Annotated in this window: 228 protein-coding genes, 3 tRNA genes and 1 pseudogene (1 of these 232 running past the window's edge); 83 read left to right on the top strand and 149 right to left on the bottom strand. The window is 71.1% G+C overall.

The genetic code is table 11. The features are described 5' to 3' along the window. The 7 genes from pulA to truA form a co-directional block, all read right to left on the bottom strand. On the bottom strand, nt 1-1,865 hold the beginning of the coding sequence (gene pulA / locus AB4091_RS02715) for a pullulanase-type alpha-1,6-glucosidase (protein WP_442290173.1). It extends 3,955 nt beyond the left edge of the window; only the first 1,865 of its 5,820 coding nucleotides appear in the window; the start codon lies at nt 1,863-1,865; its stop codon lies off the left edge, out of view. A 183-nt stretch (nt 1,866-2,048) separates the two neighbouring features. Continuing rightward, a complete protein-coding gene (locus tag AB4091_RS02710; protein WP_442290172.1) occupies nt 2,049-2,585 on the bottom strand; it encodes a YbaK/EbsC family protein in 537 nt (178 codons plus the stop codon). A 48-nt stretch (nt 2,586-2,633) separates the two neighbouring features. Next, nucleotides 2,634-3,686 (bottom strand): NAD(P)H-dependent flavin oxidoreductase, encoded by a 1,053-nt coding sequence (locus AB4091_RS02705; RefSeq protein ID WP_442290171.1) that lies wholly within the window; start codon nt 3,684-3,686, stop codon nt 2,634-2,636. A 19-nt stretch (nt 3,687-3,705) separates the two neighbouring features. Continuing rightward, nucleotides 3,706-5,388, bottom strand: a complete 1,683-nt coding sequence (locus AB4091_RS02700) for an ABC-F family ATP-binding cassette domain-containing protein (RefSeq protein WP_442290170.1) — start codon at nt 5,386-5,388, stop codon at nt 3,706-3,708. A gap of 76 nt (nt 5,389-5,464) precedes the next feature. Further along, the gene (locus AB4091_RS02695; protein WP_442290169.1) at nt 5,465-6,103 is read right to left on the bottom strand and encodes a hypothetical protein; all 639 of its coding nucleotides are present in this window, start codon (nt 6,101-6,103) and stop codon (nt 5,465-5,467) included. Nucleotides 6,104-6,107: 4 nt separating this feature from the next. Next, on the bottom strand, nt 6,108-6,776 hold the full coding sequence (locus AB4091_RS02690) for a hypothetical protein (protein WP_442290168.1): 669 nt from the start codon (nt 6,774-6,776) through the stop codon (nt 6,108-6,110). A gap of 62 nt (nt 6,777-6,838) precedes the next feature. Further along, complete coding sequence (gene truA, locus AB4091_RS02685) at nt 6,839-7,714, bottom strand: tRNA pseudouridine(38-40) synthase TruA (RefSeq protein ID WP_442290167.1); 876 nt, start codon at nt 7,712-7,714, stop codon at nt 6,839-6,841. 127 nt (nt 7,715-7,841) lie between these two features. On the opposite strand from truA, the gene AB4091_RS02680 reads away from it, so the two are divergent. After that, on the top strand, nt 7,842-8,378 hold the full coding sequence (locus AB4091_RS02680; protein WP_442290166.1) for an AMIN-like domain-containing (lipo)protein: 537 nt from the start codon (nt 7,842-7,844) through the stop codon (nt 8,376-8,378). Nucleotides 8,379-8,615: 237 nt separating this feature from the next. Here the strand turns inward: AB4091_RS02680 and rplQ are convergent, their stop codons facing one another. The 7 genes from rplQ to infA form a co-directional block, all read right to left on the bottom strand. Next, nucleotides 8,616-9,338 (bottom strand): 50S ribosomal protein L17, sunset domain variant, encoded by a 723-nt coding sequence (gene rplQ / locus AB4091_RS02675; RefSeq protein WP_442290165.1) that lies wholly within the window; start codon nt 9,336-9,338, stop codon nt 8,616-8,618. A gap of 72 nt (nt 9,339-9,410) precedes the next feature. Further along, the gene (locus tag AB4091_RS02670) at nt 9,411-10,442 is read right to left on the bottom strand and encodes a DNA-directed RNA polymerase subunit alpha (protein ID WP_442290164.1); all 1,032 of its coding nucleotides are present in this window, start codon (nt 10,440-10,442) and stop codon (nt 9,411-9,413) included. Nucleotides 10,443-10,600: 158 nt separating this feature from the next. Next, nucleotides 10,601-11,209 carry a 30S ribosomal protein S4 gene (gene rpsD, locus AB4091_RS02665; protein ID WP_045191881.1) on the bottom strand — a complete coding sequence of 203 codons (609 nt, stop codon included), beginning with the start codon at nt 11,207-11,209 and terminating at the stop codon, nt 10,601-10,603. A 32-nt stretch (nt 11,210-11,241) separates the two neighbouring features. Continuing rightward, on the bottom strand, nt 11,242-11,637 hold the full coding sequence (gene rpsK, locus AB4091_RS02660; protein WP_020143208.1) for a 30S ribosomal protein S11: 396 nt from the start codon (nt 11,635-11,637) through the stop codon (nt 11,242-11,244). A 71-nt stretch (nt 11,638-11,708) separates the two neighbouring features. Further along, complete coding sequence (gene rpsM, locus AB4091_RS02655; protein WP_020143209.1) at nt 11,709-12,083, bottom strand: 30S ribosomal protein S13; 375 nt, start codon at nt 12,081-12,083, stop codon at nt 11,709-11,711. Nucleotides 12,084-12,307: 224 nt separating this feature from the next. Then, a complete protein-coding gene (gene rpmJ / locus AB4091_RS02650; protein WP_006592630.1) occupies nt 12,308-12,421 on the bottom strand; it encodes a 50S ribosomal protein L36 in 114 nt (37 codons plus the stop codon). 153 nt (nt 12,422-12,574) lie between these two features. Then, nucleotides 12,575-12,796, bottom strand: coding sequence for a translation initiation factor IF-1 (infA, locus tag AB4091_RS02645; protein ID WP_013493543.1), 222 nt, complete (start codon nt 12,794-12,796; stop codon nt 12,575-12,577). Nucleotides 12,797-13,091: 295 nt separating this feature from the next. Between infA and AB4091_RS02640 the strand changes: the two genes are divergently transcribed. The 5 genes from AB4091_RS02640 (at nt 13,092) to AB4091_RS02620 (ending at nt 18,191) form a co-directional block, all read left to right on the top strand. Beyond that, nucleotides 13,092-14,426, top strand: coding sequence for a histidine kinase (locus AB4091_RS02640; protein WP_442290163.1), 1,335 nt, complete (start codon nt 13,092-13,094; stop codon nt 14,424-14,426). After that, the gene (locus tag AB4091_RS02635) at nt 14,423-15,076 is read left to right on the top strand and encodes a response regulator (protein ID WP_442290162.1); all 654 of its coding nucleotides are present in this window, start codon (nt 14,423-14,425) and stop codon (nt 15,074-15,076) included. The genes AB4091_RS02640 and AB4091_RS02635 overlap by 4 nt, the downstream gene beginning before the upstream one ends. A gap of 105 nt (nt 15,077-15,181) precedes the next feature. Continuing rightward, complete coding sequence (gene alr / locus AB4091_RS02630; protein WP_442290161.1) at nt 15,182-16,429, top strand: alanine racemase; 1,248 nt, start codon at nt 15,182-15,184, stop codon at nt 16,427-16,429. Further along, nucleotides 16,426-17,457, top strand: a complete 1,032-nt coding sequence (locus AB4091_RS02625) for a D-alanine--D-alanine ligase family protein (protein WP_442290160.1) — start codon at nt 16,426-16,428, stop codon at nt 17,455-17,457. Before alr ends, AB4091_RS02625 begins: the two co-directional genes overlap by 4 nt. Then, nucleotides 17,454-18,191: a M15 family metallopeptidase gene (locus AB4091_RS02620; RefSeq protein ID WP_442290159.1), complete on the top strand. Its 738-nt coding sequence runs from the start codon at nt 17,454-17,456 to the stop codon at nt 18,189-18,191. The genes AB4091_RS02625 and AB4091_RS02620 overlap by 4 nt, the downstream gene beginning before the upstream one ends. Before the next feature lie 9 nt (nt 18,192-18,200). Here AB4091_RS02620 and AB4091_RS02615 read toward each other — a convergent pair whose 3' ends face one another. Then, a complete protein-coding gene (locus AB4091_RS02615) occupies nt 18,201-18,545 on the bottom strand; it encodes an iron chaperone (protein WP_442290158.1) in 345 nt (114 codons plus the stop codon). A gap of 313 nt (nt 18,546-18,858) precedes the next feature. Between AB4091_RS02615 and AB4091_RS02610 the strand changes: the two genes are divergently transcribed. After that, nucleotides 18,859-19,575: a hypothetical protein gene (locus AB4091_RS02610; RefSeq protein ID WP_442290157.1), complete on the top strand. Its 717-nt coding sequence runs from the start codon at nt 18,859-18,861 to the stop codon at nt 19,573-19,575. A 55-nt stretch (nt 19,576-19,630) separates the two neighbouring features. On the opposite strand, the gene AB4091_RS02605 is transcribed toward AB4091_RS02610, so the two are convergent. From AB4091_RS02605 to rpoB, 36 genes are all read right to left on the bottom strand, one after another. Continuing rightward, entirely contained in the window at nt 19,631-21,160 is a 1,530-nt protein-coding gene (locus tag AB4091_RS02605; protein ID WP_442290156.1) for a DHA2 family efflux MFS transporter permease subunit, read from the bottom strand. Between the two features lie 71 nt (nt 21,161-21,231). Further along, nucleotides 21,232-22,668, bottom strand: coding sequence for a serine hydrolase domain-containing protein (locus AB4091_RS02600; protein ID WP_442290155.1), 1,437 nt, complete (start codon nt 22,666-22,668; stop codon nt 21,232-21,234). 76 nt (nt 22,669-22,744) lie between these two features. After that, nucleotides 22,745-23,599, bottom strand: coding sequence for a type I methionyl aminopeptidase (gene map / locus AB4091_RS02595; protein ID WP_442290154.1), 855 nt, complete (start codon nt 23,597-23,599; stop codon nt 22,745-22,747). Beyond that, the gene (locus AB4091_RS02590; RefSeq protein WP_442290153.1) at nt 23,599-24,168 is read right to left on the bottom strand and encodes an adenylate kinase; all 570 of its coding nucleotides are present in this window, start codon (nt 24,166-24,168) and stop codon (nt 23,599-23,601) included. Before AB4091_RS02590 ends, map (AB4091_RS02595) begins: the two co-directional genes overlap by 1 nt. After that, nucleotides 24,169-25,491 (bottom strand): preprotein translocase subunit SecY, encoded by a 1,323-nt coding sequence (secY, locus tag AB4091_RS02585; protein ID WP_442290299.1) that lies wholly within the window; start codon nt 25,489-25,491, stop codon nt 24,169-24,171. It lies immediately after the preceding gene. Nucleotides 25,492-25,669: 178 nt separating this feature from the next. Beyond that, the gene (gene rplO, locus AB4091_RS02580; protein WP_442290152.1) at nt 25,670-26,146 is read right to left on the bottom strand and encodes a 50S ribosomal protein L15; all 477 of its coding nucleotides are present in this window, start codon (nt 26,144-26,146) and stop codon (nt 25,670-25,672) included. 2 nt (nt 26,147-26,148) lie between these two features. Next, on the bottom strand, nt 26,149-26,331 hold the full coding sequence (gene rpmD / locus AB4091_RS02575) for a 50S ribosomal protein L30 (RefSeq protein WP_020143226.1): 183 nt from the start codon (nt 26,329-26,331) through the stop codon (nt 26,149-26,151). Beyond that, the gene (gene rpsE, locus AB4091_RS02570; RefSeq protein WP_386050614.1) at nt 26,331-26,987 is read right to left on the bottom strand and encodes a 30S ribosomal protein S5; all 657 of its coding nucleotides are present in this window, start codon (nt 26,985-26,987) and stop codon (nt 26,331-26,333) included. The genes rpmD and rpsE overlap by 1 nt, the downstream gene beginning before the upstream one ends. A 43-nt stretch (nt 26,988-27,030) precedes the next feature. After that, on the bottom strand, nt 27,031-27,405 hold the full coding sequence (rplR, locus tag AB4091_RS02565; protein ID WP_442290151.1) for a 50S ribosomal protein L18: 375 nt from the start codon (nt 27,403-27,405) through the stop codon (nt 27,031-27,033). A gap of 3 nt (nt 27,406-27,408) precedes the next feature. Continuing rightward, nucleotides 27,409-27,945, bottom strand: a complete 537-nt coding sequence (rplF, locus tag AB4091_RS02560; RefSeq protein WP_442290150.1) for a 50S ribosomal protein L6 — start codon at nt 27,943-27,945, stop codon at nt 27,409-27,411. 12 nt (nt 27,946-27,957) lie between these two features. Then, complete coding sequence (rpsH, locus tag AB4091_RS02555) at nt 27,958-28,356, bottom strand: 30S ribosomal protein S8 (protein ID WP_045191896.1); 399 nt, start codon at nt 28,354-28,356, stop codon at nt 27,958-27,960. 126 nt (nt 28,357-28,482) lie between these two features. Beyond that, on the bottom strand, nt 28,483-28,668 hold the full coding sequence (locus AB4091_RS02550) for a type Z 30S ribosomal protein S14 (RefSeq protein ID WP_020143231.1): 186 nt from the start codon (nt 28,666-28,668) through the stop codon (nt 28,483-28,485). 1 nt (nt 28,669) lies between these two features. Further along, nucleotides 28,670-29,257, bottom strand: coding sequence for a 50S ribosomal protein L5 (rplE, locus tag AB4091_RS02545; protein WP_442290149.1), 588 nt, complete (start codon nt 29,255-29,257; stop codon nt 28,670-28,672). Between the two features lie 2 nt (nt 29,258-29,259). Beyond that, nucleotides 29,260-29,637, bottom strand: a complete 378-nt coding sequence (gene rplX / locus AB4091_RS02540; protein WP_442290148.1) for a 50S ribosomal protein L24 — start codon at nt 29,635-29,637, stop codon at nt 29,260-29,262. A gap of 2 nt (nt 29,638-29,639) precedes the next feature. Beyond that, a complete protein-coding gene (gene rplN / locus AB4091_RS02535) occupies nt 29,640-30,008 on the bottom strand; it encodes a 50S ribosomal protein L14 (protein WP_045191900.1) in 369 nt (122 codons plus the stop codon). Nucleotides 30,009-30,109: 101 nt separating this feature from the next. Beyond that, on the bottom strand, nt 30,110-30,400 hold the full coding sequence (gene rpsQ / locus AB4091_RS02530; RefSeq protein WP_442290147.1) for a 30S ribosomal protein S17: 291 nt from the start codon (nt 30,398-30,400) through the stop codon (nt 30,110-30,112). Next, entirely contained in the window at nt 30,397-30,753 is a 357-nt protein-coding gene (gene rpmC, locus AB4091_RS02525) for a 50S ribosomal protein L29 (protein WP_442290146.1), read from the bottom strand. Before rpmC ends, rpsQ begins: the two co-directional genes overlap by 4 nt. After that, the gene (gene rplP / locus AB4091_RS02520) at nt 30,753-31,172 is read right to left on the bottom strand and encodes a 50S ribosomal protein L16 (RefSeq protein ID WP_188032309.1); all 420 of its coding nucleotides are present in this window, start codon (nt 31,170-31,172) and stop codon (nt 30,753-30,755) included. Before rplP ends, rpmC begins: the two co-directional genes overlap by 1 nt. A 2-nt stretch (nt 31,173-31,174) precedes the next feature. Then, nucleotides 31,175-31,999, bottom strand: coding sequence for a 30S ribosomal protein S3 (gene rpsC, locus AB4091_RS02515; RefSeq protein WP_030194229.1), 825 nt, complete (start codon nt 31,997-31,999; stop codon nt 31,175-31,177). After that, complete coding sequence (gene rplV, locus AB4091_RS02510; protein ID WP_386050627.1) at nt 31,999-32,367, bottom strand: 50S ribosomal protein L22; 369 nt, start codon at nt 32,365-32,367, stop codon at nt 31,999-32,001. Before rplV ends, rpsC begins: the two co-directional genes overlap by 1 nt. A 26-nt stretch (nt 32,368-32,393) precedes the next feature. Then, on the bottom strand, nt 32,394-32,675 hold the full coding sequence (gene rpsS, locus AB4091_RS02505; RefSeq protein WP_026864141.1) for a 30S ribosomal protein S19: 282 nt from the start codon (nt 32,673-32,675) through the stop codon (nt 32,394-32,396). A gap of 15 nt (nt 32,676-32,690) precedes the next feature. After that, the gene (rplB, locus tag AB4091_RS02500; protein WP_147066110.1) at nt 32,691-33,527 is read right to left on the bottom strand and encodes a 50S ribosomal protein L2; all 837 of its coding nucleotides are present in this window, start codon (nt 33,525-33,527) and stop codon (nt 32,691-32,693) included. 26 nt (nt 33,528-33,553) lie between these two features. Beyond that, nucleotides 33,554-33,853, bottom strand: a complete 300-nt coding sequence (gene rplW, locus AB4091_RS02495) for a 50S ribosomal protein L23 (RefSeq protein WP_442290145.1) — start codon at nt 33,851-33,853, stop codon at nt 33,554-33,556. Continuing rightward, the gene (rplD, locus tag AB4091_RS02490) at nt 33,850-34,485 is read right to left on the bottom strand and encodes a 50S ribosomal protein L4 (protein WP_442290144.1); all 636 of its coding nucleotides are present in this window, start codon (nt 34,483-34,485) and stop codon (nt 33,850-33,852) included. The genes rplW and rplD overlap by 4 nt, the downstream gene beginning before the upstream one ends. Further along, entirely contained in the window at nt 34,482-35,135 is a 654-nt protein-coding gene (gene rplC, locus AB4091_RS02485; RefSeq protein ID WP_442290143.1) for a 50S ribosomal protein L3, read from the bottom strand. The genes rplD and rplC overlap by 4 nt, the downstream gene beginning before the upstream one ends. 13 nt (nt 35,136-35,148) lie before the next feature. After that, nucleotides 35,149-35,457: a 30S ribosomal protein S10 gene (gene rpsJ / locus AB4091_RS02480; protein WP_009775966.1), complete on the bottom strand. Its 309-nt coding sequence runs from the start codon at nt 35,455-35,457 to the stop codon at nt 35,149-35,151. Nucleotides 35,458-35,859: 402 nt separating this feature from the next. Further along, nucleotides 35,860-36,273, bottom strand: coding sequence for a thiol-disulfide oxidoreductase DCC family protein (locus AB4091_RS02475; RefSeq protein ID WP_442290142.1), 414 nt, complete (start codon nt 36,271-36,273; stop codon nt 35,860-35,862). 97 nt (nt 36,274-36,370) lie between these two features. Then, nucleotides 36,371-37,675: a M18 family aminopeptidase gene (locus AB4091_RS02470; protein WP_442290141.1), complete on the bottom strand. Its 1,305-nt coding sequence runs from the start codon at nt 37,673-37,675 to the stop codon at nt 36,371-36,373. 587 nt (nt 37,676-38,262) lie between these two features. Continuing rightward, entirely contained in the window at nt 38,263-39,459 is a 1,197-nt protein-coding gene (gene tuf, locus AB4091_RS02465) for an elongation factor Tu (protein ID WP_442290140.1), read from the bottom strand. Nucleotides 39,460-39,562: 103 nt separating this feature from the next. After that, entirely contained in the window at nt 39,563-41,680 is a 2,118-nt protein-coding gene (gene fusA, locus AB4091_RS02460) for an elongation factor G (protein ID WP_442290139.1), read from the bottom strand. A 132-nt stretch (nt 41,681-41,812) separates the two neighbouring features. After that, complete coding sequence (gene rpsG, locus AB4091_RS02455) at nt 41,813-42,283, bottom strand: 30S ribosomal protein S7 (protein WP_442290138.1); 471 nt, start codon at nt 42,281-42,283, stop codon at nt 41,813-41,815. After that, complete coding sequence (gene rpsL, locus AB4091_RS02450; RefSeq protein ID WP_141823424.1) at nt 42,283-42,657, bottom strand: 30S ribosomal protein S12; 375 nt, start codon at nt 42,655-42,657, stop codon at nt 42,283-42,285. The genes rpsG and rpsL overlap by 1 nt, the downstream gene beginning before the upstream one ends. Before the next feature lie 377 nt (nt 42,658-43,034). Next, nucleotides 43,035-43,598: a hypothetical protein gene (locus AB4091_RS02445; RefSeq protein ID WP_442290137.1), complete on the bottom strand. Its 564-nt coding sequence runs from the start codon at nt 43,596-43,598 to the stop codon at nt 43,035-43,037. A 35-nt stretch (nt 43,599-43,633) separates the two neighbouring features. Beyond that, a complete protein-coding gene (gene dacB / locus AB4091_RS02440) occupies nt 43,634-45,169 on the bottom strand; it encodes a D-alanyl-D-alanine carboxypeptidase/D-alanyl-D-alanine endopeptidase (protein ID WP_442290136.1) in 1,536 nt (511 codons plus the stop codon). 244 nt (nt 45,170-45,413) lie between these two features. Further along, nucleotides 45,414-49,313: a DNA-directed RNA polymerase subunit beta' gene (locus AB4091_RS02435; protein ID WP_442290135.1), complete on the bottom strand. Its 3,900-nt coding sequence runs from the start codon at nt 49,311-49,313 to the stop codon at nt 45,414-45,416. 125 nt (nt 49,314-49,438) lie between these two features. After that, nucleotides 49,439-52,921, bottom strand: a complete 3,483-nt coding sequence (gene rpoB / locus AB4091_RS02430; RefSeq protein WP_442290134.1) for a DNA-directed RNA polymerase subunit beta — start codon at nt 52,919-52,921, stop codon at nt 49,439-49,441. A 709-nt stretch (nt 52,922-53,630) separates the two neighbouring features. Here rpoB and AB4091_RS02425 point away from each other — a divergent pair. Next, nucleotides 53,631-53,936, top strand: a complete 306-nt coding sequence (locus tag AB4091_RS02425; protein ID WP_442290133.1) for a DUF4282 domain-containing protein — start codon at nt 53,631-53,633, stop codon at nt 53,934-53,936. Between the two features lie 15 nt (nt 53,937-53,951). Here AB4091_RS02425 and AB4091_RS02420 read toward each other — a convergent pair whose 3' ends face one another. From AB4091_RS02420 to AB4091_RS02360, 13 genes are all read right to left on the bottom strand, one after another. Continuing rightward, the gene (locus AB4091_RS02420; protein WP_442290298.1) at nt 53,952-54,962 is read right to left on the bottom strand and encodes an agmatine deiminase family protein; all 1,011 of its coding nucleotides are present in this window, start codon (nt 54,960-54,962) and stop codon (nt 53,952-53,954) included. Nucleotides 54,963-55,018: 56 nt separating this feature from the next. Next, nucleotides 55,019-55,981, bottom strand: coding sequence for a nitrilase-related carbon-nitrogen hydrolase (locus AB4091_RS02415; protein ID WP_442290132.1), 963 nt, complete (start codon nt 55,979-55,981; stop codon nt 55,019-55,021). Between the two features lie 121 nt (nt 55,982-56,102). Beyond that, the gene (locus tag AB4091_RS02410) at nt 56,103-56,918 is read right to left on the bottom strand and encodes a hypothetical protein (protein WP_442290131.1); all 816 of its coding nucleotides are present in this window, start codon (nt 56,916-56,918) and stop codon (nt 56,103-56,105) included. Next, the gene (locus AB4091_RS02405) at nt 56,902-57,531 is read right to left on the bottom strand and encodes a hypothetical protein (protein ID WP_442290130.1); all 630 of its coding nucleotides are present in this window, start codon (nt 57,529-57,531) and stop codon (nt 56,902-56,904) included. The genes AB4091_RS02410 and AB4091_RS02405 overlap by 17 nt, the downstream gene beginning before the upstream one ends. Nucleotides 57,532-57,555: 24 nt before the next feature. Beyond that, on the bottom strand, nt 57,556-58,860 hold the full coding sequence (locus AB4091_RS02400; protein ID WP_442290129.1) for an MCE family protein: 1,305 nt from the start codon (nt 58,858-58,860) through the stop codon (nt 57,556-57,558). Then, entirely contained in the window at nt 58,857-60,089 is a 1,233-nt protein-coding gene (locus AB4091_RS02395) for an MCE family protein (RefSeq protein WP_442290128.1), read from the bottom strand. The genes AB4091_RS02400 and AB4091_RS02395 overlap by 4 nt, the downstream gene beginning before the upstream one ends. Next, nucleotides 60,086-61,300: an MCE family protein gene (locus AB4091_RS02390; RefSeq protein ID WP_442290127.1), complete on the bottom strand. Its 1,215-nt coding sequence runs from the start codon at nt 61,298-61,300 to the stop codon at nt 60,086-60,088. The genes AB4091_RS02395 and AB4091_RS02390 overlap by 4 nt, the downstream gene beginning before the upstream one ends. Continuing rightward, a complete protein-coding gene (locus AB4091_RS02385; RefSeq protein WP_442290126.1) occupies nt 61,300-62,331 on the bottom strand; it encodes an MCE family protein in 1,032 nt (343 codons plus the stop codon). Before AB4091_RS02385 ends, AB4091_RS02390 begins: the two co-directional genes overlap by 1 nt. Then, nucleotides 62,328-63,359: an MCE family protein gene (locus AB4091_RS02380; protein ID WP_442290125.1), complete on the bottom strand. Its 1,032-nt coding sequence runs from the start codon at nt 63,357-63,359 to the stop codon at nt 62,328-62,330. The genes AB4091_RS02385 and AB4091_RS02380 overlap by 4 nt, the downstream gene beginning before the upstream one ends. After that, nucleotides 63,356-64,720 (bottom strand): MCE family protein, encoded by a 1,365-nt coding sequence (locus tag AB4091_RS02375; RefSeq protein ID WP_442290124.1) that lies wholly within the window; start codon nt 64,718-64,720, stop codon nt 63,356-63,358. The genes AB4091_RS02380 and AB4091_RS02375 overlap by 4 nt, the downstream gene beginning before the upstream one ends. Then, nucleotides 64,717-65,577, bottom strand: a complete 861-nt coding sequence (locus AB4091_RS02370) for an MlaE family ABC transporter permease (protein ID WP_442290123.1) — start codon at nt 65,575-65,577, stop codon at nt 64,717-64,719. Before AB4091_RS02370 ends, AB4091_RS02375 begins: the two co-directional genes overlap by 4 nt. 10 nt (nt 65,578-65,587) lie before the next feature. Continuing rightward, nucleotides 65,588-66,358, bottom strand: a complete 771-nt coding sequence (locus AB4091_RS02365; protein ID WP_442290122.1) for an MlaE family ABC transporter permease — start codon at nt 66,356-66,358, stop codon at nt 65,588-65,590. A gap of 1 nt (nt 66,359) precedes the next feature. Next, complete coding sequence (locus tag AB4091_RS02360; protein WP_442290121.1) at nt 66,360-67,391, bottom strand: ABC transporter ATP-binding protein; 1,032 nt, start codon at nt 67,389-67,391, stop codon at nt 66,360-66,362. Between the two features lie 148 nt (nt 67,392-67,539). Here AB4091_RS02360 and AB4091_RS02355 point away from each other — a divergent pair, with 148 nt between their 5' ends. After that, the gene (locus AB4091_RS02355) at nt 67,540-68,007 is read left to right on the top strand and encodes a DUF4178 domain-containing protein (protein ID WP_442290120.1); all 468 of its coding nucleotides are present in this window, start codon (nt 67,540-67,542) and stop codon (nt 68,005-68,007) included. A 3-nt stretch (nt 68,008-68,010) separates the two neighbouring features. Here the strand turns inward: AB4091_RS02355 and AB4091_RS02350 are convergent, their stop codons facing one another. After that, complete coding sequence (locus AB4091_RS02350) at nt 68,011-69,099, bottom strand: hypothetical protein (RefSeq protein ID WP_442290119.1); 1,089 nt, start codon at nt 69,097-69,099, stop codon at nt 68,011-68,013. A 126-nt stretch (nt 69,100-69,225) separates the two neighbouring features. On the opposite strand from AB4091_RS02350, the gene AB4091_RS02345 reads away from it, so the two are divergent. From AB4091_RS02345 to AB4091_RS02330, 4 genes are read left to right on the top strand one after another with little or no spacing between them, the layout of a single operon-like run. Further along, entirely contained in the window at nt 69,226-69,741 is a 516-nt protein-coding gene (locus tag AB4091_RS02345; RefSeq protein WP_442290118.1) for a SigE family RNA polymerase sigma factor, read from the top strand. Next, on the top strand, nt 69,738-70,571 hold the full coding sequence (locus tag AB4091_RS02340; protein WP_442290117.1) for a hypothetical protein: 834 nt from the start codon (nt 69,738-69,740) through the stop codon (nt 70,569-70,571). The genes AB4091_RS02345 and AB4091_RS02340 overlap by 4 nt, the downstream gene beginning before the upstream one ends. Nucleotides 70,572-70,627: 56 nt before the next feature. Next, on the top strand, nt 70,628-72,010 hold the full coding sequence (locus tag AB4091_RS02335; RefSeq protein WP_442290297.1) for an FAD-binding oxidoreductase: 1,383 nt from the start codon (nt 70,628-70,630) through the stop codon (nt 72,008-72,010). Next, entirely contained in the window at nt 72,010-73,137 is a 1,128-nt protein-coding gene (locus AB4091_RS02330; protein ID WP_442290116.1) for a pyridoxal-phosphate-dependent aminotransferase family protein, read from the top strand. Before AB4091_RS02335 ends, AB4091_RS02330 begins: the two co-directional genes overlap by 1 nt. 23 nt (nt 73,138-73,160) lie before the next feature. Here AB4091_RS02330 and AB4091_RS02325 read toward each other — a convergent pair whose 3' ends face one another. From AB4091_RS02325 to rplJ, 3 genes are all read right to left on the bottom strand, one after another. Continuing rightward, complete coding sequence (locus tag AB4091_RS02325) at nt 73,161-73,952, bottom strand: hypothetical protein (protein ID WP_442290115.1); 792 nt, start codon at nt 73,950-73,952, stop codon at nt 73,161-73,163. Between the two features lie 238 nt (nt 73,953-74,190). Next, on the bottom strand, nt 74,191-74,577 hold the full coding sequence (rplL, locus tag AB4091_RS02320; protein ID WP_442290114.1) for a 50S ribosomal protein L7/L12: 387 nt from the start codon (nt 74,575-74,577) through the stop codon (nt 74,191-74,193). Nucleotides 74,578-74,646: 69 nt separating this feature from the next. After that, on the bottom strand, nt 74,647-75,261 hold the full coding sequence (gene rplJ / locus AB4091_RS02315) for a 50S ribosomal protein L10 (protein WP_442290113.1): 615 nt from the start codon (nt 75,259-75,261) through the stop codon (nt 74,647-74,649). Between the two features lie 324 nt (nt 75,262-75,585). On the opposite strand from rplJ, the gene AB4091_RS02310 reads away from it, so the two are divergent. Beyond that, nucleotides 75,586-76,500 (top strand): DUF3152 domain-containing protein, encoded by a 915-nt coding sequence (locus AB4091_RS02310; protein ID WP_442290112.1) that lies wholly within the window; start codon nt 75,586-75,588, stop codon nt 76,498-76,500. An 83-nt stretch (nt 76,501-76,583) separates the two neighbouring features. Here the strand turns inward: AB4091_RS02310 and AB4091_RS02305 are convergent, their stop codons facing one another. From AB4091_RS02305 to AB4091_RS02275, 7 genes are all read right to left on the bottom strand, one after another. Beyond that, complete coding sequence (locus AB4091_RS02305) at nt 76,584-77,840, bottom strand: choice-of-anchor P family protein (protein ID WP_442290111.1); 1,257 nt, start codon at nt 77,838-77,840, stop codon at nt 76,584-76,586. Between the two features lie 194 nt (nt 77,841-78,034). Then, the gene (gene ggt / locus AB4091_RS02300; protein WP_442290110.1) at nt 78,035-79,906 is read right to left on the bottom strand and encodes a gamma-glutamyltransferase; all 1,872 of its coding nucleotides are present in this window, start codon (nt 79,904-79,906) and stop codon (nt 78,035-78,037) included. Nucleotides 79,907-80,051: 145 nt separating this feature from the next. Then, nucleotides 80,052-80,768, bottom strand: a complete 717-nt coding sequence (gene rplA / locus AB4091_RS02295; protein WP_442290109.1) for a 50S ribosomal protein L1 — start codon at nt 80,766-80,768, stop codon at nt 80,052-80,054. Nucleotides 80,769-80,881: 113 nt separating this feature from the next. After that, on the bottom strand, nt 80,882-81,313 hold the full coding sequence (rplK, locus tag AB4091_RS02290; protein ID WP_147066061.1) for a 50S ribosomal protein L11: 432 nt from the start codon (nt 81,311-81,313) through the stop codon (nt 80,882-80,884). A gap of 95 nt (nt 81,314-81,408) precedes the next feature. Further along, nucleotides 81,409-82,398, bottom strand: a complete 990-nt coding sequence (nusG, locus tag AB4091_RS02285) for a transcription termination/antitermination protein NusG (RefSeq protein ID WP_442290108.1) — start codon at nt 82,396-82,398, stop codon at nt 81,409-81,411. A gap of 81 nt (nt 82,399-82,479) precedes the next feature. Beyond that, nucleotides 82,480-82,749, bottom strand: a complete 270-nt coding sequence (gene secE, locus AB4091_RS02280; RefSeq protein WP_442290107.1) for a preprotein translocase subunit SecE — start codon at nt 82,747-82,749, stop codon at nt 82,480-82,482. A 115-nt stretch (nt 82,750-82,864) separates the two neighbouring features. Further along, nucleotides 82,865-82,937, bottom strand: a tRNA-Trp gene (locus AB4091_RS02275). Nucleotides 82,938-83,147: 210 nt separating this feature from the next. Here AB4091_RS02275 and AB4091_RS02270 point away from each other — a divergent pair. The 4 genes from AB4091_RS02270 to AB4091_RS02255 all read left to right on the top strand — a co-directional run bounded on the left by AB4091_RS02270 (nt 83,148) and on the right by AB4091_RS02255 (nt 87,018). Next, nucleotides 83,148-84,509, top strand: coding sequence for an aminotransferase class I/II-fold pyridoxal phosphate-dependent enzyme (locus tag AB4091_RS02270; RefSeq protein WP_442290106.1), 1,362 nt, complete (start codon nt 83,148-83,150; stop codon nt 84,507-84,509). Next, on the top strand, nt 84,506-85,021 hold the full coding sequence (locus AB4091_RS02265) for a DUF5709 domain-containing protein (protein WP_442290105.1): 516 nt from the start codon (nt 84,506-84,508) through the stop codon (nt 85,019-85,021). Before AB4091_RS02270 ends, AB4091_RS02265 begins: the two co-directional genes overlap by 4 nt. Nucleotides 85,022-85,103: 82 nt before the next feature. After that, nucleotides 85,104-86,186 carry an adenosine deaminase gene (locus AB4091_RS02260; RefSeq protein WP_442290104.1) on the top strand — a complete coding sequence of 361 codons (1,083 nt, stop codon included), beginning with the start codon at nt 85,104-85,106 and terminating at the stop codon, nt 86,184-86,186. A 142-nt stretch (nt 86,187-86,328) separates the two neighbouring features. Further along, complete coding sequence (locus AB4091_RS02255) at nt 86,329-87,018, top strand: hypothetical protein (protein ID WP_442290103.1); 690 nt, start codon at nt 86,329-86,331, stop codon at nt 87,016-87,018. Between the two features lie 72 nt (nt 87,019-87,090). On the opposite strand, the gene AB4091_RS02250 is transcribed toward AB4091_RS02255, so the two are convergent. The 7 genes from AB4091_RS02250 to AB4091_RS02220 all read right to left on the bottom strand — a co-directional run bounded on the left by AB4091_RS02250 (nt 87,091) and on the right by AB4091_RS02220 (nt 90,854). Beyond that, nucleotides 87,091-88,164, bottom strand: a complete 1,074-nt coding sequence (locus AB4091_RS02250; protein ID WP_442290102.1) for a UDP-N-acetylmuramate dehydrogenase — start codon at nt 88,162-88,164, stop codon at nt 87,091-87,093. 17 nt (nt 88,165-88,181) lie between these two features. Then, entirely contained in the window at nt 88,182-88,655 is a 474-nt protein-coding gene (locus AB4091_RS02245) for a MaoC/PaaZ C-terminal domain-containing protein (protein WP_442290101.1), read from the bottom strand. Then, the gene (locus AB4091_RS02240) at nt 88,655-89,101 is read right to left on the bottom strand and encodes an FAS1-like dehydratase domain-containing protein (RefSeq protein WP_442290100.1); all 447 of its coding nucleotides are present in this window, start codon (nt 89,099-89,101) and stop codon (nt 88,655-88,657) included. The genes AB4091_RS02245 and AB4091_RS02240 overlap by 1 nt, the downstream gene beginning before the upstream one ends. 134 nt (nt 89,102-89,235) lie before the next feature. Further along, nucleotides 89,236-89,406, bottom strand: a complete 171-nt coding sequence (rpmG, locus tag AB4091_RS02235; RefSeq protein WP_034801502.1) for a 50S ribosomal protein L33 — start codon at nt 89,404-89,406, stop codon at nt 89,236-89,238. A gap of 163 nt (nt 89,407-89,569) precedes the next feature. Continuing rightward, nucleotides 89,570-89,646: transfer RNA gene (locus AB4091_RS02230), tRNA-Met, on the bottom strand. Between the two features lie 60 nt (nt 89,647-89,706). Beyond that, nucleotides 89,707-89,779, bottom strand: a tRNA-Thr gene (locus AB4091_RS02225). A gap of 163 nt (nt 89,780-89,942) precedes the next feature. Further along, nucleotides 89,943-90,854, bottom strand: coding sequence for a hypothetical protein (locus AB4091_RS02220; RefSeq protein WP_442290099.1), 912 nt, complete (start codon nt 90,852-90,854; stop codon nt 89,943-89,945). A gap of 59 nt (nt 90,855-90,913) precedes the next feature. Here AB4091_RS02220 and AB4091_RS02215 point away from each other — a divergent pair, with 59 nt between their 5' ends. The 3 genes from AB4091_RS02215 (at nt 90,914) to AB4091_RS02205 (ending at nt 93,431) form a co-directional block, all read left to right on the top strand. Next, complete coding sequence (locus tag AB4091_RS02215) at nt 90,914-91,735, top strand: hydrolase (RefSeq protein ID WP_442290098.1); 822 nt, start codon at nt 90,914-90,916, stop codon at nt 91,733-91,735. A gap of 107 nt (nt 91,736-91,842) precedes the next feature. Then, nucleotides 91,843-92,181, top strand: a complete 339-nt coding sequence (locus AB4091_RS02210) for a BatC protein (protein ID WP_442290097.1) — start codon at nt 91,843-91,845, stop codon at nt 92,179-92,181. After that, entirely contained in the window at nt 92,181-93,431 is a 1,251-nt protein-coding gene (locus tag AB4091_RS02205; protein ID WP_442290096.1) for a cupin domain-containing protein, read from the top strand. Before AB4091_RS02210 ends, AB4091_RS02205 begins: the two co-directional genes overlap by 1 nt. A 157-nt stretch (nt 93,432-93,588) precedes the next feature. Here AB4091_RS02205 and AB4091_RS02200 read toward each other — a convergent pair whose 3' ends face one another. Together AB4091_RS02200 and icmF are read right to left on the bottom strand one after the other, a co-directional pair. Further along, nucleotides 93,589-94,314 (bottom strand): helical backbone metal receptor, encoded by a 726-nt coding sequence (locus tag AB4091_RS02200; protein ID WP_442290095.1) that lies wholly within the window; start codon nt 94,312-94,314, stop codon nt 93,589-93,591. A gap of 137 nt (nt 94,315-94,451) precedes the next feature. Beyond that, nucleotides 94,452-97,721: a fused isobutyryl-CoA mutase/GTPase IcmF gene (gene icmF, locus AB4091_RS02195; protein WP_442290094.1), complete on the bottom strand. Its 3,270-nt coding sequence runs from the start codon at nt 97,719-97,721 to the stop codon at nt 94,452-94,454. 61 nt (nt 97,722-97,782) lie between these two features. Between icmF and AB4091_RS02190 the strand changes: the two genes are divergently transcribed. After that, entirely contained in the window at nt 97,783-98,346 is a 564-nt protein-coding gene (locus tag AB4091_RS02190; RefSeq protein WP_442290093.1) for a MarR family winged helix-turn-helix transcriptional regulator, read from the top strand. A 113-nt stretch (nt 98,347-98,459) separates the two neighbouring features. Further along, entirely contained in the window at nt 98,460-99,707 is a 1,248-nt protein-coding gene (locus AB4091_RS02185; protein WP_442290092.1) for an AGE family epimerase/isomerase, read from the top strand. A gap of 7 nt (nt 99,708-99,714) precedes the next feature. Here AB4091_RS02185 and AB4091_RS02180 read toward each other — a convergent pair whose 3' ends face one another. From AB4091_RS02180 to AB4091_RS02170, 3 genes are all read right to left on the bottom strand, one after another. Next, on the bottom strand, nt 99,715-100,971 hold the full coding sequence (locus AB4091_RS02180; RefSeq protein WP_442290091.1) for a D-arabinono-1,4-lactone oxidase: 1,257 nt from the start codon (nt 100,969-100,971) through the stop codon (nt 99,715-99,717). An 81-nt stretch (nt 100,972-101,052) separates the two neighbouring features. Beyond that, nucleotides 101,053-101,379 carry a hypothetical protein gene (locus AB4091_RS02175; protein WP_442290090.1) on the bottom strand — a complete coding sequence of 109 codons (327 nt, stop codon included), beginning with the start codon at nt 101,377-101,379 and terminating at the stop codon, nt 101,053-101,055. A 74-nt stretch (nt 101,380-101,453) separates the two neighbouring features. Next, nucleotides 101,454-101,651 carry a hypothetical protein gene (locus tag AB4091_RS02170; protein WP_442290089.1) on the bottom strand — a complete coding sequence of 66 codons (198 nt, stop codon included), beginning with the start codon at nt 101,649-101,651 and terminating at the stop codon, nt 101,454-101,456. 74 nt (nt 101,652-101,725) lie between these two features. Here AB4091_RS02170 and AB4091_RS02165 point away from each other — a divergent pair, with 74 nt between their 5' ends. Further along, the gene (locus AB4091_RS02165; protein WP_442290088.1) at nt 101,726-102,217 is read left to right on the top strand and encodes a MarR family winged helix-turn-helix transcriptional regulator; all 492 of its coding nucleotides are present in this window, start codon (nt 101,726-101,728) and stop codon (nt 102,215-102,217) included. Nucleotides 102,218-102,361: 144 nt separating this feature from the next. Here the strand turns inward: AB4091_RS02165 and AB4091_RS02160 are convergent, their stop codons facing one another. Continuing rightward, nucleotides 102,362-102,928 (bottom strand): NADPH-dependent FMN reductase, encoded by a 567-nt coding sequence (locus AB4091_RS02160; RefSeq protein ID WP_442290087.1) that lies wholly within the window; start codon nt 102,926-102,928, stop codon nt 102,362-102,364. 73 nt (nt 102,929-103,001) lie between these two features. Between AB4091_RS02160 and AB4091_RS02155 the strand changes: the two genes are divergently transcribed. Continuing rightward, on the top strand, nt 103,002-103,607 hold the full coding sequence (locus AB4091_RS02155; protein ID WP_442290086.1) for a TetR/AcrR family transcriptional regulator: 606 nt from the start codon (nt 103,002-103,004) through the stop codon (nt 103,605-103,607). Nucleotides 103,608-103,625: 18 nt separating this feature from the next. Here the strand turns inward: AB4091_RS02155 and AB4091_RS02150 are convergent, their stop codons facing one another. From AB4091_RS02150 to AB4091_RS02140, 3 genes are read right to left on the bottom strand one after another with little or no spacing between them, the layout of a single operon-like run. Next, nucleotides 103,626-104,540, bottom strand: coding sequence for a class II glutamine amidotransferase (locus tag AB4091_RS02150; protein ID WP_442290085.1), 915 nt, complete (start codon nt 104,538-104,540; stop codon nt 103,626-103,628). Between the two features lie 13 nt (nt 104,541-104,553). Then, nucleotides 104,554-106,275 (bottom strand): thiamine pyrophosphate-dependent enzyme, encoded by a 1,722-nt coding sequence (locus AB4091_RS02145; protein ID WP_442290084.1) that lies wholly within the window; start codon nt 106,273-106,275, stop codon nt 104,554-104,556. A gap of 12 nt (nt 106,276-106,287) precedes the next feature. Continuing rightward, nucleotides 106,288-107,841 (bottom strand): FMN-binding glutamate synthase family protein, encoded by a 1,554-nt coding sequence (locus tag AB4091_RS02140; RefSeq protein ID WP_442290083.1) that lies wholly within the window; start codon nt 107,839-107,841, stop codon nt 106,288-106,290. A 168-nt stretch (nt 107,842-108,009) separates the two neighbouring features. On the opposite strand from AB4091_RS02140, the gene lysX reads away from it, so the two are divergent. From lysX to AB4091_RS02085, 11 genes are all read left to right on the top strand, one after another. Beyond that, a complete protein-coding gene (lysX, locus tag AB4091_RS02135; protein WP_442290082.1) occupies nt 108,010-111,351 on the top strand; it encodes a bifunctional lysylphosphatidylglycerol synthetase/lysine--tRNA ligase LysX in 3,342 nt (1,113 codons plus the stop codon). Beyond that, entirely contained in the window at nt 111,342-112,457 is a 1,116-nt protein-coding gene (locus AB4091_RS02130) for an alpha/beta hydrolase (RefSeq protein WP_442290081.1), read from the top strand. The genes lysX and AB4091_RS02130 overlap by 10 nt, the downstream gene beginning before the upstream one ends. Further along, complete coding sequence (locus AB4091_RS02125) at nt 112,450-113,457, top strand: SGNH/GDSL hydrolase family protein (protein ID WP_442290080.1); 1,008 nt, start codon at nt 112,450-112,452, stop codon at nt 113,455-113,457. Before AB4091_RS02130 ends, AB4091_RS02125 begins: the two co-directional genes overlap by 8 nt. A gap of 100 nt (nt 113,458-113,557) precedes the next feature. Then, nucleotides 113,558-114,571 carry a TIGR03885 family FMN-dependent LLM class oxidoreductase gene (locus AB4091_RS02120; RefSeq protein ID WP_442290296.1) on the top strand — a complete coding sequence of 338 codons (1,014 nt, stop codon included), beginning with the start codon at nt 113,558-113,560 and terminating at the stop codon, nt 114,569-114,571. After that, nucleotides 114,568-116,256 carry an alpha-amylase family protein gene (locus AB4091_RS02115; RefSeq protein WP_442290079.1) on the top strand — a complete coding sequence of 563 codons (1,689 nt, stop codon included), beginning with the start codon at nt 114,568-114,570 and terminating at the stop codon, nt 116,254-116,256. The genes AB4091_RS02120 and AB4091_RS02115 overlap by 4 nt, the downstream gene beginning before the upstream one ends. A 111-nt stretch (nt 116,257-116,367) precedes the next feature. After that, nucleotides 116,368-117,747 carry a cation:proton antiporter domain-containing protein gene (locus AB4091_RS02110; RefSeq protein WP_442290078.1) on the top strand — a complete coding sequence of 460 codons (1,380 nt, stop codon included), beginning with the start codon at nt 116,368-116,370 and terminating at the stop codon, nt 117,745-117,747. Nucleotides 117,748-118,258: 511 nt separating this feature from the next. Next, nucleotides 118,259-118,969, top strand: a complete 711-nt coding sequence (locus AB4091_RS02105) for a hypothetical protein (protein WP_442290077.1) — start codon at nt 118,259-118,261, stop codon at nt 118,967-118,969. A gap of 2 nt (nt 118,970-118,971) precedes the next feature. After that, on the top strand, nt 118,972-119,454 hold the full coding sequence (locus AB4091_RS02100; protein ID WP_442290295.1) for a pyridoxamine 5'-phosphate oxidase family protein: 483 nt from the start codon (nt 118,972-118,974) through the stop codon (nt 119,452-119,454). A 177-nt stretch (nt 119,455-119,631) separates the two neighbouring features. After that, complete coding sequence (locus AB4091_RS02095) at nt 119,632-121,455, top strand: GAF domain-containing sensor histidine kinase (protein WP_442290076.1); 1,824 nt, start codon at nt 119,632-119,634, stop codon at nt 121,453-121,455. Further along, complete coding sequence (locus AB4091_RS02090; RefSeq protein ID WP_442290075.1) at nt 121,431-122,183, top strand: response regulator; 753 nt, start codon at nt 121,431-121,433, stop codon at nt 122,181-122,183. The genes AB4091_RS02095 and AB4091_RS02090 overlap by 25 nt, the downstream gene beginning before the upstream one ends. 297 nt (nt 122,184-122,480) lie before the next feature. After that, complete coding sequence (locus AB4091_RS02085) at nt 122,481-122,900, top strand: ANTAR domain-containing protein (RefSeq protein WP_442290074.1); 420 nt, start codon at nt 122,481-122,483, stop codon at nt 122,898-122,900. Nucleotides 122,901-122,962: 62 nt separating this feature from the next. Here the strand turns inward: AB4091_RS02085 and AB4091_RS02080 are convergent, their stop codons facing one another. The 5 genes and pseudogenes from AB4091_RS02080 to AB4091_RS02060 all read right to left on the bottom strand — a co-directional run bounded on the left by AB4091_RS02080 (nt 122,963) and on the right by AB4091_RS02060 (nt 125,909). After that, nucleotides 122,963-123,160, bottom strand: a complete 198-nt coding sequence (locus AB4091_RS02080; RefSeq protein ID WP_442290073.1) for a class I SAM-dependent methyltransferase — start codon at nt 123,158-123,160, stop codon at nt 122,963-122,965. After that, nucleotides 123,127-123,285 carry a hypothetical protein gene (locus AB4091_RS02075; protein WP_442290072.1) on the bottom strand — a complete coding sequence of 53 codons (159 nt, stop codon included), beginning with the start codon at nt 123,283-123,285 and terminating at the stop codon, nt 123,127-123,129. Before AB4091_RS02075 ends, AB4091_RS02080 begins: the two co-directional genes overlap by 34 nt. 119 nt (nt 123,286-123,404) lie before the next feature. Then, a complete protein-coding gene (locus tag AB4091_RS02070) occupies nt 123,405-123,791 on the bottom strand; it encodes an HNH endonuclease (protein WP_442290294.1) in 387 nt (128 codons plus the stop codon). Then, nucleotides 123,691-124,644, bottom strand: a pseudogene (locus AB4091_RS02065) (DUF222 domain-containing protein); the annotation flags it as partial. The gene AB4091_RS02070 and the pseudogene AB4091_RS02065, both read right to left, overlap by 101 nt. A gap of 425 nt (nt 124,645-125,069) precedes the next feature. After that, nucleotides 125,070-125,909, bottom strand: a complete 840-nt coding sequence (locus AB4091_RS02060; RefSeq protein WP_442290071.1) for an aldo/keto reductase — start codon at nt 125,907-125,909, stop codon at nt 125,070-125,072. A gap of 262 nt (nt 125,910-126,171) precedes the next feature. Between AB4091_RS02060 and AB4091_RS02055 the strand changes: the two genes are divergently transcribed. From AB4091_RS02055 to AB4091_RS02040, 4 genes are read left to right on the top strand one after another with little or no spacing between them, the layout of a single operon-like run. Further along, entirely contained in the window at nt 126,172-127,203 is a 1,032-nt protein-coding gene (locus AB4091_RS02055) for an iron ABC transporter substrate-binding protein (RefSeq protein WP_442290070.1), read from the top strand. Between the two features lies 1 nt (nt 127,204). Further along, the gene (locus AB4091_RS02050; protein ID WP_442290069.1) at nt 127,205-128,785 is read left to right on the top strand and encodes an ABC transporter permease; all 1,581 of its coding nucleotides are present in this window, start codon (nt 127,205-127,207) and stop codon (nt 128,783-128,785) included. Beyond that, nucleotides 128,782-129,858 carry an ABC transporter ATP-binding protein gene (locus tag AB4091_RS02045; protein ID WP_442290068.1) on the top strand — a complete coding sequence of 359 codons (1,077 nt, stop codon included), beginning with the start codon at nt 128,782-128,784 and terminating at the stop codon, nt 129,856-129,858. Before AB4091_RS02050 ends, AB4091_RS02045 begins: the two co-directional genes overlap by 4 nt. Nucleotides 129,859-129,899: 41 nt before the next feature. After that, a complete protein-coding gene (locus tag AB4091_RS02040) occupies nt 129,900-130,466 on the top strand; it encodes a DinB family protein (RefSeq protein WP_442290067.1) in 567 nt (188 codons plus the stop codon). A gap of 55 nt (nt 130,467-130,521) precedes the next feature. Here AB4091_RS02040 and AB4091_RS02035 read toward each other — a convergent pair whose 3' ends face one another. After that, nucleotides 130,522-130,968: a hypothetical protein gene (locus AB4091_RS02035; protein ID WP_442290066.1), complete on the bottom strand. Its 447-nt coding sequence runs from the start codon at nt 130,966-130,968 to the stop codon at nt 130,522-130,524. Nucleotides 130,969-131,167: 199 nt separating this feature from the next. Here AB4091_RS02035 and AB4091_RS02030 point away from each other — a divergent pair, with 199 nt between their 5' ends. Genes AB4091_RS02030 through AB4091_RS02020 form a run of 3 tightly spaced genes read left to right on the top strand, consistent with a single transcriptional unit; the run spans nt 131,168 to nt 132,368 of the window. Continuing rightward, on the top strand, nt 131,168-131,407 hold the full coding sequence (locus AB4091_RS02030) for a hypothetical protein (protein ID WP_442290065.1): 240 nt from the start codon (nt 131,168-131,170) through the stop codon (nt 131,405-131,407). After that, a complete protein-coding gene (locus tag AB4091_RS02025; protein WP_442290064.1) occupies nt 131,404-132,117 on the top strand; it encodes an RNA polymerase sigma factor in 714 nt (237 codons plus the stop codon). The genes AB4091_RS02030 and AB4091_RS02025 overlap by 4 nt, the downstream gene beginning before the upstream one ends. Then, complete coding sequence (locus tag AB4091_RS02020) at nt 132,114-132,368, top strand: hypothetical protein (protein ID WP_442290063.1); 255 nt, start codon at nt 132,114-132,116, stop codon at nt 132,366-132,368. The genes AB4091_RS02025 and AB4091_RS02020 overlap by 4 nt, the downstream gene beginning before the upstream one ends. A 75-nt stretch (nt 132,369-132,443) precedes the next feature. Here AB4091_RS02020 and AB4091_RS02015 read toward each other — a convergent pair whose 3' ends face one another. The 6 genes from AB4091_RS02015 to AB4091_RS01990 form a co-directional block, all read right to left on the bottom strand. Continuing rightward, nucleotides 132,444-133,445, bottom strand: coding sequence for a LuxR C-terminal-related transcriptional regulator (locus tag AB4091_RS02015; protein ID WP_442290062.1), 1,002 nt, complete (start codon nt 133,443-133,445; stop codon nt 132,444-132,446). A gap of 451 nt (nt 133,446-133,896) precedes the next feature. Next, nucleotides 133,897-134,385 (bottom strand): bacterioferritin, encoded by a 489-nt coding sequence (gene bfr / locus AB4091_RS02010; protein WP_442290061.1) that lies wholly within the window; start codon nt 134,383-134,385, stop codon nt 133,897-133,899. Next, nucleotides 134,372-134,578, bottom strand: a complete 207-nt coding sequence (locus tag AB4091_RS02005) for a (2Fe-2S)-binding protein (RefSeq protein WP_442290060.1) — start codon at nt 134,576-134,578, stop codon at nt 134,372-134,374. The genes bfr and AB4091_RS02005 overlap by 14 nt, the downstream gene beginning before the upstream one ends. Before the next feature lie 58 nt (nt 134,579-134,636). Continuing rightward, nucleotides 134,637-136,520 carry a TIM barrel protein gene (locus AB4091_RS02000; RefSeq protein WP_442290059.1) on the bottom strand — a complete coding sequence of 628 codons (1,884 nt, stop codon included), beginning with the start codon at nt 136,518-136,520 and terminating at the stop codon, nt 134,637-134,639. A gap of 9 nt (nt 136,521-136,529) precedes the next feature. Further along, on the bottom strand, nt 136,530-137,447 hold the full coding sequence (locus tag AB4091_RS01995; protein ID WP_442290058.1) for a shikimate dehydrogenase: 918 nt from the start codon (nt 137,445-137,447) through the stop codon (nt 136,530-136,532). Between the two features lie 30 nt (nt 137,448-137,477). Further along, nucleotides 137,478-138,881: an MFS transporter gene (locus tag AB4091_RS01990; RefSeq protein WP_442290057.1), complete on the bottom strand. Its 1,404-nt coding sequence runs from the start codon at nt 138,879-138,881 to the stop codon at nt 137,478-137,480. Nucleotides 138,882-139,027: 146 nt separating this feature from the next. Between AB4091_RS01990 and AB4091_RS01985 the strand changes: the two genes are divergently transcribed. Both AB4091_RS01985 and aroQ read left to right on the top strand, forming a co-directional pair. Then, complete coding sequence (locus AB4091_RS01985) at nt 139,028-140,080, top strand: LacI family DNA-binding transcriptional regulator (RefSeq protein ID WP_442290056.1); 1,053 nt, start codon at nt 139,028-139,030, stop codon at nt 140,078-140,080. After that, on the top strand, nt 140,077-140,520 hold the full coding sequence (aroQ, locus tag AB4091_RS01980) for a type II 3-dehydroquinate dehydratase (RefSeq protein ID WP_442290055.1): 444 nt from the start codon (nt 140,077-140,079) through the stop codon (nt 140,518-140,520). The genes AB4091_RS01985 and aroQ overlap by 4 nt, the downstream gene beginning before the upstream one ends. A gap of 118 nt (nt 140,521-140,638) precedes the next feature. Here aroQ and AB4091_RS01975 read toward each other — a convergent pair whose 3' ends face one another. The 12 genes from AB4091_RS01975 to AB4091_RS01920 all read right to left on the bottom strand — a co-directional run bounded on the left by AB4091_RS01975 (nt 140,639) and on the right by AB4091_RS01920 (nt 149,960). Then, a complete protein-coding gene (locus AB4091_RS01975) occupies nt 140,639-141,457 on the bottom strand; it encodes an IclR family transcriptional regulator domain-containing protein (RefSeq protein WP_442290054.1) in 819 nt (272 codons plus the stop codon). Between the two features lie 48 nt (nt 141,458-141,505). After that, nucleotides 141,506-142,183 (bottom strand): 3-oxoacid CoA-transferase subunit B, encoded by a 678-nt coding sequence (locus AB4091_RS01970; protein WP_442290293.1) that lies wholly within the window; start codon nt 142,181-142,183, stop codon nt 141,506-141,508. Nucleotides 142,184-142,188: 5 nt separating this feature from the next. Further along, nucleotides 142,189-142,881: a 3-oxoacid CoA-transferase subunit A gene (locus AB4091_RS01965; protein ID WP_442290053.1), complete on the bottom strand. Its 693-nt coding sequence runs from the start codon at nt 142,879-142,881 to the stop codon at nt 142,189-142,191. 43 nt (nt 142,882-142,924) lie between these two features. Then, entirely contained in the window at nt 142,925-144,139 is a 1,215-nt protein-coding gene (locus AB4091_RS01960; protein WP_442290052.1) for a thiolase family protein, read from the bottom strand. Further along, nucleotides 144,139-144,615, bottom strand: coding sequence for a 4-carboxymuconolactone decarboxylase (pcaC, locus tag AB4091_RS01955; protein ID WP_442290051.1), 477 nt, complete (start codon nt 144,613-144,615; stop codon nt 144,139-144,141). The genes AB4091_RS01960 and pcaC overlap by 1 nt, the downstream gene beginning before the upstream one ends. Further along, entirely contained in the window at nt 144,612-145,427 is an 816-nt protein-coding gene (locus AB4091_RS01950) for an alpha/beta fold hydrolase (protein ID WP_442290050.1), read from the bottom strand. Before AB4091_RS01950 ends, pcaC begins: the two co-directional genes overlap by 4 nt. Further along, nucleotides 145,424-146,875: a lyase family protein gene (locus AB4091_RS01945; protein ID WP_442290049.1), complete on the bottom strand. Its 1,452-nt coding sequence runs from the start codon at nt 146,873-146,875 to the stop codon at nt 145,424-145,426. The genes AB4091_RS01950 and AB4091_RS01945 overlap by 4 nt, the downstream gene beginning before the upstream one ends. Then, nucleotides 146,872-147,474 carry a protocatechuate 3,4-dioxygenase subunit alpha gene (pcaG, locus tag AB4091_RS01940; protein ID WP_442290048.1) on the bottom strand — a complete coding sequence of 201 codons (603 nt, stop codon included), beginning with the start codon at nt 147,472-147,474 and terminating at the stop codon, nt 146,872-146,874. Before pcaG ends, AB4091_RS01945 begins: the two co-directional genes overlap by 4 nt. After that, nucleotides 147,467-148,261, bottom strand: coding sequence for a protocatechuate 3,4-dioxygenase subunit beta (pcaH, locus tag AB4091_RS01935; RefSeq protein ID WP_442290047.1), 795 nt, complete (start codon nt 148,259-148,261; stop codon nt 147,467-147,469). The genes pcaG and pcaH overlap by 8 nt, the downstream gene beginning before the upstream one ends. Before the next feature lie 74 nt (nt 148,262-148,335). Beyond that, complete coding sequence (locus tag AB4091_RS01930; protein WP_442290046.1) at nt 148,336-148,971, bottom strand: hypothetical protein; 636 nt, start codon at nt 148,969-148,971, stop codon at nt 148,336-148,338. 74 nt (nt 148,972-149,045) lie between these two features. Then, entirely contained in the window at nt 149,046-149,288 is a 243-nt protein-coding gene (locus tag AB4091_RS01925) for a hypothetical protein (RefSeq protein ID WP_442290045.1), read from the bottom strand. A 102-nt stretch (nt 149,289-149,390) separates the two neighbouring features. Further along, nucleotides 149,391-149,960: an NADPH-dependent FMN reductase gene (locus AB4091_RS01920; protein WP_442290044.1), complete on the bottom strand. Its 570-nt coding sequence runs from the start codon at nt 149,958-149,960 to the stop codon at nt 149,391-149,393. Nucleotides 149,961-150,223: 263 nt separating this feature from the next. Here AB4091_RS01920 and AB4091_RS01915 point away from each other — a divergent pair, with 263 nt between their 5' ends. The 3 genes from AB4091_RS01915 (at nt 150,224) to AB4091_RS01905 (ending at nt 152,302) form a co-directional block, all read left to right on the top strand. After that, nucleotides 150,224-150,460, top strand: coding sequence for a hypothetical protein (locus AB4091_RS01915; protein WP_442290043.1), 237 nt, complete (start codon nt 150,224-150,226; stop codon nt 150,458-150,460). A gap of 2 nt (nt 150,461-150,462) precedes the next feature. After that, nucleotides 150,463-151,845 carry a DUF4331 domain-containing protein gene (locus AB4091_RS01910; RefSeq protein ID WP_442290042.1) on the top strand — a complete coding sequence of 461 codons (1,383 nt, stop codon included), beginning with the start codon at nt 150,463-150,465 and terminating at the stop codon, nt 151,843-151,845. 67 nt (nt 151,846-151,912) lie between these two features. Then, nucleotides 151,913-152,302, top strand: a complete 390-nt coding sequence (locus AB4091_RS01905) for a hypothetical protein (RefSeq protein WP_442290041.1) — start codon at nt 151,913-151,915, stop codon at nt 152,300-152,302. A 35-nt stretch (nt 152,303-152,337) separates the two neighbouring features. Here AB4091_RS01905 and AB4091_RS01900 read toward each other — a convergent pair whose 3' ends face one another. Both AB4091_RS01900 and AB4091_RS01895 read right to left on the bottom strand, forming a co-directional pair. Then, nucleotides 152,338-152,466 carry a hypothetical protein gene (locus AB4091_RS01900; RefSeq protein WP_442290040.1) on the bottom strand — a complete coding sequence of 43 codons (129 nt, stop codon included), beginning with the start codon at nt 152,464-152,466 and terminating at the stop codon, nt 152,338-152,340. 140 nt (nt 152,467-152,606) lie between these two features. After that, entirely contained in the window at nt 152,607-153,062 is a 456-nt protein-coding gene (locus tag AB4091_RS01895) for a hypothetical protein (protein ID WP_442290039.1), read from the bottom strand. A 149-nt stretch (nt 153,063-153,211) separates the two neighbouring features. Between AB4091_RS01895 and AB4091_RS01890 the strand changes: the two genes are divergently transcribed. The 5 genes from AB4091_RS01890 (at nt 153,212) to map (AB4091_RS01870) (ending at nt 159,824) form a co-directional block, all read left to right on the top strand. Beyond that, complete coding sequence (locus AB4091_RS01890) at nt 153,212-153,787, top strand: NADPH-dependent F420 reductase (RefSeq protein WP_442290038.1); 576 nt, start codon at nt 153,212-153,214, stop codon at nt 153,785-153,787. Nucleotides 153,788-154,181: 394 nt separating this feature from the next. Further along, a complete protein-coding gene (locus AB4091_RS01885) occupies nt 154,182-156,098 on the top strand; it encodes a fibronectin type III domain-containing protein (protein WP_442290037.1) in 1,917 nt (638 codons plus the stop codon). 242 nt (nt 156,099-156,340) lie between these two features. Beyond that, a complete protein-coding gene (locus AB4091_RS01880) occupies nt 156,341-157,390 on the top strand; it encodes an AfsR/SARP family transcriptional regulator (RefSeq protein ID WP_442290036.1) in 1,050 nt (349 codons plus the stop codon). Between the two features lie 138 nt (nt 157,391-157,528). Next, nucleotides 157,529-158,983: a carboxylesterase/lipase family protein gene (locus tag AB4091_RS01875; RefSeq protein ID WP_442290035.1), complete on the top strand. Its 1,455-nt coding sequence runs from the start codon at nt 157,529-157,531 to the stop codon at nt 158,981-158,983. 49 nt (nt 158,984-159,032) lie between these two features. Further along, complete coding sequence (map, locus tag AB4091_RS01870; protein WP_442290034.1) at nt 159,033-159,824, top strand: type I methionyl aminopeptidase; 792 nt, start codon at nt 159,033-159,035, stop codon at nt 159,822-159,824. Nucleotides 159,825-159,852: 28 nt separating this feature from the next. Here the strand turns inward: map (AB4091_RS01870) and AB4091_RS01865 are convergent, their stop codons facing one another. Continuing rightward, nucleotides 159,853-160,953, bottom strand: coding sequence for a DNA glycosylase AlkZ-like family protein (locus AB4091_RS01865; protein ID WP_442290033.1), 1,101 nt, complete (start codon nt 160,951-160,953; stop codon nt 159,853-159,855). 41 nt (nt 160,954-160,994) lie between these two features. Next, a complete protein-coding gene (locus tag AB4091_RS01860) occupies nt 160,995-161,468 on the bottom strand; it encodes an ArsI/CadI family heavy metal resistance metalloenzyme (RefSeq protein WP_442290032.1) in 474 nt (157 codons plus the stop codon). A 101-nt stretch (nt 161,469-161,569) separates the two neighbouring features. Here AB4091_RS01860 and AB4091_RS01855 point away from each other — a divergent pair, with 101 nt between their 5' ends. The 3 genes from AB4091_RS01855 to AB4091_RS01845 are packed head-to-tail and all read left to right on the top strand — an operon-like array spanning nt 161,570 to nt 163,031. Further along, a complete protein-coding gene (locus AB4091_RS01855) occupies nt 161,570-161,917 on the top strand; it encodes a metalloregulator ArsR/SmtB family transcription factor (protein WP_442290031.1) in 348 nt (115 codons plus the stop codon). Next, nucleotides 161,914-162,615: an aquaporin gene (locus tag AB4091_RS01850; protein WP_442290030.1), complete on the top strand. Its 702-nt coding sequence runs from the start codon at nt 161,914-161,916 to the stop codon at nt 162,613-162,615. Before AB4091_RS01855 ends, AB4091_RS01850 begins: the two co-directional genes overlap by 4 nt. Beyond that, nucleotides 162,612-163,031, top strand: coding sequence for an arsenate reductase ArsC (locus AB4091_RS01845; protein WP_442290029.1), 420 nt, complete (start codon nt 162,612-162,614; stop codon nt 163,029-163,031). The genes AB4091_RS01850 and AB4091_RS01845 overlap by 4 nt, the downstream gene beginning before the upstream one ends. Here the strand turns inward: AB4091_RS01845 and AB4091_RS01840 are convergent. The 11 genes from AB4091_RS01840 to AB4091_RS01790 form a co-directional block, all read right to left on the bottom strand. Further along, entirely contained in the window at nt 163,009-163,443 is a 435-nt protein-coding gene (locus AB4091_RS01840; RefSeq protein ID WP_442290028.1) for an acyl-CoA thioesterase, read from the bottom strand. The genes AB4091_RS01845 and AB4091_RS01840 overlap by 23 nt on opposite strands. Then, on the bottom strand, nt 163,440-164,342 hold the full coding sequence (locus tag AB4091_RS01835) for a 3-keto-5-aminohexanoate cleavage protein (RefSeq protein ID WP_442290027.1): 903 nt from the start codon (nt 164,340-164,342) through the stop codon (nt 163,440-163,442). Before AB4091_RS01835 ends, AB4091_RS01840 begins: the two co-directional genes overlap by 4 nt. Further along, nucleotides 164,339-166,513, bottom strand: a complete 2,175-nt coding sequence (locus tag AB4091_RS01830; protein ID WP_442290026.1) for a hydantoinase B/oxoprolinase family protein — start codon at nt 166,511-166,513, stop codon at nt 164,339-164,341. Before AB4091_RS01830 ends, AB4091_RS01835 begins: the two co-directional genes overlap by 4 nt. Continuing rightward, entirely contained in the window at nt 166,513-168,621 is a 2,109-nt protein-coding gene (locus AB4091_RS01825) for a hydantoinase/oxoprolinase family protein (protein ID WP_442290025.1), read from the bottom strand. Before AB4091_RS01825 ends, AB4091_RS01830 begins: the two co-directional genes overlap by 1 nt. A gap of 83 nt (nt 168,622-168,704) precedes the next feature. Then, nucleotides 168,705-169,853 carry an alpha/beta hydrolase family protein gene (locus AB4091_RS01820; protein WP_442290024.1) on the bottom strand — a complete coding sequence of 383 codons (1,149 nt, stop codon included), beginning with the start codon at nt 169,851-169,853 and terminating at the stop codon, nt 168,705-168,707. Between the two features lie 2 nt (nt 169,854-169,855). Further along, nucleotides 169,856-170,683: an SDR family oxidoreductase gene (locus AB4091_RS01815; RefSeq protein ID WP_442290023.1), complete on the bottom strand. Its 828-nt coding sequence runs from the start codon at nt 170,681-170,683 to the stop codon at nt 169,856-169,858. A 54-nt stretch (nt 170,684-170,737) separates the two neighbouring features. Beyond that, nucleotides 170,738-171,940 (bottom strand): NAD(P)/FAD-dependent oxidoreductase, encoded by a 1,203-nt coding sequence (locus AB4091_RS01810; protein ID WP_442290022.1) that lies wholly within the window; start codon nt 171,938-171,940, stop codon nt 170,738-170,740. Further along, entirely contained in the window at nt 171,940-172,140 is a 201-nt protein-coding gene (locus AB4091_RS01805; RefSeq protein WP_442290021.1) for a ferredoxin, read from the bottom strand. Before AB4091_RS01805 ends, AB4091_RS01810 begins: the two co-directional genes overlap by 1 nt. Further along, nucleotides 172,137-172,700 carry an aromatic-ring-hydroxylating dioxygenase subunit beta gene (locus AB4091_RS01800; RefSeq protein WP_442290020.1) on the bottom strand — a complete coding sequence of 188 codons (564 nt, stop codon included), beginning with the start codon at nt 172,698-172,700 and terminating at the stop codon, nt 172,137-172,139. The genes AB4091_RS01805 and AB4091_RS01800 overlap by 4 nt, the downstream gene beginning before the upstream one ends. Beyond that, complete coding sequence (locus tag AB4091_RS01795) at nt 172,697-174,085, bottom strand: aromatic ring-hydroxylating oxygenase subunit alpha (protein WP_442290019.1); 1,389 nt, start codon at nt 174,083-174,085, stop codon at nt 172,697-172,699. The genes AB4091_RS01800 and AB4091_RS01795 overlap by 4 nt, the downstream gene beginning before the upstream one ends. A gap of 45 nt (nt 174,086-174,130) precedes the next feature. Beyond that, on the bottom strand, nt 174,131-175,069 hold the full coding sequence (locus AB4091_RS01790) for a VOC family protein (RefSeq protein WP_442290018.1): 939 nt from the start codon (nt 175,067-175,069) through the stop codon (nt 174,131-174,133). A 149-nt stretch (nt 175,070-175,218) separates the two neighbouring features. Between AB4091_RS01790 and AB4091_RS01785 the strand changes: the two genes are divergently transcribed. After that, nucleotides 175,219-176,148, top strand: coding sequence for a LysR substrate-binding domain-containing protein (locus AB4091_RS01785; RefSeq protein ID WP_442290017.1), 930 nt, complete (start codon nt 175,219-175,221; stop codon nt 176,146-176,148). A gap of 86 nt (nt 176,149-176,234) precedes the next feature. On the opposite strand, the gene AB4091_RS01780 is transcribed toward AB4091_RS01785, so the two are convergent. The 7 genes from AB4091_RS01780 to AB4091_RS01750 form a co-directional block, all read right to left on the bottom strand. Next, nucleotides 176,235-177,404 carry a sugar ABC transporter substrate-binding protein gene (locus tag AB4091_RS01780; RefSeq protein ID WP_442290016.1) on the bottom strand — a complete coding sequence of 390 codons (1,170 nt, stop codon included), beginning with the start codon at nt 177,402-177,404 and terminating at the stop codon, nt 176,235-176,237. 62 nt (nt 177,405-177,466) lie between these two features. Next, nucleotides 177,467-178,480: an ABC transporter permease gene (locus AB4091_RS01775; protein WP_442290015.1), complete on the bottom strand. Its 1,014-nt coding sequence runs from the start codon at nt 178,478-178,480 to the stop codon at nt 177,467-177,469. Beyond that, nucleotides 178,477-180,072 (bottom strand): ATP-binding cassette domain-containing protein, encoded by a 1,596-nt coding sequence (locus AB4091_RS01770; protein ID WP_442290014.1) that lies wholly within the window; start codon nt 180,070-180,072, stop codon nt 178,477-178,479. Before AB4091_RS01770 ends, AB4091_RS01775 begins: the two co-directional genes overlap by 4 nt. A 52-nt stretch (nt 180,073-180,124) precedes the next feature. Further along, a complete protein-coding gene (locus AB4091_RS01765) occupies nt 180,125-181,309 on the bottom strand; it encodes an NAD(P)/FAD-dependent oxidoreductase (protein ID WP_442290013.1) in 1,185 nt (394 codons plus the stop codon). Further along, on the bottom strand, nt 181,306-181,500 hold the full coding sequence (locus AB4091_RS01760) for a ferredoxin (protein ID WP_442290012.1): 195 nt from the start codon (nt 181,498-181,500) through the stop codon (nt 181,306-181,308). Before AB4091_RS01760 ends, AB4091_RS01765 begins: the two co-directional genes overlap by 4 nt. Then, nucleotides 181,497-182,678 (bottom strand): cytochrome P450, encoded by a 1,182-nt coding sequence (locus AB4091_RS01755; RefSeq protein ID WP_442290011.1) that lies wholly within the window; start codon nt 182,676-182,678, stop codon nt 181,497-181,499. The genes AB4091_RS01760 and AB4091_RS01755 overlap by 4 nt, the downstream gene beginning before the upstream one ends. Nucleotides 182,679-182,867: 189 nt before the next feature. Then, complete coding sequence (locus tag AB4091_RS01750) at nt 182,868-183,449, bottom strand: TetR/AcrR family transcriptional regulator (protein WP_442290010.1); 582 nt, start codon at nt 183,447-183,449, stop codon at nt 182,868-182,870. A gap of 120 nt (nt 183,450-183,569) precedes the next feature. On the opposite strand from AB4091_RS01750, the gene AB4091_RS01745 reads away from it, so the two are divergent. The 6 genes from AB4091_RS01745 to AB4091_RS01720 are packed head-to-tail and all read left to right on the top strand — an operon-like array spanning nt 183,570 to nt 190,272. Next, nucleotides 183,570-184,565: a phosphotriesterase gene (locus AB4091_RS01745; RefSeq protein WP_442290009.1), complete on the top strand. Its 996-nt coding sequence runs from the start codon at nt 183,570-183,572 to the stop codon at nt 184,563-184,565. Between the two features lies 1 nt (nt 184,566). Next, on the top strand, nt 184,567-185,541 hold the full coding sequence (locus AB4091_RS01740) for a phosphotriesterase (RefSeq protein ID WP_442290008.1): 975 nt from the start codon (nt 184,567-184,569) through the stop codon (nt 185,539-185,541). 14 nt (nt 185,542-185,555) lie between these two features. Further along, nucleotides 185,556-186,680 (top strand): FAD-dependent oxidoreductase, encoded by a 1,125-nt coding sequence (locus AB4091_RS01735; protein ID WP_442290007.1) that lies wholly within the window; start codon nt 185,556-185,558, stop codon nt 186,678-186,680. A gap of 3 nt (nt 186,681-186,683) precedes the next feature. Further along, on the top strand, nt 186,684-187,592 hold the full coding sequence (locus AB4091_RS01730; RefSeq protein WP_442290006.1) for an alpha/beta hydrolase: 909 nt from the start codon (nt 186,684-186,686) through the stop codon (nt 187,590-187,592). Then, nucleotides 187,589-188,533, top strand: coding sequence for an MBL fold metallo-hydrolase (locus AB4091_RS01725; protein WP_442290005.1), 945 nt, complete (start codon nt 187,589-187,591; stop codon nt 188,531-188,533). Before AB4091_RS01730 ends, AB4091_RS01725 begins: the two co-directional genes overlap by 4 nt. 20 nt (nt 188,534-188,553) lie before the next feature. Beyond that, entirely contained in the window at nt 188,554-190,272 is a 1,719-nt protein-coding gene (locus AB4091_RS01720; RefSeq protein WP_442290004.1) for a CocE/NonD family hydrolase, read from the top strand. 356 nt (nt 190,273-190,628) lie between these two features. Here the strand turns inward: AB4091_RS01720 and catC are convergent, their stop codons facing one another. The 4 genes from catC to AB4091_RS01700 all read right to left on the bottom strand — a co-directional run bounded on the left by catC (nt 190,629) and on the right by AB4091_RS01700 (nt 193,875). Then, nucleotides 190,629-190,904 (bottom strand): muconolactone Delta-isomerase, encoded by a 276-nt coding sequence (gene catC, locus AB4091_RS01715; protein ID WP_442290003.1) that lies wholly within the window; start codon nt 190,902-190,904, stop codon nt 190,629-190,631. Further along, nucleotides 190,904-191,776 (bottom strand): catechol 1,2-dioxygenase, encoded by an 873-nt coding sequence (gene catA, locus AB4091_RS01710; RefSeq protein WP_442290002.1) that lies wholly within the window; start codon nt 191,774-191,776, stop codon nt 190,904-190,906. The genes catC and catA overlap by 1 nt, the downstream gene beginning before the upstream one ends. Nucleotides 191,777-191,845: 69 nt before the next feature. Next, on the bottom strand, nt 191,846-192,952 hold the full coding sequence (locus AB4091_RS01705; protein WP_442290001.1) for a mandelate racemase/muconate lactonizing enzyme family protein: 1,107 nt from the start codon (nt 192,950-192,952) through the stop codon (nt 191,846-191,848). Next, entirely contained in the window at nt 192,949-193,875 is a 927-nt protein-coding gene (locus AB4091_RS01700) for a LysR substrate-binding domain-containing protein (RefSeq protein WP_442290000.1), read from the bottom strand. Before AB4091_RS01700 ends, AB4091_RS01705 begins: the two co-directional genes overlap by 4 nt. Before the next feature lie 195 nt (nt 193,876-194,070). Between AB4091_RS01700 and benA the strand changes: the two genes are divergently transcribed. The 15 genes from benA to AB4091_RS01625 all read left to right on the top strand — a co-directional run bounded on the left by benA (nt 194,071) and on the right by AB4091_RS01625 (nt 213,240). Beyond that, nucleotides 194,071-195,471, top strand: a complete 1,401-nt coding sequence (gene benA, locus AB4091_RS01695) for a benzoate 1,2-dioxygenase large subunit (RefSeq protein WP_442289999.1) — start codon at nt 194,071-194,073, stop codon at nt 195,469-195,471. Continuing rightward, nucleotides 195,468-196,010 (top strand): benzoate 1,2-dioxygenase small subunit, encoded by a 543-nt coding sequence (gene benB / locus AB4091_RS01690; protein WP_442289998.1) that lies wholly within the window; start codon nt 195,468-195,470, stop codon nt 196,008-196,010. The genes benA and benB overlap by 4 nt, the downstream gene beginning before the upstream one ends. 10 nt (nt 196,011-196,020) lie before the next feature. Beyond that, entirely contained in the window at nt 196,021-198,660 is a 2,640-nt protein-coding gene (benC, locus tag AB4091_RS01685) for a benzoate 1,2-dioxygenase electron transfer component BenC (protein WP_442289997.1), read from the top strand. 124 nt (nt 198,661-198,784) lie between these two features. Then, nucleotides 198,785-201,559, top strand: coding sequence for a LuxR C-terminal-related transcriptional regulator (locus AB4091_RS01680; RefSeq protein ID WP_442289996.1), 2,775 nt, complete (start codon nt 198,785-198,787; stop codon nt 201,557-201,559). An 84-nt stretch (nt 201,560-201,643) separates the two neighbouring features. Beyond that, the gene (locus AB4091_RS01675) at nt 201,644-202,330 is read left to right on the top strand and encodes an HD domain-containing protein (RefSeq protein ID WP_442289995.1); all 687 of its coding nucleotides are present in this window, start codon (nt 201,644-201,646) and stop codon (nt 202,328-202,330) included. Next, nucleotides 202,327-203,103, top strand: coding sequence for an IclR family transcriptional regulator (locus AB4091_RS01670; RefSeq protein WP_442289994.1), 777 nt, complete (start codon nt 202,327-202,329; stop codon nt 203,101-203,103). Before AB4091_RS01675 ends, AB4091_RS01670 begins: the two co-directional genes overlap by 4 nt. 65 nt (nt 203,104-203,168) lie before the next feature. Then, entirely contained in the window at nt 203,169-204,428 is a 1,260-nt protein-coding gene (locus AB4091_RS01665) for a cytochrome P450 (RefSeq protein ID WP_442289993.1), read from the top strand. A 1-nt stretch (nt 204,429) separates the two neighbouring features. Further along, nucleotides 204,430-205,554, top strand: a complete 1,125-nt coding sequence (locus AB4091_RS01660; RefSeq protein ID WP_442289992.1) for a PEP/pyruvate-binding domain-containing protein — start codon at nt 204,430-204,432, stop codon at nt 205,552-205,554. A 77-nt stretch (nt 205,555-205,631) separates the two neighbouring features. Continuing rightward, nucleotides 205,632-207,485 carry a PEP-utilizing enzyme gene (locus AB4091_RS01655; RefSeq protein ID WP_442289991.1) on the top strand — a complete coding sequence of 618 codons (1,854 nt, stop codon included), beginning with the start codon at nt 205,632-205,634 and terminating at the stop codon, nt 207,483-207,485. Nucleotides 207,486-207,491: 6 nt separating this feature from the next. Further along, nucleotides 207,492-208,262, top strand: a complete 771-nt coding sequence (locus tag AB4091_RS01650) for an SDR family NAD(P)-dependent oxidoreductase (protein WP_442289990.1) — start codon at nt 207,492-207,494, stop codon at nt 208,260-208,262. A gap of 36 nt (nt 208,263-208,298) precedes the next feature. Continuing rightward, entirely contained in the window at nt 208,299-208,619 is a 321-nt protein-coding gene (locus AB4091_RS01645) for a 2Fe-2S iron-sulfur cluster-binding protein (protein ID WP_442289989.1), read from the top strand. Nucleotide 208,620: 1 nt separating this feature from the next. Further along, the gene (locus tag AB4091_RS01640) at nt 208,621-209,877 is read left to right on the top strand and encodes an NAD(P)/FAD-dependent oxidoreductase (protein ID WP_442289988.1); all 1,257 of its coding nucleotides are present in this window, start codon (nt 208,621-208,623) and stop codon (nt 209,875-209,877) included. Beyond that, nucleotides 209,874-210,542 carry an HD domain-containing protein gene (locus AB4091_RS01635; RefSeq protein WP_442289987.1) on the top strand — a complete coding sequence of 223 codons (669 nt, stop codon included), beginning with the start codon at nt 209,874-209,876 and terminating at the stop codon, nt 210,540-210,542. Before AB4091_RS01640 ends, AB4091_RS01635 begins: the two co-directional genes overlap by 4 nt. Then, nucleotides 210,539-212,026 (top strand): aldehyde dehydrogenase family protein, encoded by a 1,488-nt coding sequence (locus AB4091_RS01630; protein ID WP_442289986.1) that lies wholly within the window; start codon nt 210,539-210,541, stop codon nt 212,024-212,026. The genes AB4091_RS01635 and AB4091_RS01630 overlap by 4 nt, the downstream gene beginning before the upstream one ends. After that, nucleotides 212,023-213,240 (top strand): 4-hydroxybenzoate 3-monooxygenase, encoded by a 1,218-nt coding sequence (locus AB4091_RS01625; protein ID WP_442289985.1) that lies wholly within the window; start codon nt 212,023-212,025, stop codon nt 213,238-213,240. The genes AB4091_RS01630 and AB4091_RS01625 overlap by 4 nt, the downstream gene beginning before the upstream one ends. A 7-nt stretch (nt 213,241-213,247) precedes the next feature. Here AB4091_RS01625 and AB4091_RS01620 read toward each other — a convergent pair whose 3' ends face one another. Then, the gene (locus AB4091_RS01620) at nt 213,248-214,471 is read right to left on the bottom strand and encodes an amidohydrolase (protein WP_442289984.1); all 1,224 of its coding nucleotides are present in this window, start codon (nt 214,469-214,471) and stop codon (nt 213,248-213,250) included. Between the two features lie 210 nt (nt 214,472-214,681). On the opposite strand from AB4091_RS01620, the gene AB4091_RS01615 reads away from it, so the two are divergent. Further along, entirely contained in the window at nt 214,682-214,876 is a 195-nt protein-coding gene (locus AB4091_RS01615; RefSeq protein WP_442289983.1) for a hypothetical protein, read from the top strand. Between the two features lie 20 nt (nt 214,877-214,896). Here AB4091_RS01615 and AB4091_RS01610 read toward each other — a convergent pair whose 3' ends face one another. The 3 genes from AB4091_RS01610 to AB4091_RS01600 form a co-directional block, all read right to left on the bottom strand. After that, nucleotides 214,897-215,712, bottom strand: coding sequence for a sulfite exporter TauE/SafE family protein (locus tag AB4091_RS01610; RefSeq protein ID WP_442289982.1), 816 nt, complete (start codon nt 215,710-215,712; stop codon nt 214,897-214,899). A 40-nt stretch (nt 215,713-215,752) separates the two neighbouring features. Further along, on the bottom strand, nt 215,753-215,923 hold the full coding sequence (locus AB4091_RS01605) for a hypothetical protein (protein WP_442289981.1): 171 nt from the start codon (nt 215,921-215,923) through the stop codon (nt 215,753-215,755). 113 nt (nt 215,924-216,036) lie between these two features. Continuing rightward, nucleotides 216,037-217,446 (bottom strand): rhodanese-like domain-containing protein, encoded by a 1,410-nt coding sequence (locus tag AB4091_RS01600; protein WP_442289980.1) that lies wholly within the window; start codon nt 217,444-217,446, stop codon nt 216,037-216,039. Between the two features lie 205 nt (nt 217,447-217,651). Between AB4091_RS01600 and AB4091_RS01595 the strand changes: the two genes are divergently transcribed. Next, the gene (locus AB4091_RS01595; protein WP_442290292.1) at nt 217,652-217,894 is read left to right on the top strand and encodes a metal-sensitive transcriptional regulator; all 243 of its coding nucleotides are present in this window, start codon (nt 217,652-217,654) and stop codon (nt 217,892-217,894) included. Between the two features lie 12 nt (nt 217,895-217,906). On the opposite strand, the gene AB4091_RS01590 is transcribed toward AB4091_RS01595, so the two are convergent. Continuing rightward, on the bottom strand, nt 217,907-218,491 hold the full coding sequence (locus AB4091_RS01590) for a TetR/AcrR family transcriptional regulator (protein WP_442289979.1): 585 nt from the start codon (nt 218,489-218,491) through the stop codon (nt 217,907-217,909). A gap of 161 nt (nt 218,492-218,652) precedes the next feature. On the opposite strand from AB4091_RS01590, the gene AB4091_RS01585 reads away from it, so the two are divergent. The 3 genes from AB4091_RS01585 (at nt 218,653) to AB4091_RS01575 (ending at nt 220,930) form a co-directional block, all read left to right on the top strand. Further along, a complete protein-coding gene (locus AB4091_RS01585; RefSeq protein ID WP_442289978.1) occupies nt 218,653-219,342 on the top strand; it encodes a DUF981 family protein in 690 nt (229 codons plus the stop codon). Between the two features lie 149 nt (nt 219,343-219,491). After that, on the top strand, nt 219,492-219,851 hold the full coding sequence (locus tag AB4091_RS01580) for a YciI family protein (protein WP_442289977.1): 360 nt from the start codon (nt 219,492-219,494) through the stop codon (nt 219,849-219,851). Nucleotides 219,852-219,862: 11 nt separating this feature from the next. After that, a complete protein-coding gene (locus AB4091_RS01575; RefSeq protein ID WP_442289976.1) occupies nt 219,863-220,930 on the top strand; it encodes a maleylacetate reductase in 1,068 nt (355 codons plus the stop codon). Between the two features lie 107 nt (nt 220,931-221,037). On the opposite strand, the gene AB4091_RS01570 is transcribed toward AB4091_RS01575, so the two are convergent. From AB4091_RS01570 to AB4091_RS01560, 3 genes are all read right to left on the bottom strand, one after another. After that, the gene (locus AB4091_RS01570; RefSeq protein ID WP_442289975.1) at nt 221,038-222,408 is read right to left on the bottom strand and encodes an FAD-dependent oxidoreductase; all 1,371 of its coding nucleotides are present in this window, start codon (nt 222,406-222,408) and stop codon (nt 221,038-221,040) included. Between the two features lie 161 nt (nt 222,409-222,569). Beyond that, a complete protein-coding gene (locus AB4091_RS01565) occupies nt 222,570-223,346 on the bottom strand; it encodes a DUF4386 domain-containing protein (RefSeq protein WP_442289974.1) in 777 nt (258 codons plus the stop codon). A gap of 1 nt (nt 223,347) precedes the next feature. Further along, entirely contained in the window at nt 223,348-223,638 is a 291-nt protein-coding gene (locus AB4091_RS01560) for a hypothetical protein (RefSeq protein WP_442289973.1), read from the bottom strand. Nucleotides 223,639-223,834: the final 196 nt, after the last annotated feature.

The following is a 223,834-nucleotide window of genomic DNA, read 5'->3' as shown; positions in this document are numbered from 1 at the left end:
TGGTAGAGCGGGACGTTCGTCGAGTAGTGCGCGCCCGTGCCCTGCAAGTCCGGGCTGCCGACGATGACGTCGTCCTTGTAGATGTCGGTGCCCGTGCCGAACATGTCCTGACGGGCGCGCTTGTCGTCGAAGCCGCTCGTCGGGCCGGTGAAGCCCTGCTCGTCGCCGTAGTAGACGACCGGGTTGCCCCGCGAGAGGAACATCAGCGAGTTGGCGAGCTCGGTGCGGGCCAGCAGCGCGTCACCGGTGTAGCCGGCCGAGAGCAGCATCGCGCCGGACCTGCCCATGTCGTGGTTGCCGAGGAAGGTCGGCAGCTCGTAGGCGTTGGAGTCCGTGTCGGTGTAGTAGTCGTCGCCCGCGAAGAGGTCGCGGACGCCGGTGGTCGCCTTGCCCTGCGCGAAGCCGAGGGCCGCGCCCTGGAAACCGAAGTCGAGCGTCGCCGGGAGCTTGCCCCTGGTCGTGAACTGGCTGGTGTAGGCGGGGTTGCCGTCGAAGACCTCGCCGAACATGTTGAAGTCGGGGTTGCCGATCTCCCTGGCGTGCTTGAGGATCGCCGGCGAGAAGGCCTGCCAGAACTCCATGTTCACGTGCTTGACGGTGTCGATGCGGAAGCCGTCGATGCCGAAGTCGACCCACGACTTGTAGATGTCGGCCATGCCCGAGACGACATCGGCACGCTCGGTGAAGAGGTCGTCGAGACCGACGAAGTCGCCGTAGGTCGAGGACTCTCCGGCGAACGTCGAGTCACCGCGGTTGTGGTACATCGTCGGGTCGTTGAGCCAGGCCGGCACCTTGACGGTCTTGTCGGCCTCGGTGCGGAAGACGGGCTTGTAGGGGAACGACGACGCGGCCGACACGGCCGGGAAGCAGTCGGGGTAGGACTTGGCGGTGCCCGCGCACATCGGCTTGCCCGCCACCGCCGTGTCGTCGAACGCCGCGCCACTCGCGTCCTTGTAGGAGGAGGCCTCCTTGGAGACGTAGCCGTGCTGCCCGCCGTCGTAGTCGAGGACGTCGGCGGTGTGGTTGGTGATGATGTCGAAGTAGACCTTCATCCCCTTGGCGTGGGCAGCCGCGATGAGCGCCTTCATGTCGGCGTTCGTGCCGAGGTGCGGGTCGACCTTGGTGAAGTCGGTGACCCAGTAGCCGTGGTAGCCGGCGCTCGCGTCGGAGCCCGAGCCCTGGACCGGACGGTTCTTGAACGACGGGGTCAGCCAGATCGCCGTGGTGCCGAGTCCCTTGATGTAGTCGAGCCGCTGGGAGATGCCCTTGAGGTCGCCGCCGTGGAAGAAGCCGGCGTCGCTCGGGTCGAAGCCGGTCTCGAGACGCGACCCGGTCAGGCCGCCGCGGTCGTTCGAGGAGTCGCCGTTGGCGAAGCGGTCGGCCATGACGAAGTAGAAGCGCTCTCGTGTCGCGAGCTCACGCAGGGAGGATGCGGCCAGCTTCGCGTCGGCCGAGGTCGCGCTGCCCGGCAGGTCGGTGGGGGCGATGCCCACCGCGTGCGTCGTGTCGTCGTAGGTGAAGTGCAGCTTCGCCGCGTGCTGCAGCACGAGCGGCAGGTTGGCGCTGCCCTGACCGTAGCTCTCGGCCCAGTCGTGGTTGATCGCCACCTTGAGCTCGTAGGAGCCTGCGGGGACGGTGAAGTCGGCGGCATACGTCGTGGTGCCGGGCTGCAGCACCAGGTCGGTCGCCGTGCAGTCGGCCGCCCAGTCGGCGTCGCACCCGAGCTCGCTCTGCAGCGAGCCGACGAGTGTCGCGGTGCGCGGCGTCTCGGCCCGGGCGACGGGAGCCCCCGTCAGCGGGACGGCTAGTCCGGCGACGACGAGGGCCGAGATGCTGGCGACGGACAGGGCCGGGCGACGGCGCATGCGCACTCCTTTGTGGGCGGGGTCGCGCACGCCCGCGTCTGGACGCTCGACCACCGTCGGAGAACCTAGCGCCCATTTCGGACATCACGCCAGCCCAGAACTGCAATTTTTTGCATTTGTGCTCAGGATGTTGCGCGATCTTGCTCCCACACGTCACCGGGCACTGGCCGGGGCGGCTGACCCTCAGTCCTCGCGGATGGCCAGCTCGACGACCTCGGCGGTCGGCAGGGCCGCGAGGGCCGCCCCCTCGAGGAGCAGCTTCGCACCTCGCACGCCGGCCCCGACCACCACCGGGCCCGCCTCGGCGACCGCCCGGTCCACGAGCACCGGCCAGTCGGCCGGAAGCCCGACCGGCGTGATCCCGCCCTGCTGCATGCCGGTGAGCTGCTGCGCCTTGGCCTGGTCGGCGAACGAGATCTTGCGCGCGCCCAGGTGCCGCCGCACGACCTTGTTGATGTCGGCGCGGTCGGTGGCGAGCACCATGACTGCCGCGAGGGTGGTCGACTCACCACGCCTGGCCTCGACCACGACGCAGTTGGCGGACGCCTCGGGTGCGATGTCGTAGGCCTCGCAGAACGCCGCGGTGTCGGCGAGGTTCGCGTCGATCGCAGCCACCCGCACCTCGGGCACCAGCCCGAGGGCCGCGGCCACCGGGGGCGCGAGCAGGTCGGGGCGCCCGGTCGCAGGCTCCCAGGTCAGGTTTCCCTCGGCACTCGGCATGACGTCACCGTATGCCGTCACCCGGCGTGACGGCATACGGGAGAGGTGTCAGGTACGGGCCAGCCCGGCGACGACAGTGGCCGCAGGCACCGCACGTGCCGAGCGCCATCCGGTGCCGGCCCAGAGCGCGAGCAGGTCGGGGCGCTCGGCCTTCGCCGAGGCACGCCGCAGCGGGACGGTCAGGTGGTGCACCTCGGGGTAGGCCGCCGGCGCGTCGCCGTCGTGCCTGCGCACGAAGTCGGTCTCGAGGCCGCGGGCCCAGCGTCCGGAGTAGGCGCGGGTCACCGCGGTGCCGGTGTAGGCCGCATCGCCCAGGGCGCGACGGTAGGCCAGGCCGGTGCCCGCCTCGGGAGTCAGGAGCAGGGCCGTGCCGACCTGCACCGCGTCGGCCCCGGCCTTGCGCACCCGCGCCGCCTGCTCGGGGGTGGAGATGCCCCCGGCGGCGACGAGGGGGGCGTCGGTCTCGGCGCGCACGGCGGCCACCAGCTCGACGAGGTCGAGGGCCGACGGCTGCTTGGACGGGTCGAGCGTGCCGCGGTGACCGCCACCGTCGGGACCCTGCAGGCAGAGTGCGTCGACGCCGGCCCCGAGCGCGGCCCGGGCCTCCTCGAGGTCGGTCACGGTGGCCACGGTCTCGGTGCCGGACCGGCGCAGCGCCCCGAGCACGGCCGAGTCGGGCAGCCCGAACGTGAACGAGACGACGGGCACCCGCTCGCGCACGACGAGGTCGACCTTGCGCTCCCAGTCGTCGTCGTCGCCCGGACGCGCCTCGCCCGGCTCGACACCGACCGCCTGTGCGTCGGCGACGAGTCGCTCACGGTAGGCGGCGACGGCAGCCGCGCGGTCGGCGCCGCTGAGACCTCCGGGCGCGACGGCATACGCGTTGGCCTGCTCTGGCACGAACAGGTTGACGCCGAACGGACGCGACGTCGCGTCCCAGACCTCGGCGATCGCCGCCGCGAGCGCCACCGCGGTGAGGTAGCCGCCCGCGAGGAAGCCGAGGCCACCGGCGTCTCCCACGGCGGCGACGAGCTCGGGGGTGGTCGGCCCGCCCGCCATCGGGGCGCCGACGACACCGGTGTCGAGCTCACGCAGCAGCATGGCCTCGACGCTACTCCCGTCAGCGTGGCCGGACGACCCGGCCTTCGTCCCACACCGGCTCGGTCGACTCGTAGACACGGCCGTCGGAGCCGAACACGAGGAACCGGTCGAAGCCGCGCGCGAACCACCGGTCGTGGGTCACCGCGACGACCGTCCCCTCGAACCGGTCGAGGCCCTCCTCGAGCGCCTCCGCGGACTGCAGGTCGAGGTTGTCGGTCGGCTCGTCGAGCAGCAGCATCGTCGCGCCGGACAGCTCCAGCAGCAGGATCTGGAAGCGCGCCTGCTGGCCGCCGGAGAGCGAGTCGAAGCGCTGCTCGCCCGACCGGGCGAGCTCGTAGCGGTCGAGCGCGCGCGCCGCCTCCTCGCGGGGCTTGCCCGCCCGGTGCTCGTCGCCGCGGTGCAGGATCTCGAGCAGGGTGCGACCGAGCAGCGTCGGGTGCTGGTGGGTCTGGGCGAACCACCCCGGACGCACCCGCGACCCGAGCCGCACGACGCCGGTGTGCGCGACGGGGTCGGGCTGCACGTCGCCGACCGGCTGGTGCTCTCGCTCGGGGTCGGTGCCGCCGCTGGCGAGCAGGCGCAGGAAGTGCGACTTGCCCGAGCCGTTGCTGCCGAGGATCGCGACCCGCTCGCCGTACCAGACCTCGAGGTCGAACGGCTTCATCAGGCCGGTCAGCTCGAGGTCCGTCGCGACGATGGCGCGCTTGGCCGTGCGGCCACCCGTCAGCCGCATCTTCACCGACTGCGTCATCGGCGTCTCCTCGGGCGGCCCGGCGAGCTCGAACTTCGCGAGCCTGGTCTGCGCCGCCTGGTAGCGCGAGGCCATCCCGTCGTTGTACTTCGCCTTGACCTTCAGGGTCTGCACCAGGGTCTTGAGCTTGACGTGCTCCTCGTCCCAGCGGCGGCGCAGCTCCTCGAGCCGGGCGTTGCGGTCGGCCCGCGCGGCGGCATACGTCGAGAAGCGCCCCGGGTGCACCCACAAGCTCGCGCCCGCGGCGCCCGGCTCGAGGGTGGCGATGCGGGTGGCCACGCGGTCGAGCAGCTCACGGTCGTGGCTGATGAACAGGACGGTCTTGGGGCTCGCGACGAGCGCCTCCTCGAGCCACCGTTTCGTGGGCACGTCGAGGTAGTTGTCGGGCTCGTCGAGCAGGAGCACCTCCTCCGGGCCGCGGAGCAGCGCCTCGAGAACGAGCCGCTTCTGCTCACCGCCCGAGAGCGTGTTGACCTTGCGCCACTGCGCCTTCTCGTAGGGCACGCCGAGGGCGGCGACGGTGCACTGGTCCCAGAGGGTCTCCTGCTCGTAGCCGCGCGCCTCGCCCCACTCGACGAGGGCGTGGGCGTACGCCATCTGGTCGGCCTCGGAGTCGCGCTCCATCATCGCCAGCTCGGTGCGGTCGATCTCCTCGGCCGCCTCGCGGATGCGGTCCGGCGCGACCGAGACCAGCAGGTCGCGCACGGTCGTGTCGTCGCGGACCTTGCCGATGAACTGGCGCATGACGCCGAGACCGCCGGAACGCGTGACGGCCCCCTCGTGCGCGGCGAGGTCGCCGGCGACGATGCGCGTCAGCGTGGTCTTGCCCGTGCCGTTGGGGCCGATCAGGGCGATCTTGGCGCCCTCACCCACCCGCACCGAGACGTCGTTGAGCAGCGGCCTGCCGTCAGGCAGGCTGAAAGAGACGGAGTTGACGTCGACGTGGCCCACGGGGGTCAAGCCTGACGTATGCCGGCAGGTCGCGTCACGCGGATAACGCCGGGCAGGACGCGCACCCGCCCGTCCCTCACCCCCATGACCACGAGTCGAGCACGGCGCGGAAGACGTCGAGGGACTCCGGGTGGCTCGGGTCGTAGGTGAGCCGGATGGCGAAGGCCTGCTCGGCGTAGGCCGCGACGTAGTAGACGTGGCGCATCTCGTCGGACTGGTCGACGACGATGCCCATCGCGCCGTAGCCGCCGATCTGCCGCTCCGGTGCGGCCATCGGCTTGAACCCCTTGCCCTCGAACCCGCTGCGGAGCCGGTCGACGACCTCCGCGAGCGAGCTCGACCCGATGCGGATCGGTCGCTCGACGGCGATGAAGGCCGGCACGTCGGCGTCGTCGGGTCGGATGAGCGTGTCGGGCGGTGGATCGAGGGTCCGCTCACCCGCGGACCAGCCGACGGGTTGGAGGTAGCTGTAGTCGATGCCCCGCACCCGCTGCTCGGTCAGCGCCGGACGGCTCGACGGGGCCGGTATCTGCTGGATGCGGTGGCCGGCGCTGTCGGTCGTCGGCGCGACCGATGTCGGCAGGTGGACGACCCCGATGTCGGTGGGGGTGGCCGGCGCCAGGGGCGCGGCGTCGTGGGAGCAACCGGCCAGGGCCGAGGCCATGACCAGGCCGAGCGCCGGGAGCAGGGTCGCCGACGTGCTCAGTCGCGCCATCGGGCTACGTCCACGCCCAGGTCGAGAGCAGCTCGTCGAACTCGGCGAGGGCGTGATCGGCCTCTCCCTGCGACGAGCTGAGCGTGAGCAGGTAGATCTTGCCGTCGCGCTGCACGCCGTAGGACCGGGCCAGCACCTTGATGCCGTCGCGCTGGAACGTCGTCGTGAAACCGACGGCGGGGGCCCCGGCCACCGCCCTGGTGGGCGCCGTGGTGATGGTGCGACCGGCCGCGCTCATCTGCTCGCGGCCCTTGGACATCTCCTCGTCGAGCACCGACTGGTCACCCGCCGAGGACAGCACGACGAGGTTGTTGGCGAAGGAGCCGACCTTCTTCGACGACAGGAGCACGAGGTCGATGTTGGCGACCCCGCTGGCCTTCGCGGTGGCCTCGGTCCAACCCTCGGGCGGCACGACGGTGAAGGTGCGCGACTTGCCCTTGACCTCATCGCCCGTCGCCGCCGCCGTGCCCGACGCAGAGCCCGACGCAGACCCCGTCGAGCTCGTGGCAGGCGACGGTGAGGTGGAGGTGGACGTGGACGTGGACGCCTGGCCGGCACCAGAGGGGCTCGTCTGGTCGGTGCTCGAGGTGGCCGGGCCCTTCGAGCAGCCGGTGAGCACCAGCGCGCACGTCAGCAGGCCGACCGAAAGGGTGCGGGTCGGGCGGGCAGTCATGACGAGGATCCAACCACAGGGCCTGCCCGTACGCGGGATCGAGTCTCGTGACCGAGACGGCGTCAGGCCGGTCCACGCCTCGCGCGCGTCATCGAGGAGCGGGCGGCGAGTGCGTCGTCCGCGGGGTAGACGACCTCCTCGAGGCTGAGCCCGTGGGCAGGCATGACGTGGATGCCGAGGGCCCGGTCGCGCCGCTCCTGCAGGGCCTTCGGCCAGTCGCGCTCGCGACGCCCCTCCCCCACCGGCACGACCGCGCCGACGAGCGAGCGCACCATCGAGTGGCAGAACGCGTCGGCACGCACGGTGGCGGCCAGTACCCCGTCGTCGAGACGCACCCACGAGAAGTCGAGCAGGGTGCGCACGGTCGTCGCACCCTCGCGCTGCTTGCAGAACGCCGCGAAGTCGCGCAGCCCGACGAGCGACCGGGCGGCCTCGTCCATCGCGCCCACGTCGAGCGGCTTGCGCCACCAGACCGTGTCGTGCCGCCGCAGCGGGTCGCGCACGGCGTCCGGGTCGGCGATCCGGTAGACGTAGCGCCGCTCGAGAGCCGCGAAGCGCGCGTCGAAGCCCTTGGGCGCCGGCACCGCCCGTCGCACGACGATGTCGTGGGGCAGGATGCCGCCGAGACGGCTCACGAGCGACGGGCCCGGCTCCCGGTCGGACCGGCCGGGCAGCTCCGCCCAGGCACGCGGGTCGAGGTCTGCGTGGACGACCTGTCCGCGGGCGTGCACGCCGGCGTCGGTGCGGCCGGCCACGGTCACGCGTACGGGCTCGGGGCTGCGCAACACGGTGGCGAGCGCCGCCGTCAGCTCCCCCTGGACGGTGCGCAGGCCGGGCTGGGCGGCCCAGCCGGCGAAGTGCGTGCCGTCGTAGGCCAGGTCGATGCGCACCCTCAGCAGTGCACCGACCGCCTCGCCCGACGCGTTCTCCTCGCTCATCGCGACAGAGCCTAACCGGGCGGCCCTGCGGCGTACCACGAGGCGGTCAACCGCCTCTGACCTTCACACGTCTTGTGTGTGGAGCACCGGGCAGCAGGGCCCGGGCTCGCGGAAGGGGGAACCTGAAATGAACACCATCTCTCGCCGGGTCGCGGGCGCCGCTCTCGCAGCCGCCCTGGCCGTCCCGGCGGCTGTCGCCGCCACCACGTCGGCGTCCGCCGCACCGTTCTGCGGCATCACCTGGGGCTCGGGCACCAAGGCGACGAGCCCGAGCCTGCTCTGGAGGGGCCGGGTCACCTCGGCCAGGGCGGGGCAGCACGCCTGCTTCGACCGGGTCGTCTTCGACCTGAACCCGGGCGGCGGCACGCTGGGCTACCGGGTGCGCTACGTCAGCGCGGTGACCGGCCCCGGCAGCGGGCTCCCGGTGCCCGTCAGCGGTGGCGCGAAGATCCAGATCACCGTCAACGCACCCTCGACGCTCGGCACGAGCGCGACCACGTTCTCCGGCTGGCGCACCTTCCGGCAGCTGAAGAACATCGGCAGCTTCGAGGGCTACACCGACTACGGCCTCGGCGTCCGGGCCCGGCTGCCGATGCGGGCCTTCGTCATCGTCGACGCCGACGGCGGCCGCCGCCTCGTCGTCGACGTCGCCCATGCCTGGTGACCGGACCACGCACCCACACCCGATCGAGAGAACGCTCCGTCGGGCCCCAGACCCCGTGACGGAGTGTTCCCTCGATCGAAAGCGCACGGCGTGGGGGGCGCACATCCCGTGACGGAGTGTTCTCTCGATCGAAAGCTCACGCCGTCTGCCGATCGAGAGAACACTCCGGGCACCCCTACATGGAGAAAGCAGTCCGTCCGATCGGACGAACTGCTTTCTCGATGGGTGGTACGTGGCTCAGGAGCCGGCGCCGGCCTTCACGAAGCCAGCCTTCTCGGCGTCCTCGGCCGACTTGAACCAGAACTCCGCGATCGTCTGGTCGTACCACTGGCCGTCGGGCTCGTGGTACTTGCCGGAGTCGGCGTTGCCCTTGACGGTGTAGCCCTCGGGGGCCGAGCCGTCCTCGTTCGCGGCGACGGCGCCCACGGGCAGCTCGACGCCGGCCTGGGTCGACTCGGTCGACTCGGTCGCCTCGGTCGCCTCGGCCTTCTCGGCGTCCTCGGCGGCCTTGGTGTCGGCAGCAGCCTGCTTCGACTCGCTCTGCTTGGCAGCGCGCTTCGCGGCGGCCTCGGCCTCCTTGACCGTCGCCTTCTTGGCCGACAGCGGCTCGCGGACGAGCTCGATGACGACCATGGGGGCGTTGTCACCCTTGCGGGCACCGATCTTCGTGATGCGGGTGTAGCCACCGTCGCGAGCCGCCATGTCGGGGGCGATCTCGGCGAAGAGACGGTGGACGACACCCTTGTCGCGCACGACCGTGAGGACGCGGCGGCGGGCGTGCAGGTCGCCGCGCTTGGCGAACGTGATGAGACGCTCGGCGAGCGGACGCAGGCGCTTGGCCTTGGCCTCGGTCGTCGTGATCTTGTCGTGCTCGAAGAGCGACGTCGCGAGGTTGGCCAGGATCAGCCGCTCGTGGGCGGGGCCGCCACCGACGCGGGGACCCTTGGTGGGGGTGGGCATTTCGTTTCTCCTAGAAGTCCGACCAGGCCGTTCTCGAGCAGGGCGTCGAGGGCTCGGTCAAGAAGCGGTTGGTCAGAGACGCTCGTCCTCGACGAACGACTGGTCGTCGTCGTCGCTGTAGTCATCGTCGCCGTAGCCGTCGACCAGGGCCGACGGGTCGAACCCGGGCGGGCTGTCCTTGAGGGCCAGACCCATGCCGACGAGCTTGGCCTTGACCTCGTCGATCGACTTCGCACCGAAGTTGCGGATGTCGAGCAGGTCGGCCTCGCTGCGGCCCACGAGCTCACCCACGGTGTGGATGCCCTCGCGCTTGAGGCAGTTGTAGGAACGAACGGTGAGGTCCAGGTCCTCGATCGGCAGCGCGAGGTCTGCGGCGAGCGCGGCGTCGGTCGGCGACGGGCCCATGTCGATGCCCTCGGCCTCGACGTTGAGCTCACGGGCCAGGCCGAAGAGCTCGACCAGCGTCTTGCCGGCCGAGGCCATGGCATCGCGCGGGGTCATCGAGTTCTTCGTCTCGACGTCGACGATGAGCTTGTCGAAGTCGGTGCGCTGCTCGACACGGGTCGCCTCGACCTTGTAGGTCACGGTGAGCACCGGGCTGTAGATCGAGTCGACCGGGATGCGGCCGATCTCCTGGTCACCGGACTTGTTCTGCTGCGCCGAGACGTAGCCACGGCCACGCTCCACGGTCAGCTCCATCTCGAGCTTGCCCTTGTCGTTCAGCGTCGCGATGTGCAGGTCGGGGTTGTGCACCTCGACACCCGCCGGCGGCGTGATGTCGGCGGCGGTGACCGCACCCGGGCCCTGCTTGCGCAGGTACATGACGACCGGCTCGTCGTGCTCCGAGGAGACGACGAGGCCCTTGATGTTGAGGATCATCTCGGTGACGTCCTCCTTCACCCCCGGCACGGTCGTGAACTCGTGGAGCACGCCGTCGATGCGGATGGAGGTGACCGCCGCGCCCGGGATGCTCGAGAGCAGGGTGCGACGGAGGGAGTTGCCGAGCGTGTAGCCGAAGCCGGGCTCGAGCGGCTCGATGGTGAAGCGGCTGCGGTCCTCGACCACGACCTCTTCGGAGAGCACGGGACGCTGTGCGATGAGCACTGTTCATTTCCTTCCCACGGGCGACCGCCATATGACGCCTCGTGAAACTGCCCGGTCGTGATCCGGGCGGGCCGGCTCGGCTCTGTCTGCGAGTCGGCCCCAGGCACAAGGGATCCCGTATGCCGTGAAGCGGGCTTCACGGCATACGGGGGCCTTGGTCAGTTCTTCGAGTAGAGCTCGACGATCAGCTGCTCGGTGAGCTGCGAGTCGATCTGCGCACGCACCGGGAGCTGGTGGATGAGGATCTGCAGCGAGCCGTCGACGACCTGCATCCAGGCCGGGACGGGACGCTCGCCGAACGTCTGGCGAGCCAGCTCGAACGGGAAGCTCTCGACGGACTGCTTGCGGACCGTGATGATGTCGTACTGCTCGACGCGGTAGCTCGGGACGTCGACGCGCACGCCGTTGACCTCGAAGTGACCGTGCGTGACGAGCTGACGGGCGTGGCGGCGCGTGCGGGCCAGGCCCGCGCGGTAGACCACGTTGTCGAGACGCGACTCGAGGATCTGGAGGAGGTTCTCACCGGTCTTGCCGGGGCGCTTCGCCGCTTCCTTGTAGTAGCGGACGAACTGCTTCTCCATGACGCCGTACTGGAAGCGGGCGCGCTGCTTCTCCTGCAGCTGCGTCAGGTACTCCTTCTCCTGGATCCGGCGACGGCCGTGCTGGCCGGGCGGGAACGGGCGGAGCTCGAAGTTCTTGTCGCCGCCGACAAGGTCCATCTTCAGGCGGCGGGACTTCTTGGTGATCGGGCCGGTGTAACGAGCCATGACTTATCTACTCTTCCTGGTCTCTGGCCGGATCAGACGCGACGGCGCTTGGGCGGGCGGACACCGTTGTGCGGCGTGGGCGTGACGTCGCTGATCGCGCCGACCTCGAGGCCGGTGGCGGTGAGCGAACGGATCGCCGTCTCGCGGCCCGAGCCCGGGCCCTTCACGAAGACGTCGACCTTGCGCATGCCGTGCTCCATGGCGCGGCGGGCAGCAGCCTCGGCCGCCATCTGGGCAGCGAACGGGGTGGACTTGCGCGAGCCCTTGAAGCCGACCTGACCGGCAGAGGCCCAGGCGATCACGGCGCCGGTGGGGTCGGTGATCGAGATGATCGTGTTGTTGAACGTGCTCTTGATGTGAGCGTGCCCGTGGGCGACGTTCTTCTTCTCCTTGCGACGAACCTTCGTCACGCGAGCCTTGGGAGGCATGTTTCTCCTACGTCAGAACTGAATGTCGGTGAGGACCACAGATGAGGGCGCCGAAGCGATCTCGATCAGGGTCACTTGGCCTTCTTCTTGCCGGCCACGGTGCGCTTCGGGCCCTTGCGGGTGCGAGCGTTGGTCTTGGTGCGCTGACCGCGCACAGGAAGACCACGACGGTGACGGAGACCTTCGTAGGAGCCGATCTCGACCTTGCGGCGGATGTCGGCCTGCACCTCACGGCGAAGGTCACCCTCGAGGCGGTAGTTGCCCTCGAGGAAGTCACGAAGCGCAACGAGCTCGGTCTCACCGAGGTCCTTGACGCGGGTGTTGGGGTCGACGCCGGTGGCAACCAGCGCCTCCTTGGAACGGGTGCGACCGACACCGAAGATGTAGGTCAGTGCGACCTCGACGCGCTTCTCGCGCGGAAGGTCGACTCCAACAAGACGAGCCATGTTGGGTTGTCTCCTGATTTCTGTTACGCGGAGGTCTGGAGCAAGGCACCGATCCGGGGTCTCGGCCCGCCACACAGAAGGACGGGCCACCGGTCCCCGGCCTCCGTGCCGGGGGTGACGTCCTGCGCCGACACGACGGTCGGTCATCAGGGGCCGGGTGCTGCTTTCATTCACTTGTCTTGCGTGCTGTCGAAGTTCTGTCGACGGCGAGGTGGTGCTTCTGCTCAGCCCTGGCGCTGCTTGTGGCGCAGGTTCTCGCAGATCACCATGACCCGACCGTTGCGGCGGATCACCTTGCACTTGTCGCAGATCTTCTTGACGCTCGGCTGAACCTTCATCTGCCTGCTGTCTTCAGATCGCGCGCCCGTCTCCGCGGGCCCCGGGGGGCTCGTGTCGGCGGGTGCTTGGTTGTGTAATCGGAGTTGGTGCCTCGCACTCGTACCGGCCCCGGCGTGCTCGCTCGCGCGCGCTGCTTGGGCCGACCCTGGTGCTCAGCGGTAGCGGAAGACGATCCGACCGCGGGTCAGGTCATAGGGCGAGAGCTCGACCACCACGCGGTCCTCCGGGAGGATCCTGATGTAGTGCTGTCGCATCTTGCCCGAGATGTGTGCGAGCACCTTGTGACCGTTGGAGAGCTCCACCCGGAACATCGCGTTCGGGAGAGCCTCGACGATCGTGCCCTCGATCTCGATGACACCGTCCTTCTTGGCCATATCCTCCGTCTATCTGTTGGTGGCCGACCCGGACTGGACCGGCCTTGAGACGTGCCTGTGTGCCGTGCTCCGCGTCCTTCATCGGGGCACAGGCGAGACTCAGGCGTCGAGGCACACGACACCCAACGCACAAGACTACGCCACGGCGGCGATTACCCGAAATCGAGCAGGGCTGGCCGGTGAGCGCGGCAACGCCCCGACAGACGTGCCGCGGAACGTCCTCCCGGGAGGTCTGCCGGGAAGGTCCTCCCACGGGAGGATCTCGTATGCCGCCCGGCTTGGGTAGCGTGCTCGCGTGACCGCCCGGCCTGACGTCCCCACCGCGGCCGGGCCCGGCGCCAGACCCTGGGGCGATCGGCCCCTCGTCGACCGGGTAGGAGCGATCATCGCGCTGGCCCACTTCGTCGCGTCGATCACCGTCGTCGCCGTCGTCGGCCGGCAGGCGTGGTGGGTCAACCTCGGGGCGGCGCCCACGGTTCTGGGCTACGTCGGGATCGGGCTGGGATCGGCCGCGCTGCTGCTCCTTCCGCGGTTCCCCCGCGCCACGTTCGTCGCCTGCGGGCTCCTCGCCTTCCTGCTCTACGCGGTCGGCGTGGTGCTGGGCCTGCCCACCGTGCTCATGGCACTCGTCGCACTCTTCGGCGTCACCCTGTGGACCGACAAGGGCAGCGGGCTCTGGGCTCTCGCCGCGGCACTCGGGTCCCTCGGCCTCGCCACCGCTCTGCTCTTCGTCCGCTACGGCTACTTCCTGCCGCCGCTCGAGACGTTCTTCGGCGACCGCGCGGCCGTCTTCCTCTTCAACAGCAGCGCCGTGGTCCTGCTGACCTGGGCCGTCGCCGACCAGGTGCGCACCGCCCGCGAGCGACGGTCCCTCCAGCACGAGGCGCAGGCCCACGCGGCCGAGTCCGCCGCGCACCAGCTCGCCGAACGCGCCGCCGTGAGCAGGGCCGACGCGCTCGCCGACCGGCAGCGGATCGCCCGAGAGATGCACGACGTCGTCGCCCACGGGCTGTCCGTGATGATCGTCCAGGCCGACGGCGCCCGGTTCGCCGCGGCGGCCGACCCGGAGGTCGCGACCAACGCCCTGGCGACGATCGCGGCCACCGGGCGCTCGTCCCTGGCTGAGATGCGCCGGCTGCTGGGCGTGCTGCGGGACGAGGAGTCAACGGCGCCGGGGGCCCCGCAGCCGGGCCTCGCGGACGTCGAGGGCCTCGTCGCACGACTCGTCGACGGCGGGCGGCGGGTCCACCTGCGCTTCGCCGGCGACCCGCCGCCCGCCCAGGAGGACGAGCCGGGCTCCGCCACCGGCCTTACGGCATACCGGATCGTGCAGGAGGCGCTGACCAACGTCATGAAGCACGCGGGAGACGATGCCACGGCGTGGGTCACGCTCACGGTCCACACGGCCGGCGTCGTCGTCGAGGTGGTCGACGACGGCTCCGGCGGCAACGGCGACTCGCCGACGACCCGGGTCGAGCCGGGGCACGGCCTGAGGGGCATGGCCGAGCGCGTCGAGATGCTCGGAGGGTCGCTCGTCACCGGGCCCGACCCACGGGGCGGGTTCCGCGTGGTCGCCACGTTGCCCCGGACCACGCCCGAGGTGACCCGACCGATCGAGGTGACCCCGTGATCCGCGTGATGATCGTCGACGACCAGGCGCTCGTGCGGGCCGGCTTCGCCATGCTTGTGCGCTCGCAGCCCGACCTCACCGTCGTGGCCGAGTGCTCCGACGGGCAGCACTGCGTCGACACCCTGGCCACGGTCCCGTCGGACGTCGTGCTCATGGACGTGCGCATGCCCCGGATGGACGGCATCGAGGCCACCAAGATCATCGCCGGACGCGACTGCGCGACAAAGGTGCTCGTCCTCACGACGTTCGACCTGGACGAGTACGCGTTCACCGCGCTCCGGGCCGGCGCGTCGGGGTTCCTGCTCAAGGACGCCCCGCCCGAGGACCTCCTCGCGGCGATCCGCACGGTCCACGCCGGCGACGCGGTCATCGCCCCGTCGACGACCCGCCGTCTCGTCGAGACCTACGTACGGGGTGCCCCGGTCGCCGGTGCCCTGCTCGACCGCACGTCCACGCTGACCGACCGGGAGCGCGAGGTCTGGGTCGCGATCGCGGGCGGACTGACCAACTCCGAGATCGCCGAAGCCCTCTTCGTCTCCGAGACGACGGTCAAGACGCACGTCGGGCACATCCTCGCCAAGACCGGGGTCCGCGACCGGGTCGCCCTCGTCGTGCTCGCCTACCAGACGGGCGCCGTCGCCCTGCCCTGACCGCGCGTCTCCACCCGGCCCGCCGTCTCCTCCTCCCACGGGACGACGCCCATCTCGGACCGTGGCTCGATGCGCCTCCAAGGGCCGCGCTCCTAGCGTCGAGGCATGTTCGAGACGCGCGAGCTCGCCACCGTCCCAAGGGACTTCGCCAGCACATCAGCAGCCCTGCCCGCCGGCAGTCCCGCCGGCAGTCCCGCCGGCGGGCCCGTCGGTGGGCCCGTCGACGTGTCGGAGGGGCTCGCCGAGGCCGTCGTCGACCACCGCGCCCTGGCCGCGAACGTGCGCACCCTGCACGCTGCTGCGGGCGCCGCCCTGATGGCCGTCGTCAAGGCGGACGCGTTCGGACACGGAGCCGTGCCGGTGGCACGCACGTGCCTGGCGGCCGGTGCCACCTGGCTCGGGGTGTCGCGGGTGTCGGAGGCCCTCGAGCTTCGGCGGGCCGGCCTCGACGCCCCGATCCTCGCGTGGCTCTTCGACCCGGCTCGTGCCGCAGCTGCGGCGGCCGCCCACGTCGACCTGTCGGTGAGCAGCCCCGGCGACCTCGCCGCCCTCGCCCGCGCCGGCCGCGCGCCCCGCATCCACCTCAAGCTCGACACGGGCCTGCATCGCAGCGGCTGCCCCGGCGAGGACTGGGCGCGCCTCGCGGCCGCAGCCGCCTCCCTCGAGTCGGCCGGCCGGCTTCGTGTCGTCGGCGTGTGGTCACACCTGTCACACGGGGGCGAGCCGGACGCCGTGGCCACCCGCCGCCAGCTGCTCATGTTCAGAGTCGGCCTCGACCTCGCGCGGGTGGCAGGCCTGCGGCCCGAGGTCGTCCATCTCGCGAACACCGCTGCAGTGCAGGCCAACCCACGACGCACGGCATACGACCTGGTCCGCGTCGGAGCCGGCCTCTACGGCATCGGCGAGGGGCTCCGACCCGCCCTCACCCTCCGCACGCGCGTGCTCCAGGTGCGACACGTAGCAGCCGACCGCGGCGTCGGCTACGACCACGTCGGCCGAACCTCGCGTGACACCCACCTCGCCCTGGTCCCCCTCGGTTATGCCGACGGGCTCCCCCGCGCCGCGACCGGGCACGCGAGCGTCTGGGTCGCCGGCCGGCGCGCGCCCCTCATCGGGCGAATCTCCATGGACCAGGTCGTCGTCGACCTCGGGCCCGAGCCGGTCGCCGTCGGCACGGAGGTCGTCGTGCTCGGGCCCGGAGACCGCGGCGAGCCCACGGCGCGCGAGTGGGCCGCCTGGTCCGGCACGAACGAGCACGAGATCTACACCGGGATCGGCGCGCGAGTGGCACGCCGGCACGTCGACGCCCCCGCGGCGAGCGACCAGCCCGGCCCACGAAGGGAGCAGGCATGAGAGTGGCCGTCATCCACGGAGGAACGAGCAGCGAGCACGACGTCTCCGTCGCCAGCGGCGAAGGAGTCATGGACGGGCTGAGCCGCGCGGGTCACGAGGTCGTCCCCGTGCTCGTCGACCGCGCCGGCGAGTGGCGCACGCCGGCAGGCGCAGGCCGGCTCGTCGCCGTCGACACGCTGCTCGGCTGCGACGTCGCGGTCCCCGCGCTGCACGGGGTGTTCGGTGAGGACGGGACGGTGCAGGGCTTCCTCGAGGTGCTCGGCGTGCCCCACGTCGGATCGCCCGTCGCGGCGAGCGCCGCGTGTCTCGACAAGCAGCTGACGAAGCTCGTGGCAGGAAGCGCCGGCATACCGGTCGCACCGGGGCAGCTCGTTGTGGCCCACCGCGCACTCGCGGCGACCCGCTCGGCGGTGGAGCTCGACCAGCTTGCCGCTGACCTCGTCGCCTCGGGCCTGGCAGGGCCCGTCTTCGTCAAACCGGTGCACGGCGGATCCAGCATCGGCGTCACCCGACTCCCTGTTCTCGCACCGAGAGAGCTCGGCGCCGCCCTGGTGACCGCACTCGCCGCCGGCGGGGACTCCGTGCTGGTGGAGGCCGAGGTCAGCGGCCCCGAGGTCGACGTGCCCGTGCTCGAGCTGCCGGACGGGGAGGTGCGCTGCGGCCCCTCGCTGCTCATCCGCAGCGACCCCGACGAGCCGTTCTTCACAGAGACCGCCAAGTACGAGAGCGCGGCGACCCGGTTCGCCGTCCCCGCCCCACTCGCTCCGGAGCTCACCGCACATCTGGAGCGGCTGGCCGTCGCGGCGTACGGCGCCCTCGGCTGTCGGGGCCTCGCCCGCGTCGACTTCCTCGTCGGCGTCGACGGACCGGTCCTCAACGAGGTCAACACCTTTCCCGGGTTCACGCCGGCGTCCCAGTTCCCACGGATGTGGGCCGCCGCCGGGGTGGCCTACCCGGATCTCGTCGACCTCCTGGTGCGGACCGCGGCCGAGTCCTCGGTGGCGACGCCGGCAGGGGTGCACCGGTGAGCGCGCCGACGACGACCGGGCCGACCCTGCTTTCCGACCCACGTGTCCGGGGCATCCCTGTGGTCGACGACGGGTCGCGGCTCGTGGACGTCGCGGACGCCGGAGTGCGCGTCGCCACGGCACCGCCGGAGCCTCCGCCGAACCTCGGCCTCGTCTGGGCCACACCGACGCCCACACCCACATCCACGCCCGCGCCAGCCCACCGGCTCGTGCGGCGCACCCTCGTCGAGCGGCTCGGCGAGGCGCAGTCGACCCTTCCCGACGGACTGCACCTGCACGTCGTGGAAGGGCTGCGACCGTTGCCCGCACAGCAGGCCATCCACACGGCATATCGCCGTCGGCTGGCGGACAGCCAGCCCTGGCTCGGCCCCGACGAGCTCGACCGCCTGACGAGCCGTTTCGTGGCGCCACCGGCGAACGCGCCCCACGTCAGCGGCGCCGCCGCCGACCTCACCCTCGTCGACGACGACGGTCGCAGCCTCGACCTCGGAACGCCCATCGACGCCACCCCCGAGGAGAGCCGCGGAGCCTGCTACTTCGACGCGCCGGACATCGGACGGCAAGCCCGGGAGCTGCGCTCGGTCCTCGCGTGGGCGCTCGGCCGCGCCGGCCTCGTCAACTACCCGACCGAGTGGTGGCACTGGTCCTTCGGTGACCGCTACCGGGCCCACCTGACCGGAGCGCCGTTCGCGATCCACGGGCCGGTGGACCCGTCGCCGGCTTTCGGCGCGTGAGGGCCTGCCTCAACGCCTGAGCTCGGCCAGGCGGAGCGCGACCATGCGCTCGAGCACCGCCTCCGGCACGGGACGATCGACCGTGAAGCGGATGGTGCCCTTGCTGAGGGAGAAGCCGTCGAGGTCGGGCGCCACCGCCTCGACGACTGCGGGGCTGAACGGGAAGACCGACAGGTGCTTCGCGGCTGCCGTGATCCCCACGAGCGGCCGCCCGTCGAGCCGCAGGGCCGGCATGCCGTAGCTCGTGCCCTCCTCCGCCTCCGGCGCGAGACGCGAGGCGACGTCGACGACGCGCTGCAGCGCTGCGCGCTGTTCGGGCTCGAGACCCGCCAGGTAGTCACCGATCGTCCCCACCCTGCCGATCGTGCCATCGGACCGGTGGTTGCGGGGGCGTATGGGTCGGGTAGGTAGGGCGAGCAGACCCGACGGGCTCGTCAGGCCCCGCTGCGTCCCTCGAACTGCGGGGCGCCCACCACCGGATGCCTCCTGTCGACGACCGCGGTCACGATCGTCGCCGGCCCGCTCAACTACGTCGGGCTCAACCCGAAGATCGGCTGCTCCACGCCCCAGCCGTCGAAGTAGTCGCCGCTCCCGGCATCGTGTGCGGTGGGCCGGGCGCAGTCTGCACCCGCGGACGCGCGACCCGGCCACCCGGCATACTGGCGGGGTGACCGAGCCCGGCGCCGACGCCGTCCACCCGCCCGCACCCGCCGACCACACCGACGCGGTCAGCGCTCCCCCGACCGAGGCGGAGTCGGTCGACGACTACTACGCCCGCATCGCCGCTGCGGCGGGCGAGGACGGGCGACTGCCGGTGGCGGTCGAGGAGATGCCGGGCTGGGACATCTACCCGTACGAGCTGGAGGGCCTGCGGCTCAAGCCGGTGCGGCCCCCGGCTGACGAGGAGCCCCCGCGCCGCGGCGAGCAGGCCGCCGACTGTCACTGCGCCCAGGGTTTCGACGACGCCGACGAGCGGGTCGTCTGGACGAACGCCCGCTGGCGGCTGACGTTGTCACGCGACACCGGCCTACCGGTGATGCTCATGCTGATGCCCGTCGAGCACCACGACCTGCCTTCGCTCCCGGGCGACCTGGCGGCGGAGATGGGCCAGCTCGTCGTCGCGATCTCCGACGCGGTCGAGCACGTGCCGTCCGTCGGCCGGGTGCAGCTCGCCAAGTACGGCGACGGCGGCGCCCACCTGCACCTCTTCTTCATGGGCCGGCCCGCGAGGATGCTGCAGTTCCGCGGATCGCCCCTCGTCGACTGGGAGGAGAACCTCCCACGGGTGCCGTTCGAAGTTCTGCAGGCCAACGCGCGAGTCGTCGCCGAGCGGATGGTCGTGCACGTCGGCGGCCGCGCGGGCGCCCTCGGACGCAACGACTGAGTGCTGACCGGACACCGGTCCTGTCGGCCCGTGCGGGATCGGCGGGTGGCGAGGCTCAGCCGTGGTGCGCGGGTCTCTCGAAGAAGAGCACCGCGACCACACCGATGAGCAGCACGGCCGCGGGCAGCAGCATCGCCTGGGACATGGCCGAGGAGAAGCCGTCGGCCACCTGCGGTGGCATCGCTCGGCCGCCGCCCTGCTGGATCGACCCTGCCGACAGCTCGAGCCCTGGCAGGTTGGCGGCCATCCGCGCCTCGATGACCGCGGCGATGGCGGCACTGCCGAGAACGGCACCGACCTGTCGCGTCGTGTTGTAGACCCCCGCCCCCGCGCCGGCCGACGACAGCGGCAGGTTGCGGGTGGCGGTTGCCGCGAGCGGGCCCCACATGAAGGCGCTGCCGACGCCCATCAGCGCCATCGGCAGGAGCAGCTGCCAGATCGGCGTGGCGGGTCGCATGACCGCGGCCACCCAGAAGAGCGAGGCCGAGGTGAGCCCGAGGCCGACGGGGGCCAGCATCTTCGGGTGCACCTTGTCGGTGAGGCGACCGCCGACCGGGGCGAGCGCCCCCGAGATGACCGCCATCGGTGCGAGCAGCAGCGCCGACGACGTCGGGCTGAGGCCTCGAACCGCCTGCGCGTAGAGCATGAACGGGAAGGCCATCGCGGTGATCGCGAAGCCGACCGTCGTGATGCCGATGTTGGACACGGAGAAGTTGCGGTCGCGGAAGAGCCCGAGCGGCACGAGAGGCTCGTTCGTGTTGCGGGACTGCCACACGAGGAACAGGGCGAAGACGACGAGTCCGACCCCGATCAGGAGCGGCACCGACACGAGTCCCGTGATCGTGCCCCAGTCGTAGGTCTCACCCTCCTGGACCCCGAAGACGATGAGGAACATGCCGACGGCCGACAGGGCGACGCCGAGCCAGTCGAAGGCGTGGCTGCGGGTGCCGAGACGCGGCACGAGACGGGCCGCGAGGACGAAGGCGATGATGCCGACCGGCACGTTGATGAAGAAGATCCACTCCCAGCCGGGGCCGTCGACGAGCAGGCCGCCGACGACGGGTCCGACGAGGATCGCGACACCGGCCGTCGCGCCCCACAGGGCCATGGCCTGCCCGCGTGAGGCGGCCGGGAAGGTGCGCGTGATCACGGCCATGGTCTGCGGCGTGAGCATGGAGGCACCGATGCCCTGCACGACCCGGGCGACGATGAGGCCGGCGATGGTGCCGGTGAGGCCGCACCAGAGCGAGGCCAGGGTGAAGATGGCGAGTCCGGCCAGGTAGATGTTCTTCGGGCCGTAGCGGTCGCCGAGCCGCCCGGTGATGAGCAGCGGCGTCGCGTAGGCGAGCAGGTAGGCGCTCGTGACCCAGATGACGCTGTTGACGTCGGTGTCGAGGCCTCGCAGGATCGCGGGGGTCGCCACCGACACGATCGTCGAGTCGACGAGGATCATGAAGAAGCCGATGACCATGGCCCACAGGGCCGGCCACGGGTTGTGGTCGGCCGGAACGCCGCCCGGCGGCGCCTGCGCCGGCGCGCCCGGCCTGCTCGTCGTCGTGTCTGTCCTGCTCTCGTCACCGGCCACGGTGACCCCCTTCCGCTGCCTCGCGCAGCACTCCCCGATTCTGCACCCGGACACCGACAGGCGTCATCGGCTCAGGTATCGGCCCAGCGGGTCGAGAGCCACATCGGGTCGTAGCCGGTCAGCGGGACCATGCGCCACGTCAGGTCGGCGTCGGCGCTGCGCAGCCGGGCCTCGACACGGAAGCGGTGGGGTGTCTCGATCGCGATGACCTCGGCACGGAAGGTGTCCTCGTCGACCCAGCCACCGCTCGCGACCACGGGCAGCGTGCCTCCCGCCGCGACCAGGTCGCTCTCGCGCCAGGCCCCGACGCCCACCGGCACCCGCAGCCACTGCCCGCGTCGTGCCAGGCCCAGCACCAGGTCGGCGCCCTCGCGGGTGACCGAGACCGCCGTGTAGTCCGCCGCCAGGTCGGAGGAGCTCGATCGGTTGAACTCGGCGTACTCCGGGCCCAGGGCCCCCCCCGACATGGCGGGGATCTCGAGGCCCGCCAGACGCCCGGCCAGGGCGGCGTCGGCGGCATCGGAGCCTGCCCCACCGAGGGCGGGCACGAGGTGGCGCCACAGGGCGTCGAGGGTCGACTGCATGCGCTGCTGCTCAGCCGTGACGGCCACGACCGTGTCGTGCTCGGGCAGCACGATCAGGAACTGCCCGTAGGCGCCGTCTCCGCGGAAGCCGAAGCGCTGCATCCAGAAGGAGTAGCCGTAGCCGCGGCGCCAGTCCTCGTCGGCGCCGGGGTCCTCGTTGAGGGGACCGAAGGCACGCGTGGCCTCGTCGACCCAGGCCTCGGACAGCAGCTGCCGGCCCTGCCAGCGTCCCCGGTCGAGGTAGAGCTGGGCGACCGACGCGATCGTCTCGGTCGTCAGGTGTGACCCCGTGAAGCCGAGCTCGCGACCGACCGGGTCTCGGTGCCACGGGATGGCCTGCTGCACGCCGAGCGGCACGAGCAGCCGCGGATGCAGCACGTCGGCGACGCCGCCCCCCGTGAGCTGCCGCACGATCACGGCGAGAAGGTAGGTCGCGACCTGGTTGTAGGCGAAGACCGTGCCGGGCTCTCGGGTCGGCATCGTCGCGAAGACGCGTGGCACCCAGTCCCCGGTGTCGGCGACGTCGCTGCCGCCCATCCGGTCGAAGACGTGCGCCCACGCGTCCTCCTCGTGCCCGACGGTCATCGACAGGCAGTGCCGCACGCGCACGTCCTGCCAGCCGGGTGCGACGTGGTCGCGGTCGACGTCGGGAAAGTGGTCGAGCACCCGGTCGTCGAGCGACAGGCGGCCCTCCTGCGCGAGGAACCCGACGGCCGTGGCCGTCAGCGTCTTCGAGAGGGAGTACGCGAGGTGGACGCGGTCGGCGGCATACGGCCTCCACCAGCCCTCGGCGACGACGTGGCCGTGGCGCACGACCATGATGCTGTGGAGGCCGAGGTGCTCACGCTCGACGGCGTCGACCAGGTCGAGGACGCCTGCGGCGTCGACACCCTGGGCCGACGGGCTGCTGCGGGGAAGGGTCACAGCGTGAGGCTACGCGTCGGTGTCGCCGCACGGGGGCAGCAGCGGGCGCGCCTGTGCGGCGCGTCTGCAGACCGTCTCAGACCGAGACGTCGAGGGGGGCGTATGCCGCCCCGACCGCCTCGAGGGCAGCCTTGCCTCCGTCGATGGCGGTGAGGATCCACAGGCCGTCCTCGCGGACGGCGACGGAGTGCTCGGCGTGCGCGGCCCGCGACCCGTCGGCCGTCACGACGGTCCAGTCGTCGGCCAGCACCCTGGTGTCGGTCGACCCCAGCGTGATCATCGGCTCGATGGCCCCGGTGAACCCGTCGACGAGCTTCGGGCCGGTCTCGCGAACGGCGTAGTTCGGGATCTGAGGGTCCATGTGCATCTCGGTGCCGATGCCGTGGCCGACGTACTCGTCGATGACGCCGTACGCGTGTCCGTCACGGTCGGCGGCGCGCTCGATGCTCGACTCGACGGCGTCACCGACGGCGTACAGCCTGCCACCGACCTGCATCGCGGCGATGCCGGCATACAGGCTGGCCTCGGTGGCGGAGATGAGCGCGAGGTCCTCGGGCCGACCGGCCTCGGGACCGCCGACGACCGCGGTGAAGGCCGCGTCGCCGTTCCAGCCCTTGACCTCGGCGCCGCAGTCGATGGAGACGATGTCGCCCGCCGCGAGCACACGAGGGCCGGGGATTCCGTGGACGACCTCGTCGTTAACGCTCGTGCAGAGCGTGTGGCTGTAGCCCGGCACGAGCTGGAAGTTCGGGATGCCGCCGTGGCTGCGGATGAAGTCCTCGGCGAGGCGGTCGAGCTCGAGCGTGGTGACGCCGGGCCGCACCTCGCCGGCGAGCATCTCGAGGGTGCGCCCGACGAGCAGCCCGGCCTCACGCATGAGGAGGAGCTGCTCGTCGGTGCGGCCCTGGAGCCGACCTCGGCGTCCGAACATCAGGCGTGCTGGGGCAGAGCGGCGATGACGCGGTCGGTGACCTCGTCGACCTCGCCCATGCCGTCGACCTTCACGAGGAGGCCGACCTGCTCGTAGTGGTGCGACAGCGGCGCGGTCTCCTTGCGGTAGATCGCCTGACGCTCGCGGATGACGTGCTCGGTGTCGTCGGCGCGCCCCTCCGTCTCGGCCCGCTTGAGCAGGCGCTCGACGATGGCGTCCTCGTCGACCTCGAGCTCGAGGACGGCGTCGAGGGCGTGGCCGTGGCGCGCGAGCATCGCATCGAGTGCGTCGACCTGGCCCGAGGTGCGCGGGTAGCCGTCGAGGAGGAAGCCGTGGGTGGCGTCGTCCCAGGAGAGGCGGTCCTCGACGATCTCGTTGGTGATGTCGTCGGAGACGTAGCCACCCGACTTGATGATCTCGTCGACCTTGACCCCGAGGGGGGTCTGGTCCTTGATGTTGGCGCGGAAGATGTCGCCGGTCGAGATGGCCGGGATGCCGAGGCGTTCGGCGATCCGCGCCGCCTGGGTGCCCTTACCGGCACCGGGCGGGCCGAGGATGATCAGTCGCATTTAACGCAGGAACCCTTCGTAGTGACGCTGCTGCAGCTGCGCCTCGATCTGCTTGACCGTCTCGAGGCCCACACCGACGACGATGAGGATCGAGGTGCCACCGAACGGGAAGTTCTGGTTGGCGCCGACGAGCACGAGGGCGACGAGCGGGATCAGCGAGACGATGGCGAGGTAGATGGCACCCGGCACGGTGATTCGGGTCAGGACGTAGTTGAGGTACTCGGCCGTGGGTCGCCCGGCCCGGATACCCGGGATGAAGCCGCCGTACTTCTTCATGTTCTCGGCGACCTCGGTCGGGTTGAACGTGATCGAGACGTAGAAGAACGTGAAGAAGAGGATGAGGGCGACGTAGATCGCCATGTAGATGGGGTGGTCACCGCGGACCAGGTTCGACTGCACCCACGTCACCCAGTCGGGGTTGGTGCCGTCGGCGCGCGTGTTGAACTGCGCGATGAGACCCGGCAGCGCCAGCAGCGAGCTGGCGAAGATGACGGGGATGACGCCCGCCATGTTGACCTTGAGCGGGATGTACGTGGACGTGCCGCCGTACATGCGCCGCCCGACCATGCGCTTGGCGTACTGGACCGGGATGCGGCGCTGCGACTGCTCGACGAAGACGACTGCGGCGATGACGAAGATGCCGAGCGTGACGATGCCGAGGAAGGTGCCCCACCCCTTGTTCTCGCGGATGCCCCACAGGGAGGCCGGGAAGCCCGCGGCGATCGAGGTGAAGATCATCAGGGACATGCCGTTGCCGACGCCCTTGTCGGTGATGAGCTCGCCGAACCACATGATCAGGCCGGTGCCGGCCGTCATGGTGAGGACCATGATCAGGATGGTGACCATCGACTGGTCGTTCATGATCGAGGTGCACGAGCCGCCGAACAGGCTGGACGGGTTGCGCGCGAAGGTGACGAGCGTCGCCGACTGGAGGATCGCGAGGCCGATCGTCAGGTAGCGGGTGTACTGGGTCAGCTTGCTCTGACCCGACTGGCCCTCCTCCTTGAGCGCCTCGAAGCGCGGGATGACCACGGTGAGCAGCTGGATGATGATGCTCGCGGTGATGTAGGGCATGATCCCGAGCGCGAACACCGACAGCTGCAGCAGCGCACCGCCGCTGAAGAGGTTGGCCAGGTTGAGGAACCCGCTCTGGTCGCCCGACTGGCCCTTGTTGGCCTGCAGACAGTTCTGCACGAGGCTGTAGCTGATACCGGGCGTGGGCACGTGTGATCCGAGGCGGAACAGCACGATGATGCCGAGCGTGAAAAGCAGCTTCTTGCGCAGGTCCGGGGTACGGAACGCGCGTACGAAGGCGGCGAGCACTGGGTCCTCCTGGGGGCCGCGGGGTGGCGCGGCGTCATTCATGCAATCCGTGGAAGGTTAACGCAAAGGCGCAGCGCCCCGAGCCTCCCTCCGCGGTAACCGACGTCACGTCGGCCCGCGGCTGGCGCTCGGGGCGCTGCTCACACGAGGTGTGTGGGGGTCACGCTGGACCGGTCACTCAGCCTGCGAGGGCCGTGACCGTGCCGCCGGCGGCCTCGATCTTCTCCTTGGCGGACGTCGAGAACTTGTGCGCCTCGACCTCGACCTTGACGGAGATCTCGCCGGTCCCGAGCACCTTCACCGGGAAGCCGTCGCGGACGGCACCCTTGGCGACGAGGTCCTCGACCGAGACCTGCCCGCCCTCGGGGAAGAGGACCTGCAGGCGGTCCAGGTTCACGACCTGGTACTCGGTGCGGAACGGGTTCTTGAAGCCACGGAGCTTCGGAAGGCGCATGTGCATCGGCATCGAGCCGCCCTCGAAACGCTCCGGGACCTGGTAGCGGGCCTTGGTGCCCTTGGTGCCACGACCAGCGGTCTTGCCCTTGGAGCCCTCACCACGACCGACGCGGGTCTTGGCGGTCTTGGCTCCGGGGGCCGGACGCAGGTGGTGGACCTTGAGGGCGGACTCGCCCGACTTCTTGGCGTTGTCGGCCATGGTCAGTCAACCTCCTCGACGGACACGAGGTGCGTGACCGTCTTGACCATCCCGCGGATCTCGGGACGGTCCTCCTTGACGACGACGTCGCCAATGCGCTTCAGACCGAGGCTGCGCAGCGTGTCACGCTGGTTCTGCTTGCCGCCGATCTCGGAACGGGTCTGGGTCACCTTGAGACGAGCCATCACGCACCAGCCTTCGCGGCCTGGGCCTCGGCGATGCCGGCGGCACGGGCCTTGAGCATGGCCGCCGGAGCGACCTCCTCGAGGGTCTTGCCACGACGGGCAGCGACCGACTCGGGGCGCTCGAGGTCACGCAGGGCCTGGGCCGTGGCGTGCACGATGTTGATGGCGTTGTCGGAGCCCAGCGACTTGCTGAGGACGTCGTGGATGCCGGCGCACTCGAGCACCGCACGCACCGGGCCACCGGCGATGACACCGGTACCGGGGGCGGCGGGGCGGAGCATGACGACACCAGCGGCCGCCTCACCCTGGACGGGGTGCGGGATGGTGCCCTGGATGCGCGGGACCTTGAAGAAGTTCTTCTTGGCCTCCTCGACACCCTTGGCGATGGCCGCGGGAACTTCCTTGGCCTTGCCGTAGCCGACACCCACGGTGCCGTCACCGTCACCGACGACGACGAGGGCGGTGAAGCTGAAGCGACGACCACCCTTGACGACCTTGGCGACACGGTTGATGGTCACGACGCGCTCGACGTACTGGTTCTTGTCGTCACGGCTGTCGCGGTTGTCGCGGCCACCGCGGTTGTCGCGGCGGTCTCCGCGCTCGGTGCGCTCGCCGCCACCGGCGGGGCCGGTGCCTCGACGCTGCTGTCCGGGCATCAGATGTTCCTCATCTCAACAATTGCGGTCACGAAGTGGTTGGTCACAGGGACAGCCCACCTTCACGGGCGCCCTCGGCGATCGCCGCGACCCGACCGTGGTACTTGTTGCCACCACGGTCGAACACGACGGACTCGATGCCGGCGTCCTTGGCGCGCGAGGCGACGAGCTCGCCGACCTTCTTGGCCTTGGCGGTCTTGTCACCCTCGAACGCACGCAGGTCGGCCTCCATCGTCGAGGCCGAGGCCACGGTCTTGCCGACCGTGTCGTCGACGACCTGGACGAAGAGGTGACGGCTCGAGCGCGACACCACGAGGCGGGGACGGGCGGTGGTGCCGCTGATCTTCTTGCGACCGCGGACCTGGCGACGGATGCGGGCGGCAGCCTTGGACTTGCCGCGCTTGATGATCATTGCCATGGCTTACTTACCGGCCTTTCCGACCTTGCGACGGATCTGCTCGCCCGCGTAGCGAACGCCCTTGCCCTTGTACGGGTCGGGCTTGCGCAGCTTGCGGATGTTGGCCGCGACCTCACCGACGAGCTGCTTGTCGATGCCCTGCACCGAGAAGCGGGTCGGGTTCTCGACGGCGAAGCTGATGCCGGCGGGAGCCTGGATGAGGATCGGGTGCGAGTATCCGAGCGAGAACTCGAGGTCCGAGCCCTTCGCCGCGACACGGTAACCCGTGCCGTGGATCTCCATCTTCTTCTCGTAGCCCTCGGTGACGCCGAGGACCATGTTGTTGATGAGCGAGCGGGTCAGGCCGTGGCGCGAGCGCGAGTCACGCTCGTCGTCGGGGCGCTTGACCTCGAGGTTGCCCTCGGCCAGCTCGACCGTGATCGGCTGGACGACGGTCAGGGAGAGCTCACCCTTGGGGCCCTTGACCGTGACGTCCTGGCCGGCGACGTTGATGTCCACACCCGAGGGGATGGAGACGGGGAGGCGTCCGATACGCGACATGTCTGCGTCTCCTTACCAGACGTAGGCGAGGACTTCCCCACCCACGCCCTTCTCGTGTGCCTGCTTGTCGGTCAGGAGACCTGTCGAGGTCGACAGGATCGCGACACCGAGCCCGCCGAGAACCTTGGGCAGGTTCGTCGACTTGGCGTAGACGCGCAGACCGGGCTTGCTCACGCGACGCACGCCGGCGATGGAGCGCTCGCGGTTGGGGCCGTACTTGAGGTCGATGGTCAGCGTCTGGCCGACCTCCGCCTCCTCGATCTTCCAGGACGCGATGTAGCCCTCGGCCTGGAGGATCTCGGCGATGTTCTTCTTCAGCTTCGAGTACGGCATGGAGACGACGTCGTGGTGCGCCGAGTTGGCGTTCCGGACGCGGGTCAGCATGTCCGCAATCGGGTCAGTCATGGTCATGTGGGCTCTCCGCCCTTCCTCACCGGGGTTTCGACCGCGGCATCTGCCGCCGGCTTGCGCCGTGTGGTCGACCTACGGTGTCAGAGGTGTGTTGGTCTGGGTTGTGCTCTGGGCTCGGGAAGCCGATTACCAGGAGCTCTTGGTCACGCCCGGCAGCTCGCCCGCGTGCGCCATCTCGCGAAGGCAGATGCGGCAGAGGCCGAACTTGCGGTACACCGAGTGCGGACGACCGCACTTCTGGCAGCGGGTGTACGCGCGGACCTTGAACTTCGGCTTCCGGTTCGCCTTGTTAACGAGCGCGGTCTTGGCCATGTCAGTTCTCCTTGAAGGGGAAGCCGAGCTGCTTGAGCAGCGCGCGACCCTCGTCATCGTTGGTCGCCGTGGTGACCACGGTGATGTCCATGCCCCGCACGCGGTCGATCCGGTCCTGGTCGATCTCGTGGAACATCGACTGCTCGGTCAGACCGAACGTGTAGTTGCCGTTGCCGTCGAACTGCTTCGGCGAGAGGCCACGGAAGTCACGGATGCGCGGGAGGGCGATCGTGACGAGACGGTCGAGGAACTCCCACATGCGGTCGCCGCGCAGCGTCGTGTGGGCGCCGATCGGCATGCCCTCACGCAGCTTGAACTGGGCGATGGACTTGCGAGCCTTGGTCACGACCGGCTTCTGGCCGGTGATGGCCGTGAGGTCGCGGACGGCGCCCTCGATCAGCTTGCTGTCCTTGGCCGCGTCGCCGACACCCATGTTGACGACGACCTTGACGACGCCGGGGACCTGCATGACGTTGGCGTGGCCGAACTGCTCCTGCAGGGAGCCCTTGATCTCGTCCTGGTAGCGCTGCTTGAGGCGGGGCTTGACCGACGCCGACGGAGCGGTGGTCTCGATGGTGGTTTCGGTCATTCTCAGAGGTCCTTGTCCGACTTGACCGCGACACGGACGCGGGCCGCCTTCTGGCGACCGTTGCGCTCGACGGTCTCGACACGCGTCTTGACGCGGGTCGGCTTCTTCGACTCGGGGTCGACGATCGCGACGTTGCTCACGTGGATCGCGGCCTCGGTGTGCGTCAGGCCACCGGTGCGCGTGCCACGGGCGGTCGCGCCGGCCTTGACGTGCTTGGTGACGCGGTTGATGCCCTCGACCAGCACGCGCCGGTTCTCCGGGTAGACCGCGATGACCTTGCCCTGCTTGCCCCGGTCGCCGCCGTTCTTCTGGCTGCGGCCGGAGATGACCTGGACGAGGTCACCCTTCTTGATCTTCATCTTGGTCGGCTTGTTCGCCATGTTCACAGCACCTCCGGCGCGAGCGAGATGATCTTCATGAACTTCTTCTCGCGAAGCTCGCGGCCCACCGGGCCGAAGATGCGGGTACCACGGGGGTCACCGTCGGTCTTGAGGATCACCGCAGCGTTCTCGTCGAACTTGATGTAGGAACCGTCGGCACGGCGACGCTCCTTGACGGTGCGGACGATGACGGCCTTGACGACGTCACCCTTCTTCACGTTGCCGCCAGGGATCGCGTCCTTGACGGTGGCGACGATCGTGTCGCCGATGCCGGCGTACCGACGGCCCGAGCCACCGAGAACACGGATGCAAAGGAGCTCCTTGGCACCGGTGTTGTCGGCGACGCGCAGCCGCGACTCCTGCTGAATCACTTCTAACTCCTGTCGTCGTGCTGGTTCTCACCGGTTGCCCGGATGAGCCTTGCCGAACGGAATGGGGGGCACACAGGGGGCGGAGCCCCCGGTGGGTTGGCTTACTTGGCCTTCTCGAGGATCTCGACGATGCGCCAGCGCTTCGTCGCGGAGAGCGGACGCGTCTCCATGATCAGCACGCGGTCGCCGATGCCGGCCTCGTTCTGCTCGTCGTGCACCTTGACCTTGCTGGTGCGACGGATGACCTTGCTGTAGAGCGCGTGCTTGACGCGGTCCTCGACCTCGACGACGACGGTCTTGTCCATCTTGTCGCTCACCACGTAGCCCTGACGGGTCTTGCGGTGGTTGCGCTCACTCGTCTGGTCGCTCACGACCTTCTCCTGCTCGCTCATGCGTCAGCCTCCTGCGCCTTGTCAGCCTTCTTGGCCTTCTTCTCGGCCTTGTCAGCCTTCTCGGTCTTGTCGGCCTTGGCGGACTTCTTGTCCGCCTTCTCGGCCTTCTCCTCCGCCTTGGGGGCGGCGGGGGCCGAGCCGATGCCGAGCTCGCGCTCACGCATCTCGGTGTAGATCCGTGCGATGTCCTTCTTGACCGCGCGCAGACGACCGTGGTTGTCCAGCTGGCCGGTGGCCGACTGGAAACGCAGGTTGAACAGCTCTTCCTTGGCCTTCTTCAGCTCGTCCGCCAGCTTGGTGTCGTCGAGACCACGCAGCTGCTCGGGAGCCAGGTCCTTGGTTCCGACTGCCATCAGATGTCACCACCCTCACGCTGAACGAAGCGGCACTTCATGGGGAGCTTGTGCATCGCGAGACGCATGGCCTCGCGCGCCACCGGCTCGGTCACGCCCGAGATCTCGAACATGACGCGGCCCGGCTTGACGTTGGCGATCCACCACTCCGGCGAACCCTTACCGGAACCCATGCGGGTCTCGGCGGGCTTCTTGGTGAGCGGACGGTCGGGGTAGATGTTGATCCACACCTTTCCGCCACGCTTCATGTAACGGGTCATCGCGATACGAGCGGACTCGATCTGCCGGTTGGTGACGTAGGCGGGCTCGAGGGCCTGGATGCCGTAGTCGCCGAAGGCGATCGTCGTGCCACCCTTGGCCGCACCGTGGCGGTTCGGGTGGTGCTGCTTGCGGTGCTTGACTCGACGGGGAATCAACATGGTCAGGCCTGCTCATTCTCGGTGCTCGCCGCGGCGGGGGCCTCGGCAGCAGCGGTCTCGTTCACTGCCGGAGCAGCGGCGGTCTCGTTGCGGTCACCACGACGGGCGCGGTTCGGGCGGTCGCCGCCGTCACGACGCGGGCCACGCGACGGGCGCGGGGCGGCGGCCTGCTGGGCCGCGAGCTCCTTCGCCGTCATGTCGCCCTTGTAGATCCAGACCTTGACGCCGATGCGGCCGAAGGTCGTGCGGGCCTCGTAGAAGCCGTAGTCGATCTGCGCACGCAGCGTGTGCAGCGGCACGCGACCTTCGCGGTAGAACTCGGTGCGGCTCATCTCGGCGCCGTTGAGGCGGCCCGAGACCTGCACGCGGATGCCCTTGGCGCCGGCGCGCTGGGCGGACTGCATGCCCTTGCGCATGGCGCGGCGGAACGCCACGCGGGCCGAGAGCTGCTCGGCGATGCCCTGGGCGACCAGCTGGGACACGATCTCGGGGTTCTTGACCTCGAGGATGTTCAGCTGGACCTGCTTGCCGGTGAGCTTCTCGAGCTCGCCGCGGATGCGGTCGGCCTCGGCGCCGCGGCGGCCGATGACGATGCCCGGGCGGGCGGTGTGGATGTCGACGCGGACGCGGTCACGGGTGCGCTCGATCTCGACCGAGGCGATACCGGCGCGCTCCATGCCCTTCTCCATCAGGCGACGGATGGCGACATCTTCCTTGACGTAGTCGCGGTAGCGCTGACCCGACTTCGTCGAGTCGGCGAACCAGCGGCTCTTGTGGTCCGTCGTGATGCCGAGACGGAAGCCGTGGGGGTTGACCTTCTGACCCATCAGCGGGCTCCCTTCTTGTTCTCCGGCTGCGTGACGACCACGGTGATGTGGCTCGTGCGCTTGTTGATGCGACCGGCGCGGCCCTGGGCACGCGGACGGAATCGCTTCATGGTCGGGCCCTCGTCGACGAACGCGGCCGTGATGACGAGGTTGCGCTCGTCGAAGGCGACCGACTCGCGGTCAGCCTTGACACGGGCGTTGGCGATGGCGCTCTCGAGCACCTTCTTCACCGGGTCGGAGGCCGACTGCGGAGCGAACGTCAGCGTCGTGACGGCGTCGGTGGCCGCCTTGCCGCGGATCAGGTCCACGACACGGCGAGCCTTCTGCGGGCTGACACGGACGTGCCGCGCCGAAGCCTTGGCTTCCATGACTTCTTCCTTGGATTCGGTGGCCATCAGCGACGACGACCCTTCTTGTCGTCCTTCACGTGACCCTTGAACGTGCGGGTCGGCGCGAACTCGCCGAGCTTGTGGCCGACCATCGACTCGGTGACGAACACCGGGACGTGCTTGCGGCCGTCGTGGACGGCGAAGGTGTGGCCGAGCATGTCCGGGCTGATGACCGAACGGCGCGACCAGGTCTTGATGACGTTCTTGGTGCCCGCTTCGTTCTGGGCGTCCACCTTCTTCTGAAGGTGGTCGTCGATGAAGGGGCCCTTCTTCAGGCTACGAGGCATTCCAAAGGCTCCTTATCAGCGCTTCTTGCCAGTACGGCGGCGACGCACGATGAGCTTGTCGCTTTCCTTGTGTCCCTTGCGGGTGCGGCCCTCGGCCTGGCCCCAGGGGGAGACGGGGTGACGTCCACCGGACGTCTTGCCCTCACCACCACCGTGCGGGTGGTCGACCGGGTTCATGGCGACACCACGGACGGTCGGGCGCTTGCCCTTCCAGCGCATGCGGCCTGCCTTGCCCCAGTTGATGTTGCTCTGCTCGGCGTTGCCGACCTCGCCGACCGTCGCGCGGCAGCGCGCGTCGACGTTGCGGATCTCGCCGGACGGCATACGCAGCTGGGCGTAGGGACCGTCCTTGGCGACGAGCTGCACGCGAGCACCCGCTGAGCGGGCGATCTTGGCGCCACCACCGGGCTTGAGCTCGATCGCGTGGACGACCGTGCCGACGGGGATGTTGCGCAGCGGAAGCGAGTTGCCCGGCTTGATGTCGGCCGCGGGGCCGTTCTCGATCGGGTCGCCCTGCTTCAGCTTGTTCGGGGCCAGGATGTAGCGCTTCTCGCCGTCGACGTACTGGACGAGCGCGATGCGCGCGGTGCGGTTGGGGTCGTACTCGATGTGAGCGACCTTGGCCGGCACGCCGTCCTTGTCGTGGCGACGGAAGTCGATGACGCGGTAGGCGCGCTTGTGACCGCCACCGATGTGACGCGTCGTGATGCGGCCGGCGTTGTTACGGCCACCCGTCTTCGACAGGGGGCGGACCAGCGACTTCTCCGGCGTGGTGCGCGTGATCTCGACGAAGTCGGCGACCGACGAGCCACGACGGCCCGGCGTGGTCGGCTTGTACTTGCGGATACCCATGTTCGTTAAGTCTCTCTTCGTCTATCTCAGGCGCCCGCACCGAAGATGTCGATCGAGCCCTCGCGGAGGGAGACGATCGCACGCTTGGTGTCCTTGCGCTTGCCGAGGCCGAATCGGGTGCGACGGGTCTTGCCCTGGCGGTTCAGGGTGTGGACCTTGTCGACCTTGACGTTGAAGATCGCCTCGATGGCGATCTTGATCTCCGTCTTGTTCGCACGCGGGTCGACGATGAAGGTGTACTTGCCCTCGTCGAGCAACCCGTATGACTTCTCGGAGACGACCGGCGCGATCAGGATGTCGCGGGGGTCCTTGGCGTGGATGCTCACTTGGAGGCCTCCTTGTCGGCCTTGTCAGCCTTCACGGGACCGGCGACGAACGCGTCGAGGGCGGCCTGGGTGAAGACGATGTCGTCGGCGCACAGGACGTCGTACGTGTTGAGCTGGTCGGCGACCAGCACGTGGACGTTCTGCAGGTTGCGGACCGACTTGAACGCCACCTCGTCACCGCGCTCGAGCACGACGAGCAGGTTGGGACGCGCGGTCAGGCCGGCGAGCAGCACGGCAGCGTCCTTCGCCGAGGGCAGCTCGCCCGAGACGATGGAGTCGACGACGTGGATGCGGTCGAAGCGGGCCCGGTCGGAGAGGGCGCCACGCAGGGCGGCGGCCTTCATCTTCTTGGGCGTGCGCTGCGAGTAGTCACGCGGCTGCGGGCCGTGGACGACGCCACCGCCGGCGAACTGAGGCGCGCGGGTCGAGCCCTGACGCGCACGGCCGGTGCCCTTCTGGCGGTACGGCTTGCGCCCACCGCCGCGGACCTCGCCGCGGGTCTTGGTCGAGTGCGTGCCCTGACGAGCCGCCGCGAGCTGGGCCACCACGACCTGGTGAATCAGCGGGACGTTCGTCTGCACGTCGAAGATCTCGGCGGGCAGGTTCGGGGTCTTGGTTGCCATGTCGATCATGCACCCTTCGCAGCCGTGCGGATCAGGACGATGCCACCGCGGGGGCCGGGAACGGCACCCTTGATGAGCAGCAGGCCCTTCTCGGCGTCAACGGCGTGGATCTGGAGGTTCTGGGTCGTCTGGCGGACGCCACCCATGCGACCGGCCATGCGCATGCCCTTGAAGACACGGCCCGGGGTCGAGCAGCCGCCGATGGAGCCCGGCTTGCGGTGGTTGCGGTGGGCACCGTGGGAGGACGAGACGCCGGCGAAGCCGTGGCGCTTCATGACACCCGCGAAGCCCTTGCCCTTGGTCGTGCCCGTCGCGTCGACGCGCTGGCCGGCCTCGAAGGACTCGGCCGTGATCTCCTGGCCGAGCTCGTAGGCGCCGGCGTCAGCCGTGCGGAGCTCGACGAGGTGACGGCGCGGGGTGACGCCGGCCTTCTCGAAGTGGCCGCTCATGGGCTTGTTCACCTTGCGCGGGTCGATCGCACCGAAGGCGATCTGGACCGCGGCGTAGCCGTCGGTCTCGTCGGCGCGCACCTGCGTGACGACGCAGGGGCCGGCCTTGACGACGGTCACGGGGACGAGCTTGTTGTCGGCGTCCCACACCTGGGTCATGCCGAGCTTCTCGCCGAGCACGCCCTTGACGTTCTTCTGAGCAACAGTCATGTCAGCAACCGCCTCAGAGCTTGATCTCGATGTTGACGTCCGCCGGCAGGTCGAGACGCATCAGCGAGTCGACGGCCTTGGGCGTCGGGTCGATGATGTCGATGAGGCGCTTGTGCGTGCGCATCTCGAAGTGCTCGCGGCTGTCCTTGTACTTGTGCGGCGACCGGATCACGACGAAGACGTTCTTCTCCGTCGGCAGCGGGACGGGGCCCACCACGGTCGCGCCGGCGCGCGTCACTGTGTCAACGATCTTCCGGGCCGAGTTGTCGATGACCTCGTGGTCGTACGACTTCAGCCGGATGCGGATCTTCTGTCCCGCCATCTGATGAACGTCTCTCTCTCGCTTCTGACTTCCGGTTCCCTTGGCCATCCGACCCCCGAGGTCGGGCGTGTCGCGCCCGCTTCGCGGCGAAAGTGACGCACTTTCGTGCTACTTCCGGTGTGGATTGCCCGGCCGAACCGGGTGGCTTGCGCTTCCCTAGGGCCTCCGAGAGGAGTCCGGGCGAGTCCCCGTCAGGAGGCTCTCAAGGGGCGGCGGCACCGACATGGGTCAGCAACGCGCGTCAAGCAACCTGAACAGTGTGCCAGAGGCGGCGACGCACTATCAAATCGAGCCGGGACGTCGCCGAAGGCCAGCGGCGGTGGCGCGTCGTGACGCCGGCTGCGGTCGTCCACAGAGTCACCGGAGTTCCCGCAGCCACCGGAGCCACCGGACTCGTCGGAGTCACTCCCCCGCCGTCGCCGACGGGCGCGCGCACGCCGGGGTGCCGCCCGGCAGCTGGTAGCGGTGCTCGGCGACCCAGCCGTACGCGCGAGACGCCACCCGGGAGACGCCGGGGGCCATCAGCAGGTAGCCGACGGGCCGCCAGGCCGGTGCCCCGTGGGTGGCCGCGCTCGCGATCGCCCGGTGACCGGAGCGGATCGAGCCGTCGGCGGTCACGAACTGGGCGGCCTCGTCGCAGTCGGCGGCCGAGAGCCCGACGGCCGCGAGGTCGAGCTCCTGCCAAGGGCGCACCGCGAACCGGTCACGGCGATCGACCCACCGCTTGGCGAAGAGGGCACTGCGCGTGCAGAACCCACAGTCAGCGTCGTAGACGAGCGTCGGCCGGTCGGGCACGTCGAGCGCTGGGGCCTCCACGGGCCCATCCTCCCACGCCCGCGGACGTATGCCGCCCGGCTGGGAGGCTGGCTCGCCTGCAGTCCGCGTGGAGCCCGGCCGGCGCCCAGGCCTGCGCTCAGGCCGGGGCGAGGAAGGCGCTCAGCGCGCCGGCATACATGGCCGGGTCGTCGGCACCCATCAGCTCGCGGGTGCTGTGCATCGACAGCGCGGCAGCGCCGAAGTCGACGGTGGTCGCCCCGGTCAGGGAGGACGTGACGGGTCCGACGGTCGAGCCGCACGGGAGGTCGCTGCGGGTGACGAAGGTCTGCATCGGCACGCCGGCCTGCTCGCAGGCGAGCCGGAACGCGGCGGCCCCGACCGAGTCGGTGGCGTAGCGCAGGTTGGTGTTGACCTTGAGCACCGGACCGCCGTTGACCCTGATGGCGTGCATCGGCTCGTGCCGGTCGGCGTAGTTGGGGTGGGTGGCGTGCCCCATGTCACCGGAGGCGATGACGGTGGAGGCGAGCGCACGCCAGTAGTCGTCGCGACCGCCCCCTCCGGCGGTGACGATCCGCTCGAGGACGGACGGCAGGAGGGTCGAGGTGGCACCTCGCTCGGACGTGCTGCCGATCTCCTCGTGGTCGAAGAGGACGAGCACCGGCACGTGCGTCGGCTCGGTTGCCACGGCGTCGAGCAGGGCACGCACGCCCGCGTACGAGGTCGCGAGGTTGTCGAGGCGCGGGGCCGCGATGAGCTCGCGGGCGCGCCCGAGACGTGTCGACGGCTGGACCGGGTGCGTCATGACGTCCCACGACAGGACGTCCTCGCGGTCGACGCCGACCTGCTCGGCGAGGTAGCCGACGAAGTCGCCGGGCTCGTCGCCGACGCCCCAGAGCGGCTCCATGTGCGCCTGCTTGTTGAGGCTGAGGGCCTCGTTCTGGGTGCGGTCGAGGTGGATCGCGAGCTGCGCGACCCGGAGCAGCGCCTCGCGGCCGTGGAAGGTGCGGGCCTCGACGCCCTCGCGTCCCCGCACGGCGACGCGGCCCGCGAGGCCGAGGTCACGGTCGAGCCACGAGCTGAGGAGGAGGCCTCCGTAGGGCTCGACCCCGAGCATCTGCCAGCCGGCACGGCTGTGGTCGGGGTTCGGCTTGATGCGCAGGTTGGGGCTGTCGGTGTGCGCCCCGACGACGCGGAACCCGGCGGACGGACCTGCACCGGCGCCGTGCGCGCCGGTCGTGTCCCAGGCGATGAGGGAGCCCCCGCGCACGAGGTAGTGGCGACCCGGCTCGGTCGGCCACGGTGCCCGCTCGTCGACCTCGGTGAAGCCCTCCGCCCCGAGCCGCCGGGCGGCCTGCTCGCACGCGTGGAACGGGGTGGGGCTGGCGTCGACGTAGTCGATGAGCCCCTGGGCTTCGGTGTCGGTGTCGAACGAGTGCGCCATGGTGCCCGACCCTATCCACCGACGGGCGCCGACCACCGCCGGCCCCCGGGACCAGGACGGGCACCGGCGAGGTCCGCACCGACCTCGAGCCGCTGTCCAAGCGCCTACCTCGCGGCCGACTCCGCCACCGACGTCCTCGTCGCCCTCGGCCAGTAGGCAGCGCCCCGAACCACCCCGCCAACCGAGCCCGGGCGTGGCTCGAAGTCCGCCACGGCGAAGTTTCGAGCGGCGGATCAGGCCCGATGTCTCACGAAACCGCGCCATGGCCCCCAAACCGTCGACCGGGCGTACGCGCTCACGACCAGACGCGTGCCACGGCCCCCAAACCGTCGACCGGGCGTACGCGCTCACGACCAGACGCGTGCCATGGCCCCCAAACCGTCGAGCGGGCGTACGCGCTCACGACCAGACGCGTGCCATGGCCCCCAAGCCGTCGAGCGGGCGTACGCGTTCACGACCTGACGCGTGCCACGGCCCCCAAACCGTCGACCCGGCCGAGCCGGGCAAGCGGAAGGGCCCGCCCCGCCGAAGCGGAACGGGCCCTACGCGTACTGCTGTGAAGCTGGTGCTGCAGGTGCAGCGTCAGTTCACTTGTTGATCTTGGTGACCTTGCCGGCGCCAACCGTGCGGCCACCCTCGCGGATGGCGAAGTTGAGGCCCTCCTCCATGGCGATCGGCTGGATGAGCTCGACCGTCATGTCGGTGTTGTCGCCGGGCATGACCATCTCGGTGCCCTCGGGCAGGTGCACGACACCCGTGACGTCCGTGGTGCGGAAGTAGAACTGCGGACGGTAGTTGTCGTAGAACGGCGTGTGACGGCCACCCTCGTCCTTGCCCAGGATGTAGACCTGAGCCTCGAACTCGGTGTGCGGCGTGATCGAGCCGGGCTTGACGACGACCTGACCGCGCTCGACGTCCTCGCGCTTCGTGCCACGAAGCAGGAGGCCGACGTTCTCACCGGCGCGACCCTCGTCGAGCAGCTTGCGGAACATCTCGACACCGGTGACGGTGGTCTTGGCCGGCGGGCCGGTGTGGATGCCGACGATCTCGACCTCCTCGTTGACCTTGAGGATGCCGCGCTCGATACGACCGGTGACGACGGTGCCACGACCGGTGATCGTGAAGACGTCCTCGACGGGCATCAGGAACGGCTTGTCGATGTCGCGCTCGGGCTCCGGGATATAGGTGTCCACGGCGTCCATCAGGTCGAGGACCGTCTGGCCCCACTCCGCGTCGCCCTCGAGCGCCTTGAGCGCCGAGACCTTGATGACAGGAAGGTCGTCGCCGGGGAACTCGTAGCCCGAGAGCAGCTCACGGACCTCCATCTCGACGAGCTCGAGGATCTCCTCGTCGTCGACCATGTCGGCCTTGTTGAGCGCCACGACGATGTAGGGGACGCCGACCTGCTTGGCGAGCAGGACGTGCTCCTTCGTCTGCGGCATCGGGCCGTCGGTGGCGGCGACCACGAGGATCGCGCCGTCCATCTGGGCCGCACCCGTGATCATGTTCTTCACGTAGTCGGCGTGGCCGGGGCAGTCGACGTGGGCGTAGTGACGACCCTCCGTCTGGTACTCGATGTGCGCGATCGAGATCGTGATACCGCGCTGGCGCTCCTCGGGAGCCTTGTCGATGTCCTCGAACGCGAACTGGGGGTTCAGGTCGGGGTACTTGTCGTGCAGAACCTTGGAAATCGCAGCCGTCAGCGTCGTCTTGCCGTGGTCGATGTGACCGATGGTGCCGATGTTGACGTGCGGCTTGGTCCGCTCGAACTTTGCCTTCGCCACTGTGGTCCTCCTCAGGACTTTCTCGTGTTACGCCGTACGACCAGGGCAGGACGTGGCGCTGTGGGGTGGTTTCCGATGAAAGAGACTACGGGATGGCCCTCAGTCACTCTCCGCGGGTCTTCTTGATGATCTCCTCGGCAACAGCCTTGGGGACCTCTGCGTAGGAGTCGAACTCCATGGAGAAGCTCGCACGGCCCTGCGTCTTGGAGCGCAGGTCGCCGACGTAGCCGAACATCTCGGACAGCGGGACGAGGCCCTTGACGACCTTGGCGCCGCTGATGTCCTCCATGCCCTGGATCTGGCCACGTCGAGAGTTGATGTCGCCGATGACCTCGCCCATGTAGTCCTCGGGCGTGCGCACCTCGACAGCCATCATCGGCTCGAGCAGGACCGGGTCCGCCTTCTTGATGGCCTCCTTGAGGACCATCGAGCCGGCGATCTTGAACGCCATCTCCGAGGAGTCGACGTCGTGGTACGCACCGTCGTTCAGGGTCGCGCGGATGCCCACGAGGGGGTATCCGGCGAGAACGCCGTACTGCATGGCGTCCTGGATGCCGGCGTCGACCGACGGGATGTACTCACGCGGGACGCGACCACCGGAGACACCGTTGACGAACTCGTACATCGAGCCGTCCTCGGTCTCGCCCAGCGGCTCGAAGCTGACCTGGACCTTGGCGAACTGGCCGGAGCCACCGGTCTGCTTCTTGTGCGTGTAGTCGTACTTGAGCACGGGGCGACGGATCGTCTCGCGGTAGGCCACCTGCGGCTTGCCGACGTTGGCCTCGACCTTGAACTCGCGCTTCATGCGGTCGACGAGGATGTCGAGGTGCAGCTCGCCCATGCCGGCGATGATCGTCTGGCCGGTGTCCTCGTCGTGGTGGACCTGGAAGGTGGGGTCCTCCGCCGAGAGCTTCTGGATGGCCGTGCCGAGCTTCTCCTGGTCACCCTTGGTCTTGGGCTCGATGGCGACCTGGATGACGGGGTCGGGGAAGGTCATCGACTCGAGCACGATCTGCTCGTTGACGTCCGAGAGCGTGTCGCCGGTCGTCGTGTCCTTGAGGCCGATGGCCGCGTAGATGTGGCCGGCCATGGCCTCCTCGACGGGGTTCTCCTTGTTGGCGTGCATCTGGAAGAGCTTCCCGATGCGCTCCTTGCGGCCCTTGGTCGAGTTCACGACGCTCGTGCCCGAGCTGATGTGGCCCGAGTAGACGCGGATGAAGGTCAGCGTGCCGAAGAACGGGTGCGTGGCGACCTTGAAGGCGAGAGCCGAGAACGGCTCGTCCTTGCTCGGTGCACGCGTCAGCTCGACGCTCTCGTCGCCCGGCTTGTGGCCGATCATCGGGGGGACGTCGAGCGGCGACGGGAGGTAGTCGACGACGGCGTCGAGCATGGGCTGCACGCCGCGGTTCTTGAACGCGGAGCCACAGAACACCGGGTAGAGCTCGGAGTTGACCGTGAGCTTGCGGATGCCGCCCTTGATCTCCTCCGGGGTCAGCTCCTCGCCACCGAGGTACTTCTCCATCAGCTCGTCGTCGGACTCGGCGACGCGCTCGACGAGGGCCATGCGGTACTCCTCGGCCTTGGCCTGGAGGTCCGCCGGGATCTCGGCGATCTCGTACTTGGCACCCATGGTCACGTCGCCCTTGGCGTCGCCGGGCCACACGAGGGCACGCATGTAGACGAGGTCGATGACACCGAGGAAGTCGTTCTCGGCACCGATCGGGAGCTGCATGACCAGCGGCTCCGCGCCGAGGCGGTCCTTGATGGTCTGCACGGTGAAGTAGAAGTCCGCGCCGAGCTTGTCCATCTTGTTGACGAAGCAGATGCGCGGCACGTCGTACTTATCGGCCTGGCGCCACACCGTCTCGGACTGGGGCTCGACGCCCTCCTTGCCGTCGAACACCGCGACGGCACCGTCGAGGACGCGCAGCGATCGCTCCACCTCGACCGTGAAGTCGACGTGCCCGGGGGTGTCGATGATGTTGACCTGGGTGCCTTCCCAGAAGGAGGTCACGGCGGCAGACGTGATCGTGATGCCGCGCTCCTTCTCCTGCTCCATCCAGTCGGTCGTCGACGCACCGTCGTGGGTCTCACCGATCTTGTGGTTGACACCGGTGTAGAAGAGGATGCGCTCCGTCACCGTGGTCTTGCCAGCGTCGATGTGCGCCATGATGCCGATGTTGCGGACCTTGTTGAGGTCCGTCAGGACGTCGAGTGCCACGTCAGGTTTCTCGTCTCATTCGTCGTGGGGTGAAATCGTGGGGCGCCGTGGGCCGCGTCGCAGGACGGGCGGGCGCGTGCCCGGCGGTATGCCGTGGAGCGGGCTCCCCGGCATACCGACCGGACCGCTGGGTCACCAGCGGTAGTGCGCGAAGGCCTTGTTGGACTCGGCCATCTTGTGGGTGTCCTCGCGGCGCTTGACAGCGGCACCGAGGCCGTTGCTCGCGTCGAGGATCTCGTTCATCAGGCGCTCGGTCATGGTCTTCTCACGACGCTGGCGCGAGTAGCCGACGAGCCAGCGCAGGGCGAGCGTGGTCGAGCGACCGGGCTTGACCTCGATCGGCACCTGGTAGGTCGCGCCGCCGACGCGACGGCTCTTGACCTCCATGGCCGGCTTGACGTTGTCGAGCGCACGCTTGAGCGTGGCGACGGGGTCGGTGCCGGTCTTGGCGCGGACGCCCTCGAGTGCGCCGTAGACGATCATCTCGGCGATCGACTTCTTGCCGTCGAGCAGGATCTTGTTGACGAGCTGCGTGACGAGCGGGCTCTGGTAGACCGGGTCGACGACGAGCGGGCGCTTCGGAGCGGGTCCCTTGCGAGGCATCAGCTCTTCTCCTTCTTCGCGCCGTAACGGCTACGAGCCTGCTTGCGGTTCTTGACACCCTGGGTGTCGAGCGTGCCGCGGACGATCTTGTAGCGCACACCCGGGAGGTCCTTCACACGACCACCGCGCACGAGCACGATCGAGTGCTCCTGCAGGTTGTGGCCGACGCCGGGGATGTACGCCGTGACCTCGATGCCGCTGGAGAGGCGCACACGGGCGACCTTGCGCAGGGCAGAGTTCGGCTTCTTGGGGGTGGTGGTGTACACGCGGGTGCACACGCCGCGGCGCTGGGGCGAGCCCTTGAGCGCCGGGGTCTTGGCCTTTGTGGCCTTGTCCTGGCGGCCCTTGCGGACCAGCTGGTTGATAGTAGGCAACCTGGTTACTCCATAACGTTGCTCGTTGTCAGTCGTCCGGGAGGACGACTCCTTGGCTGTTCGGTTCGTCGACCCCCGAGGTCGGGTGTGTCGGAACCGGTTCTCCCCCCTGCACTTCCCGCTCCTGCCACGGCCTCACGGCGTGGGGAAGGGTTGGGTTGCCCGGCGGAAGGTCTGCTCTGGACCGAAGTGGTGTGCCATCCGCAGCGTGCGGTTGGACAGGGCACCGAGGCCGTCATCGCGCATGCCTGAGGTCACGCCTCAGACACAGTGTTCAAGCGTACCGGGGTGCGGCACGCCGACCAAATCGGTTGGACCGGGCCCCGACCTCGCGATGGGGTATGCCGCCCGGTGGCGTCCGGCGGGCCGGCCTGGGCTCAGCCGAGCCGCCAGTCGCCGGCGTACATGTGCAGCACGGGGACACCCAGCGACTCGCGGGCCCGCGAGGCCCAGTCGCGGTGGAAGGTGTCCTCGACGGCGTGCGGCTCGGTGACCACGACGACCTCGCGCGCCCCGAGCCTGGCGACCTCCTCGACGAGGGCGGGCATCGGGTCGTCGGAGGTGATCTCGCCGGTGGCGTCGACGTCGTGGCGCTCGAACTCGGCGAGGGTGGTGGCCAGCGCCGTGTCGGCGTCGGCGTGCGCACCGGTGCGGTTGACGGGACGCAGCGCCTCGAGCGCCTCGCGCATCTCGAAGAGGCTCAGGTGGTTGAGGAACGAGCTGAGCAGGTTGCGCTGCGTGTCGGCCGGCACGAGCACCCGGTAGGTGGGCCGGTCGTCCTCGTGCAGACCGACGATCTTGGCCACGTCGACGGCCTTGAGCGCCTCTTCCGTGAGCACGATGATCGTGGGCGCGGGGCCCTCGCCGCCGGACGCCCCGGCCGACGTGCTCTGGTCGTCGGGCTCGGGTGAGTGCGGCGCGTCGGCTGTCGGCTCGGTCATGCGACCACCCTATCGAGGCGGGCTCCCCCGGCGGGTCACCGGTTGGTCATGCGCCAGCGGGCGAGCAGCACCCCGAGGCGATCCTCGACAGGACGCGGCGAGGTGCCGGAGAAGTTGCTCATCATGACGAAGACGTAGCGGCGGCCGTCGGCGCCGGAGACGTAGCCGGCGAGGGAGCTGACGCCCGTGAGGCTGCCGTTCTTGGCGCGCAGGTTGCCGGCCGCCGGCGTGCCACGCAGGCGCGAGGCGAGGGTGCCGCCCTGCCACCGCACGGGGTCGACCCCGGCCACCGGCAGCGCGGCCCGGAAGGTGGGCCACCACGACGCGCGCTGTGCCTTGTCGAGCAGCAGGGCGAGCTGGTTCGGCGTGAGCCGGTTGGCGCGGGCCAGGCCCGAGCCGTCGACGAAGCGCAGCTCGGTCACCGGGATGCCGGCGGAGACGGCATACGCCCGGAGCGCGGCGGTGCCGTCGGCCCAGCTTCCCGGCCGGCCGGTCCTCGCGCCCAAGGTCTTGGTGATGGCCTCGGCGTGCGAGTTGTTGCTCAGCTTGAGGAAGGGCACGAGCAGCTGTCCCAGCGTCATGGAAGAGTGCCGCGCCAGCAGGGTGCGGGCCCTGGGCGTCACGCCCCGCACCGCGCCGCCGTCGACCCGGATGCCGGCGGCGACGAGTCGGGCCCGCAGCGCGCGCCCGACCATGAGCGCGGGGTCGTTCACCGTCACCCACTTGCGGGTGGCCGCGTGCCGCACCGGCACCTGGCCACTCACCGTGACCGTGTTGGTGCCCGCCGCGCGGCTGACCGCGATCGTCGCCGCCGTGCCGGCCGCCGCGGTGCGCATCCGGTTGACGAGGCGCACGTGCGATGCCGCGGAGGCCGGCGTCACCGTCAGGCGCGGCAAGAACGCCGTCGAGGTCGCCGGGGTGGCGGTGACGATGATGGTGCCGGCGTCGTAGTCGGTGTCGGGTGACAGCGTCAGGGCCGACACCTGGGCCGCGTAGTAGGCGGAGGCGTACGACGTGGACCAGTACGGGTTGTAGCGCACGTCGTCGAAGGCGGAGGCGTCGGCGACGACGTCTCCGGTGATGCGCGTGACGCCCTTGGCCCTGAGGGCGGACACGAGCGCGGTGAGGTCCCTCTCGAGCAGCGTCGGGTCGCCGGCCCCTCGGAGGTAGAGGCGCCCTGCGACGACTCCCCCACGACCCACCGGGGCACCGGCGTAGACGTCGGTGGACCACCGGTAGCCGGCCCCGAGGCGGCTCAGCGCCGCGGCGGCCGTGAAGGTCTTCTGGGTCGAGGCCGGGGCGAGCGGCGTGTCGGCGCCGCGCAGGTAGATGTCGGAGCGGGTCGACGCGTCCCTGACGACGGCTCCGACCCGCGCCGACGACGCGGTGACCCGCGAGTCCGCGAACACCGTGGTGACCTCGCGGCGCAGCGCGGCGTCACGGGCGTCGTAGACGGTGGCACCGCTGCCCTGCGGCGCCGACGAGAGGACTGCGGCGACGGCGAGCATGACGACCGCCAGCAGGAGGGGCCAGCGAGCGCGGATTGTGCGTGGACCCCGGGGGCCGCGCACGATCCGCGCTGCTCGTGGTGCTCTCGGGCTTCGTGGCGTTCGGACCATGACGACCTCCCGACGGGTGCCGCCGACTGACCCGGACGCCGCCGACGACCACCTGCCGTCCGAGGCTAGTCCGAATTGTCCGTTATGGGGAGGGCCGCCTTCGGCTCTCCCGCAACGCCGAGGGCCGGCCCCCCCGTGACGGGGAGCCGGCCCATCGGCATACGTGGTGCTCGGGGCGTCAGCCCCGGGCCACCGGTCAGAACTGGTCGAGACCGAGAGCCTCGTCGTCGAGACGGATGGCCTCGCCCGAACCCGTACCGAAGCCTGCGTAGTCGTAGGCGTCGTAGTTCGGCAGGGAGTACATCGCGGCCTTGGCCTCCTCGGTGGGCTCGACCTTGACGTTCCGGTAGCGGGGCAGGCCCGTGCCGGCAGGGATGAGCTTTCCGAGGATGACGTTCTCCTTGAGGCCGAGCAGCGGGTCGGACTTGGCCTCCATGGCGGCCTGCGTGAGCACGCGGGTCGTCTCCTGGAAGGACGCGGCCGACAGCCACGACTCGGTGGCCAGCGAGGCCTTGGTGATGCCCATGAGCTCGGGACGACCAGCGGCCGGACGGCCACCTTCGGCCATGACGCGACGGTTCTCGTCCTCGAAGCGGCCGCGCTCGGCGAGCTCGCCCGGGAGGAGGTCCGCGTCCCCGGCCTCGATGATCGTCACGCGCCGCAGCATCTGCCGCACGATGACCTCGATGTGCTTGTCGTGGATCGACACACCCTGCTGGCGGTAGACCCGCTGCACCTCGTCGACGAGGTGCTTCTGGGCGGCACGCGGGCCGAGGATGCGAAGGACCTGCTTGGGGTCGATCGCGCCCTGGACCAGCTTGTCACCCACGGTCACGTGGTCACCGTCGGCGACGAGCAGGCGCGAACGCTTGCTCACCGGGTAGGCGTGCTGCTCGGAGCCGTCGTCGGGCGTGAGCAGGACGCGACGCGCCTTGTCGGTGTCCTCGATCTCGACGCGACCGGTGGCCTCGGCGATCGGGGCGACACCCTTGGGCGTGCGCGCCTCGAACAGCTCGACGACACGCGGCAGACCCTGGGTGATGTCGTCGGCCGCAGCCGCACCACCGGTGTGGAAGGTACGCATCGTCAGCTGCGTGCCGGGCTCACCGATCGACTGGGCCGCGATGATGCCGACGGCCTCGCCGATGTCGACGAGCTTGCCGGTCGCGAGCGAGCGGCCGTAGCAGGCCGCACACGTGCCGACCTTGCTGTCGCAGGTGAGGACCGAGCGCACCCGGACCTCGTCGACACCAGCGGCGTAGAGCGCGTCGATGACGACGTCACCGAGGTCGATGCCGGCCACGGCGAGGACGGTGCCGTCCTTGTCGGTGACGTCCTCGGCGAGCGTACGGGCGTAGACCGAGGCCTCGACGACCTCGCTCGGCGCACGCGTGCCCGTGGTCTCGTTGACCTGGGCGATCGGCAGCTTGAGGCCACGCTCGGTGCCGCAGTCGTCCTCACGGATGATGACGTCCTGCGACACGTCGACGAGACGACGCGTGAGGTAGCCCGAGTCGGCGGTACGAAGCGCCGTGTCGGCCAGACCCTTACGGGCACCGTGCGTCGAGATGAAGAACTCGAGCACCGTGAGGCCCTCACGGAAGTTCGCCTTGATCGGGCGCGGGATGATCTCGCCCTTCGGGTTGGCCATCAGGCCACGCATGCCGGCGATCTGGCGGATCTGGAACCAGTTGCCACCAGCACCCGAGCTCACCATCCGGTAGATGGGGTTCGTGCGCGGGAAGTTGGTCTCCATCTCCTTGGCGACCTGGTTGGACGCCTGGGTCCAGATCTCGACGAGCTCCTGGCGGCGCTCGTCGTCGGTGATCAGACCGCGCTCGTACTGCGTCTGGACCTTGGCGGCCTTCGTCTCGTAGCCCTCGAGGATCGCCGCCTTGTTGTCCGGCGTCGTGACGTCGGAGATGGCGACGGTGCAGCCCGAGCGGGTCGACCAGTGGAAACCGGCCTCCTTCAGGGCGTCGAGGGACGCGGCGACCTGGACCTTGGAGTAGCGCTCAGCGAGGTCGTTGACGATCGCCGAGAGACGCTTGCGGTCCACCGGGCGGTTCTCGAACGGGTAGTCGATCGGCAGCGTGTCGTTGAAGATCGCGCGGCCGAGCGTCGTCTCGAGCGTGATGCTCTTGACGATGCCGGTCTCGTCGGCCTCGACACCCTCGGGCAGCTCGAAGCCGGCCGGGGGCACCGCGTCGGTGAGGCGCAGCTTGATCGCCGAACCGATCTGGATCTCGCCACGGTCGAAGGCCATCCGCGCCTCCGACGGGGACGTGAACGCGCGACCCGCACCCGTGCCGCCGCCGTCGATGGCGTCGGTCAGGTGGTAGATGCCGGTGATCATGTCCTGCGTCGGCATCGTGACGGGGCGACCGTCGGCCGGCTTGAGGATGTTGTTGCTCGACAGCATGAGGATGCGGGCCTCGGCCTGCGCCTCTGCCGACAGCGGCACGTGGACGGCCATCTGGTCACCGTCGAAGTCGGCGTTGAAGGCCGAGCAGACGAGCGGGTGGATCTGGATGGCCTTGCCCTCGACGAGCTGCGGCTCGAACGCCTGGATGCCGAGACGGTGCAGCGTGGGCGCGCGGTTGAGCAGCACGGGGTGCTCGGTGATGACCTCTTCGAGGACGTCCCACACGACCGGACGGGCACGCTCGACCATGCGCTTGGCCGACTTGATGTTCTGCGCGTGGTCGAGGTCGACCAGGCGCTTCATCACGAACGGCTTGAACAGCTCGAGCGCCATCTGCTTGGGCAGACCGCACTGGTGCAGCTTGAGCTGCGGGCCGACGACGATGACCGAACGGCCGGAGTAGTCGACGCGCTTGCCGAGCAGGTTCTGGCGGAAACGACCCTGCTTGCCCTTGAGCATGTCGGACAGCGACTTGAGCGGACGGTTGCCGGGACCCGTGACCGGGCGACCACGACGGCCGTTGTCGAAGAGGCTGTCGACGGCCTCCTGGAGCATGCGCTTCTCGTTGTTGACGATGATTTCGGGGGCACCGAGGTCGAGCAGGCGCTTCAGGCGGTTGTTGCGGTTGATGACGCGACGGTAGAGGTCGTTGAGGTCCGAGGTCGCGAAGCGGCCACCGTCGAGCTGCACCATCGGGCGCAGGTCCGGCGGGATGACCGGGATCGCGTCGAGGACCATGCCCGACGGGTGGTTCGTCGTCGTCTGGAACGCGGTGACGACCTTGAGGCGCTTGATGGCGCGCGTCTTCTTCTGGCCCTTGCCGGTGGCGATGATCTCCTGGAGGAGGTCGGCCTCGGCCTCGAGGTCGAAGGACTCGAGGCGCTTCTGGATCGCCGCGGCGCCCATGCCGCCCTCGAAGTACAGGCCGAAGCGGTCACGCATCTCGCGGTAGAGGATCTCGTCGCCCTCGAGGTCCTGGACCTTGAGGTTCTTGAAGCGGTCCCAGACCTGCTCGAGGCGCTCGACCTGCTGGTCGGCGCGCTTGCGGATGTTGTTCATCTCGCGCTCGGCCTGGTCGCGGACCTTGCGCTTCGCGTCGGCCTTGGCACCCTCGGCCTCGAGCTCGGCGACGTTGCGCTCGAGCAGCTGCGCGCGCGACTCGACGTCGGCGTCGCGGCGGTTCTCGATCTCCTTCTTCTCGACCTGGATCTGCGCCTCGAGCGACGGCAGGTCAGCATGACGCTGGTCGTCGTCGACGGACGTGATCATGTAGGCCGCGAAGTAGATGACCTTCTCGAGGTCCTTCGGGGCGAGGTCGAGCAGGTAGCCGAGGCGGCTCGGGACACCCTTGAAGTACCAGATGTGGGTGACGGGGGCGGCGAGCTCGATGTGGCCCATCCGCTCACGGCGCACCTTGGCGCGCGTGACCTCGACGCCACAGCGCTCACAGATGATGCCCTTGAAGCGGACACGCTTGTACTTGCCGCAGTTGCACTCCCAGTCCCGGGTGGGGCCGAAGATGCGCTCGCAGAACAGGCCCTCCTTCTCGGGCTTCAGCGTGCGGTAGTTGATGGTCTCGGGCTTCTTGACCTCGCCGTGGCTCCACTGGCGGATGGACTCCGCAGTGGCAAGGCCGATGCGCAGCTCGTCGAAGAAGTTGACGTCGAGCACGTGGTTCCTTCTCTCGTAACTCTCGTTAAGTCTTTGGTCTGAGTGGGATTCGTTGACAACCGGTGGCGTATGCCGCTGAGCGGGCCCAGCGGCATACGCACCGCTCGTCGTGGGGTGGCCTTTTCTCAGACCTCTTCGACGCTGGACGGCTCACGCCGGCTCAGGTCGATGCCGAGCTCCTCCGCCGCGCGGAAGACCTCCTCGTCGGACTCCTTCATCTCGATCGTCGTGCCGTCGGAGCTCAGGACCTCGACGTTGAGACACAGGGACTGCATCTCCTTGAGGAGGACCTTGAACGACTCCGGGATGCCCGAGTCGGGGATGTTCTCGCCCTTGACGATGGCCTCGTAGACCTTCACGCGGCCGGGAACGTCGTCCGACTTGATCGTCAGCAGCTCCTGGAGCGTGTAGGCGGCGCCGTACGCCTCGAGGGCCCAGACCTCCATCTCACCGAAGCGCTGGCCACCGAACTGGGCCTTACCGCCGAGCGGCTGCTGGGTGATCATCGAGTACGGACCCGTCGAGCGAGCGTGGATCTTGTCGTCGACGAGGTGGTGGAGCTTGAGGATGTACATGTAGCCGACCGCGACGGGCTCGGGGAACGGCTCGCCGGAGCGGCCGTCGAAGAGGCGCGTCTTGCCCGAGGCGTCGATGAGGCGGACCCCGTCGCGCGTCTTGAGCGTCGAGTCGAGCAGACCCGTCACGACGTCCTCCGACGCACCGTCGAAGACCGGCGTCGCCACACGCGAGCCCGCGGGGGCCTCGTGCGCGTCGACCGCGATCTCCTTGGCCCACTCCGGGTTGCCCTCGATCTTCCAGCCGCGCGAGGCGGCCCAGCCGAGGTGCAGCTCGAGGATCTGGCCGAGGTTCATGCGACGCGGCACACCGTGCGGGTTGAGCACGACGTCGACCGGCGTGCCGTCCTCGAGGAAGGGCATGTCCTCGACCGGGAGGATCTTGGAGATGACGCCCTTGTTGCCGTGGCGGCCGGCGAGCTTGTCACCGTCGGTGATCTTGCGCTTGTTGGCCACGTAGACGCGGACGAGCTGGTTGACGCCGGGCGGCAGGTCGTCGCCCAGGTCGGCGCGGAACTCCTTGACGCCGATGACCGTGCCGGTCTCGCCGTGGGGCACCTTGAGCGAGGTGTCGCGCACCTCGCGCGCCTTCTCACCGAAGATGGCGCGCAGCAGGCGCTCCTCCGGGGTCAGCTCGGTCTCGCCCTTGGGCGTGACCTTGCCGACGAGCAGGTCGCCGTCGCGGACCTCGGCGCCGACGCGGATGATGCCGCGCTCGTCGAGGTCGGCCAGGACCTCCTCGGAGACGTTCGGGATGTCCCGGGTGATCTCCTCGGGGCCGAGCTTCGTGTCGCGGGCGTCGACCTCGTGCTCCTCGATGTGGATCGAGGAGAGGACGTCGTCCTGGACCAGGCGCTGGCTGAGGATGATCGCGTCCTCGTAGTTGTGGCCCTCCCACGACATGAACGCCACGAGCAGGTTGCGCCCGAGCGCCATCTCGCCACCCTCGGTCGCGGGACCGTCGGCGATGACGCCGCCGGCCTCGAGACGGTCGCCCTCGTTGACGATGACGACCTGGTTGTAGCTCGTGCCCTGGTTGGAGCGCGCGAACTTGGCGATGCGGTAGGTCTGGTAGGTGCCGTCGTCGTTGGCGACGGTGACGAGGTCAGCCGACACCTCCTGCACGACACCGGCCTTCTCGGCACGGACGACGTCGCCCGAGTCGAGGGCGGCGCGGAACTCCATGCCGGTGCCGACGATCGGCGCCTCGCTCTTGACGAGCGGGACGGCCTGACGCTGCATGTTGGCGCCCATGAGCGCACGGTTGGCGTCGTCGTGCTCGAGGAACGGGATCATCGCGGTCGCGGCCGAGACCATCTGGCGCGGCGAGACGTCCATGTAGTCGACCTCGTCGCCGGGGACGAGCTCGACCTCTCCACCCTTGGTGCGCACGAGCACGCGGTCCTCGGTGAAGTTGTTCTGCTTGTCGAGCGGCGCGTTGGCCTGGGCGACGACGAAGCGGTCCTCCTCGTCGGCCGACAGGTAGTCGACGTCGTCGGTCACGTGACCGCCGGTCACCTTGCGGTACGGCGTCTCGATGAAGCCGAACGCGTTGATGCGGCCGTAGGACGCGAGCGAGCCGATGAGGCCGATGTTCGGGCCTTCCGGCGTCTCGATCGGGCACATGCGGCCGTAGTGCGACGGGTGGACGTCACGGACCTCCATCTGGGCACGGTCACGGGAGATCCCACCCGGGCCGAGCGCGGACAGACGACGCTTGTGCGTCAGACCCGCGAGCGGGTTGTTCTGGTCCATGAACTGCGAGAGCTGCGAGGTGCCGAAGAACTCCTTGATCGACGCCACCACCGGGCGGATGTTGATCAGGGTCTGCGGGGTGATCGCCTCGACGTCCTGGGTGGTCATGCGCTCGCGGACGACGCGCTCCATGCGCGACAGACCGGTGCGGACCTGGTTCTGGATGAGCTCGCCGACGGAGCGCAGGCGACGGTTGCCGAAGTGGTCGATGTCGTCGACCTCGACGCGGACGTCGACCTCCTCGCCGTTCTTGACGCCCTTCATCGAGTCCTGGCCGTCGTGCAGCGTGACGATGAACTTGATGGTCTTGACGATGTCGTCGATCGACAGGGTCGACTCGTTGATCGACCCGTCGAGGCCGAGCTTCTTGTTGACCTTGTAGCGGCCGACCTTGGCGAGGTCGTAGCGCTTGCCGTTGAAGTAGAGGTTGTCGAGCAGCGTCTGCGCGGCCTCCTTCGTCGGCGGCTCGCCCGGGCGCAGCTTGCGGTAGATGTCGAGCAGCGCGTCGTCCTGGCCCTGGGTGTGGTCCTTCTCCAGGGTGAGGCGCATCGACTCGAACTCGCCGAACTCCTCGAGGATCTGGGCCTCGGTCCAGCCGAGGGCCTTGAGGAGCACCGTGACCGACTGCTTGCGCTTGCGGTCGACGCGGACGCCGACCATGTCGCGCTTGTCGATCTCGAACTCGAGCCAGGCGCCGCGGCTCGGGATGATCTTCGCCGTGTAGATGTCCTTGTCGGACGTCTTGTCGGGCGTGCGCTCGAAGTAGACGCCCGGGCTGCGGACGAGCTGCGAGACGACGACACGCTCGGTGCCGTTGATGATGAAGGTGCCGCGCTCGGTCATGAGCGGGAAGTCACCCATGAACACCGTCTGGCTCTTGATCTCGCCCGTCTGGGCGTTCATGAACTCGGCGGTGACGAAGAGTGGCGCGTCATACGTCTGGTCGCGCTCCTTGCACGACTCGATCGTCTTGCGCGTCTCCTCGAAACGGTGGTCACGGAACGACAGCGACATCGAGCCGCTGAAGTCCTCGATCGGGGAGATCTCCTCGAAGATCTCCTCGAGCCCGGACCGGTCCGGGACGTCAGTGCGTCCCTCGGCCTTGGCCGCGGCGACGCGAGCCTGCCAGCGCTCGTTGCCGAGCAGCCAGTCGAAGCTCTCCGTCTGAAGCGCCAGGAGGTCGGGGACCTCGAGTGGTTCGCGAATCTTCGCGAAGGACAGACGCCCCGAAGGGGTCTGTGCGGTGGACATGTTCGTCGCAGTACGCGAGGCAGCCAAGGAGGGTCCTTCCACGGGCCTTTTTCGAATCTTCAGATCCGCGTTGCCGCATGGCTCCGCTCGCGGGTCCCATGGTCGAGCCGGATGCCGTGAGGCATGGTGAATGGCCTGACCGAGGTCGCGAAGGGTGGGCATGGGCAGCGCAAAGGCTTAGCCTACCGTCGAAGGGCAGGAGTGTCCAGCCGGGTCAAGAGGCGGAGGTCGTCAGCCGAGGTACGGCCCGGTCACGAACGACCGAGCGCCCTCGGCGTGACCTGCCACGCCTCCCGGACCGGGAGCTCGCGATGCGAACGCGACGAATATGGCCCGCCGCGGCCCAGACGTCAAGACCCGCCCACTCCGTAGGCGCGTCGCGGACCCGGTGGGCGAGCCGCCGGCGCCTAGCATGGGCGGGGCCTCCAGTTCCGCAGACGTCACTTCCGAGAGGGAAGCCATGACCGACCAGAACCCGCCCGAGCAACCGTCCTTCAACCGGCCCGCCGGCGACCCGACCACGCCCCTGCCGACCAGCTCTTCCGGATCCTCCGGTTCGTCCGGTTCGTTCGGTTCGTTCGGTTCATCCGTGCCGACCGGGTCGACGGGATCGTCCGAGTCCCCGTCGCAGAGTGCCCCGCCGGAGTCTCCCGTCGGTGCCAGCAGCGCGCCGCCGCCCCCTCCCCCGCCGCAGGGCCCCACGGGCCACCTGACCAGCCCGTCCGGGATGGCGAGCGTGCCCAACCCGGCACGTGAGGGTGCCGGCTTCTTCCAGGCGCTCTTCGACTTCAGCTTCACCAACTTCGTGACGCCGATCCTCGTGCGCTTCGTCTACCTGCTCGCGACGGTGGCGCTCGTGGCCACCTGGCTGGTGCTGCTCTTCGCCGGCTTCGTCCGCGGCTTCGGCAGCGGTCTGACGGTGCTCATCCTCGGGCCGGTCTTCCTGGTCATCTACCTCGCGGTGATCCGCATGACGCTGGAGTTCTACCTGTCGGTCGTGCGGATGAGCGAGGACGTCCACAAGCGCCTCCCCCAGGCCTGACCCTGGGCCGTCCTCTCAGAGGGAGGGTTGCTGCTGGGTGATGCAGTGGATGCCGCCGCCCCGGTCGAAGAGGGGGCGGGCGTCCACGCCGACGACCCGTCGGCCGGGGTAGGCCTCGGCCAGGACCGCGAGGGACGCCTCGTCCTGCGGGTCACCGAACGTGCAGGCGATGACGCCGTCGTTGACGACGAGGTGGTTGAGGTAGCTCCAGTCCACCGGCCCGTCGGCGTCGGCGAGCGTGCGCGGCGCGGGCACCCCCACGACCTCGAAGCGCTCGCCCCGGGCGTCGCGGGAGTCCTCGAGCAGGGCCCGCAGCTCGCGTGAGACCGCGTGGTCGGGATGACTCGGGTCCTGCTGCTCGTGCAGCAGGACGACGCCGGGGCTCGGCATGGTGGCGACGATGTCGACGTGGCCGCGCGTGCCGAACTCGTCGTAGTCGCGGGTCAGGCCACGGGGCAGCCAGATGCACGTCGTGGCGCCGATGGTGCGGGCGAGCTCGGCCTCGACGTCGGCGCGGGTCAGGCCGGGGTTGCGGCCGGGGTCGAGCTGCACCGTCTCGGTGACCAGCACCGTGCCGAGCCCGTCGACGTGGATGCCGCCGCCCTCGTTGACCAGGGACGAGCCGATGACCTCTGCCCCGCTGAGACCTCCGACGAAGGCCCCGATGCGGGCGTCGTGCTCCCAGCTGGCCCAGGACTGGGCGCCCCAGCCGTTGAAGACCCAGTCGACCGCGCCGAGCCGGGCGCCGTCGCCAGACTGGACGAAGGTCGGGCCGATGTCGCGCATCCAGGCGTCGTCGAGGGCCGCGGGCACCAGCTCGACGTCGGGGTGCAGGTGCTCACGTGCGACGCCGAGGTCGTCCGGCTCGACGACCATGCGCACCGGCTCGAACTCGGTCACGGCGTTGGCGACGGCGGCCCAGGTGCGACGGGCGGCCGTGACCTCCTCGGCGCTGTCTCCCAGCGTGTAGCCCTGGCTCGGCCACGCCATCCACGTGCAGTCGTGGGGGTCGGTCTCGGACGGCATCCGCCAGGCCGGCCTCGCGTCGGCCTCTCCCCCGGCCGGAGCCTCGGGGGCGTCGGTCACTGCGCCACCTCGCGGCGGTGCTCGTCGCGCACGGGGGCGGTCAGGGCGGCATACGAGTCGGGGCGACGGGTCTCGAGGAACGGGAACAGCTCGAGCCAGTCGCGGCGCTGGGCCAGGTCGAGGTCGGCCACCAGGACCGCAGCCTCGTCACGCGGGGCCTGCACGAGGATGCGGCCGTAGGGGTCGGAGATGAACGAGCTGCCGTAGAAGGTGATGAGGCCCTCGGTGCCGAACCTGTTGGGCACCACCATGAAGAGGCCGTTGGCGATGCCGTTGCCGACGATGACCTGCTGCCACAGCGGCTGCGTGTCGAAGCCGGGGTGGTCGGGCTCGGAGCCGATGGCGGTGGGGTAGCAGAGCACCTCGGCCCCACCGAGGGAGTAGAGGCGCGCGACCTCGGGGAACCACTCGTCCCAGCAGGTCGGCAGGCCCAGACGCACCGACGGGTTGGCAAGGGACACAATGGGATACGCGTCCTCGGGAGGGCCGGGACGGAAGTACTTGTCCTCGTAGTATCCAGCCGTCACAGGGATGTGCGTCTTGCGCGTGCGGGCCACCACCTCGCCGCTCGGGGACACCACGACGGCCGTGTTGAAGCCCAGCCCGTCCCCGGCGTCGGCGCGCTCGTAGAGCGAGGCGTGGACGTGCGCGCCGAAGTCGCGCGCGGCGTCACGTGCGAACGTGATCGTGGGGCCGGTCTCGAGGTCCTCCGCGATCGCCGAAGGGGTGCCCTCGGGGAGCGTGTCGGCCGGGTAGCGCGACAGGGTCAGCTCGGGCAGGAAGACGATCGTGGCACCGGCCCCTGCCGCCGTTCGGATGCCGTCGCGCAGCGTCTCGACCAGCGCGGGCGGGTCGTCCACCCACTCGTGCTGGACGACGCCCACGCGCACGGGCGCGGCCTCCGGTTGGTCGACGCGGGCAAGGGACTCAGGGACGCCATCGGCCTGGATCAGCTTCACAGCAGGCAGTATGCCGCAGCACCTCGAGTCCGTCGGACCGCTTGCGAGGGCGCTCGGTCCCGGGCGTCGGGATCGACGTCCGGGACCTCGCCCCCCAGGTCGCCCCCCGGTCCGGGGCGTGTCAGAAGGCGGAGAGCTCGCTGACCAGCCAGCGCTCGCCCACCTTGCGCATCGTGGCGATGACCCGGTTCTGGTCGATCGCCGGCGCCTGCTGCGCCTTGGTCGTCGTGGCCTGGTTGACGAACGCCATGACGCGGACCGTGGTGCCTTCGCCGCCGTCGCCCGACGCGTCCATGACGCCGGCCTCGTAGACCTTGGCCTGCACCGTCGCCTCGTTCTTGACCGCCATCGGCTTGATGTCGCTGGCGGCGACCTTGGTGAACTGGTCCTTGAACGGGGAGGTCAGCTGCGGAGCGACCTCGCCGACGTGCTTGTCGAACGTCGAGCCGCTGTAGCTCAGCAGGCTCTCGAGCGTCGTGCGGGCCGAGCCGACCGCGGCAGCGCGGTCGGTGTCGGAGACGGAGGGTCGCAGTCCGTAGACGAGGGCCGTAGCGAGCAGTGCGAGGGCGACCACGGCCCCGGCGGCCGCGGTCCACAGTCGCGCAGGGCCACGCCCCGAGCGTCGCTCGGCCCGGTCAGGCGCCCGGTCACCGAGGGGTCCGACCGCTGGCGCCGAGTCAACGGTGGCCGGGGTCTCTGTCAGCTCGTCGGGCTCGGCGCCTGCTGCCACGAGCTCCCGCTCGTGCTCCGCCGGGGCGGCGAGCGCGGTGTCGATGTCGGTGTCGGTGTCGATGTCGGTGTCGGACTCGACCTCGGTGCTGCGCTCGAGCACCAGTGTCGAAGCGGTGGTCTCACGACGCCGACGGGTGCCGGCGACGCGACGGCGCGGGGCTCCCGCGGAGCCGGCCGGGCGGCGGGGGTCAGCTGACGAAGTCAAGGGTGCTCACCTTCCAGGAGTCGCCGACCTTCACGAGGTCGAGCCGGAGCCGGTAGGTCTTCTTCTCGGCCTTGGGGGTCGAGGCGTTCGTGGTGGGGGCGACGACGCCCACGATGACGCGGGCGGAGTCGTCGTCACCGGTCACGAGGGAGGCCTCGGCGCGCTCGACGGTGGAGACGGTCTTGTTGGCCGTCACGACCGGCTTCAGCTGGGCGAGGGTCGCGGCGTACTCCTTCTGGAACGAGCCGGTCGACTCGGCGAGGACCCGCTTGGTGTCGGCGTCGAACGTCGCGGCGTTCATCGTCACGAAGTTGACGGCGATCTGTCGGCCGGCGGCGAGCGCGGTGTCGCGGGCGTCGGCCACGCGCTGGGCCTGCCACGCCGAGCGGCCGAGCGTCGCGGTCACGGCGACCGCGGCGAGGAGCAGGACGGCGGTGAGGGTCCAGAGCGCGCGAGGCGTGGGTCGCCACGTGCGGACACCCCTGCGGCCCGCACGTGGCGCGTCGTCACGACCGGAGTCGTCTCGGGCGTCACCGACGTCGTCGGGGTGGGGCGACCGGTCGGGCGGCTCGGTCTCCGCCTGGGAGGTCGAGCGGGTGGGGGCCATCGTCATCGAGGGGATTCCTTCCTTCACCGGCTAGCGGAGCGCCTCCTGCATCATCCAGAGCCAGCTCGTTCCGTTGCCGGTCCGTGCGTCGCCTCCGGCCGGGACGACCGGCGACTGCACTGACAACGAGGCAGGGCTCCCGGAGGTCACGGCCGGGTTGCCGAGAGTGACGGGGGTCGGGCCGAACGCCATCGGGTAGCTCTGACCGCCGCCGCTCTGCCCGGAACGGGAGGGTTTGGGCGCGTTCTGCGCGCCTCGCACGTTGACGCCGGAGCCGCGTGAGGCCGCGCAGTGCGCATCGAGGTTGACCGGCGGCAGCCCCGTGGTGCGGTGCGGGTCGACCTTCGTGGTGCCTTCGTAGCCGGCCTCGCAGGCCTTCGGGTCGTCGACGTTGAGCACGAGGCCGAAGTGCGCGGTGCCGTCGCCGGGCACGACCGTGAAGCCGCCGTTGACGACGTCGGGATAGGTGACGAGCAGCTGCTCGATGCCGTCGAGGCGAGCCGTGGTCACGTTGCCGATGGTGATGAAGTTGGCGATGAGCGCCGCCAGGCTCTGCTTGTTCTCGGAGATGAGCGCGTCGAGCTCCTTGGTGGCGACCGCGCCCCGGTCGAGCACGACGCGGAGGTCGGGGTCGGCCTGCCGCAGGGCGTCCGCCACGTCTGCGAAGCCGGACACGCTGGTGCGGATGTCCTTGCCGGACTGCACCTGGGTGTCGAGGACGATCCGGCCGTCGTCGATGAGCTTCGTCGTCTCGGGGAGGGCCTCGGACGCTGCCGTGGTCAGGGCGTTGCCCGAGTCGATGAGCCGCTGCAGGTCGGCGCCGCCGCCCTTGAAGGCCTGGGCGAGCTCGTCCACGGTCGTGACGAGCGCAGCGCGCGGCACGGAGGCGACGGTGTTGTCGACGTGCTGGAGCAGCTGGTCGATGCGGATCGGGAACGCCGTCCGGTCGCGCGGGATCACGTCGCCCGCGGCGAGGAAGGGAGCGCGTGAGGTGCGGGGCTGCAGGTCCAGGTACTGCTCCCCCACCGCCGAGCGGTTCTCGACGACGGCCTTCGCGTCCTTGGGAACCTCGGTGCCGCGGTCGAGGCGCGCGTCGACGACGACGCCGTCGCCCGAGAGCCGCATCCCCTCGACCTTGCCGACCGTGACGCCCCGGTAGGTGACCTCGGCGCCGACGAAGATGCCGCCCGACTGGGCCAGGTCGGCGGAGACGACATAGCTGCCGCCCGCGATCTTGTCGGTCAGCCCGACGTAGTTCGCCGAGAGGACGGCGACGAGCGCCACCGACAGCAGCGCGAACGCGGCGAGCTGGAGCCGCACGGTGCGCGTGATCATCGGGAGCCTCCCGTGGGGAAGAGTGCGGACCAGGACGCCGGGTCGGCCGAGGAGCTGCCCGCCCGGGGAGCCCCGAGCAGGCCGCCGGGCAGGGTCGTCGGTATGCCGGAGGGCACCCCCGGGACCGACGGCAACGGGATGGTCGGGCGAGGGACCGACGGCAGCGACACGGACGGCAGTGGGACACCCGGCACGTTCGGCAGTCCCGGCAGGCTCGGGAGCTTGCCGACGCCGAGGTTGCCCGCGAGCGTGCCGAGGTTGGTGTCGAGCGTGGCCCAGAGGTTGGTGAAGTCGCCCTTGATGGTGTTCTGGGCGTTGTTCGGGAAGGGGTAGGTCAGCAGCAGCTGGAAGCTCTTCGGCAGGTCGTCGCCGGCCTTGTTGAGCTGTCGCAGGATCGGGCTCACGGCGCGGAGGTTGGCCTCGAGGTCGGCCCGCGACCCGCGGATGACGCGGGTGCCGACCTCGCCGAGGTCGCGCAGGGCGGTCAGCATCGCGGTCAGCTGGCGCCGCTGGTCGGCGAGGATCTTCAGGCCCTTGGGCAGCTCGTCGAGGGCCTTGGCGATCTTGTCCGAGTTCTTCGCGAGGGTGCCGGAGAGCCGGTCGATGCTGTCGATGGCGCGCACGATCTCGCCCTTCTGCGCGTCGAGTCCGCCGACGAAGGTGTTCAGCTGGCCGACGAGGTCCTTGACGTCGCCGGTGCGGCCCCGCAGCGCGTTGTTGAGCTCGACCTCGATCGTCTTGAGCTGGGCCACGCCGCCACCGTTGAGCAGCAGCGACATGGCGCCGAGCACCTCCTCGACCTCGGGGTTGCGGCTCGTGCGCGTGAGCGGGATGCGGTCGCCCTGGCCGAGACGGCCCTGCGGCTTCGCGTCGGTGGGTGCGGCGAGCGCGACGTACTTCTCGCCCAGGAGGGAGGTCTGCTTGAGCTCGGCCGTGGCGTTGTCGGGCAGCACCACGTTGCCGGGCAGGCGAAGTCGGACCGTCGCGGTCCAACCCGTGACCTGGATGTCCTCGACGGAGCCCACGGTCACCTGGTTGACCTTCACCGACGACTGCGGCACGAGGTCGAGCACGTCGGCGAACTCCGCGGTGACCGTGTAGGAGTCGTCGCCCGTGCCGGCCCCGCCGGGCAGCGGGAGGTCGTAGGCACTGCACCCGCCGAGGGCGAGCGAGCCGAGCACGACCGCGGCGAGCGCGGCCCGAGAACGGGAGGGGACGGCATACGTCATCGGGAGCCTCCGAGCAGTCCACCGAGGGTCGGGTCGGCGCCTCGAAGGTTGACGAGGCCCCCCGGCTGCGGGCTGCCTTGCAGCGCAGAGCCGTTCGGCAGCGAGGGCAGCTGCGGAAGCTTGGGCAGCACCGCCTTCTTGAGCGAGTCGCACAGCCGCGTGTTGCCGGAGTTGGTCGGCCCGGTGAGGATCGAGCAGACGAGGAGCAGCGGGTCGTCGAGGCCCTTCGCGTTGTTGCGCGTGTCGAGCGTGCCTGTCTCGGGGTGGTAGGCGTTCTGGAGGTTCGAGAGCGCGACGGGGGCGTTCTCGAGCACCTGGGCGAGCGCCTGGCGGTTCTTCGCGAACGCGCCGGTGACGGTGACGGCACGGTCGAGGTTGCTCTTGAGCAGCGTCCGGTTGTCGGCGACGAAGCCGGACACCTCGTCGACGGCGACCCCCAGGCTGCTCAGCGTCGACTTGAGGTTCTCACGCTCCTCACCCAGCTGGACCGCCACGGTCGCCAGGTCCGAGTTGAGACGGCGCACCTGCGCGTTGTTCGACGCCAGCATCGAGGTGAAGGACTGGAGGTTCTTCACCGTGCCGAAGAGGTCGTCGCGGCTGCCCGAGAGCGTCGACAGCGCCGTGGACAGGTCGTGCACCGTCGAGTTCAGCTTGTCGCCGTTGCCGTCGAGGTTGGCGGCCGAGGTCTGGAGCAGCTGGTTGAGCGCCCCGTTCTTGTTGGCGCCGTCGGGCCCGAGCGCGACCATGAGGTCGTCGAGGCTCTGCGACACCCGGTCGAGCTCGACGGGAACTGCGGTGCGCGAGAGCGGGATCCGCGTTCCGGGCGCGAGCGCCGGGCCTGCCTCGTAGACGGGGAGCAGCTGCACGTAGCGGTCGGAGACCAGCGACGGCGCCACGATCGCGGCCTTGGCCGAGGCCGGCACGCGGTACTTCTCGTCGTAGCTGAACGTGACGTGCACGTGGTCACCCTCAGGTGTCACCGCCTCGACCTGACCGACCTTGACCCCGAGGATGCGCACGTCGGAGCCGGGGTAGAGCCCCACGGCGCGGGTGAAGTCGGCGCTGACGGTGGTCTGCTGCTGCCGCGGCCAGAAGAGGAACGCGGCGGCGACGAGGGCCACGACGACGAGGCCGGTGACGACCTTGCCGAGCGCGGTCGCGGGCCCGTGGAGCCGACCGAACGGCATACGGCTGCTGGTCTGTGCGGCCATCAGCGAGCTCCGCCCGAGGCGCCCGGCAGGAGCAGGTCGGGCAGCTGCGTGCCGGGCAGCGCCAGACCCGGCGTGCCGACGGGCACGACGAGGTTGGACACCCAGGTGTCGAACCAGCGGCCGGTGCCGAGGGTGTTGGCGTAGACGCGGGTGAACGGGGCCATGGCGCGGATCGTCTTCTCGAGGTCGGTGTCGTGCTTCTGCAGCAGGGCGAGGGTCTTGTCGAGCTCGGCCAGCGCCGGCTTCAGCTGGGCCCGGTTGTCGCGCGCCAGTCCGGTGAGCTGGGTGGCGAGCGCCGACGTGTTGCGGAACAGGGTGCGGATGTCGTCGCGGCGCTTGACGAGCTCGACCATGAGCAGGTCGGCGTCCTTGATGAGCGTGCCGACCTGCTGGTTGCGGCTGCGCACCAGCCCGGACACGCTGTTGGCGCGCTGGAGCAGCGAGCCGAGCTCGGCGTCGCGGCTGGCGACGGTGCGCGACAGGCGCGAGAGCCCGTCGAGCGTGGAGCGGACGTACTGGGGGCTGTCCTTGAACTCGGTGGCGATGACCGAGAGCGACTTCGCCAGCTGGCCGGTGTCGATGCGCTCGGTCGTGGTGGTGAGGTCCTGGAAGGCGTTGATGACGTCGTAGGAGCTGACCGTGCGCGAGACCGGGATCTGGCTGTCGGCGTCGAGCTGGCCCGAACCCTCGGGGTCGAGCGCGACGTACTTCTCGCCGAGGATCGTCTTCATCCGGATGGAGGCGCCCGTGCGGGTGCCGAAGGAGGCGTTCTCGGTGATCGTGAAGTCGACGCGCACGTGGCCGTCCTCCAGGTCGACCCCGGTCACCTTGCCGACCTTGACGCCGGCGATGCGCACGTCGTCGTCGGGTCGGATGCCGCCGGCCTCGGTGAACGCGGCGCTGTAGGAGGTGCCACCCCCGATGAAGGGCAGGCTCGACGCGTTGAACGCGAGGAAGAGCAGCAGCCCGAGGATCGCCAGACCGGCGGCGCCGATCGGCACGGGGTTGCGCTCGCGGAAGGGCGTGCTCATGAGTTGCACCTCGCGGACGCGACGTCGTAGGTGGGCGAGACGCCGGGGAGCAGCGGGCTCTTGGTGTCGAAGCGGCAGAGGTAGAAGTTGAACCACGAGCCGTAGGTGGCGGTGCGCGTCAGGGTCGTGATGCGTGTGCTGGCGCTCGAGATGAAGTCCTCGAACTCCTTGACGTTGGCCGGCTTGTTGAGCGTCGTGGCGAGGGTGCGCAGCTGCGCGACGTCGTCCTTGATGAGCGGCCGCGTCGACACGAGCAGGTCGGCCGTCTCGGCGGACAGCGTGTTGATGCCCGACAGGGAGCGCCCGATCGTCTCGCGGTCGGCCGCCAGCCCGCTCGTGAAGCGCTGCAGCTGGTCGATGAGCGAGAGCAGCTGCTGGTCGTGGGCGTCGACGGTGCCGAGCACCGTGTTGAGGTTGTCGATCGTGCGGCCGATGACTGCGTCACGGTCGGCGAGGGTGGAGGTGAGGCTCGCGGTCTTGGCCAGGAGGCTGTTCACGTCTCCGCCCTCGCCCTGGAGGGTCTGGATGAGCAGGCCGGAGAGCTCGTTGACGTCGCTGGGCGAGAGCGCGGCGAAGAGCGGCTTGAAACCGTTGAAGAGGACGGTGAGGTCGAGCGCCGGGTGGGTGCGCGCGAGCGGGATCGTCGCGCCGTCAGGGAGGGCGGCTGCGGTGCCGGCCCCCTGCGTGAGCGCGAGGTAGCGCTGCCCGACGAGGTTGCGGTACTTGACCGTCACCTCCGTGCCCTGCGTGAGCACCGAGCTCTTGAGCACCGAGAACTCGATCGCGGCGGTTGCATGGTCGGAGCCCGCGCCCGGTGCGACCCGGACGTCGGACACCTCGCCGACGCGCACGCCGGCAATGCGGACGTCCTGACCGGCGATGACGCCGGTGGCGTCGCTGACCAGAGCCGTGTAGGTCGCCTTGGACCCGAGCTGGATGTTGGCGATGGTCAGCGCGAGGATGCTCGTCGCGAACAGCGTGACCGCCGCGAAGACGATGAGCTTGACGAGAGAGCCCTTGACCTTCATCGGGTGCTCACCACCGTTCCGCGCATCATCGGCCCGGCGAGCAGGGTGCGTATGCCGTCAGCGCCGTCGCTGCCCTGCTGGCCGTCGCGAGCGAAGAGGGCCCCGACGACGCGCTGCTCGTCGGCCGTGCCGGCCGACCCCGAGTCGGCGGCGGCATCGCCCAGCAGCGCCTGCGGCACGCCGGAGAACGGCTGGACGTTGCTCGCAGGCTTCGTGCCGTCGTCGAAGTGGTTGCCGGCGAAGGGGTTCGACTGCGACCCGTCGGGCGACGGCAGGCCGTAGCAGTGCGGCCCTCGCTTGTCGTCCCAGCGCGGCTCCTCGCCGGGCTTGTAAGCCTGGCGGGGCGGCACGACCTCGAGCGTGATGTGGAACGTCCCGCCCGAGAACGCCTGGTTGGCCCGGGGCAGCCAGTTGACCATGCCGCTGGCGACGCACGGGTAGATCGGGGAGTACTCGGCGAGCACGGCGAGCGTCGGACGGTTCACCTGCCCGACCTGGATGATGCGGTCCCCGTTGTCGCGCAGGAAGCCCGCGGCCTCGTTGGCGAAGCCCGCCGTGCCGACGAGGAACGCCGCGAGCTGCTGGTCCTTCTCGACGATGGTGCGGTTGGTGACCCGGAGCGACTCGGTGAGGCGGAAGAAGTCGGGCGCGACGCCGTTGTAGAGGTCTGCGGTGTCGGCGAGCAGGGAGATGTCCTTCTGGATCGTCGGCATGCTGGGGTTGAGCGCCTTGAGGTAGCGGTCGACGAGCACGACGTTGCGCCCGATCTGGTCACCACGTCCGTCGAGCGTCGTCGACAGCGCGTTGAGGGTCGTCGCCAGCTTGGCCGGCTGCACCGTGCGCAGCAGCGGGTAGAGGTTGTCGAGGACCGTCTCGAGCTCGATCGCGACGGTGCTGCGGTCCTGCGGGATGACGTCGCCGGCCCGGATCGACCGCTGGCTGGGGCCCGCCGTGACGAGGTCGACGTAGCGCTCGCCGAAGAGCGTCTTGGGGAGCAGGCGGGCCGTGACGTTGGAGGGGATCTTCGCGACGTCGTCGGGCTGCAGCGCGAGCTCCAGGCGGGCGCCGGTGGGGGTCGCCTCGACGGTGCGCACCTCGCCCACGAGCAGGCCGCGCAGCTTGACGTCGGAGCTCTCCTGCAGCTGGCTTCCGAGCCGGTTCGTCTCGAGCGTGACCATGACGACGGGCGTGAACCGCTTCTGGAACGAAGCGATCGAGAGCCCCAGGAGGAGGGCGAGCACCACGAGGAAGACGATGCCGTATGCCTTCTGGCCCAAGCGCTTTCGCGTGTGCTGGGTGATGGGGCCCGGGGTCGCGTCGGTGCTGACGTCGTCGGCCAGGGCGCTCTTGGCAGGGCTCATCCGGCGATCCGAACACTCGTGGTCGCGCCCCAGATCGCGAGCGACAGGAAGAAGTCGACGATGTTGATGGCGACGATCGAGGTGCGCACGGCCGTGCCGACCGCCTCGCCCACGCCCGCCGGGCCGCCGGAGGCCGTGTAGCCGTAGTAGCAGTGGATGAGGATGATCACGACCGCGAACACCATGACCTTGGCGAACGACCAGAAGACGTCGCCCGGTGGCAGGAACAGGTGGAAGTAGTGGTCGTAGGTGCCCTCGGACTGCCCGAAGTACGCCGTCGAGATGAACCGGGTCGCGGCGTACGAGCTGAGCAGTCCCAGCACGTAGAGCGGGATGACGGCGATGAAGCCCGCGATCATCCGCGTCGTGACGAGGAACGGCAGCGACGGGATGCCCATGACCTCGAGGGCGTCGACCTCCTCGGAGATGCGCATCGCACCCAGCTGGGCGGTGAAGCCACAGCCGACCGTGGCCGCGAGCGCGAGCCCGGCGACGAGCGGTGCGATCTCGCGGGTGTTGAGGTAGGCGGAGAAGAAGCCGGTGAACGCGCCGGTGCCGAGCTGGTCGAGCGAGGAGTAGCCCTGCAGGCCCACCTCGGTGCCGGTGAAGAAGGCGAGGAAGGCGATGACGCCGACGGTGCCGCCGATCACCGACAGCGCGCCGGTGCCGAGCGACACCTCGGCGAGGAGGCGTACGACCTCCTTCTTGTAGCGGCGCAGCGTGCGCCCGCTCCACGCGAGGGAGCGCACGTAGAAGCGCATCTGCTCGCCGAGCGAGTCGAGGGCGCGAGCGGGCCGGCCGGCCAGGTGGAGCAGGCGCTCCGCACTCTGGGGTCGGTTCTGGGTCTTGGTCGCCATGGTCGAGTTCTCAGATCTTCTGCGGGACGACCTGGAAGTACACGGCCGTGATGACGAAGTTGACGACGAAGAGCAGCATGAAGGTGATGACGACGCTCTGGTTGACTGCGTCGCCGACGCCCTTCGGGCCACCTCCGGCGTTGAGCCCCTTGTAGGCCGCGACCACTGCCGCGATCGCCCCGAAGATGAGGGCCTTGATCTCGGCGGTCCAGAGGTCGGGCAGCTGGGCGAGGGCGGTGAAGCTCGCGATGTACGCACCGGGCGTGCCGCCCTGGACGATGACGTTGAAGACGTAGCCACCGACGACGCCGACGACCGACACGAGGCCGTTGAGCAGCACCGCGACGAGCATCGAGGCGAGGACACGAGGCACGACGAGGCGCTGGATCGGGCTGATGCCGAGCACCTCCATCGCGTCGATCTCCTCGCGGATCTTGCGGGAACCGATGTCGGCGCAGATGGCCGAGCCGCCGGCACCCGCGATGAGCAGCGCCGTGACGATGGGGCTCGCCTCACGCAGGACGGCGAGCACGCTCGCCGCTCCGGTGTAGGACTGCGCCCCGAGCTGGCGGGTCAGCGTGCCGAGCTGGAGGGCGATGACGGCGCCGAACGGGATGGACACGAGGGCCGTCGGCAGGATCGTGACGCTCGCGATGAACCAGGCCTGCTGGATGAACTCCTTGACCTGGAACGGCCGCTTCGGCATCGCCCGGAAGACATCGAGCGTGAGCGCGAACAGTGAGCCGGACTGGCGCAGTGCGCCGGTGAGGGGGGCGGCCACGTCAGCTCACCTCGCCGACGAGCTCGGGCGAGTCCGCCGTGACGGCGGGCTGGACGGCCGTCGGCGCCGGCGACTCGTGGCGGACCCCTGGCACCCCCGCCTTGTCGGACAGGAAGGACCCGGGGGCGGGGGTCACGCCGTTGGCGCGGCACCACTCCCCTGCCGGGCGCTCCGCGCGCCGCGGCGAGCCGTCGCTCGTGCGCAGCTGGAGGGCGATGGGCGGCAGCGGGGGGAGCTCCTGGCCCTCCTCGGCCGCCAGCTCGTCGGCGTCCTTCTCCTCCGACATGCCGATCGGGCCCACGGTCTGGGCGTTGAGGAACTGGCGCACGACCGGCTCCTCCGAGCTCAGCAGCATCTCGCGCGGGCCGAACATGGCCAGGTGCTTGTGGTAGAGCAGCCCGATGTTGTCGGGCACGGTGCGAGCGGTGTTGATGTCGTGCGTGACGATGAGGAAGGTCGCGTCGATCTGGGCGTTGAGGTCGATGAAGAGCTGGTTGATGTAGGAGGTGCGCACCGGGTCGAGGCCGGAGTCCGGCTCGTCGATGAGCAGGATCTCGGGGTCGAGCACCAGCGCGCGGGCCAGGCCGGCGCGCTTGCGCATGCCGCCGGAGATCTCACCCGGGAGCTTGCTCTCGGCGCCCGAGAGACCGACGAGCTCCATCTTCTCGCCGACGATCCGCTTGATCTCGGCCTCGGTCTTCTTCGTGTGCTCGCGCAGCGGGAAGGCGACGTTGTCGTAGAGGGTCATCGACCCGAAGAGCGCGCCGTCCTGGAAGAGGACACCGAACAGCTTGCGCACCTCGTAGAGGTCGGACTCGCGCAGGCGGGTCAGGTCGCGCCCGTTGATGACGATCGAGCCGGCGTCGGGCTTGAGCAGCCCGACGAGCGTCTTGAGGAAGACGGACTTGCCCGTGCCCGACGGGCCGAGCATGACCGAGATCTCACCAGCGGGAAGCGTGAGGGTCACGTCCCGCCAGATCGTCTGCGACCCGAACGTCTTGGTCAGCCCTGTGACCGCGATCTCCACACCCATGTGGCATCCACCTGCATCTCTCTCACCGTCTCGACTCGGCTACCGGGGAAACGAGGGGCCCGGACGGAAGTTACGCGCGAGTTCGGTTTGCCCGGTGCGGCAGGGCGACCGTGGTTACCCTGTGGAGACCGTGAGGGAGGAGGGGTGCATGCGCGCGGAGCTGCGTGAGTCGCAGGTCGGGCCGGGTGCCGTGCTCGAGGTCGAGGGCACGCGCCACCGTGTCGTGGGCAGCTTGCGCTTCGACCTCGACGGCACGGGATGGGGCGAGCACTGCATCACCGCCTCGGGGCCCCGCGAATGGGTCTCGCTGCGGCCGCGCGGAGCCTCGTCGATCATCCACTGGCGCTCGCGTCACGACCTCTTCGGCGAGCCCGACCAGGCCGGGACGACGCTCGATGGTCGCGACTGGGCGCTCCTCGAGGCGGGCTCGCTGACCTACACCGCCGAGGGCGACACGGGCACCGGCAGCAGCGGCACGTGCGAGTTCGTGGAGTTCACCCATGCCGACGAGCTGCTCGTCTTCGAGAGCTTCGACGGTGCCGTGTGGGAGATCAGCGTCGGCCGGCTCGTCGACCCGGCGCAGGTGCGCGGCTACCACGAGGTCGCCCGCGCCTGAAGGTCAGTGGGTCGCGGTGACCTCGTGACTGACCGTGTCACCGTCGACGCGCACCGTGAACGCCGCGACGCCGGCGGCACTCTCGCCGCCGGGCCCGCCGGGCCCGCCGAGGCGTGAAAGCACGTCGGCCAGCCGGGCGAACGTCTCGGGCGTCGGGACCGGCGCCTGGCCGTCGGCGTTTCCCGACAGGCCGGTGAGCCGGTGGTCCGCGTCGACGGTCAGCGCTGCCGTCATCCGCCGGACGGGCACGCCACGCTGGGCCTCGATGCCCTGGCGCAGCACGGCGGCGACCTCGTCGAGCACGCCTGCCACGGCGCCGGCATCGGCCCCTCCCTCGGCCACGGGGGCGGTCGCCTCCGCCACGGTCGCATCGGCAGCCGTATGCGACTGGGCCGGGTCGGCCTCGGGTGTGCGGGCCGGGACGTCGGCCGGGCTGTCGGAGCCGGGTCGGGGCGAGTGCCCCTCGCTGAGGAAGCCGATGGCGGCGAACTCGATCTTGCCGAAGTCGACCTCCGCGTCGCGCGCGAGCGAGTTGTCGATGACGTAGGCCAGGTTGACCGCGAGGTCCTTCATGCCCGGGTGCAGCTGCTGGCCCACGAAGCGGGCACACAGCAGCAACGCGTGCACCCGGACCATGGGGCGGCCCTTGCGGTCCTCGACCCGCTGGTCCGCCTCGACCCGGCCGAGGTCGAAGCCGTCGGCAGGGTAGAAATGCACCGGCCGCTCGAGCACGAAGAGCGAGTAGTCGGGCCGGTCCGAACCGGGCATCAGGCGGTAGAGCTCGCCGTTGAGGGGGAGCTGCCACTCGAGCTCGGGCGGTGCGGTGTCGAAGTGCGTGACCGTCACGAGCGGCCCGTAGCGCCCGGACTTCGTGGACGACGAGCTGGACGGCGCGTCAGCGTCGGAGGGCGTGGCAGGGTCCGAAGGTAACTCCGACGGCGCGGCGCTGGGCGCGTCGGACACGGGCGGGGGCGCGACCGGAACGGGCGGTCCCGAGGTGGCCTCCGCGGCATCCTGCTGCGCCGTCGGCATGCCCGGCGCGGACGCCGGGGTGTCATCGCCGGAGCTGAACGTGCGCGACAGCCATCCCATGCGGGCAAACCTACCCGGACGTCCACCGGAATCCGTCGGGCGTCGGTGCAGCACATCCGGGGTGTCGATGCGTCAAGGTGTCGAGGTGCCGGTGCAGGGGCCGGTGCCCCCAGCGAGAGGCAGGCCGTGGAGGCATCGTTCGAGGAGTTCGTCCGCAGCCGCGGACCGGCGCTGTTGCGTTATGCGCACCTGCTCTGCGGCGACGCCGGCCGGGCCGAGGACCTCGTGCAGGACGCACTGGTCAAGGTCCACCGGCGATGGTCGGCGTCCGCCGACCTGACGACGCCGTTCGCCTACACGAGGCGGGCGGTGACGAACGAGTACCTCAGCTGGCGCCGGCGACTCGCCAACCACGAGCTGCCGTCGATGGTGCCGGACCGCGCGGTCGCGCCCGCCGGCGACCGAGTGGCCGACCGTGACCTGGTCTGGTCGGTGATCCGCGACCTGCCGAGGCGCCAGCGCGTCGTCGTCGTGCTGCGCTACTACGAGGACCTCGGCGACCGCGAGATCGCCGGCGTGCTCGGCGTCGCCGAAGGCACCGTGCGCAGCCTCGCCTCCCGGGCCTTCGCGGCCCTGCGCGAGCACCCCGAACTCACGGAGGTCCAGCCCCGTCCGCGCCGCGTCACCCAGGAGCAGCCATGACAGACCTCGAGTCCCTCGTCCGCGCGACCCTGACCGACGAAGCGCAGCACGCTCCGCCCGGTCACGACCTCGTGGCACGCGTGGACGAGCGCGTGCGCGCCGATCGCCCCGCGGCCCGGGCCGCCTGGCTGGCGGCCGCCGCGTGCCTCGCCCTGGCGACCGTCGTCGGCGGGGCCACCGTCCTCGTCGGCCGCCAGCCGACCGCCTTGCGACCCGGCGGCAGCGCCACCTCGCCCGCCGGGACGGACGCCGGCGACGGCGCTGGGGCGACGGCTGCCGTGCCCGACCTGCCGCTCGTGACCGATGGGCTGTGTGCGGGCCTCCGCGTGCGCCTCGCCCTGCCGGGACCGAACCCCGGACAGGTCGGCACCGTCCGACCCCTCGTTCCCGGCACCGGGAACCGCTGGAGCCTGGACGGCATGACCCTGCTCTACCTCCAGGCGACCGGCCCGTGCGTCGACCGGCTCACCTACGACATCACCCACGACGACCGGGTGCACCGGTTCCAGGGTTCGGACGGCGACGTCGGCCAGCGCTTCAGCGGCGGGCTGGGTCCCCTGGTGCCGGACGTGCAGCAGCCCGGTACGGCCCGCGTCGACGTCGTGCTCGGCTGCCCGCCAGGCGCCTACTGCGCTGATGCCCGGACCGTCCTCGCGACGCTCACCGTGTCCGTCACCAAGGCCGGGCCACAGACCACGCGGCAACCGACGAGTGGGCCTGACGTCCGCTCGACCGTCACGTACACGCAGAACGGCACGGTGACCTCCTCGGTCACCTCCCCTCCCCCTGGCGGCGGGGCCGAGACCGTCACCGAGACCGTCTCGCCCTGAACAGGTCCCGCAGGTCCCGGACTGCCCGGCGTGGTTACGGTGGTGCCGTGACGACAGTGCGCAAGGACGCTCCGCACCTGGCTGCCGTGGGTGACCTCGCCGGGGCCCTGGCCGCGGGCGCACTGCTGACCGAGCCCGACAGCCTGGCGGCCTACCGCTTCGACTACACGGCTGACGCCGGTGCGGGTGTGCCGGTCGCCGTGGTCCGCGCCGAGTCGGCGGCGGACGTGCAGGCGACGGTGCGCTGGGCCGGTGCGCACGGCATACCCGTCGTGCCGCGAGGCGCCGGCAGCGGCCTGTCCGGTGGCGCCAACGCGATCGACGGGTGCATCGTGCTCAGTCTCGAGCGGATGCGGGGAGTCGAGATCGACCCCGCGACGCGCACCGCCGTCGTCGAGCCCGGCGCCCTCAACGCCGAGGTCAAGCGAGCCGCGGCCCGGCACGGCCTCTGGTACCCACCCGACCCGTCGTCCTACGAGATCTGCTCGATCGGCGGCAACGTCGCCACCAACGCCGGTGGCCTGTGCTGCGTCAAGTACGGCGTGACCACCGACTACGTGCTCGGGCTCGACGTCGTGCTCGCCGACGGCACGCTGGTGCGCCTGGGCGGGCAGCGCGTCAAGGACACGGCCGGCCTCTCGCTCGTCAAGCTCTTCGTCGGCAGCGAGGGCACGCTGGGCATCGTCACCCGCGCGACGCTGCGCCTCGTGCCGGCCCAGGCTCCTCCGGCGACGCTGGTCGCCACCTTCGACGACGTCGAGGCCGCGGCACGCGTGGTCGTCGCCATCGGGGGCAGCATGCGCGCGTCGATGATGGAGCTCATGGACCAGGCCTCCATCAACGCCGTCGAGGACCACCGCAGCATGGGGCTCGACCGCACTGCCGGCGCGATGCTGCTCGCGCAGTCCGACGCTCCGGGCGCGGCCCGTGGCGAGGAGATCGCCGAGATGGAGCGGATCTGCTCGGCTGGGGGTGCCCGCGAGTGCTTCTCGACGACGGACCCCGACGAGGGTGAGATGTTCGTCGCCGCCCGGCGCTCGGCCATCGTCGCCATCGAGCGGCGCGGCGCCATCATGCTCGAGGACGTCGGCGTGCCGGTGCCCCGACTGCCCGAGCTGCTCACGGGCATCGCGGCGATCGCGCGCCGACGTGAGGTCGAGATCCCCGTCGTCGCCCACGCCGGCGACGGCAACACCCACCCCATCGTCGTGCATCCCCCGGGCGACGCCGACGCGAAAGAGCGTGCGGCACAGGCGTTCTCCGAGGTGATGAGCCTCGCGATCAGCCTGGGCGGCACGATCACCGGCGAGCACGGCGTCGGCCGCCTCAAGCGCGCCGCGCTTCCCGAGCAGCTGGGCCCCGACGTCATGGCACTCACCCACCGCATCAAGAACGCCCTCGACCCGCAGGGCATCCTCAACCCCGGAGCCGCATTCTGATGACGACCACGCCACCGACCACCACGTCCCGCCCCGTCGCCGAGCGTCACCTCTTCGGGCCGGGCCCCTGCAACCCCTACCCGGAGGCGACGCTCGCTCTCGCCGCGCCCCTGCTCGGGCACCTCGACCCCGACTTCCTGGCGACCATGGACGAGACGTGCGACCTGCTCCGCTACGTGTGGGGCACGGGCAACCGGCGCACGCTCCCGCTCTCCGCGACGGGCTCGGCCGGCATGGAGGCCGCCTTCGTCAACACGGTCTCCCCCGGCGACGTCGTCGTGGTCGCCGTCAACGGGCTCTTCGGCGAGCGCATGGTCGACGTGGCCGGTCGCCACGGCGCCGAGGTGGTCCGGGTCGACCACGAGTGGGGCACGCCGGTCGACGCCGAGCGCGTCGCCGCCGCACACCCGTCGCCGAAGATCATCGCTGCCGTCCACGCCGAGACCTCGACCGGCGTCCGGTCCGACATCGCCGCGCTGGGCGCGGTCAAGGGTGACGCCCTGCTGCTCGTCGACGCCGTGACGAGCATCGGCGGCATCGACCTGCGCGCCGACGACTGGGGAATCGACATCGGCTACGCCGGCACCCAGAAGTGCCTCGGCGTCGCGCCGGGCCTCGCACCGTTCACCATCAACGACCGCGCCTTCGAGCGGCGCGTGGAGAAGCCGTCGTCGTGGTACCTCGACCTCGGCCTGCTCGGCGGCTACGTGGGCGAGGCCTCCGGCGCCGGCAGGCGCACCTACCACCACACCGCCCCGACCGCCATGGTGGCGAGCCTGCACGCCGGGCTGCGCCGCATCGCCGACGAAGGACTCGAGAAGGTCTGGGACCGCCACGCGGAGTCCGGCCGTCTCCTGCAGGACGGGCTGGTGGAGATGGGGCTCGAGCTCTTCGCCCAGGAGGGGTCACGCCTGCCGGAGCTGACGACGGTGCGCGTGCCCGACGGGGTCGACTCGGCGGCCGTGCGCGGCTACCTGCTCGAGCGGCACGACATCGAGATCGGCGCCGGCGTCGGCGAGTTCGCCTCGACCGTATGGCGCATCGGCCTCATGGGCCACAACGCCCGACCCGACCGCGTCGCCCTCGTGCTCGCGGCCCTGGAGGACGCCCTGGCCCACGCCCACTGACCTGCGGCGGCACGGCCGTGGGCTCAGCCCGGGAAGCCCCAGACGGGCAGCAGGTGGTTCTCGAGGTCACAGACACACCCCGCGCCGACGTCCAGGACCGTCCGTCGCGAACCGGTCGGGTGGCTCGCCCAGAGGTAGCGGCCGCCGGGTGTCACCACGACCAGCTGGCCCCTCGTCGTCAGGCCGGCGTGTGACCCCGGGACGTGCGTGTCGGACTGCCACGCAACCCTCGAGCCGCGCCTGTAGACGAGGTTCCCGTCGGTCTGCATGCTCAGCGAGTCCCGCTTGCCGTCGAGCTCGACGTTGCGGTCGCTCGTCAGTTTCGCGTTGCTCGGGAGCACCGAGTTGGCCGGCATCGTCGAGCGGCCCGTGCCGGACTGCCACACCATGCGGCCGGCCGCGTCGAGCAGGGTGAGGTTGCCCCCGGCCGTGAGCACCAGCCGCGTGACCCCGCGGTTCGCCGTGTTCGAGTGCCACAGCAGCGTGCCGTTCGAGCGGCGGAACGCGAGGTCGCCGTTGCAGTGCAGGGCGAGGTAGCTGCGGTCGGTCGCGTACGTGGGCGGGTTGGGGTTGGTGCGAGTCCACGTGTAGGTCACGTATGCCGTCTCGAGCTCGCCCGGGAAGGTGACGTCCTCCTCGAGCTGGAGATAGTCCGGGAACGCCGTCAGCACGAACCGGCTGTTGAACAGCTTGTCGTTCGGGGTCAGGGCACGCACGTTGTAGCAGGCCGCAAGGACAGAGCTGGATGTCGCTGCCGGAACGGCGCCTGACGCGGGCGCGGTTGCGGCGACCCCCGTCGTGAGAGCGAGCGACACCACGGCCACGGTGACAGCGCGGCGGAGACGAGACGGCATACGGGACGAACCCCCTGTAGTTCGATGACGGTGGCGTGAACCTACACGCCACCGCCGACCCTTCGACCGAGAACGACACAGACGGCCCCCACCGGGACCCGACGCCGCGAGAGTTCGCGGTCACGGCAAAGGCGGGCCCGACCATGTGGTCGGACCCGCCTTCGCGGTGATGCTGGAGCCCCGGGCTAGCCGGGACGGCTCACTTGAGCTCGACGGTGGCGCCGGCGCCCTCGAGCTGCTCCTTGGCCTTCTCGGCCGCAGCCTTGTCGACACCCTCGAGAACGGGCTTGGGGGCGCCGTCCACGAGGTCCTTGGCCTCCTTGAGGCCGAGGCTCGTGAGCGCGCGGACCTCCTTGATGACCTGGATCTTCTTCTCGCCGGCGGCGGTGAGAACGACGTCGAACGAGTCCTTCTCCTCCTCCTCGACGGCGGCAGCGCCGCCACCGGCAGCCGCGGGAGCGGCGGCAACGGGGGCAGCAGCGGTGACCTCGAAGGTCTCCTCGAACTGCTTCACGAACTCAGAGAGCTCGATGAGGGTCATCTCCTTGAAAGCGTCAAGGAGCTCGACGGTGCTGAGCTTCGCCATGGTGGCTTCCTTCCTAGATATTGCCGTGAGTGGCGTGTTGTTGAATCGAGCTGGAGCGCAGGAGCGCGATCAGCTCTCGTCGCCACCCTCGGCGACGTCGGTGGTTGCCTCGGCGGCCGGAGCCTCCGTGGCGGGAGCCTCGTCGGCGGCAGCCGGCGTGGCGGGACCCTGCGCCTCGACCTTCTGGCGCAGGGCGTCGACCACGCGGGCCGTCTGCGACAGAGGAGCGACGAAGAGGTAGGCGGCCTTGTTGAGGGAGCCCTTCATGGCCCCCGCAAGCTTGGCCAGGAGAACCTCGCGGGACTCGAGGTCCGCGAGCTTCGTGATCTCCTCGGGGGACAAGGCCTTGCCGTCGAGGACGCCGGCCTTGATCACGAGGAGGGGGTGTGCCTTGGCGAAGTCACGCAGACCCTTGGCCGCCTCGACCGGGTCACCGGTGACGAAGGCGATGGCCGAGGGGCCCTGGAGGTGACCGTCGAAGGCCGAGATCCCGGCCTCCTGAGCGGCGCGCTCCGTGAGCGTGTTCTTGACCACGGCGTAGGTGGCGTGCTCTCGGATCGAGTTGCGCAGCTCGGAGAGCTGCTTCACGGTCAGGCCGCGGTACTCGGTGAGAACGGCCGCACCGGACTCACGGAACTTGTCCGCGATCTCGGCAATGGCTGCGCTCTTCTCGGCGTTCGCCATCTGGGCCTCCTTCCCTTGCGTGGTGCCGCCGGCGAAGGGGCCCGCAGGGCCTGCACGAGAAGAGCCCCGGCGCAGGGCGCTCGGGGCTCGCAGCGGCATACTCGACGTATGCCGTGAGGCTGAGTGTCCTGCGCTGGCTGCCCGCATCGTGCGGGACCTTCGAGAGATCGTGGTTGCCCACGCCTCCAACCGGCGGTCATTGGTCGTTGACCAGAGTACGGGCTGTCCCGTCCACGACCAAATCGGCGCGGCCCCGGCCCGCTCTCCCGCGCGTCCCGGGTGCGCTCCCCGCTCGAGCCGGGTAGGTGACCTAGCGTGAGCCCCATGGCGCGAGGCAGCGTGGAACGGCGGCCGACCCCCGCTCAACGGCGACAGGCCATCCGCCGTCGACGCACGTGGGCCGGTCTGGTCGTCGTGCTCTGCGCGGCCGCCGACGTGTGGTCGGTGACCGGGGCGGGAGCACGCGAGCCCGTGCCGGAGGCCGGGCTCCTCCGCGTCGACCGGGTGTCGTTCGCGGCGGGCACAGCGCCCTCCGTCGACGTCGACCAGGTGGAACGCGTGCCCGACTCACAGGTCGGCTCCCCCGCCGGGGGCACCACCTCGGCCGGCGGCACGTCAGGCGCTGCTGCAAAGGGTGTCGCCGGCGCCAACGACGGCAAGGATGCGAAGGGCAACGTCATCGAGTCCGGCACCGGACGCTTCACGGTGGTCGCGGTGCCCGCCACGGCTCTTCGACCCACCCCGGCCACGGGCCGCACGGTGCGCTACACCGTGGAGCTCGAGGGCGGACTCGACGTGTCCGGTGAGCAGCTGGCCACCGTGGTCGGCACCGTGCTGACCGACCCCCGCGGCTGGCAGACCAAGGACGACGTCCGTTTCGTCAACGTGGCACCGGCCGCCGCGGCGAAGGGGGCCGGCATCGACCTGCGGATCACCCTCGCGAGCCCGGACACCACCGACAAGCTGTGCGCGCCGCTCGAGACCCGCGGCCAGGTCAGCTGCCACAACACCGGGCGGGTCGTGCTCAACCTGCGTCGCTGGGTGCTGGGCGCCGAGGCGTACGGCAGTGACATCGCCGGCTACCGCACCTACCTCGTCAACCACGAGGTGGGCCACGGCATCGGCCACGCCCACGCGTACTGCGGCGGCCCGGGCAAGGTGGCGCCCGTGATGATGCAGCAGACCTACGGCCTCAAGGGTTGCACCGCATGGCCCTGGCCGACTGCCAAGCCGGCCTGACCGCACGACCATCCGCTCCGGCGCGGGCGGTGGTCGCGGACCCGGGTCCGCGGCCACCGCTCGGCCTCACCGTGCGGCACCGGTCAGACGACGCTCGTCGAAGAGGCACCGATCCGGATGACCGAGCCCGTCGGCAGCGAACCGAACGCGCGGCTGGTGACGATCTCGACCATGACCACGTCGAGCGACCTGACCGTGCGCACGACCTTGTGCAGGGTCACTCGTCCCAGGCCCGGCACGGTAATGACGGTGTTGGGCCGAACCGACGACGAGATGGCAGGCAGCCCGGCGACCCGGAGTCCGACGAAGCGCGAGCCGTCCGTGGCGACGGGAGCCGCGCCCGGGCCCGCCTGCGCCAACGAGGTCTCGGCGATGACGGCATCTGCGCTGACGAGACCGCCGAGGACTCGCGGTCCGGAGGTGGTGTTCTTGACGTACGACCTGCGTGACGTCGCCGTCACGGTGGACGTCACCTCGGTGGTCGTCGTGCCCGTCGAGACGACTCCGGGGACTCCCGCCGTGGCAAGGCTGGCGCTGGCCCCGCCACCCGCGCAGGGTGCGTAGGCCAGCGCGGTGCGGCTCGTCGACACGGCGCCGTCGGCCAGGGTCGCGGACGTCGAGTAGCCCATGCCGCCGACCAGGCCGAGGACGGGGCGCGACAGCGAGGTGCTGGAGACGCCGACGTCGATGCGCGAGCCGATCGGCAGGCCCAGCGAATTCCGTCCGGTGACGACGACGCGAAGGGCCACCGTGCTGACCCGCACGTCGCCACCGACCAGGGACCTGTACTGCTGGTTGAGGTAGACCGTCGCGAGCGACGACCCCGTCGAGGTCCTGAGCGCGATCGAGGAGTTCGGGGCCGGCACGGCGTTGAGCGCACGCCCGCCGACCTTCAGACCCACGAGCCGGGACTGGTTCGTGCCCGCGAGGGCTCCGGCTGCGCTGCGTGTCGCAGTGCTGGTCGAGGTGATCGTGTCGGCGTGGACGAGGCCACCGAGCACGGTGACGCCTGCCGTGGTCGCGGAGGCGCGGCTGGAGTGGCCGCTCGCGCTCTGTGCGGTCGACACACTGGTGCGGGTCGCCCCCACCGACGCCGCCGCCGGGACGTCGACCGCAGCCGCGGACCCGGAAACGGTGCGCCCGAAGGTGGTCGTGCACCCGATGCTCGCCACCGCGGTGGGCCCCGAACGCACCGAGCCGCCGACGACGACGTAGGCGCCGTAGGCGGAGGCCGAGACGCCGACCAGAGGGGTGGCCGCTGCGGCCGGTGAGGCGGTGAGCGGCGCGGCCATCCCCGAGATGGCCGCACCGACGAGGATCGCCGTGAGTGTCCTGTTCATCTGTCGAGCTCCTGTCATCGATGCCCTGCCATCGATCCCCTGACCGATGTACGTGGTCAACGACACGCCCGACGAAGGCGTTATGCGAGCAATGACCTGATACGTGCCCCGAGCCATCCCGCGCCTCGTCGGGACGGACACGACCGAGGCCGTTCCCGGTGGGAACGGCCTCGGTCGTTCGGGGGTCCGCCGGTTCAGCGCGGGTGCACGACCATCGCGGAGCCACCGCCGCGCCGCACCGTCTCGGCTGCCGCCTCGAAGCGGTTGCCGTCGAGGCTGCGGATCGCCGTCACGGCGCCGATCTCTCCGGCGTCCTTGAGGACGTGCCCGAGGGCGCGCAGCCCGGCCGCGGCAGGGCTCGCGAGGAACGCCGGCTCGGCGTCCTCCGCCGCGCCGTTGCGCGAGGAGAGCCGTGGGGCCGCGATGGCGTCGACCAGTGCCAGGTCACGGTCGAGGTAGCCGAGGATCGTCTGCGAGACCGACGTGATGATCGTGGCGCCTCCGGGCGAGCCGACGGCCAGGTAGGGACGGCCGTCCCGTAGCAGGATCGTCGGGCTCATCGACGAGCGCGGCCGCTTGCCCGGGCCCGGGAGGTTCGGGTCGGGGGCATTGCCCTGGGTCGGGGCGAAGTTGAAGTCGGTCAGCTCGTTGTTGAGCAGGAAGCCGTAGCCCGGCACCGTGATCCCCGAGCCGCCCGTCTGCTCGATGGTGAGGGTGTAGGACGCCACGTTCCCCCACCGGTCGGCCACCGTCAGGTGCGTGGTCGACTGCCCCTCGCTGGGCTGTGCCGATGCGGGTGCGGTGGCGCACGAGGTGTGGGAGCCGTCGGGGATGCCCGGCGGGATGGGCCGCGGCGAGTAGGCCTTGGCCGGGTCGAAGAGGCAGGCGCGCTGGGCGGCGAAGCCACGGCTCGTCAACTCATCGACGGGGACACCGGGCACGTCGCCGACGTAGCGGTTGCGGTCGGCGAACGCCGTGGCCGACGCCTCGGAGAACCGGTGCAGGTAGTCCACGTCGGAGAGCGCGGACGTCTTGGTGCCAGTGCGGTGCTCGTAGGCCTTCATCAGGTTGAGGATCTCGGCGACGGCGATGCCACCCGAGCTGGGCACCGGCATGCCGTAGACGTCGAGGCCCTCGTACTGCGAGTGGATCGGCGCCTTCGTCAGCGCGCGGTAGCCGGCCAGGTCGCGCAGCGTCAGCTTCCCGCCCATGACCTCCTGGCCCGGCACGGTGTGCGGGGCGTTGGACTCGCGGACGATGGCCTCACCGAGGCGGCCACGGTAGAGCACGTCCGTCCCCCCGGTGCGCAGCGTGCGGTAGGCCTTGGCCATGTCGGGGTTGGTGAAGGTCGAGCCGACGGCCGGCGCCTGGCCGTTGGGCAGGAACACCTTCGCCGTCGCCGGGAACCTCGAGAACCGAGTGGCGTTCTGTGCCGTCTGGTCGTGGAAGGTCTGGTCGACGACGAACCCCTTGGCGGCGAGCCGCTCGGCGGGCTTGAGCGCTTCGTTGAAGGAGAGGGTGCCGTGGTCGCGCAGCGCCTTGGCCCACAGTGCGGGCGTGCCCGGGACCCCGACCGACAGGCCGGAGTTCACGGCGGTGGCGAACGCATAGGGCTGGCCGGTGGCCGGGTCGATGAACGCCTTGTCGGTGAAGGACATCGGCGCCGTCTCCCGGCCGTCGATGGTGCTGACCTTCCTGGTGCGTGCGTCGTAGTAGACGAGGAAGCCGCCACCGCCGATGCCGGCGCTGTAGGGCTCCGTGACGCCGAGGGCAGCGGCTGTCGCGACGGCGGCGTCGGCGGCGTTGCCGCCCCGGGCGAGCACGTCGATGCCGACCTGCGAGGCGTCGCGGTCGACGGAGGTGACCGCGCCCCCGGAGCCGACCATGAGCGGGGCCTTGGGCAGCGGCGTCGGGTTGCCGTGCCGGCCGTGGTCGCGCTGTGGCGCGGGCGCCACCGTCGGCTGGGCACCGGCCGTGGCCGGCAGGAGTGCGAGCGGAAGGCCGACGACGAGAGCGCCGACGACCCATCGGGAACGTGTCGTGGTTCGTGTGCTGGGACGACTCATCTTTCGACCGTACCCGCGCAAACACCGCCTATCGCGCCCAGCACCCGCCCGATCCCCGACGTGACGCAGTGTTCTCGACCAGGAACGACACGAGAGCCCGCCACCCCAGAAGGGTGGCGGGCTCTCGGCGCGTCGGGTCAGGCGATCAGGCCTGGTCCTCCTCGACGAGGAGGTTGCGCGTCTTGGAGAAGTCGAGCGGGATGCCCGGGCCCATCGTCGTGGAGACGGTGGCCTTCTCGATGTAGCGGCCCTTGGAGCTGGCCGGCTTCAGACGCAGGATCTCCTCGAGGGCGGCGGCGTAGTTCTCGACGAGCTTGGTCTCGTCGAAGGACGCCTTGCCGATGATGAAGTGGAGGTTCGCGTGCTTGTCGACGCGGAACTCGATCTTGCCGCCCTTGATGTCGGCGACGGCCTTGGCGACGTCCATCGTCACGGTGCCGGTCTTCGGGTTCGGCATGAGGCCACGCGGGCCGAGCACCTTGCCGAGACGACCGACCTTGCCCATGAGGTCAGGGGTGGCGACGACGGCGTCGAAGTCGAGCCAGCCGCCCTGGACCTTCTCGAGCAGGTCGTCGGAGCCGACGTGGTCGGCGCCGGCCTCGCGGGCGGCCTCGGCCTTGTCACCGTTGGCGAAGACGAGGACGCGGGCGGTCTTGCCCGTGCCGTGCGGCAGGTTGACCGTGCCGCGGACGGCCTGGTCGGCCTTGCGGGGGTCGACGCCGAGTCGCATGGCGACCTCGACCGTCTCGTCGTACTTGGCCTTGGCGGTCTGCTTGGCGACGCGGACGGCCTCGAGCGGGGCGTAGACCTTGCCCGGCGTGACGAGCTCGGCTGCGGCGCGGTAGTTCTTGCTGCGCTTCATGGAACTGCTCCTTGGGTGGATTTCGTGGAGTCGTGGTGCGGACCAGCGCTGGTCCTCCCACGTGGCCGACGGCATACGGTCCGTATGCCGTGCGGCCGGGGTGACGCTCGAGCTCAGAGCTCGGTGTCGATGCCCATCGAGCGAGCGGTGCCGGCGATGATGCGCGCCGCCATCTCCTCGTCGTGGGCGTTGAGGTCTTCCATCTTCTGACGGGCGATCTCGAGGACCTGGTCGCGCGAGAGCTTGGCGACCTTGGTCTTGTGCGGCTCGCCGGAACCCTTGGCGACGCCGGCGGCCTTCTTGATCAGCTCGGCGGCCGGCGGGGTCTTCGTCACGAAGGTGAACGAGCGGTCCTCGTAGACCGTGATCTCGACCGGGATGACGTTGCCACGCTGGGACTCCGTCGCGGCGTTGTATGCCTTGACGAACTCCATGATGTTGACGCCGTGCTGGCCCAGGGCCGGGCCGACGGGCGGGGCGGGGGTGGCCTGTCCGGCCTGGATCTGCAGCTTGATGAAGCCGGAGACCTTCTTCTTGGGGGGCATGGTTGCCTACCTTCTTCGTTGTGGGCCGACGCCGTGGGCGATGACCCGGTTGCAGGCCGGTGCGGAGTGCCGCACCGAACGTGGTGGGACCTTGCTCAGATCTTGGCGACCTGGGCGAAGGAGAGCTCGACCGGGGTCTCCCGGCCGAAGATCGAGACGAGCACCTTGAGCTTCTGCGTGTCGGTGTTGATCTCGGAGATCGTGGCGGGAAGGGTCTCGAAGGGCCCCTCCATGACGGTGACGGACTCGCCGACCTCGAAGTCGACGACCCGCACGTCCTTGGGGGCGCTGGACTTCGACGCCGCCGTGCCATCGGCACCGGCTGCTGCCTCGAAGGTCGGGGCGAGCATCGTGAAGACCTCGTCGATCGACAGCGGCACGGGCTGGTGCGCGTTGCCGACGAAGCCGGTCACACCGGGCGTGTGGCGCACGGCGCCCCAGCTCTCGTCGGTGAGGTCCATGCGGACGAGGACGTATCCGGGCATCCGGACGCGGCGGACCTGCTTCTTCTGGCCGTTCTTGATCTCGGTGACCTCTTCCATGGGGACCTCGATCTCGAAGATGAAGTCCTCCATGTTGAGGGTCTGGATGCGCGTCTCGAGGTTCGCCTTCACGCGGTTCTCGTAACCGGCGTAGGAGTGGATGACGAACCAGTCGCCGAACCGGCTGCGCAGGTCGGCCTTGAAGTCCGCGACGGGGTCGCCGCTGCCGGTGGCAGTGGGTGCGGCCTCAGAGTCGTCGTCAGAGTCGTCGTCAGAGTCGTCGTCAGAGTCGTCGTCAGATTCGTCGTCAGATTCGTCGGAGTCGGCCTCGTCCGTGGCCTCGTCGGAGTGGTCCGCAGCCTCGTCTGCAAGGTCGGCGTCGGCAAGGTCGGCGTCGGCAAGGGCGGCGTCGGCAAGGGCGGCGTCGGCAAGGTCGGCGTCGGCGTCGGCGTCGGCGTCGGTCGCGTCGGTGGCCGCTGCGTCCTCAGCACCCGAAGCGCCGTCGGAGGCCGAGAGCTCGTCGGACAGGGCCGCGGGGTCGACGACGTCGGTCCCGGTGCTGTCGCCGTTCGGGGCGCCCTCGTGGGCGAACTGCTCGGACACGCTCTGACCTACTTCCTTGCTCGTGGACCAGCCGGTGGCGGCTGGCGGTGACATCCCGGGGCGCGGGCTGTGGCCCGTGCGTCAGATCGTCGCGCCGGTGAAGGCCCACGAGATCAGCTTGCTCAGACCGAAGTCGAGCCCCGACACGAGAGCCATCATGATCACGACGAACACGACCACCACGGTGGTGTAGCGCACGAGCTCGGGGCCCGTGGGCCGCACGACCTTGCGCAGCTCGTCGAGGATCTGGCGAACGAAGAGGCTGATCGCGCCGAGGAACCGCGACACCGGGTTGCCGCCACGGGCCTTGTCAGCCCGGCCGGACCCGCGCTTGGCGCTCGTCTCCGTCACGATTCCTTCTTTCTGCCTGGGTACCGGCCCGCGACAGCGCCCGGGACCGTGGGATGTCCACGCCTGGGCGAGAGCCGCGTGCCGCCTTGCACGACGACCACATCACTGGGATGCGCAGGGCAAGAGGGACTCGAACCCCCAACCGCTGGTTTTGGAGACCAGTGCTCTACCAATTGAGCTATTGCCCTTCGCCGAGACCGTGGGGTGGTCGCGGCGGGACGGCATGCGTCAGCATGGCCAGCGAAGCCGTCCGAGGGTCGATCATACGCGACGATCGGACCGCAACGCGAACCGAGCGTCGACGGCCCCGGGGAGGTGTCCCGGGGGTCCCCTCACGGCACCACCCGGCATACGGACCGGGCTCCTCGGGAGCACCCCCGAGTGGCAGGATCGGGAGGGTGACGAACCCGCGCACCCCCCTCGCGTCCCTGTCCGACGACGACCTGGCCGGCTTCCTTGCCGAGCAGCGTGAAGCCTATGCGGACCTCCGGGCCCGTGGCCTCAAGCTGGACCTGACGCGGGGCAAGCCGTCGGCTGCGCAGCTCGACCTCTCGAACGCGCTGCTCACGCTGCCGTCGACCACCAAGGACCGCGCCGGGGTCGACGTGCGCAACTACGGCGGGCTCGAGGGCCTGGCCGAGCTGCGCGAGCTGTTCGCCGAGCTGCTGTGGGTCGACCCCTCGCAGGTCGTCGCCGGCGGCAACTCGAGCCTGACGATGATGTACAGCACGATCGTGGACTTCCTGCTCTTCGGCGGCGTCGACTCGCCGCGGCCCTGGTCGCGCGAGGAGAAGGTCCGTTTCGTCTGTCCGGTGCCCGGCTACGACCGGCATTTCTCGATGCTGGCCTCGTTCGGCATCGAGATGGTCACCGTCGACATGCACGACGACGGTCCCGACGTCGCTGCGGTCGAGGCCCTTGTCAAGGACGACCCCAGCATCAAGGGCATCTGGATCGTGCCGACCTACGCCAACCCCTCCGGAGCCGTCGTCTCGCAGGAGATCGCGGCCCGCCTCGCGGCGATGCCCGCAGCGGCCCCCGACTTCACGATCTTCTGGGACAACGCGTACGCCTTCCACCACCTCACCGAGGACGAGGCCAAGAGCGCCGACATCCTCACGCTCGCGGCCGCGTCGGGCCACCCGAACCGACCGATCATGTTCGCCTCGACCTCCAAGATCACGTTCGCCGGCGCCGGCGTCGCCGTGCTGGCGGCCAGCGAGGCCAACGTGACGTGGTACCTGAAGCACTTGGCGATGAGCTCGATCGGGCCCGACAAGGTCAACCACCTGCGGCACGTCGAGTTCTTCAAGGACGCCGACGGCGTGCGCGCCCACATGCGCGCGCACCGCGAGATCATCGCCCCGAAGTTCGCGACGGTCGACCAGGCACTCACCGAGGGGCTCGACGGCCTCGATGTCGCAGAGTGGACGCGGCCCACGGGGGGCTACTTCGTCAACCTCGACGTGCTCGACGGCACGGCGTCGCGGGTCGTCGCCCTGGCCAAGGAGGCCGGCATCGCGCTGACCCCGGCCGGCGCGTCCTTCCCCCTCGGGCACGACCCCCGCGACCGCAACATCCGGCTCGCCCCGACCTTCCCCGTGCTCGACGAGGTGCGCACGGCGATGGCCGGCGTGGCGACGTGCGTCGCCCTCGCCGCCGCCGAGAAGGTGACCGCCGACCGGTCCCCCGGGGTAGGGGACGGGAGCGACGCCGCCGCGGCGCCGAACGAGCCGGCCACCGAAGGAGCAGCCCGATGAGCGAAGCCAACGAGAACATCGACGACGACCTCACCAGCTACAGCGTCGACGACGAGGACCAGCTCCAGCCCGAGGACACCCTCGAGGACGGCGAGCTCGAGGACGTCCTCGACCGCGGCTACTCCCCCAACGACCGCCCACAGGGTGTCAACGCCCACGGCACGACGGCCTACGAGGAGTCGATCGACGAGACGATCGACGAGCGCATCCGTCAGGAGGAGCCCGACCCCAGCTCGGCCTACGGCAGGCCCGACAACGAGAGCGGCCTCGACGACGACCGTATCGGCGGCGACGACCCCGACTCGATCGACGCCGAGGACGACTGGCTCGGTGACAACGAGGTCGGTGACGCGCGGGCGGGCCGTCTCGTCGCCGATGACGAGGGCGCCCACGACGACGACGAGAAGCAGGCCTGGGCCAGCGACGTCGGCGTCGACGGCGCGGGCGCCTCGGCCGAGGAGGCCGCGATGCACGTCGTCGACGAGATCGCCGACGAGCCCGACGAGGGCTGACCTTTCGACACCCCTCGCGTATGCCGCGTGGCGGGATCGGGCTGCCCGTCCGACCGGAGCAGCGGGTGACACACTGGCCCGCATGACGCGCTCGGTGGAGGACCTGCCCAAGGCCCACCTGCACCTGCACTTCACCGGCTCGATGCGCATCGACACGGTGCGCGACCTCGCCGCCGGCCACGGCATCCGCCTTCCCGAGGCGCTCGCCTCCGGGTGGCCGCCGAGGCTCGCCCGTGCCACCGACGAGCGCGGCTGGTTCCGGTTCCAGCGGCTCTACGACGCCGCTCGCTCCTGCGTGCGCAGCGAGAGCGACATGCGTCGCATCGTGCGCGAGGCCGCCGAGGACGACGCCGCCGAGGGCTCCCGATGGCTCGAGATCCAGGTGGACCCGACGTCCTACGCGCCCTTCGTCGGCGGCATCACCCCGGCGCTGGAGATCGTGCTCGACGAGGCTCGTGCCGTGTCGTCAGAGGGGCGCACCGGGGTCGGCGTCGTCGTCGCCGCGAGCCGGATGCGCCACCCGCTGGAGGCACGCACGCTCGCGCGGCTGGCGGCGCACCACGCCGGCGAGGGGGCCGGCCAGGTCGTCGGCTTCGGGCTCTCGAACGACGAACGGCGCGGCCTGGTCGCCGACTTCGCGCCGGCCTTCGCCATCGCCCGGCGGGCCGGGCTGGCCCTGGTGCCGCACGGCGGCGAGCTGCTGGGGGCGCAGTCGGTGATGGAGACCCTCGAGCACCTCGACCCCGACCGCATCGGCCACGGCGTGCGCAGCGTCGAGGACCCGGCGGTGCTCGACGCGGTCGCCGAGGCCGGCGTCACCCTCGAGGTGTGCCCCGGCAGCAACGTCGCCCTGGGCGTCTATGCCGACCCCTCCGACGTGCCGCTGCGTCGCATCGTCGACTCGGGCATCCCGGTGGCGCTCGGCGCCGACGACCCCCTGCTGTTCGGTTCCCGACTGGCCGCGCAGTATGCCGCGGCCCGTGACCTCGGCTTCGACGACGAGGGGCTGGCCGACCTGGCGCGCGCCTCCCTCGGCGGCAGCCGGATGCCGTCCCGGCTGCGCACGGCCGCACTCGCCGACGTGCACGAGTGGCTCGTGCGCCCCGACCACGACGACGCCCCGACCGCTGCGGGCGACCGCGGGCTGGCCACCGAACCGGCCTGACCGCCAGACCCGCGTGACTCGGGCCACACGGTGGAGCGGGGCACACCGGGGCATAACCACCCACGGGCCCCTGCCTGCCACCGTCCACGCCCGCGCACCGAGTTTGCTCAGGGTCGGTGCGCCCGGTCATGCTGGTCGGGAGATGAAGACTTCTGCCGCCGCCCTCGCCCGCCCATCGACCGCCTCCGGCACCCGCCTCCGACGCCTTTCCGTCGTGGGCCTGCTCGCCCCTGTCGTCGCCCTGGCGGCCTGCAGCGGCGAGTCCCCGGTGACCGCCGACCCGACGGCACCCGTGGGCTCGACCTCGTCGACGACAGCCCCTGCCGACACGGCGACGACCCCCGCGACCCCGACCCCCAGCACCACCTCGGGGTCTGCCGCGCCGGTCGACAAGATGGTGACGAAGACGATCACGGCGACCCTGAAGGACCCCGAGCTCGGGCACACCATCACCGCCCGACGGCTGGTGCGCAACCTCTCGTGGCCGTCCGGGCAGCCGGTCGGGGCCAAGCAGTTCGAGATCGTCGGCGTGTGGGTCAACCTCAAGGCGGGCAGCCGCTACTCCGCCTCGATCGACTCCTCGATGCTCGCGCTCGTGGCCGCCAGCCCCGCCCAGTCGGTCGTGCCGACCTCCGAGTTCACCAAGCGCTGGGGTGCCACCGTGCTGAAGCCCGCCAAGCGGTCCCAGACGACCGCCGGCTGGGTGTTCTTCAAGGTCGACCGCGGCACGACGAGCTCGTTGAAGCTCGGCTTCAACCGTCCGGCCTACCAGGTCAGCACGACCGGCAAGAAGCTCCCGGCGAAGTCGTTCACGGTCGTCCTCACCAAGTAGGGCCGACAGGACGCCACGACGACGCCGAGAGGCCGGCACGAGGCGTCCCGGCCGGCGCGGGTGCGTCGGCCGTCAGAGGTCGAGGCCGAGCAGCACCGGCTCGTTGACGAGGGTGACGCCGAACGTGTCACGGACGCCGTCGCGGACCTGGCGCGCGAGCGCGACGACGTCGCCCGCCGTGGCGCCGCCGCGGTTGGTCACCGCCAGGGTGTGCTTGGTCGACAGGGCCGCCGGGGCGGGGAGCCCGAAGCCCTTGCCGAACCCGGCGTGCTCGATGAGCCACGCCGCGCTCGTCTTGACGCGGCCGTCGGGCTCGCCGAACCGGGGTGGCGTGGGCCCCTCCCACCCGAGCCGCTCGCCGACCCGCTCGACGAGGTCGTCGAACTGCTGCCGGCTGAGTATCGGGTTGGTGAAGAAGGAGCCGCACGACCACGTGTCGGGGTCGGCGTCGTCGAGCACCATGCCACGGGAGCGTCGCTGCTGCAGCACGGCCTCGCGGGCGTCCTGGAGGGGCACACGCGTGCCCAGCGGGACGTCGAGGCCCTTGGCCAGGGCGGCATACGCGATCGGGCGGCTGAGGTCGGCCAGCTCGAACTGGAAGAGCACGTCGAGCACGACGTAACGGGCGTTGCCCTTGAAGCGGGAGTGGCGGTAGGTGAAGGCGCAGTCCGCGCTCATGAAGGTGCGGACGGCCTGCTCCTGGCGGTCCCACGTGCGCACCTGGGCCACGGTCTGCGAGATGTCCTGGCCGTAGGCGCCGACGTTCTGGATGGGGGTGGCGCCGGTGCGGCCCGGGATGCCGCTGAGCGCCTCGACCCCCGCCCAGCCCTCGGTCACGGCCCGCTCGACGACGTCGTCCCAGACCTCGCCGGCCGCGACGCGCACCATCGCTCCCCCGCACGCGTCGGCCGTCTCCGGCGCGACACCGCTCGTGGCGACGTGCACGACCGTGCCTTGGAACCCCTGGTCGGACACGACGAGGTTCGAGCCGCCGGACAGCACGAGCAACGGCTCGTCGGCGTCGTCGACCTCGCGCACGGCGTCGACGAGCTCGTCGATGGTCTCGACGGTGACGAGCCGGGCCGCAGGCCCCCCGACGCGCATCGTCGTCAGGGTCGAGAGGGGGACGTCGTGATCCTCGCGCACGCGGTGGACCTGGCCGCTCAGTCGAGCCGGGCGACGGCCAGGGCGCGGCCCAGGACCTTCTCGCCGGCCGCGGTGGCGGTCAGCTCGACCGTGACCCGCTTGGTCTCGGGGTCGACGGACTTCACGACGCCGGAGACCTCGATGTCGGCGCCGGTGTCGTAGGGCACGACCACCGGGCGGGTGAAGCGCACGCCGTACTCGACGACGCGGCCCGCGTCGCCCACCCAGTCGGTCACGACGGTGACGGCCGAGCCCATCGTGAACATGCCGTGGGCGATGACGTCGGGCAGACCCACCTTCTTGGCGAACGGCTCGTCCCAGTGGATCCGGTTGCGGTCCAGGGACGCCCCGGCGTACTGCACGAGGCGGGCGCGGTCGACGTGCACGGTCACCGGCGGGAGCGCGTCACCGACGGCGACGGAGTCGAAGGTCCGCACCGCAACCGGCGACGGGGTCGTGGCAGTCGTGGACGTTGCGGGCTGGGTGCTCATCACTCGCCTCCTCGGATGACGATCGTCGACGTGGCCGTGCAGACGGCCTCGCCCTGCTCGGTGGCGAGCTCGGTGCGCGTCGTCACCATCGCGTGGCCACCGGCCTCGCGCACGGCGTCGACGTGGAGCGTGCCGATGACCGCGTCGCCGGCGGTGAGCGGGCGGTGGTGGGTGAACCGCTGCTCGCCGTGGACGACCCGCGAGAAGTCGATGCCGGCCTCGGGGTCGGCGATCAGCTGCGCGTCGCACTGCTGGGCGATGAGCACGGCGAACGTGGGCGGCGCGATGACGTCGGCGTAGCCACGCGCCCGGGCCACCTCGGCGTCGACGTGGACGGGGTCGGCCGAACCGACCGCCTCGGCGAACTCGCGGATCTTGGCCGCACTGACCCGGTAGGTCTCGGTGGGCGGGTAGACCCGTCCTTGGAAGTCTGCGTTCACCGGCATACGGGCACCCTACCGACCGACGGGGTCAGCGGTTCAGCGGTCTCGCCCCGACCGGACCGACAGGTAAGTCGGTCGGGAACGACGAAGCTCCCCCGGCCGAGGGCCGAGGGAGCGTGGACGTCGAGCCGCTGGGGTCAGCGGGTCTCGCGGTGCTCCGTGTGCTTGCCGCACTTCGGGCAGAACTTGTTCATCGCGAGACGGTCGGGGTTGTTCCGACGGTTCTTCTTCGTGATGTAGTTGCGGTCCTTGCAGTCCACGCACGCCATCGTGATCTTGGGACGGACGTCGGTGCTCTTGCTGGCCACGGCAACCTGCTCTTTCGGGAACGTACTGGGGGATCTGTCGTCTTGCGACGGGTGTCGCGCGGCGCGTCACGCGTTCCGGGCTCCCGGGTGACACGCAGGCGCGACGTCCTAGGTTACGCGACACCCCGGCGATTGGAGAAATCGGCGTCGGTGCGCGTGGAGGTGGTAGCGGGAGCGGGGCTCGATCCCGCGACCTCACGATTATGAGTCGTGCGCTCTAACCAGCTGAGCTACCCCGCCATGGGCTGCCGTGCCCGGACCTCGTCGCGATGCTGCGCGAGGCCGGGACCGGCCGACCAGAGCCCCAATAGGGAATCGAACCCTAGACCTTTTCCTTACCATGGAAACGCTCTGCCGACTGAGCTATTGGGGCACGGTCGACTCGTGGACCGCCGTGAAGACGGGCCGAGGTCGACCTGCTGTGCGACGGCGAGACTACACGGTCGCGGCCGTGGATACGAAATCGGGCAGGGCGCGCGCACACGGTCCGCCGGCGGGACGCGGCCCAAGCCTCGGCTGCACCGCTGCAGGGCAGGTCAGCCCTCAGCATCGTGGTCGGCGAGGGCCTGCTGCGCGGCCCCCTCCTCCGCCTCACGGCGATCGCGTGTGCCGGTCGCGTCGTCGAGCTCTCCGGTGACCTTCTCGAGCCGTCCGCGGGCCGTGGCGAGCCGCCGCTCCAGGTCGGCGATGCCCTCGGTCACCTCCTCGTGGCGGGCGGTGAGGACGGCGACCTGGCGGTCGGCGGTGCGCAGCTCGGAGCGGGCCGTCTCGAGCGCTGCCTGGAGGCGCGCTCGCACCGCCGCTCGCTTGGCCCGGCGCCGCTCCTCGAGGTCGACGGCGTCCTCACCGTTCTCGCCGTCGTCGTCGGCGCCGCGTTCCGACCCGGCGCCGCCCCGGACGACCGACAGCGACGGACGTGCCCCGCCGTCACCGTCGTCGCCGCCGAGGGCGACGACGTCCTCGACGTCGACCGAGCCGAAGCCCGAGTAGCTGAGGGAGCGCACGAGCGAACCGGTGAGCACCGAGGACTCTGCGTCTTCGTCGGCGATCACGGCGGTGAGGGTGTCGCGCACCTCCTGGGCCACCCCGGCGCCGAGCTTTTGCCCGGCCTCCGCCGACTCGGCCGCGATGCGCTCGGACAGGGCGTCGACGCGCCTGGACCGTTCACGGCCGAGCAGCCGCAGCTGGTCGGCGTCGAGGCTGCGCTGGGCCTCGCGGAGCAGCTCGGCGAACTCGCGGAAGTCCTCGAGCTCGTCGGCGTGCTCGCGCACGAAGTGGTTGACCGCCCACGCGGCCACCGTCGGCTTGCGAAGGGCGCCGATCGCCGTGGCGAGGTCCTTGTCGCCGGCCTTCTTCGCCTCGGCCACCAGCTCGGAACGAAGCGGCGTGAAGCGGGCCGGCGGGGCGGCATACAGCTGCTCGACAGCGGCGCGCAGGTGCAGGATCACGGGTGCATCCTCCCGCAAACCTGCTGGTGCGGCGCGACGCAGCCGGGCAGGCTGGTCGCGTGATCTGGATCTGTGCGACCTGTGCCGTCGAGACCGACGACCTGGCGGAGCCGCCGACCGAGTGCGAGGTGTGCGAGGACGACCGGCAGTGGGTGCCCGCCTCGGGCCAGCGGTGGACGACCGTCGCGGAGCTGCGCGAGTCGGGCACGCGCATCACCATCGACCCCGTCGAGGACGACCTGTGGGGGCTGCACGCCGACCCGGCTGTCGGCATCGGGCAGCAGACGATGGTGGTGCGCACCCCGGAAGGCGTCCTGCTCTTCGACTGCGTCGGCTACCTCGACGACGAGGCCGTGGAGTTCGTGCGGTCCCTGGGGCCAACGCTCGCGGTCGCCGCCAGCCACCCGCACATGTACGGCGTGCAGACCGAGTGGGCGCGGGCGCTCGGTGAGGTACCTGTGCTCGTGGCCGAGCGCGACGCGGAGTGGGTGCGACGCAAGGATCCGCTCGTCGAGCTCTACGACGAGTCCCGGGAGGTGGCACCCGGCCTCACCCTGCACCGGGTCGGCGGTCACTTCCGCGGTCAAGCCGTCGTCGAGTGGCAGGCCGGCGCCGAGGGCCGTGGCGTGCTGCTCGCCGGCGACGCCGTCTTCCCGAACCCCGACCGCCGATCGGTCAGCTTCCTGCGCAGCTATCCCAACCGGATCCCCTTGTCGGGCAACGTGGTCCAGCGCATCGCCGGCCAGCTCGAAGGACTCCACTACGACCGGCTGTACAACAACTTCGGCGCGGTCGTGCCGCGCGAGGCGAAGGCCGTGGTCCGCTTCTCGGCCGACCGGCACGCCGCCTGGACCCGCGGCGACTTCGACCACCTCACCTGACGTCGAGCAGAACTCCCGTCCGGTTGGTGCCGGGGCGCCCGGCAGCGGGTAGGTGCAGGAGCGACGGCGTCGTCCGGCGCCGCCTGGAATCAGCTAGAGGAGCAGCCATGAGCGACAACCCGCTGGACCCGGTGAGCGACGACCAGACGAACGAGGGGCCGGCTGACGGCGGCGCCGACACGCAGAGCCAGGACGGCGGAGCCGACGGCGGCGCCGACACGGCACTGGGATCCGACACCGAGTCCGACCTGGGCTCCGGGATGGGCTCTGGAATGGGCTCCGACACCGGTTCCGGTGGCGAGGGGCCGGCCGACGGTGGCGCCGACACGCAGAGCCACGACGGCGGAGCCGACGGCGGCGCCGGAGCGGACTCCGACGGTGAGGGCCCGGCCGACGGTGGCGCCGACACGGACAGCCACGACGGCGGTGCCGACGGCGGAGCCTGATGACTGCTGGCACGACCGGCCGGGTGCCCGCCCCTGGTGGCGGGCACTCGGCCTTGCGGCGTCTCGTGCCGCTCGACCCCGAGACGTTCGCTCGCGAGCACTGGTCCAGCCGGCCGCTCGTGACGACGTCCGCGGACCTGCCTGCCGGCCTGACTGACCTCTTCGACGAGCACGCCGTCGACGAGCTGGTGTCCCGGCGAGGACTGCGCGCGCCCTTCCTTCGTGTCGCACGTGACGGCCGCACCCTGAGCGACCGCGAGTTCACGCAGGGAGGCGGCGTCGGCGCAACGGTTACCGACCAGGTCAGCGACGACAAGCTGCTCCGCCTCTTCGGCGAGGGCTCGACGATCGTCCTGCAGGGCCTGCACCGCACGTGGGGCCCGCTGATCGACTTCACCCAGCAGCTCGCTGAGGAGCTCGGCCACCCGGTCCAGGCCAACGCGTACGTGACGCCCAGCCAGAGCACCGGCTTCAGCGACCACTACGACGTGCACGACGTCTTCGTGCTGCAGATGGCGGGCGAGAAGCGCTGGCGGCTCCGGGCACCCGTCCACCCGTCACCCCTGCGAGACCAGCCGTGGACCGACCACCGCGACGCCGTCGAGGAGGCCGGCCGGGCCGAGCCCGACCTCGAGTTCACCCTTCGTCCGGGCGACGTTCTCTACCTGCCGCGCGGCTGGATCCACTCGGCCACGGCGCTCGGCGGCGTGAGCACCCATCTGACTCTCGGCATCCACGTGTGGACCCGGCGCCACCTCGCCGACGAGCTCGTGCGGCTCGCGCTGGCCTCGGTGAGCCGCGACGAACGGGCGCGCGCCTCCCTCCCGCTGACCTCGTCGGGACTCGACGGCGCCTCGCTGACGACCGACATCGAGCTGGTGCGAGAGAGCCTGGTGCGCGAGCTCGGCTCCGTCAACGCCGGCGACGTGGTCGACGCCCTCGAGGCCCGGGTGCGTTCGGCGCAGCGACCGGCACCGATCGGGCCGTTGGCCCAGGTCGCCGCTGCCGACACGCTCACGCCCGAGACCGGCCTGCGGCTGCGGCACCACGTCGATGCGCGCCTCGTGCCCGACCCGAACGGCTCGGTGACCCTGTGCTGCCGGCTCGGCGACCGACCCGTGGGGTCGCACGACGTCGGCACGCTCGTCGCCCTCGTCGGTGGCGGCGCGCTCCGCGCCGACATGGTGGGGCTCGAGCTGGCCCGCCAGCTCATGCGCGAGGGCCTCCTCGTCGTCGCCGACGAGACCTGACGACAGTCCCTGACCTCTCGAAGCCCCACCCCTTCAACCGTCGAGAGGCCAAAGTTCGCGGGTCCCGAACCGTCGAGAGGCCAAGGTTCGCGGGTCCCGAACTGTCGAGAGGCCAGCTCCTGCCACCTCGCGGAGGTCGAGCGGCCACTTCAGCCGGTCAGCCGAGGACAGCCGCCCTCAGGGCGGCTCGGGCCCCGACGAGGGACGGGCCGTACCAGGTGAGCAGGCGTCCGCTCACGAGGGCTGTTCGCGAGCGGGCGAACGCCTCGGGCCCGTCGTCTGCCGTGAAGACGTAGGGCTCGTCGGGAAGCAGCACCGTGAGGCCGTCGCGGTCCAGGGCCGACAGGTCGACGTGCGGGTAGCGCTCGGGTGATCCGGCGAGCACGTTGCGCCAGCCCAGTCGGGCGGCGACGTCGCCCGTGAAGGTGTCGCGTCCGACCGTCATCCAGGGGTCGCGCCAGATCGCCACCGCCACCTCGAGCGTCGGCTCGGGCACCGGACCCGACCACTCGTCGCGCGCGGTCGCCAGCCAGGTGGGCGTTCCGACGTGGAGCACCTCGCCAAAGAGCCGCCCAAGCGACTCGAGCGCCGATGGCACCGTCTCGATGTCGGTGACCCAGACGGGTATGCCGTCAGCCCGCAGCCGCTGCACGTCGAGCTCTCGGTTCTCCTCCTTGTTGGCCACGACCAGGTCGGGCGCCAACGCGGCGATTGCCGCGCGGTCGGGGTTCTTGGTGCCGCGGACTCGTTGCACCGCAAGGTTGCCCGGGTGCGCGCACCAGTCGGTGGCCCCGACGAGGCGCTCCGGGCATGTCTCCGCCAGGGCCTCCGTGATGGACGGCACCAGTGACACGACCCGGCGTGGCGGCGCCGGAAACGGCATCGCATGTCCAAGGTCGTCAACGAGCGTCACGTGGGGCACGCCTTGGCCTCTCGACGGTGCGGGACCCACGAACTTTGGCCTCTCGACGGTGCGGGACCCACAAACTTTGGCCTTTCGACGGTGGAGGGGTGGGGGTGTCAGACGTTGCGGCGGTACTGGCCGCCGACCTCGAAGAAGGCCTCGGTGACCTGCTGGAGCGAGCAGACGCGAGCCGCGCGCATCAGCACCTCGAAGACGTTGCCGCCCTCGATCGCGACAGCCTTGAGCTCCTCGAGAGCAGCCTTCGCCTCGATCTCGTGCTCCGACCGGAACGCCCGGACGCGTGAGAGCTGGCTCTGCTTCTCGTCCTCGGTGCCGCGGGCCAGCACGACCTTGCGTGGCTCCTCGCCCTCGTGCGGGTTGCGGAACGTGTTGACGCCGATGATCGGCAGGGTGCCGTCGTGCTTGCGGTGCTCGTAGAGCATCGACTCGTCCTGGATGCGGCCGCGCTGGTAGCCGGTCTCCATCGCGCCGAGCACTCCGCCGCGCTCGGTGATGCGGTCGAACTCCTTGAGCACCGCGGCCTCGACGAGGTCGGTGAGCTCGTCGATGACGAACGACCCCTGGAGCGGGTTCTCGTTCATCGCGAGACCCCACTCGCGGTTGATGATCAGCTGGATAGCCAGCGCACGCCGCACCGACTCCTCGGACGGGGTCGTGACGGCCTCGTCGAAAGCGTTGGTGTGCAAGGAGTTCGCGTTGTCGTAGATCGCGATGAGCGCCTGGAGCGTCGTGCGGATGTCGTTGAAGTCCATCTCCTGCGCGTGCAGCGAGCGGCCCGACGTCTGCACGTGGTACTTGAGCTTCTGCGACCGCTCACCCGCCCCGTACTTCTCCTTCATCGCCACGGCCCAGATGCGGCGCGCCACGCGACCGAGCACGGAGTACTCGGGGTCCATGCCGTTGCTGAAGAAGAAGCTGAGGTTGGGAGCGAAGTCGTCGATCCTCATGCCGCGCGCGAGGTAGCTCTCGACGTAGGTGAAGCCGTTGGCGAGGGTGAAGGCGAGCTGGCTGATGGGGTTCGCCCCGGCCTCGGCGATGTGGTAGCCGGAGATCGACACGGAGTAGAAGTTGCGGACCTTCCGCTCGATGAACCACTCCTGGATGTCGGCCATCATCTTGAGGCTGAACTCGGTGCTGAAGATGCAGGTGTTCTGGCCCTGGTCCTCCTTGAGGATGTCGGCCTGCACCGTGCCGCGCACGTTGGCGAGGGCGTATGCCGTCAGCTCCTCGCGCTCGACGTCGCCCGGCTCCCTGCCCTCCCGCGCCCGGAAGGCGTCGACCTGCTGGTCGATGGCGGTGTTGAGGAAGAAGGCGAGGATCGTCGGCGCCGGACCGTTGATCGTCATGGAGACGCTCGTCGTCGGCGAGACGAGGTCGAAGCCGTCGTAGAGGGCCTTCATGTCGTCGAGCGTGGCGACGGAGACGCCCGAGGTGCCGACCTTGCCGTAGACGTCGGGGCGCGGGTCGGGGTCGCGGCCGTAGAGGGTGACGGAGTCGAACGCCGTCGACAGGCGCGTCGCCGGCTGGCCCTCGGAGAGCAGCTTGAACCGGCGGTTGGTGCGGAACGGGTCGCCCTCGCCCGCGAACATGCGGGCGGGGTCCTCCCCCTCGCGCTTGAACGGGAAGACACCGGCGGTGAAGGGGTAGTAGCCGGGGAGGTTCTCGCGGCGCAGGAAGCTGACGAGCTCACCGTGGTCGCGGTAGCGCGGCAAGGAGACGCGGGGGATCTTGTTGCCCGACAACGACTCCCGGGTCAGGGTGTTGCGGATCTCCTTGCCCCGGATCGTCACGACCTGCTCGTCGCCGGAGTAGGACTCGACCACCGAGGGCCAGGCCGCCAGCGCGCTCGCGACGTCGGCCGGCACGTCGGTGCGGGCCCGATCGAGGAGCGCCTCGACGGCGTCGAGCGCGCTCTCGGCGCTGTCGATGTCGTCAGCCGCGGCTGCGGCCTCGAGCTGTCCCCGCACGGACTCGAGCTGCTGCACCCTTGTGGCCGCGGCGGCATACCGCTCGGTGGCCTCGTGGTAGCCGCGGACGGTGTCGCTGATCTCGGCGAGGTAGCGCACCCGGGACGCGGGCACGATGGTCGCGATGCGGGTGGACTGCCTCGTGGCAACGCGCGGCAGCACGCCCTCGTCGACGGGCATCCCCTTCGCCGCCAGCAGCTCGCGCAGCTCCTGGTAGAGCGCGGTGACGCCGTCGTCGTTGAAGGTGGCCGCCGACGTGCCGTAGACGGGCATGTCGGCCGGGCTCTTGCCGAAGGCCTCGCGGTTGCGCACCATCTGGCGGCCGACGTCGCGCAGGGCGTCCTCGGCTCCGCGGCGCTCGAACTTGTTGATGGCCACGACGTCGGCGCGGTCGAGCATGTCGATCTTCTCGAGCTGGCTGCTGGCGCCGAACTCGGGCGTCATGACGTAGAGGGAGACGTCGGCGTAGTCGATGACGGCGGCATCGCCCTGACCGATGCCCGGGGTCTCGAGGATGACGAGGTCGAAGCCGGCGGCCCGCACCACGTCGAGGACGTCGTCGAGGTGGGTCGGCACCTGCGAGCCGCCGCGCGTCGCGAGGCTCCGGAAGAAGACGCGGTCGCCGTCGAGGGAGCTCATCCGGATGCGGTCGCCGAGGAGCGCACCACCGCCACGGCTGCGGGTCGGGTCGACGGCCAGGACGGCGACGCGCAGCTTGTCCTGCTGGTCGAGGCGCAGGCGGCGGATCAGCTCGTCGGTGAGGCTCGACTTGCCGGAGCCGCCGGTGCCGGTGATGCCGAGGACCGGCACGCGCCGGCGGCCGGCCGCCTCGCGGATGCCGCCGAGCGCGGTCTCGTCGAGCTCGCCCTCCTGCGCGCCGGTGATGGCGCGCGCGACCGCGGACCGGTCGCCGGCGAGGAGTGCCTCGAGCGAGGGCGTGGCGATCTCCCACGGGTCGAAGTCGCAGTCGGCGACGACCTCGTTGATCATGCCGGCGAGGCCCAGCCGCTGGCCGTCCTCGGGGCTGAAGATCGTGACGCCCGACTCGCGCAGGCGGGCGATCTCGTCGGGCACGATGACACCGCCACCACCACCCACGACGCGGACGTGGCCGGCACCGTTCTCCTTGAGCAGCTGCACGAGGTACTCGAAGTACTCGACGTGCCCGCCCTGGTAGGAGCTGACGGCGACGCCCTGCACGTCCTCCTCGATCGCCGCGTCGACGACCTCCTGGACCGAGCGGTTGTGACCGAGGTGGATCACCTCGGCCCCCTGCGTCTGCATGATGCGCCGCATGATGTTGATCGACGCGTCGTGCCCGTCGAACAGGCTGCTCGCCGTGACGAGGCGGACGTGGTGTGACGGCTGGTGGAGATCGCGCTTCGCTGCGTCGGACATGCAAAAATAGTAGGACTTCCTACTAATGGACGTCAACGCGTCGCCGTCCTACGATGGCGCCATGAGCGCGGACACGACCGGATCCATCGAGGCGCAGCCGGTCCCGGCAGCGCCCGGTCTCGCCGCAGGTTCCGGGCTCGGATTCGACCCCATCGCCCGCGCCCGCGAGCAGTGGGTAGAGCAGGGCTGGGACGCCGCCGCCGATGGCATGGCCGCGATCACCTCCCTCATGAGGGCGCACCAGATCGTCCTCGCCCGGGTCGAGTCGACCCTCAAGCCGCTCGGCGTGACCTTCGCCCGCTACGAGGTGCTCATGCTGCTGTGGTTCAGCAGGCGCGGGTCGCTGCCGATGAAGGTCATCGGCAGCCGCCTGCAGGTGCACCCGACCAGCGTGACGAACGCCGTCGACCGCCTCGAGGACGCCGGGCTCGTGACGCGGTCGACGCACCCCGACGACCGCCGCGCGATGCTCGTCGCACTGACCCCGTCGGGTCGCGAGCTCGCCGAGCGAGCGACGAAGGCCCTCAACTCCGAGGTGTTCGAGCGGCCCGACCTCGGGTCGGGCGACGTCCACGCCCTCGTCGACGTGCTGACTCGCCTGCGTCGGGGCGCCGGCGACTTCTGAACCGGCTCACGGGCCGACGTCCGAGTCGCCGTCCCGGCCTGCCGGCAGACGCCACGCCCGTCTCTCTGGCCGGACCGGCAGCGGCTGCGCGCCGATCTCGGCAGACTGGGGCCATGGCCGATGCCCCTCCCACTCCCGCCGTCCACCTCGACCACCTGGACTGGCTCGACGAGCAGCGACGACTCATGCGCGCCCTGGTGCGGCGCGCGCAGAACCCGGCTGGTGGTTTCGGCTGGCTCACCGACGACGGGGGCCTCGACCCCGACAAGGGTGTCGAGCTGTGGATCACGGCGCGGATGACCCACGTGGCCGCGCTCGCCGTGCTGGAGGGCGACACGGCCTGCGCCGGCCTCGTCGACCACGGCGTCGCGACCTTCGCGCCCGGTGGGCTGCTCCACGACGCCGAGCACGGCGGCTGGTTCGCTTCCGTCCATCCCGACGGCTCACCCGACATCTCCGACAAGCGCGCCTACGAGCACGCCTTCGTCGTGCTCGCGGCGACGAGCGCCTCGGCGGCGCGGTGCCCCGGCGCCGACGACCTGCTCGACACGGCCCTGCAGACCTTCGAGCAGCGATTCTGGCGCGAGTCCGACGGCCTTGCCGTCGACGTCTGGGACCGCACCTGGACCGAGCTCGAGGACTACCGCGGCGTCAACGCGAACATGCACTCCCTCGAGGCACTGCTGGCCGCCTGGGACGTGACACGTGACCCACGCTGGCTCGGGCACGCGCTGCGCATCACCGAGAACGTCGTGCACGGCTTCGCCCGGTCGTGGAACTACCGGCTGCCCGAGCACTTCGACGCCGACTGGAAGCCGCGCCCCGACTACAACCGCGAGCGCGCCACCGACAAGTTCCGGCCCTTCGGCGTCACCCCCGGGCACCTGCTCGAGTGGGCCCGGCTCGCGCTGCACCTGCGTCGCGCGCTCGGCGCGGAGGCCCCGCCGTGGCTGCTCGACGACGCCCGCTCGCTCTTCGACGTCGCGGTGCACGAGGGCTGGCACGTCGACGGCAACGAGGGCTTCGTCTACACCACCGACTTCGAGGGGCAGCCGGTCGTGCGCGACCGGCTGCACTGGGTCGTCGCCGAGGCGATCGGGGCCGCCCGCACGCTCGACCTCGCCACGGGCGACCCGACGTATGCCGCGTGGTACGACCGATGGTGGCAGCACGCCCAGCGCTGGTTCGTCGACGCCGAGCAGGGGTCGTGGCGGCACGAGCTCTCACCTCAGCTGGCGCCGTCGAGCGTTGTGTGGCAAGGGCGCCCGGACGTCTACCACGCCTACCAGGCCTGCCTCGTCGGGGCGCTCGGCGAGATCACGTCGTTCGCCGGCGCCCTGCGCGAGGGGGTCCTGCGCTGAGTGACGGTCAGCCGATGACCCGCTCGAGCCAGGCGTTGCCGAAGACCCGGTCGGGGTCGACGCGGTCGCGCAACGCGCGGAAGTCGCTCAGGCGCGGATAGAGCGGTTCGATCGCGGCGGCGTCGGCCACGAAGCACTTGCCCCAGTGCGGACGGCCGCCGAGCGGCAGGAGCGCGTCCTCGATCGCGGGCAGGACGGCATACACCCGCTGCTCGTCACGCAGCCACGTGAAGTGCACGCCCAGGACGTCGTGCCCGTAGGAGCTGCTCAGCCAGTGCTCGTCGGCTGCGACCGTGCGCAGCTCGCAGGCCTGGAGCACGGGCGCCATCCGCGGGCCGAGCGCGCGCAGCCGGTCGATCGCGGTGAGGGCATCGGCGCAGGGCAGGAGGTACTCGCTCTGAAGCTCCTCGCCGCGGCTGGGCGTGAACTCCATCCGGAAGTGGGGCAGCCGGTCGAGCCACGGCCCGAACACGCCACCCTGCTCGGTGATCGACTCGGTGGGGGCGCCCTCGAGCATGTGCAGCGTGCGACCGGCCGGGAGCGCACCGTGCAGGTCGACCGGTGCCTCGTCGAGCCGGCTCTTGCGCCAGACCTGCTCGATGCCGGCGTCGGTCCATCGCGTGAAGAGGCTGACGCTGTAGGCGCTCCGGGTGATCTCCTCGATGTTCGCGTCGAAGGACGCCCAGCTGAGTCCGGTGTAGACGTCCTGGCGCACGTCGTAGGTCGGCTCGATGTCCAGGGTCAATGCAGTGACCACACCGAGGGCGCCCAGCGAGACGACGCTGCCCTCGAAGTCGGCGTCGCCCCGGCCGACGGTGCGCAGCTCACCGTCAGGCCCGATGATGTCGAGCGACGCGACCGCCGTTGCGAGAGAACCGTTCTCGACGCCAGACCCGTGAGTGCCGGTGGCCACTGCGCCGGCCACCGAGATGTGCGGCAGCGAGGCGAGGTTGCCGAGCGCCCAGCCGGCCGCCTGCAGCTGGGTGGCGACGTCACCGTATGCCGCCCGGCCCGTCACGCGCGCCGTGCGGCTCGCGGGGTCGACGTCGACGGTGGTCGGCAGGTCGGCGAGTGACACGAGCACGCCGTCCTCGACATCGGTGATGTCGGAGATGTCGGTGAAGGAGTGCCGCGAGCCGAGGGCGCGTACGCGCGGCGATGCCGCCACGACCTCCTGCAGGTGCTCGACCGAGCGAGCCCGCTCGATGCGAGCACGGTAGGTGTGGTTGCCGCCCCAGTTCTTCTCCGTCGTCACGTCCGTCACGCGCCCAGTCTGGCAAGACAGCTCACCGGGCACCACGGACCCCCGCCGCGGCCGCCCCGACCAGAGGTTCGCCGCGCGCGGCTAGTGACGGCGTCGGTGCGTGCGGTCCTGGTGCAGCTCGGGATGCACGTCCTCGGGCAGCTCCTCGGGCATGGCTCCCTCGCCCGGGGTGGCGACACCCCAGCCCTCGGTGCTGATCGTGTCGACCGGCGGGTTGCCGACGAGGTGTGACCGCTCGGCACCCTCGGGGTGGTCTCGGCGGTCCTGCTCCGTGCGCTCGCGGTGCGAGTTCATGGAGTCCATCGTGTCGCCTCCCCGCCGGGAGCTTCTCGGCTCGACCATGACGAAGCCGATGACGAGGATGACGATGACACCGAACAGGACGAAGATTCCTACGCGATCACCCATGGCACCTCCCGGGACGAGCCGTCACTCCAGACGGTACTCCGGTCGGGGCGCCTCGGACGTGAAAGCCGCCTCGGTCAGGACTGGTCGGGCGTGCGGGCGGCCCGGGCGGCCCGGGCGTGAGCCACACGGGCCTCGCGTTCACGCACGAGGCGTGCCTTGGGGTCGTTGCCCTCACCCAGCTGGGCCGGCCCGAAGATCGTCAGACCGATCATGCGCAGCCGGTAGCCGATGCGGTATCCGACGGACAGTCCCTTGGACCTCGAGCTCGCCACGTGCTGCCTCCATAGTTAGTGTGCTAACTGTTAGTGTACAGGCGAAAGACGACCGACCCTGACGACGAGGCGTGATGACCACACGTACCCCCAACAGCTCCGAACCGACGCACCCTCTCGACGCCGCCGCCCCGGATGACCTGCTCCGCCTCGACCAGCAGGTCTGCTTCGCCCTCGCTGTCGCGGCCCGCAACGTCATCGGCCTCTACCGCCCCGTGCTCGAGCCGCTCGGCCTCACCCATCCCCAGTACCTCGTGATGCTGGCGCTCTGGGAGCGATCGCCCCTGACGCTCCGCGAGATCGGCCACCTGCTCAGCCTCGAGCCGGCCACCCTCTCCCCGCTTCTCAAGCGCCTCGAGACCGCGGGGCTGGTGACCCGCGACCGGCACCCCGACGACGACCGGGCCCTGGCCATCACCCTGACCCCGGCCGGGCGCCGGCTGCGCACCAAGGCGCTCGAGGTGCCGCCCCGGATCGTCGAGACGCTGGGCATGGAGCTCGGCGAGCTCGAGTCGCTGCACGCCGCGCTGACCCGCGTCATCGCCGCCACCAGCCCAGCCGGCTGAGGAGTGCCGCACGCCGACGGGCGTGCGCGGACGAAAGCGTGGCCCCGCCGGGATCGGCGAGGCCACGCGAGAAGTCGATCGGGATCGAGCGGGGTCGAGCTGGGTCGACCGGGGATCGACCGGGGACGACCGAGGGTGGGCCGCTCAGGCAGCCTGGACCTGGTGGTCGACGAGGGTGCCGAGCGCGTCGCGGAGGCGGCCGAACACCTGGGGGTCACCCAGCACGTCCGTGTCGATCGTCGACTGCGACACGACCACCTGGTCGAGGACGACCGCGCCGGCGATGCCCGCCGAGCGGCGCGCGTCCTCGTGGGCCCACTTGCCGCCGTAGGGGGTCGGCGTCGCACCGATGACGGCGAAGGGCTTGCCCGAGAGGGCGCCCTGGCCGAACGGGCGAGACAGCCAGTCGATGGCATTGTTCAGCACGGCCGGCATGGTGCCGTTGTACTCCGGCGTCACGACCAGCACTCGGTCGGCGCCTGCCACGGCGGCACGGAGGTCGGCCGCCGGAGCCGGAGCGTGGTCTCCGTCGATGTCCTCGTTGTAGAAGGGCAGGGCGGCCAGACCGTCGACGATCTGGACCTCGACGCCGGCGGGGGCCTGGTCGCGGAGGGTCTCGGCGATGCGGCGGTTGACCGAGTCGGCGCGGAGGCTGCCGACGAGCACGGCGACACGGGTGGGGACGGTGGGGCTGGGGGCAGCAGAAGTCATGACGAACCAAACGGACCGCAGTCCGTTTCTATTCCGGAGCCGTCGTCACGACCTCGCACCTAGGATCACGACCGTGTCCACGGAGCCGACGGTCGAGCGCGCGCTCTTCGACCTGCACGCACGCCCGGAACGTCGCGACGCGGCACGCAACCGCGAGCTGCTCCTCGACGCCGCCCACCGGCTCGTCGACCGTGACGGGGCGGAGGGCGTGACGATGGACGCCGTCGCCGCCGAGGCAGGCGTCGGCAAGGGCACCGTGTTCCGTCGGTTCGGCAGCAGGGCCGGCCTGATGACCGCCCTGCTCGACCACACCGAGGCGCGCTGGCAGGGTCTCGTGATCTCGGGGCCGCCCCCGCTCGGCCCGGGAGCCCCTCCCCTCGAGCGGCTCCTCGCCTTCGGCGCGTCCCGCCTCGACCGCACCATCGCCAGCGCCGACCTCATGGTCGCCGCGGCCGGGCGGCACGGGAGGTCGGGACCCGCGGTCGCGTTCTGGACCGTGCACGTACGCCATCTGCTCACCGAGCTCCGGGTGACCGGCGACCTCCCCCTCCTGGCCATGGCCCTGCTGGCACCGCTCGACGTGTCCATCGTGAGTCAGCAGCTCGACGGCGGAGTGAGCCGCGAACGCATCCTCGCGGCGTGGACCGACCTCGTCGAGCGGGTCGTCGCCGGCTGCTGACTCGTCGACCCCGGGGTCTCACGCACCACCGACCGGCCTCGCACCATTCCTCGCACCATTCCTCGCACCATGCCTCGCACCACCCGTCGGACGCTGCGAGGCGGCTGCCGCGCCCAGGTCGTCGAGGTGCAGCGGGTGCCGCGGCTCCGAGTCGACGACGAGTCGCTCGGTCACGGCGAGCCGCTCGTCGACGGCAAGGAGCACCCCGGGGGCGAGCAGGCGCCAACGGTCGTCGTCGTCGAGCCGCTCACTGGCCACGACGACGCTGGGGGCGTCGGACAGGTCGTGCGAGACGACCCGGGTGCCCGCTGTGGACCGGTGGTCCAGCCGGCCCTGCGGCTCGTGGCGCTCGAGCACCCACAACGCGTGCGTGGCGGGGTAGCGCACCGCCCACAGTCGGCCGGGAGTGGTGAGGACGACGTTGACGGCATACACCGGCAGCTCGGCGGCCACCCAGCGCAGGGCGGAGGCGAGGCCCGCACCGACGTCTCCGTCGGCGGCTTCGGTCTCGCGGGTGACGAGGGCGAAGAGCCGCTCGGAGTCGGTCTCGCCACGGACGCGGCGCAGGTCGTCACCGAGGTGCCGCTCCAGCACCTCCATGCCCTCGACGACCCCGTTGTGCGCGAAGAGCCGGCCCTCCATCTCGAACGGGTGGGTGTTCTCGAGCCGCACAGCGGCGCCCGACGAGTGGCGCACGTGCGCCACGAAGGTCGCACTCGTGCGGTCCCGCGCCTCGCCGGCGAAGTCGGCGTCGTGGTATGCAGCGAGCGCCTGCTTCTCGACAACGGGCCGGCCCAGCTCGTCGAAGGTCCCGAGCCCCGTGCCGTCGGGGTTGGCGTGCGACTGCGCGGTCAGGCTGTCCGGGGCATCGAGCAGCCAGAACGTCGCGCGGACCCGGCGGTGCCCGGCGGTGAGGCCGAAGAGGCGGCACATGGCGGGCTCCCCGTCACCGGCTCTCGAGGGCCTCGCGCGACTTGGCGATGGCGAAGCCCCAGCCCTGCGCGAGCGTCGGCTTCGGCGGCACCGCCACCTCGTCGGGGTTGGTCACGACGTCGAGCAGCACCGGGCCGGTGGAGGCGAGCGCCCACGCGACCGCCTCGTCGAGCTCTGCGGCGTCGGTGACCCTTCGGGCGGTGAGACCCATCGCCGTGGCGACGGCCGCGAGGTCGGGGTTGTCGAGCTCGGTGCCGAACTCGGGCAGACCACCCTGCTCCTGCTCGAGCTTGACCATGCCCAGGCGCCCGTTGTCGAACACGACGACCTTGACGGGCAGGTCGTGGGTCACGGCGGTGCGCAGGTCTCCGAGCAGCATCATGAGGCCGCCGTCACCGGAGAAGGACACGACGGGGCGGGTCCGGTCGAGCGCCTGGGCCCCGAGCGCCATGGGCAGCGCGTTGGCCATCGAGCCGAGGTTGTAGGAGCCGACGAGCCGCCGGCTGCCGCGCATCGTGACGAACCGAGAGAGCCACGCCGTGGACATGCCCGTGTCGCTCGTGAAGATGGTCGAGTCCGGGGCGAGCCGGTCGACGGCCGCGGCCAGGGCCTCCGGGCGGATCCGCTCGTCCGGGTTGTCGAACACGGCTCGGGCCCGCCCGAGCAGGGACTCGTCGTGGTGCGGGTCGAGCAGGGCGCGCTGCCGCTCGTGCCAGCTGCGGTATGCGTGCACGGCTTTGTCGAGGTGGGTGCGGTCGGCGCGCCTGGCCAGCAGCGGGAGCAGCGCTTCGAGCGTGGCCCCGGCGTCGCCGACGAGCGCCTGGGCGACCGGCGTACGACGACCGATGTGCTCGCCGCGGGAGTCGAGCTGGACCACCGTCTTTCCCGTCGGGTACCAGTCGCGGTAGGGGAAGTCGGTGCCGACGAGCACGAGCACGTCGCAGGTGTCCATGGCCTTGGCTGCGGCGGGGTTGCCGATGAGCCCCGACTGACCCACCTCGAAGGGGTTGTCGTGCTCCAGGCCCTCCTTCGCCTTGAGGGTCAGCACCATCGGGGCCCCGAGGAGGTCGGCCAGCTCGAGCACCTGCTCGCGGGCGGCCCTGGCGCCGCACCCGACGAGGAGCGTGACGGCCTGGTCACCGCCGAGCAGGTCCGCCACGCGGCGGACCGCGTCGGCGGGGGCCGCTGCGGCCACGGTCGTCGGCGCGAAGACGGGAGTGGTCGTGTGCTTCGGCACGTCCAGGCCACCCACGTCGCCGGGAACGGTGAGCACGGACACCCCGCGCTGCGCGTACGCGGCGTTGACCGCCTGCTCGAGCAGGTGGGGCAGCTGGGCCGGCGCGCTCAGCGTGTGCGCCCAGACCGCCACGTCGGCGAAGAGCGTGTCGTTGTCGACCTCCTGGAAGAAGTCGGTGCCGATCTCGGCGCTGGGCACCTGCCCGCAGATGGCGAGCACCGGTGCGTGCGACTTCTTCGCGTCGTAGAGGCCGTTGAGCAGGTGGATCGAGCCCGGGCCGACCGTGCCCATGCACACGCCGATGGTGCCGGTCAGCTGGGCCTGTGCGCTGACCGCGAAGGCGGCGACCTCCTCGTGGCGTACCCCGACCCACTCGATCCGGTCGTCCCGGCGGATGGCGTCGGTGAGGGGGTTCAGCGCGTCGCCGACGACGCCCCATACCTGCCGCACCCCGGAGTCCGCGAGGGCGGTGACGATGTGCTCGGCGACCGTGGTCATGTCGGTCCTTCCTCAGAGGTGGCGCGGGGAGGCGTGGGGGGCGAACTGATCGGCCGTGGCGACGCTCCAGTCGCCGGCCCACGCCGAGGGCGGTTCGGCGAGCAGCTGACCCGGCTCGAGCCAGTCGTAGAGCTCGGCGTACGACAGCGTCGTGGTCGCGGAGACGTTGCGGCGCAGGTGGTGCGGGTTCAGCTGCGCCGGGTCGGTGACCCCCATGGCGGCCATGATCTTCATGGCCGACTCCACCGTGGCCTCCTGGAAGCGCTGCACGCGGACACTCTTGTCGCCGACGTCGAGCGCCCTCGCGCGGCGGGCGTTCTGGGTCGCGACCCCGCTGGGGCACTTGTCGGTGTGGCAGCGCTGGGCCTGGATGCAGCCGGCGGCCATCATCATCGCGCGGGCCGCGTTCGTGTAGTCGGCGCCCTGGACGATGCGCTTGACGACGTCGTTGCCGGCAGCGACCTTGCCGCTCGCGCCGATGCGGATCCGGTCGCGCAGCCCGACGCCCACGAGCGCGTTGTGCAGGGTCATGAGGCCGTGGGTCAGCGGCATGCCGACGTGGTCCTCGAACTCGAGGGGCGCGGCCCCCGTGCCGCCCTCGGAGCCGTCGACGACGATGAAGTCGGGCGTCGTGCCCACCTCGAGCATCGCCTTGCAGATCGAGAGCACGTCGACCCGCGAGCCGACGCAGAGCTTGAAGCCGGTGGGCTTGCCACCGGCGAGCTCACGCATCCGGCCGATGAACTCGATGAGCTCGACGGGCGTGTGGAAGACGCGGTGCGACGACGGGCTGACGCACTTCTCGCCCTGCGGCACCTGGCGGATGTCGGCGATCTCCTTGGTGACCTTCGCGCCCGGCAGGACGCCGCCGATTCCGGGCTTCGCGCCCTGGCTGAGCTTGAGCGAGACGCACTTGACAGCGTCATGGGCTGCCTTGTCGCGGAAGGAGTCCGGGTCGAAATCGCCGTCCTTGGTGCGGGCCCCGAAGTACCCGGTGCCGATCTCCCAGACGATGTCGCCGCCGTTCTCGAGGTGGTAGGGCGACAGGCCACCCTCGCCGGTGTCGTGCGCGAAGCCACCCATCGCGGCCCCCTTGTTCAGGGCCCGGATCGCGTTGGCCGACAACGCTCCGAAGCTCATCGCCGAGACGTTGAGCAGCGCCATCGAGTACGGCTTCGAGCAGTCCGGCCCTCCGACCATGACGCGCGCCGGCTGCTTCGGGGGATCGGTCGGGGCCATCGAGTGGACGAGGTACTCGTAGCCGACCTCGTCGACGTCGAGCTCGGTGCCGTAGGGCCGCTCGCCGTGGATGCCCTTGGCGCGCTCGTAGATGACCGAACGGGTGTCGCGGTCGAAGGGCCTGCCGTCCCAGTCGCGCTCGATGAAGTACTGCTGCAGCTCGGGGCGGATGCCCTCGAGCAGGTAGCGCATGTGACCGATGACGGGGTAGCGGCGCAGGATCGTGTGCTTCTTCTGCAGCAGGTCCCACGTGCCGAGCGCCGCGAGGCCGGCCCCGACACCGCCTGCGACCGCACCGAGACCGTTGACACGCTTACCACCGAGCATGGGCTCTCCTCGACCATCGACGCCGTGACGTGGTCCGGACGTGTGTCCGGACTCGCACTGTGGCGATACCCGCCACCGCACCCGAGCAACCTGAGCATTTGCTGCACGCCATCGCGCGCACAGCAGACGTCCAGCCGGCGCCCAGCCCGGGGCGGCATCCTCTGGCTCATGGGCACCCGTCAGTCCGGGCCGCCGGCTCCCCACCGGTCCGCGCGCCTGCTCACCGGTCTGTACGCGCTGGCCACGCTGGTCGCTCTCCTGCTGACCCTCCTCGCGCGGCGTCGCCCCGGTCCGGTTCCCGGCGAAGCGGTCTTCGGCCTGCTCAACGTGCCCGTGGCGCGCACCTTCGTCTCGGTGGTCGTGCTCGCCCTGGTGACACGCGCCCTGATCGGGCGCAAGCGGATCGGGCTGTGGCTCGTGGCCCTGTTCCAGGTGCTCGGCCTCTACGTCGGAGTCGTCGCCCTCGTGCCTGCGGCCCGTCTGCCCCTCGTCCGCATGTGGGAGAGTCGCGGCGACCTCGGCCGCGGCCTCGACATCGCTTCGATGGTCGTCGCCGTCGCCGTCCTCTGGTGGCTCCGTCGCATCCGGAGCGCCTTCACCGGCAGGCTTCAGCGTGGGTCGTGGTGGGTCGCGCTGGCGGCCCTCGTCGTCGGCAGCCTGGTCACGCTGGGTGTCGCCTGGGGCCTGCTCGGCGCGGTGGGCGCACCACGCACCGAGGTGGACGGCATCGTCGGCACGGTGCTCGCCGCGTTCGGCGGAGTGACCCGGCGCGCCCTCGTCGGCGTTCCGGAGTGGGTCGTCGAGGTGGTCGCGGTCTGCGCCGGCATCACCATCCTCACGACCGTCGCCCTGTTCCTGGCCTCGGCGCGGCCCGGAAGCCGGTGGTCGCCTGACCGCGAGGTGGCGCTCCGCAGCCTCCTCGCCAGGCACGGCGCCGACGACTCGCTCGGCTACTTCGCCACGCGACGCGACAAGGCCTCGGTCTTCTCCCCCGACGGTCGCGCGGCCGTGACCTACCGGGTGCTCGCCGGCGTCTCGCTGGCGTCATCCGACCCGGTCGGCGACCCCGACAGCTGGCGCGCAGCCATCGAGGCCTGGCGCGCCGAGGCTCGAGAGTTCGGTTGGGTGCCAGCCGTCCTCGGCACCAGCGAGCGAGGGGCGCGAGCGTATGCAGCGACGGGTGGCATGCGCGTGCTGCGGCTCGGCGACGAGGCGGTGCTCGACCCGACCCGGTTCGACCTGCGCCGAGCCTCACTGTCACCCGTCCGCCACGCCGTCAAGCGGGCCGCCCGGGCCGGGGTCACGGTCCAGGTGCGCCGGCAGCGGGACGTCCCGTCGACCGAGCTCGCCCAGCTCGTCGATCGCGTCGACGCCTGGCGGCACGGTGAGACCGAGCGAGGCTTCTCGATGGCACTGGGCCGTCACGGAGACCCGTCCGACGGTGACGTGCTGCTCGTGACCGCGCACGCCCACGGGGAGCACGGCCCGGAGCCCGTCGGCCTGCTCAGCCTCGTGCCCTGGGGCCGCCACGGGGTGTCGCTCGACGTGATGCGCCGCTCGCCCGACGCCCCCAACGGTGTCACCGAGCTCATGGTGAGCGAGCTGCTCGCTCTCGCGCACCCCCTCGGACTGCGACGGGTGTCGCTCAACTTCTGCCTCTTCCGGGCCGTCTTCGAGGACGCCGAGCGCCTCGGCTCCGGGTCGTTCACCCGCGTGGGCGCCTCGGTGCTCGGTCGGCTGGACCGGTTCTGGCAGCTGGAGCGCCTCTACCGCTCCAACGAGAAGTTCGAGCCGACGTGGGAGCCCCGGTTCCTCTGCTACGACGACGCGGTGTCCCTCCCCCAGGTCGCGGTCGCGGCCGGGGCCGTCGAGGGCTTCATGCCGTGGCCGGGTCCGCGAGGCGCCGGGGGCGTGCTGGACGCCGAGCACCTGGCCGCGCTGGACGGGCTCGCCGCCACGGCCCGGACCCACGACACCGACGTACTGGGCCCCCGCCGCACCGACCAGTTCCGCCACCGCGCCGCCACCCTGGACCGGATGCGCGCGGCGGGGCTCGACGCCTACCCCGTCGCCGCGGCAACGACCCCCACGACGTCCATCGGCGCCCTGCGGACCGACGTGTGGGAGCGTCCGACACGCCTCTCGGTCGTGGGTCGCGTCCGCGGCCTGCGCAACCACGGCGGCGTCGCCTTCGCTCGCCTCGTCGAGGGCCGCCACGAGCTCCAGGTCCTGCTCGACGCCACAGCCATCGGCAGGCCGTGCCTCGAGCAGTTCACGAGCGTCGTCGACGTCGGCGACCTCGTCCGCGTCGACGGGGTGACCGGGCATTCCCGCTCGGGCACGCCCAGCCTGCTCGCACGTGCGTGGCGCATGGAGGCCAAGTCCCTTCACCCGGTGCCGTTCGGCTCGTTCGACGACCCGACCGCCCGGGCCCGGCAGCGCTCGACCGACCTGCTCGCCAACCCCGAGGGGCTCGACCTGCTCCGCCAGCGGTCGGCCGTCGCCGGCTCGCTCCGCCGCACCCTCACCGACGACGGCTACCTCGAGGTGGAGACACCGATGCTCCACACCGTGCACGGCGGCGCCACCGCGCGCCCCTTCCGGACGTTCATCAACGCGTACGGGGTCGACCTCTCGCTTCGCATCGCCCCGGAGCTGCACCTCAAGCGCCTGCTGGTCGCCGGCCTGGGGCCGGTCTTCGAGCTCGGGCGCAACTTCCGCAACGAGGGGGCCGACGCGACCCACAACCCCGAGTTCACCTCCCTCGAGGTGTACCGGCCGCACGCCGACTACGTGGAGATGCGCCGCCTCACCGAGCGGCTCGTCAAGGACGCCGCTCGCACGCTCCACGGCCGCGAGGCGCTGCCGCTGCCCGGACCCGACGAGCTGCGCGCCGGGCTCGCGCACGTCGAGCTCGTCGACGTCAGCGACCCCTGGCCGGTCGTGCCGGTGCTGGACGCCGTGTCGCAGGCCGTCGGGCAGCCGGTGGCGCTCGACACCGACATGGACGTGCTCCTCGGTCTCGCCGAGACCCACGACGTCGCGGTGCGCCCCGACATGGGCGCCGGCGCCGTCATCGAGGAGCTGTACGCCGCCCTCGTCGAGCCGCGCACGTTGCGGCCGACGTTCTACACCGACTTCCCGGTCGAGACCTCACCACTCGCCCACCCGCACCGTTCGGAGCCGGGCCTGGCCGAGCGCTGGGACCTCGTCGTCGCGGGCATGGAGGTCGGCACGGCCTACAGCGAGCTGACCGACCCCGTCGACCAGCGGGCCCGGCTGACCGAGCAGTCGCTCAAGGCGGCGGCCGGCGACCCCGAGGCGATGGAGGTGGACGAGGACTTCCTGCTCGCGCTCGAGCTGGGCATGCCGCCGAGCGGCGGGCTGGGCATCGGCGTCGACCGCCTCGTCATGCTGCTGACCAACACCCCGATCCGCTCCGTCCTCACCTTCCCGTTCGTCCGCCCCCTCACCGACCGACCGGCACGACGGAGCCCGACGTGGAGCTGACCGACACGAGCCTCGTCGTCCTCCTCGGCATCCTGGCGGTGGGTGTGTTCGGGCTCGTCGTCGCCGGGGTGCCCCGCGGTGGCCGGCGCCCCGTCCGGCTCGCGCTGCGCGCGGCACAGGTGCTCCTGCTCAACGTGCTCGTCGTCGCCCTGTGCGGCGCGGCGCTCAACGACCAGTACTTCTTCTACTCCAGCTGGGGCGACCTCTTCGGGTCGCGCTCGCCGTCGGTGCAGTCGCACCGCGGCGGCACGGCCCGCGAGGCGGTCGTGGCGTCCGTGCGGGGGCCGGGACTGAAGGGTCTGTCGACGCCGACCACCCTGCCGCCGCTGCCGCAGCCGGGGGCGCGCCTGCAGACCTACACCGTGGTGGCCGGGCGCTCCCACGCCGAGGGCCAGGTGTACGTCTACCTCCCGGTCGGCTACGACCCCCGCTCGAGCCGCGCCTACCCCGTCCTCCTGGGCCTCCACGGCTTCCCCAGCGGCCCGAAGAGCTTCCTCAAGCTCAGCTTCCTCAGCGACATCGACACCTTGACGGCCGCGCACCAGATGGCGCCGTCCATCGTCGTCGTCCCGCGCATCGACACCCCCGCCGGACTCGACACCGAGTGCGTCAACGGCGCGCCCGGCGAGCCGCAGACCGACACCTGGCTCTCCCGCGACATCCCCGCCTGGACGGTCCACCACTTCCGGGTCGAGCGCACGCGCGCGAGCTGGGCGACGATCGGCTACTCCTACGGGGCGTGGTGCGCCGCCTCGGTCTCGATGCGCCACCCCGACGTCTTCGGGGCCGCCATCGTGCTGCTCGGCTACTTCCGGCCCGACTTCTCCCGCGCCTACGACCCGCTCACGAGCCGCACCCTTCGCGACTACGACCTCGTCGCGAAGGCTCGCACCGCTCCCCCGCCGCTCGCCATGTGGGTGCTCACGTCACGCGAGGACCAGCTCTCCTACCCCAGCACCTCGAGCTTCCTCAGCGCGGCGCACGCACCCCTCGACGTCGCCGGCACCGTGCTCGCCCACGGCGGCCACCGCAACGGCGTCTTCACCCCCTACATCCCGACCGCTCTCTCGTGGCTGGCCCAGACGCTGCCGGGTTTCCATGCGTGACAAGGGCGCCCGTATGCCGTCGCGTGCGTCCGACGAGCCGTCGGCTCACCCGCAGGCCCGGTCCGGCGGCCGTCCCCGCCCACACCACGTGGTCGCTGCCGTACTGGCCCTCGCCGTGCTCATCGCGCTGGTCGTGACGGGGGTCGTGCCAGTCACAGGCCTCGGCGACACGACGCGGCCCGACGCGGGCGGGGCCACGGCGAGCGCCCCGGGCCGGACGGCATACGCGAGCCCGACGCCGCCGGGCACCCCATCGGGCACGCCATCGGCCGCAACTCCGAGCACGCCGCCGGGACCGCTGACGGTCGTGGGCCTCGGTGACTCGGTGCCGTCGGCAGACACCTGCGGGTGCACCGGCTACGTCGAGCAGGTCGGCAGCGGGCTCGGGCAGCTGACGCAGCGACCGTGGGTCGTGCACAACGACGCGACCGGGGGCTGGACCACGGCCGACGTCGCCGACGACCTGCTGACGTCGCCGACACGCGAGCACCTCGCCGACGCCGACCTCGTCGTCGTGGAGGTCGGCGCCAACGACTTCGACCTGGGGAACGTGGCCGACAGGGCATGCCTGCCGGCCGCGACGTCGGGCTGCTGGTCCGCCACCCTCGCGGGCCTGCGCGACGGCCTGACCCGGATCATCACCAACATCAGACAGATCGACACGCGCCCCGACCTTCGCATCGCCGTGCTCGGCTACTGGAACGTCACTCTCGACGGTGCCGTCGGCCGGGCCCTCGGGTCGGACTTCGTCCTCGGCAGCGACGCACTGACCCGCCTCGTCAACTCGACCGTCGCGCAGGTGGCGGCCACGACCGGGGCCGTCTACGTCGACGCCTACACCCCCCTCAAGGGCGAGTCGGGCGAGCGCGACCCCACCGGCGACCTGCTCGAGGACGGCGACCACCCGAACGCCACCGGCCACACGCTGCTGCGGACCGCCGTCCTCGACCAGCTGGCGGACGCCGGAGCGATCGCCGCCTGGCGGCCGCCGCCGGCCTGACCCGTCCTCGTACCCGGTCTGACGAGATCCTGACTCGCACCAGCCCCTCCGTGCAGGGCCCGTTGACGCCCGGCCCCGGCGTGCGGTTGCGTGGGTGGGCATGACCGTCATCGGCTTCCACTGCTCCCACGAGCAGATCGACCCGGCCCGCCTCCTGCGTGACGTCCAGGCGGCCGAGGCTGCCGGCTTCACCGCAGGCATGTCGTCAGACCACCTCTCGCCGTGGAGCAGCCGCCAGGGCGAGTCGGGACACGCGTGGAGCTGGCTGGGCGCGGCCCTGGCCACGACGTCGCTCCCGTTCGGCGTGGTGACGGCCCCCGGCCAGCGCTACCACCCCGCGGTCGTGGCGCAGTCGATCGCCACCCTGGGCCAGATGTTCCCCGGCCGGTTCTGGGCGGCACTCGGCTCGGGCGAGGCGTCGAACGAGCGGGTCACGGGCGCCGAATGGCCCCGCAAGGAGGTGCGCGACGCACGGCTCCTCGAGTGCGTGGACGTCATCCGGCGCCTGCTGGACGGCGAGGAGGTCAGCCACGACGGGCTCGTCACGGTCAACCGGGGGCGCGTGTGGACCCGCGCCGACCCGGTGCCCGACCTGGTGGGGCCGGCCGTCACCCCCGAGACCGCCGCCCGCCACGCCGCCTGGGCGGACGGGCTGGTCACGGTCAACCAGCCTGCGGACACGCTGCAACGCGTGCTCGAGGCCTACCGGGGCGCCGGAGGCCGAGGTCCGGCCCGGCTCCAGATCCACCTCAGCTGGGCGCCGACGGAGGACGAGGCGCTGTCGACCGCCCACGACCAGTGGCGGAGCAACGTGCTCGGGCCACCCATCGCGTGGGACACCGAGACCGTCGAGGCGTTCGACCTCATCGGCGAGACCGTAGCGCCGGAGAGGGTGCGCGAAGCAGTGCTCGTCTCCGCCGATCTCGGCCGGCACGCGCAGTGGCTGCAGGACTACGTCGAGATGGGCTGGGACGAGCTCTACCTCCACTTCGTCGGAAAGGAGCAGGCGCCGTTCATCGACGCCTTCGGGGAGCACGTCCTGCCACAGCTGTCACCGAGCACGCCTGCGCCCCAGCAGGATCCGACACGTGCGACAGGAGGCGCGGACCGATGAGGATCAGCGACACGGGCGACGTGTGGTGGAAGAACGCCGTCCTCTACTGCGCAGACGTCCAGACGTTCCACGACTCCGACGGCGACGGCGTGGGCGACCTGCGCGGCATGACCGACCACATCGAGTACCTCGCCGACCTCGGCATCACGTGCCTGTGGCTCATGCCGCTTTACCCGACCGCGCGCAAGGACGACGGCTACGACATCACCGACTTCTTCGGGATCGATCCGGAGCTGGGGACGCTCGGCGACTTCGTCGAGCTCGTGCGCACGGCGCGGGCACACGGCATACGCGTCATCGTCGACTTCGTCATGAACCACACGTCCGACAAGCACCCGTGGTTCAGGTCGGCCCGGCGCAGCCGGGAGGACCCGTACCGCGACTACTACGTGTGGAGCCGCACCAAGCCGAGGTCGAGCAAGAAGGACGTCGTCTTCCCTGACCAGGAGGACAGCATCTGGCAGCGCGACGAGAAGACGGGCGACTACTTCCTGCACCACTTCTACAAGCACCAGCCCGACCTCAATGTCGCCAATCCAGCCGTGCAGGAAGAGATCTCGCGAACGCTCGGCTTCTGGCTCGAGCTCGGCGTCTCGGGGTTCAGGGTGGACGCCGTCCCGTTCCTCTTCGCCCGGGACGGGGTGCCCGGCGTCGACGCCGCCGAGGAGGACGCCTTCAACCCCGACCGCTACCTCGGCGACGTCCGCTCGTTCGTCACCCGACGCGTGGGCGACGCGGTGCTCCTCGGCGAGGTGAACCTGCCCTACCCCGACCAGAAGCGATTCTTCGGCGGCGACGACGGCGATGGGCTCAACATGCAGTTCGACTTCATCGGGATGCAGCGGCTCTACCTGTCGCTCGCCCGCGGCGAGGCCGCTCCCCTCGCCGACGCGCTGCGCGAACGGCCCGCCCTCGACGTGACGAGCCAGTGGGCCAACTTCGTGCGCAACCACGACGAGCTGACCCTCGACAAGCTCACCATGCCCGAACGCCGCGAGGTCTTCGACGCCTTCGGGCCCGACCCCGACATGCAGCTCTACGACCGCGGGCTGCGTCGCCGCCTGCCCCCGATGGTCGGCGGCGACCAGCGCCGTCTCAGGCTCGTCTACTCGCTCATGTTCTCCCTGCCGGGCACGCCGGTGCTCTTCTACGGGGAGGAGATCGGGATGGGCGAGAACCTCGACATCCCGGGCCGGCTCGCGGTCCGCAGCCCGATGCAGTGGACCAGGGGCGTCAGCGGTGGGTTCTCCTCCGCATCCCGCCGGCGGCTCACCCGGCCCATGCCCGACGGCCTCTTCGGGCCGGAGCACGTCAACGTCGCCGACCAGCGGCGCGACCCCGATTCGCTGTGGTGGTTCATGCGCGGGCTCGTGCGTCGCTACCGGCAGCTGCCGCAGAGCGGCTGGGCCACGGTGCAGGTGCTCGACCACCCCGTCGCGTCCACCCTCGCCCACCTGAGCCGCACCGACGACTGGGCCATGCTGGGGCTCCACAACTTCGGGCCCGACGGCGCGATCGTCCCCCTGACGCTGTCCGACCTCCCGCCCGGGTCCTCGCTGCTCGACGTGCTCGGCGAGCGACGTGAGACGCCGGTCGGGGCCGGCGGCACGGTCGAGCTCGACGTCGAGCCCTACGGCTACCGCTGGCTCCTCGTCGTGCCGGAGGGTGAGGACCCCGGGCTCTGACGCCGGCGCCGGACGTGCACCGGCGACCCCGCCGATCGACGGCCAGCCGGGGCGGGTAGGTGCAACGGGTCCCCACTTCGAGGAGCCCAGCGTGTCGCCCGTGTCGTTGTCATGTCGATCAACCTGATCTACCTCATCGCCGGGGCGGCGATGTTCCTCGCAGCGGTTCTCCCGACGGTGCTGGACCGGTATGCCGTCTCGGCCGCCATGGTGTTGCTCGTCCTCGGCATGGGCATCGGCCTGCTGCCCCTGCCGGAGGGCATGCGCCTGGACCCCCTGCTCATCCGGCCGCAGGTCGAGCGCGTCACGGAGTTCACCATTCTCGTCGCGCTCATGGGCGTCGGCCTGGCGATCGACCGGTCGTTCGAGTGGCGCCGGCGCAGCGCCTGGGCGTCGTGGTCACCGACGTGGCGCCTGCTCGCCGTCGCGATGCCCCTCACGATCGCGTCCGTCGCGCTGCTCGGCTGGGGCCTCGGCGTCGCCCCGGCGGCGGCCCTGCTGCTCGGCGCCGCCCTCTCGCCGACCGATCCCGTGCTGGCGAGCGACGTCCAGGTGGAGGGGCCCCGGGTCGAGACCCCTGACGGGGGCTGGGAGGAGGCCGATGACGATGGCGACGAGGCGCTGGGCGAGCCCGTCGACGAGAAGGACGACGTCCGCTTCGCCCTCACCTCCGAGGCCGGGCTCAACGACGGACTGGCCTTCCCGTTCGTCACCGCGGCCGTCCTGCTCGCCTCGGCCGGCAGTGCCGGCAGTGCCGGCAGTGCCGGCAGTGCCGGCGGTGCCGGCTCGTGGTGGGCCGGTTGGCTCGCGTGGGACCTCGTCGGGAAGGTCGTGGTCGGCGTCGTGGTGGGTGTCGCCGTCGGATGGGGACTCGCCCGGGTCGCGTTCCGTTCGCCTCGGCGGTCCCTGAGGCTCGCCGAGCAGGGTGAGCCGCTGCTGGCGCTGGCCGCCCTCGTGCTGACCTACGGAGTGAGCCAGCTCGTCGGCGGCTACGGCTTCGTCTCGGTCTTCACCTGCGGACTGACGCTCCGCGCGGCCGAGCGCAACCACCACTACCACCGCTCCATGCACGAGGTCGTCCAGCGGCTCGAGCGGTTGCTGACGCTGATCATCCTGCTCATGCTCGGCATGGCGATGACCAAGGGAGTGTTGGACGAGCTCGACTGGCGGGGCGTCCTCATCGCGCTCTCGCTCGTCTTCGTGCTCCGACCGCTGGCCGGCTGGGTCAGCCTGCGGGTGCGGGCGCGAGGGGCCGACCTCCCGGGCGGGCTGGGCCGGTACGAAGCCCTAGCGACAGCGTTCTTCGGCGTGCGCGGGGTCGGCTCGCTCTACTACCTCGCGTTCGCAGCGGGCGAGCACGCGTTCGTCGAGGAGCGGTGGCTGTGGTCGACGGCGGCGTTCACGATCCTCGTGTCGGTCATGGTCCACGGTGCTCTCGCGACGCCCGTCATGCGCTACCTCGACCGCCACCGGGACGCCGCCCGAACCTGACCCGGGCGCGAACCGGCCCCGAGGAGGGGCTGCCTCCTCGGGGCCGATGGTGAACCGACCTCAGGCGACCTACCCTCCCCAGGGATCCTCGCCTACGGACGGAGGTGGTGCAGCGTGACCCATCCTGACGGGCAGCTCCGGGCACGTGCCTCGGCCAAGGCCCAGTGCCACGCGGACCTTCTGATCCCCCGGTTCCCCGAGCGGTCCGCGCCCACGACGATCCGGCTCGCCCTCAACGGACGGGCCCACGTGCGGTTCCCCACCACTGCCGCCGCACGTGCCAGATCGTGTGCCGGTGATCTCTGCCTGCCAGGTGCTCCCGGCCACGTCGCTCACCTCCTGCTCCATCGTGCGACCCCGCGGGTGACCCTGCACAGGTGCTTCCGGCCTGTCCGAGTCGGGACCTTCGGCCCGATCCGGTGCGACCTTCGTCCGTGTCGTCGGCACCCGCCCCCGGCGCACGATCGTGGTGGCGTCCACGCCCGGCGCCTCACACCGACCGGGAGAGCCCATGTGCACCGTCCTCATCACCTACTCGACCCCGCCCGCGCCTCCCGCTCCAGGAGCGGAGCCCCGCGCGGAGGTGGGCGCAGGCGCCGACGGCCGAGACACCGCCGACTCCACTGGTGCCGCCTCCGTGCAGCTCATGGTCGCGGGCATCGACGAGGCCATCGCCGAGACGATCGCGACTGAGCTGGCCCGGGCCGGCCACCGCGTGACCTGCCGGCCGTGCGTGGCGACGCCGACGACCGAACGGGGCTTCGACCTCGTCGTGGTGGTGGACCACCTGCACGTCACCCACCACAGCGACACCGTGCTGCCGCAGGAGTCCAGCGCACCTGACGGCACCGTGCCGTATGCCGCCGGGCTCACCGGTGACGACGCCACCCCACGCGTACGGGAGCTCGAGCCCGACCTGCGCGCCCCGACCCCTGCGACAGGTGAGGCGACCATCCCGATGACGTGGTGCGCCGACTTCCGAGCCGTGGAGGCCTGGGGTCAGAGCATCGCCGACCACCTGGTCCGCTTCCTCGAGCTGCGGTCGGAGGTGGTGCGCATCCGCTCGGAGCTGGTGCGCTGCAGGGCCCTGCTCAAGGCCGTCACCCCGGAGCCGCGGACGGCCTCGGCCGTCGAGCTCGGCCGCCCGGTCGGCACCGGCCGACCGCTGCACACCGGCGAGCGCCGTGTCGCCGCCGGCCAGACCCGGAAGGAGCTGAGGTGAGCATGACCCAGCACCAGGTCGCCCAGGGCCGGGGCGAGTTCCCGGCCAGGCGCTCCAGCCGCCGACAGGCCAGCAGCGACCTTTCGCCCGCCGACTGCCAGGCCCTCCTGGAGTCACGAAGCATCGGCCGCATCGGGTGGTCGGCCGGTGACGGCCCGCAGATCTTCCCGATCAGCTACGCGTGCGTCGCCGACCTCATCGTCTTCCGCACCTCACCCTTCGGGGTGCTCTCGGAGCTCGTCCGTCCCGCCCAGGTCGTGTTCGAGGTCGACGAGCTCGACGAGCGGGCCCACTCCGGCTGGAGCGTCATCGCCCGCGGACGCGCCCAGGCCGTGGCGTCGCCGGCGCTGCTCACCCACCTGTGGACGCTCGACGGGGCCGAGCCGTGGGCAGCGGGCACCCGCAACCTCTTCATCGGCATCGAGGTGGCGCGGCTCAGCGGGCGCTCGTTCGGGGCGCACCGCGCGCCCTCGACGGGTCGATGACGCTGCCGTCTGCCGCGGGTGGGGGCGGTCCGTGTGGGCCGGGCGGTGCGGGCCGCGGCAAAGGCGCCCGCCCGGGAGGGGCCGGTCCTAGCCTTGGGGCATGACGTCGGCGCCGCCGGGGACCCCTCGCACGAGCGGGATCACCCGCGCGCTGCGCTCGCGGACGATCGGACGCTGATGGTCGAGACCGTCGTGTCGGGGTCCGCCGGCCAGGGCTCCTCCGAGGACCGCCTGCGCGGCCTCCTCGCCGCCAACCGCTCGGTCGTCTCCGAGCTGGCGCTGCCGGCCGTCCTGCGACGCATCGTCGACGCGGCACGGGTCGTCTCCGGCGCGGACTACGCGGCGCTGGGCGTCATCGGCGCCGACGGCCGGCTCGAGCAGTTCGTGCACTCCGGGATGGACCCTGCCACGGTGGAACGGATCGGGCACCTGCCCACCGGCACCGGCGTGCTCGGGGCCGTTATCGACGACGCCGCGCCGATCCGGCTCCACTCCATCGCCGCCGACCCCCGTGCGAGCGGGTTCCCGGACGGTCACCCGCCGATGGGCACCTTCCTCGGCGTCCCGGTGCGGTCGCGCGGTCAGGTCTACGGCAACCTCTACCTCGCCGACCGGTTCGACGGCGCCGACTTCTCCGCCGACGACGAGGACCTCGTCGTCGCCCTGGCCGCGAGTGCCGGCATCGCCATCGAGAACGCCAGGCTCTACGAGGAGTCACGACGCAGGCAGGAGTGGTTGCGCGCCTCGGCCGAGATCAGCCGCGACCTGCTGCGTCCCGGTCTCGGCGAGGTGGTGCTCGTGCGCATCGCCGATGCGGTCCTGCGGCTCGCCGATGCCGACACGGTGACCATCGACCTGCCCACCCGTCGCCCGCCGGCAACCGGCGACGGCGCACCCGCCCGGCAGCCGTATGCCGCAGAGCTCGTGGTCGAGGTCGCTCGCGGGGTGGGTGCCGAGGGTCGCGTCGGAACGACGTATGCCGCAGCACCCTCCCTGGCCGGAAGGGCGATGCGGGAGCGTCGGGCCGTGCTCACCGAGCCCGCCGGGCACGGATCCGGCGCTGATCTCGACACCCTCATCGACGCCGAGGTCGAGGCGGAGGTCGAGGCGGAGGTCGACGCCGAGGTCGACGCCGACGGCCCGGCGATGGCGTGCCCGCTCGTGGGCGACGCGGGCGTTCGGGGAGTGGTCGTCGTGACCCGAGGTCCCGGGCGGCCGCCGTTCAGCCCGGCGGACGTCGAAATGGCCGAGCAGCTCGCGACGCACGCCGCCGTGGCTCTCGAGCTCGCCGACCGCCGTGCCGACGAGGAGCGCGTCGCCGTGCTCGAGGACCGACACCGGATCGCCCGAGACCTGCACGACCACGTCATCCAGCGCATCTTCGCAACGGGTCTGACGCTCGACTCGGTCGCCGAGCACGCGCACGGGTCCCTTTCGGACGACGAACCCGACGGACAGGACGTGCGCGAGATCCTGAGCCGCGCCGTCGAGGACCTGGACGAGACCATCCGGCAGATCCGGGCGTCCATCTTCGAGCTCCAGGAACCGACCGGCGTCACCGGGTCACGGACCCGACTGCGGGAGGTCGTGACGGCCACCTCGGCACCGCTGGGCTTCGAGCCGGCGCTGCGCCTCGACGGCCCGGTCGCCAGCGTGCTCGACGCCTCCCTGCTGCACGACGTGACCGCGGTGCTGCGCGAGGCCCTCACCAACGTCGTGAGGCATGCTCGGGCACATGCGGTCGATGTTCGGGTGTCGGTGACCGGCCCGATGTTCTGCGTCGAGGTCACCGACGACGGTCCGTGCGGACGAGGAGGAGCAGCGGCCGGCGCCGCCGTGGTGCCCGAGCATGCCGGGTCTGCGACGCCCGTCAGGCCGGAGCCCGGACACCGCGGCCTCGCCAACCTCGCCAGCCGTGCCGAGGCCCGCGGCGGCCACTGCTCCCTGCGATCGGACGAGAGGACGACGGTGCTGACATGGACGGCGCGACTGGACCGGTGACGAAGCAGCCTGCAGGGCAGGGAGCCGCCGGCTCCGAGCCCGTGACCGTCTTCCTCCTCGACGACCACGAGATCGTGCGACGCGGGCTCGTCGACCTGCTCGAGTCGCACCGCGGCTTCCGTGTCGTCGGCGAGGCGGGAACCGCGGCCGAGGCGCTGCGCCGCATCCCGACGCTCGCCCCGGACGTCGCCCTGCTCGATGCGCGCCTTCCCGACGGCAGCGGCATCGACGTGTGCCGCGACGTGCAGGTCAGCAGCCCCGGCACGCGCTGCCTCATCCTCACGTCGTACGACGACGACGACGCACTCTTCGCCGCCGTCATGGCCGGCGCCTCCGGCTACCTGCTCAAGCAGATCCGGGGCACCTCCCTCACCGAGGCGGTGGCCCACGTCGCGGCGGGCCACTCCCTCATCGACCCTGCCCTCGTCGAGCGGCTCCTCGACCGTCTCCGCCGCCCGGAGACCGACCCCGGCGCGTCTGGGGGGTCGGGGAACGGGCCACGGACCGGGCTACCGCCGGGCGCCTCACCGCTCACCGACCGCGAGCAGGAGATCCTGACGCTCATCGCGGAGGGACTGACCAACCGGCAGATCGGCGAGCGGCTCTACCTGGCCGAGAAGACGGTGAAGAACTACGTCTCCGGTCTGCTGGCCAAGCTCGGCTTCGAGCGACGCACCCAGGCCGCGGTGTACGGCGCGCAGCACCGCGACGACGCGCCCGGGCGCTGACCCACCGGCCCTGGTGCCCGGTCGCAGGCGCTCCGATCCGGTGCCGCCACCTGCATCGGCACCGGCGGTGAGGTCACCGCCCTGTAACAATCCTTGGCGTGCCGCGATGGAGGAGGTGAGGCGGCACCCGATCCCCCGAGCGGGTGCCGCCTCGTGCTGCGCCCGGACACGCCCGCGAAGCCGACCGGGTCGCTCGTCCCTAGTGGCCACCGACGAGCCTCGGCCCCTTAGGCTGGATACTCACCTGTTGCGGTCGAGACATGGCCGGGCAGCAGGGGATGTCGTAGGAGTCAGCAGATGGAGCCACACGAGGCAGCCGACGGGGCCCGCGGGTCCGCAGTCGGCGCCGGGCCCGATGTGGGAGGCGCGTCGCCCGCCGTGAGGCGCACCGCCACGGGCGGAGGGGCCGACCTGACCGCGCACGTCGACGCTGTCTTCACCGCGTCACCCGGGGCGTCCAGACTCACGCCCGTCGAGGCGTACCTCCTCGAGGCCCTCGACCGGCTCGACACGGCCGAGACGAAGGCCACCCAGCTCGAGGCCGCGCTCGCGCACAGCCGCGAGATCGGCGCCGCCGTCGGCGTGCTCATGGCCCTGCGCAAGCTGAGCCGCGAGCAGGCCTTCGACCTGTTGCGTCGCGCGAGCATGGCCCAGAACGTCAAGGTGCACGTCCTGGCCGCACGCGTCGTCGAGACCGGGTCCACCGACGTCGGCTGACGTGTCCGAACGCGGTGGTGGATCAGCCCAGGGTGTCCCCCAGACCTCGGCGCGCACGGCGGTCAGAGGGCTTCGAGCACGAAGCCGTCGGCGTACGGCAGCGGCCGGCTGATGTCGGCCACGCGCAGGTCGACGTCCTCATCCAGCCGCTCGCGCGCCAGCTCGAGCATGGCCGGGCTGGAGTCGAATCCCGACACGTCTGCACCTGCGGCCCGGAGCTCTCCGGTCAGGGGCCCGGACCCGCAGCCGGCGTCGAGCACCCTACGCCGCGGACGTCTCCGGCGAGCCTGACCAGCGCCGGCTGGTTGTAGTGGGCGTTGAACAGGCCCGACTCGTTCTGCCTCGCGTAGCTCCGGGCGACGCTGTCGTAGTGGTCGGCCCTCATCACGTCCTCGCTCCTGTGCACTGCCCCCCGGGCGGGAGCGACCCGTGCCAGCGTTCCACCCTTCGAGCCTTCCCGCCGACCCGGACCCGCGCCGGCGGCGGTCATGCCGGAACACGTGTTCAGGCAGCGAGGGCGAGTTCCAGGGCGCGTTCAAGCGGACTGGGGCGGTCTGGCTCGACAGGTTCGAGCCCACATTGGTGTTCGTCGGGCAGCAGCAGTCCGGGGAGCAGGGGCGGTGCGTGCGAGGTGTAGCTGTGCCCGGTCGGTGTCATCGTCAACACGGTGTGGACCAGACCGTGCGTGGCGCCGGGCTGGCTGGTCGGGTCGGGCACCGCGGTCACGGCGGTGAAGCCGGGGAGCTGTTTGGTGAGGTTGCAACGCACGCACAGGCCCTGCCCGTTGCTCTCAGTGGTGGGCCCGTCGTCGGCGTGGCCACGGACGTGGTCGACGTGCCGGGCCGGGGCGTCGCACCACGGGGTGCGGCAGGTGCCGGCGTCGCGGGTCAACAGGTAGCGGCGCGGCCCGCCCGCGAAGGTGCGCCGGTGCGAGTCCATCGCCACCAGGGCCCCGGTGCCGGGGTGGGTGTACAGCCGCCGCAACCACACCCGCGCCGCAGCACCCTGCTCGTCGGCCTCCTCGCTGGTCTCCTCGTCGGTGGGGGGTGAGCAGGTCGCGCGCCCAGCTGGCGGGGACGGTGCCGTAGCCGACCAGCTGCGCCGGGGTGTCGTCGCGGGCGAGCAGGGACCGGTCGGTCATCACGACCTGCACCTCGACCGGGACCGCGCCGGCCGAGGCCTGCCCGGTGAGCCGGGAGACCAAGGTGTCGGCCATCACTTGCCTCTTGCCGCGCGGGTCACCCGCGGACCGGGCCGTGTCGGCCGCGACGGTCAACATGGCGTGCGCGGCCACGGCCTGCGCCACCGGCAGCAACGCGGTCAGGTACGCCATCGTGTCGGGCGCCGGCCGGATCGTGACCCGCCGCTCGGCCTCGGCCCGCATCGATGCGGCCACCACACTGGCCGCATCGATGCGGTAGGCGACCGCCCGGACCTGTTGGGACAGCTCCCGATCCCCCCACCCCGCCACCACGTCACGCCCGGCGCCGAAGATCTCGGCGTCCACCAGGGTGCGCTGCTCGCTGGTCAAGGTCGCGGTCTCACGGACGATGATCTGCGCGCGCCACTCACTGACCTCGCCTGCGGTCAGCGCCGCCAACGTGTGCGGCAGCTCCCGGGTGAGCGCCACCGCGAGCCGGACATGGCCCGCGCCCTGCACCGGCGACTCGCGCCGCGCCAACGCGACCTGCGCCGCCACGCCGCTCATGCCCGACCGAGGCCACCGCGATGTTCGACCGGGGGTGTCTTCCGCCCGGGGCCGGTCGTTGAACGAGGCCGCTCGAGCCTGCTCCCGCGCTGCCCGCCACCCCCTCGAAGTCCCCGACGTCGGAGCACTCCCGCGCCCGCTGCCGCCACGCCTGCGCCACGTCCTGCTGCGAGTCGACGAAGGCCGCCGTCACCCGCGCCTGCGCCGCCGACACGGCACCCTTCAGGCGCTCGAGCACCGCCAGCTGGTCGACCCGCACCTGATCCGACGGGTCACTGCCGTGCTGGACCGAGCCGACCCGCGACAGCGCGGACACCAGAGCCTCCAGCTCTGCCGTCGCCACCACCGCCGAATCGATCATGTGTTCGACTCTAGGTGGCACCGCCGACAGCCATCAGCGTTCTCCACAGCCCTCAGCCGAGCGAGTCATGCTCGCTGGGAAGTGGTCGGGCTACCGGGTGTCACATCTCTTCATGGGTGTCGGGGTCGCCGCCGAAGAGCCGCCCGTCCTCACGCCCGAGCGCCGAGATCGCCGCCATCTCGGCAGCGTCGAGCTCGAAGCCGAAGACGTCGAGGTTGGCCCGCTGGCGCTCCGGATCGGCCGACTTGGGCAGCGGCAGCGCGCCCAGCTGGACCTGCCACCGGAGAATGGCCTGGGCCGGACTCACCCCGTGGGCCTCGGCGGCCGCCGCGACGGGGTCGGCGCCGAAGGGCGCGTTGCGCTTGCCGAGCGGGCTCCAGCTCTCGGTGCGGATCCCGAGCCGCTCGTGCACCGCCCGCAGCTGCTCCTGCGGGAAGAGCGGGTGGAGCTCCACCTGGTTGACGACGGGCACGACACCGGTGGCGTCGATGATCTCGGTCAGGTGCTTCTCGGTGAAGTTGCTGACGCCGACCGAGCGCACGAGCCCACGCTCGCGGCACTCCACGAGGGCGCGGAAGGCGTCGACGTAGAGCCCGACGCTGGGGTTGGGCCAGTGGATGAGGGCGACGTCGAGCTGCTCGATACCGAGCCGCTCGAGGGTGCCCTCGACGGAGGCGACGGCCTTGTCGAACGCGTGGTCGCGGCCCGGCACCTTGCTCTGCACGACCAGCTGGTCACGGGAGATGCCCGACCGCCGGATGGCCTCGCCGACCTCGGTCTCGTTGCCGTAGTTGACGGCCGTGTCGAGCAGCCGGTAGCCGCCCTCCACCGCCGACACCATCGCGCGTATGCCGTCCTCACCCGTGAGCGGGTAGGTGCCGAAGCCGATGGCCGGGATCGTCGTGCCGTCGTTGAGGGTGTGGGTGGGGACCGTCGTCATGTCGCCAACCTACGGCCGCCGTCGGCTCTGCGCGAGGGACGTCCCACACCGCCGGGCCCGGGTCGGTCGCCCCCAGCACGCCTGTCACCGGCGACCGATCTCACGCATCGGGGCCGATTGGGACGACGCCGACTGATTGAATAAGGTAAGGCGAACCTAAGCGAACCACGTCGGCCGTCGACGCGACCGACACCCCGAGACCGGGCGTCCGTGTCGACGCCGCCCCGCGCGCCGCCGGTCCCGGCAACCCGATGGAGGACCCGTGACCACCCGACGCAACGTGATCGTCGCCGGACTGAGCGCCGCCGCCGTGCTGGCCCTCTCCGCGTGCGGCAGCAGCCTCGAGGCGGGCGCCGAGCTCGACCCCGGCAAGCTGACGATCTACAGTGCCCAGCACGAGAACCTCACCGACGCCTGGGCCAAGGCGTTCCAGGAGAAGACCGGCACGCAGGTCCAGATCCGCTACGGCGGCGACTCGGCGATGGCGGCCCAGCTCGTCCAGGAGGGCACCCGGTCCCCCGCCGACGTCTTCCTCACCGAGAACTCCCCGGCGATGACGACCGTGCAGAACGCCAACCTGCTCGCGCCGGTCACCCCGGCGACGCTCGCCCAGGTCGGCAAGGACTACGCCCCGTCCACGGGCAAGTGGGTCGGCATCGCCGCCCGCTCGACGGTGCTCGTCTACAACCCGAGCAAGATCTCCGAGGCGGAGCTCCCGACGTCGATCATGGACCTCCAGAAGCCGGAGTGGTCGGGTCGCTGGGGCGCCGCTGCCGGCGGCGCGGACTTCCAGGCGATCGTTTCGGCCATCGCCGCGCTCGAGGGCAAGGACAAGACCGCGGCCTGGCTCAAGGGCCTCAAGGACGGCGCCAAGATCTACAACAACAACATCGCCGTCATGAAGGCCGTCAACGCCGGCGAGGTGCCGGTCGGGATCATGTACCACTACTACTGGTACCGCGACCAGGCGCTCAGCAAGGACGGCAGCGGCAACACCAAGCTGCACTACTTCAAGAACCAGGACCCCGGCGCGTTCGTCAGCCTCTCGGGCGGGGGCGTGCTCGGCTCGAGCAAGCACGCGGCCGATGCGCAGAAGTTCCTCGCGTTCGTCACGAGCAAGGAGGGGCAGGGCATCCTCGCCTCGAGCGACGCCAAGGAGTACGCCGTCGGCGCGGGTGTCGAGTCCGACCCGGCGCTGCCCAAGCTCGCCTCGCTCGAGGCACCGCCGGTCGACCCCTACACGCTCAACGGTCCCGAGGTCATCACCCTGATGACCGCGGCGGGCATCCTCTGACGTGACGGTCCCCGTGCTCGGACGCATCTCCACCGGCTCGCCCGGTCGCCGCTGGCGACCGGGCTCCGTGGCGTCCCGACTCGTGGCGGGCCTCGTCGCGCTCGTCTGCTGCACCCCGCTCGTCGTCATCGTCACCAAGGCGCTCGCCGTCGGTCCCGAGCGGGCCGGGCAGCTGCTCTGGCGCCCTCGGGTGGGCGAGCTGCTCGGCAACACCCTCTCGCTCGTCGTGCTGACGGTGTCGATCACCGTCGTGCTCGGGGTTGCCGCGGCCTGGCTCGTGGAGCGCACCGACCTTCCGCTCGCCGGCCTGTGGCGGGTGGTGCTCGTGTGCCCCCTCGCCGTCCCGGCGTTCGTCAACGCGTACGCGTGGGTGTCGATCCGCCCCGACCTCAACGGGCTGACGGGCGCCGTCCTCGTCACGTCGCTGTCGTACTTCCCGTTCGTCTTCCTGCCGGTGGCCGCGGTGCTGCGCGGTCTGGACCGCAGCCTCGAGGACACCGCCCGCTCGCTCGGGCTCGGCCCCTGGCGGACGTTCCTGCGCGCGACGCTCCCCCAGCTGCGCCCGGCCCTGATGGGCGGCGCCCTGCTCGTCTCGCTGCACCTGCTCGCCGAGTTCGGCGTGCTGGCCCTCGTGCGCTTCCCGACCTTCACGACCGCGATCCTCGACCAGTACCAGGTGGCCTTCGACGACGCGGCAGGCAGCGTGCTCGCCTCGGCGCTGCTCGCGCTGTGCCTCGCCTTCCTCACCATCGACCTCGTGAGCCGCGGCCGCGTGCGGCACGCCCGCGTCGGTCGGGGCACCCCGCAGCGGCCCGCGCCCGTGCGGCTCGGACGCCTCACCCCCGTGGCGCTGGGTGGCATCGTGCTGCTCATGCTGCTGGCCATCGCCGTGCCGGTCGGCAGCATCGGGCGGTGGCTCGTGATGGGTGCCGACTCCCTCTCTGCCGGCGAGCTCGTCGCACCGGTGTGGAGCACGTTGCGGCTCGCGGCCACTGCTGCGGTGCTGACGACGGTGGCGGCCTTCCCCGTGGCCTGGCTCGTGGTCCGCGCCACCGACCGCCGCGACCGGTGGGTCGCCGTCGTGGTCGAGCGCTCCACCTACCTCGCCTCGTCGCTGCCCGGGGTCGTCGTCGCCCTGGCCCTCGTCGGACTGGCCGTGCGCTACCTGCCGGCCGTCTACCAGACCTCGGTGCTGCTCGTGCTCGCGTACGCCATCCTCTTCGTCCCACGCGCCATGGTGTCCATCCGCGCGGCCCTCGCCCACCTGCCCCCCGAGCTCGGCGACGCGGCACGGGCCCTCGGCGACAACCCGGTGCGGGCCTTCGTGCGGGTGCAGCTGCCCCTCGTGCTGCGAGGCACCCTGGCCGGCTTCGCCCTCGTCTTCATCGCGGTCTCCACGGAGCTGACCGCGACCCTGCTGCTCGCGCCCACGGGCACGCGCACCCTGGCCACGGCCTTCTGGGCCGCGAGCGAGTCGCTCGACTACGCCGCCGCCGCTCCGTATGCCGCCGCCCTCGTCATCCTGTCGGCGCCGGTGACCTACCTGCTCATGCGACGAACGGAGGAGGTGACCGCGACGTGAGCGAGGTCCGCATCACCGATGTCACGGCATCCCACAACGGCCAGCCCGTCCTGCGGGGCATCGACCTGCACGTGCCGGAGGGCTCGACGACCGTCATCCTCGGCCCGTCCGGCTGCGGCAAGACGACCCTGCTGCGGGTCATCGCCGGGTTCCAGGCCCCCGACACCGGCTCGGTCGCCCTCGGCGACGACGTCGTCGTCGGGCCCGGCCTGTGGCGCGCCCCCGAGCGGCGGGGCGTCGGCTACGTCGCGCAGGAGGGCAACCTCTTCCCACACCTCAGCGTGGGCGCCAACGTCGTCTACGGCCTCGACCGCGCGGCCCGTCGCGACACCGCCCGCCTCGACGAGCTGCTGCACCTCGTCGGGCTCGACGCCGCCCTCGCCGCCCGGCGTCCCGACCAGCTCTCGGGTGGCCAGCAGCAGCGCGTGGCCCTCGCCCGCGCCCTGGCCCGCCGGCCCAAGGTGCTGCTGCTCGACGAGCCGTTCTCGTCGCTCGACGCGGCGCTGCGCACGTCGACCCGCGAGGCTGTCGCCGAGGTGCTGCGCCGCGAAGGGGTCACGGCGATCCTCGTCACCCACGACCAGTCCGAGGCGCTGTCGATGGCCGACCAGGTCGCGATCATGCACGACGGGCACTTCTCACAGGTCGGCTCACCCGCCGACGTCTACGACCGTCCGGCCGACACGCGGTCGGCCGGGTTCCTCGGCGACGCCGTGACGCTCGCCGGCAGCGCCGCCGCCGGCACGGTCCACCACGCGCTGGGCGTCGTCTCGGTCGAGCACGTGCCCGACGGACCCGTCGACGTGCTGCTGCGCCCCGAGCAGATCGCGCTCGTGGCCCACGGCTCGGGCCGCCCGGCCACCGTGCTCTCCTCGACCTACTTCGGTCACGACGCCCTCGTCGACCTCGACCTGGGTGCCGACGAGCGTGGCGGGGTGGGCTCGGCGGCTCCGGCCGTCGTCAGGGCCCGCGTACGCGGCCAGGACGTGCCGCCCGACGGCACCGTCGTCAGCCTCCAGCTGCACGGCGAGCCGCTCGTCTTCCCCCACGCAGGGAGCCCGCCTGCCGGCTGAGGCACTGGCGCCCGCACCCGCGGCGGGAGGACGATCGAAGGGTGCCGACCCCGGTCTACGAGCACGGCCGACGACCCCCGGTGGACCGGGCGGCGACGAGGGCCGGCCTGCTGGCCTGCCGGGACGACCTCCACCGGCTGCTCGCCGGCGCGTCTCCCGGTCAGCTGCGGGCGGCGAGCAACGGCACGGCCTGGACGAACGAGCAGCTCCTCTTCCACATGGTCTTCGGCTTCCTCGTCGTGCGCCGGCTGCTGCCGCTCGTCCGGTTCCTCGGGCGTCGACCGCGCTGGGTGGGGAGCAGCTTCGCCCGGCTGCTCGACGCTGCACGAGTGCCGTTCCACTGGGTCAACTACGCCGGGTCGTGCGGCGGGGCGCTCGTGTTCGACCGGAAGCGCATGGGCCGCCTGTGCGACCGCACCATCGCCTCCCTCGTCCGCAGCCTGGAGTCGGAGACGGCGCAGCGGCTGGACGAGGGGATGCCGTTCCCGCCGTCCTGGGACCCGTACTTCACGTCCTTCATGACGCTGGCGGAGGTCTACGCCTACCCCGAGCTGCACTACCGACACCATCGGGCCCAGCTGACCCTCCAGGGTGTCGACCTGCCCTGATGCACCCTCGTCGGGCCGGTGCGAACGCCGCCCGGCCCGACGAGGGCGCGCGCGCCTACGCGCGACGCAGCGGCCAGAGGGAGGGCCGCGGGTCGAAGCGCGTGGCGAGCCGTTGCAGGGCAACGGCAGCGAGGAGCAGACCGAAGTCGCGCAGGGCGACGTCGTAGAAGCCGGGGATCAGCAGCAGGTTGACGATGATGCCGGCGAGCCAGGCTGCGACGACGAACGCGCCGAGCCGCGGGTGCAGCAGCACGACGATCCCGGCGACGACCTCGATGACGCCCACGGCATACATGGCCTGGTGGGGGGTGACCGGCAGCGGGTCCGACAACACGGGCGCGAGGTAGCGGTCCCACTGGACCAGCAGGTTGGTGAACTTGTCGAGCCCGAAGACGATCGGCGCGACCGTGAACGCGGTGCGCAGCACGGCATACGCCTGGTACGTCACGTCGCTGCGCACGTCGGATGTCGAGGCCCCTGCGGGGCTGAGGGTCGTGGCCATGCTGACCTCCAAGGTCGGTCTCCCGGTGGTTCCTCCCGCGGGATGCGGCCCGAGACGCAGGCAGCGGTGGGAGGCTTGCACCGTGTTGGCGGCATCAGCAGGCGCAGGTCTTACCGACAGCCCCACCCGACCCGTGGTCGGGCGCGGCCCACGGTGTCAGTGCGGTAAGACGGACGTCCTCGCCGTCAGCAAACGAGGCATGACCATCCAGCAGACCAGCCACACGGTGCCGTGCCGCTCCCCCGGCCCACCGCTCGACGTCGTCGCGTGGCGTCTGTGCCGGCTGCGAGAGGCGGGCTTCCCGGCCTCACTCGCCGAGGCGTTGGCGCACCAGCGGATCGACCTGCACGCCCTGCTCCAGCTCGTCGACGCGGGCTGCCCACCTGAGCTTGCCGCGCGCATCCTCTCCCCCGTCGACGACCCCCGGGCGTCCCGGTGACCGCCCTGAGCCGGGACGACATCCCCTCACCCGGCAGCGGACCGGGCACGACGACCCGCCCGGCCCCGGCGCCGGGCGGGCTCGCCGGGCCCACCCACGTGGAGCCGGTCGACTGGGTCGTGGCGCTGTCGACCCCCGGCCCCGACCAGCAGCACGCCCAGCGCATGCTGCACCAGCTCATGGTCCGTGCGGCGGCCCACCAGGTCTGGCGCATGCGCTCCGCCCTGCCCGACGACCCCGCCTCGGTCGAGGTGATCATCCAGCAGGCCGCCGACGAGGCCATGACCGCCCTGCTGGCCAAGCTGCACACCTTCGAGGGCCGCAGCCGCTTCACCACGTGGGCCTTCAAGTTCGCCATCCTCCAGGCGTCCTCCGACGTGCGCCGTCTCCAGTGGCGTCGCCGCGAGGTCGAGCTGCGCGACCTGGACCTCGGGACGATCCCCGCCGCCGACCACGACGACGCCGAGCACTCCGTCGAGGGCTCCGACCTGGCGAACGCGCTGGCCCGGGCGATGGCGACCGTGCTCACGCCCTACCAACGGCGCATCGCCGTCGCCCTGCTCGTCGACGAGGTGCCGATCGACGTGCTCGCCGAGCGCCTCGGCACCAACCGCGGCGCCCTCTACAAGACCCTGCACGAGGCCCGCCGCCGGCTGCGCGCCGAGCTGACCGTCCGCGGCTACCTGTCCCCCACCGGAGGCGCCCGATGACCGACACCCCACGATCCCGTCCACCGCTGGACCCGACGCTCCCGCCCAGAGCCGTCGACGCCCTGCTCGTCGACACGACGCCGTGGCTCTCGTGCGACGGCTGCTTCGAGCGGATGGACCTCCACGTCGAGGCGCTGCTGGCCGACCCGAACCACCGCGACGACGCCATGGAGCACCACCTGCAGGGGTGCGCGGCGTGTGCCGACGAGGCGCGCTCGCTCCTCGACCTGCTGCGCGCGGGGACCGTCTGAGACCGGTCGCGTATGCCGTCGCGGGCGTCCGCGCGCCGGCCCGACGGCATACGGCTGGGCTCGCAGGCGTCCGGCTCAGCCCTCGGCCCGGTCGAGAGGTCCGGGGCCACCGTGGACGAGCCACCTCAGCTCGCTGCGGTGCTGGAGCCCGAGCTTGCCGAGCGCCGATGAGATGTGCGTCTTGACCGTGGCCGTCCCGATGTCGAGGGCCCGCGCGATGCCGGCGTTGCCCGGGTCGCCCGTGCGGCTCGTGACGAGGGCGACGACGTCGCGCTCGCGGGGCGAGAGCCCCTCGAGGGGGTCGGGTCGCGACTCGGCCCGCCCGTCGACGGAGGCGTGCTGGCCCACCCTCGTGATGATGGCCGCCTGCACCTCGAAGCAGCGCCGGCTCAACGCCGCCAGACGTTCGTCGAGGGCGCCCTCCGACGTGAGCTCCTCGAGGTGGTGGCGCAGCCCGTCGATCTCGACCGCCATGCCGGTCAGCGCCGCCGACGTGCGGTTGACCGCCAGGAGGGCGCCGGCGCGGCCGTCGTCCTCGAGCTCGGGGTAGACGAGGCTGAGGTCGAGGCGTCGCCCCGGGTCGGCCGCCTGCACCCGGTCCAGCACGACACCGGCGAGCCACGTCATCGCGGTGACGACCTCGTCGGTGAACACGGAGGGCGTGTCGCTGAGGGCGCCGATGATGCCGACGAGGCCGTCCTCGCCGATCATCGGGACGACCGCGGCGTCGGCCGACAGCTCGTCGTCACCGAAGCGGACACCGCGGTTGAGCAGCGCGCCGTTGTCGTCGCGGTGGCGGTAGGGCTTGTGCGACGCGGCGATCCAGGCCACGACGCCCCCCGGGCCGTAGGTGAGGCTCCCGGTCTCGAGGTAGCGGCCGTTGCTGAAGAGGTAGGGGTAGGAGATGCGCCGGTCGCGGTCCTTGACCAGCGCGATGTAGAAGTCGTCCACGGGCGCGATGGCCGACACGGCGGCGCGGCAGGCCTCGTAGACGCTGAAGACGTCGCCGCGCTCCACCTCGTGCATCTTCTGGTCCGCGTGGCGCAGCGCCCGGACCACGGCATCGCTGAGCGGCACCGCCCCTCCTCCCGGCGCGAGCACGCCTCGTCAGCCACGGCTCGGCAGCCCCGGAGCCTCCGTCGCGGGCCACGACGGCGTCCCTAGGCTAGCCCGCCGGAGGGCCGATTCTCCCCATTCGCGGAGAACTTCTCCACCGACGGCGGACCCTCTCATTCCGCCAACGGCTGATCCTCCGCCGAGAGCGGATAGGTGATGCTTCTCCTGCCGGTCGATCGGTTCCGCAAGGCCTCGACGCCCGGGTGGAGTGTCACACGGTCGCACCGGGGGGAGCGACCACGGCGTCCGGCGCAGGGGACCTGGCGCCGCCGGTGGGCGGTCCACTCGGCTCGAGCCGCCGCGGTCAGCCCGGCCCCAGGCGTTCGTGGAGGGGCGCAGGGGGCCGGGCCACGGCTTGCCCCCAGCCACCACCGGCCACCACCCCGCGCCACCTCGTGCGCCACCTCGGGCGTTACTTCGGCCCTTCGCCCGCGGTCAGGTGCTGCGAGAGGTAGGCCGCTGCGCCCAGTCGCCCGAGCGCGTCCAACTGCGTCTCGAACCAGTCTGCGTGCTTCTCCTCGTCACGGACCATCTCCTCGAAGACGCTGGCCGTGCCGTGGTCGCCGAGCTCGTGGCACTCCTTGGCCGCCGCGTTGAACTGCGCCACGGCTGCCTTCTCGCTCTCGAGGCCGAGCGCGAGCATCTCCTCGGGCGTCTCGCCGATGTGGATCGCCCCTAGCTTCTGCACGTTGGGGTGGCCGTCGAACATGAGGATGCGGTTGATCAGGTCGTCGGCGTCGCGCATCTCGTCGATGGACAGGTCGTAGAAGACCTTGCCGAGCTTGGGGAAGCCCCAGTTGTCGAGCATGCGGGCATGCAGGAAGTACGTGTTCGTGACCGTCAGCTCGAAGGTCAGGGCGTCGTTGAGGAGCTCAGTGACGCGAGGGCTAGCTGGCTGCACCTTCCACCTCCAGGAATGTGTCTCGCTGGGCCCCCTCATGCTGGCAGATGACCCGCCGCACGGAGAAGACGCACGAGCCACAGTCCTGGCCGGCCCCGGTCGTCTGGCAGACGTACGAGAGGTTGTGGGCTCCCGCTTCGACGGCGCGCACGACGTCGCCGTCGCTCACGGCCGCGCACTGACAGATGATCACGTCGATAAGGTAAGGCTTACCTCAATATCTGTCGAGTTCGGACCGACGGGCGGACACGTCACAGCCACGGGGTCGCCGCCTGCGAGGCGAGGCGCACGGGCGTGTTGGCCGCCCCGAATCCGCGGTAGCCGCCGCGGCGCTCGAGCAGCTCGACGTAGAAGCGACCGGCCACGAGCGGGGTGTAGAGGTGGAAGAGCTCGCCGCCCTGATCGTCCCGGTCGTAGAGCGCACCGAGCCGACGCAGTCGGGCCAGCAGCTCGGGGGCCGGGTCGAGGCGGGCCGCGAGGTCGTCGTAGTAGGCGTCGGGGACGGGCATGAGCGGCGCTCTCGACGCCCTCAGGGCCTCGGCGCGGTCGAGCAGGCCCGTGCACGCGTACGCCAGCTGGTTGACCCCGGTCCACGTCGGCGCCCCGGGTGCCCGCACCGCGATGTTGAGCACGACTCGCAGAGCTCCGTCGTCCGGCTGGAGCACGCGGCTGCGCAGCCGTCCGGCGGGGTCCATGAACTCGCTCACTGGTCCCGGTCGCAGGCCGAGCAGGGTGCGGTGGAAGGAGACCTCGGCATCCGAGCGGTCGGTGTCGATGGCGAAGCCGATGTGGTCGAGGGCGCCCCAGCCGCCGTCGGCGTCCGGAGCGGCGAGCGGCGGCCCGTCCAGATGCACCTCGACGCCGGCCGGGCTGCGGGTGGCCCGCACCCGTCGCCCGTCGTCGGTCGCCTCGACGACCGGCCAGTGCAGCGACTGGGCCCGCGCCGGCAGGTCGGAGTCGGCGTCGGCGCGCACGCCGATCGCCGCGACGTGCGGCCGCTGCGCCGCGGCCGACCTGCGCAGCTCGAGGTCGGAGCGGGCGTCGAGGACGACGACCGCCGCGCCGTTGCGCAGGACGGTGCGGCCCGGGGAGCCGAGGGTGGTTCCGGTGCCTCCACCCCCGTCCGCCGTGAACCCCAGGCTGGTGAAGAAGCCGTGGGTGCGCGAGTCGCCGGGCGCGACCGCGAGCTCGACGACGTCGATGGTGGGCGAGGCCGGCGCCGGTGGCGGATCGAACAGCTCGACGCGCGGACGGCGGGGACGGTCGGTGGCGGCAACGGACGTGCCGGTGCCGGCGGCAGCGCTCTCGTCGGTCTCGTCCCACCGGCGCCGCAGCTGCTCCTCGAGGTGCAGGAGAGAGCGCATCGCGTCGCGCGCCGTGTCGCGGGGGTCGGCCTCGCGCACGATGTCGCTGAAGACCTCGAGGGACAACGGGCCCCGGTAGCCCGCCTCCACGCACGCACCCACGACCCCCTCGACGTCGAGCACGCCCTGGCCGGGGAAGCACCGGTGGTGACGGCTCCACTCGAGGACGTCCATGCTCAGGCCGTGGGCGTCGGCGATCTGCACGAAGGCGATGCGGTCACCGGCGAGGCCCGCCAGCGCCTCCGGGCCGTCGCCGCGAGCCAGCAGGTGGAAGGTGTCGACGGCGACGCCGACGTTGGCGAGGTCGACCTTCTCGACGACACGCCGCGCCTGCCCGAACCGGTTGACGTGCGTGCCCCAGGCCAGCGCCTCGTACGCGAGCGTGAAGCCGTGCTCGGCGGCTACGGTCCCGACCGTGCCGAGCTGCTCGGCGGTGAGGTCGGGGTCGTCGACCGAGGCGGGGTGCACGGCGGAGCAGACGAGGGCCCGGGTCGCACCGAGCCGCTCCATCAGCTCGAACTTGGCCCGTGCGAAGCGCAGCCGGTCGGCGAAGACCTCCGGCGTGAGCCCGACGAGGTCACGCAACGGCTGGAAGAGGTCGATGTCGAGGCCGAGGTCGGAGCACCGCCTCGCGATCTCCTCCGGCCCGAGGGGCGAGGACACGATGTCGGCATCGAAGAGCTCGACGGAGTCGAAGCGCGCGGCGGCGATCGCCTCGAGCTTGACGTCGAGGCTGCCGCTGATGGATACGGTCGCGATTCCCTTGCGCATCAGGGCTCCTCAGCTCGCCTGGGTGGTGACGGCAGCGGACACGGTGTCGGGACCGAGCACCCGCAGACCGGTGAGCTGCGTGAAGTGGTCGGTCATCCGCGGGACGTCGGCCTCCTCACCCGTGAAGAGCGCGTATGCCGCCGCGTGCTGGTGGATCGCCATCGCACCGCCGGTCATCGTGGCGCACCCGATGGCCCGGGCCGCCTGGACGAGCTCGGTCTCGAGCGGGAAGTAGATGATCTCGGCCACCCACTGGGTGGGCCGCAGCAGGGCGGGGTCGAGCGGCATACCGGGTGAGCCCGTCATCCCGACGGGCGTCGCCTGGATGAGGCCACCCACCTGCTCCAGCGCGGACGCGACGTCGAGGTGCACCCGCGCGCGGCCCGGGCCGACGGCAGCCTCGAGCCGGTCGACGACCGCCCGGGCCCGCTCCGGCGAGGTGTCGGAGACGAGCAGCTGCCGCACGCCGGCCCGGAGGGCGCCGTAGCCGACGGCCACGCCGGCCCCGCCCGCTCCGAGCAGGAGCGCGTCCTGCCCGAGGGCGTGCGGCAGCGTCGTCGAGAGGGCAGAGGCGAAGCCGACCCAGTCGGTGTTGTGCCCGGTCGTTCGGCCGTCCCGGATGACGATCGTGTTGACCGCCCCGAGCGCCTCGGCCTCGGGCGACACCTCGTCCACGAGGTCGAGCACGACGTTCTTGAACGGGTGCGTGACGTTGAGGCCGTCGAAACCGAGGCGGACCGCCCAGCGCAGCACGTCGGCGGCATCGCCGGGACCGAGCCCGAGCTCGGCCGCGTCGACGAGCCGATAGGCCAGCGAGTGGCCCGCCGCCGCCCCTTCGGCCTCCTGGAGAGGGGCGGCCAACGAGCTGCCGATGTGCTCCCCGAGGAGCCCGATGGCGAAGGACCTCCGCTGCTGCTGTGACGTCATGATCTGCACTCTCCCTGGGTCCTTGCCTGCTTATCTGGTCGCCTGGCGGCTGACGGTCGCGGTCCTGGCGGGGGCCGAGGCACGGACCTCCCGGCGACCGAGCTCGGCGGTGGGCACCGTGTGGGTGCCGCGCGGGCCGGTCGCGACGGCGATGGCGGAGATGGCGCAGGCGAGGACGGCGAACCCGGCCACCTTCGGCCACCCGTCCCCGTTGTCGCCGAGGAGCGCGGCCGCGATCGTCGGCGTGAACCCGGCGAGGGCGAAGCCGAACTGGGTGCCGATCGCCATGCCGGAGAGTCGAACGCTGGTGGGGAAGTACTCGGCGTACGTGGACGGCCACACCGCGTTGGTCGCGCTGTAGACGATGCCCGCGAGGAGAATGCCCACGACGGCCGTCAGCGCCCGGTTGCCACTGGCGATGACGGCGACGTACGCGGCCGCGAGCACCGCCGAGCCGGCCAGGCCGCCGAGGAAGACCGGCTTGCGGCCGACTCGGTCGGAGACGCTGCCCCAGAACGGGATCACGGCGATCGCCACGAGGTTCGAGATGATCGCGACCCACAGCATGAACGTGGAGCTGAAGCCGACACCGTAGGTGTCCTTCGTCGCGAACGCGAGGGCGAAGACGGTGTAGAGGGTGTTCACCATGGCGATGAACGCCGCGAACATCACCCGGAGCACGGCGCGCCAGTGGTCGCGCAGCAGGACCGAGAGCGGCGTGCGCGGGACGGCCTGCGCCTCCACCTCGGACTCGAACGCCGGGGTCTCGTCGAGGTTGCGGCGGATGACGAAGCCGACGACGACCACCACTGCACTGAGGAAGAACGGGATCCGCCAGCCCCACGAGAGCAGCTGGTCCTCGGACAGGATCGCCGCGAGCGGCAGGAAGATCGCCGGCGCGAGCACCTGACCGCCCTGGGTCCCGCTCAGGGTCCAGCTGGTGAAGAAGCCGCGGCGGTGGTCGGGTGCGTGCTCGAACGACATGGAGTTGGCCCCCGCCTGCTCCCCCGCGGCCGAGAGACCCTGCAGCAGGCGCAGCACGACGAGCAGGACCGGCGCGAGGATGCCGACGCTCTGGTAGGTGGGCAGACAGCCGACGAGGAAGGTCGAGACGCCCATGAGCAGGAGGGTGAAGATGAGCACCTTCTTGCGCCCCAGCTTGTCACCGACGTGGCCCAGCAGGAACGACCCGATGGGCCGCGCGACGTAGCCGACGCCGAAGGTGGCCAGTGACGCCACGGTGGCGGCGGCCGGGTTGCCCTCGGGGAAGAAGATCTTCGGGAAGATCAGCGAGGCGGCCGTGCCGTAGATGACGAAGTCGTAGTACTCCAGCGCACTGCCGACCCAGGCCGCGATGGCTGCCTTCTTGGGGGTGCGTGCCGTCTGGTGCTCGGCGGTGGGCTCGGGGGCTCCCGGGCTGGGGACTGGCGTCATTGTCGATCCTCCTGTGCGGGCCACCTCGTCGACCCTGGTCGGGCTGCACCCTGGTGCGGGACGAGAACGGCGTTGTTCCTCGGTGGGCTGTCTCGACGGTAGAGACGCCTTGCAATCTCTGGCAAACGTTTGCCAAAATTTGCCACATGCCGTCGCCGAGACGTCCGCACGCCGTCACCATCACCGATGTCGCCCGCGAGGCCGGGGTCGCCGCCTCGACCGTGTCGCGCGCGCTGACGAACCCCGACCGCGTCAACGTCGTGACGCGGGAGCACGTGCAGCAGGTCGCGGCGCGCCTCGGCTACCGGGCGAGCCCGGCTGCGCGGGCCCTCGGCACCGGCCGCACGGCGACCTTGGCCCTCGTGCTGCCCGACATCACGAACCCGTACTTCGCCGGGCTGATCCGTGGCGCCGAGCGTCAGGCGGAGGCCACCGGGCACATCCTCGTCATCGGCGACAGCGAGGAGAACGCGCGGGCCGAGGCCCGCATGGTCGAGCGCCTCTCCCCGGGGGTCGACGGCTTCCTGCTCGGCTCGAGCCGGCTTCCCGACGCGAGGATCCTCCAGTTCGACGCGGCGATGCCCGTCGTCCTGGTCAACCGGAGGGTGGCCACCGTGACGAGCGTCAGCCCCGACCAGCAGGGCGGCACCCGCCAGATCGTCGAGCACCTCGTCGCTCTCGGCCACCGGCGCGCGATCTTCCTGGCCGGGCCGCCCGAGTCGTGGCTCGGGCGGCAGAGATGGGCCGGAATCTCCTCTGCCGCAAAGAAGCACGGCTTGACGGTGCGACGGCTCGGGCCCTACCACCCGTCGGTCGACGGCGGCCTGCTCGCGGGCGAGGCCGCGCTCGCCGACGGTGCGACGGCCGTCATCGCCCACAACGACCTCATGGCCATCGGGGCCCTCAAGCGGATGAAGGCGCGAGGCGTCTCGGTGCCCGGCGACGTCAGCATCGTCGGCTTCGACGACATCTTCGGCGCCGACTTCTGCGACCCCCCGCTCACGACCCTGAGCGACCGCACCGAGCAGGCCGGTCGCTCGGCGGTCGACCTGCTCGTGGCGCTCGTGCGCGAGCAGTCCCGGATCGAGCACGACGCACCCGCCGACATCGTGGCGCCCACCCAGCTCGTCGTCCGCGGCTCGACCGGTCCGGCACCCACCACGGCCCCGCCCACCCCGAACGAAGGAACCCGCTCATGACCGCAGCCCAGCGCATCGCCGTGCTCAACGGCCCCAACCTCAACCTGCTCGGCGAGCGCCAGCCAGAGGTCTACGGCCACGAGACGCTCGACGACGTCAGGGAGCTGTGCCGTCGTGCCGCCGAGGCGGCCGGGCTCGAGCTCGACTTCCGGCAGAGCAACCACGAGGGCGAGCTCGTCGACGCTATCCAGGAGCTGCGGCACTCGACCGTGGGCCTGGTGGTCAACGCTGCGGCCTACACGCACACGTCCGTGGCGATCCGCGACGCGCTGGCGGTCGTGACAGCCCCCGTGATCGAGGTGCACATCAGCAACGTCCACCGGCGCGAGGCCTTCCGCGGGCACTCCTACCTGTCCGACGTCGTCGACGGCGTCATCGTCGGGTGCGGCACGCAGGGCTACGAGCTCGCCATCGCCCGCCTGGCCCGCCTCGCCGGGTAGGGGCGGCGCCGCAGCAGGTGGCCCGCGCCCCGCGGTTCGATGTTTTCGGCGGTCGCGGGCGACCGCCGAAAACATCGAACGGGGCGGGTAGAGGGCGCGGGGCGGGCGGTCCCGTCGCTCAGGCGGTCGGCGCTCCCCACCTCTGGGGCTCGTCGGCCATCTCCGGCCGAGCCAGCCGGAGGTCGTCGCCGATCGCGGTCGCGGTCGCGACCAGACGTCTCGCGAGCTCCTCGTCGTCGAACCGGCCGGACGAGGCGCTCGTCGTCGACACGTTGATGGCGGCGATCGCCTCGCCGCGGGGGTTGAAGACGGGCGCGGCCAGCGAGCGCAGCCCGATCTCCAGCTCCTGGTCGACGACCGCCCAGCCGCGCCCACGGATGCGGACGAGCTCGTCGCGCAGGAACGACGGGTCGGTGACCGTGTGGGGCGTGAGCGGCTCGAGGATCACCCGTGCGAGGAAGGCCTCGAGGGCGTCCGGGGGCGCGAAGGCCAGCATCGCGCGGCCCATCGAGGTGGCATACGCGGGGAACCTCGTGCCCACGCGGATCTCGACGGCCATGATGCGTCGCGCCTGCACCCGAGCGACGTAGACGATGTCGTCACCGTCGAAGACCGACGCCGAGGTGGACTCCCCCAGCTGTGCCGTCAGGGTCTTGAGGTGGGGCTCCGCCACGTCGGGCAGGCGCAGCGACGAGAGGAAGGCGTGCCCCAGCGAGAGCACACGCGGGGTCAGCGAGAACAGCTGCCCGTCGCTGCGCACGAAGCCGAGCGACTCGAGCGAGAGCAGGAAGCGACGCGCGCTCGCCCGGGTCTGCCCGGTGCGCCGTGCCACGTCACTGAGGGTGAGGTCACGGTGGTCTGCGTCGAACGCACGGATGACGTCGAGCGTCTTGGCGACCGACCGCACCATCTCACCACCGGCGGGTGACTCGGACATGCGCCTCCTCCCGGTTCGACTGTGCCACAAGGCGATTCACAATGACGCTCAGCCTCGCCGCAGCGGAACCGGGACGAGCGCCTCGAGCTCCTCGAAGGTGACCCCGTGGGTCTCCCGCACGGCCACGGAGCCGTCTCCGCCCTCGCGGTCGATGAGGAAGACCGCGACGTCGGTGTAGACGCGGCTGACGCAGCCCACGCCGGTGAGCGGGTAGGTGCAGGCCTCGACGAGCTTGCTCTGCCCGTCGCGCGTCAGCAGCGTCATCATGACGAAGGTGTCCTTGGCGCCGATGGCGAGGTCCATGGCGCCACCGACGGCCGGGATCGCACCGGCCTCGCCGGTGTGCCAGTTGGCCAGGTCACCGCGGGCCGACACCTGGTAGGCGCCGAGCACGCAGATGTCGAGGTGGCCGCCGCGCATCATCGCGAACGAGTCGGCGTGGTGGAAGTACGAGGCGCCGGGCAGCTCGGTCACCGGGATCTTGCCGGCGTTGATGAGGTCGAGGTCGACCTCGTCACCGTGGGCCTCGGGACCCATTCCCAGCATGCCGTTCTCGGTGTGCAGGGTGACGCCGCTGTCGGCGTCGAGGTAGTTGGACACCAGGGTCGGCTGACCGATGCCGAGGTTGACGAAGGCCCCGTGCGGGATGTCGGCGGCGACGAGGGCCGCCAGCTCGTCCCTGCCGAGCCGCGTCGGCCCTTCGGTGAACGTGGACGGGGTCTGCAGGGAGCTCACTGGCCCTCCTCGGGCTCTGGGGTCGAGGCCGTCGGCACGACGACGACGCGGTCGACGTAGATGCCCGGCGTGACGACGGCCTCGGGGTCCATGGCGCCGGCGGGCACGACCTCGTGCACCTGCACGATGGTCGTCTTCGCGGCGGCGGCCATGATCGGCCCGAAGTTGCGTGCGGTCTTGCGGTAGGTGAGGTTGCCGACCTCATCGGCGCGATGGGCCTTGACGAGGGCGTAGTCGGCGCGGATCGGCAGCTCGAGCACGTAGTGCCGTCCGTCGATCTCGCGCACCTCCTTGCCCTCGGCGAGCGGCGTGCCGTAGCCCGTCGGCGTGAAGAAGGCGCCGATGCCGGCACCAGCGGCGCGGATGCGCTCGGCGAGGTTGCCCTGGGGCACGAGCTCCAGCTCGATCTCGCCGGCGCGGTACTTCGCGTCGAACTGGTGGCTGTCGTGCTGCCGGGGGAAGGAGCAGATCACCCGCCGCACCCGTCCGGCGCCGATCAGCGCGGCGAGGCCGACGTCGCCGTTGCCCGCGTTGTTGTTGACGACGGTGAGGTCGCGCGTGCCGCTCTCGACGAGCGCCTCGATGAGCTCCACCGGCTGGCCTGCCGGGCCGAAGCCACCGATGAGCACGGTTGCGCCGTCAGGGATGTCGGCGACCGCTTCGAGCGCGCTCTGGGTGATCGTCACCATGTCAGTTCCCTTGTGTCCGAGTGGTCTTGCGTATGCCGTGTCGTCACGACGTGACTCCCGCGCTGACGTTCTCGAGCACGACCGCGAGGCCCTGCCCGACACCGATGCAGATGCAGGCCACGCCCCACCGTCCGCCGGTGCGCTGGAGGTCGCGGGCCAGGGTGCCGAGGATGCGCCCGCCCGATGCGCCGAGCGGGTGGCCGATGGCGATGGCGCCGCCGTGCCGGTTGACGATCTCGGGGTCGATCGGCCAGGCGTCGAGGCAGGCGAGCGACTGCGCGGCGAAGGCCTCGTTGAGCTCGACGGCCGAGACGTCTCCCCACCCGATGCCGGCGCGGGCGAGAGCGGCATTGGCGGCCTCGACCGGTGCGTAGCCGAAGTACTGCGGCTCGAGGGCGCTGGCCCCGCGACCGGCGACGCGGGCGACCGGGTCGAGGCCGATCTCGTCGCGGGCACCCTCGCTGCCGAGGAGCACCGCGGAGGCGCCGTCGTTGAGCGGCGAGGCGTTGCCGGCGGTGACGGTGCCGCCCTCCTTGCGGAACGAGGTGCGCAGCCCCGCGAGGCGCTCCTGCGTGGTGTCGGGGCGGATCGACTCGTCGCGCGTCAGCTCGACGCCCGGCACCGGCACGACGAGCTCGTCGTACCAGCCGTCGGTCCAGGCCTGGTCGGCCAGTCGGTGGGAGCGGGCGGCGAAGGCGTCCTGTCGTTCGCGCGTGACGCCGTACTTCTCCCGCAGCTGCTCGGTGGCCTCGCCGAGCGAGACGGTCCAGTCGGCAGGCATGGCCGGGTTGACGAGGCGCCAGCCCAGCGTGGTCGACGCGAGCGCGAGATCACTTGCGGGATAAGGCTTCTCAGTCTTGGGGAGCACCCACGGTGCACGGCTCATCGACTCGACACCGCCGCTGATGACGATCTCGGCGTCGCCGGTCTCGATCGAGCGCGACGCGAGCATCGCGGCGTCCAGGCTCGACCCGCACAGCCGGTTGACCGTCGAGCCGGGGATGCTCGTCGGGAGGCCGGCGAGCAGGGTCGCCATGCGCGCGACGTTGCGGTTCTCCTCACCGGCGCCGTTGGCGTTGCCGAGGACGACCTCGTCGACCTGCTCGCCGAAACCGCCGTCGGCGAGCCCCGGGGCCCGGCCGACGAGCTGCTTGACGACGTGGGCGGCCAGGTCGTCGGGCCGGGTGCCGGCGAGCAGCCCCCCGAAACGGCCGAACGGAGTGCGGACGGCGTCGTAGACGAATGCGGAGGTGGTCATCACCGGTCTCCTGTGGGTTGGTCGGTGTCAGTTCGAGTGTCAGTTCGAGTGTCAGTTCGAGCGTCGGTCTGGGTCTCTTGCTCGTACGCCGCAAGCTCTCGCTCCGCGACCGCGAAGGCGTGGTTGGCCGACGGCACACCGAGGTAGACGGCCGCCTGGAGCAGCACCTCCTGGATCTCGTCGACGCTGAGGCCGTTGCGGCGAGCCGCGCGCACGTGCATGGCGAACTCGTCCCAGTGGTCGCGGGCGATGAGCGCGGTCAACGTGATGGCGCTGCGCGTGCGGCGGTCGAGCCCGGGTCGCGTCCAGATCTCGCCCCAGGCGTAGCGGGTGATGAGGTCCTGGAAGGGCTCGGTGAAGGCCGAGGTGCGTGCTTGGGCGCGGTCGACGTGGGCGTCGGACAGCACCGCGCGTCGCACGACCATGCCTTCGGCGTACGCCTGTCCGGTCGTCCGGGACTGGTTGTCGTCGCTCATGACCGACCTCCCTGCGCGACCTGGCCCCGGGCAACGCCTGCGATGAAGTCGGCGAGCGCCCGCGCGGTGGCTTCCGGCTGCTCGGCCGGGGGGAGGTGCGCGGCTCCCGCGAGCACCCCGGACGCACCGCCGGAACGCTGCGCGACGAGCTCGGACATCTCGGGCGGCGCGACCTCGTCGAGCTCGCCCGCGAGCGCGAGGACCGGAATCTCCACGCCGCCGAGGTCATCGCGGACGTCGAACGCGGCGAGGGCTTCGCAGCACCGTGCGTAGCTGGCGCTGTCGGCGTCCTGCAGCGAGCTCAGCAGCTGGGCGGCATGGGCTGGCTCGCGGTCGATGAAGCCCGGCGCGAACCAGCGCTTCGCCGAGCCCTCGACCATCACCGGCGTGCCGGCCCGGCGCACGAGGTCGGCCCGCTCGAGCCAGCCCGCGGCCTCACCGATCTTCGCTCCGGAGGCGATGCTGACCACACCCTCGAAGCTGCCGACGTGGTCGATCGCGAGGGCGAGCGCCACCGCCCCACCGAGGGAGACCCCGGCATACAGGACCGGAGCGACGGAGTCGGCGCGCACGCCGTCGGTCGCCTCGACGACGGCACGGGCGAGGTCCTGCACGGTGAACGGATGGTCGTGCCGCGCACTCGCGCCGTGGCCGGGGAGGTCCCAGCCGACGACGGCGAGGTCGCGGGGCAGCTCGTCGACGCAGGCCGCCCACAGCGGGACCACGGCCGTGCCGAGCGACGGCCCGACGACGAGCAGGCCGGTCGGCTGCTCCGGGCGGCGCAGGTGCGTCAGGGTGATCGGGATGGTCATGCGGCTCCCCCACGGTCGGTGCTGAGGTGCGTGCTGAGGTGTGTGCTGAGGTCGGCGCCCCGGTGGCGCGCCACGGCCCGGTCGACGAGCTCACCGGCGGCGCCGAGGTAGTGAGTGGGTTCGAGCAGGTCGGCGATGGCCTCGTCGGACAGGACGTGGTCGGGAAGGTAGGCCCGCAGGATCGGCGTGAGGTGTTTCGCCCTGGCGCCGCCGACGAGGGCCGGCCGCAGCGCGCTGACGGCGGAGGCACCGCCGGGCAGACGCGCGACCTCGCGCAGCAGCCGCTCGGCCACGAGGGCAGGCCCGACCGCGTCGACGTTGCGCCGCATCGCGTCGACGTCGACCTCGAGACCGGCGAGGATCTCCGCGGTCTGGGCTGCAGCGACGACGACTCGGCGGAGCAGGCGCAGCACCGCGCCCCACTCGGCGTGCCAGGACCCGTCGGGCCGCTCGTCGACGGCAAGGCCGGCAGCGCTGTGGAGCGTCGCACCGAGGTGGGGCGCCTCGATGGCGACCGCCTTGACGAGGACGGACAGGACCGGGTTTCGCTTCTGGGGCAGTGTCGAGGACCCGCCACGACCGTCGTCGGACGGCTCGTGCACCTCGGCGATCTCGGCGCGCGAGAGGGTGACCACATCGGTGGCCACCTTGCCCATCGCGTCGGCCGCGCGCACGAGGCTGTCACCGACGCGGGTCATCGGACCACGGTCGGTGTGCCAGGGGCGGCCCAGGTCGGCGAGGTCGAGCTCGTCGGCCAGCATCGCCGCGGCCTCGACCGACCGCCCGTGCACCAGCGCCTCGATCGCGGCGAGGGTGCCTGCAGCGCCGCCGCACTGGACCGGCAGGGCGCGCCGGACGGTCGCGAGCTCGTCGACCACGTCGTCGAGGGCGCCGAGCCAGCCGGCGGCCTTGAGCCCGAAGGTCGTCGGCAGGGCGGGCTGTGCGAGCGTACGGGCGACCTGGACCGTGTCGCGGTGCTCGACGGCCAGCCGTGCCGCGGAGTCGGTGGCGGCGTGGAGGTGCCGGCTCAGCACCTCACCCGCGCGAGCGACGAGCAGCATGAGGGCGGTGTCGACGACGTCCTGGCTCGTGAGACCACGGTGGATCGCTGCCGTGGCGTCGCCGGAGACGCGGTTCGTCGCAGCCACGGCGGCGTCAGCGTCGTCGTGCTGCCGGCCCGCCACTTCGCGGACACGCTCGCGCAGGGACGCGAGCATCGGGATGACCGGGTTGCCGCCACCTTCGGCCTGCTCGCTGATCGCCGCGGCGTCATGGTCATCGGCGGCGCACGCCTGCGCCACGGCGTCCACGATCTCGTCGGTGACGAGCCCGAGGCGCCGCTGGACCCGGACCCACGCCGCCTCGACGTCGAGCATCGCCTGGAGCACGGCTCGGTCGTCGATGAGGCCGGCGGCGCGAGGAGCGCCCGGCTCGAGGAGGGGGCTCACACCTCGTGCCTCGGGAAGCGCAGGAAGACGGTCTCGCCGTCACCCTGCAGCCGGACGTCGAAACGCAACGACCCGTCGGTCTCGCGCGAGGCCACGAGTGTCGCGCGGTCGGTAGGGTCGAGCGACGAGAGCAGCGCGTCGGACTCGAGCGCCGCCGTCGGCTCGGGCAGGTAGACGCGGGTGAACAGCCGGTTGAGCAGGCCGCGGGCGAAGACCGTCATCGCGATGAACGGCGCAGCACCCTCGGACGTGGGGCCCGGCTCGACGGTCGTGAACGAGTAGCCGCCGTCGCGCCAGGTCTGGGTGCGGCCGAAGCCGGTGAAGACCCCGGGGTCGCGGCGCAGCGAGCCGCTCTCGCGCACCCTGCGGCCCTCGGTGTCGGGCTGCCAGATCTCGAGCAGCGCGTCGGGCACTGGGTCACCGTTGCCGTCGGTGACGGTGCCGTGCAGCCGCACCGAGCCGGGTGCCCCTGCCGGGACGAGGTGCTCGCCGTTCTCGAAGGGCAGCGCGTAGTGGTAGAAGGGCCCCACCGTCTGGCCGGGCGTGGGCGCCAGCCCCGACCCGGCCGCATACTGCGAGTTCGCTTGTGCGTCAGGCATGCTCGCCCTCCTCCATGGGGGTCGCGTGGGTGCCGGTGAGCACGATGTCCCAGCGGTAGCCGAGCAGCCACTCGTGCTCGGAGGTGTCATGGTCGTAGGCCGCGACGAGCCGGTCGCGCGCCGCCTGGTTGGTGACAGCCTGGTAGATCGGGTCGAGCGCGAAGAGCGGGTCGCCCGGGAAGTACATCTGGGTGACGAGACGCTGCGTGAACTCGGTGCCGAAGAGCGAGAAGTGCACGTGGGCGGGACGCCAGGCGTTGCGGTGGTTGCGCCACGGATAGGGGCCGGGCTTGATCGTGACGAAGGAGTAGGAGCCGTCGTCGCCGGTGATGACGCGGCCGACCCCGGTGAAGTTCGGGTCGACCGGTGCCGGGTGCTGGTCCCGCTTGTGGATGTAGCGACCGGCCGCGTTCGCCTGCCACACCTCGACCAGCTGCCCGCGGACCGGCCGGCCGTCGCCGTCGAGCACGCGTCCGGCGATGCGGATGCGCTCGCCGATCGGCTCGCCGCCCCGCTGGATCGTCAGGTCGGCCTCGAGCGGGTCGACGTCGCGGTGACCGAAGACCGGGGCGACGAGCTCGATGCCCTCGGGGTCGGCGTGCCGCGGCTCCTTCGTCGGGTGACGCAGCTCGGCGCTGCGGTAGGCCGGGAAGTCGAGGCGCGGCTGGACCCGTGTGATGCCCCGGGACTCGTCGTCGGCGTGCGTGGCCGCGATCTCGGCACTGACTGCCGCCTGGCTGTCGCGGTCGGGCGGGGCCTCGCGCCCCTCGGTGACCGTCTCGCGCATGTCGACCTCCTCGTCTGCGTGGCCCGACCATAGCAGTGTGTGCGCATTCTGCACAAGCGTTCGCTATACGCACACTAGGCGCCGACCGAGTCGACGACCTCCCCCTGCGGCACGCGGTGCACGTGCGTCGACGCCGGGAGCCCGGGCGCCAGACCGAGCTGCACGCGGAAGCGGGTCGACCCGGGGACGGCGAGGCCGACCGTCCAGCCGTCGTCGGCCGCATGGTGCTCCTCGTCGGTGAGCGAGAGGGTGCGGGGATCGAGGTCGACGTACGCGTGGGCGACCGCCGACCTCGCCGCGCTCAGCGCGTCGGCGCGGTCGGGCACAGGCGCGTCTGGGGCGAAGCGACCGACCATGCGCGAGAACGCCTCCGCCATCAACGGGGTGAGGTCGGTGGCGGGCCCGCCGGCGGGCGGCGGCGCGCCCACGGCGAGCAGCACCGACAGCCGGGCCTCCCCCAGCCCGTCGCGGTCGGCGCGGTGCGTCCGCGACACCTCGACGATCCACGGCAGTCGGCCACCGGACGAGTCGAACACGGGCTCGAGGCACTCGAGGTAGGGCACCTCGTCGAAGCGGCTGCCGGCCACGGCCTCGGTGATGGGAACGAGGTCGAGCAGGTAGACGTCGTGGGGCACGTCGTCGAGCGAACGCGCACAGGCCACCACGATGCGCAGCCCGTCGACCCTTCCCCTTCGAAGCGCGGAGATCATGGCCCCACACTTCTCCACTCGGGTCGCCGCGGCAACGACCTGTCGAGGCGTACCCGACGGGCAGCCCAGAGGACCTAGCTGCCGACCGACACCGACCCGACGGCATACCGACGGTCGAGCTCGCGCGTGATGCGACGCTCTCGACGCTGCAGCTCGGCCCGACGGTGCATCTGCCCGGGCACGGGCCGATAGCCGTTCGACGCCGCGTCGCGGTCGACCATGTCCTGGAGCCTGACGAGCTCGGCGATCAGCTCGCGGATCGTCATGGACTCGAGGGGCGGAGCCTCCCTGTCGAGCGGATGCAGATCGACACTCATGACCGGACCTCCTCGTGCTGTTGCGACTCCCTTCGCCCGACCATCATGCGACCGGCAGCGCGGTGAGGCAATGCCCCGAGGGCAGCATCGCGAGCCCGGGTGTCAGCCGCGTGGCAGGACGGTGAGGACCCGTTCGATGTGGTCGCGGAACTCCTGCATGAAGCCCGACAGGAAGTCGGCCGTCGAGTCGTCGGTCACCTCGCCGTCGTCGGTGATCAACCCGGGCTTGAGGGTGACGTACGCCTCGGGCGCGGTCATCTGGCGGGCGTTGCAGAAGCTCAGCACGCCGCGGAGGCTCTGCTGGGCCAGCGCCGTCCCGATCTGGCCGGGCGAGGCGCCGATCACGGCGGCAGGGATGTGGTCGAACGAGTTCTGCCCCCACGGACGCGACGCCCAGTCGATGGCGTTCTTCAGCGCCCCGGGGATCGAGCGGTTGTACTCCGGCGTGACGAAGAGGACAGCCTGGGACCCGGCGATCGCATCCTTGAGCGCCTGCGGCTCCGCCGGGTAGTCGAAGTCGAAGTCGGGGCTGTAGAGGGGCAGGTTGCCGATCGGGATCTCGGTGAAGCTCAGGTCCTTCGGCGCGAGACGGATCAGGGCCCGGCTCAGCGTCCGGTTGAGCGACGTCGATGACAGGCTGCCGACGAAGTAGCCGACCTCGTACGTGGGCATGCGTCCTCCTGGTGCGGGATGGGTCCGGGATGGGTGCGGTCGAGCGGATACACGTGTGGCACTCCCTGCTCCGAGACTCCCAGACTTCCCGTCCCCGCGACACCCGTCGAGCACCGCACGCGATGTCTTCGGGCCGGGTTCTGCAAGACGCGATGGCGTCGTCGGTGGCGGGAGTATCGTCGAAGGTTGGGCCACGACCTCGCCGGTCGGTCCTTCGGTCAGGTCTCGCCCGTGATCTCGCGATCCCTGCCGAAGGAGATGCCATGTCCCAGACCTCCCGCCGATCATTCCTGGCCGTGGCGGGCGCGGGCGCCGCCGCGACCGCAGTCGCCGGGCCGGCGGCGGCCGCCACTGCGGCCTCCACCCGCGCCGCTGCGCCGCTCGTGGCTCACGTGCCCGACGCGGCCACCGGCACGGTGGTGATCTACCTCGGCGACGAGGAGGTGGTGGTCCACGACCACGACCTCGTCCGTCGCCTCAACCGAGCAGCGGGGCGCTGACGATGTCCTCGCACCGCGAAGCACCCGAGATCTCCAAGGACCCCGTTGCCGACAACACCGACGTGTACGCCTTCGTGAGCCCCGACCGGCCCCACACCGTCACCCTGATCGCCAACTTCATCCCGTTCCAGAACCCGCAGGGTGGCCCCAACTTCTACGAGTTCGGCGACGACGTCGTCTACGCCATCAAGGTGAGCAACCGCGGCGATGCCCGAGCCGACGTGACGTACGAGTTCCGTTTCACCACAAGGATCCTCAACGACGACACCTTCCTCTACAACACGGGCCCGATCACCTCGATCCACGACCCGGACTGGAACCGTCCACAGTTCTACTCGGTGACGAGGACGGCGCGGGGCCACAGGCCACAGGTGCTCGCCACCCACCTCGCGTGCCCGCCCGTCAACATCGGGCCGCGCAGCACCCCGAACTACGGGGCGACCTTCACCCACGCTGCCGTCCATCCGATCCGCGGTGGGCGAACGGTGTTCGCCGGGCAGCGCGGCGACGCGTTCTTCGTCGACCTCGGCAGCATCTTCGACCTCGGCGCTCTGCGGCCGTTCCAGAACCTGCACCTCCTGCCACTGCCGAGCGCGACCGGCGTCAACGGGCTGCAGGGACTCAACGTCCACACCATCGCGATCCAGGTCCCGATCTCCGACGTCAGCCGCACCGGCCACATCCCGAGCGACGTGATGAAGGCATCGTCCGTGATCGGGGTCTGGGCGACCGCCAGCCGCCGGAAGGCCCGGATGTGGAACGGCGCGCTCGGGCGGTCCGAGGGACACGGGCCCTTCAGCCAGGTCTCGCGGCTGGGCAACCCGCTCTTCAACGAGGCCATCACCCCGATGGCCGACAAGGACCGGTGGAACGCCCTGCCGCCCCACACTGACAGCCAGTTCGCGAAGTACGTCGCCCACCCCGAGCTCGCCCGCCTGCTGCCCGCCCTCTACCCGGGCGTCTTCCCCCACCTCGCCGCCTACACGGCCGCTCGTGCCGACCTGCTCGCGATCCTGCTCACGGGCATCCCTCGCGGGGTGGTTCCAGGCTTCCAGAACTTCACCGGCCCGAGGCAGGCGGACCTGCTCCGGCTCAACCTCGCCGTCCCACCGAGCGGCAAGCCCGACCCGATCGGGCTCATCGCCGACGACCCTGCCGGCTTCCCGAACGGGCGTCGTCTGGAGGACAACGTCGTCGCCATCGAGCTGCGCGCCATCGCCGGGGCCACGATCCACCTCGTCGACCCGTCGTTCACGCCGGACAAGGCCGCGGCCCTCCTCGAGGACGGCACGTCGAACACCAACCTGGACCTGCTGCCGCACTTCCCGTACATGCCCGACCCGGCCGGCGGTTTCCAGAGCACACCGGGGACCCCCGCCGCCTGACAGGGCCGAACGGCCGGCCCGGGGCCGGCGACACCGCCGACCCCGGGCCACACGAGAGAGGGGCCACATGGCCACCGCCGAGAACCCGTATGCCGGCCAGGGGCCGGTGCTCCTCGACATCGGTGACGACGTGGGGGCCCTCGTCATCCGAATGCCGCCCGAGACGGAAGGGCTCGAGGTCGAGATCCGTCCCGCCGGGACGACGGCCCGGGACGGTGCAGCCCCGGACCATCACGAGGTCGACGGCCACCACCACCAGAACGTCCCCGGCCACCACCATCCACACGTGGCCGTCGTGGGGCGTCCGGCGCGAGGTGGCACCGCGTACACGCTGGTGTTTCCCGCCGTCGAACAGGGTGACTACGAGCTCGTGCCGCTGCCCGGCTGCCTGGTCGTCATGACGGCCGCGGTCGTCGGCGGCCAGGTGACTCGGGCGACCTGGCCCTCGGCCACCTGACGAGGGGCGCGAGGCGACCGCGCCGGGCACCCCGGTCACATGCCCGGCATCTCCATGAACCTCTGGCTCGAGACCGTCCCGCCCGCCGCCGTGTGCGGGTGACCCTCGAGAAGTCCGTCGAGCTGCTCCTGCGAGTCTGCCTCGATGACCGAGTAGCCGGACACCTGGACGTCGGCGTCGCCGGGGCGGACCGACCGCGGGGCGCCGCCGGCCCATACCGATCCTCCTCCGAGAGCACGGGATCCATCGTCGAATGGGGGATGAGCCGCCGGCACCCCACCCTCGCGGCGTGGCTCGACGCGGTCTACAGACAGACGCCTCCGGGGAGGTCGACGACGGACGTCCCACCGGCCCGGATGGTGACCGCGACGCTCGGCCACGAACCAGCCCGCACGGCATACGCGCCCGGGGGAAGGCTCAGGCGGTAGGTGCGTGCCGCTCGAGTGGCGGGAACGGTCACCGTGGCAGTGGTGCTGCCCTGCTGGGTCGCGACCACGACGAGCGTGGGGGTCAGGTTCATGTCGGGCCCCGGTCCGTAGCAGAGAGGTACCACCCCGGTGACGACCCCGGGCACCGTGGCTCCGACGGACGAGCCGGCACTCGTGGCCGCCCTCTCGACGACGACCCAGGCGGTGACTCCACCGATGGCGAGGCCCGCAACCGCAGCTGCAGCCGCCCACCGGCCAGCGCGTCGCTTCGCAATGCGTGTTGGCGGTCGTGCCTCGGTTTCCCGTGTCTCGTAGAGAAGCACCTCGGGCATGGGGCCAGCGTAGGTCGCGCAGGCGGACCAGGGTCACGTTCGATGCGAACGCGACCCCGCGCGATCCGTGGACTCGATTTACTTGACACATCAACCACTACCTGTCATATTAGTTGAAGCATCAACAAACAATCGACCTGGAGGTCACAGTGGCACGCATCAGCATCATCGGCACCGGCAACATGGGTCAGGCCATCGCGGGCGTCTTCGGCAAGGGCGGGCACTCCGTGCAGCTCCTCGGCCAGGCCGACGCCGCGTCCGCGGTCACCGGTGACATCGTCGTGCTGGCGGTCCCCTACGGCGCCGTCGCCTCGATCGTGGCAGAGCGTCGCGACAGCCTCGCCGGCAAGATCGTCGTCGACATCACCAACCCGGTGAACTTCGAGACGTTCGACTCGCTCGTCGTGCCCGCCGACGGCTCGGCCGCCGCCGAGATCACCAAGCTGCTGCCCGAGTCGAAGGTCGTCAAGGCCTTCAACACGACCTTCGCCGGCACCCTGGCGGCGGGTGTCGTCGGCCCGAACACCACGACCGTGCTCCTCGCGGGCGACGACGCCGACGCGAAGTCCGAGCTCACGGGGGCCATCGCGGCCGGTGGCCTCAAGGTGATCGACGCAGGCTCACTGGCCCGCGCCCGCGAGCTCGAGGCCCTGGGCTTCCTCCAGATCAGCCTCGCCGCCGGCGAGAAGATCTCGTGGACGGGCGGTTTCGGCGTCGTCGCCTGACCCCCTCTCGGCCCGACGGTCGGCCACCGGTTGCACAGACCGGCGGCCGGCCGTCGTCGTGTACAGCCCACCTCTCATGTGAATCATCCTGTGCTGCAAACGATCTCACTGCTTCCTTACAACCTCGCGCAACGGACATTCCGTCTCGATCGGCCTGTATGCCACCGAAGCGCGGCGGATCGGTCAGCCTGCTCGTGGGGGCCTCGGACGTCCAAGGAATGCACAAGGTGGTCGGCCGATCTTGTAGAGGCTCACGAAGGATAGGCACCTTGCCCGTCCGCAAAATGGCTCGCAGGAGGGGATCTGGATGCGACCAACTCGAACAACGTCCAAAGACAGGGCCGCCCGACGGCGGAGGATCCGTGGAACCATCGGCGCAACTGCCGCAGTGGGGTTGGCGTTCACGCCCATCCTGATGCTCGCCGGCTCGGCCTCCGCGGCCGTGCCCACGTTCCCGAACAACATCGCCGTGTTCCCCGACCGTGACTTCGTCTCGATCGAGGGCTACTCCGAGCACGCAGGAGAGACGGCCACCATCAAGGTCACCCGTCCGGGTGTCGGGGTCGTCGGCTCCGCGACCGGAGTCGTCTCCGGCACGGACGTCGCCTTCGAGGTCAACCACCCCGGCGGCGTCTGCTGGGGCAACGGGACCAACCTCAACGTCACGCCCGACATCATCGCGGGCGACAAGGTCTCGATCACCTTCGCCGACGGCTCGTCGGACGACACGACCACGTCGTCGGCGGCCGTCACCCACGACATGGTGCAGAGCGGGACCACGATCACCGTCGACGGGACCTTCAACGAGGACCCGACCAGCGCGCTCCCGGTCGTCAACCGCAACTTCCTCGAACAGAGGATCATCCAGCCCGACCTCGTGCCGATCATCGGCAAGCGCGACATCCGGGCCGTGCCCGGACCGCTGACCGCTGCCCCGCGGGGTGGCTACAGCTCGTCGCTGGAGTTCCCCTCGCTCGGCCACTTCAAGGCCACCTACGTCTTCGACACCCTCGAGGCCGCCAACGTCGCGGCCGCCGCCGACCTCGGCGAGCGGGCCATGAACTGGGAGGTCCAGGACGCCGACGGCAACCGCCAGGGCCTGACCATCGCCGAGTTCGGCGAGGCCGGCGGCCCGGGCATGGGCGGCTGCCCTGCCGGCCCCGCCGACCAGACCGCGCCAGCCGGATCAGCATCGGTGGTGCGCACGGGTGCCACGGCCCTCGTCAAGTGGACCCCGGTCACGGCCGTTCCGACGGCCGACCCGGTCACCGGCTACAGCGTCGAGGCCGTCACGGCTCCTGACCCGACGACCGGCGCACAGTCGACCGCCGGCGTTCGGCTCGGCGTCAGCGCCACGCAGACCACGCTCACCGGCCTCGACGCCACCCAGACGTACAGCTTCGAGGTGCGGTCGATGGCCGGTGCCAAGCTGAGTATCCCGTTCAAGATGGGCGCCGTCGACACTGTCGCCCCGACACTGTCGGTGACCCCCGCTGGTGGGACCACGACCACGCCGGTGCAGGCCGGCTCGGTCAGCGTCGTCAGCAACGGCCAGGTCTTCTTCACCAACGACGGCACTCCGGTGGTCTCGGGCAACCTGCCCTCCGACAGCGCGCAGCTGCTCACGGGCACGTCCATCCCGGTCACCGCACTGGTCACGCTGCACATCGTGGCGTTCGACCAGGTCGGCAACATCTCCTCGGTGTTCGAGGGGACCTTCACGCCGGTCACGGCCGTGGCGCCGCCGGTTCCCACCGGACTGACGGGAACGCCGACGCAGGGCTCGGTCGCCCTGACGTGGAACGCCGCACCTGCGGGTGCCACGGTGACCGGCTGGCAGGTGACCGCCTACAACGGCGCCGGCACCAAGCTGGCGACGCAGCCGCCGGTGACCACCGTCCCTCGCCAGACGATCGCGGGCCTCACGGCGGGCACGCCGTACCGGTTCACGGTCAAGGCCCTGAACGCGGGGGCGGCGAGTGCCGAGTCGGCTGCCTTCGCCGTGTCGACGCAGGTGGCCACCGACCGCATCACGATCTCGTCGGCCAAGTGGAAGGCGGGCGACTTCAAGATCGTGGGCACCGGTGACCAGGTCGGTGCGACGGTCAAGCTGTACCGCGTGAACGCCGACGGCTCGATCGGCGCGGAGATCGTCGGCTCGTCCGCCGCAGTCGTCGCCGCGGCTCCGCCCGGCATCGGCGACTGGACGGTCCGCATGCGGACCAACGTCCCGACGACGAACCCCGGCCGCATCATCGCCAAGTCCGACAGGGGCGGCACCACCGCACCCTTCACCGTCTCGAACGGCTGAGCCTCGCCCGCCGAGAGAGGATCCCACGGGCCCCCGCACAAGCGGGGGCCCGTGGCATGTCCGGATCGCCCTGATTCATCCGTGTTCTGAGACCCAATTCCGTTGGGGTACCACGGCATTCGCAATCGCGTCAGAAAACGGGTGCCCAAAAACTAGGGGTCACCCTTCGCTCCCATTCCGCCTCGGGACGACGCGAGCTCCCCCACCATGGCAACAAGGGGATCAGCAATGGGGGGATCAGCATGAACGAGGTAATCGGCGTACCTGTGGTGCGGTTGTGTGGGGGGCTCGTGGTGGGTCACGGGTCTGGCGCGTTGGGTCCGCGGGACCTGGGCGGCGCCAAGGCGCGGCACGTCTTGCTGGCGCTGCTGCTCGAGGGTGGCGACCCGGTCTCGAAGGGTCGGATCATCGAGTACCTGTGGGGGGACACGCCTCCGGCGGGAGCGTTGGGCACGTTGGAGGCGTACGTCAGCCTGCTGCGCAAGCGGCTGGCCGGGGCCCCCGGTGCGCCGGCGGGTGCAACGCCGATCGTGACGGTCCCGGGCGGGTACCGGTGGGACGTCGCGTCGGGCTCCGCCGGCCTGTCGGTGGACGTGATCGATTTCGCGCGGCTCGTGGGGCGGGCGCAGGAGCTGGCGGGCGAGCCGGCAATGGCGGTGGCGGTCTACGTGCAGGCGTTGGCGTTGGTGGCGCGGCCGTTGGTGCCGGACGAGGCGGACCTGCCGTGGCTGCAGGAGGCGGTGCAGGCGCACGAGGCGCGGGTGCTGCGGGCGTTGGCGGACGGGGCTCGGACGGCGTTGGAGGCCGGCGACCTGGCGCATGCGCAGGGATGGGCACGAGCGGCGATCGAGCGGGACCGGTTGCTCGAGTCGGCGTGGCTGGTGCTGCTGGAGACGTTGGAGCGTCGGGGTGAGCACGCGGACGCGGTCCGCGAGTACGAGACGTGTCGCACGGTGTTCGCGGCCGAGCTGGGGTGTGACCCCGGGCCGCGGCTGCGGGCGGTGTTCCGTCGGTTGCTGGCGGCCACCTCGGAGCAGGATGACCGGTTGCGTGACCTGGTGGCCGCGGTGGTGCGCCTGCACCACGTGCTGGACACCCCCTCGTCCCAGCGGCCGCCGGAGGCCGAGCGTGACGAGCGTGGGGAACGCGGCGGGCACCGTTCTGCGGCAGCCGAGCCCGGGGCCTTGCAGGAGGACTGCAGCCGTCTCATGGCCCTCATCCGCGCGGCCGACGCGCGAGCACGAGCTCTCGCCGGCCAGGCGGCAGCGATGGCCGTCACAGCCACCGGCTGACGACACGACCTCCGGAGGGGCCTGCCCGCGGCAGGCCCCTCCGGCGTCCCCCCGTCCTGTCCCCGGTCCTGCCCCCCGGTCCTGTCCCGGGGCCCAAACGGGTGGCGCGAGCAGGGCGGCTGCGGCGACGATCGTCACGTGCACGTCGACGTCAGGGTCAGTGGCGGGATCGCCCGGGGCACGACCGAGGCAGGCCTGACGGTCTTCCGCGGCATCCCGTACGCGTCCCTTCCCGTGCGCCTCGACACTCCCCGACTCGTGCAGCCGTGGTCCGGAGTGCGCGACTGCACGAGGTTCGGGCCGGCTCCGCCCCAGTCCGGCGCCTTCGGGATGGACGCGATGGGCACACTCGCCCATGACGACGAGTGGCTGACGGTCAACGTGTGGTCGGACGACGTGCGGGGCCGCTCTCCGGTGCTGGTGTGGATTCAGGGCGGGGCCTACGCGTTCGGCACCTCCGGCCTTCCCGAGTACGACGGCGCGACGCTCGCTCGGGGTGGCGTCGTCGTCGTGACCTTCAACTACCGCGTGGGCCTCGAGGGATTCGGCCACGTCGACGGCAGGCCCGACAACCGCGGCCTACTCGACCAGGTGGCCGCGCTCCAGTGGGTGAGGGGAAACATCGAACGGTTCGGCGGCGACCCCGAGCGCGTCACCGTCTTCGGCCAGTCGGCCGGCGGGGGCTCGGTGGCGGCGTTGCTCGCCATGCCGCGGGCCAAGGGCCTCTTCCACCAGGCGATCGCCCAGAGCGTCCCGGGCACCTTCTTCACGCCCGCGCTGGCGGCCGACATCACCGCCGCGTGCGCCGCGGAGCTCGACATCGAGCCGGGAGAGCTGGCCACGACCGACCCGCAGCTGCTGCCCCTCGCCGCGGATGCCGTCTCCGACGCCATGGCCGACGACGTCGAGAGGTATGCGCAACGGTGGGGCCGGGCCGCCCACGCGGCCGTCCTGTTCGCCCCCGTCGTCGACGGCGACGTGCTGCCGGCGACGCCGTGGGAGGGCCTCACCGGCGAGGTGCCCCTCCTCGTCGGGCACACGCGGGACGAGCAGCGCCTCCTCACCGCGATAACCGGTCGCGCCGGCACGATCACCCCGGCCGAGGCGGCACGGACGGCCGAGGTCTTCGCACCCGACCCGGCTCGCTACCACGCGACCTTTCCCGATCCGGAGCAGCTCTACGAGGTGGTGCGGTCCGACTGGCTCTTCCGTATGCCGTCGCTCCACCTCGCCGAGGCGCAGCTGGCTGCGGGGGGCGCGGCCTGGCTCTACGAGCTCACCTGGCCCGCCCCCGGCATGGGAGGCACCTTCGGTGCGTGCCACGGACTCGACGTCCCGCTCGTCTTCGGCAACCTGACCTCGGGACAGCCGGCCATGCTCATCGGCAACCCGACACCGGAGGCCTTGGCGGTCTCGCAGCAGATGCGCACGGCGTGGACGGACTTCGCTGTGCGCGGCGATCCGGGCTGGCCGGCATACGGCTCGGGCACAGCTCACCTCTTCGACGTGCTGCCGTCGGACGGGGCGTATCCCGAACAGCTGTCGCGCGACATCTGGCGCCGCCGTCCCGACGTGCTAGACCTGTGCCCGTGACCGCCGGGACCCGTGACGCTCGATGGCCGGCACCGAGAGAGGCTGCGCGATGATCGAGATCCTCCACCCCAGCCAGCTCCCCCGGGCCCGGGCCACCGGCGCCCTCGTCGCCGACATCCTCCAGACGATGCGCACGCGCGCCGAGGTGGGCACCAACCTCCTCGACATCGACCGGTGGGCGAGGTCGATGATCGACGAGGCCGGCGCCGAGTCCTGCTACGTCGACTACGCGCCGCCCTTCGGACGCGGGCCCTTCGGCCACCACATCTGCACGTCCGTCAACGACGCCGTGCTCCACGGGCTGCCCCACGACCGCACCCTGGCCGACGGCGACCTCCTCTCGCTCGACCTGGCCGTGTCGCTCGACGGGGTGGTGGCCGACTCGGCGATCAGCTTCGTCGTCGGCGACACGCGACCGTCCGACAGCGTCGCGCTCATCGAGACCACGGAGCGAGCGCTCGCTGCCGCGATCGAGGCGGTGCGTCCCGGGGCCCGCATCGGCGACGTGTCCCACGCCATCGGCACGGTGCTCGAGGCGGCCGGGTATGCCGTCAACACCCAGTTCGGCGGCCACGGCGTGGGGTCGACGATGCACCAGGACCCGCACGTGCCCAACAACGGTCGGCGCGGTCACGGCTACACGCTGCGCCCGGGCCTGCTGCTCGCCCTCGAGCCGTGGGTCATGGAGGACACCGACCAGCTCGTCACCGATGCCGACGGCTGGACGCTGCGCAGCGCGACCGGCTGCCGCACGGCGCACAGCGAGCACACGATCGCCGTCACCGCGGACGGCGCCGAGATCATGACGCTGCCGACGAGGTCCATCAGCGTCGCCCGCTGAGCCCGCTCGGGTCGCACGACGCGGGCTCTCACCTCRCTGGGGTGAGCGTCAGGGGCCGGCCCAGGACGTCCGCGAGCCGTGCGGTCTCGGCCGCGAGCCGCCGGTCGGCCGGTCGGTCGCCATTAGCTCCCCACGTCACGGAGACCACGTCGCGCGACGCCGACCACGTTCCGCCCACGACCCCGCCGACGACGACGAGGTTCGCCCCGCGCGTCACCGCGGTGCGCAGGGCCGCCGGCACGACGTGCTCGTCCTTGGTGCCGGGGCCCATGACCCACTGGTCGTGGCCCGGCAGGAGCCGCACCGCGTCGGTCGGTCGGGCCGCCATGAGGTCGTCGACCTGCTCGTCGAGGACGTACGCGTCCTCCCCCTCGACGTCGACGGCCACCAATCGCTCCCCGAGGGTTGCGATCCAGCGGTCGAGGCGCCGGCCGCCGGCGCTCAGTCCGCTGCCGAGCCAGTAGCGCACGTGCTCGACCGTCGCCGGGCCGTACGCCCGGACGTACGACTCGACGGCGTGCGGTCCCGCCTCGTCGAGCGGCCACACCCCAGCCCAGGCCGGGTTGGCGTCGAGTCGCTGGAAGGTGCTCTGACCGTCGAGTGTCGGCCCGAATCCCATGTCGCCCTGCCACGTCAGCGGCTTGACCAGGGTGCCGGCTCCCTCGTCGAACACGGGACGCAGGTGGCGGAACGCCTGCCGGCGCGTCACCGCTGCCCCGATGTCGCGGATGGTCTTGGGCCCGTTGGCGAGCGCCTCGCGCACCGCCGCTCGGAACACCGGCCAGTCGGCGGGCGTGAGCCGGTAGTAGTCCTGCCAGCTCGGCAGCTCCCACTGCCGTCCGGAGGCCCGGAGTGCGAGGTAGGCCCCGCCGTCGTCGGGCGCGAGGTAGTGCACCCCGCCGCGGAAGGCGTAGGCCGCGACGACCTCGCCCTCGGCCAGGGCTCGGGCCACGTCGCCCGGCCGGGCTCCCTGCCGCCGCAGCCCGACGGCCAGCTCGGCTGCGCCCTGGTGCTTGGCCGAGACCGCCCCGAGCCGACGGACGACACCCGTGACCGACGCGTCGCCGACGGGTTCGAGCAGGTGCTGGCCCATGCGCCACGCGAGTGCCTGGGCCCAGGTGATCGCCATGCTCGCAGGCTAACCGCGCACCCGGACGGTCTGCTGCCTGGTCACCCGGCCGGGCAGCAGGCAGCGGCGTCGGCTCCCTCGTCCACCGGCACGGCCTGGCCGCAACAGGCGCACGGCCCGCCTTCCGCCGGCGCGGCACCGAACGTCGGGCTGTCGGCGAGCACCGTGTAGACCTCCCAGCGTTCGCCGTCCGGAGTGCCCTCGACCCAGAACTTGTCCTGCTTGGCGTAGCAGCAGGTCGTGCCGCGCTCGTCGAGCGTGGCCAGACCCCGCTGCGCGAGACGGCTCTGCTCGGCGTCGACCGTGTCGACGTCGTCCACCTCCACACCGAGGTGGTTGAGGCTGCCGCCCTGCCCCTGCTGCTCGATCAGGACGAGCTTGAGGGGCGGCTGAGCGATGGAGAAGTTGGCGTAGCCCGGGCGCACCTTGGCCGGCTGCGCGTCGAAGAGGGTGGAGTAGAAGTCGATCGAGGCCTGCAGGTCGTCGACGTTGAGGGCCAGCTGGATGCGGTTCACGGTCACGGCTCCTAGACATTGATGGTTGTCGATGTGTCGCTGGTCCGAGGTTGCACCCACACATCGACATCTGTCAATATCGACGGGTGTCGAATTCTTCGATGTTGACCCTGACGCCCGTCGAGGCGGTCGCGTGCTGCTCCCCGCTGAGCCGCGAGCCGCTGAGCCACGAGGCTGCCGAGCAGATCGCCCCGATGCTGAAGGCGCTCGCCGACCCCGTACGCCTGCGGCTCCTCTCGCTCGTCGCCTCCCACGAGGGTGGCGAGGCGTGCGTGTGCGACCTGAACGACGCGTTCGAGCTGTCCCAGCCGACGATCAGCCACCACCTCAAGGTGCTGCACGATGCCGGCCTGCTCGACCGGGAGAAGCGCGGCGTGTGGGTCTACTACCGGTCCATCCCGACAGCGCTCGCGTCCCTGGCGACGCTCATCTCCGACTCCACGTCGTGAGGCTGCGCCAGAAGGCCGCGGCAGAGCTCATCGGCACGGCCTTCCTCGTCGCGACCGTCATCGGCTCCGGCGTGGCGGCGAGCCGGCTCTCCCCGGGCGACGTCGGCCTGCAGCTGCTCGAGAACTCACTCGCCACCGGCGCCGTCCTCGTGGCCCTGATCCTGGCGCTGCATCCGGTGTCGGCCTCGTTCAACCCGGTCGTCACGGTGCTCGAGCGGGTGCTGGGGACCATCTCCACCCGCACCGCCGCAACGCTCGTCGCGGCACAGGTCGCCGGCGGCCTCGTCGGCGCCGTGGTCGCCAACCTCATGTTCGACCTGCCTGCCGTTTCCGCCTCCCAGCACGTTCGCGCCGGCTCGGGACTGTGGCTCGGTGAGGTCGTCGCGACGCTGGGACTCGTGATCGTCGTCTTCGGCACGCTCAGAGGTGCGGACGCCAGCCGCGTCGCGTACGCCGTCGGTGGCTACATCGCCGCCGCCTACTGGTTCACCAGCTCGACGTCGTTCGCGAACCCGGCCGTCACCGTCGCCCGGACCGTCACCGACACCTTCGCCGGCATCGCGCCCGCCAGCGCGCCCGCCTTCGTCGTGGCCCAGCTGCTCGGCGGCGCGCTCGGACTCGGCGCCGTCGCCCTGCTCCACCCGGTACGCCGCCCAGACCTCCGACCAGACCTCCAGCCCGAAAGGCCGCACCCATGACCGGCACTTCCTCGACCGACCGGCCCACCGTCCTGTTCGTCTGCGTGCACAACGCGGGCCGGTCCCAGATGGCGGCCGGCTACCTCCAGCACCTCGCGGGCGACCGCATCCAGGTGCTGTCCGCCGGATCGGCGCCGGCCGACCAGGTCAACCCCGTCGCGGTCCGGGCCATGGCCGAGGAGGGCATCGACATCGCGGCCGAGGCGCCGAAGCTCCTCACGGACGCGGCCGTGCGCGAGGCCGACGTCGTGGTGACCATGGGCTGCGGCGACGCCTGCCCCTTCTACCCCGGCAAGCGCTACGAGGACTGGGTGCTCGACGACCCGGCCGGCCAGGACCTCGAGCACGTCAGGCCGATCCGCGACGAGATCCGCAGGCGCATCGAGGCGCTCGTCAGCGAGCTGGACCGCCGCTGACCCCGGGGACCGTCGCGTCGGGCGTCAGAGGTCCGTAGCCGCCGAGGTCCAGCCTTCGGCGCAGGGCGTCCGGTAGGGCCGTCGGTCGACCGGAGGGGTCGACGTGGACGGCCGTGTGCGAGCCGGTCACGGCCGTCAGTCCCTCGTTCACCACCCGCCAGGCCCAGGTGACCGACGTGCGACCGAGCTTCGTGACGACGAGCTCGACGGCATACGCGTCGCCGTGCACGAGCGGCCGCTCGAAGGAGGCGCTGACCGCGCGGCGGGGGAACGCCTCGACGGGCACACCCGCAGCCCGGTAGATCTCGTGCTCCGCGTTCTCGGCCCAGAGCAGGGCCGAGGCGTGGTGGAACCGACCTGACGCGTCGGTCTCGGAGAACCGCACGACACCCGTGGACCGGTGCGTCGTCATGCGCTCATCGGCGCGAGCTGTCTCAGGCCCAACATGTCCCGGGCCTCGCGCGGCGTGGCCAGCTCGTAACCGAGCTCGATGATGATGCGCACTGCGCGCTCGACCAGCTCGAGGTTCGTCGCCAACCGGCCCTTGGAGTAGTAGAGGTTGTCCTCCAAGCCGACCCTCATGTGCCCGCCGAGCAGCAGGCCGTGGGTGGTCGCTGGCAGCTGCGTCGGGCCGATGCCGGACACGCCCCAGACGGTTCCCTCGGGCAGGTGCTCGACGAGCATCTGCAGGATCTTGGGAGTGTAGGGCAGGGCGCCCTGAAAGGCGCGGTGGCCGCCGAGCACGATGTTGCAGTAGTACGGAGCACGGTCCAGGCCCTCGGCGGTCAGGGTGGTGAAGTCGGAGAGGATGTGGCCGAGGTTGAAAACCTCCCACTCCGGCTTGATCCCGCGCTTGGCCATTTGCTCGGCGAGCCACCGCGAACGCGCGGGTGTTGTAGTCACCAGGTGCTCGCGGCCTTCGAAGGTGGCGGTGATGGTGTGCGAGTCGAGGGTCGCCATCTCGCAGCCCACGCCCTCGATGCCCTTGATCCGCTCGTTCCAGTCGAGCTCCCACAGCTCGTCATAGAGGCGGATCGGCAGGTCTCCGTGGATGCCTCCCCCGGTCGAGTTGTTGATGACGATGTCGGTGCGCTCGCGGATCAGGCCGTTGATCTGCGAGTAGACGTCCGGGTCACACGTGGCCAGCCCGTCGGCCCGACGCGCGTGGACCGCGACGACGCTGGCCCCGGCCTCCCAGCACCGGGCGACGTCGTCGGCGATCTCCTGCGGGGTGACCGGCAGGTGGGGCGACTGGGCCTTGGTGGCCATGCCGCCTGTGGGCGCGACGGTGAGGATCACCTTGCGGGTCATCGGGCACCTTCCTTCGTGGGCTGAATCACCGGGAGCGGGGCGAGCTCGAGGTCGTGGAACGGCTCGTGCCCTCGCTGGTGGACGTCGACGGCGAGCAGGGCACCGGTCAGTGGGCAGGCCCAGCCGGTGACGGTCAGATCGGCATGCAGCGACCGGCCGGAAGCGGCGGGCAGGTCGAGCGCAAACGGGTGTGCGCCCTCGCGCCACCGGGTGGACCCCTGCGCCAGCACGGCGCCGTCGAGAGTCCGCGCCCCCCAGCCGCGCTCCGGGTCGTGGTCCGCGACGACGCGGTCACCGAGCCGGACCGTCCCGGCCGGCAACGTCTCCGGCACGGGTGCGGGGTCGAGCAGCGCCTCGACGGAGACGCCGAGGCGAGCGGCTCGACCCGTCCGGCGTACGCGTGTGGTGGCCTCGGCGTCATACGCGTCCCCCGACTCCTGCACGACGACGCCGTACGTCTCGCGCGCGCTCTCGATGGAAACGACGCCGTAGCGGACGTCCGCGAGCACGGCTGCGGGGTCGCGGTCGAGGGGGTCGCCCAGGCCCCCGCCGCCCTGCCACGTCACCTCGAAGAGGTCGGCCGGCGTGATCGGGAACGAGCCCGGCTTGGGCCCGAGCTCGGCCACCGGCTCACCCGCGGCGGTGAAGCGCTGGTGGATGAGGCCGCCCGGCAGACCTCCGCCGATGCCGGCCGAGTTGGGCACCTCGGCGCCGTGCGTCATGACGAGCGCCTCGGCCCGGGGCACCGACACGGTGATCCCGACCTCGGCACCGACGCCACCGCGACGCCGGCCGGCACCTCCGGTGTCGGCGGCGAGCCGCCGGTAGGAGTAGAAGAGCGGGTTCTTCTGCTCGTTGACCTCGACGTCGGCGATCGACGGGCAGGGTGCGTTGATCGGCCCGGCCGCGTTCTGGCCGTCGTGGTCGGCGAACGCCCCGAAGCCGCCGGCGAGCGGGTCCATGAGGTGCAGGCCGAAGACCTGTCCGTGCCGGTCTCGGCCCGACAGGTTGAAGGTCGCCATCGTGCCGCTGCTGACCGCCTGGGCCCGGTGGGCATAGGCCGGCGACGCCAGCAGCAGTCGGTTCAAGGCTGCGGAGACGACGTTGCTCACGGTCCAGACGGCTTCCACCGTGGCCGATCCGACCGGCGCTGGTGGCACGGCGGTGCAGACGAGACCGTCGGGCGCGGTGATCTCGACCGGTCGCAGCATCCCCTCGTTCCAAGGGATTCCGAAGCCGAGCGTCGGGATGACCGCGCCCGCGACACCACCGACGAGCCCGGCACGCGAGCAGTTGACGAAGCCGTGGGCCTGCGGTGACGAGCCGGAGAAGTCGAACGACAAGCTGTCGCCGCGCTTCGTGAGGACGCAGTCGATGACGTGTAGCACGTTCTCGTGCCCGTCGTGCTCGAGAAAGTCGCGCGTGTGCACGGCCCCGTCGGGCAGCTCACGAAGCCGCGCACGGACGAGCACCTCGGCGTCGTCGACCATCGCGTGCATGACCGACAGGACGGTCGCCCTGCCGTAGCGGTGCGACAGCTCGGTGAGCCGCTCGGCCGCGACGTTGAGGGTGGCGATGAACGCCCTGATGTCGAGGCCGACCTGGGCTGGCAGCCGCGAGGCGGTGAGGATCATCTCGAGCACGTCCTCGCGCAGCTCGCCGGCGTCGACGAGCTTCACCGCGGGGATGCGCAGCCCCTCCTGCCAGACCTCGGTGGCCTTCGGCGACCACGACGCGAAGTCCATCCCGCCGATGTCGGTCTCGTGGGCCATGACGCCGGCCCAGCCGAGCAGCTCGCCGTCGACCACGATCGGCGCGCACATCTGCACGTCGTTCTGGTGCAGCGCGCCGACGAAGGGGTCGTTTCCGATGATTCGGTCGCCGGCGCGCAGGGCCGTTCCCTTGGCGAGCAGGTGGCGGATCAGGGCGCCGACGGGCGGCGCCTCGAAGGTCACCTGGTGGCCCATCGTGACGAAGGCGCCATCCGGCAGGTAGATGCCGGTGAAGAAGTCGCTCGCCTCTGTGACGGTGGGACTGCCGCTGACCGACTGCAGCGCGAGCCGCATCTGGTCGGTGATCGCGACGAGGCGCGATCGCACGACCTGGCGAACGACGGGGTCGGTGCCGGCGCCCTCGGTGGACACCCGGGAGACGTCGATGGTCGTGGTCATCAGCTCACCTTCACGTGGATCAGACCGAGAGCGTCGGTGCTCGCGGTAGCGCCGGGCGGCACGACGACGACGCACCCGGGGAGGCAGATGAGGGCGGGCCCGGTGACCTGCTGGTCCGGTGCGGGACGGCGCGCCTCGAGGACGGCGGTGGCGTCGGGGCGGTCGGGGTCGTCGAAGACGACGGGCCGCGTGTCGACGTGGCGGAAGAGGTCGCCGGAGGCCTGCCCGGTCACCGGCGTTGCGGCGAGCGACGCGACGGACCGGACGGAGAGGATCTCGAAGCCGGCCTCCTTGAAGCCGGAACCCTGGCCCCACAGCTGCTCGTAGTCCTTCTCGAAGGTGCGGAGCAGGTCGACGACCGTGTCGCGGCCGACGGCGTCGCCGAGGTCGACGTCGAGGTGGTGAGCCTGCCCGAAGTAGCGGATCGACGCGGTGTGGGTGACGGCGCGACCGTCTGCTCCGGCGCTGCCGGGCAGCGCGGCCAGGGCACGCTCCTGCGTCTCGACGACGGCGGCGGCGACGACTCGGGCGTCCTCGTCGGTCACCCCGACCTGGGGCAGGAGCCGGCGGTATGCCGTGCGCGACGCCGTCGTCTGCAGGTCGGACGTGCCGGCGCCGAATGCGGAAGCTGCTGTCGCCGTGGGCGGCACGACGAAACCGGCGAGGCCGGTCTCGCGGCAGAGCGCCCAGGCGTGCGAGGGACCGCTGCCGCCGCCTGCCACGAGCGTGAACTCCCTCGGGTCGTGGCCTCGCTCGATGGTGACCGCTCGGAGCAGGTCGGCCATGGCGTTGTCGAAGACGACACGGATGGCACGCGCGGCCTCGACGGCGCTCAGCCCGAGCGGACGGCCCACTTTCTCTTCGATGGCGGCCGCCGCGGCGTCCCGGTCCAGCACGATGCCGCCGCTGCCGAACTGGGCGGGGTCGAGCACACCGAGCACGAGGTCGGCATCGGTGGTCGTGGGCTCGGTGCCGCCCTTGCCGTAGCAGACCGGCCCGGGCTCGGCGCCGGCGCTGCGCGGCCCGACGGAGAGGACGCCACCTTGGACCAAGGCGATCGAGCCGCCGCCGGCGCCGATCGAGGCGATGTCGATGCTCGGCACCCTCATGTCGGCGCCGCCGAACGTGATCTGGTCGGTCATGAGCGGGACGCCGTCGACGACGACCCCGACGTCGAAGCTTGTGCCGCCGACGTCGGTGGTGAGCACGTGGGTGGCCCCGAGCGCGGCGCCGAGCTTTTGCCCGGCGACGACGCACGAGGCGGGACCGGACAGCAGGTTCGACACGGGCCGCTCGGTCACGGTGCGGGCCGGCACGACCCCGCCGGCACTGGTCGTCATCATGATGGGAGCCGTCATGCCGAGCGCGGCGAGCTCGCTCTCCAGCCGTGTCAGGTAGCGCCCGGCGGTGCTGCCCAGGGCGGCGTTGGCGACGGTGGTCGAGGCGCGCGCGTACTCCCCGACCGACGGGGCGATCTCGTGCGAGAGGGAGATGAAGGCGTCCGGGAGCTCCTCCGTGAGGAGCGCGCCCACGGCGAGCTCGTGGGCGGGGTTCTCGGTGGCCCACAGCAGGCAGACGGCGACGGCCTCGACGCCGAGGTCGCGCAGACGCGATGCCGCGGCCCGTACCGAGTCCTCGTCGAGCGGTGTCCGCACGACGCCGTCGGCGTCGACGCGCTCGGCCACCTCGACGACGTGGGTACGCGGCACGAGCGGGGGTACCTGTCCACGCAGGTGGTAGTCGCCGAGCTCGAGTCCCTGGAGGCCTGCGGTCCCCCGGCGAAGGCGACCGATCTCGAGGACGTCGCCGAAGCCTGCGGTCGTGACGAGACCGGTGGGTGCGGTCCTTCCTGTGAGGAGGGCGTTGAGGCCGACCGTCGTGCCGTGGCCGAAGCGGGTGACCTGCGAGCACAGCTCTCGTACGTCGGTGCCGACCGTGTCGGCGGCGAGGTGGACGGCCCGGACGACGCCGGTGACGACGTCGGAGGTCGTGGGCGACTTGCACACCCAGGACTCCCCCTCGGGTGAGCGCAGCCACAGGTCGGTGAAGGTGCCGCCGACGTCGGTGCCGACGGTCCAGCCCTTCTCGGGAGGTGCGGTGGTGGTCATGTTGTGTCTTTCGGTCGCATGGCGGGGCCGACCCTGCGGCTCGTCGGCTGCAGGGCTGTTCGGTGAGCGAGGCGGGTGGGCGGCTACAGCCGGTCGGCCACCCAGTCGGCGATGTAGTTGGCCGGGACGGACTCGTTGTCGGCGCCGGCGTGCGAGGAGCCGCCCTCGGCGAGGGTGAAGACCTTGAGCTGCCGGTCGGGGCTGTGGACGGCGTTCTCGTACTGGGGAAGCGCGAGTTCCATGGGGATCTGACGGTCGTCCTGGCCGTGGGTCACGAGGAAGGGCACGGTGATCCGCTCGACGATGCCCTCGAGGCTCATCTGGGGGGCGAACGCCATGAACTCATCGAGGCTGTTCTTGCCGAAGACCCACTGCACGTGGTCCCAGTAGTGGGGCACGGGGTTCTCGCCCTCGCGCTGGAGCCGCCGCTGCTGCAGTTGCCCCCAGTCGTGGTTGGCGCCCCAGGTCGCGCAGAGCTTGAAGCGCTTCTCGTATGCCGTCGCGCGCGGCGCGTAGTAGCCGCCGAGGGAAACGCCGCTCATCCCGATGCGGGCCGGGTCGACGTCGCCGCGCGACTCGAGATGGTCGGCGGCGGCTCCGGCCCAGCGTTCGCTGTCGTGGACCGCCGGAAGGCCCCGCTCGCGCAGGGATGCGCCGGTGCCGGGCTGGTCGACACACAGCGTCGCGATGCCCCGTCGGGCGAGCTCGGCGGGCAGGCCGAGGCGGTAGAGCATCTCCTTCATCGAGTCGAGCCCGTTGCAGAAGACCATGACCGGCCAGCCTGTCTCGGGCCGCTCCCCCTCGGGCAGCCGGAGGACAGCGGGGAAGGACGCTCCCTCGTAAGGGATCTCGACGAGCTCGGCGCGCTCCCGGTTGTGCTGGATCGCGAGGGCGAACGTCTCCACCGACTTGCGGTACGCCTCCTGCCGGGGTGCGTAGTGGCGGCTCTGCATGCGCTCGGCGACGAGGTAGTACACCGACGCGCGGGCGTAGCGGGCCCCCGCGGAGAGCGGGTGGCCGTCGGCGAGGTCCTGCTCGGCCTGCGCGACGAGCCCGTCGGCGAAGTCGCACCAGGACTCGAAGAACTTCTCGGTGCCGGCGTCGTCGCCCTCGTCGGCGAGGTCGCGCAAGGGAGCACAGATCTGTTCGATCTCGCCGATCTGGCCGCCGCAGTTCATCGCGATGCTGACCGACAGGCTCCACACGTAGTTCGTCGGGAAGTAGCGGAACATGGTCACTGCCCCAGCCGGTCGGCCTGGCCGTTGCTGATGACAGCGCGGTTGAAGAGGCCCTGGTCGGCGACGATCGTCTGTCCGGTCATCGTCGTGTTGTGGCGAGAGGCGAGGTACGCGTAGAGCGGGGCGTACTCCTCCGGCGTCGGCAGCGTGGGCATGAGCGTGAGAGAGAGGAACTGGCGGGTGAAGTCCTCGACAGGGATGTCGGACTGCTTGTGGCCCTCGAGGCCGAGCGCGCGCGGGCCTTGGAGCTGGCTGTTCGCGATGCCCGACGGGGCGACGCCGTTGACCCGCACCTTCGGGGCGAACTCGAAGGCGAGCTGGTTGATCAACGACCGGACCGCCCCCTTCGCGGCGGTGTAGAACAGCCCTCCCCCGTCGGCGGCGTACGCGGCAGTCGAGGACGTGAAGACCATTGCGCCGCCGGTCTTCTCGAGGTCCTCGAGGAAGACTCGGGCCGAGTAGATGTAGCCGAGCACGTCGACGTGCATCACCTCGTCGAAGGTGCCCTGCACCTTGTCGATGGGGATGTCGCGCAGCGGGATGTTGCCGTCGAAGATCCCCTGCGCGCCGACGAGGGCGTCGATGCGGCCGAAGCGGTCGAGCACGGCCGTGCGTGCGGCCACGAGGTCGTCGACCCGGGTCACATCACCCTGCAGGAGCAGCACGTGTTCGCCGAACTCGGCCTTGAGGTCGACGAGCTTGGCCCCGGAGATCTCGAGGATCGCGAGCTGGGCGCCCTGCTCGCGGAAGTGGCGGGCGATGCCGAGGCCGAGGCCGGAGCCGCCGCCGGTGATGAGCACGACGTGGTCGTCGAGGAGGGTCATGAGATGACTTTCGTTCGGTCCGCGGGGAGCCGCGGACAGCGGTGGGGGTTCGGGTCAGGCAGGCGCGGCGGCGAGGGCGTCGGCGACGGTCGCGGGTGCGCGCAGCAGCTTCCTGTAGGTGCGGACGGCTGCCGGGAAGCCGCAGATCGTCACGGCGTGCAGCTCGTCGTCGCGGCCGTGCAGGACGATGAACGCGCCGTCGTCGAACGCGCCGCGAACCACGGTGTCGGTGTCGTCCGAGCGCCGCTCCCCCACGAGGTGGAGCGTCCGGCCGAACTGCTCGGTCCAGACGTAGGGGGCCGACCCGACGGGGAGCGCCTCTGCCTTCGCGATGTTCAGGCCGACGCGGCGCCCCTGTTCGATGGCGTGGGTCCAGTGGTCGAAGCGTCGGTCGGTCGCGGTCGCGGGGTCGAAGGTCGCGGCGATGTCGCCGGCGGCCCAGACACTCGGCACGTTCGTGCGGCCCGCGACGTCGGTGAGGACGCCGTCGTCGAGGGCGACACCTGACCCGATGAGCCAGTCGGTGTTCGGCACTGCACCTACGCCCGCCAGGACGCTCTCGGCTCGGGCGCTGGTGCCGTCGCTCAGGTCGAGCGCGTAGCCACCGTCGGAGGACTCGCGCACGGCGTCGACCCGGGTGCCGAGCCGGAGGCGTACGCCCTCGCCCAGGTGGAGGTCGCGAAGCCAGGCGGCGACGTGGGGCCCGAGCGCGTGGACGAGCGGCAGCGCGTTCGGGCAGACGACGGTCACGTCGACTCCTCTGGGCCGCAGGGCCCCCGCGACCTCGAGCCCGACGTAGCCGCCGCCGACGATCGTCAGCGACCGGTGCCCCGTCACCATGTCGCGCAGGGCCTCGAGGTCGCACAGGTTGCGCAGCGCCGGCAGCGGGTTGCCCGAGGTCGTGGCGAGCCGGCGAGCGTCGACACCGGCCGCGATGACGACCTGCTCGAAGGGGATGGCCTCGCCGTAGCTCGTGACCACCAGGCGACGGTCGATGTCGAGCCCCATGGCGCGGTGGCCGGGCAACACCGTGACGTCCTGCTCCGCGAGCCGCGCGTCGGTGCGCAGCCGCAGGGGTGCGGCTGCGTCGGAGGCGAGCAGTCCCTTGGACAGCATCGGCCGGTCGAAGCCGGGCTCGACGTTCTCGTCGAGCACCGTGATCGACCCGGCATACCCGCCCTCGCGGAGGCCGTCGGCGGCCGACAGGCCGGCAGCCGAGCCGCCGACGATCACGACGCCGGTCGGGAAGCGTGCCATCACTCCTCCACGAGGGAGATCGCCTGGGCGGGGCAGGCCCGCACGGCCTCGCGGACGTCCTCGAGATCGTCGGCATCGACGACGTCGCGGATGACGACTCCGACGGGGCTTCCCGGCGGCAGGGCGAAGACCTCGGGGTGGACCGTGACGCAGAGGCCGTAAGCCCGGCACAGTCCCTGGTCGAGGAGCACCTTCGTCACAGGAACACCCCCAGGTTCGGCGTCTTCAGGGTCGTCTCGGTGAGCACGACCTCACGGCGCAGCAGGCGCGGGCCACCGGGCGTCAGGCGCAGCAGGTCGCTGCGCCGGGCCGGGATGAGGTCGAAGTGCACGTCGATGCCGCGCTGGCGGTAGACGAGCAGGGCGGAGTGGACGGCGATGACGTCGTCGACGTCGGTGTGCGCAACCTCGACTGACCCGATGACCCGCAGCGCCCGGGAGGGCGGGACCTCCGAATAGGCGTGGCCCTGGTCGCCGCGCCGCACGCGGGTCACGACGTGCGCCTTGGTGTCGCGGATGCGCCAGGCGCTCCGGTTGACCTCGTCGGTCTGCGGCAGCATGGCCTGTCGCAATGGGACGGTGTAGAGCAGCTCGTCGTCGAGCAGGTCGAGCCACTCGTCGTCCCGGCCCTCGTCGAGCAGGCGGGCCTCGTGCGCAAGGAACTGCGCGGCGACGGCATAGGTCTCCGGCGAGACCGGGCGGGCGGTCACGTTCGCCTGCACCTCGTGGGCCGCGTGGCCGGTGGTGGTGGGGGTGCTCATGACTCGATGCCCTTCGGTGCGTTCTCGCGCATGGTCTTGAGCCACTGGCGCAGGAAGTTGAACTGGACGTACTCGCCGTACGTGGTGTTGCGGTGTATGCCCGGGCCCGTCCAGTCGGGGTCGGGGCTCAGGTCGATCGGGGACTTCTGGCCCTGCTGGTAGTTGAACTCGAGGCCCTCCTTGCGCATCCAGGGGCTGGCGGCCGCGCGCTGCACGCCCTCCCATGCGACGGTGTCGTCCTGCTCGTAGAGGCCGGCCGAGCCGAAGCAGTACTGCCCACCGACGTAGTCGCGCTGGGCGGACTTCTCGTCCTGGAAGTTCCACACGAACTGCCAGTTCCAGAGCTCGATCTTGCCGGGGGCCACGGGCTGCCACTGGCGGAAGCTGGTGAAGACCCCGGGCGGACCGTCGGGCAGCGGCGAGAAGATCCGGATGAAGGAGAAGTTGGGGAAGATCGTTCCGACGGTCGGCGGGCAGTGCTCGGCGACCCACTTGGCGGTGTCGTCGTACTCGCTGAGGTCGAAGTTCTCGACGTAGCCGGGCACCGCGCCGTAGCCGGAGTAGGTGAAGAAGTCACCGATCGCCTCGGTCCATTTGTGGCCGATGAAGGAGTGGCCGTTGTCGAACTCGTAGGTGGCGGAGATGTCACACGTGGCTTGGATGCCCTGGATCATCTCGACCTCCTGGACCGAGAAGTGCAGCGTCGGCAGGTGGTAGACGTCGCCGGCGAAGTTCTCGCCTGCGGTCTTCCAGTCGCCGTGCACGATGTAGCGCTCCGGGGGCCCCGCGACGCGCATGCCGGCCGGGCTGAGCTTCGTGATGATGTCGAGCATCCAGCCCGCGCCGCCGGCCAGCCACTCCTCGAGTGGAGGGACGTCCTCGGAGAGCGACGCGAAGACGAAACCGTTGTGCGACTGGACCTTCGGGGCCTTCTTGAGGCTCCAGAGGTTCGGGTCGAGGGGCTCGCCGTACGCCTTGTGCATCATCGGCGTGCCGACCAGCGTGCCGTCGTTGGAGTAGGTCCACCCGTGGTACGGGCAGGTGAAGAACCGAGAGTTGCCGGCGTCGGTCTGGCACACCTGCGAACCGCGGTGGCGGCAGTAGTTCGACAGCACGTTGACGGCGCCGTCGCCGCCGCGGGTGACGATGACGGGGTCCATCCCGATGCGCCGCTGCACGAAGTCTCCGGCGTTCGGGATCTCGGACTCGTGCGCGACGAACACCCACACGCGGGTGAAGATGCGCTCCATCTCGGCGCGAAAGACCTCCTCGCTGTTGAAGATCTCGGCCGGCACCAGGTCGTTCTGCATGCTCTTCTCGACGCGGTCGAGGAGGGAGTCGACGGGCGTGGCGAACGCCTCGGACTTGTACTCGCCAGTGGTCATCTCGGTGGTCCTTCTCAAGGGGGTCTGCGGGGGCTGAGGGGGGGCTCAGAGGGGTGGGGCGACGTGGACGCCGCGGTCGGGGTCGTTGAACATCTGCTTGGCGACGAACTCGTTCATCTGGTTCGCGGTGCCCCACTGGTCGATGAGCTCGGGCTTGGTCACGTCGTGGACCGACGGGTGGTGCTCGTCCCAGTCGACGGTCTGCAGCTCCGTCGTGTACTCGACGGTGTTGCCGGCCTTGTCCATGAAGTACGAGAAGGTGTTGTCGCCGGCGTGGTGGCGACCCGGACCCCAGACCTTTTGGATGCCCTCTCGCATCAGGCGACCGGTGCCACGGAGGTACTCGTCGACGCCGCGCAGCTCGAAAGAGATGTGGTTGACGGCGACGTGCGGCGCGCGTGACACGGCGAAGGAGTGGTGCCAGTCGTTGCAGCGCAGGAACCACATAAAGTCGCCGCGGGCCCCGAGACACAGGGTGTCGGAGAGCCTGAAGCCGAGGTGCTCCACGTACCAGGCGACCGTCGCCTCGGGGTTCGCGGAGTTGACCACGAAGTGCGAGAGGCGCACCGGGATCGACTCGCGCTCCTCGATGGTGCGGAAGGTCCGCGTCTCGACGTCGCTGGACACCTCGACAACGCGCCCGTCGCCGTCGAAGAAGCGGAAGCCGTAGCCGCCGCCGGGGGTGTCGATCGAGCGCGGCTCGTGGATGACCTGCACACCCTTCCGGGTGAGCTCGACGGCGAGCGTGTCGACGTCGGCCGCCGAGGCTGCCCCGAACGCCACGAGGTCGAGCCGCTTGTCGTCGGCTTTGCGGAGCCGCACGACGTAGCTCTCCGGTGACCCCTCGGCGGCCAGGAAGTGCACGCCGGTGTCAGACTCCGTGAGGGTCAGACCCCAGAGGTCGCGGTAGAACGCGAGCTGCCGGTCGAGGTCCGGCGCGGCGATCGCCACGTGTCGCAGGTGGGTGATCAGGGGCTTGGTCACGAGTGGTGGTCTCCTTCCGGGGAGGACCCGTCCGCCGCGTGGTGACCGCGGCGGTGCAGGTCACAGGAAGGACGCTAAAGGCGCAGGGGGCATGTGTTCAAACAATCATTTGTGATGCCCGACATTGACCAGATCGATATTGTCTGACCATGGACCTGCACCGCGTGGATCTCAACCTCCTCGTCGCGTTCGACATGCTGATGACCGAGCGCAGCGTCACCCGGGCCGCGCAGCGGCTGTCGGTCGGACAGTCCGCCATGTCGTCGACCCTGAACCGGCTGCGCAAGCTCTTCGACGACCCGCTCCTCATCCGTGAGGGCCGTGGCCTGGTCGCCACTCCGCTGGCAGAGTCGCTCGCCATCTCGGTGGGTGAGCTGCTGACAGGCATCGACAGCGTTCTCTCGCAACGAGATCGGTTCGACGCGTCGTCGGCGGAGCGCACCTTCTCGATCATCGCCAACGACTACCTCACGATGACGTTCCTCCAGCCGCTGATCGCCCGGTTGTCGACCGACGCCCCGGGCATCCGGCTGCGCATCTTCCCGACGGGCGACGACTTCGCCGAACAGCTGCGCGGCCACCGGGCCGACCTGCTGGTCATCCCGCAGGAGGCCTTCGAGGACCACGCCGAGTTCCACTTCCGCGTCCTGTTCCGCGACCGCTACGTCGTGGCCGTCGACGAGGACCACCCGGAGGTCGGCGACCAGATCAGTCTCGAGCAGTTCGGCTCGCTGCCCTACCTCGCGACGTCGTCAGGCCACCGGCGTTCGCTCGCCGAGATGCAGCTCGACTTCCTCGGCGTTCCGCGCCGGACCGAGATCACGGCCGGCTTCGGCCTGGCCCCCTTTCTGCTCAGGGGAACTCGGCTGATCACACTCGTCCACGAACGCCTCGCCCTGCGTATCGGCGAGGCGGCCGGCATACGCCTGCTCGAGCCACCGATCCGCCGTCTGCAGCCCATCACCGAGATCATGGCGTGGACGTCGCGCACCGACCAGGACCCAGGCCACCGCTGGCTGCGTGACCAGCTCCTCGACCTCGCAGACCAGCAGCACCCGCTGCAGGGCCGTCGCGAGTGAGCAATCCGCCGCCGGCAGGGGGCCGCGCAGCGCATGGCTGAGACCCTCCACACGTTCGTCGTGGAGGGTCTCGCGGCCGAGCGGGCTCAGCCGGTGACGCCCCAGTGGGAGCGGAACCCGGCCTGGTACGCGGTCGAGCCGTACCAGGTGCCGGACCTCTCTCCCTGTGCGGTCAGGTCGAGGCCGCCGACGTTCGCGGCGGTCACCATGCGTCGGTAGGGGAAGTCCACCTTGGCGTTGGCCGCCGCGCCCGTCATCATGCGCAGAGCCTGGTCGGCGGCATACCAGGCGAGAGCGTCGGCGTTGAAGCCGACCTCGGAGTGGATGAACTTCCCGCCCTTGAGCATCTGCAGCGTCGCGAGCACGCCGTCCATGCTGGCGATCTTGACCCCGGTGGCGTTCGCCGCTTGGAGCCCCTCCACGACCGGCTGCACCGCGAAGTCGACCTCGGTCTGCACGTGGGTGATCTTCGGGTCCTTGGTCAGCGCGCTCGTGATGAGGCTGGGCAGCTTGTCGAACTGGCCGGTGTTCGCCTTGACCACGGTGACGGTGCAGCCGGGGCACGCCTTCGCGTACGTCGCCAAGGCACCCTGCTCGGCCCAGAGGACCGTGGCCGGGGTGTCGGTGATCTCGACGTAGAGCACGTGCGCGGCGGCGTCGGAGTCGGCGATCACCGACTGGGCGGAGAGCGCCTGGAGGCCGACGTAGTCGGGGGTCAGGTAGGCGACCTTGGTCGGGTCGCCGGGACCGGCCGGCGCGGTCATGGTGTTGACGACCGGGATGCCCGCCTTGGTGGCGCTCTCGAACGCGACCGAGGCGAGCTCGGTCGGGATCGAGCCGGTGACGATGGCGCCGGCCTTCGCGTCGATGCCCTGCTGGATGCAGCTGGCCATGTTGGCCGGGTTGGACTTGCCGTCACACACCTCGACCGACACGCCGGCGGCTCCGAACGCACCCTTCAGGGACCCGGCGATGGCCTGGAAGACCGGCACCTGGAACGTCGCCGGCACGAAGTAGACCGTCTTGCCCTTGAGGGCACCGACGCCCTTGAGCGGGGTGCCGGGTGCCGTGAAGGTCTCGACGGCCTTGGTGGCCTGGTCCACGACGGCCTTGGCAGCAGCCGCCTCGGCCCGTGTCGGCCGGGACGTCGCGGCGCTGCCCGCGGCTGCGCCCTGCTGCTCGACGGTGCTGCAGCCGGCAAGAGCCAGCGCGCTCAGGGTGAGGGCCGCGACCAACGGCTTGGACGTGATGTTCATCTTGGTGCTCCGTTTCGAAAAGGACTGGTGCGAGGGGGAACTGGAGGGCTGAGGGGGCGGGGCTACCCGCGTACGCGGCGCTGGACCCACGACGACGCGGCCACGGCAGCCACGAGCACGACGCCGTAGAAGGCGTCGGTGACCCAGCCCTGGTAGCCGAGGAGCTGCAAGCCGAAGATGCCCGTGACGAGGAAGTAGACGGCGATGAACATGCCGACCGGGTTGAAGCGGCCCGGCACGACGGCGACGGTGCCGAGGAACACGCTGGCGAAGACCGGCAGGAAGTACTCGCGGGCCGACGTCGCGTTGAAGCCGCCGAGCCCGGCAGCGCTGACGACACCGGCGACCCCGCACAGCAGTGACGACGTGAGCCAGGCACCGACCCGGACGCGGGCGACCGGAATCCCAGCGAGCCGGGCGACCTCGCGGTTGGCGCCGACGAAGAGGATCCGTCGGCCCAGCGGGGTCGAGCTCATGACGTAGCCGAACACGAGGACGAGGACGACGCCGTACCAGAACACCATCGGCAGCCCGAGCACGCGGGCCAGGGCGATGTTCGAGAGCGTGAAGTCGAGGCCGCTGACGGAGGTCTCCTGCGAGACCCAGCCGCCGAGGCCCACGGCAAGGCTCCCGAGCCCGAGCGTGACGATGACGGGGTTGATGCCGGCGCGGACGACGAGCACGGCGTTGGCGGCACCGAAGACCAGAGCCAGCCCCACCGCTGCGAGGGCCGCGGCCCCGAAGGACCAGCCGTGCATGACGACGAGCGAGGAGGCGCTCGCCCCCGACAGGGCGTAGAGCGAGGGGAACGAGAGGTCGAACTCACCCACGGCCATGGTGAGGACCACCGCCATGCCGAGGAAGACCAGCGGCGTCTGCCGGGCGAAGATGCCCTGGACGAAGTTGCCGAGCGGCACGTCCGAGAGCAGGAAGAACAGGACGCCCATCGCGAGCCAGAGCACGATGAGGCTGTACTTCCGGGCCAGGACGCCGAGCTCGATGCCAACGCTGCCGGAGGCGACGCGGCTGGTCCCGACGCCCGTCTCGCGTTCGGTGAGGTCGGTGGTGGTGCTCATGGGGTGCCTCCGGGGGGACTGGGGAAGAGCGCTTCGAGGACGGACTCGGGCGTGAAGGGGCCGGTCAGGTCGCGGGCCACGCAGCCGTTCTCGAGCACGAGGAGCCGGTCGCAGACGGCCGCGAGGTCCTCGACCTCGGACGAGACGTAGAGCACGGCGGCGCCGTCCTGTGCCGCCTGACGGGTGGCCTCGAGCAGCGCCGCGCGGGCGCCGACGTCCACGGCCTGGGTCGGCTCCTCGAGGGTGATCAGGAGCGGTCGGTCGAGCAGCCACTTGCCGAACATGACCTTCTGCTGGTTGCCGCCGCTCATCGTGGCGACCACGGTGTCGCGGGCGTCGGGGCGTACGTCGTAGCGGGCGATGGCGTCGTCGCTCTCGCGGTGCCGCCAGGCGCTGCGCAGCGCCCACGGTCGCGACCGTGAGCCGACGTGCGGGATGGTGATGTTCTCCTCGACGGTCAGGCCGAGGGCCAGGCCGCGGCCGTGACGGTCCTGCGGGATCATCACTGCCTTGGCCGCGAGGAGCTCACCCACAGACGCCCGCTCGAGGTCGATCTCTGCGGCTCCCAAGCGAATCCGACCCGACGCCGCAGATGCGCCGCCGAGCAGGCCGGCGAGGTCCAGCAGGCCTGAGTCGACCGTCCCGGTGACGCCGACCACCTCGCCGGGACGCACCGCTGCGGTGAAGTCGCTGAGCCGGCCGCCGCGGACGCCGACGACTTCGACAGCCTGTTCGCGCGGTTGGGAAGGGAAGCGTCCGACCAGGTCGCCGAGCGCGCCGTCGCGACCGAGGACCATCCGGGTCAGGGCCGCCTCGTCGAGACCCGCGACCGGGACGCCGGCCTCGACGACCCGGCCGTTGCGCAGTGCGGTCACCCGGTGCGCCAGGGCGAGGACCTCCTTGAGGTCGTGGCTGACGAAGAGCACCGCGGTGCCCTGCTCGGCGAGGAAGCGAACCATGCCGTAGAAGGCCGGGAGGGCCTCGTGCGGGATGGCCCTCGAGGACTCGTCGAAGACGACGACACCGGTGCCGGGCTCGCGTTCCTGCAGGGCGCGAGCGACGGCGACCGCCACGCGCTCGCTCGGCGTCAGCGATGCCACTGTGGTCTCAGGGTCGATCGGCACCCCGAGGAACTCGAAGGTCCGGCGCACTGCCGCCCGGTCGGCCGCGCGGTCCACGCGTCGGGTGAGCCTGCCGACGGCGTTGAGCCCCACCCTCACGTTCTCGCGGACGCTGAGGTCAGGCACGAGGCCGAGGTCCTGGTGCACGAAGGCGAGACCCTGGCGGTGCAGGCGGCCGGCGTTGACGGGAGGCCCGAGATGCACTCCGTCGACGAGGATCTCACCCCCGGGATCGGCCCGGTGGACGCCGCTGACGAGCTTGATCAGCGTCGACTTTCCCGACCCGTTCTGCCCCACGAGGGCGTGGATCTCGCCGGGCGCGAGGGCCAGGTGGGCGTCGTCGAGCACCGTCACGCCCGAGAAGGTCTTGGACAGGCCGCGCACCTCGAGGCGCGCAGCACCGGCCGGCCGGTCGCGGACGGGTGGGCGGGCCGGGGGTTCCGGGCCGGTGGCAACGTCAGTGGTGCTCATGGCAGGGTCTCCGAGTCAGGAGGGGGGCGTGCGTGTGCGTCGTGCGTGGGCGTCAGCCGGCGGCGACCGGCTCGCAGAGTCGGCGCAGCCTGGGGATCGGGATGCGGTAGTTCACGGCGACGGCAGCGCTCCCGTCCACGTCGGCGGCGTTCCAGCGCAACAGCGCTCGCTGGTCACCGAGTGCGTCGAGGTCTCCGTCGAGGAGCTCGGGCTCGCCGTCGAGTGGCAGGTGTCCGACCGCCTTGAGCGACAGCCCGAACTGCTCGGTCCAGAAGTAGGGCCGGTGGTCGCCGGGCGCCGGCTCGGCGCCGAGCAGCGCCGCGGCGGCGGTGCGCGCCTGGTCGATGGCCGAGCTCCACAACGGCACCCGACGTATGCCGTGTGGCGTGGGCACCGAGGCGACGTCGCCTGCCGCGACGACGCCGGGGCGTACGCGTCCAGCAGCGTCCGCGACGAGCGCGCCTCGGTCGAGCAGCCCGCTGCCGTCGAGCCATTCGACGTTGGGGCGGTCGCCGACGGCGGTGACGACGAGGCCGGCCTCGAGGGTCGCACCCTCTGCGAGGACGACCCGGGTGCCGTGGCTGCCGCGCACGAGCCGGGCGCCGGCGCTCTCGACGACTCGCAGGCCGCGGGCGACGGCCGCGCTCACGAAGAGGTGGGACAGGTGGCGGCCGAGCTGGGCCAGCAGCGGCGGTCCTTGTGAGACGAGGGTGACCTCGCAGCCGTTGTCGAGGCACGACGAGGCGATCTCCATCCCGAGCGGGCCGCCGCCGACGACGACGACGGCCGGTCGCTCGGCGACGCGCGACCGAAGTGACAGCGCGTCGCCGATGGTGCGCAGTGTCAGCTCGACCGGCGCGTCGGAGGAGTCGGACTGGGCCCGACCCTCCCCTTCGCCGAGCCGCCGGGCGCGACATCCGGTCGCGATCACGAGACCGTCGTAGGTCAGCCGGTCGCCACTGTCGAGCAGGACGGTGCGCGCGTCGACGTCGAGGCCCACGGCGGCAACGCCGCGGAGCTCGGTGCCGCCGTGGGAGGCGGGTGGCAGCTCGTGCGCCGTGGGGTCGTCGGGGTCGCGCAGCAGCGTCTTCGAGAGCGCAGGGCGGCTGTAGGCGGCATACGGCTCGTCGCCGACGATCGTGAGCTCACCGTCGAAACCCCTCTGGCGCAGAGTGTCTGCGGCGGTGACCCCGGCGATCCCCCCACCGACCACGACGACACGGCGCAGCGCGCTCATGCCAGTCTCAGGGCCGCCACCGGGCAGACCCGCACCGCGGCGCTCGCCGCGGCGGCCTCGGGCGTGCCCTCGGCGACCTCGTCGCGGTCGAGCACCAGCTCGCCCTCGTCGTCGAGGTGCAGCAGTGCCGGGGCCTCCTCCTCACACAGACCGTGACCTTCGCAGCGCGGCCGGTCCAGCTCGATCCTCATGCTGGCACCACCTCGAGGACGGGGAGCGCGTCGATGCTCCGGGTGATGTTGCTCGGCACGCGTCGCACCTCGCCGACGACGAGCCGCTCGACCCGTGCGGCCAGGGAGCTGATGATCGCGTGCGCCTCGAGCCGGGCCAGTCCCTGCCCGGCGCAGCCGTGCGGGCCGTAGCCGAAGGACAGGTGGTCGACCGGGTTGCGGGTGACGTCGAAGGTGTCGGGGGCGTCGTAGTGGCGCGGGTCGCGGTTGCCCGCACCGAAGAGGACGGCCACCTGGGCGCCGGCGGGCACGAGGGCCCCGTCGATCTCCACGTCCTTCGTCACGCGACGGCCCCAGGCGTGCACGGGGGCCCAGTAGCGGAGCACCTCGTTGAACGCGGACCCGACGAGGGCGCGGTCCTCGCGGATGAGCGCGAGCTGGTCGGGGTGCTGCGCGAGGAGCGCGACGATGTTGCCGATGGCGGCGACAGTCGTGTCGACGCCCGCACCGAGGTACTGGTGGATGATGTGGCCCGCCGTGTGCGGGGGGATCTCGCCCCGGGCCTCGGCCTCGAAGATGCCGCGCCCGACCGAGCCGGGCGCGAGGTCGGCGGCGCTGACCTGCGAGCACCAGCCGTAGAGCTCGCCGGCGACCGGGAAGTTCTCGGCGGTGCGCTGGTTCATCGGCCCGATGACCTCCATCGCGGCCTGCCCCCAGCGCAGCATCGTGTCGCGGATCTCGTCGGTGAAGCCGATGAGGTCGGCGACGACCTGGATCGGGAAGACCCGGCCCAGCGCGTCGATCGCCTCGAACGAGCCGCTCTCGACGAGCTCGGCGACGAGCGCGTCGGCCTTCTCCTCGATCTGGCCCTTGAGCCCCCGCAGCGAGCGCGGAGTGAGGTTGGCGCTCAGGGTGGCGCGCAGCTGCGTGTGGACCGGAGGGTCGGAGGCCAGCGACGTGCCCTGGAGGGCCTCGTTGACCATCGGGTTGAAGCCGATGGTGGCCGAGGAGAACGTCTCGGTGTCGGCGAGTGCGTCACGGATGACGTCGTAGCGCGTCAGGGCGTAGACGTCGTTGACGGGAAGGTGCACGACGGCGGCGGTCTCGCGGAGTGCGGTGTAGGTCGGGTAGGGGTCGACCAGGACCTCGTCGGAGAAGAGGTCGAGGTCACCCACGGCGATGGGGGCTTTGGTTGACATGATGCAAAGTGAATGTCCTAGCCGTAAGACTTGTCAACAGTTCGACCAGAAATTCTCGGCCCGTGTCGCCGCCACGCGGGACGAATGTGGACAACCGGGCAGGACGACAACGCGCCCGGGCCGGTGCCCGGGCGCGCGACGGCAGCCCCGAGGGCCGGCGAGGTCAGAACGACTGCAGCGGAACGGCGCTCACTCCGTGAGGAGGTGCACCCAGGAACCGGTGAGCTGCTCGAGATACACCTCGCGCGGCACCTTCCAGCCGGTGGCGAAGTAGCGCCGCGAGAGGTACTCGAGCTGGCCGAAGGCGAGCACGCAGCGCACTCGGCGAACGTCCGGCGTGAACCGACCGGCCCTCTCGAGCCCTTGGCTCATCTCCCCCACGGCGTGCTCGAACCAGCTCTCGGTGCGCTCGTTGACAGCGGGCTCGTGCGTGGCCTGGAACGAGGCCGTGAGGTAGGGCTTGATCTCGTCCCACTGCGAGAACTTCCTGTCGATCCAGGTGCGGATGAGCTCGGGCGACCCGGACTCGACGACCTCCGACAACGACGGGTCGTCGGCCGAGGTGAGGATGCGGTCGACCTTCTCGAGCAGCGCCGCCATCACCTCCGCCTTGCCGGCGAAGTGCAGGTAGAAGGTCGTGCGCGTCGAGCCGGCCGCCTGCGCGATGTGGTCGACCGTCGTTGCGGCATAGCCCTTCTCGCCGAACAGCTCGAGCGCCTTCTCGAGGAACAGGTCGTAGGTCATCTGCTTCTGGGCGGCTCGGAGCGACATGCACCGCAGCATAGTGGCGTCCATCGAAACATCGTCATGATCACTGGCTTGACGCTCTGTAAAGTGACCGGTTAATGTGACACGTCATGCGGCACCGATGCCGCAGCGAAAGGACTGACGATGACTGCGAGCACGGCCGCCGCCACGCCCTCCACCGTCCACACCGTCCTCGGGCCGGTCCCGGCCGACGACCTCGGTGTCGTGTCGGTGCACGAGGGCCTCCTGTCGGTCCTCCCGGGCGCCGAGTACGCGTACGACATCACCATCGACCGGGCCGAGGTGTTCGAGCGGCTCGAGCGCCGGCTCACGGAGTTCCGTGACGCCGGCGGTGGCACCGTCGTCGACGCGACGGGCATGTTCCACGGTCGCGACCTGCGCCTCTACGAGGCACTCTCCCGGGCCACGGGAGTCCACGTCGTCGCCTCCACCGGGCAGGGACCGGAGGAGCTGCTCGGCGGCTACTTCCTCACCCCGCAGACCAACCCGCCGACACCGTGGCCCGCCGAGCGCTTCGCCGACCTGTTCACCCGCGAGGTGACCGAGGGGATGGTGGTCCCCCGTGTCGAGCGCCGCGGCAGCGCCGGCATCGTCGCGACGACCGCCACCTTCGCCGGGATGACCGCCACCGACGAGAGCCTCTTCCGCGGCGCGGCGCGAGCCGGGCTGGCGACGGGCGTCCCTGTGTCCATCCGCTTCGGCGCCGACGCCGTCGCCGATCTGCAGGTCGTGCTCGACGAAGGCCTGACGGCCGACCGCGTCGTCGTGGGTGGACTCGACCGCACCGACGCCGTCGACGCCGGCGCCCACCTGGCCGTGGCCGAGCGCGGGTCCTACGTCGCCATCGACCACGTCGGCACGGAGGGCGGCCACCACGTCACCGACAAGGAGCGCATCGCCCTCGTGACCGAGCTCGTCGACAACGGTCACGCTGAGCGGATCCTGTTGTCCTGCAGCGCGACCGGCGCCGCCTTCGGGCACGACGGCATCCACACGGCATACGCCCACGTGCTGACCACCTTTGTCCCGGCCCTGCAGGCCGAAGGGGTGAGCGAGGACGACGTGCAGCGCATCCTCGTCGCCAACCCGCTCGCCCTGCTCACCGTGAAGGAGCACTGACATGTCCCGGGTCAACACCGTCCTCGGCCCCGTCCCCAGCGAGGAGCTCGGCTTCGTCGCCGTCCACGAGCACATCGGCTACGGCATGCCCGGCTCCGAGCTCGACACCCAGTGGTGGAAGTCGCCCGAGCAGCGCTACGAGGAGACCGTTCCCAAGCTCCGCGCCTTCCACGAGAACACCCGGCCGTGGGGTGGCGCGACCTTCGTCGACGCCACCGGCATCTGCAACGGCCGCGACGTCAGCTACTACCAGTCGCTCTCCGAGAAGACGGGTGTGCACATCGTCGCGTCCACCGGGTTCGTCGGCGGCGACACCGCGCTCGCCTTCTTCGAGCGGGCCTCCGTCGAGTACCTCACCGAGCAGTTCGTCCACGAGATCACCGTCGGCATCGGGGCGACCGGCGCCCGGGCCGGCATCATCAAGGTCGGCGTCAGCCGCGGCTTCCGCATGAAGCCGCTCGACCTGCGCATCTACCGCGCCGCGGCCCGTGCCGCCCTGGCGACCGGGGTGCCGATCTTCACGCACCTCGCGGTCGACGTCGAGCCCGCGCTCGAGGTCTTCCGCGAGGAGGGGCTGCCGCTCGACCGCGTGCTCTTCGGCCACGCCGACGACGGCGTCAGCCAGGGCAAGGTGCGCGACACGTGGATCGCCGACCAGGGCGGCCGCATCGGCTTCGACACCTTCGGCTACGACCTCGAGCTGCCCGACCCGCCCTTCTGGGGCCGGCCGCGCCGCGAGCGCCTCGACCACTTCCTGCGCTACGTCAAGGGCGGGCGCGTCGACAGCGTGCTCGCCTCGGCAGACGCGAACTGCAGCCCGCTCGGCTGGCCCGGCGTCAAGGGCCACACCGTCAACTACCTCTTCGAGGTGCTCCTCCCCGCCCTGCGCGAGGAGGGCGTCGACGAGGCCACCATCACCCGCATCTTCGTCGACCTGCCGGCCGACTTCCTGTCCCTCAAGACCTTCCATAGCTGACCCCGAGGACCACCATGAAGACTTCAGAGCTGAAGAACCTCCGCGTCGCCGTCATCGGTGCCGGCTACGCGGGCGCAGCCGCCGCCCGCGCCCTGACCGAGGCGGGGGCAGCCGTCACCGTGTACGAGCAGGCCTCGCAGATCCGCGAGGTCGGGGCGGGCATCGGCCTGCGCCCCTCGTCGATGGCCCAGTTCGAGCGATGGGGCATCGGTGGCGCCATCAAGGCCGTGAGCTCCCCCAGCGACGGCTTCGAGATCCTCACCGCCGACGACCACCGCATCGCCCGCGAGGAGTGGCCGGAGAAGAGCGCCTACGGCGAGACCACCCACCTGATCCACCGCGGAGACTTCATCGAAGCCCTCGTCGGCTCGCTGCCCACGGGTATGGTCCGGCTCGGGCACAAGCTCGACACCATCACCGACCACGGCGGCTCGGCCACGCTCGGCTTCACCAACGGCGAGACCGCCACGGCCGACCTCGTCATCGGCGCCGACGGCATCAAGTCGGTCGTCCGCGAGCGGCTCTTCACCGACGCCCAGCCGGTCTTCGCCGGCGAGCACGCCTACCGCGCCGTCATCGACATCGCCGACACCTTCGGGATGGCCGACGACGGCGACCTGCGGATGTTCATCGGGCGTGGCACCAAGGTCTACCTGCTGCCGCTGCTGCACCGCGGCCAGGTCTCGTTCGACGTGACCGCCCTCAACGCCGACGGCACGTGGGCGCCTGCCGTCACCCAGGACGACATCGTCGCCACCGTCCAGGGCTTCGACGAGCGCATCGTCCGGATGACCGAGGGCCTCGACATGGCCGCCGTCAACGTCCGCGCCGTCTACGACATCGAGCCCGTCGAGCGCTGGCACACCGACTCCGTCGTGCTCATCGGCGACGCCGCGCACGCCATGTGCCACCACCAGGGGCAGGGCGCCAACTCGGCGATCCTCGACGCCGGCGCCCTTGCCGATGCGCTCGTCGCCGCCGGCTCGGTGCCCGACGCGCTCGCCGCCTTCCAGGCCACCCGCAAGCCCGTCACCGACGAGCTCCAGCGCATCTCGCGCCACGGCTGGACCGAGGACGAGCTCGACGACGTCTTCCCGGGGCAGAAGCCCGGCCAGGTCGCCGCGACGGTGCAGGGCTGACCCGTGGCCCTGCACCCCGAGATCGCGAAGGTCCTCGCCACGCTCCCCCCGCCGCCCGAGGGGCCCGTCGACCCCGTCGTGCTGCGCGCCGCCGAGGAGTCGCAGGTGCCCCCGGTGTCGGAGCGGCTGCCGCTGCACGCCGTCGAAGACACCACGGTGCCGAGCGACGTGGGCGAGGTGCCCGTACGCGTGTACACCCCGACCGCACAGCCGGGTTCGGGCGTCGTCGTCTACCTCCACGGCGGGGCGTTCTTCCTCGGCAGCCTCGACACGCACGACCACGTCGCGCGGTCTCTCGCCGCCGAGACCGGCCGCACCGTCGTGTCGGTCGGCTACCGTCGCGCCCCCGAGGCGCGCTTCCCCGCAGGCCTCGACGACGCGTACGCCGTCGTCCGCTGGGCGCACCGACCCGGTGAGCTGCTCGCCCTCGTGGGCGACAGCTCCGGCGGCACGTTCGTCGCCGCGGTCGCGGCGATGGCCCACGACGACGCCTTCGACGGCATCACCCACCAGGTGCTCTGGTACCCCTCGCTCGACCTCGACTTCGACGCGGCCCGCTATCCCTCGCTACGCGAGAACGCCGTCGGCTACGGGCTCGAGACAGCCGGCCTCGCGCCGTTCAACGCGTTCTACCTCGAGTCCGGCGCCGATCCCGCCGACCCGCTCGTGTCGCCGCTCAAGCGCGCCGACCTGACCGGACTACCGCCGGCACTCGTCGTCACCGGCGAGCACGACCCGCTGCGTGACGAGGGTGAGCTCTACGCCACGCGGCTGCGCGAGGCGGGGGTCGACGCCACCACGAGCAGGTATGCCGGCGCCGGCCACGGCTTCGTCCAGCACTTCTCGTGGCTGCCGGAGTACCACCGCGTCTTCGAGGAGACCGCGGCCTTCCTCGACGGGAGTGACCGGTGAGCGTCGCCGTCCACCCGCTCGCGTCGCCCTGGGGTCGCTTCCACCTCTACAGCTTCTTCATCGACGCCCCCGAGCCGGCGATCGTCGACACCGGCATCGCGTCCTCCCCCGCCGAGGGCATGGCGCCGGCCCTCGAGGCCATCGGGCGCCGCATCGAGGACGTGCGGTGGATCCTGTTGACCCACGGGCACATCGACCACGTCGGCGGCGCGCACGCCCTGTGGGAGCTGACCGGGCGCCGGGCGAAGGTCGTCATCCACGAGGCCGACGCCCAGATGCTGCGCTCGCGCGCAGCCCACGTCGACGAGTATGCCGTCGGGCGGGGACGGTACCTCCTCGACCCCGACGGGGCAGCCAAGGTGGCAGCGGCCGGCCGGGCCGCCATCTCGGGTGAGCTGGAGCCGACCGTGCTCGTGCGCGGCGGCGAGACACTCTCGCTCGGCGGCGACGTCACCGTGTCGGTGCACCACGTGCCCGGCCACACACCCGGTTCGGTCGCCTACGTGGTCGACGGCCAGGACGACGTCTTCGTCGGTGACGCCGTGCAGGTGCACGGTGCCGCGAACGGCTTCCCGGGCTTCGCCGACCCGGGCGCCTACCGCGCCAGCCTCACCCGGCTGCGCGACGGCATACGCCCTCGGCACCTCTACCTCGGGCACCCCTACCGGACCACGGACGGCACGCCCTACGGCGTCGAGCTCGACGCGGTCCAGGCGCGGGCGGCACTCGACGAGAGCCTCGACGTCGAGGCCCGGGTCGCACGCGCGGCGCACGACTGCCTCTGTCAGGGGCTGCACGAATCCGACTCTCCCTATTCACCTTTCGCCTCCGTGGCTGATGCCCTCGGCTATTCGGGCGACCCCACCCTCGAGCCGTCGCCGTTCTTCACCTCGATGCACGGCTACCGCACGCACCAGACCCAACGCGACCTGACGTCGTGAACGAACGGAGCTCCTCGACCATGGCTGACGTCCAGACGATCACCGCCGGCGTGCAGAAGATCGCGGTTCGCAAGGACCTCGCCGTCCCGATGCGCGACGGCGTCACGCTGGCCGCCGACGCCTACCACGGCGTGGACGACCGCCCGCGCCCGGCGCTCGTGGCCCTCAGCCCGTACGGCAAGGAGCTGCAGGCGCTGGCGCTGACCACCCCGCCCCAGCGCCGGCCCTCCCCGATGTGGGACGGCTGCATCGAGGCGGGCGACATCGCCCGCGTCGTCGCCGAGGACTACGTGCACGTGATCGGCGACCTGCGCGGCTCGGGTGCCTCCGGGGGCGAGCACGTCGGCAATTACAACGCCGGTGGCGTCTCGCTCGGCCAGGACGCGTACGACTTCATCGAGTGGGTCGCGGCGCAGCCGTGGTGCGACGGCAACGTCGGCATGATCGGCATCTCGTACTTCGGCTCGATGCAGGTCTTCGCCGCGGCCGAGCGGCCCCCGAGCCTCAAGGCGATCTTCGTCAGCGGCGGTCACTACGACTTCTACGAGACGACCTACCACGGCGGCGTCATGTGGTTCATGCCCCGGGCGGCTCGCGAGGGCCGCGGTGGCGACTCCGGCTGGGCCTTCACCGACCGGGTGAAGTCACGGATGCTCGAGACGTACTCGCCCGAGGAGGTCCGCGCCCGCGTCGCCGCGCGCCTCGAGGACCCCGACATCGCGGCATGGCCCAACCTCGTGCACCTGCTGCACTACCCGACGAACCACGAGGCGTGGTTCGACATCGTGATGAACGAGCTCGACGGCGACTGGTACGAGGAGCGCAACCCGGTCAACCTCGCGAAGAACATCGACATCCCCGTCTACCTCCAGATCGACCAGGGTCGGGGCTGGACCGTCGACGGGCACATCGAGCTGTTCGAGCGGCTGAAGGGGCCGAAGCGGCTCGACATCGGCTCCTACCCGCCCATGCAGTCGCGCCCCTGGGTCGAGGAGCACGACACGATGTTCCGCTGGTACGAGTACTGGCTCAAGGGCGTCGACAACGGAATCATGGACGAGCCGGCCGTCAGCGTCTTCGTCGAGGGCACGCGCGAGGTGCTGACCGGAGACCAGTGGCCGCCGAAGGACGTCTCCTACCGCTCGCTCTACCTGCGGCCCCGCCGCAAGCTCTCCTTCTCCCCCGAGCTCATGGGCGCCGAGCACGCCGCCCCCGACGGCTTCTACCAGGCACCGCTCACCGTCACCGACAAGGTCGAGATGCTCGACTGGAGCACACCGCCGTTCGAGGAGCCGACCGAGCTGGTCGGCGCCGGCGCAGCCCACCTGTTCGTCGAGATCGACCAGCCCGACACCAACCTCATCCTGCGCCTCTGGGACGAGTCACCCAGCGGTGGAAGGCAGCTCGTCACGACCGGCTTCCTCAAGGCCTCGCACCGAGAGCTCGACGAGCGCACCACCGAGGGCAACCCGTACCACCCGCACACGCGGGCGGTGCCGGTCGAGCCCGGCGTCGTCCAGGAGTACGTCGTGCGGCTCTACCCCTTCGCGTCGACGTTCCTTCCGGGCCACCGGCTGGTCGTGCAGCTGTCAAACGACGAGCCCCTCGCCGACGAGCACAACGCCCTGTTGCCGCCCGACGCGTTCCACCTGCCGGTGGGCCGGGCGGTCACCCACAAGGTCTACCGCGACGCGGCGCACCCGTCACGGCTCGTCCTCCCCTTCACGGCGGCCGGCTGACGGGCCCGGCACTGCGGCCCGCTACCCGCCGGCAGCCGTGTGCACCGTTCCCGTGAGGACGGCTGGCCGGAAGCAAAGGGGCCTACCGGCATACCGTCTCGGTCGACGGTGACCTCGCCGCCGTCGACGAGAGCCTCGACGAGAGCCTCGACGAGGTCACGCAGCTCGGGCGGAAAGTGCGCCAGGTCGACGCTGGTCTGCCCTGACACGCGCGGCGGCATCGCGTTCCAATCGGTGGTGGCCTCGGGCTTCCACCCTGCCACGCGCCCGGCGCGGACGCCGCCGCAGCGCGCCGGGCGCGCCGTCTCCCCCTCGACAAAGACGGCGCGCCCACCCGTGCGCGCGAGCGCCCTGCCTCAGACCGCCGAGGGGTGCGTCGCGAGCGGCGTCACCTCGATGGTCATGTACGGGAAGAGCGGTAGACCCCAGAGGATCTCGTGCAGACGCTCGTTGGACGACACGTCGAAGACGCTGATGTTGGAGTACTGCCCGACGACGCGCCAGATATGGCGCCACTCCCCTGCCCGTTGCAGCTGCTGGGAGTAGGCCTTCTCCCGCGCGACCGTCTCGTCACGCACCGTCGGGTCGAGGTCGCGCGGGATGTCGACGTCCATGCGGACTGCGAAGAGCATCAGGCGCGCACCGGGTCCAGGACGAAGCCGTAGTCAACGGCGACCGCGCCATCGCCCTGCGGGCGCGGGTCGAGCACGAGCTCGGGCTTGACCGCCGAGGCGATGTCGTCGTCGTTGTGCTCGTCTCCCGGGAAGTAGAGCTGGGCCGTGAGCTGCTCGTGCCCGGGGGCCGAGACCTTGACGTGCAGGTGGGCCGGACGCCAGGCGTGCCACCCGGCCGCCGCGATGAGCTTGCCGCACGCGCCGTCGGTGGGGATCTGGTACGGCGCGGGCTGGATCGTGTGGATCTCGAAGGCGCCGTCGGCGTCGACCGTGAACGAGCCGCGGAGGTTCCACTCGGGGATGCCGGGGGCGAACTGCGAGTAGAAGCCGGCGTTGTCGGCGTGCCACAGCTCGATCGTCGCGCCGTCGAGCGGGGTGCCGTCGGTGGCGGTGACGGTTCCTGTCCACGTCAGGGCCGTGCCCTGCTCGCCGTCACGGGTCGGGACGGAACCCCGGGCGCCCTGCTCGGGAGCCCCGGGCACGTAGTAGGGCCCCTCGATGGTGCCCTTGCTGCCCTCGCGGTGGTCGGTGGCCACCTCCTCGACGACGTGCTCGACCCAGACGTCGAGGAAGAGCGGCCACTCGCCGTCCTTGCCGACCTGGATGAGCCACGCCTTGAGCGCGTTGTACTCGTCGTAGGTCACCTTCTCGCGGCGGATGATCTCGTAGATCGCATCGAGCAGGGAGCTAGCGAGCAGGTCGACCCGCTCGACGGGCGTGTCCGCGACGGCGGCGAAGGCGGACTTGTCGGTGGCGAAGCGCTCCGTGGCCGCGTTGCCCGAGGCTGCGGCGGTCGCGACCTCGACGTTGAGGTGCTGGTCGGTGGTCATGGTCGGTCCTTTTCGTGGTGGGTGCTCGGTGGAGCTATGGACTGGTGTGGGACGTCCTGGCGGGTGGTGTCAGGACGCGTCGACGCGATAGCGCCGAAGCTTCTCCTCGTCGATCTCGACGCCGAGGCCCGCGCCGCGGCGCACGACGAGCTCGCCGCCGACGATGCGCAGGGGCTCGGTCAGCAGGTCGTCGGTCATGTCGAGGAAGTTGGACAGCTCGCCGGCCTGCGCGGTGGTGCGCCGGTGGGCGGCACCGAACGCGACGGTGCACGCGGAGCCGAGCTGGCCGTCGATCTGGTTGCCCATCACCACCTCGAGCCCGAGCCCCTCGGCGAGGTGCAGCACACGCTGCGAGCCGGTGAACCCCGTGCGGGCCGTCTTGATGGACAGGGCGTTCGCGGACCCGCCGAGAACCTCGCGCGTCACCTCGGCAGGCGTGGTGGCCGACTCGTCGGCGATGAACGGGACGTCGAGCTGGCCGACGAGCCAACGGCGCCCGACGACGTCGTCAGCGGGGTTGAGCTCCTCGGCGAAGGCGAGATCCAGGTCGGCCATCTGGCGCATGGCGCGGGCCGACTCGGAGGCCGACCACCCGCGGTTGCCGTCGACGTAGAGCACGACCTCCGGCCCCATCGCCTCGCGCAGTGCCCGCACCACGTCGACGTCGAGGGACACCGGCCGGCGACCCACCTTGACCTTGAACGTGGTGATGCCGTGCAGGGCGCGCATGCGCTGGGCCTCGTCGACCATCGCCGCCGGCTGGTCGAAGCCGAGCATGTGGGAGACGCGCATGCGGTCGCTGTAGCCACCGAGCAGCTCGGTCACCGGGAGCCCGACCGTCCGGCCGAAGGCGTCCCAGACGGCCATGTCGAGGGCTGCCTTCGCGGTCGGGTTGCCGACGGTGCGGTCGAGGTGGGCCCACATCCGCTCCCGCTCGGTGAGCGAGAGGCCCACGAGCTGTGGCGCGAAGATCGTCTCGATGACGGCGACGATCCCGCGCTGGGTCTCCCCGTAGGTGAACGGCCGCGGCGGCGCCTCTGCGACGCCGACGACTCCGTCGTCCGTGCGGACCCGCACGAGCACGTGCTCGGCGTGGTGCACCTCCCCGCTGGCGAACTTCAGCGGCTTGACGTACGGGATGCGGAACGGGATCGCCTCTATCGCAACGATCTTCACGATGCGTCCTTTGCTGGGTGGGTGGTCTGTGCCGATGCCTCGTCGAAGAAGCCGTGGGTGCGCAGCGCGTCGAGGGCGCTACCAACCAGTGGCGACGGGTCTCCCGCGAGCCAGGCGAGCGACAGGTCGATGCTGAGCGCGCCGTGCACCTCGCGGAAGACGACACCGGTGAGCTGCATCCTGCGCACCGACTCGGGCACGAGCGCGACGCCCAGGCCGGCGCTGACGAGGGCGAGCAGGGCCGAGGTGCCGGGAGCGCGATGGGCCACCGACGGGGCGAAGCCGGCGCGCCGGCAGCTGGCCATGGCTGCCTCGTTGACCGCCGAGCCGGGGTCGGCGTAGACGACGAACTCGTCCACGGCGACGTCGGCCACCTCGAGTCCCGGCTCGGGCACGAGCCGGTGGTCGGCGGGCAGGGCCAGCACGAGCTGCTCGTCGAGGAGGTGGCGCGTCTCGATGCCCGTCGCGGCCACCGGACCGCGCAGCACCCCGAGGTCGAGCCGCCCGTCGAGCAAACGCTCGACCTGGGCCGGCGTCAGCAGGTCGGCCTGGACGTCGAGAGCGACGTCGGGCAGCTCGGTGCGCAGCAGCCTCGAGATGCCGGCCAGCTGGGTGAAGGCGCTCGTGCCGGTGAAGCCGATCCGCAGCAGTCCGCGCCTGCCGCCGGCGATGCCCCGCACAGCCGTGACCGCGCTGTCCAGCTCGTGGAGCACCCGGCGTACCTCGTCGTGGAAGAACTCACCGGCGGCGGTGAGGCCGACCTGTCGTGTCGTGCGTTCGAGCAGCACCACGCCGAGCTCTGACTCGAGGCGACGCACGGCCTGCGAGAGCGCCGGCTGGGCGATGTGCAGTCGCTCGGCGGCCTGGCCGAAGTGGCACGTCTGCGCCACGACGTCGAAGTAGCGGAGCTGTCGTAGGTCCATGGTTCACCTCCTTCCGGCGATCCCGTTCACGCTAGGGCGGCGACATCCAGAAACACAAAGACCAAAATCTGCTCCATTGATAACTCTCATCGATCAATCATGCCCTCACCCAGCACTAGGCATTTACCTCGTGCGCGCTCTCGCAGGCCGTGGTGGAGTTCCGGGAACCCCAACGCAAGGACGCCTGGAGGAGTCATGACCGAGACGCTCGACCGGGTCGGCGCGAAGCTGGCCGACGCCGTGGTGGAGGAGCCGGACACCGGCACCTACCGCGCCAACCGCCGCATCTTCACCGACGAGGAGCTCTTCGAGCTCGAGATGACGCACATCTTCGAGGGCAACTGGATCTACCTGGCCCACGAGAGCCAGGTCGCCGCCCCCGGTGACTACTTCACGACCTACATGGGACGCCAGCCGGTCGTCATCACCCGCGACAAGGACGGCGAGCTGCACCTTCTCGTCAACGCCTGCGCCCACCGCGGGGCGATGATCTGCCGCCGCAAGACCGACAACCGCACGACGCTGACCTGCCCCTTCCACGGCTGGACGTTCCGCAACGACGGCACGCTGCTCAAGGTCAAGGACCCCGACGGCGCCGGCTACCCGGAGTCGTTCGGCACCAACGGTTCCCACGACATGACCAAGGTGGCCCGCTTCGACAGCTACCGCGGGTTCCTCTTCGGCAGCCTCAACGCCGACGTCGTGCCCCTGAGCGAGCACCTCGGCGACACGACGACCGTCATCGACATGCTCGTCGACCAGTCGCCCGAGGGCCTCGAAGTGCTGCGCGGGTCGTCGACCTACACCTACGACGGCAACTGGAAGGTGCAGGCCGAGAACGGCGCCGACGGCTACCACGTCACCGCCACCCACTGGAACTACGCCGCCACGACCTCGCGTCGCGACACCGGTGAGTCGGCGAACAGCACCAAGACGCTCGACGCCGGCAACTGGGGCAAGTCCGGTGGCGGCTACTGGTCCTACCCCAACGGCCACCTGTGCCTCTGGACCTGGGCCGGCAACCCGCAGGACCGGCCCCTGTGGGACCGCCTGGAGCAGCTCAAGGAGCGCTTCGGCGACGCCAAGGGCGAGTTCATGGTCAAGGGATCACGCAACCTGTGCCTCTACCCGAACGTCTACCTGATGGACCAGTTCTCGACCCAGATCCGGCACTTCCGGCCGATCGCGCCCGACCAGACCGAGGTCACCATCTACTGCATCGCCCCCAAGGGCGAGAGCGCCGAGGCGCGCGCGTGGCGCATCCGCCAGTACGAGGACTTCTTCAACGCGTCGGGCATGGCCACCCCCGACGACCTCGAGGAGTTCCGCTCCTGCCAGCTGACCTTCCGCGCCACCGCGGCCCCGTGGAACGACATGAGCCGCGGCGCCGAGCACTGGCTCGACGGCCCCGACGAGGTGGCTCGGTCGCTCGGCATGACCGAGGTCGTCTCGGCCGGCGTCAAGAACGAGGACGAGGGGCTCTACCCCGTCCAGCACACGTTCTGGCGCGACACGATGCGCGCGGCGATGGCCAAGGAGCAGGCGCGGGCCGAGCAGGACGCGGCCGCTGCCGCGTCGGGAAGGGAGTGCTCGTGACCATCACGCAGCAGCCCCTCACGGGCGAAAGGCCCGCCGTGGGCGAGAAGCTCGTCACGCAGAACCACATCGAGCAGTTCCTCTACCGTGAGGCCCGCCACCTCGACGACCGCGAGTTCGAGAAGTGGCTCGACTGCTACGCCGACGACTGCGTCTACTGGATGCCGGCGTGGACCGACGACGACGACCTCGTCGAGGACCCGCAACGCGACATCTCGCTCATCTACTACGCCAACAAGGGCGGCCTCGAGGACCGGGTGTTCCGCATCCGCACCGAGCGCAGCTCGGCGACCTCGCTCCCCGAGCCGCGCACCAGCCACAACATCAGCAACGTCGAGGTCATCGAACGACAGGGTGATCTCGTCGACGTGCGCTTCAACTGGCACACGATGTACTTCCGCTACAAGACGGTCGACCCGTACTACGGCACGTCGTTCTACACGATCGACTTCTCGGGCGACGAGCCCCTCATCCGTCGCAAGACCGTGGTGCTGAAGAACGACTACATCCACCACGTGGTCGACGTCTACCACTTCTGAGCGGGGAACCATGACTGTCAACGACATCGACGTCGCGAAGCACCAGGTGGCCCTGTCCTTCGAGGACGGTGTGACGCGGTTCGTCACGTGCCGCGAGGACCAGACCGTTGCCGACGCGTCCTACCGCCAGCGCATCAACATCCCGCTCGACTGCCGCGACGGAGCCTGCGGCACGTGCAAGGCGTTCTGCGAGTCGGGGCAGTACGACGGTGGCACCTACATCGACGACGCCCTCAGCGAGGACGAGGCCGACCGCGGGTTCGTGCTGCCCTGCAGCATGCGGCCCCGATCGGACCTCGTGCTGCAGGTGGCGAGCACCTCGGAGGTGGCCAGGACCAGGGCGACCACGTATGCCGGCACCCTCGTCGGTCTCGAACGCCTGTCGCGCACGACGGTCGAGATCGCCGTCGAGATCGCCGACCGCGGCGAGCTCGCCTTTCTGCCGGGACAGTACGTCAACATCGCCGTTCCCGGCACGGACGTCAGCCGGTCGTACTCGTTCAGCAACGCGCCGCACGAGGAGCGCCTCACCTTCCTCGTGAAGCTGACACCGGGAGGTGCGATGTCGACCTACCTCGACGAGCGCGCCGCTGTCGGCGACGCCATCAGCTTCACCGGGCCGCACGGGTCGTTCTTCCTGCGCGAGACCGATCGGCCGGTGCTGCTGCTCGCCGGCGGCACGGGGCTCGCCCCTGTCCTGTCGATGCTGCGCACCCTGAGCGCGGCCGCGAGCGAGCGGCACGCCCACCTCGTCTACGGGGTCAGCACCGACGAGGACCTCGTCGCCCTCGACCAGGTCGAGCGCGCCGGCGAGGGGCTGGCCAACCTGACCTGGGACCACTGCGTCTCCGACCCCGCCAGCTCGGCGGCGAACAAGGGCTACGTCACGAGCCTCATCGGCCCCGAGCACCTTCACGACGGCGACGTCGCCGTCTACCTCTGCGGGCCGCCACCGATGGTCGAGGCCGTGCGCACCCACGTGACGGAGGGCGGCACCGAGCCGACCGGCTTCTACTACGAGAAGTTCGCCCTCGCCGCCTCGTCCTCCACAGCCCTGGCCCAGGCCGACCCGGAGGCACCCGACGAGGACGAGTCGCAGCAGAAGGAGCAAGAACCACAAGAGGATCCAGAAGAGCTGCTGCCGGCGGGCGACGCCCGGGGCATCGCCGGGCAGGGCGTCCACCCCGCGGCGGACATCACCCCGTGGGCAGGCCCCCGACCGTCGCCGCACGACGGCGACTCCGTGCGCCGCATCGCCAAGCAGCTTCTCTTCTCCGCACCGGACCCCACCGCTGACGTGAGCGACACGGCGCCGGAGACTGCGCCCGAGACTGCGACCGTGGCGTCGCCCGCCGCTGGGCACGACACCGCGGACGACGGCTACCAGATCGGCGAGGAGCACCCCGACGTGCAGTCCTCGGACGCCGTGTTCGAAGCCCGACAGGCGCTCGAGCTCGGCGCGCTGGAGCTGACGATCGGACGGCTCAGCTCGCACCAGCTCGCCGGCTACCGGCTGCTCGCCGAGTCGACGCTTCCCTACGTGCAGGGCGACCGCTTCGTCGACGCCCACGCGTACACCGAGGCGAACGCCGCCTTCCACGACTACCTCTTCGCGCAGACCCGCAACGCCCACCTGCTGCAGGCGTACCAGGCGCTGGGGGTCAAGGGTCGGATGGAGGAGGCCCTGCACAGCGCCACGTGGTGCCACCCCCGCTGCGCCACCGACCACGTCGAGATCGTCGAGGCCCTCGAGTCCGGCGACCGCGATCGCGCCCGAGGGCTCATCGCGGCGCACGCCGAGCGCTCCAAGCTGACGATGCGTCGCGCGATGGCCGGCGCCACGCACACTCCCCGACCGGCCCACATCTCGCCGGGCCGCTTCGACGACACCGTCGTCGTCGTCACCGGTGCGGCGCAGGGGATCGGGGCGCAGGTGGCCCGCCGCATCGGCGCCGAGGGCGGCCTGCTCGTCCTCGCCGATCGGTCGGAGCTGGTCGCCGAGGTGGCGGACGAGCTGCAGGCCGACGGGCACGACGCGCTGGCGGTGACGTGCGATCTCGAGACCTGGGCGGGGGCGGAGGAGCTGACGCGCCGAGCCGTCGACCGTTTCGGCCGGGTCGACGTGCTCGTCAACAACGTCGGAGGAGCCATCAACTTCAAGCCCTTCACCGAGTTCACCGAGGCCGAGATCCGTGCCGAGATCGAGCGCTCTCTCATGACCACGCTCTTCGCGACACGGGCCGTCCTGCCGTGGATGGTCGCGGCCCAGCGCGGCGTCGTCGTCAACGTGTCGTCGGCGGCGACCCGCGGCATCCACCGCATCCCGTACTCCGCGTCGAAGGGCGCGATCAACGCGCTGACCGCGTCGCTCGCGATGGAGTACGCCGGACACGGCATCAGGGTGGTCGGCACGGCGCCCGGCGGCACCGAGGCACCCCCGCGGCGCATCTCGCGCGGCACTCCCGCGGCCCGGAACGAGCAGGAGCGGGCGTGGTTCGACGCCCACATCGAGCAGACTCTCGGCTCCTCCCTCATGGGCCGCTATGGGACCCTCGACGAGCAGGCCGCGGCCATCACGTTCCTCGCTTCGGACGAGGCGAGCTACATCACCGGGACGGTGATCCCCGTGGCTGGCGGCGACGTGGGCTGAAGCAGTGGCCCGCCCGAACCGGCTGGAAGTGCGCCACGGCGCGGTTTCGGGTCGGCACGCCCCTCCGAACCGGCAGGAAGTGCGCCACGGCGCGGTTTGCGCGAACGAGGCCTACCGTGGCCGTGTGACGCCCGCCCAGGTCCTGCCGACGCGCCGACGCGAGCTCGACGCACTCGTCGACCTCGTCGGCGCACCGGCCCAGGGCGCCTCGGCGCTCGTGGTCGTGCGCGCTCCGGCAGGCGGGGGCCTGACCACGTTCCTCCGGGATTTTCTGGACGAGTGCGGAGATGGTGGTCGAGTCCAGGCAGCCACGGTGGAGCGAATCATCGGGCTTCCTTGGGAGAGAACGCAACCGGGTGCAGCGCTGGGAGCGTTGCGGCCGCTGCGTGACCCCGGCCGGACCGGCTTCTCGCCGCTCTCGGCCGCGGAGGACATGCTGGCGGTGGTCCCCGTCGGGGACACGGGTTGGGACCTCGTCGTCGTCCTCGAGGACGCCCACCATGCCGACACGTCCTCCGTCGAGTCGCTCGTCAGCCTCGCCCGGCGGCCGGGAGCCGCACGGGTGCTCGTCGTGCTCGGGTGGTGCGACGAGAACGTCGCTGTGACCGCACGCGGTGACGGCACGGCATACGCCCTCGGCGACGGTCTGCTGCACGACGTCGTCCTCGCTGCCGCCGACCACGTCGTCCGGCTGGCACCGCTCGCTTTCGAGGATGTCGCACCGCTGGCCGAGCGTCGCGGCCTGAACCTTCCTGCGCTGCAGGTGGATCGGCTGCTGAGCCACTGCGGCGGCCGCGTCCGCAACGTCGTCGAGATGCTCGAAACGGTGGCCCCGAGCGACTGGGAGGCGCCCCAGCTCGTGCTCCCGGCTCCGCCGACGGCGGCGCGGGCGATCCGTGCCGCCGTGGCGTCCCTCGGCGACGACGCGCGCCACCTGGTGCAGGCGGTCGCCGTGCTCGAGCTCGGCGACCGTCAGGCCCACGGGGTGGAGGTGAGCCAGGCCGCCCAGATCGCCTCCGTCGGCGCGGCAACGCTCGCGGTCCGCGAGGCGGCGAGCGGGGGTCTGCTGCGGCAGCTCGACGAGCTGGGCTGCCGGGTGCGTCTGGAGGACCCGATCGCCCGCCGCGCCGTCCTCGACGCGGTTGAGCCCGGCGACCGCGCCGCGTTGCACCTGCGCGCGGCCGCGGTCGTCCCGGACCCGGCGGTCGGGCTTCGGCACACGTGGTTCGCCGACCCGCGGCCCGACGCGGCGCTGGCCACCCGACTCGAGGCCGAGGCCACGCGCAAGGCGGCGGACGGCGCCTGGGCGGCCGCCGCGGACCTGTTGCTCGTCGCGTCCCGTGCGAGCGCCGATCGCGACCTCTCCGGGGCGCGCCTCGTCGCGGCCGTCGACGCCCTCGTCGGGGCCGGCGACGTGCCCCGGGCAGCACGCTTCCTCGCCGAGGTCGAGACGCTGCGCGAGACCCCGCAGCGCAACGCGGCCCTGGGCTACCTCGCCGTCGTTCGAGGTCGACCGGCGGAGGCGGAGCACAAGCTCCGTCGCGCGTGGGACCTGGTCAACGCACGTCGTGATCCCGCGACGGCGGCCGTCGTGGCCCAGCGTCACGTGCTGCACGCCCTGTCCCGGTGCCGCGCGCTCGACGTCGTCGAGTGGGCCGACCGCGCCGTTGCGGTGGCGCCCGGAACGCCGGCTGCCGTGGAGGCGGCGGCGATCCGCGGCCTGGGAGTCGCTGCCGGTGGTGACATGACCACCGCCGTGGCGGAGTACGGGAGCCTCTTGGGCCAGTTGCCCGAAGGGCTCGTGGCCCAACGCGTCGTGATGGCCTCGGGGTGGCTCCACCTGGCGGCCGACGACCCCGACACAGCCCTGGAGGAGCTCGAGAGCGCCGCCGCGAGCGACCACGGCGGCGGGTCGCTGCGCATCTCCCTGTGGGCCAGGGCCTGGCTCGCCCGGTCGCAGTTCGTCACCGGTGACTGGTCGGCCGCCCTGGCGACGGCGTCGGCCGGCGCCGACCTGGCCCGTCGCTCCGGCACCCAGCTGCTCGTCCCCCTCATGGAGTGGACCCGCACGCAGGTGCACGCCCTGCGCGGTGACTGGGTCGCTGCCGAGAACAGTGCGCGCGCCGGCGAGTCGGGGGCGCGCGGCTACGAGGTCATGAGGGTCCCGGCCGCCCTGGGCCGCGCCGCCCTGAGCGAGGCCCGCGCCGACTACGCAGGTGTCGTGCGCGCCCTGTCGCCGCTGACCGAGCCGTGGGCGCGGGGCTGGATCGACGCACCCGGGTTCTGGCCGTGGCCGGACGTCCACGCCAACGCCCTCGTGCTGGTCGGACGGGCCGAGGACGCCGATGCCTTCTTGCGCCTGCACGAGGACCGAGCCGAGGCCACCGCACACGACTCTGCGTCGGCGCGGCTGGCCTACGCCCGCGGACGCTGGCACGGCAGTCGCGGTGACCTCGACGCGGCGCGAGCGTGCTTCGAGCGCGCGCTCGCCCTGCTGGCTCCCCTACCGCTGGCGTACGACCGGGCTCGCGTCCACTTCGCCTTCGGGCAGACCCTGCGTCGAGCCGGTCGCCGTGCCGAGGCCGACGCCGTCCTCGCGACGGCTCGTGAGGCGTACCTCGCCCTCGGCGCCGCGACATACGTGGCCCGCTGCGACCGCGAGCTCGCTGCCGGCGGCGTCCACGTCGTGCGCCAGCACCGCGAGCACGACGAGCTGACGACGCAGGAGGAGGTCGTCGCCTCGCTCGTGGCGAGCGGGCGCACGAACAAGGAGGTGGCCGCCGAGCTGTTCCTGTCGGCGAAGACCGTGCAGTACCACCTCACGCGGATCTACGCCAAGCTCGGCGTGCGCTCGCGGTCGGAGCTCGCCGCGCTGCGGTCGCAGCCCGCGCCGCAGTGAACGGTGAGATGGACCTCGGTCGCACTTCCGCTCAGCGGAACCGCCCCCTTGCCGGCACCGCTGACGGTGGGGTGCAATGACGACGTGCTGCCCAAGCTAGAGCCCCACGCCAACCACTACGGGCGCGACGTGAGCGCGCACGTCCCGCCCGCCGCGGGCCCGTCACCCCTGCTCGGCGTGGGCGAGCACCACGCGTCCATCTGGCAGCATGCGCAGCCCTACCTCGCCGTGCGCGACAACGACGTCCACACGCTCTACGCCTACGGGATCGCACGGGCCCTGGTCGAGTGCCACCCCGACGCCGACCCCGAGGTGGTGCTTCCCGCCATCCTGCTGCACGACACCGGCTGGTCGCAGCTGCCGGAGGCGACGGTGCTCGCCGCCATCGCGCCGGGCGCGGGCGACCGCGAGACGGTGCTGCGCCACGAGCAGGAGGGCGCTCGCATCGCGGCGTCGATCCTGTCCGCCGTCGGCCACGACGACGAACGGGCTGCTCGCGTCGTCGAGATCGTCGACGGCCACGACACGCGCCGCGAGGCCCTGTCGATCGACGACGCCCTCGTCAAGGACGCCGACAAGCTGTGGCGCCTCACTCCGCACGGGATCGACACGGTGATGGACTGGTTCGGCCTGAGTCGCGAGCAGACCCGACGCCTCGTCGCCGGCCGGGTGCACGACCACCTCTTCACCGATGCCGCCCGCACCATGGCCAGGGTCCTGTCTGCCGTCGCCCACGTGGACACGCTCCCCCAGCGCGTCGCGCTGGGATGACGCCCGACCCGCCCGCGAGCCCACCCGGCGACTCCGGGCGCACCGTCACGAGCAAGGTGCTGGCAATCCTCGCCACCTACGAGTCCTCCCCCGGCTCCCTGTCGCTGACCCAGCTCGCCGACGGGGCCGGACTGCCCCTGCCGACGGCCCACCGGCTGGTCGCCGAGCTCGTCGGGTGGGGTGCCCTCGAGCGTGACGAGAACGGCAGGTATGCCGTGGGGCTGCGCCTGTGGGAGATCGCGCAGAACGCCCAGCGCGAGCTGCGCGACGCGGCGCGGCCCTACCTCCAGGACCTCTTCTCGCTGACGCAGGAGACGGCCCACCTCGCAGTGCGCGAGGGCCACGAGGCCCTCTACATCGACAGGATCTACAGCTCCAAGCGGGTGCCTCGCGCGTCACGGGTCGGCGGCCGGCTCCCGCTGCACGCCACCGCCGTCGGCAAGGTGCTCCTCGCCTTCGAGGAGCCCTGGGTGCGCGACGCCTACGTGGCCCGCGGTCTCGAGGCACCGACCCGGCACACCCACGTGAACCCCACGCGCCTGCTCGAGGAGCTCGAGACCATCCGCGAGCAGGGCTACGCCACGACGAACGAGGAGGTGCGCCCGGGGTCGTGCTCGATCGCCGTCCCGGTCCAGTCGGGCGACGGACGCGTGCCGGCCTCCATCGGCCTGGTGATGCTCTCGAGGCAGTCCGACCGGATGGTCCGCTACGTCCCCACCCTTCGGGGGATCGCAGCGCGCATCGAGCCGGCCGTGTCACGCTGGCGAAGCTGAAGTCACTTCCACTGAGTGGAAGTCGAACGTTGTGGCGCCGCACCGACGGGACCACGATGAGGGACATGTCGAAGACGACGGAAACCCCCACGGCGCAGTCCGGCTGCCCCGTCCACCACGGCTACGAGCCCTTCAAGCTCGACGACCCGTTCCCGGCCTACGCCGAGCTCCGCCGGGACGAGCCGGTCATGTTCGACGAGCGGATCGGCTACTGGGTGGTGACTCGCTACGACGACGTCAAGGCCGTCTTCGACGACTGGGAGACGTTCAGCAGCGAGAACGCCCAGGCACCGGTGCGCGAGCGCGGCCCCGAGGCGAAGCGGATCATGCAGGAAGGCGGCTTCACGGCGTACTCCGGCCTGTCGGCGCGCGTCCCCCCGGAGCACACCCGCATCCGCAAGGTCGTCGCGAAGGCGTTCACCCCGCGACGCTACAAGGCCCTCGAGCCGACCATCCGCGCCAACGTCGACGCCCAGCTCGAGGCCTTCCTCGCCCGGCCGGAGCGTCGCGCCGACCTCGTGCGCGACCTCGCCTACACCGTGCCGACGGTCACCATCCTCACCCTCATCGGCGCCGACGTGTCACAGGTCGACACCTACAAGCGATGGTCCGACTCGCGCGCCGCGATGACGTGGGGCGACCTGTCCGACGACGAACAGGTGCCACACGCCCACAACCTCGTCGAGTACTGGCAGGAGTGCCTCCGGCTCGTCGCCGAGGCGCACGAGACGCAGCCCGACAGCCTCGTCGGCGACCTCGTGCGAGCCCAGCAGGGCGGCGACCCGATCAGCGACCACGAGATCGCATCGATCTGCTACAGCCTGCTCTTCGCCGGGCACGAGACCACGACGACGCTCATCGCCAACACGCTGCGCGTCCTCCTCTCCCACCCGGACCAGTGGCAGCAGGTCGTCGACGACCCCAGCCGCATCGCCGCGGCGGTCGACGAGGTGCTGCGCTACAGCCCGTCGATCGTCGCCTGGCGCCGCAAGGCCACCCGGGCCGCCTCGATCGGGGGCGTCGACATCCCCGAGGGCGCCGACGTGCTGCTCGTCATGGGGTCGGCCAACCGCGACGACTCGCGCTTCGACGACCCCGAGTCGTTCGACATCTCCCGCCCGAACGCCCGCGAGCACCTCGCCTTCGGCTTCGGCATCCACTACTGCCTGGGCAACATGCTCGCGAAGCTCCAGGCCAAGATCGCGGTCGAGGAGGTGGCGCGTCTCGCGCCCGGCCTACGGCCGGTCGAGGAGGAGCCGGTGCACTTCGGCGACAACCTCTCGTTCCGCGTGCCGCTCGCCGTCCCCGTCTCCTGGGAGTCCTGACATGACCACCGCACCCACCGCGTACGTCCAGTTCTTCGACGGCGGGCTCGAGCCGCAGCACGAGCTGCTCGGCGGCAAGTGCGCCTCGCTCGTGACGATGACGGCCGCCGGTATGCCGGTGCCGCCCGGCTTCGCCGTCACGACGCTGGCCTACGACCGGTTCGTCGACGCCGCGGGCATCGCCACCGAGATCGCGCACAAGCTCGCCGCCCTCTCTCCCGACGACGTCTCGGCCGTGGACTCCGTGTCGGCGTCGATCCGCGACGCGATCTGCTCACGACCGGTGCCGCCCGAGGTGAACTCGCAGGTGGTCGAGGCCTACGAGCGGCTCCAGTCGCGGTTCGACTCCGAGGTGCCCGTCGCGGTGCGCTCGTCGGCGACCGCCGAGGACCTTCCCGGCGCGAGCTTCGCCGGGCAGCAGGACACCTACCTGTGGCTCAGCGGGGTCGAGACCGTGCTGGCCCACATCCGCGCCTGCTGGGCCTCGCTCTACACGAGCCGCGCGATCCTCTACCGGCTCAAGAACGACATCCCCGACGAGGGCCTGTCGATGGCGGTGGCGGTGCAGAAGATGGTGAACTCGGCCGTGTCGGGCGTTGCGATGACGATGAACCCGACCAACGGCGACCGCTCCAAGGTGACGATCGACTCCTCCTACGGTGTCGGCGAGATGGTGGTCTCGGGCCAGGTTACGCCCGACAACATCGTCGTCGACAAGGTCGTCCTCTCCACCGTCAGCCAGACCGTCGGCGACAAGCACGCCGAGCTCGTGCCCGACTTCGAACTCGGCCGCCTCGTCGAGCGCGACGTGGACGACGAGCGCAGGGCCCGGCTCAGCCTGACCCCCGAGCAGGTCACGGCCGTCGCGGCCCTGGCCAAGGCCGCCGAGAAGCACTACGGCTGCCCGCAGGACGTCGAGTGGGCCCTCGACCGTGATCTACCTGACGGCTCGAACCTCCTTCTCCTGCAAGCCCGCCCGGAGACCGTGCACTCTGCGCCCGCCGTGGCTGTCGCAGGAGCCGGAGCACCGCAGGCCGCCGCCCCCGCCACGACCGCCGGCACCACACCGGCGTTCAGCCTCTCCGGGCTGACCTCCCGCCTCACCGGCGGAGGGACCGGCAGCTGACCGCCCTCCCACGCCGGACGTGACGCGTCCGGCCCGTCATTCCTGCGTTTCCCGACTCGCGACAAGGAAGTCCCGACATGACCGCCGACCTCACCGCCCAGGCGCCTGCCGCCGCGCCCACCCTGAAGTCCTTCCCGAAGCCCTCGGCCCTGCCCGTGCCGCCCGGCGCCGAGGGCTGGGAGGACCTGTACCCGTACTTCCTGTCGTTCCGGAACCTCAGCGGAGACGAGGACGAGAAGTTCTGGTTCTGCGACAGCCAGCACTGGCCGACGGTGTTCAAGCCGTTCGAGACGATCGGCGGCGAGTTCGCCGTCAAGTGCCTCGGTCAGTACAACACCCGACACCTGCTCATCCCGCCGGCCAACGGCATCGAGTTCAAGATCCACCTCGGCTACCTCTACATGAGCCCCGTTCCGGTGCCCGAGGCCGAGATCGCCTCGCGGGTGCCCGAGTTCGAGCGTCGAGCCGGCCACTACTTCCAGAACTGGGACAGCATGCTCGACGGCTGGCACACCAAGGTGCGCGCCACCATCGCCGAGATGGAGACCCTCTCGTTCGAGTCGCTGCCCGACGCCGTTCCCTTCGACGACATCGTCGGCGGCGTCGCCAAGGACGGGTCGGAGAAGCTCATGGAGAGCTACGACCGGCTCATCCAGCTGTGCTACCAGAACTGGCAGTACCACTTCGAGTTCCTCAACCTCGGCTACCTCGCCTACCTCGACTTCTTCGGCTTCTGCAAGCAGCTGTTCCCCGGCATCCCCGACCAGTCCATCGCGAAGATGGTGCAGGGCGTCGACATGGAGCTGTTCCGCCCGGACGACGAGCTGAAGAAGCTCGCACTGCTCGCGGTCGAGAAGGGCCTCCAGCCGGCGTTCTCCGACACCGACGACGTCCAGGGCACGCTCGACCGGATCGCGGCCTCCGACGGGGGCGCCGAGTGGCTCGCTGCGTGGACTGCGGCCCAGGACCCGTGGTTCAACTTCACCGTCGGCAACGGCTTCTACGGCCACGACAAGTACTGGATCGAGCACCTCGAGATCCCGCTCGGCTACGTCAAGGACTACGTCCGCCGGGTCGAGGAAGGGCACCAGATCCTGCGCCCCGTCGCCGAGCTCGTCGCCGAGCGGGACCGCGTGGTGAGCGAGTACCGTGACCTCGTTCCGGCCGAGCTGGTCGCTGACTTCGACGCCAAGGTGGGCCTGGCGGCGACCGCCTACCCGTACGTCGAGAACCACAACTTCTACATCGAGCACTGGACGATGGGAGTCTTCTGGCGCAAGGTCCGTCAGCTCGGCCGCGTCTTCGCGGACGCCGGCTTCTGGGCCGACCAGAGCGACATGCTCTACCTGACCCGCGGTGAGGTGCGCGACGCGATCTTCGACCTCGTCACCGGGTGGGCGGTCGGAGCTGAGCCGACGGGACCGCACTACTGGCCCAAGGAGATCGAGCGTCGCCGGGGCATCATCGATGCCCTGTCGAGCCAGCGCCCGCAGCCGGCGCTCAACACCCCACCGGCCGAGATCACCGAGCCGTTCACGATGATGCTCTACGGCATCACGACCGAGCAGGTGCAGCAGTGGCTGGGCGACGACGACTCCGCCGAGTCCGGCACGATCACGGGCATGGCCGCCTCCCCCGGCGTCGCCGAGGGCCCGGCCCGCGTCGTCACGCACGCCGACCAGCTCGGTGAGGTCCAGGAGGGCGAGATCCTCGTGGCCACGATCACCGCGCCGTCGTGGGGGCCGATCTTCGGCAAGATCAAGGCGACCGTCACCGACATCGGCGGCATGATGAGCCACGCCGCGATCGTCTGCCGCGAGTACGCCCTGCCCGCCGTCACCGGCACCGGCAACGGGTCCACGACCATCCGCACCGGTCAGCGCATCCGGGTCGACGGCAACACCGGCCGCGTCGAGCTGCTCGAGGACTGAGCCGTCGTGACCGACCCCACCACCCCGACCGCCACCTCCGACCGCACCGTGCTCGTCACGGGCGCGGCCGGGGGGCTCGGACGCAGCTTCGCGCTCGGGTTCGCCGCGCGCGGCTACCGCGTCGCCGTCGCCGACATCAACGCCGAGGGAGTGGCCGAGACGGCACGCCTCGTCGAGGCAGCGGGCGGGACCGCCTGGCACGGCACCGTCGACGTGACGTCGACGACGTCCACGGAGCAGCTCGCCGGCGAGGTGGCCGCCTTCGGCGGCGGGCGCATCGACGTCGTCGTCAACAACGCCGCCGTCTACGCGACCCTCAACCGCTCGCCGCTCGAGGACATCGACCCCGCCGAGTGGGACACCGTCATGGCCGTCAACCTCAAGGGCCCCTGGCTCGTGGTGCGGGCGTGCAGCCCGCACCTGCCCGGCGGCGCCCGTGTCGTGAACCTCGCCTCGGCGACCGTCTACAGCGGGTCGGAGCAGTGGCTGCACTATGTCGCTTCGAAGGGTGGGGTCATCGCGATGACCCGGGTCATGGCCAAGGAGCTCGGGCGACGGGGCATCACGGTCAACGCGATCGCACCGGGCTTCACCCTCACCGAGGCCAGCCTCGGCCTGATGGAGAACGCCGAGCAGTACGGCGTCGACCGTGGCGCCCTGCGTCGGGCCAGCCAACCGGAGGACATCGTCGGCGCCGCGCTCTTCCTCGCGAGCCCCGACAGCGCGTACATCAGCGGCCAGACGATCGTCGTCGACGGCGGCCGCCAGTTCATCTGAACGAGCACTTCCCGAATCCACACCAGGAGAAGAGACATGGCACAGATCACCTACACGGACACCACCGGTGACGCGCGCACCGTGGCGGCGACGGTGGGCGACTCCGTCATGGAGACCGCGGTGCGCAACGGCGTTCCCGGGATCGTGGCCGAGTGCGGCGGCTCCCTGTCGTGCGCGACGTGCCACGTCTTCGTCGACGACGCAGACTTCCCCACCCTTCCACCGATGGACGACATGGAGGACGAGATGCTCTACGGCGCAGCCGTCGACCGCGGCCCCACCTCCCGCCTGTCGTGCCAGATCAAGGTCGTCGACTCCATGGACCTTCACGTCACAACTCCCGAGACCCAGGTCTGACATGTCAGGCCTGCTCATCATCGGGTCCTCGCAGGCGGGGGTGCAGCTCGCGGTGTCGTTGCGTGCTCTCGGCCACGAGGGGCCCATCACCCTGCTCGGCGAGGAGAACCATCGGCCCTATCAGCGACCCGCGTTGTCCAAGGAGTTCCTCCAGGACGTCATCACCAAGGAGTCGCTGATCTTCCGCACCCAGCAGTACTGGGACGAGCACCGCATCACGGTGGTCAAGGACGAGCGGGTCGTGCGCATCGACAAGGCCGACGACGGCTCCGGGGTGGCTCACGCCGTGTCGGGGGCGCAGTTCCCCTTCGACCGGCTCGCGCTCACGGTCGGCGCCCGCGCCCGACGGCTGTCGCTCCCGGGTGCGGACCTGCCGGGCGTGCTCTACCTCCGCAACGCCGACGACGCGCTCGAGCTCAAGGCCCGCGTGCCGGCAGTCCAGGACGTCGTCGTCATCGGCGGTGGCTTCATCGGCATCGAGGCGGCCGCGAGCCTGCGCAAGCTCGGCAAGACCGTCACCCTCGTCGAAGCCGGTCCGCGCCTCGTCGGTCGGGCCGTCGGCGACGAGACCGCCGAGTTCCTCCGCGCCCACCACCAGGCCGCCGGCATCGACGTGGTGCTCGACGCCGAGGTCGAGCGGATCAGCCCTCGGGCGAAGCGTGGCGACCGGGTCGGTGGCGTGGTGGTCGCCGGCCGCACGGTTCCGGCCGACCTCGTGCTCGTCGGCATCGGGGTCGTTCCCAACACCGAGCTCGCCGAGAGCATCGGGCTCGCCTGCGACAACGGCATCGTCGTCGACCGGTATGCCGTCGCGTCCGACGGCGTCACCCTGGCCGTCGGCGACGTGGCCAACCAGCCGAACCCCGTCCCAGGAGCGCCCGACGGCGACCGGGTGCGGTTCGAGAGCGTCAACAACGCCGTCGAGCAGGCGAAGGTCGCCGCGTACTCGATCACCGGACGCCGGGAGGAGTACGCCGGCATCCCGTGGTTCTGGTCCAACCAGGGCGACCTCAAGCTGCAGATCGCCGGCCTCAGCTCTGGTCACGACCGCACCGTCGTGCGCCGCGACGACGCCCGGGGCAAGTTCTCCGTCCTCTACTACCGCGGCGGGCGGATCATCGCAGCCGACTGCGTCAACACCCCGCTTGACTTCATGGCGGTGAAATCCGCTCTCGCCCAAGGCGCGTCGATCCCACCGGATGAGGCCGCCGACCCCGACACCCCGCTCAAGTCGATCACGAGGAACGACCCGCGATGACTCACCCCCTGCCCCCGACACCCGTGGCCGCCGCCGGCCCGGTGGACACCTCACCGATCACGCTGACGCCCGCCAGCGGAGCCGACCTCGACCCCGTGTGGAAGAGCGTCGTCCCCGAGACCCGCACCCGCGGCAACGACATCCACCTGCCGATCTCGCTCGCGTACGCCGAACGCCTCTGCCGGGCCTACCCGCAGGCGGACGCACGCCTCGTGCGCGTCGCGATCCTGCTCCACGACACCGGCTGGGGTCGCGTCGACGAGAGTCGCATCATCTCCGAGGGGTTCGGCGGCGACTGGCGCAAGGCAGCGATCCGCTTCGAGCACGAGAAGCAGGGCTGTGTCATCGCCCGCGAGGTGCTGCCGCCGCTCGGCTACGACGAGCAGTTCGTCGACGACGTCTGCGCCATCATCGACGGCCACGACACGCGCCACGAGGCCTACAGCCTCGAAGACGCGATGATGCGCGACGCCGACCGGCTGTGGCGCTTCGACCCCGCAGGTATCGCGCTCGCCTCGGGCTGGTTCGGCATGGACCCCGCGACCTACACCGACCGGCTGCGCGCCGAGATCATCCCCGAGCTGCTGACCGAGGCCGGCATCGCCATGGCGACCGCGTCGCTCGACCGGTCGACGGCCCTGCTCCGGACGGACGTGCTGCGGTGAGCCGGGACCGCGCCGAGCTCGGCCTGCCCTGGACCCACGTCGACGACCACTACCTCGACGGGAGGTGGACGCCGTCGACGGGCGAGGCCCGCACCCCGGTGGTCGACCCGGCCACGGAGGAGGCGTGGGGCTCGGTGCCCGACGCGACGCCCGAGGACGTCGAGGTGGCGATGGCGGCCGCCGACCGGGCCTTCCGCAGCGGCCCGTGGCCGCGGCTGTCGGCAGCGGAGCGCGCCGACCACCTGCGCCGCGTGGCCGACGAGCTCGAGAAGCGCGCCGAGGAGCTCGCGCTCACGATCTCGCGCGAGAACGGGACGCCCCTCTCCGAGAGCCGCGGGGCAGCCGGCAACGCCGCGGGCATCTTCCGCTGGTTCGCCGGCATCGCCGGCCACCTCGACGCCGACGACGTGCGCCCGTTCCCCGCGATGGCGGGCTCCGAGTCCGTCGTACGCCGCGACCCCGTCGGCGTGTGCGTGCTCATCGCGCCGTGGAACTTCCCGATCAACCTCGTCGCGATCAAGCTCGCGCCCGCGCTGCTCGCGGGCTGCACGGTCGTCGTCAAGCCCGCCTCGCCCACTCCCCTCTCGATCCGCTTCGTCGTGGAGGCGGTCGAGGCTGCCGGAGTGCCGGCCGGCGTGGTCAACCTCCTCACCGGCTCGGGGGCGGTCGGCGACGCGCTCGTGCGCCACCCGCTCACCGCGAAGGTCGCCTTCACCGGGTCGACACCGGTCGGGCGCAAGATCGCGGCCGCGTGTGGTGAGCTGCTGCGTCCCGTCACCCTCGAGCTCGGCGGCAAGTCGTCGGCCGTCGTGCTGCCCGACGCCGACCTCGATGCCATGTCCGACGTCCTGATCCGCTCGAGCATGCGCAACACGGGTCAGACCTGCTACATCAGCACCCGCATCCTCGCGCCGACCGAGCGCTACGACGAGGTCGTCGACATGGTGACCCGCACGATCAGCGCCGGCCGTCAGGGCGACCCCCTCGACGACGACACGGTCTTCGGCCCGGTCGCCACAAAGGCGCAGTACGACAGCGTGCTCGATCACCTCGAGTCGGCCCGCCAGGAGGGCGCGCGTGCGACGACGGGCGGACGAGCCCGCGACGGGAACGGCTACTTCGTCGAACCCACGGTCCTGGCCGACGTGACACCCGACATGCGGGTCGCCCGCGAGGAGATCTTCGGCCCGGTCATCACGGTGCTGCGCTATGACGGCATCGACGAGGCGGTCGCCCTGGCCAACGACACCGGCTTCGGGCTCGGCGGCCTCGTCTTCTCCAGCGACCCGCGCGCGGCGCAGCAGGTGGCTGAGAGGATGGACACCGGGTCCGTGGGCATCAACTTCTTCGCCTCGAACCACAGCGCGCCGTTCGGGGGCCGTCACGACTCTGGCCTGGGCGTCGAGTACGGCCTCGAGGGGCTCGCTGCGTACGTGACCTACAAGTCGATCCACCGCCGCACCCCGAACGAGGAGTACCGATGAGCCGACCGGCGCCGAGCACGACGACCAGGACCACCGTCGGCATCGTGGGGGCCGGGCCCGCGGGCCTCATGCTCTCGCACCTGCTGCACCGCGCCGGCATCGACTCGGTCGCTGTCGACAACCGCACCCGCGGCGAGATCGAGCAGACGGTGCGGGCCGGCATCCTCGAGGCCGACAGCGTGCGCCTGCTCGTCGACACGGGCGTGTCCGACCGCGTCCTGCGTGAGGGGCACGCCCACGACGGGATCGAGCTGCGCTTCGGCGGCGTCGGCCACCGGATCGACTTCAAGGGCTTGGTCGGCGAGTCGGCGTGGCTCTACCCGCAGACCGACGTCTTCATCGACCTGGCAGCCGCACGGGAGCGCGACGGCGCGGACGTCCGGTTCGGCGTCAGCGACACCCGCGTCGAGGACGTCCTCGGCGACCGCCCCCGGATCAGCTTCACCGATGCCTCTGGTGCTGAGCAGGTCGTCGAGTGCGACTACCTCGTCGGCGCCGACGGCTCACGCAGCCTGTGCCGCCACGAGATCCCGGAGGCCCAGCGCCGGCAGTTCTCGCGCGAGTACCCCTTCGCGTGGTTCGGCATCCTCTGCGAGGCCCCGCACAGTGCGCCCGAGCTGGTCTACGCGCACTCCGACCGCGGCTTCGCCCTCATCAGCCAGCGCTCGGAGACGTTGCAGCGCATGTACTTCCAGTGCGACCCCGACGAGGACGTCGACGCCTGGAGCGACGACCGCATCTGGGAGGAGCTGCAGGCGCGGGTCAGCGGTCCCGACGGCTTCACCCTCAAGGAGGGCCCGATCACCGACCGGACGGTGCTGCGCTTCCGCAGCTTCGTGTGCGAGCCGATGCGCCACGGCAACATGCTGCTCGCCGGCGACGCCGCGCACACGGTGCCGCCCACCGGCGCCAAGGGCCTCAACCTCGCGCTCGCCGACGTCAAGGTGCTCGCCGAGGTGCTCGAGCAGGCCGTGCGGACCGGTGACACGGACGTCCTCGACACCTACAGCCCGCGGGCCCAGTCTCGCGTCTGGAAGGCCCAGCACTTCTCCTACTGGATGACGAGCATGCTGCACACGATCCCGGGCGCCACCGACTTCGACCGTCGGCGCCAGCTCGGCGAGCTGGCGATGGTGACCGGTTCGGAGGCGGGCTCGCGGTTCCTGGCCGAGGCCTACACGGGCTGGCCGGAGGGTGGGTCGGAGCGCGGCTGAGGGCTGCCTACGCCCGGCCCTCACCGAGACGGCTCAGGGCGGCGACGACCAGGGCTGCGGTCCCGGTGTCGAGTGTCGGCTGGATGAGCGGCGCGAAGAACGGGGAGTGGTTCGGAGGCGCCTCGGTGCCCGCCGCAAAGCCGCCGACACCCCAGTAGCAATAGGGGATCCCGAACGCGTCAGGCACCCGGCTGAAGTCCTCGCTCGCCGTCACCCGCCCGAGGTCCACGACGTGTTCGTCGCCGAAGTGCTCCCGGAACGAGGCGGTGACCGCCTCGCCCACTTCCGCGTCGTTGTCGGTGAGGGGGTACTGGTCGTAGTAGTCGAACGTCGGTGCCTGGGGCGAACCGGACGCCTCGCACTCGGCCCGGACGATGCGCTCGATGGCGGACAGGACGTGGGTCCTCACGCCGTCGTCGTAGGTGCGCACGTTGACGAGCAGGACCGCCCGGTCCGCGATGATGTTGCTCTTGGTGCCTGCCACGCTGCTGCCCACCGTCACGACGGCGAACTCGCCCGGCTTGGTCTCACGGGCGACGATCGTCTGGAGCCGCATCACGACGGCCGCCGCGAGGACGACCGGGTCGACGCTCTGGTGAGGCATGGAACCGTGAGAACCCTTGCCGTACAGGGTGATCCGGATACTATCGCCAGCGGAGAGAACAGGCCCGGGATGGGTTCCCACCGTGCCGGCCTCGAGTCCCAGCACGTGCTGGGCGAAGGCGACCTCAGGTCGCGGGATCGCGTCGACCAGACCGGCGTCGAGCATCGCCTGCGCTCCCGACGCGGTCTCTTCGGCGGGCTGGAAGAGGGCCACGAACGTGCCCGACCAGCCCGATGCACCCTGCGCGACCAGCTCGGCTGCGCCGAGCAGGCACGTGACGTGGACGTCGTGGCCGCACGCGTGCGCGATCCCCACGACGGCACCGGTCTCATCGGTGGCGGACTCGGTCGAGGCGTACGGCAGGTCGGTCTGCTCGGTGACCGGCAGTGCGTCCATGTCGGCGCGGGCCAGCACGACGGGGCCGGGACCGTTGTCGAGGACGCCCACGACGCCCCCGCCGAGCTGCTGGACGGCATACCCCATCTCGCCGAGGCGACGGGCGACGTTGGCGGCCGTGCGGCTCTCCTGGCCGCTCAGCTCGGGGTGCGAGTGGAGGTCGCGATAGAAGTCCTCCTGCCACTCCCTCGTCCTGGGCAGGCCCTGCAGCACCGACTCGTTCCGACCCATCGGATCTCCTTGGTCGCTCTGTGTTGTCGCTCTGTGTTGTCGCTCCGTGTCGCTGGTCGTGACCCGATCAGGCTACGCAGCCTTCTTCACCCGCGGCTGGGAGCCCGGGCGGCCGCACCCGGCCACGGCGGGAACAAACGACCCGGGCATAACGGTACACAGTATGTATCGTAATAGTGCGCGGCCCAGCCGCGGGAACGGAGAGCTCCCATGACATCCGCCGGAACCCTGGTCCTGGGCGCGGTGGCGATCCTGTTCGTCATCGCCTGGTTCGTCTTCGGCGTGGTCGACGGCACCCGCCCCGAGCGGGCACGGCACAATGGCAACACGCACGACACCGAGCCGAGCGAGCAGGCAGACGCCGCCCGGCACGTGGACAGCCACCACCTGACGACGCGCACCTGAGCGGCTGGCAGGACGCGGGGTCAGGAGCCGAGCAACGCTGGCAGGCTCCGCACTCCCGTGTAGAGGGCGACGACGACGAGCAGGACGGCGAAGGCGGCAGAGAGCTGGCGAGGGTGCGCCCGCTGTGCGACCCGTCCGCCGACGAGGCTGCCCGCAACCGTCGTGGCGGTGAAGACCGCGACGAGCACCCAGTCGATGTGGGCACGACCCGCGAACACCCTGGCCGACAGGGCTGTCGCACTGTTGACGGCGATGACCAGCAGCGAGGTCCCGACGGCCACGGGCATCGGGAAGGCCAGCGCCAGCACGAGCGCAGGGACGAGGACGAAACCCCCTCCGACGCCGAAGAACCCGGTGAGTAGCCCCACCGCCGTGGCAGTGGTCACGAGCTTGAGCAGCCGGGGGCACGCGCAGGCGAGCGGCCTGAGCCGGACGATGGGCTCGGCCGACCGGTCACGCTCCCCCGCCTGGTGAACGCGATCGCCAGAACGCCTCAGCATGAGCACGGCGACGACGAGCATGAGGCCCGCGAAGGCGAGGAGGAGCGCGCCCGGGCTGACGCGTGTCGACGCGGTCGAGCCGACGACCGAGCCGAAGGCGCCCAGCGCCCCGAATGCGAGACCCTGCCCGACGCGCACACGTCCGGCCAGGCGGTGGGGCAGCAGAGCGATGAGCGAGCTTGCGCCGACGACGAGCAGCGAGCTGGTCGTGGCGGTGGCAGGGTCCTGGCCCAGGACGTAGACGAGGGCCGGCACCGTGAGGATCGACCCTCCTCCGCCGAGTGCCCCGAGGGCGAGGCCGATGAGCAGGCCCAGGGGCAGCACGAGGACCATCATGTGGCGCGCTCTCTCGAGTCGCGACCGTCGCGGGCGCAGGTCACCCGCGCCCGAGGAGGCGCGAGAGGAACGAGCCCCCGGCCCTCTGGGCGCCGGGGTGACCGGGGCAGCGGGCGTCGCGCGGGACGCGGGCCATGACCTGGTCGACGTGCTGGCCGCAGCCGGCCCAGGTGGTCTTGCCGCAGGTCTGGCAGGTGGCGGGTCGGCACATGGTGGTTCTCCTCGGGGTCGGCCACTCGAGGTCGAGCGGCGGGTAGCTGCGGAAAGGGAGGGGCGGGAAGGGAGGGGGGCGGGAAGGGGCAGCACGGGCAGGGACGGTCGGGGTCAGGCCGCCTGCGCGAGCGGGAGTCCGGAGGTGAAGGCGCTGTCGAACGAGTCGTCGATCGCCACCACGCGCCGACCGCGGGCGGCCAGCACCGAGGCGGCGATGGAGGCACGGTAGCCCCCGGCGCAGTGCACCCAGACCTCGCCGTCGGGCACTTCCTCGAGCCGGCCGAGCAGGGCGTGGAGGGGGATGTTCACGGCACCCTCGATCGATGACTCCCGGTGCTCGGACTCGCGGCGCACGTCGAGCACCTCGACGTGCCGGTGGTGGCGCACGTGGGCGAGGTCGGCGAACCCGGCCCTGGTGAACGAGCCAAGGGGGCGCTCGGTCCACTGGTCGGGGCTGCCGGTGGCCGCACCCTCCAGCTGGTCGATGCCGATGCGCACGAGCTCGCGCTGGGCCTCGGCAACCTGCTGCGCCGACGAGCCGAGCAGCGTGAGCGGCGTGCCCCAGGGGATGAGCCAGCCGAGATAGGTGGCGAACTGGCCGTCGAGGCCGAAGTTGAGGGTGCCGGTGACGTGGCCGGCGGCGAAGGCGGTGCGGTCGCGCAGGTCGACGACCCACTCCCCTGCACCGATCCTGGCGGCCAGCGTGTCCTTGTCGGCTGCCGCCGGGGTCTGGAGGTCGACCGCCGAAGGCCCGGCAGCGTTGGCCGGGGCCATGTGGGCGTAGTAGGCGGGGTGGTCGTCGAGCCCGGCGAGCGTGTCGGCGACCCAGCGCTGCTCGTCCTGCGTCAGCGCGGGGTTGTGACATCGCTCGCCGCCGATGGTCGATGCCGAGGCGCTTCCCGACGAGCCGGCCGAGCAGAACGAGCCGAAGCCGTGGGTGGGCAGCACGTGGGTGTGGCCGGGGAGGTCTCCGGCGAGCCGGTGGGCCGAGGCGTACTGGAGGTGGACGAGCGCGTCGGTGTGCTCGGCGCCGAGGAGGTCGGGCCTGCCGGTGGCGCCGAAGAGCAGCGAGCCACCGGTGAAGACCCCGACCGCCTCGAAGGGCGACCTCTCTGCCGGAGCGACCTCCAGGGCGTACGCCAGGTGGGTGAAGGTGTGTCCGGGAGTGGCAATCGCACGGACCCGCATGGTCGGAGAGACGTCGACGACGTCGCCGTCGCTGATCGGTGTGCGGTCGTACGCGACGTCGTCGGCGGCGTTGACGTGGTACGCCGCGCCGGTGGCCCCTGCGAGCGCGAGTCCCCCTGTGACGTAGTCGTTGTGGATGTGCGTCTCGAAGACGTGAGCGATGCGCACCCCGGCCTCGGCTGCGAGGGCGACGACGCGGTCGAGGTCGCGCTGCGGGTCGACGACGACCGCCACGTCGCCGTCGTGGGCGAGGTAGGAGCGGTCGCCGAGGGTGGGCGTGTCGATCGCGACGAACGTGACGCCGTGCACCGTGGTGGGGGCTGGGGTGCTCACGAGTTCGGGACCTTTCGACGTGGCGTGTGGGGACGAGGACCGTGCTGGCGATGTCCGCCGGCGACCGATAGGCAAATACCCCTGTGGGTATCTGAGGTGGCTACCGTAATACCCCTTGGGGTATGTTCGTCAAGTCGGCGGCGAACGCCCCCGCAACCGCGACCTCCGAAGGAGACCCCCCGTGGTCACGCTCAACAGCGACGACATGACACCCGTCCTCAACCGGCTCCGCCGCGCGCAGGGCCAGATCGGCGGCGTCATCCGCCTGATCGAGGAGGGCCGCGACTGCCGCGACGTCGTGACCCAGCTCGCCGCCGTCAACCGCGCCCTCGACCGCGCGGGCTTCGCCATCGTCTCCTCGGGGATGCGCGAGTGCCTCGCCTCTCCCGACGGGCTCACTGCCGAGGACCAGGCGACGATGGAGAAGCTGTTCCTCACCCTCGCCTGAGGGCAGCCCCGCTCAGACGGGCCGGCGTCGGGGCTGCGGGCCGACGCCCAGCAGGAGCAGCTCGAGCACGCCGTCGGCCCAGCCGCGACGGGCCCGCCCGTGCTGCAGCAGCTCTCCGAGGTAGGCGCCGAACGCGAGAGCGGCAAGCCCCTCGACATCGACGCCCCGCCTGAGCCGGCCGCTGGAGACGTCGGCGGCGATCTCGCGCTCGAGCACCTCGAACCAGCCGCGCAGGCGGGTGCGGAGGGCGACGGTGAACGCAGGGTCGGAGTCGGTGAGCACCGCCGCGATCGCTCCGCGCCCGAGGTGCTCCTCGACCAGGGCGCGCACCTGCTCGAACACCCATCGCAACTTCTCCTCGACCGGCAGGTCCGCCTGCGGGAAGGCATCACCGGCGAAGGCCGCGAGGGTGGCCGCGAGCAGGGCCTCCCTGTCGCGATGACGACGGTAGATCGTCGTGCGCGCCACGCCAGAGCGGGCTGCCACGGCGTCGATGTGCACGGCCTCGGGGCCCCGTTCGCGCAACAGCGCCAGGGCGGCGGCGCCGATGCGATCGTCGACGCCCGCGTCTCGCGGTCGACCGGCCGTGGGAGACATCGCGGTCCTTCCGGGAACAAAGCAGGGACAATTTTCGCTACACCTATTGTATCGAAAATCACGCGGCACGGACCGAAGTTCGACCGAGCCGCACACTCTTTACCCAATAGTTGAATTTTCATTGACATCGGCACGCGTGCCGGAAAGGACGGTGGACGGCCATGGTCGTCTACAACGAGCTCGTCGCCATCACGGCGGGAGCGGGACTCATCGGCTTCGCCTGGTTCCTGACCCGGCTCATCGGCGGGCTGCGGATCGACAGCGAGGGCTGGGCCGGCTTCTTCGGAGTCACGGGCGTGCTGCTGCTGGCCCTGGGCCTCCACACCACGATCACCTGGCCCTTCGGCGGCGACGGCTTCGAGTACGCCAACATCGCCTTCGGGCAGCCGGCGGCCGGGTTCGGCGCCCTGCTGCTCTTCGCTGCCGTCTACCTGTGGCGTCACCGCGCCCTCTTCGCGGCCGACGTCGACCCGGCTCGACGTGCCGCCCTGGACGCCCTGAAGCCGGTCGCCGTCTTCGTCGGCGCGCTCGGGCTGGGCATGGCGGCCCTCGCCATCACCTTCGTCCGTTTCCAGCTCGGCGCCGCTCCGCCGCAGGAGCCCATCAGCGGACGCTTCGGCCACCTGCCGCTCCTCGAGGCGCTGTTCCTCGGCGGCCTCTGGGGCGTCATCGCGCTCGGCGCCCTGCTCTTCGCCGTCGCCCAGCTCGCCGACCGGCCGAGCCTGCTGCGGTGGGCTGCTCGCGCGTGGACCGTCGGAGGAGTCGTGCTCCTGCTCTTCGGCGCGATGAACTTCTACACGCACATCGGCATGTACTACAACATCGCCCACGGGACTTCTCACCTCTGGTGAGTCCCTGGTGACCTCAGGACACGGCGGCCGGACCTACGATCTGTGGGTCCGGCAGTTGCGTGGACGATGCTGTCGAAATCGCCTGACACCGTTCGTGTAGTAGGTGTCGACGCGGGCCACCAGGGTCCGCCAGAGCTGAAGGAGCCGTCGTGGCCGAGTACCTCCTCTACTTCAACCAGCAGTGGGTGGGCGACCACTCCGAGGAGTGGTTCCGCGGACGCGGCCCACTCGCCAGGGGCGTCGTCAACGACATGAGGGCCGCCGGAGTCTACGTGTTCGCGGGAGGGCTGGAGGAGGAGGACGGACCCGTCTACAACGCCGACCCGACCAGCGGCTCCGTGATGGTCACCGACGGCCCCTACGTCGAGACGAAGGAGTTCCTGGGCGGATTCGCCATCGTCGACGTGCCCGACGACGCCACGGCGAACATGTGGGCTGCCAGGGTCGCGGAGGCCTGCGGGTGGCCGCACGAGGTTCGCCGCTTCAAGCCCCAGCCGAAGGCCGGCTGACGCCGACGACCATGGCCGACCCGACGACGCACCCCGACGACCCCCGGGTCATGGTCCACGAGGGCGTCGCGACCCGGGTGCTCATCGGGTCCGGCGCGCTCCGGCGCGTCCCCGACGAGCTCGCGCGAGTCGGTGCGGAGCGCGTCATCCTCGTGGCCACGAGGTCGGCCTCTGCTCCTGCAGCCGACCTCTCGGCCGCCCTGGGCAGCCGCCTCGCGGCACGCTTCGACGAGGCGCAGGTGCACACGCCGGTGGAGGTCACCGACCGGGCACTCGCCGTCGTCACGGCACACCACGCCGACGCCGTGGTGGCCCTGGGCGGCGGGTCAGCCGTCGGGCTCGCCAAGGCGCTCACCGCGCGCACCGGCATACCCCAGGTGGCCGTCCCGACGACGTATGCCGGATCGGAGGTCACGCCTGTCCTGGGCGAGACGCGGGGCGGGGTGAAGACCACGCGCCGCGACCCCGCGCTCGCACCGCGAACCGTCGTCTACGACCCCACGCTGACCCTGTCGATGCCGCGCGGGCTCACCCTGACCAGTGGCCTCAACGCGCTCGCGCACGCCGTCGAGGCCCTGTGGGCCCCCGACCGGACGCCGGTGAGCGACGCACTCGCCACGGAGTCGGCCAAAGCGATCGTCGAGGCGCTGCCCCAGGTGCTCTCCGACCTGCGCGACCTGACGGCTCGCGCCCGGGTGCAGGCGGGCGCGTGGCTCGCCGGGATGTGCTTGGCTCAGACCCGGATGGGCTTGCACCACCAGCTCGCCCACACCCTGGGCGGCAGCTTCGACCTGCCCCACGCCGAGCTCCACGCGATGCTGCTGCCGCACGTCATGGACTTCGACCTGCCCGCCGCACCCGACGCGGAGCGGCGGCTCGAGCGGGCTCTCGGCACCGACCCCGTACGCGTGGTGCGGGGCCTCGCGGCCGGCCACGAGGGCGCTCGCCGGCTGCGCGACCTGGGGGTCCCGCGCGACGCCCTGGCCGGCGTGGCCGCTCGCGTGGTCGACGCGCCCTACCCCAACCCGAGGCCGCTCGACGTCGAGTCGGTGACCGCGCTGCTCGAACGGGCTTGGTGACCGGACCCGGGACGGTTGCGCCGCCAGAGCAACCAGCCGCGGTAGGGAGGCATCGTCGCCTGCTGGTCGCGCCTGTCACGGGAGGCCCGGGAGCGAGGGTCGGGACGTCAGCCGGAGTAGGGCTCCAGCTCGGCAAGCACCCCGTTGAGCGCCTCGGTGCTGGACGGGTGCGTCCAGATCCCGTTCAGCAGCTCGTCTGCCGTGGTGCCGGCCCGGATGGCCAGGGCGACGAGGTTGACCAGCTCCTGGGAGTCGACGCAGAAGAGCGTCGCGCCGAGGATCCGCCGCGTCGCCGCGTCGACGGAGAAGGTGATCACGCCGTCCGGGTCGCCGACGATCTTGGGCCGTGGCATGGTCGCGATCCGCGCAACCTCCTTGCTGGCGTGGAGCACGTCGTGGCCTGCAGCGCGCGCCTCCGCGGGCGTGAGGCCCACCTGCGAGAGGGGCGGGGTGATGAACGTCGTGCGGGGCACGGCGACCCGGTCGGAGGTGGAACGTCGCCCCTCCCCCTTCAGCTGGTCCCAGACCACCCGGTTGTCGTCGAGCGAGATGTAGGTGAACTGCGGGCCACCGTTGACGTCGCCGACCGCGAAGACCCCGTCGGCCGAGGTGCGAAGGCGATCATCGACGATGATGAATCCTCTGTCGTCCGTGGCGATTCCGACCACGTCCAGACCGAGCTCGCTCGTCACCGGCACCCTGCCGATCGCGAGCAGGACCGCGTCGGCCTCGACGTCGTCGTGCGCCAGAAGCACTCGCAGGACGTCGCCTGCCCGCTCGATGGCGCGAACCCGGGCGTCGTGGCGCACGGTCACGCCGCGACGGGACAGCACGTCCTCGACCGCCTGTGCCACAACCGGTTCGGCGTCGGGGAGCAGGGCCCCGCGGGAGTCGAGCAGCGTGACGTCGGCGCCGAAGAGCGCGAACATGTTCGCGAACTCCAGACCGACGAAGCCGGCGCCGACGACGACGAGCCGATCCGGGAACGGGTCGGCGTGCTGGATGGTCGTGGAGTCATACACCCGGGGCAGCGTGGCACCCGGGATGTCCGGGCGGGCCGGCACCGCCCCGGTGCCGACGACGATGCGCTCCGCCGTCACGACGACGTCGCCGTGGGCCGTGCGCACGGTGACCTGCTTCGGGCCGGTGAAGCGTGCGTCTCCGTCGAGCAGCGTCGCCACACCCTCGAGCATGCCGTGGTTGGCCGCGTTGAGCCCGCCGATGAGAGCGTCACGGTCAGCGACGGCCCGGGCGAAGTACTCCGAGGGGTCGTCGCTCGGCCGCCGGGCCTCGGCCGACACCACGAGGTCCTTCGTGGGCACGCAGGCGACGTTGATGCACGTGCCGCCGTACATCGCCGGGTCGCGCTCGACGAGGGCGACCGACCGACCGGTGGCCGCGTAGCGCTTGGCGAGCGTCTTGCCCGCCTTGCCCCACCCGATGACCAGCAGGTCCACGCTCAGGGGTGACGTGGTCACGACGGGGCCTCCTCGAACCGAGTACGTATGCCGTGCCGGCACCCTGTCACTGTCTTGCCCGCGGCCTGGCGGGCGCAAGGGGCGCAGGCCCGGCCGGCGCGAGGCCCTGGCCAGCACGGTGCTGGCCAGGGCCTCCTGGGTGCGTCGACGGGTCCGGCGTCCTACTGTGTCGCCGTGAGCGGCGTCGGCTTGAAGCCCTTGAAGGTCATGTACAGGCCGACCGAGAGCTCCCAGACGAAGATGAGCGCACCGCCCGGCCCCCACCAGATCGAGCCGTGCTCGGTCAGGCCGAGGATGGTCGCGAGGGTGGGGGCGAGGAGCAGGGGCGCAGCAGCGAGTCCCATCAGCGGGATGACGCGGGGCACGAGGCGCGTGCGGTAGAGCAGCGTGGCGAAGAGCACGGCGTTGATGACGGGGGCGAGGTTGGGTCCGAGCAGGAACGTGTAGTCGCGCATCGCCACGAGCCCGTGGCCGGTCGTCAGCAGGGCGGAGGCCTCGGGGCCGGCGACACCACCGAGGTCGCGCCGCATGGCGACGACGCCGAGCAGGCTGACGACGCCGATCATGACGACGGCGGCCTCGTACATGCGGGAGGTCACGAAGCCGAGGGCCATGGCCTGGTTCTGCCGCTTGACGACCGGGTAGACGGCGACCGCGGAGCCGATGGCGGCCAGGGCGTTGACGGTGTCCATGAGGCAGCCGATGATCACGCGCGTGTCCTGGCCGGGGCCGACGACGTAGCCGGGGTCGTCGAGCACCGGCTTGAGGAAGTACACGACGGCGGCGATGGACGAGGCGAAGGTGATCAGGTAGAAGATGCCGGATGCCCTGGCGTAGTTGCGGGTCCAGTCGCTCCCGCCTGTTCGGACGGTCGTGGTCGTTCGGGCAGTGCCGGTGGTGGTGGCGGCGGGCGTCGCCATGCTCGGGACGGTGTCCATGTCAGTCTCCTGGTGTGGTGGTGGTGGCGGTTGTGGTGTCTGTTGTGGTGTCCGTGCTGCGGTCCTGTCGGTGCAGTGACAGCAGCGGGATGCCGATGTCGGCGAGCTGGCGGAGCAGTCCGTGCAGCGCCGCCTGGTCGGCGACCGGCCCGCGCAGGACGGTGGTGCCGTCCTCGAGCGGGGTGAGCGTGAGGCCGTCGAAGCGAGCGGCCCAGTGGGTGGCCAGCTGTCCCCGGACGCGGATCTCGTAGCAGGCCCGGTCAGGGTCGGTCGTGACTCTGTCGTCGTCCATGGCTCTCCTCGGATCGAGCGCCCGGCGCCTCGGGGCCGGCTGGGCCGGGGGTCGATCGGTGCGATACCGGGAAACGTAGGAGCCCATGTGGTGAGCGGGCATCACCGCATCTGGTGAATCTCGTGGTGAGGGGCGGGCACCGGCTCGGCCGGTTAACCGCAAACCCCTGAGCGGGGTGGTCGCGCGCGCCTACCGT

Origin of the sequence: Terrabacter sp. 2RAF25, assembly GCF_052115265.1 — a bacterium.
Lineage (GTDB): Bacteria > Actinomycetota > Actinomycetes > Actinomycetales > Dermatophilaceae > Terrabacter.
The sequence above is the reverse complement of the archived record's forward strand: the minus strand, read 5'-3'. Positions and strand labels throughout refer to the sequence as shown.

What these genes read in the sequence shown, in the direction of transcription:
- AB4091_RS02710 (WP_442290172.1), bottom strand. Translation starts at nt 2,585, where the DNA reads ATGCCGAGTGCCGAGGGAAACCTGACCTGGGAGCCTGCGACCGGGCGC.
- AB4091_RS02705 (WP_442290171.1), bottom strand. Translation starts at nt 3,686, where the DNA reads ATGCTGCTGCGTGAGCTCGACACCGGTGTCGTCGGCGCCCCGATGGCG.
- AB4091_RS02695 (WP_442290169.1), bottom strand. Translation starts at nt 6,103, where the DNA reads ATGGCGCGACTGAGCACGTCGGCGACCCTGCTCCCGGCGCTCGGCCTG.
- AB4091_RS02690 (WP_442290168.1), bottom strand. Translation starts at nt 6,776, where the DNA reads ATGACTGCCCGCCCGACCCGCACCCTTTCGGTCGGCCTGCTGACGTGC.
- truA (WP_442290167.1), bottom strand. Translation starts at nt 7,714, where the DNA reads ATGAGCGAGGAGAACGCGTCGGGCGAGGCGGTCGGTGCACTGCTGAGG.
- AB4091_RS02680 (WP_442290166.1), top strand. Translation starts at nt 7,842, where the DNA reads ATGAACACCATCTCTCGCCGGGTCGCGGGCGCCGCTCTCGCAGCCGCC.
- rplQ (WP_442290165.1), bottom strand. Translation starts at nt 9,338, where the DNA reads ATGCCCACCCCCACCAAGGGTCCCCGCGTCGGTGGCGGCCCCGCCCAC.
- rpsD (WP_045191881.1), bottom strand. Translation starts at nt 11,209, where the DNA reads ATGGCTCGTTACACCGGCCCGATCACCAAGAAGTCCCGCCGCCTGAAG.
- rpsK (WP_020143208.1), bottom strand. Translation starts at nt 11,637, where the DNA reads ATGCCTCCCAAGGCTCGCGTGACGAAGGTTCGTCGCAAGGAGAAGAAG.
- rpsM (WP_020143209.1), bottom strand. Translation starts at nt 12,083, where the DNA reads ATGGCTCGTCTTGTTGGAGTCGACCTTCCGCGCGAGAAGCGCGTCGAG.
- rpmJ (WP_006592630.1), bottom strand. Translation starts at nt 12,421, where the DNA reads ATGAAGGTTCAGCCGAGCGTCAAGAAGATCTGCGACAAGTGCAAGGTG.
- infA (WP_013493543.1), bottom strand. Translation starts at nt 12,796, where the DNA reads ATGGCCAAGAAGGACGGTGTCATCGAGATCGAGGGCACGATCGTCGAG.
- alr (WP_442290161.1), top strand. Translation starts at nt 15,182, where the DNA reads ATGTTCGAGACGCGCGAGCTCGCCACCGTCCCAAGGGACTTCGCCAGC.
- AB4091_RS02625 (WP_442290160.1), top strand. Translation starts at nt 16,426, where the DNA reads ATGAGAGTGGCCGTCATCCACGGAGGAACGAGCAGCGAGCACGACGTC.
- map (WP_442290154.1), bottom strand. Translation starts at nt 23,599, where the DNA reads ATGTTCGGACGCCGAGGTCGGCTCCAGGGCCGCACCGACGAGCAGCTC.
- AB4091_RS02590 (WP_442290153.1), bottom strand. Translation starts at nt 24,168, where the DNA reads ATGCGACTGATCATCCTCGGCCCGCCCGGTGCCGGTAAGGGCACCCAG.
- rplO (WP_442290152.1), bottom strand. Translation starts at nt 26,146, where the DNA reads ATGGCCGACAACGCCAAGAAGTCGGGCGAGTCCGCCCTCAAGGTCCAC.
- rpmD (WP_020143226.1), bottom strand. Translation starts at nt 26,331, where the DNA reads ATGGCTCGTCTCAAGGTGACCCAGACCCGTTCCGAGATCGGCGGCAAG.
- rpsE (WP_386050614.1), bottom strand. Translation starts at nt 26,987, where the DNA reads ATGCCCGGACAGCAGCGTCGAGGCACCGGCCCCGCCGGTGGCGGCGAG.
- rplR (WP_442290151.1), bottom strand. Translation starts at nt 27,405, where the DNA reads ATGGCAATGATCATCAAGCGCGGCAAGTCCAAGGCTGCCGCCCGCATC.
- rplF (WP_442290150.1), bottom strand. Translation starts at nt 27,945, where the DNA reads ATGTCGCGTATCGGACGCCTCCCCGTCTCCATCCCCTCGGGTGTGGAC.
- rpsH (WP_045191896.1), bottom strand. Translation starts at nt 28,356, where the DNA reads ATGACCATGACTGACCCGATTGCGGACATGCTGACCCGCGTCCGGAAC.
- AB4091_RS02550 (WP_020143231.1), bottom strand. Translation starts at nt 28,668, where the DNA reads ATGGCCAAGACCGCGCTCGTTAACAAGGCGAACCGGAAGCCGAAGTTC.
- rplE (WP_442290149.1), bottom strand. Translation starts at nt 29,257, where the DNA reads ATGACCGAAACCACCATCGAGACCACCGCTCCGTCGGCGTCGGTCAAG.
- rplX (WP_442290148.1), bottom strand. Translation starts at nt 29,637, where the DNA reads ATGGCGAACAAGCCGACCAAGATGAAGATCAAGAAGGGTGACCTCGTC.
- rpsQ (WP_442290147.1), bottom strand. Translation starts at nt 30,400, where the DNA reads ATGAGCGAGCAGGAGAAGGTCGTGAGCGACCAGACGAGTGAGCGCAAC.
- rpmC (WP_442290146.1), bottom strand. Translation starts at nt 30,753, where the DNA reads ATGGCAGTCGGAACCAAGGACCTGGCTCCCGAGCAGCTGCGTGGTCTC.
- rplP (WP_188032309.1), bottom strand. Translation starts at nt 31,172, where the DNA reads ATGTTGATTCCCCGTCGAGTCAAGCACCGCAAGCAGCACCACCCGAAC.
- rpsC (WP_030194229.1), bottom strand. Translation starts at nt 31,999, where the DNA reads ATGGGTCAGAAGGTCAACCCCCACGGCTTCCGTCTCGGCATCACGACG.
- rplV (WP_386050627.1), bottom strand. Translation starts at nt 32,367, where the DNA reads ATGGAAGCCAAGGCTTCGGCGCGGCACGTCCGTGTCAGCCCGCAGAAG.
- rpsS (WP_026864141.1), bottom strand. Translation starts at nt 32,675, where the DNA reads ATGCCTCGTAGCCTGAAGAAGGGCCCCTTCATCGACGACCACCTTCAG.
- rplB (WP_147066110.1), bottom strand. Translation starts at nt 33,527, where the DNA reads ATGGGTATCCGCAAGTACAAGCCGACCACGCCGGGCCGTCGTGGCTCG.
- rplD (WP_442290144.1), bottom strand. Translation starts at nt 34,485, where the DNA reads ATGATCGACATGGCAACCAAGACCCCGAACCTGCCCGCCGAGATCTTC.
- rplC (WP_442290143.1), bottom strand. Translation starts at nt 35,135, where the DNA reads ATGACTGTTGCTCAGAAGAACGTCAAGGGCGTGCTCGGCGAGAAGCTC.
- rpsJ (WP_009775966.1), bottom strand. Translation starts at nt 35,457, where the DNA reads ATGGCGGGACAGAAGATCCGCATCCGGCTGAAGTCGTACGACCACGAG.
- AB4091_RS02470 (WP_442290141.1), bottom strand. Translation starts at nt 37,675, where the DNA reads ATGGCGCACTCGTTCGACACCGACACCGAAGCCCAGGGGCTCATCGAC.
- rpsG (WP_442290138.1), bottom strand. Translation starts at nt 42,283, where the DNA reads ATGCCTCGCAAGGGACCCGCTCCGAAGCGCCCGCTCGTCGTCGACCCG.
- AB4091_RS02445 (WP_442290137.1), bottom strand. Translation starts at nt 43,598, where the DNA reads ATGACCGAGCCGACAGCCGACGCGCCGCACTCACCCGAGCCCGACGAC.
- AB4091_RS02420 (WP_442290298.1), bottom strand. Translation starts at nt 54,962, where the DNA reads ATGCCGTCCGAGACCGACCCCCACGACTGCACGTGGATGGCGTGGCCG.
- AB4091_RS02405 (WP_442290130.1), bottom strand. Translation starts at nt 57,531, where the DNA reads ATGACGATGGCCCCCACCCGCTCGACCTCCCAGGCGGAGACCGAGCCG.
- AB4091_RS02400 (WP_442290129.1), bottom strand. Translation starts at nt 58,860, where the DNA reads ATGATCACGCGCACCGTGCGGCTCCAGCTCGCCGCGTTCGCGCTGCTG.
- AB4091_RS02395 (WP_442290128.1), bottom strand. Translation starts at nt 60,089, where the DNA reads ATGACGTATGCCGTCCCCTCCCGTTCTCGGGCCGCGCTCGCCGCGGTC.
- AB4091_RS02390 (WP_442290127.1), bottom strand. Translation starts at nt 61,300, where the DNA reads ATGGCCGCACAGACCAGCAGCCGTATGCCGTTCGGTCGGCTCCACGGG.
- AB4091_RS02385 (WP_442290126.1), bottom strand. Translation starts at nt 62,331, where the DNA reads ATGAGCACGCCCTTCCGCGAGCGCAACCCCGTGCCGATCGGCGCCGCC.
- AB4091_RS02380 (WP_442290125.1), bottom strand. Translation starts at nt 63,359, where the DNA reads ATGAAGGTCAAGGGCTCTCTCGTCAAGCTCATCGTCTTCGCGGCGGTC.
- AB4091_RS02375 (WP_442290124.1), bottom strand. Translation starts at nt 64,720, where the DNA reads ATGAGCCCTGCCAAGAGCGCCCTGGCCGACGACGTCAGCACCGACGCG.
- AB4091_RS02370 (WP_442290123.1), bottom strand. Translation starts at nt 65,577, where the DNA reads ATGGCGACCAAGACCCAGAACCGACCCCAGAGTGCGGAGCGCCTGCTC.
- AB4091_RS02360 (WP_442290121.1), bottom strand. Translation starts at nt 67,391, where the DNA reads ATGGGTGTGGAGATCGCGGTCACAGGGCTGACCAAGACGTTCGGGTCG.
- AB4091_RS02355 (WP_442290120.1), top strand. Translation starts at nt 67,540, where the DNA reads ATGCGCGCGGAGCTGCGTGAGTCGCAGGTCGGGCCGGGTGCCGTGCTC.
- AB4091_RS02350 (WP_442290119.1), bottom strand. Translation starts at nt 69,099, where the DNA reads ATGGGATGGCTGTCGCGCACGTTCAGCTCCGGCGATGACACCCCGGCG.
- AB4091_RS02340 (WP_442290117.1), top strand. Translation starts at nt 69,738, where the DNA reads ATGACAGACCTCGAGTCCCTCGTCCGCGCGACCCTGACCGACGAAGCG.
- AB4091_RS02330 (WP_442290116.1), top strand. Translation starts at nt 72,010, where the DNA reads ATGACGACCACGCCACCGACCACCACGTCCCGCCCCGTCGCCGAGCGT.
- rplL (WP_442290114.1), bottom strand. Translation starts at nt 74,577, where the DNA reads ATGGCGAAGCTCAGCACCGTCGAGCTCCTTGACGCTTTCAAGGAGATG.
- rplJ (WP_442290113.1), bottom strand. Translation starts at nt 75,261, where the DNA reads ATGGCGAACGCCGAGAAGAGCGCAGCCATTGCCGAGATCGCGGACAAG.
- AB4091_RS02310 (WP_442290112.1), top strand. Translation starts at nt 75,586, where the DNA reads ATGGCGCGAGGCAGCGTGGAACGGCGGCCGACCCCCGCTCAACGGCGA.
- AB4091_RS02305 (WP_442290111.1), bottom strand. Translation starts at nt 77,840, where the DNA reads ATGAACAGGACACTCACGGCGATCCTCGTCGGTGCGGCCATCTCGGGG.
- ggt (WP_442290110.1), bottom strand. Translation starts at nt 79,906, where the DNA reads ATGAGTCGTCCCAGCACACGAACCACGACACGTTCCCGATGGGTCGTC.
- rplA (WP_442290109.1), bottom strand. Translation starts at nt 80,768, where the DNA reads ATGAAGCGCAGCAAGAACTACCGCGCCGCAGCCGAGCTCGTCACGCCG.
- rplK (WP_147066061.1), bottom strand. Translation starts at nt 81,313, where the DNA reads ATGCCCCCCAAGAAGAAGGTCTCCGGCTTCATCAAGCTGCAGATCCAG.
- AB4091_RS02265 (WP_442290105.1), top strand. Translation starts at nt 84,506, where the DNA reads ATGAGCGAAGCCAACGAGAACATCGACGACGACCTCACCAGCTACAGC.
- AB4091_RS02260 (WP_442290104.1), top strand. Translation starts at nt 85,104, where the DNA reads ATGACGCGCTCGGTGGAGGACCTGCCCAAGGCCCACCTGCACCTGCAC.
- AB4091_RS02255 (WP_442290103.1), top strand. Translation starts at nt 86,329, where the DNA reads ATGAAGACTTCTGCCGCCGCCCTCGCCCGCCCATCGACCGCCTCCGGC.
- AB4091_RS02245 (WP_442290101.1), bottom strand. Translation starts at nt 88,655, where the DNA reads ATGAGCACCCAGCCCGCAACGTCCACGACTGCCACGACCCCGTCGCCG.
- AB4091_RS02240 (WP_442290100.1), bottom strand. Translation starts at nt 89,101, where the DNA reads ATGCCGGTGAACGCAGACTTCCAAGGACGGGTCTACCCGCCCACCGAG.
- AB4091_RS02210 (WP_442290097.1), top strand. Translation starts at nt 91,843, where the DNA reads ATGAGCGACAACCCGCTGGACCCGGTGAGCGACGACCAGACGAACGAG.
- AB4091_RS02205 (WP_442290096.1), top strand. Translation starts at nt 92,181, where the DNA reads ATGACTGCTGGCACGACCGGCCGGGTGCCCGCCCCTGGTGGCGGGCAC.
- AB4091_RS02200 (WP_442290095.1), bottom strand. Translation starts at nt 94,314, where the DNA reads ATGCCGTTTCCGGCGCCGCCACGCCGGGTCGTGTCACTGGTGCCGTCC.
- icmF (WP_442290094.1), bottom strand. Translation starts at nt 97,721, where the DNA reads ATGTCCGACGCAGCGAAGCGCGATCTCCACCAGCCGTCACACCACGTC.
- AB4091_RS02190 (WP_442290093.1), top strand. Translation starts at nt 97,783, where the DNA reads ATGAGCGCGGACACGACCGGATCCATCGAGGCGCAGCCGGTCCCGGCA.
- AB4091_RS02185 (WP_442290092.1), top strand. Translation starts at nt 98,460, where the DNA reads ATGGCCGATGCCCCTCCCACTCCCGCCGTCCACCTCGACCACCTGGAC.
- AB4091_RS02175 (WP_442290090.1), bottom strand. Translation starts at nt 101,379, where the DNA reads ATGGGTGATCGCGTAGGAATCTTCGTCCTGTTCGGTGTCATCGTCATC.
- AB4091_RS02165 (WP_442290088.1), top strand. Translation starts at nt 101,726, where the DNA reads ATGACCACACGTACCCCCAACAGCTCCGAACCGACGCACCCTCTCGAC.
- AB4091_RS02160 (WP_442290087.1), bottom strand. Translation starts at nt 102,928, where the DNA reads ATGACTTCTGCTGCCCCCAGCCCCACCGTCCCCACCCGTGTCGCCGTG.
- AB4091_RS02150 (WP_442290085.1), bottom strand. Translation starts at nt 104,540, where the DNA reads ATGTGCCGCCTCTTCGGCCTCACCGCCGGGCACCGCCGGGTCCGCGCG.
- AB4091_RS02145 (WP_442290084.1), bottom strand. Translation starts at nt 106,275, where the DNA reads ATGACCACGGTCGCCGAGCACATCGTCACCGCCCTCGCGGACTCCGGG.
- AB4091_RS02140 (WP_442290083.1), bottom strand. Translation starts at nt 107,841, where the DNA reads ATGCTCGGTGGTAAGCGTGTCAACGGTCTCGGTGCGGTCGCAGGCGGT.
- lysX (WP_442290082.1), top strand. Translation starts at nt 108,010, where the DNA reads ATGGGCACCCGTCAGTCCGGGCCGCCGGCTCCCCACCGGTCCGCGCGC.
- AB4091_RS02125 (WP_442290080.1), top strand. Translation starts at nt 112,450, where the DNA reads ATGCGTGACAAGGGCGCCCGTATGCCGTCGCGTGCGTCCGACGAGCCG.
- AB4091_RS02120 (WP_442290296.1), top strand. Translation starts at nt 113,558, where the DNA reads ATGACCGTCATCGGCTTCCACTGCTCCCACGAGCAGATCGACCCGGCC.
- AB4091_RS02115 (WP_442290079.1), top strand. Translation starts at nt 114,568, where the DNA reads ATGAGGATCAGCGACACGGGCGACGTGTGGTGGAAGAACGCCGTCCTC.
- AB4091_RS02110 (WP_442290078.1), top strand. Translation starts at nt 116,368, where the DNA reads ATGTCGATCAACCTGATCTACCTCATCGCCGGGGCGGCGATGTTCCTC.
- AB4091_RS02105 (WP_442290077.1), top strand. Translation starts at nt 118,259, where the DNA reads ATGTGCACCGTCCTCATCACCTACTCGACCCCGCCCGCGCCTCCCGCT.
- AB4091_RS02100 (WP_442290295.1), top strand. Translation starts at nt 118,972, where the DNA reads ATGACCCAGCACCAGGTCGCCCAGGGCCGGGGCGAGTTCCCGGCCAGG.
- AB4091_RS02095 (WP_442290076.1), top strand. Translation starts at nt 119,632, where the DNA reads ATGGTCGAGACCGTCGTGTCGGGGTCCGCCGGCCAGGGCTCCTCCGAG.
- AB4091_RS02090 (WP_442290075.1), top strand. Translation starts at nt 121,431, where the DNA reads ATGGACGGCGCGACTGGACCGGTGACGAAGCAGCCTGCAGGGCAGGGA.
- AB4091_RS02085 (WP_442290074.1), top strand. Translation starts at nt 122,481, where the DNA reads ATGGAGCCACACGAGGCAGCCGACGGGGCCCGCGGGTCCGCAGTCGGC.
- AB4091_RS02075 (WP_442290072.1), bottom strand. Translation starts at nt 123,285, where the DNA reads ATGAGGGCCGACCACTACGACAGCGTCGCCCGGAGCTACGCGAGGCAG.
- AB4091_RS02060 (WP_442290071.1), bottom strand. Translation starts at nt 125,909, where the DNA reads ATGACGACGGTCCCCACCCACACCCTCAACGACGGCACGACGATCCCG.
- AB4091_RS02035 (WP_442290066.1), bottom strand. Translation starts at nt 130,968, where the DNA reads ATGGCCACGACCCTCAGCCCCGCAGGGGCCTCGACATCCGACGTGCGC.
- AB4091_RS02030 (WP_442290065.1), top strand. Translation starts at nt 131,168, where the DNA reads ATGACCATCCAGCAGACCAGCCACACGGTGCCGTGCCGCTCCCCCGGC.
- AB4091_RS02020 (WP_442290063.1), top strand. Translation starts at nt 132,114, where the DNA reads ATGACCGACACCCCACGATCCCGTCCACCGCTGGACCCGACGCTCCCG.
- AB4091_RS02000 (WP_442290059.1), bottom strand. Translation starts at nt 136,520, where the DNA reads ATGCGCAAGGGAATCGCGACCGTATCCATCAGCGGCAGCCTCGACGTC.
- AB4091_RS01995 (WP_442290058.1), bottom strand. Translation starts at nt 137,447, where the DNA reads ATGACGTCACAGCAGCAGCGGAGGTCCTTCGCCATCGGGCTCCTCGGG.
- AB4091_RS01990 (WP_442290057.1), bottom strand. Translation starts at nt 138,881, where the DNA reads ATGACGCCAGTCCCCAGCCCGGGAGCCCCCGAGCCCACCGCCGAGCAC.
- AB4091_RS01985 (WP_442290056.1), top strand. Translation starts at nt 139,028, where the DNA reads ATGCCGTCGCCGAGACGTCCGCACGCCGTCACCATCACCGATGTCGCC.
- aroQ (WP_442290055.1), top strand. Translation starts at nt 140,077, where the DNA reads ATGACCGCAGCCCAGCGCATCGCCGTGCTCAACGGCCCCAACCTCAAC.
- AB4091_RS01975 (WP_442290054.1), bottom strand. Translation starts at nt 141,457, where the DNA reads ATGTCCGAGTCACCCGCCGGTGGTGAGATGGTGCGGTCGGTCGCCAAG.
- AB4091_RS01965 (WP_442290053.1), bottom strand. Translation starts at nt 142,881, where the DNA reads ATGGTGACGATCACCCAGAGCGCGCTCGAAGCGGTCGCCGACATCCCT.
- AB4091_RS01960 (WP_442290052.1), bottom strand. Translation starts at nt 144,139, where the DNA reads ATGACCACCTCCGCATTCGTCTACGACGCCGTCCGCACTCCGTTCGGC.
- pcaC (WP_442290051.1), bottom strand. Translation starts at nt 144,615, where the DNA reads ATGAGCGACGACAACCAGTCCCGGACGACCGGACAGGCGTACGCCGAA.
- AB4091_RS01950 (WP_442290050.1), bottom strand. Translation starts at nt 145,427, where the DNA reads ATGACCATCCCGATCACCCTGACGCACCTGCGCCGCCCGGAGCAGCCG.
- pcaG (WP_442290048.1), bottom strand. Translation starts at nt 147,474, where the DNA reads ATGCCTGACGCACAAGCGAACTCGCAGTATGCGGCCGGGTCGGGGCTG.
- pcaH (WP_442290047.1), bottom strand. Translation starts at nt 148,261, where the DNA reads ATGCGCGAGACGGTCACCGAGGGGCGCGAGGCCCCGCCCGACCGCGAC.
- AB4091_RS01930 (WP_442290046.1), bottom strand. Translation starts at nt 148,971, where the DNA reads ATGATCTCCGCGCTTCGAAGGGGAAGGGTCGACGGGCTGCGCATCGTG.
- AB4091_RS01925 (WP_442290045.1), bottom strand. Translation starts at nt 149,288, where the DNA reads ATGAGTGTCGATCTGCATCCGCTCGACAGGGAGGCTCCGCCCCTCGAG.
- AB4091_RS01920 (WP_442290044.1), bottom strand. Translation starts at nt 149,960, where the DNA reads ATGCCCACGTACGAGGTCGGCTACTTCGTCGGCAGCCTGTCATCGACG.
- AB4091_RS01915 (WP_442290043.1), top strand. Translation starts at nt 150,224, where the DNA reads ATGTCCCAGACCTCCCGCCGATCATTCCTGGCCGTGGCGGGCGCGGGC.
- AB4091_RS01910 (WP_442290042.1), top strand. Translation starts at nt 150,463, where the DNA reads ATGTCCTCGCACCGCGAAGCACCCGAGATCTCCAAGGACCCCGTTGCC.
- AB4091_RS01905 (WP_442290041.1), top strand. Translation starts at nt 151,913, where the DNA reads ATGGCCACCGCCGAGAACCCGTATGCCGGCCAGGGGCCGGTGCTCCTC.
- AB4091_RS01895 (WP_442290039.1), bottom strand. Translation starts at nt 153,062, where the DNA reads ATGCCCGAGGTGCTTCTCTACGAGACACGGGAAACCGAGGCACGACCG.
- AB4091_RS01880 (WP_442290036.1), top strand. Translation starts at nt 156,341, where the DNA reads ATGAACGAGGTAATCGGCGTACCTGTGGTGCGGTTGTGTGGGGGGCTC.
- map (WP_442290034.1), top strand. Translation starts at nt 159,033, where the DNA reads ATGATCGAGATCCTCCACCCCAGCCAGCTCCCCCGGGCCCGGGCCACC.
- AB4091_RS01855 (WP_442290031.1), top strand. Translation starts at nt 161,570, where the DNA reads ATGTTGACCCTGACGCCCGTCGAGGCGGTCGCGTGCTGCTCCCCGCTG.
- AB4091_RS01845 (WP_442290029.1), top strand. Translation starts at nt 162,612, where the DNA reads ATGACCGGCACTTCCTCGACCGACCGGCCCACCGTCCTGTTCGTCTGC.
- AB4091_RS01840 (WP_442290028.1), bottom strand. Translation starts at nt 163,443, where the DNA reads ATGACGACGCACCGGTCCACGGGTGTCGTGCGGTTCTCCGAGACCGAC.
- AB4091_RS01835 (WP_442290027.1), bottom strand. Translation starts at nt 164,342, where the DNA reads ATGACCCGCAAGGTGATCCTCACCGTCGCGCCCACAGGCGGCATGGCC.
- AB4091_RS01830 (WP_442290026.1), bottom strand. Translation starts at nt 166,513, where the DNA reads ATGACCACGACCATCGACGTCTCCCGGGTGTCCACCGAGGGCGCCGGC.
- AB4091_RS01825 (WP_442290025.1), bottom strand. Translation starts at nt 168,621, where the DNA reads ATGACCACCACCGCACCTCCCGAGAAGGGCTGGACCGTCGGCACCGAC.
- AB4091_RS01820 (WP_442290024.1), bottom strand. Translation starts at nt 169,853, where the DNA reads ATGTTCCGCTACTTCCCGACGAACTACGTGTGGAGCCTGTCGGTCAGC.
- AB4091_RS01815 (WP_442290023.1), bottom strand. Translation starts at nt 170,683, where the DNA reads ATGACCCTCCTCGACGACCACGTCGTGCTCATCACCGGCGGCGGCTCC.
- AB4091_RS01810 (WP_442290022.1), bottom strand. Translation starts at nt 171,940, where the DNA reads ATGGCACGCTTCCCGACCGGCGTCGTGATCGTCGGCGGCTCGGCTGCC.
- AB4091_RS01800 (WP_442290020.1), bottom strand. Translation starts at nt 172,700, where the DNA reads ATGAGCACCCCCACCACCACCGGCCACGCGGCCCACGAGGTGCAGGCG.
- AB4091_RS01795 (WP_442290019.1), bottom strand. Translation starts at nt 174,085, where the DNA reads ATGACCACTGGCGAGTACAAGTCCGAGGCGTTCGCCACGCCCGTCGAC.
- AB4091_RS01785 (WP_442290017.1), top strand. Translation starts at nt 175,219, where the DNA reads ATGGACCTGCACCGCGTGGATCTCAACCTCCTCGTCGCGTTCGACATG.
- AB4091_RS01780 (WP_442290016.1), bottom strand. Translation starts at nt 177,404, where the DNA reads ATGAACATCACGTCCAAGCCGTTGGTCGCGGCCCTCACCCTGAGCGCG.
- AB4091_RS01775 (WP_442290015.1), bottom strand. Translation starts at nt 178,480, where the DNA reads ATGAGCACCACCACCGACCTCACCGAACGCGAGACGGGCGTCGGGACC.
- AB4091_RS01770 (WP_442290014.1), bottom strand. Translation starts at nt 180,072, where the DNA reads ATGAGCACCACTGACGTTGCCACCGGCCCGGAACCCCCGGCCCGCCCA.
- AB4091_RS01765 (WP_442290013.1), bottom strand. Translation starts at nt 181,309, where the DNA reads ATGAGCGCGCTGCGCCGTGTCGTCGTGGTCGGTGGGGGGATCGCCGGG.
- AB4091_RS01760 (WP_442290012.1), bottom strand. Translation starts at nt 181,500, where the DNA reads ATGAGGATCGAGCTGGACCGGCCGCGCTGCGAAGGTCACGGTCTGTGT.
- AB4091_RS01755 (WP_442290011.1), bottom strand. Translation starts at nt 182,678, where the DNA reads ATGTCAACCAAAGCCCCCATCGCCGTGGGTGACCTCGACCTCTTCTCC.
- AB4091_RS01750 (WP_442290010.1), bottom strand. Translation starts at nt 183,449, where the DNA reads ATGTCGCTCCGAGCCGCCCAGAAGCAGATGACCTACGACCTGTTCCTC.
- AB4091_RS01745 (WP_442290009.1), top strand. Translation starts at nt 183,570, where the DNA reads ATGACTGCGAGCACGGCCGCCGCCACGCCCTCCACCGTCCACACCGTC.
- AB4091_RS01740 (WP_442290008.1), top strand. Translation starts at nt 184,567, where the DNA reads ATGTCCCGGGTCAACACCGTCCTCGGCCCCGTCCCCAGCGAGGAGCTC.
- AB4091_RS01735 (WP_442290007.1), top strand. Translation starts at nt 185,556, where the DNA reads ATGAAGACTTCAGAGCTGAAGAACCTCCGCGTCGCCGTCATCGGTGCC.
- AB4091_RS01720 (WP_442290004.1), top strand. Translation starts at nt 188,554, where the DNA reads ATGGCTGACGTCCAGACGATCACCGCCGGCGTGCAGAAGATCGCGGTT.
- catC (WP_442290003.1), bottom strand. Translation starts at nt 190,904, where the DNA reads ATGCTCTTCGCAGTCCGCATGGACGTCGACATCCCGCGCGACCTCGAC.
- catA (WP_442290002.1), bottom strand. Translation starts at nt 191,776, where the DNA reads ATGACCACCGACCAGCACCTCAACGTCGAGGTCGCGACCGCCGCAGCC.
- AB4091_RS01700 (WP_442290000.1), bottom strand. Translation starts at nt 193,875, where the DNA reads ATGGACCTACGACAGCTCCGCTACTTCGACGTCGTGGCGCAGACGTGC.
- benA (WP_442289999.1), top strand. Translation starts at nt 194,071, where the DNA reads ATGACCGAGACGCTCGACCGGGTCGGCGCGAAGCTGGCCGACGCCGTG.
- benC (WP_442289997.1), top strand. Translation starts at nt 196,021, where the DNA reads ATGACTGTCAACGACATCGACGTCGCGAAGCACCAGGTGGCCCTGTCC.
- AB4091_RS01670 (WP_442289994.1), top strand. Translation starts at nt 202,327, where the DNA reads ATGACGCCCGACCCGCCCGCGAGCCCACCCGGCGACTCCGGGCGCACC.
- AB4091_RS01665 (WP_442289993.1), top strand. Translation starts at nt 203,169, where the DNA reads ATGTCGAAGACGACGGAAACCCCCACGGCGCAGTCCGGCTGCCCCGTC.
- AB4091_RS01660 (WP_442289992.1), top strand. Translation starts at nt 204,430, where the DNA reads ATGACCACCGCACCCACCGCGTACGTCCAGTTCTTCGACGGCGGGCTC.
- AB4091_RS01655 (WP_442289991.1), top strand. Translation starts at nt 205,632, where the DNA reads ATGACCGCCGACCTCACCGCCCAGGCGCCTGCCGCCGCGCCCACCCTG.
- AB4091_RS01645 (WP_442289989.1), top strand. Translation starts at nt 208,299, where the DNA reads ATGGCACAGATCACCTACACGGACACCACCGGTGACGCGCGCACCGTG.
- AB4091_RS01640 (WP_442289988.1), top strand. Translation starts at nt 208,621, where the DNA reads ATGTCAGGCCTGCTCATCATCGGGTCCTCGCAGGCGGGGGTGCAGCTC.
- AB4091_RS01635 (WP_442289987.1), top strand. Translation starts at nt 209,874, where the DNA reads ATGACTCACCCCCTGCCCCCGACACCCGTGGCCGCCGCCGGCCCGGTG.
- AB4091_RS01625 (WP_442289985.1), top strand. Translation starts at nt 212,023, where the DNA reads ATGAGCCGACCGGCGCCGAGCACGACGACCAGGACCACCGTCGGCATC.
- AB4091_RS01620 (WP_442289984.1), bottom strand. Translation starts at nt 214,471, where the DNA reads ATGGGTCGGAACGAGTCGGTGCTGCAGGGCCTGCCCAGGACGAGGGAG.
- AB4091_RS01615 (WP_442289983.1), top strand. Translation starts at nt 214,682, where the DNA reads ATGACATCCGCCGGAACCCTGGTCCTGGGCGCGGTGGCGATCCTGTTC.
- AB4091_RS01610 (WP_442289982.1), bottom strand. Translation starts at nt 215,712, where the DNA reads ATGATGGTCCTCGTGCTGCCCCTGGGCCTGCTCATCGGCCTCGCCCTC.
- AB4091_RS01605 (WP_442289981.1), bottom strand. Translation starts at nt 215,923, where the DNA reads ATGTGCCGACCCGCCACCTGCCAGACCTGCGGCAAGACCACCTGGGCC.
- AB4091_RS01595 (WP_442290292.1), top strand. Translation starts at nt 217,652, where the DNA reads ATGACACCCGTCCTCAACCGGCTCCGCCGCGCGCAGGGCCAGATCGGC.
- AB4091_RS01590 (WP_442289979.1), bottom strand. Translation starts at nt 218,491, where the DNA reads ATGTCTCCCACGGCCGGTCGACCGCGAGACGCGGGCGTCGACGATCGC.
- AB4091_RS01585 (WP_442289978.1), top strand. Translation starts at nt 218,653, where the DNA reads ATGGTCGTCTACAACGAGCTCGTCGCCATCACGGCGGGAGCGGGACTC.
- AB4091_RS01575 (WP_442289976.1), top strand. Translation starts at nt 219,863, where the DNA reads ATGGCCGACCCGACGACGCACCCCGACGACCCCCGGGTCATGGTCCAC.
- AB4091_RS01565 (WP_442289974.1), bottom strand. Translation starts at nt 223,346, where the DNA reads ATGGACACCGTCCCGAGCATGGCGACGCCCGCCGCCACCACCACCGGC.
- AB4091_RS01560 (WP_442289973.1), bottom strand. Translation starts at nt 223,638, where the DNA reads ATGGACGACGACAGAGTCACGACCGACCCTGACCGGGCCTGCTACGAG.